The organism is Luteibacter anthropi, from assembly GCF_023699965.1.
GTDB lineage: Bacteria > Pseudomonadota > Gammaproteobacteria > Xanthomonadales > Rhodanobacteraceae > Luteibacter > Luteibacter anthropi.
Window position 1 is genome coordinate 4,606,869 of the sequence record NZ_CP077072.1, and the last position, 225,316, is coordinate 4,832,184.

The window sequence follows — 225,316 nt, forward strand, 5'->3', positions numbered from 1 at the left end:
TATTCCCGGGTAGGTCGGACGGACATCATTTCCGACTATAAAGGCCATCGGTTCCTCTTCAACAAGGGAGATGGCTGGAAGTCTTCGCATGTCACGCTCAAGGGCGCACATACCATTTACCCGGCGCCATGGGGTGGCTACATCACGGCGGATACGGAATCCAACGCGATCCTCTCGCTGGATTCACTGACGGCAGACCGCCCCAAAAGCATCAGCAACATCAACGGAAAGGCCCTCAACCGGCCTCATGACCTCGTGATCGACCCCGTCTCCAAGTATGTATACCTGCTGGACGGCAGTCGTCGGTTGATCCGGTTCAAGAGCCTGTCAGGCCCGTTCGAGGAGATGAGCTTTCCGTTCTCCGACATGAACTACGCGCGCTCGTTGTCCCTGATGGAAGATCATGTCTACGTAGCCAATTCCAGCCGCGGAAGCATGATCCGCATCGATGATTTTGCCCACGCCAAGTACACCATCATCCACTCCCGTCGCAACGAGAACGATTATGCGGCTGGTGCATACGGCCTGAGCGGACTCGTCCTCAATAGTGTTACGAAGGCAAACGGCCGTTACTTCGCCACCAATTACTTCACGACATCGTATGCCCAGGGAAAAGACCCCGACGCCATGCGGCTTATCTCGTGGCGCTCCTGGAAGGATTTTCAGCGAGGCCGCTTCGAGGATCTCAGCCACCTCATTCCCCGGGGCCGGGTGCCGTACACCGTGTCGGTGTCTGGCCGGCGGCTGATGCTTACCTATTTCAACCACGAAAAGCCATGCGATGGCGATGGCGCCATGGTGATCGACATGCGCCTGCCACTGGATAACGCGGTCAATTGATCTTTCACCATCGGACGTCGAAACGAAAAATTTTCACCTATATGAAATTCATTTCACGTTTCGTCCGCATCCTGTGGATACTTGCCTCTCCTATGGTTCGTGCTTATTTTCCAGGCACGACGATGAGGAAGCCGGGCATGGGCGATACCTTGGCGACAATCGATCCGGCAAGGCCTCCCCTCAAGCTGGGGCGGGCCTTTCTCGAAGGGATCAAGACCCTGCGCAACGACCTGGGAAATGTTCGTTGTGCAGCGCCCCCGACCGACGAGAACGACCCGGTTGCAGAGCTGCATGCGCCCGTCCACGACGCACGCTGATCAATTAACGTGGCAGCAGTTGCGAAACCCAGTCGATGAAGACCCGGAGTTTCGCGCTGACATGACGATTGGGGGGAAAGGCGACGTACATGGGCATGGCATCGAGTCGCCAGTCCTCGAACAACGGCATCAGGTCGCCTCGCGTCACGGCTGCTTGCGCCATATACCCGGGTAGCCAGAGCACCCCCATGCCGGCCAGCCCGGCTTCAAGGTAAGCGTTGCCATCGTCCACTGAAAGCACGTACCGGCCATGTACCTTTACGTGCTCCTCCCCGCGATGCATGGCATAGGGAAAGGGTTTGCCGCTGCGAGCCCATCGAAACCCAACGATACGATGATGGGTGTCTTCCAGGTCCGTCGGATGCGCGGGCACGCCAGCGCGCACGAGATACGCTGGCGCTGCGAAGACGCCCAGTTGCAGGTCCCCAAGTCGCCTTGCCATCAGTGACTGATCGACAAGCTCACCACCACGTACCACGCAGTCGACACTCTCATCGATCAGGTCGACCATCCGGTCGCTGACGCCCAGGTCCAGCTGGATGTCTGGATAGCGCGCATGGAAGGCCGGCAGCGAGGGAATCAGGACCATGCGGGCCCATGGGCTTGGCACATCCACCCGAAGCCGGCCGCGTGGCGACGTCGAAGCGCTGGAAAGGCTCGTTTCTGCGTCGTCCAGATCGGCCAGCAGGCGCATGGCGCGCTCGTAGTACAAGGCGCCGTCGGCGGTGACATTCACCTTGCGCGTGGTGCGATTGAGCAGTTTTACGCGCAAACGCGCTTCCAGCTGTTGCACGAGCTGGGTCACCGTGGTCTTGCTCATGTGCAGGCTTTCGGCCGCACGGGTGAAACTGCCGGTGTCCACCACGCGGACGAAGGCCTGCATTGCGTCGAAACGATCCATCGGGCCTCCGGGTGTTTTCGATTGTCCGCATTCTACAAACGGTGATGGACAGAGTTGCCTGTTTATCCCTTCCGGGCTGGCACCTAGATTGCCTTCATCGCCACAACCGGTCCGGATGCGGACCCATGAAGGAATACCCATGCAGCATCGCGACGTCGTCTTTCCCCCCGGCCGCCAGGCCCTCTATGAACGCAATCGTTACTCACCGGCCATCCGCTCCAACGGGTTCCTGTTCGTCTCCGGCCAGGTAGGCAGCCTGGAGGACGGTTCGCCCGAGCCGGAGCTGAAGGCCCAGGTACGGCTCGCCTTCGACAACCTCAATGCCATTCTTGAAGCTGCCGGCGGCTCGTTCGACGACGTGGTGGACGTGACCATCTTCATGGTCGATCCCCAGGACACCTTCCAGGCGATCTGGGACACCCTTCCGGCCTACTGGGGTGAAGCCCCCCACCCCACACTCACGGCGGTGGGCGTGACCTGGCTGTATGGCTTCCGTTTCGAGATCAAGGTGATTGCACGGGTGCCGGGTGGCGACCACTGAGGACATCGTTCGTGCTGTCATCCACGCGTCCACGATGCGCCGTGCGCACGATGGCGGCGACGATGTCATCGTGCAGCGCCACAGGCAGGTCGTGCCCCATGCCGTCGATCAGCATGAACTCCGCGCCGGGGATGGACGCCGCCGTATCGGCGCCGCACGCCGGCGGAATCAGCGGATCGGCGCTGCCGTGGATGACAAGGGTCGGCGCGCGGATAGCGGCATTCCCGGGGCGAAGATCGCCGGTCGCGGCAATCGCCGCGATCTGGCGTGCAAAACCCGCTGGATCATACGCACGACGAAGTTCTTCGCGCACGATGTTTCGATGGGCCTCTTCGTCGAACGGTCGGTTCGTGCTTGCGATGCGCCTGGCGAAGGCGCTGCTGTGCGCGAGATAACTTGCTTCGTCTTCCGATGGATGGGGTGCGGGACGCATCATCAAAGCCATGACATCGGGTGCGGTCTGCGGCAACGAAGGATTGCCCGTGCTCGACATGATCGAGGTGAGCGAGCGGACGCGATCGGGCCGTGTTCCCGCCATGAGCTGGGCAATCATGCCGCCCATGGAACGGCCCACGACATGCGCTTTCCTGATCGACAGGCCATCGAGCAGCCCGATGGCATCGGCTGCCATATCGTGCAGTGTGTATGGCACGTCCGGACGTTTCCCCGCTGCCGCTGCGGCAGCGAGTGCTGCGAAATCGGGAACCGGATGCCGGGACAGATGCGTGGATAAACCTGCATCGCGATTGTCGAAGCGGATCACACGAAAACCCTTCCCGACAAGGCGCGCACAGAACGCATCGCTCCAGCGGATCCTCTGCGCGCCAAGCCCGGAAATCAGCAGGATGGCTTCATTGTCTTCGGAACCGAAGCTGTCGTAGTCCAGGGTCATGCCATTGGTCGTCATGCCAGCCATGCGCCCTCTCCTTCCGTCAGGACGTTGTGTTCCATCGTGGTCATGGGCAGCAGGCGCGAGTCTTCGACGGCGGCCATGCGATGTCCCATGCCGGCGAGATAGGCCGGGTTGCCGGCGAAGGCGAGAAACGATTCCACGCTGCTCTGCTGCACCAGCATCACGAGATCCCAGCGCTCTTCCGAAGGGCCGATAAGGAAGTTGCCTCCCTTGCCGAGGAACAGCAGATCGCCACCACTCTCGTGAAGGAACGGCAAGGTGTGCCGGATGTAGCGATCAAAAGCTTCAGCGCCCGTGATCGCTTCCCGGGGTGCCAGGTGCGGATGCGCCGAATAGTCGGCGACCTGACGGAAACGCAGCAGGTTCAGCATGACGACGCTGCCTTGCAGGCCGCGCATCACGAAGGCACGACCCGCTTCCTGGGTCGGTTCGAGGTAAGGGGAATTCATTCGCGTCTTGCTCCTTGGGACGGCGTGCCGCGTCGTGCGGCGACGGACACAAATAATGCCCGGGTAAAATACTATCGTCAATATCACCCGGGCAAATTTATCCCTAGTGGAAATCCCGCGAACGCACGTCCAGCGACGACAACATCGACGACATGTCGATCAGCCGGTGCGCCACGAGGTGGCACACCCCATCCACCTGCTGCCACTGCCCTTCCACGGCCAGCAGGCGCGCTTCCAGGTAGATCCGTCGCTGGCGTTCGGCCACCTGGCGCCAGACCACCACGTTCACCGGCCCGTACTCGTCTTCGAGGGTGATGAAGGTGACCCCGCTGGCCGTCTGCGGCCGTTGCCGCTGGGTGACCAGGCCGGCCATGCGCGCCCGCGCGCCATGCGGCCGGGCCAGCAAATGGCGGGAATCGGTGCAGCCCGCCGCGCTCAGGCGCGCACGGAGCTGGCGGACGGGATGCGGGCCGAGCGTCAGGCCCACGCGCGCGTAGTCAGCCAGCGTGTCCTCGGCCTGCGACGGTGGAGGCAAGGCGACCGGCGGTTCTTCCGGGCTGGCATGCCCGAACAGCGGCAGCTGCGGCTCGATGCCGGCCATGGCCCAGCGGGCGCGATGCCGATGCCCCGCAAGGCTGCGCAAGGCACCCGCTTCGGCAAGTGCCTCCTGGTGATGCCGGTCGAGTCCCGCACGTCCGCAGAGGTCGGCCATGTCCATGAAGGGATGCTGCGCGCGTGCCGTCGAAAGTCGTCGCGCCGCATCTTCGCGACAACCGCGCACCTGCCGCAGGCCCAGTCGCAGTGCCAGCCCGCCCTTCGATGCCGGGTCGATTTCCAGCGTGTTGTCCCAGTCACTGTGGCGCACGTCCACCGCCCTCACCACGACGCCATGGCGCTGTGCGTCCTGCACGATCTGGCTGGGGGCGTAGAAGCCCATGGGTTGGGCGTTGAGCAAGGCGCAGGCGAAAGCGGACGGTTCATGGCATTTGAGCCATGAACTGGCATAGACGAGGCCGGCGAAGCTGGCGGCGTGGCTTTCGGGAAAGCCGTACGAACCGAAGCCCTTGATCTGTTCGAACAGGCGTGCGGCGAATGCTTCCGTGCAGCCGATTCGCAACAGGCCCTCGGTGATGCGGATGCGATGGGGTTCGAGACCGCCGTGGCGTTTCCATGCAGCCATGCAGCGGCGGAGGTTGTCGGCTTCATCGGGCGAATAACCGGCTGCCTGGATCGCCAGCTTCATGACCTGTTCCTGGAACAGGGGCACGCCAAGGGTTTTTGCGAATACCGACTTCAGTGCTTCGGCGTCCGCCGGGTAATCGATTTCCTCCTCGCCTCGCCGACGACGCAGATACGGATGCACCATGTCGCCCTGGATCGGGCCGGGACGCACAATCGCCACCTGGATCACCAGGTCGTAGAACTCCTTCGGCTTCAGGCGCGGAAGCATCGCCATCTGTGCACGGCTTTCGATCTGGAATACGCCGATGGTGTCGGCTTTCTGGATCATCGCGTAGGTGGCTTTGTCCTCTTGCGGAATGGTGGCCAGCGTCAGATCGTGTTTGCCATGCGCACGAAGCAGATCAAGACACTTGCGAATGCAGGTGAGCATACCCAGCGCAAGACAATCGACCTTGAGCAGTCCCATCTCATCGAGATCGTCCTTGTCCCACTGGATGATCGTGCGATCGGGCATGGCCGCATTTTCCACGGGCACCAGGCGTGACAGCGGCTGGTCGCAGATGACGAAACCGCCCACGTGCTGCGAGAGGTGGCGGGGAAAATCCAGCAGCTCGGCGGTCAGGATGAGTACCGTACGGATCAAGGGGCTTTGCGGATCGAAACCACGCTCGCGCAGTTGCTCGTCGAGCCGGGTTTCGCCATCCCACCAGGTACACACCTTCGCCAGCAGGTCGACCTGATCCGGCGGCAGGCCCATCACGCGAGCCACGTCGCGCACGGCGCTCTTGCTGCGATAGCTGATCACCGTCGCCGCCAGGGCCGCGCGTTCGCGGCCGTATTTTTCGTAGATGTGCTGGATGACTTCCTCACGCCGCTCGTGCTCGAAATCGATGTCGATGTCCGGCGGTTCCTTGCGCTCGCGCGAGATGAATCGCTCGGTCAGCAAGTCGAAGTTGGCCGGATCGACGGCGGTGACGCCCAGGGCATAACAGACGGCCGAGTTGGCTGCCGAACCGCGGCCCTGGCAGAGAATGTCCCTGCCCCTGGCAAAACGAACGATTTCCTCGACGGTAAGGAAGTAAGACTCGTATTTCAGATACTCCACGAGAGCCAGCTCGCTTTCGATCTGCTTCCTGACTTTCGCCTCGATACCGTCGGGCCATCGCCGCTTGATGCCTTCCTCCGTGAGATGGCGAAGCCAGCTGGTAGCGGTATGCCCCTGCGGCACGAGTTCGGCCGGGTAGCTGTATTTCAGCTCGCCCAGATCGAACTGGCAGCGTGCCGCCAGCCGGAGGCTTTCTTCCATGAGGTGTCCGGGATAGATCCCGGCCAGTGCCTCTCGCGTGCGCAGATGCCGCTCGCCATTGCGAAACAGCAGGTTTCCCGCTTCCGCCACCGTCTTGTGGTGACGGATCGCCGTGAGCACATCCTGCAAGGCACGCCGGCCACGCACATGCATATGGACATCGCCTGCCGCGACCGTACGAATACCCATGGATGAAGCCAGCGACTCCAGCTCACTCAGGCGACGTGCATCATCGGGACCGCGATGCAGTTCCACGGCCATCCACAGGCGCTCACCGAACAACGAACGAAGCCAACGGGCCTGTTCGCGATCGGGCACCGTATCGGGGAGCCATAGCGCCAGGGTTCCGGGCATGCCGTCTTGCAGGTCTTTCCGGAACAGCCGGTAATCGCCCTTCTCCGCCGCACGCCGCCCCTGCGTGATCAGCGAACACAGTGCGATATAACCCTCGATGGTTTCGCACAGCAGGACGACGCGCGGCCCGTCCAGAAGGTGGAACTCCGCGCCGACGATGAGTTTTACCCCTGTCTCCCGCGACGCCTTGCGCGCCCGCACGATACCCGCCAGCGAGCATTCGTCGGTGATGGCCAGCGCGGTATAGCCGCATTCTTTCGCACGCTCGAATAGTTCGCTTGCGCTGGACGCCCCTCGCTGGAACGAGAAATTCGACAGGCAATGCAGTTCGGCATAGGCACTCATGCAAACCACCCGTGCAGCATCCAGCGCCCCGGCTCGTCCGGCGCACGGTATACCCATGCACGCTGACCCTGTGCGGTACGCACGACGTAGTAATCGCGACGAATGTCGCCGTCCCACCAGCCGGTTTCCAGCCGTTCGGGGCCGCAGATGACGGCCGAGGGCGCATCGCGCAGCGGTATCGGGTGATCGAGCAGCCAGGTAGGCCGTGGCGATGTCTCGGGCGTTGGCACAGGCGCCGTGGGTTCGCGCGCCTGTGCATATTCCGGGCGCGGATCGACGGTGCGACCCAGCCGGTAGATCGCTTTTTCCCCAAGACGCGCAAGCAATCGTCCGCGTAACTGATCCAGTGGCATGGCGTTTGCCGGGCGCGTGTCGAACAGGTCGCGCCCTCCGGGGACAAAGGGCGGCAGTTCGCTGGCAATCAGTCGCATCGCCACCACGGATGACGGCAGCGCCTGGCGTTCCAGTCGCTCCCGTGCGCAGTCGAACAGCAGGCGTGCATCGCGTTCGGCGGCGAGCAGGCCTACGGGCATGCAGGTCGGTGGGCCGCTGCGATGTTCCAGTTCCACCACGAAACGTTGCACACCGCCATCGCGACCGGCGAGATACGCCGCCAAGTCGCCGGTGAGGCGGCGCAACGGAAATACCAGGGCTCCCGATTGCTCCACCTCGTGGGCCCACTCCATGCGCAGGTCCAGGCTGTCGGGTGGACGGAAGCTTTCCAGCGTCGCGGGCGCGTCGCCGACCAGTGCATCCATGTAGTCGAGCAGCATCGCACCGAAGCGCCGCTGCAATCCCGCTCGCGGCAGGCCCATGAGCTGCCCGAACGTGCGCACGCCCATGGACGCCAGTGCATCGGCCGCGCCCTCGGGCAGGCGCGCACGCTGCAAGGGCATGGGCGCAAGCGTGCGCCGCAGCTCATCGACCGAGGTGACCGCCAGCCCGTCACGCACACCCGCAAGCACGTGCGCCGCATGGGCGTTCGGGGCCAGCGTGATGCGATGACGAAAACCCTGGTCATCGAGACTGCGACGCAAGGCAGGCTCCATGTCCGCCCATTGCCCGAACAGCTTCAGGCTGCTGCCTGCTTCAAACACCACCGCATGAGGCAGCAAGGCGACATCGGAGCTGTAGCCGTAGGCCCAGGCGGCGAGCATGCGATGGGCACGCAGGGTCGCCGCCGGGTCGTATTCCACCATCTCGAATCGGTTGAGCAAGGCCTGCGCCGCGGAGAGACGCTGCCCGCGGTACACGCCTGCCGCACGTGCGGACAGGTTGGCCGCGACTACGATGCGTCCGTTGGCCGGGCCGCCCACCAGCACGAGCGGTTCATCCGATGGCGGCCGACCCCGAAGGACATCGTCCAGCGCCAGCTGCGGCAGCAATACACAGGCCCAGAGCATGGCGATGCCTCACGTCCAGCCGACGGGTACGGGAAATGCGGGTGCGTTGCCGCCACGGCACTTGTGCACGCGCACCTGCGATGCCGCGCCGGGCATCAGTTCGAGGCGAAGCGCGGCGGGAGATGCCTGCACGAGATGACGGCGATCACGAAAGGCAAAGGCCAGCGCCTTGCCGGTATCGGCCGCCACCTGCAAGCGACGCAACGCACGGTCATCGGCCTGGAACGGCCACGCCAGCACCGCGGCGCAGCTGCCCGAGCGCAGGCATTGTTCCGTAGCCCATAGCGCGTCGCGCGCATCGGCCTGCACGATGTCCACCTTCGACATGCGCACCCCGCCGGCTTCCCATCCCGGCACATAGGGCGTGTAAGGCGGCGCGACCACCACCACGGTGCGCCCGGCCTGCGTATGCCTTGCCAGCGTGGGCAGCAGCAATTGCAGCTCGCCCACGCCATCGGCCGGCAGCAGGATTTCCGTCATGGCCGCCGCAGGCCAGCCACCCGCAGGCAGGATCGCGTCGAGCATCGCCCAGCCCGTGGGTTCGTCGCCGGTCGTTACGGGCGTGGCCGTGCCCTGCCAGACCTGCCGGCCTTCGATCAGGGAACGCAGTGCGACGACGCTGCCCATGGCGATTCAGCGCAGGCTGCGCAGGCAACGGGTGACGACACCCCATATTTCCAGGGTTTCATCCTCGCGGAACACGATGGGCTTGAAGTGCGCGTTCTCGGGCAGCAGGGCCACCTTGCCCTCGATGCGGCCCAGACGCTTGATCGACAGTTCGCCATTGACGATGGCCACCACGATGTCCCCCTGCCGCGGCCGGAGTGCGCGATCAACCAGGACCTCGTCGTTATCGAAGATGCCTGCCCCGATCATCGACCAGCCGGACACCCGGATGATGAAGGTACTGGGTTCGTGCCCGGGCAGCACCAGATGGGTGTTGAGGTCCACGGCCTCGTCGGCATGGGCATCCGCCGCGCTGGGAATGCCGGCCGGCACGCGGCTGGTGAAGGCCGTGAGCGCCACCGTGGATGGGTCCAGCGACAACGGGCGCGGCGCGTCCAGCGCCGGCGGCTTCCGATAGGCGTCGAGATAGGCCAGCACGGCCGGCACCTGGCTCTCGGGCACACGAATACGCTGGCTGGGCTCACCGACCGGACGGCCGGCGCCTGGGCGGGATCCACCGTGGTCGGAGGGGGGCATGGGCAGCGATCTTGATTAGCGGGACGGAATTCAAGATACCACCGCTTCATCTCAGCGCGTGAGATATCGCCAGGCGGTGGTCTGTAGGAGCGCGCCTTGCGCGCGACCGGCATCGCGACAATCCGGTCGCGCGCAAGGCGCGCTCCTACATGAGCCTGGCTTCCGTGCTCCGGCATGCAGGTTCATCGGGTGAGACGGCGCGGTGATAAAGTGGCTCGTCACCCAGTCAGCCCTCGTCGCCATGCTCGATGTCCACGCCATCGCCGTCGTTTTCTCCGTCTACGTGGTCGGCGTCGTGATACCTGGCCCGAATTTCGTCGCCGTCGCGCACAAGGCTGCGTCAACGACAGTCCACGAAGCGCTCGGCACGGTGCTTGGTATCGTGCTGGTGAACCTGCTCTGGGCCAGCTGCGCAATCCTCGGTATCGGCATCGTCTTTGCCGCGTTTCCCTGGATCGCGCTCGCCGTGAAACTCGGTGGTGCTGCCTACCTGATCTGGTTCGGCGGGCGACTGATTGTCCGGGCGGGTTCGCAAGCCGTGATGGTAGAAGCCTCACGGACCGGCGGCATGCGCCGCGCGATCCGCGAAGGCATTGCCACGAACCTGGTCAATCCCAAGTCCATGGCGTTTTTTGCGGCGGTATTCGCGGCGGCGGCTCCTCGCCACGTATCGGTGCCTACCTTCCTGGGCATGCTGGCCACCGTGTGCGTGGTGGCAACCACCTGGTACGCCCTCGTGGCGGTACTTTTCGCCACCCCGCGGGTTGCTGCCCGCTATCGCCAGCACAAGGCATGGATGGATCGCGCGTGCGGCTCGATCATTGTCGCGCTGGGCATTCGCCAGCTCGCCCGCTGAACCGGACAGCCAAAGACCTCAGGTCGATGCCGCCCGGGCCGGGAACCCGGTGCTGGTTTCGAACTCGGCGATGGGGCGGGAGGTTTCCGTGAGGGAGGACAACGGCACCCGCTCGGCCACGCCCATGAGGCGCACCCGCAGGGCGCTGATCTCGCGCACGCGCTCGGAGGCCTCGAAGGAATATTCGTCGGTCATCTCGAAAGCGGCGACCACGTCGCCCTCTGCACCCCGCATGATCCATGGGCGCCGGGCCGTGATGAGGCCCGCCTTCTGCAAGGCTTCGTAGATATCCAGCAGGATCGAGACGACCAGATCCGTGCGCCCCGGGAAGGGCCGGTAACCAACGATGATCGACGTGGCCATGCGCCTGCCCCGCATGATTGGATTCACCCGATTGTTCCGCTTACAGCGCCGACGTCAAGCCGAATCCTGGGCGGAATCGGCAAGCTTCGTCATTGCAGCTCGCGAACCACCCGGAAGCCCACGCGCGCGCTGCGCACATCGGCCGCGGCGCCCTGGCGATATGCCGATCGGACCATGTCTGGCGCACTGCCCCAGGAGCCGCCACGGATCACGCGGCGGTTGCAGCCCGGGTTGACCCAGGCCTCGGCGTTGCGGGGAGCGCGGATGTAATTATCGTGCCAGCAGTCGGCCACCCACTCGGACACGTTGCCGCCCATGTCGTAGAGGCCGAACGGATTCACCGCGAAGCTCATGACCGGTGCAGGGCCCCAGTAGCCGTCCTTGTATCCGCTGAAGGCGTTGCTCCAGCGACGTCCCGACGCCGAGCGGTCGTTGCCGCCCGTGAGGTTTTCCACCTTCGACGTGGGCGTGCCGTCGCCCCACCAGTAACGCGTGGTGGTGCCTGCACGCAGTGCGTATTCGAATTCGGATTCGCTGGCCAGGCGGTATTTCTTGCCGGTGCGCTGCGACAGCCACTCGGCGTACGCCTTTGCGTCGTTCCACGACACGTTCACCACCGGCAGGCGCTCCTGACCCGGTTTGCCCGCGTAGTCGTCCTGCCATGTGGCCGCGCTGTCGTCGCGAAGTCCGCCGCTGGCCTCGTCATAGACACTGCCACCCTGAAGCGATTGCGACTGGGGCACATAGCCGCTCGCACGGACGAAGTCGCGGAACTGGCCGATGGTGACGGAGCTGCGCGCCATCGCGAAGCCCTTGTCCACATCCACCTCGTGCAGGGGCGATTCGTTGGCATCGTGGCCGCGCTCGCCATCCGGGGAACCCATGAGGAACTTGCCGGTGGGCACCACCACCATGGGCGGCGCCTGGCCGTTGGTGTCCACGAAGCGGTCGACGAAGACCTGGCCCGGCTTGTAGCTCGCATAGACGCGGGCATTGGTGAGGCGTTCGTTGAAGTCGTCGATGCCGGCGACATCGGGGCTCACCTGCTGAGCCTTGGCGGCCAGCTGCTGGGCCAGCTCAAGGTTGCCGGAATCCAGCGCCGAACGGGCCTGGGCAAGCACGCCGCTGGCGTTCTGCCGACGCATGCCCTCCACACGACCCCGGGTGTCCTGCAAGGCCTGCGACTCGGGCTCGATGGTGGCCGCCTCGGCCAGCGCGGCATCGGCGGCGGCAAAGTCATCCTGCGCCACGGCCGCCAGCGCCTTGTCGAGCACCGAGCGCTGCACCTGGGCCATGCCCTGCGTGGCGACGGCGTTGTCCGGATCCAGCTCCAGTACCTGGCGATAGGTGTCCAGCGCGCTGTCGCCACGCGGCTGGCTGGCCTTGCCGTCCTGCAGCTGCGAGGCGGCCTTGCCCAGCAGTGGCCGCACCTTGTCGAGCACGGCCAGCTTCTGTTGCAGGGGGCCGACGTCGCCGGCGCTGTCCGGCAGTGCCTTCAGCGCAGCCAGCGAGTCTCGCGCCGCATCGCCGTCGCCCAGCACGATGTCCTGCTCGATCTCTGCCGCCAGCCGCCCGCGCACCTCATCCAGACCAGCACGGGCGCGCTGGCTGTCGTCCTTCTCCTTGAGCGCGGCGAGGAAGAGCGCGGAGGCGCTGTCCTTGCCACCGACGAGACGATCGGCCGCCAGCGCCTTGTCGGCGCGATCCAGCAGGGCCGTCAGTTCGGGCGAGTCGGGGGTTTTCTGGGCCGGCAGCGGGGCTTCGTTCGTCTTGCCGCGCTTGCGGGCCGCAATGACCGACGTGGAAGCCAGCATGATCGGCGGACCGGCATCCAGCTCGGACGCCATGGCGGGGGCCGCCGCCTGCGGACGCTGGTCGAAGCCCATGGTCGTGGCCTGTCCACGCAAGGTGGAACGCGGCGTGTTCTGGCTGGGCTGGACGTGCAGCAGCTGCGGAAAAAAGTGGTAGAACAGCGCGAACGCGAGCACGGCCACGCCCAGGGCACCACCAATGGCGCGCTGTCGGCGGACGGTCTCGGTATTGGGCATGGTGGGCTGTTCCGCGTGGGCCTGCTATCGTGCGCCGTCACCATAGGGAATCACGCACGACAGGGCAACCTCGAAGAGCGTACGTCCCTCGTATCATTAAGGACGCATGCATGCTTTCGAGCGACCTCGCTCCCAACGCTCCCTGGATCGACCGCGCCGATGCGCTGGCCGACTGGCTCGCACCTGTCGGCCCTCATGCCATCGTCGGACTCGATACCGAGTTCATGCGGCGCAACACCTTCTATCCGCAGCTCGCCTTGCTCCAGCTGGCACACGAAGGCCGCTACGCGCTGATCGATCCGCTCGCCTTTCCGCTGGACGGCACCCTGCTGGCGACCTTCGCGGCGCAGCCGACGGTCACCGTGATGCACAGCGCAGGCGAAGACCTCGAAGCCCTCTCGCCCTTCCTCCCGGAAGGGCCGCACACGCTGTTCGACACGCAGATCGCCGCGGCCTTTGTCGGCATGGGCCTGGGCATCAGCTATCGCGCACTGGTGAAGGAACTGGTGGGCGACGAACTGGACAAGGGCGAGACGCGCAGCGACTGGCTGCAACGTCCGCTCACCGATTCGCAGAAGTTGTACGCCGCGCTCGATGTGGTGCACCTGCATCCGGTACACGCCATCCTCAGCGAGCGCCTGGCGGCGCGTGACCGCGCGCAATGGCATGCCGAGGACTGCGCCCGCATGAAGCGTCGTGCCAGCCAGCGCGAGGGTGATCCGCAGCCACAGCGCGGCTACAAGCCGGCCGCCGAATGGGCGCCTGAGAAACAGGCCCTGCTCCGCCGCGTGCTGCGCTGGCGCGAACTCACCGCACGTACGATCGACAAGCCCCGCTCCTGGCTGCTCGAAGACACCCACGCCCTCGACCTCGTCGACCGTCCGGCCGCTTCGCTCAGTGTCGTGGAAGAGCGCACGCGCGGTACGCGTGCGCTGCGTTCACAGCAGCGCGAAGAATTGTTCCACCTGCTCCAGCGCCCCGTGGAAGCGGTGGAAATCGAGGAGACCGCGCCAGTCCTGGGGCACCCGGTGGGCGATGCCAAGCGTGCCATCAACGATATGCGTACCGTGGTCGACCACATCGCCACCGAACTCGACCTGCCACCCGGCCTGCTCTGCTCGCGCAAGTCGCTGGAAGAATTCGTGATGGGCGGCGGCCACTGGCCCGACTCCCTCGACGGCTGGCGCCGGGGCGTGCTGTTCGACAAGCTGTCGGCCTTGCTGCCCGGCTGAGCCGGGCAGCCACGGGTATCAACCCTTGGGGCAGGATGTGCGTGCGGTATCGGCCACCGACGAGATACGCCAGTTGCCATCGATGCGCACCAGGGTTACCACGTTGCTGCCGCAGTGGTGCACCTTGTCGTCGATAAAGAAGGTGTAAGGCGCCCAGATCACCGCCACGTTGTCGTCGATGCGGATTTCCGGGTTGTGGATCTGCTCAAGCAGCTTCTCCGTCCCGGTCTTCGGCAGGCGCGCGAGGAAGGCATCCAGATCAAGTTCCAGCGGCTTCCCCTCGCGCATGAGCGTGGCATGGAAACTCGGCAGCGCCTGGTCGCGCATCATCTGCTGGTCGCGCTTGGCCAGGCCGTCGAGAAGGAGCTGCAGCGGGCGGTAAGCCGCCTGTTCCTGCGCGTTCATGGCATGGGCCTGGGATACGGGAAGAAGACACGCCGCGGCGACGGCGACACAACAGGACAGGGTAAGCAGGCGCGGATACCGGAACACGGCAAACCTCCAGGGACGGGCGATGGAAAGGCGGCAGATGATCGGTCGGGACGGCATGCGAGGGCTTTCACATAACCAGCGAAAACCGCCATTTCAACGCGACGCCCGCCCGGGCCAGGGATACCCAGGACAACACCAGCGCCATGGCGCCCGTAAAACCCGATGAGCGCAGGAGCGTCCGGCGCCGCTGATCGACGTGCTCGTTCATGTGCACTACCTCTTGATCGGGAAGCGTGGTGGTCGGAATAGCACATCGCCGGGGCCGTTGCAGCATGGGTGAGCGAAGGCAAGGCCCCGCCGATCAAGGCCCTATTTCACGCACCGGAGGCTGTTGGCAGCTGCCGGGATCGCTGATATGATCCCGGGCTCGTGGGGCGGTAGCTCAGCTGGGAGAGCGTCGCGTTCGCAATGCGAAGGTCGGGAGTTCGATCCTCCTCCGCTCCACCAATCATTCCAGACAAAAAGCCCTGGCATTGCCGGGGCTTTTTGCTGTTGGCGATATCCCTGCCTCAGCTCCCGGCCAGCCTCTTGTCGATGCCCGCATAGAAATCCCGGTATGCCCCCGGATCACTGACAATCGACGTCCGTGCATCACCCTTGCTGTCCCACACCGTCAACCGGAAGCGCGTCCGTAGCTTGACCGTGCGCCCTTCGGATTCGGCGGCGATAAAAGCCTCGGTGCTCTGGTGATCCGCCTTGGCCGGAAGCGGAACGCCCCGGGCCTTGAGCACGCCACGCAAGATCTCCCGGCGAGTGGTGACGAGTGTTTCGTCGTGGCGGGCGTTTATCTGGTGAAACTCGGAATCGACCTCGACCGAGGCATAGCCCTCCTGTGCGAGCACGGCCGCCGCTGCGGCAAGCACCTTGCCTGTATCTTGCGAGACGTAGCTATGGTCGCGTGCCTGCTCGAAGGCCTGGCGCTCCTGCGGGGTCTGCGGCACGACGACCTGGGTAGAGCTGAAACGCAGAAAGTGTCCGCCGGACCCCGTGACTTCCGGAGCGGGCGCGGCATCCTGGGCCAGGGACGCCAGGGGACATAGCGCTGCCGCCAGCATGGCGGCCTTCCATCGCAAGGCATTCCGGAACACGGTGCGCTCCCTTCAGGTGATCGGATTCGGCGCGAGTCTATGCCAGATCAGGTAACCGTATGCTTACCGTAGTGCCGGTCCGCCGGAATGGGCAGCCGCCCTTGTAGGAGCGCGCCTTGCGCGCGACCGGTACAACGCAATGCGTTCGTAAACACCGGCACGCCACGACACATCCGGTCGCGCGCGAGGCGCGCTCCTACACGGGTGGCGGAATCGTCCGGTGCCCCGGCGTCTGGCCGGGGCACCGGTGGCATCAGATTCCGAAGTCCAGGTTCATCTGCACCCACAGCTCACGCCCGAGGGCGTTGTAGTTGGTGACGTCGAAGTACGGCCAGTCGCCGTTCGTTATGTCTTTCGGCGGACGCTTGTTGAAGATGTTGTTTGCCGAAAAGGTGATCGATGCCATCGGATTGAAACGGAACGTCGTCGAGCCGTTCCAGCGAATCCACGGCGGCAGGTTCTTCGCGGTGCCGATGTGGTTCCACATGTGGCCGTCGCGCTGGCCGTAGATCGTGCTGCTCCACGAGCCGATGCTCCAGGTCAGGTTACCGCTGACCCGGCTTTTGAACTCGTTGGAGTTCGCACAGCACAGGTAGTTCTGGGTCGGGTCGCCTTCTTTCTCTTTGTCCGTATGGGTGAGCGCGTCGTAGTAGCTCACGCCAAGCACGAAATCACCGAAGCGCCCTGCCCTCCAACGATAATCCACCTGGGACTGGATACCCGTCTGCCGCTCGCTCGCCACGTTGATGGGATACGTAGACACGCCCAGCACGGCATTGGGCGCGATGGGGTCGGTCGAGGGGCGGCGGCTCACTTCGCCGAGCACTTCCTGGCAAGTCGGCGAATTCATGTCGTAGCCGGTCTGGCCGTTCTCCGACGTGCCCAGCCGGCAGTTCGCTTCCGTGGTCAGAATTTCGTCGGTGCCAAGGGTGCGTACCTCGTTCTTGATGACCACCGCGTTGTAGTCCACCGACCAGCTCAGCGCGTTGTCGGGCGTGGACCAGACGAAGCCATAGGTGAACGATTTCGCGGTGATGTCCTTCAGCTTCGTATTGCCACTGGAGGTGGAAAGCACCGCAAGGCCCGACTGCGGGCAGTCGTTATAACTGCTGGAATTGAAGCCCGCGAGGCGACACTGATAATAGTCGGTGTTGGTGGTATAGCCGCTGGAATGCGCGGAGAACAGGTTGAACATGTTCGGCGCACGGAAGGCCGTGGCATAGCTGCCACGCAGCAGCAGCGTATCGAGCGGGCGGTATTCGAGGCCCAGCTTGTAGGTGAGCTTTCCATTGCCCTGGCCGGCGTAGTTGTACTTGTCCCAGCGACCCGAGACATTGGCCGTCAGCTTGTCCAGCAGGGGTACCTGGAATTCGGTGCCGAAGGCCGTCGAATCGCGGCTGCCCTTGGCAACCGTGGAACCGGTCTGTCCACGGAAGTAGCCCTCATCGGCCAGTTCACTGGCGGAGCGGTTCTGGAAGTGCTCGTGCCCGCGCTGCGCGATCACGGCCATGCCCACGTCACCGGCAGGCAGCTGGAACAGGCTGGGATTGGTCAGCGTGATGGAGAAGCTCTGGTTCCAGGACTGCGACGCTGCACGATTGAGTGCGCTGAAACTATTGTATTGCGCCCGGTCGACAGGCACGTACAAACGGTCGAGGTTCGGCGCAAAAATCGGATATCCGCTCGCATCCGTACCCAGCTGCGGCCCGAGGTAGTAATCGTCTACGCCGTTCTTCGCAAGGAAGTCGGTGGACTTGCGTACCAGGCTCGTCTGCGAACGGTTGAAATAGATGTCGTAGTCGAATCCGGTATCGAACAGCGGTCCCTTGCCACCCAGCGTGAAGTTATAGCTATGCGTGAAGACATGCTGGTCTTTCGCATCGAGCCCGACTTCCTCCGGCCCGAAGATCCTCTGCCAGGTCTCGTAGTGGCCGCTGGTCTGGTTGTAGAACGTCTGGTTCCAGGACGGGCTGCCACCGGAATAGGTCGGGTTGCTGTAGCTGTAGAGAATGTCGGAATACAGCTCGGTTTCCGGCGTGAAGTGATAACGCAGGAACATCGCACCGTTGAGGTCGGTTTCCTTGTTGCTCAGCGTCGTGTAGCTGACGTTGTTCGGCGTACCGCAGTAGTGGCCCAGGCCCGCACCACTGCGATAGCTATACGCCGTGGTGTTGCCGTACAGATAGGAAAGGTTGTTGCAGGTGGCCGCGCCCGGGTCTACGTAATGCTTGTTGTCGCCGAGCTCCTGGCGCAGGAAGGTACGCGACGGCACCGCTCCCTTCCCCGTGGGATCGTCGTAATACGAATCAATGTAATCGCGCTGGTAGGCCCACACGGGAGTCTGCTTTTCCAGCTGTATGCCACCGGAGATATCAAGGTCTCCCCAGCGGGTGCCGCTGTTGATCTGCAAGCGCTGGTTTTCACCGCCGCCATCGGAATAGCCGCCCATGCGGAAATTGACATGGGTGCCTTCGATGTGGTCCTTCAGCACGATATTGACCACGCCCGCGATGGCCGATGATCCGTACACCGACGACTGCCCGCCTGTCAGCACGTCGATATGGTCGATGAGGCCCACCGGGATATTCGCGATATCGGTGATGTTGGTGCCGCCGTTATAGGCCAGCGGGTAGCTCGCCATGGGCCGGCCATTGAGCAGGGTCAGGGTGTATTCGGGCGGCAGGCCCAGCAGGCTCACGGTCTTGGCACCCGGCGTATAGCCTCCGGTGAACTGGCCGTCCTGTACCGAGCCGTTCGCGATGGGCAAGGCGCGCAACGCATCGAACGTGCTGCCGAAACCCTTCTGCTCGATGTCTTTTGCGGTGATCGTGACCGAGGGCGACGGCCCTTCGATCTGCGCGCGGGGAATCAGCGAGCCCGTCACCGTGACCGCCTGCATCTTCGTGGCGTGGGCGGCGTCATCGCCCGCGGCCTTCCCCTTGATCTTCACTGTCTTGTCGCCAGCCTGCTCGTCCTTCGAGGCGCTGCCCGACGCATCGCTGGCGACTGTCTGCAAGGCATGCGCCGACGGAGCCAGCAGCAGCGAGGCCACCACCAGGCTCAAGGTCTTCAGTTTCATATGTGACAACCCCTATCGCTGAATATGTTTTTCAGGACAAGCGCTCCCGTCGCCGCTCTCGCGTCGATGCGGAAAACACCCGTGGAGCCCACGCGCACCTACCCGGCGCGTCGGCGTTGCACCCCAACTACCTGGTCAACAAAATCATTCAGTGCGGCCCTGGCCCCTGCCCGGACCCGGATCATCAAACATGCGGCTTGCATCCCTCAGCACCTGCCAGACGGGAACACCAGTGCATCGCAATAGGCGCGAAGACGGAACCGCTTATCGATTAGCGGACAACCCACTCCCCGCGGGCGGTCACGTATCCCTGAGCGAACGATTTAAATCGTTCCAAATCGAGATTATGAAGGTTTCGTTACCTTGTCAATTGGCGGCGCAGCAAGGCGGCTTATAACCTGGTCGCTCCCCTGAAGACACGCCACATGTCGCCGATCCACGTCGTTTCGCCGCCAGGAGAGCGGAGGCCGGTCAATAGAAAGCATGGCTGCGCCTGACCACGCAAGAACAACGCGTATTCGGCAGAATGCCTGCATCCGGGTTGAAGGACGCCACCCCCACGTTGAATCGTGGCAATATTGAGTGGAAATTTTTCTTACTTCTGGCTGGGGAGGCAGGTGTGAAGGGAAGCACAGCGCAAGGGAATGTGAGCGCGATTCATTGGGCGCACTGGGGGCAACACTTCGCCATCGCCGCTGCGTATGCCGCGTGCTACGAGCTCGCGCGTTACGTCTCGTTCCAGCAATGGTTGCTTACCGCCGGGTTACGGCTCGCCTGCCTGCTTCTGCTACCCATCCGATTCTGGCCGGCATTAGCTCTCGGTGAAGGCCTGCCATTGCTTGAAGATGCCATTCTTTGCGCATCGAAGTTCGGCACGGGTTGGGCACTTGCGCAATCTGTACCCATGGTCGTGCTCTGGATGGCGTTGCTGAAGCCGATGCGTCATCGATGGGAGCTATATGACGCCAGTGGACATGTGCGGATGCCCATGATCCTGGCTGCCACCCTTGGCACATCGATCATCACTGCCATCTCGACCATCATCCGGGTGATGCTCGCGTTGCAGAACACGCCCGAGAAATGGGCTTCTATCGTGCCACGCGACTACTTCTTCGCTTACCTTCTGGGAGCATATCTGGGAGCCTTGACCCTGACGCCTCTCGTACTTGCCCTGCGGGAACGGATGCATGCTCATCGAGGTGAGATCATTTCCCTGGCAATGATCTGGCGCAACTCGCTTTTGCAGGACACGCTTCGCTGGGTAGTGCCGACGCTCGTCGGACTCGTATGGATCGTGCTTTCTACGCAGGACGAGGGCATTCGCCAGATTGCGCGCTTCGGTTTGATATGGCCCGTTATCGGGCTGTTCTGGCGCTATGGCTGGCATGGCGCAGCCGTGGGTGGCATGGCCGCCAGTATTGCCCTCGCCATAACGGCGCAAGGCCCCCTAGATCCCGCTGCGATCAGGATTCAGGTCATACTGGCACTGACGATTTCCAGCTGCCTCTGGCTCGGTGCACTTGCGTCACGCCGCGCCAGAGTTCTCACCGCTTCGGCTTCGCTGAAGCGGTGAGTTGATAATTACTGCAGCTGGATAGAGCACTTGGTCGGATCGTCGCAGGTTGACGCTGCCGTCAAACGAGCGGCGCCATTACCCTGCGGAGCGACCGAAATACTCAGCGCCTCATCCCGATAAACCTGCTCACCTGCGGGCGCGGAGGCAGTGTTGCTGCTGGTCACCCAGCGCCCGGCATCCACGCCAATGGGCAGATCCAGAACGCTGTCGGCAGCGGTATAGGCGATCGCGCCGCGTACCGTGCCACTGGCATCGTTGACCTGGACATAACGCACGCCCTGCTTCTGAAATACGTAGACGTGATAGTGCGGCGTGGTGCTGACATCCGCTGTGCTCGGCCAGGATTGTCCGAGGCCCGTCGTGACCGGACCGGCCGCCATCACGGCGGTGGTAGAGAACAAACCCGCGAATCCTGCTGCCAGCAAACCAGAACGACTGCGCATAAACCTTCCTCCATGCGGTTGGGAATCGGTAGAGTAGTCGTCAATATAGGCCCTGCCCAGTCCCCTGCGCACAGGGATTCGGCGCAAGCCACGCCAGCATGGATGGCAATCTGGGGCCTATTCCATGACACCGCTTCCGATTCGGGATACAACCACCGGAAGTCCGCCTCTGCACAGCACCATCGTTACGTCATGAATGCCACGAAGACACCCCAGGCCTCCGTCCTCTTCATCTGCACCGGCAATATATGCCGCTCACCCACGGCCCATGCGCTGCTCGTCCACAAGGCGGCGGCCGCAGGGTTGACGCTGGAAGTGGATAGCGCGGCGGTCACCGATTCAGAGCTGGGCAATCCACCGGATGCCCGTTCCCTTGCGGAACTGCGTCGGCGAGGGATACCCATGCCGGCGCACCGGGCGCGACGGGTAACCGCGGACGATTTCCGCCGTTTCGATCTCGTGGTGGGCATGACCGCCGCACATGTCGCTACGCTCAACCGGATCGCGCCGGATGCTGCGCACAAGATCGGGCTGATGATGGTCCACTCCGCCGATCACGGCGCCATCGACGTACCCGATCCGTGGTATGGCACGCGAACAGACTTCATCGAAGTATTCGACATGCTCGATGTCGCGGTGGATGGCCTGCTGGATTCGCTCCGCCGGAATCACCCGCAGGTCAGTTGAGGGCGCTGTCGCGCCCCTGGTCATCGGCAGCCGGCAACAAGCCGGCCAGCAGCCAGCGGGCGCTGTCGCCGGGGCGGTCGCCATGGTGCAGCTCCACGCCGTACTGGCGCGAGAACAGCAGCAGGCCGAAATCCACCGTCCGGCCGCAGAGCGCCAGCACAAGGCAAAGCACGGCTTTCATCGCCCCCGCCTTCCGGCATCGATGGCACGAAGCACGCGAACCAGGGCGGCGCCCTGTCCGGTGGCAATGGCGCGCTCCGCGGTCAGGCCGTCCAGCTCGCGGATGGGGTCGTGGAGGAACCACTCGGTGCGCAACGCGACATCGGGCTCGATGCGTGCGGCAATGATCATGGCCCGGGCGGCGGGATTGCGGGGGAGCCGGCGGACGGAGGTGCGGACAAGGGCGGCGTTCGGCATGACGGTCGGACCGGGGGAAGTTGCCGGGAAGTCTGCGCGTCGACTTTATCCTGCGTTTGTCCACATTGCGTCCATGGGGTCACTTTGTGTCTGCCTTGAAATAAATGACTTATGTGTCCCCAGGGGCTATAACGGCGCTGTTTTTTCCTGTGGGTGCAAAGATCGTGCGACGTATCCTGGTGGTGGACGATGACGAGGAAATCGGTGACCTTTTGCGCCGCTTCCTCGAACGCAACGGCTTTGCGGTGGACGTGGCCATGTCGGGCGTGGCCATGGACGAGTATCTGGGTCGCGGCGATTACGACCTGATGACGCTCGACCTCATGCTGCCCGGCGAGGACGGCTTATCGCTCTGCCGTCGCGTTCGCGCGAAGTCGGCCCTGCCGATCATCATGCTCACGGCCACGGGTGCCACATCCGAGCGCATCGTGGGCCTGGAGGTGGGTGCGGACGACTATCTCGCCAAGCCCTTCGACCCCCGCGAGTTGCTGGCGCGTATCCGCGCGATCCTGCGCCGTGCAGAGGCCACCCAGAACGCCGCATCCGGTACGACCCGCGCCTGCATCCGCTTTGCCGGCTGGAGCCTCGACGTGGCGCGCAGGGAGCTGCGCGCCACGGATGACACGCTCGTGCCCTTGTCCGGAGGCGAATTCGACCTGCTGCTGGCCTTCGTGGAGCATCCGCAGCGGGTGCTTACGCGTGAGCAGCTGATCGACCTCGCGCGCGGCAGCCGCCACGAAGCCTTCGACCGCAGCATCGACGTGCAGGTGAGCCGCCTGCGCCGCAAGTTCGGTGCCGATTCGCATGCGCCGGAGCTGATCCGCACCATCCGCAACGTGGGCTACATGTTCGTCGTGCCCGTGGACGCCGCATGAGCCGTCTGCGCTGGCGCCTGAATACCCTTGCCGGCTGGCTCATGGCGAACATCATGGCCGCCATCGGGCTGCTCATGCTGCTCAATGCGCTGGTGATTCTCTTTGTCAGCGTGTGGACACGACCCACGTTCACGCAGAGCGGCATGGCCGAACAGATGGGCCTGGTACAGCGCGCCGTCGATGCCACGCCGGTCGAACACCGCAAGGCGCTGGTAGCCACCCTCGCCTCGCATACGCAGTATGGGATTCACTGGTATCCGGACCGCGCATCGGTGCCGATGCCGCATATCGACCATCCGGACAAGGCGTTTCCCGAACGGATGCAGGAAATCCTCGGCAAGCGCGCCGTCGAAGGCTTCGACCCGAACACCGACGACCCCGGCACCACGGGCCAGACCCATTACATGCTGGCCATCCAGATCAACGACGGCAGCTGGATCACCTTCGACACGGCCACGCGCATCTGGGGCCTCGATCCCTTCACCCAGCTCCTGGTAATCAGCCTGTTCGCGCTGTTTTCCGGCGTGGTCGTGGCCGCGTTTGCGAGCCGCCGCCTGTCCCGACCGATGAACCTGCTCGCGGGAGCAGCGGAACGCTTCGGCTCCGACGTGCAGTCGCCGGCCATCCATCCCGAAGGGCCGCATGAAATCCAGGTGGCGATGCGCGCCTTCAACGAGATGCAGGGGCGCATCCAGCGCTTTGTCCGTGACCGTACCGAAATGCTCGCGGCCATCTCACATGATCTGCGTGCACCACTGACCCGCATGCGCCTGCGCGGGGAATACATCGACGATGCGGACCAGCAGCGCCGGCTGTTCAACGACGTGGACGAGATGCGTGCCATGGTCGATGCCGCGCTGGCGTTCTTTCGCGGCGATGGCGAAGAAGAACCCATGACCCGGTTCGATCTGACCGCCCTGGTCCATACCGTCATCGACGACTGTCGCGACGAAGGCGCCGACGTGAGTTACGAAGGCCCGGAGCGAATGATCTACGAAGGACGACCCAAGGCGCTCAAGCGCGCCATCGTCAACCTCGTGGGCAACGCCGTGCGCTATGGCAGCAAGGTGTGCGTTTCGCTCGACGAATTCGATGGGCAGGTGCGCCTGCGTATCACCGACCGGGGCCCTGGCATCCCGGAAGCGCTGCACGAGACCGTGTTCCGCCCCTTCTTCCGCGCCGAAGGCTCGCGTAATCGCCACACAGGCGGCGTCGGCCTGGGCCTGCCCACGGCACGCAACATCGTCCGCGGCCACGGAGGCGACATCACCCTGCGCAACCTGCCGCAGGGCCTGGAAGCCAGCCTCTGGTTGCCGGGGTCGCCCCGTCCAAACTGAACGAAATCGGCAAGTCCTACACATCTTGTCAACGGAGAATCGCCAGAATTGCCGATAACGCGCAGGCACCAAGGTGCCCAAGCGCGATCCAGGCGGCCTTGGGCCGCCCCTTGGAGGTCGGCAGGCGATGAGCGATACCGGGATGGCGACGCGTGGACGTCGCACAAGCAGGGAGGCGGCATGGATGCATCGCTGATGCACTCGCTCCTCCAGTACGCTTTCTTCTATCCCTGGGTGATGTCGCTGCTGTGGATGAGTGGCGGCCTGATCTACTTCGTGCGTACCGAGCGCCACGCCGGGGATCGCGAGCACCCGCCCCTGCTGGACGACTATCCCTTTGTCACCCTGATCGTGCCCTGCTTCAACGAAGGCGCCCAGGTACGGGAAACCATCGCCCACCTCTCGACCCAGCGCTGGCCTGACTTCGAGATCATCGCGGTGAATGACGGCTCGTCCGACGACACCGGGCCGATCCTGGACAGCCTGCTCCATGAGCATCCGCGCCTTCGCGTGATGCATATGGAATCCAACCACGGCAAGGCCATGGCCTTGCGTGCCGCCGCCCTGGCGGCACGCGGCGAGTTCCTCGTCTGCGTGGATGGCGATGCCCTGCTCGACGACTATGCAACGCACTGGATGGTGTCCCACCTGGTGGGCTCGCCACGCGTGGGCGCCGTCACCGGCAACCCGCGCATCCGGAATCGATCGACTCTGCTGGGCAAGCTCCAGGTCGGCGAGTTTTCGTCGATCATCGGACTGATCAAGCGCGCACAGAGCGTCTATGGGCGCATCTTCACGGTGTCGGGGGTGATCGCCGCGTTCCGCCGCAGCGCCTTGCACGATGTCGGCTACTGGCATACCGACATGGTCACCGAAGATATCGACATCAGCTGGCGCCTGCAGATGCGCCACTGGCAGATCCGCTACGAGCCCAACGCCCTGTGCTGGATCCTCATGCCCGAAACGCTGCGCGGCTTGTGGAAACAGCGCCTGCGCTGGGCCCAGGGCGGCTCCGAGGTGTTGCTGCGCCACGGCCCCGCCTTGTTCCGCTGGCGCCAGCGCCGCATGTGGCCACTGGCCATCGAGTATGTGATGAGCCTGGTCTGGTCGTATGTGATGGGCGCGATCATCGTGCTCTGGGCACTCGGGGAGATCACCGATGTGCCGCCACCTTTTCACGTCGGCACCCTGTTCCCCCAATGGCATGGCGTGGTGCTGGGCGTGACCTGCCTGGTGCAGTTCATGCTGAGCCTGATGGTGGACCGCCGTTACGAAGCCGGCATCGGCAGGCACTATTACTGGATGATCTGGTATCCGCTGGCGTACTGGACCATCAACACCGTCACCTCCATTGCCGCACTGCCCCGTGCCATCACACGGCGCGAAGGCGTGCGCGCGACCTGGGTCAGTCCGGACAGGGGCATCCAGTGAAAGCCGAGCCGATCCTCATCGAGCGTCCCGAACGCCAGTCCTGGCCCCGGCGCATCGTCTATGCGGTGCTGACCGTGATCGCCTGGGTAGCCTGGGGCCTGCTCTGGCTCCCCGCCCTGCATCGCCTCGCCCGGGAATGGGGCCTGCCTTCGCGCTATGCCCGCTGGATTCCCGATGTGGTGTTCAGCGGACTGGGCGACCTGGCGGGCATCGTCTGGCTGGCACCGCTGAGCCTCGTGGTCTTTCTGGCCTGGTCGCTCTACGAAGGCAGGCGCCGGACCGGAGGTGAACGCCGCCGCCGCGCGCAGCCCGTAGCGCTTCCCGCGACAGCGGAGTCCCTGGGCACGAGCGTGGCGGAAGTCGCATGCATCCAAAACAGCCGTCGGGCCGTATTACGTATCGACGACGAAGGCGGTATAGGGGTCGCGACAGCAGAACCAGCCTCTCTACATGATGATTCATCATCACGACAAGAGCGCCAGTTCACATAAATCGAAAGTTGTTGCAGCTTTGTTAGGTTCGTTGCCTATACCATGCGCATGGACCGTCGGCAGACCAGGGGATGGACGGTCCGACTCTCAACGCCGTTTGCCGGGAATGGATATCCGGCTTCGCCGATAGCAGGTCAACTGGCAGGATGGGACTGACTTCGACGATACCTCCGCGCAGCACGCGCGTGCCCCGGGCAAGGCTTTGCCTGGCGCTGATCATCGCTTTGCATGGCCCACTGGCCCTCGCCTCCACGAATACAAGCGAACGCGACGCCCTCATGGCGAAGGTGCGCGCCGAACGTGAACAGGGGCACCGGGTGGATGCGCTTGCGCATTGCCAGGCGATCCTCGACCGCTGGCCCGACGACCGGGAGGCCCGCGCGATGAACGTGACGCTGCTGACCGAGCTTGGCGCCACGACCCGTGCACGTGAGCTGGCCGCAGAGCTCGACCCGCCACTGAGCGAGGCCGCTCACTTCCACCTGGAGACCGATCAGGTCGGTCACGAGATCCGCTGGGCAAACGGCGAGCCCGCCGATCCGCGCCAGCCTTACGCCGAAGCGGATCGCGCGGTGGACGATGCGCGCCGACTCACCGACGACGCCTCCCTGTCCGGCGACCTGCGTCGCCGCGAGCAGCTCGACCTGCTGGTGGCGCTTGACCAGGCCGGCCGCAGTGCCGAGGCCGTGCAGCGCTATGACGCGATGAAGAAGGATGGCGTCACCCTGCCGGCCTACGTCGAGCGCCCGCTTGCCGATGCCTTGCTGGTGCAGCGCCGTCCGGCCGAGTCGGCGACGATGTTTGAAGACTCGATCGCGAAAGATCCCGGCCCTTACGATCCCGCCGAGAGCGAGCCGCGCATCGGCCTGATGTACGCCTACCTGGAATCGAATCAGACCAGGAAGGCATTCACTACCATCGACACGCTGGCAGCGAAGGAACCGGCCTGGATCCGCGTGCCCGGCATCCGCCTGCCCGTGCAGAATCCGCGCAAGGTCGACGCCGAACTCAATGCCGCCGTCGTACGTGAATACGTGAACATGCCGGCCGAGGCGTATGACCGGCTCGTGCCGCTCAGTAATGAAGCGCCCGCCAATGCGCAGATACGCCGCGAACTGGGCATGACCGAGCTGGCCCGTGGCTGGCCACGCCTGGCGGAGCAGGATCTCAACATCGCCGGCACCCTCGACGAACGCGACGTCGGCGCCTACATCGGCCAGGCCGATGCAGCACGTGCGCTCTACGATTACCAGGACGTCGACGAAAACCTGGCCATCGCCCGTTCGCTGGCCGACCGCAACGGCCGCGTCGAACGCGCCGAGCAATCCTGGGAACGCGAAAAGGGCTGGCAGTTCGACATCACCACCGAGCGTGGCAAGGGCTCCAGCCCCGACTACGGCGACCGCGACGGTGCCACGCAGGCCACCATTGCCAGTCCGCTCATCGACAATCACTGGCGTGTACTCGCGCTCGGTCGTTACTCCACGGCCGACCTGCCCGAGGGCGACGTGCGCCGCACCCGCTTCGGTCTGGGCGTGCGCGGTTACTGGCGCGGTATCGAGGCCTATGTACAAGCCCTGCCCTCCAGCGACCGCTACGTAGGCAAGACGGCACTCGAAGCCGGCGTGAACTGGGCCATGACCGACCGCTGGCTGCTCAACGCCGACTTCAGCACGGCCGGCGAAGACACGCCGCTGCGCGCGCAGTACTACGGCATCTCGGCCAAGACACTGAGCACCGCCGTCACGTGGCGAGCGAGCGAGCTGTTCCAGGCGAAGCTGGGCCTGTCACGCGACAACTTCAGCGATGGCAACAAGCGCACCGGCTGGCTGGCCACGATCACGCAGCGGCTGCACACCGCGCCGAACCTCACCATCGATGGTGGCGTGGAGGTCGGCGGCTCGATGAATACGCAGACCGACCGGCCGTACTTCAACCCGCGCCGCGACAACAGCTACGCCATCACCGGCCGCCTCGAAAACGTCATCAGCCAGTTCTACGAGCGCTCGCTTACCCAGCGACTCGACGTGGCCTTCGGCCAGTACGACGAAAAGGGCTATTCCAGCGACTGGATGGCCACTGTCCGCTACGGCCAGTTCTTCCAGCCCCAGCAGGGTTTCCGGCTGGGCTGGGGCGTGTCCTGGCACAACCAACCTTACGACGGCCGTCGCGAGCACCGCGTCGTCCTCGACCTGACCCTGCACTGGGGAGACTGACGAGTCATGCGTTCGCTGTTGTCACTGCTGGCCCTGCTCGGCCTCGCGCTGCCTGCTTTCGCGCAGCCGGCCGCCCCCCTACGGGCGCCGCTGATCGTGCTGGCCTACCACGACGTCCGCGACGATGTCGGCACCCTTGCCGACCGCGACCCGGATGCCACCAGTACCGATCACCTCATCGCCCACTTCGACTGGCTCAAGGGCAACGGCTATCACGTCGTGAGTCTTGAACAGGTGGTACAGGCCGGCCATGGCGGTGCGCCACTGCCGCCCAACGCCGTGCTGCTCACCTTCGACGATGGCCTGGAGAGCTTCTACACCCGCGTCTATCCCCTGCTGCGTGCCTACAACTACCCGGCCGTGCAGGCCATCGTGGGTTCGTGGGTAGACCTGCCCCCCGGCAAGCGCATGCCCTACAACGGCAGCGATTGCGACCGCTCCTGCTTCCTCAGCTGGGACCAGGTGGCCGAGATGCAGAAGTCGGGCCTCGTGGAGTTCGCCTCGCATTCGTGGGCACTGCACCAGGGCATGAATGGCAACCCGCAGGGCAACCTGCTGCCGGCGGCCGCGCATGTCGCCTACGACAACGCGACCAAGCACTACGAAACCGAAGCCGAGTACATCGCGCGCATCCAGGCCGACCTGGCCCACAGCGCCGATGAAATCCAGTCCCATACCGGCGTGCGGCCGCGCGCCGTTGCGTGGCCTTACGGTGCATACACGCAGGTCGGCCAGAACGTGGCCGCCAGCGTCGGCATGAAGGTGTCCTTCAGCCTGGGCGACCGCCTGCCCCGCGTGGGCGCGGGTGGCACCATCCCCCGCCTGCTGGTCAGCGGCAACATCACCGCCAACCGCCTGGGCTGGCTGATGCGCCACCTCTCGCGTACCGATCCGGTGCGCGCGGTGCAGGTGGACCTCGACTACGTGTACGACCCCGACCCGGCGCAGCAGGACCGCAACCTTTCAAAGCTGCTCGACCGCATCAAGCGCATGCATCCCAGCCAGGTCTGGTTGCAGGCCTATGCGGACCCCGACGGCGACGGCGTGGCTGACGCCGTGTACTTCCCCAACCGTCACCTGCCGATGCGCGCAGACCTCTTCTCGCGCGTGTCCTGGCAGCTGCGCACCCGTGCCGGCGTGCGCGTATACGCGTGGCTGCCGGTGCTGGCCTTCCGCTTCCCCGATGGCAAGGACCTGCCGACGCTGGCCGGCGAACCGAAGCCCGGCGGCGATCATTTCCGCCTTGCGCCGTATGACCCGAAGGTGCGCCAGATGATCGGCGACGTCTACGAGGACCTGGCCATGCACGCCGATGCGGCGGGCCTGCTGTTCTCCGATGACGCCTACCTGCGCGACACCGACAACCTGGGTCCGTGGGCCAACCGTACCCCGGCGCAGAGGACGCGCGCGCTGATCGACTTCACCGACGAGATCACCACGCGTGTGCAGCGCTGGCTACCGCAGGTGCGCACGGCACGCAACATGTTCGCCCTGCCCGTGTTCGAACCGAAGGCCGAAGCCTGGACGGCGCAGAACCTCGCCGCGTTCAACGAGGCCTACGATTTCACGGCGATCATGGCGATGCCGCAGCTGGACAAGCAGTCGGACAAGATCGGCTGGTACCGTAACCTTGCACGCAAGGTGGCTGCGACACCGGGGGCCTTCGAGAGCACCGTGTTCGAATTCGCCTCGCACGACTGGCGCACCAACAAGCCGATTCCCGCCGCGGAGATGGGCCAGCGCATGCGCACGGTGCAGTCCGAAGGCGCATGGCATATCGGGTATTACCCGGATGACTTCCTGCACAACCGTCCGGACCTGGAAACCATCCGTCCGTTCATTTCGGCATCCGATTACCCGTGGCCGGAGCCGGCGCGATGAATCAGGGCGGCATCCTCCACATCCTGCTGGAATTCGCGTTCTACTATCCGTTGATCATGTCGTTGATCTGGATGAGTGGCGGCGTGATCTATTTCCTGCGCTGGGAACGCAACGAGCCGTTGCGCGTGAAGCCGCCCGAGCTGGCCGAATACCCGATGGTTTCGCTCATCGTGCCCTGCCATAACGAGGGGGAGCAGGTGCGCGAGACGATCGCACACCTGGCCTCGCAGCAGTATCCGCACTTCGAGATCATCGCCATCAACGATGGCTCCACGGACGACACCGGTGCGCAGCTCGACCAGCTGATGGAGCAGTACCCGCGGCTGCGCGTGATCCATATGTCGAGCAACCAGGGCAAGGCCATGGGCCTGCGCGCCGCGGCGCTGGCATCCAATGCCGATTACCTGGTCTGCGTCGATGGCGATGCCCTGCTCGACGACTACGCCACGCACTGGCTCATCTCGCACATGCTGGAAAGCCCGCGCGTGGCGGCTGTCACCGGCAACCCGCGCATCCGCAACCGCTCCACCCTGCTGGGCAAGCTCCAGGTCGGTGAGTTTTCATCCATCATCGGCCTGATCAAGCGCGCCCAGCGTGTATACGGCCGCATCTTCACGGTGTCGGGCGTGATCGCCTGCTTCCGCAAGAGCGCCCTGCACGATGTCGGTTACTGGAACACCGACATGGTCACCGAAGACATCGACGTCAGCTGGCGCCTGCAGATGCGTCATTGGGAAATCCGCTACGAGCCTAACGCCCTGTGCTGGATCCTGATGCCCGAGACCCTGCGCGGCCTGTGGAAGCAGCGCCTGCGCTGGGCGCAGGGTGGCTCCGAGGTGCTGCTGCGCTATACGGGCAAGCTGTTCAAGTGGCGCCAGCGGCGCATGTGGCCCGTGGCCCTGGAGTATGTGATGAGCCTGCTGTGGTCGTACAGCATGGCCATCATCGTCACGCTGTGGGTGCTTGGGCACTTCGTGCCGCTGCCGGACTCGCTTCGCATCAACACCTTGCTGCCACAATGGCACGGCGTGGTACTGGGTGCGATCTGCCTGCTGCAGTTCCTGATCAGCCTGCTGGTGGACCGCCGCTACGAGACGCGGATCGGCCGCAATTACTACTGGATGATCTGGTATCCGCTGGTGTATTGGATGCTCAACACGGCCACCTCCATCGTGGCGATGCCCAAGGCCTTGATGAAGCGCAAGGGCACGCGCGCGGTGTGGGTCAGCCCGGACCGGGGACTGCGATGAAAGCCGATGCCATCATGATCCAGCGGCCGGAACGCCAGTCGCGCGCGCAGAAGGCCGTCTTCACGATGATCACCGTGGGGGCGTGGCTGTTCTGGGTGTTCCTGTGGCTTCCGCTGATCACCCTGGGCGCCTGGGCCTTCGGCCTGCGCAACGCCTGGCTGCAGCTGTATGTGCTCGACCCCATCGGCGACGGCGGCGACATCAATATCGTGCTGGTGGTGGCCCTTATCTGCGCGCTGGTCTTCAGCAGCTGGTCGGCCTATAACCACGCACGCTTCGCCGGCAAGCAGAAGCGCCGCGGCAATTCACCCGTGAGCGTGGGGGAAACGGCCGCCGCCATCGGTGCCACCACCGACGATGCCGTTCGCATGCAGGGGCATCGTCGTGCGGTGGTGAGCGTGGCCGACAACGGCTTCATGACTGTCGACGAGGTCCGCTGAAGGCCGCTAAACGGCCTTCAGTACGTAAAGCCCGAACGCCGGTCCGGGCGATACCCACTCACGCTCCACGATCCATCCACCGGCCTGCGCAAGCGCCGCGAAGGAGGCCGGCGTGAACTTGTGCGAGTTCTCGGTATGGATCGATTCGCCCGCTGCGAAGTCGAACACCTGCCCCGCCACTGTCACCCGTTGCGCGTGGCGGCTCACCAGGTGCATTTCGATGCGAGCCTTGTACGCGTTCCATATCGCACGATGTTCGAATGCTCCCGTGTCGAAGTCGGCGCCAAGTTCCCGGTTGATGCGTACCAGCACATTGCGATTGAACGCGGCGGTGACACCTTCCGCGTCGTCGTAAGCCGCAATGAGCGTACCGGTATCCTTCACCTGGTCGGCGCCCACGATGAAACGGGTGCCCTTGCCAAGGCTGCATCGCACGGTGCGCAGCAGCTCCACCGCCTCGTCGGGGGTGAAGTTGCCGATGGTGGAGCCGGGGAAAAACGCCACCACGGGTCGCCCTGCCACGTCGTCGGGCAGTTCGATGCCACGGGTGAAGTCCGCCACGCGTGGGTGCACTTCAAGTGACGGATAAGCCGCTCGCAGTCGCTCTGCGGCGCCCTGCAATGCGTCCGGGCTGATGTCCACGGGAACATAGGCGCTCAGCCACGGCGCGGCATCGAGAAGAAGGCGGGTTTTCTCGCTGGCACCGCTGCCCAGTTCGAGCAACGCTGCGCCTTCGGGAAGATACGTGACCAGTTCGCTTGCGATGCTCCCCAGCAACGCGGTTTCCGTGCGCGTCGGGTAATACTCCGGTGTTGCGCAGATCGCCTCGAACAGCGCGGAACCCGCGCCGTCGTAGAAGTACTTCGGCGAGAAGGACTTCGGCGTGGCCGACAAACCGGCCAGCGTATCGCGCAGGAAGGTGTCGCGTTCGTCCTCCGGCTCACCCGGCACGTCACGGGCCAGACGCACGCCGGAGAACATCCAGCGTTGTCCGGGGCGGTAGAAGTTGCGGTACGAAGGACGGCTGTGGCCGGGCGGCGTCACTGTCGCCCCGCCCCGGAGCACCATCTGTCCGCTCATGAACTTGCCGTTGTATTCGCCGACGGCATCGTCCGTCGCGCGAAAGCCGGGATACGGGGTATATGCACTGGCGGTCCATTGCCAGGCCACGTCGTCCACCTGCTCCAGGCCGGGGCGCGACCGCACCGCATGCTCCCACTCCGCTTCCGTCGGCAGTCGCGCACCGGCCCAGCGCGCATAGGCTTCGGCCTCGTAATAGCTGACATGGGTGACCGGTGCATCCGGGTCCACCGGCTGCCAGCCGGCCGGGGTCATATGCGACCAGACCTCGCCTTCGCGCTGCCAGTACAGCGGCGCTTCCCAGCCTTCTTCCCGTGCCAGTGCCCAACCGTCGGAAAGCCAAAGGTCCGCCCGCCGATAGCCACCCATCGTCATGAAGGCCAGCCACTGGCCGTTGGTGACCAGCCTGTCCGCGATATGGAAGGGTTCAAGCCACGCGGTGTGTCGCGGCCCTTCGTTATCGAAGGCAAACGGCTCATCGGCGGCACCTATGCGCACCGGACCGCCGCCTACACGACGAAAACGCGCGATACGGCCCGCTGCTGGAAGTGGCCATGCCGGGTCGAATGCCGGTTTCAATGGCGACTGGGCGAACAGGTGCTGCATGTCCATCACCAGAAGCTCCTGGTGCTGCTCCTCGTGCGCCAGGCCCAGCCGCAGCAGGGATTCGGTCTGCGCATCGAGGGCTTCCGCCAGCAGCACCTGCATATGGGTGTCGACGTGTGCACGATATTCCATCACTCGTGCAACGGACGGCCGTGTCAGCAGCCCGCGCATGGGACGCGGATGGCGCGGACCGATCGCCTCGTAGTACGAATTGAAGAGAAAGCCGAAGATCTCGTCGAACACCGTATAGCCGGGTACGTTCGACCCGAGGATGAAGGTCTCGAAGAACCAGGTGGTGTGCGCAAGATGCCACTTGGCCGGACTCGCATCGGGCATGGACTGCACCACCATGTCCTCAGGACCAAGAGCGGCGACCAGTGCCTGCGTGCGCTGACGCAGCGTGGCATAACGTTCGGCGAGGGAGCGTTCATGGCGGGCGGTCGTGCAGGCGACGGCCGTGGTACACGCAGGATCGGAATCGAGAATGGCTTGCATGGGTGACGTCCCTTGGCTGGTGTCCCGACCGACCACGCTATGCACGCGGCCGAGGCAGGAAGACGGATAACCATCGTGCGTTCGGTACCCGGCCATTCCAAGTCGAGAGGTCCGCACATCAAGGATTCCCGGGCGGCAACAATGGCAGGATCGGACACTTCGTGGCGGAATTTGATGCACTTGCAAATCATCCAGGCGCTCTCATAATGAGTGCTCACTCACTTATTTATCCCCTTTCTGGAGCATACCCATGCGTGTCCTTTTACTTGGTGCCTCGGGCATGGTCGGCCAGGGCGTGCTCCGTGAATGCCTGCTCGCCGAAGACGTATCGGAAGTAGTCGCCGTGGGCCGCAGCCCGCTCGCCGTGTCGCACCCGAAGCTGACCGTGCTTGTCCGTGCGGACCTCGCGGATCCGGCGGCCATCGCCAGCCTGCCCGGCCACTTCGATGCGTGTTTCTTCTGCGTGGGCGTGACTTCGTTCCGCATGGACGAGGCGACGTATACCCGTCTTACCTACGACATGACACTCGCCGTCGCCACGGCGCTTTCGCGACGTGATCCGGACATGACCTTCGTTTACGTATCGGGCGCCGGTGCGGATTCCACCGAGCACGGCAAGACGATGTGGGCACGCGTACGCGGCCGCACCGAGAATGCCCTGGCGCGGCTTCCTTTCCGGCGCGTGCATGCGATCCGGCCCGGCATCATCCGCCCGATGCATGGCGTCACTTCGCGCACGCGGGCCTACCGGATGCTGTACCCGATCTTCGCCCCCCTGCTGCCGCTATTGCGCGCATGGCGCCCCCACCTCGTGGCGACAACCGAGTCGATCGGACAGGCCCTACTCGGACTGGCGCGCAACGGCTACGGCAAGACCATCCTTGAGATGGCAGATATCGAAGAAGTCGCACAGCGAAAGGGCTAAACCTCACCATTGGGCGCTTGTGGGCCGTACCATGTCGGCATGACCACCGTAATGACCGTCTCCCGGGCCGTGATTGCCCTCGTGGCGCTGCCAAGGAACATCGCGACGTGAAGCCCATCGTCATCGCGACGATGCTGGCATTCGCGCACGCCGCCCTGCTCATCGCTTTCCCTGTCCAGGGCATGACGGTGTCCTATGTGGCGTTCTTCTCCGTCGCCGCGATCGCCATGATCTCCACGCTTCGCGCGTGGTATCGCTCCGGTACGCCGCGAGACGATCGCTGGTGGCTGCTGCTGGGCAGCCTGTCGCTCTGGGCCGTGGGCATGGGGCTTGCGGCACGCGAAAGCTATGTCTTCGACAACGACAATCCGGCGCCGGGCTACAGCATGTTCCTTTACGTGCTGTACGTGCTTCCGGTGCTGGTTGCCGTGTCGTCGGCACCCGTGGCGGCACGTAAACAGTGGGCCATCGCCATCGACCTGTGCCTCGCCGCGCTGCTTGGCGTGCTGTTCTATGTGCGCACCTTTTCCATCGTCAGCGTGCAGGGTGCTCCGGGCATGGCGCAGGCGCTGGACGTCGCCTGGATGCTGGACTTCGAGAACTGCTGCCTTGCCATCGCCGCCCTGCTGCGTTTTCTTGCCACCGACCGACCCAACGATCACTACTTCTTCCGCGCGGTGATGGCCTTCTTCGTCACCTATGCCATTTCGGGATTCTTCTACAACCACTACGTCGCGCTCGGTGGTCATCCCGAATTCGGTACGTCGCCATGGGATGCAGTGCTCGACCTGCCGTTCCTGGTGCTCTTCGTGACGACAGCCTGGCGTAACCCCCAGAGGCATTGGCATCCGCCGGTCTATCTGGTGCGCTTCGTGCAGGGTGCCAGTCCTACCTTTCTCGCCATCAGCGTGCTGGGCTTCGGGTTGATGGTGATTCCCGATTACCCCACGCTTGGCATCATCGGCGCCATCGCCGCGGTGCTCGGTATCGGTCTGCGCGGCACGGTGGCCCAGGTCGATCTGGTCGAAGAGGAATACCGTCTTTCGCGCAGCCGCGATGAACTGGAAGGCCTGGTCTTCATCGACAGCCTGACCAGCCTGGCGAATCGTCGGGCGCTGGACGAGCGGCTCTGGCGCGAATGGCACCGCCCCGCGCAGCGCGAACCCATTGCCCTGCTCATGATCGACGTCGACTTCTTCAAGGAATACAACGACCGCTATGGTCACCTTGCCGGCGATGACTGCCTGCGCGCCCTCGCCAGCACCCTGCTCGCGCGCGGACTACGCGCAGGCGATTTCATCGCCCGCTTCGGCGGCGAGGAATTCGCCGTGGTGGCGCCAGCCACGCGCCTGCAGGAAGCCGTGGCGCTCGCCGAAGACCTGCGCTCACACGTCGAAGGACAAGCGCTCGCCCACCCGCTGAGCCCCTTCGGCGTGCTGACCATCACCATCGGCGTGGCGACCCTGCACGCCAGTGCTTCCGGTAGCCCGCTCGACCTGCTGAACGCGGCGGATCGTGCGCTCTACCGCGCCAAGCAGTCGGGCCGCAACCGGGTAGGCACCATGAGCGAAGGCATCCCGGAAGCCCCCCGCCCCGTGTAGGAGCGCGCCTTGCGCGCGACCGGCATGGCGTGCGCCCCCACGATTCCTGTAGCTGGCCGCCATGAACGGTCGCGCGCAAGGCGCGCTCCTACGCGAGCCCGGGTTTTAACCCCGTTTGCCCTGCTGCTTCGTTTCACCTTCATGTCCCCCAAGCGAGGCCATGCAAGATGAATACGCTACGCGTCACCCTGCCCCTGCTTTTCGCCGGCCTCGTCGCCACGGCTGGCGCCGCAGCCGGCCAGCCGCCCGCGACGCCCCGGATCGGCGTGCCCGTTGCCACGGACGACGGATCCGCGGATTGCGGCCAGGCACAGATCACGCCCCCCATCATGCGGCGGACCACCGCCCGTTATGGCGGGGTGCAGGTCACCGCGGCAGCCGCACCCGCGCCACCCTCTCCGGCGGCGCCGCCGGCCTACGCTGTCGAAGAAGCGTCCGCAGGGCAAGCATCCGTAGCCAGGCTGGCCGTGATGCCAACGGGCATGATGGATACCAGCAATTACCGGCACCGCGATACGAATCCAGTGCATCTGGCGGCGAGCGAACCGGTATCCACCTTCAGCATCGACGTGGACACGGGCTCATACACCAATGTCAGGCACATGCTCCAGCAAGGCCAGCTCCCTCCCGCCGATGCCGTGCGCAGCGAGGAATTCATAAATTACTTCGACTACGGCTACGCGCTGCCCGGCGACCGTTCGCAGCCTTTCAGCGTCACTACCGAACTGGCCCATGCGCCGTGGAACGCCGATCGCGAACTGCTGCTGGTGGGCATCCAGGGATACAAGGTCCCTGCAAACCAGATACCTGCGGCGAATCTCGTTTTCCTCGTCGATGTCTCCGGCTCCATGGACGAACCCGACAAGCTGCCACTGCTGAAGGCTTCGCTACGCCAGATCGTGCCGAAGCTTCGCGCCCAGGATCGCGTGTCGCTGGTGACTTATGCCGGTGCCACCTGCGTGGCCCTGCGCTCTACCGCCGGCAATGAACACGCGAAGATCCTCGCTGCCATCGATGCCTTGCATGCCGGTGGTTCCACCAACGGGGCGGCCGGCATCGACCTGGCGTACGCGCAGGCGGCGAAAGGCTTCATCAAGGACGGTGTGAACCGTGTCATCCTTGCCACTGATGGCGATTTCAACGTGGGCACGGTAAGCATCGAAGCCTTGAAGACGCGCATCGAGGACAAGCGCAAAAGTGGTATCGCGCTGACGACGCTTGGCTTCGGCGAAGGCAACTACAACGATGCCATGGCCGTGGAGCTGGCCGATGTCGGCAATGGCAGCCACCATTACATCGACAGCCTGGAAGAAGGTCGCCGGGTGCTGGTGGACGAGATGTCCGCCACGCTGATGACCATCGCGAAGGACGTGAAGATCCAGGTGGAATTCAATCCGGCCGTGGTGACCGAGTACCGCCTCATCGGTTACGAAAAACGCATGCTCGCCCGCGAGGATTTCAACAACGATGCGGTGGATGCGGGTGAAATCGGTGCGGGTGCCCATGTCACGGCCATCTATGAAGTCACCTTGAAGGATTCAAAGGCACGACGCATCGACCCGCTGCGCTATGGCTCGTCGACGCTGGCTACCGGCAAGGGCTCGGAACTGGCTTTCCTGCGCCTGCGCTATAAACCGGCCGATGGCGGTGCCAGCAAGCTGATCGAGCAGCCGCTTTCCGCGCAGGTGGCAACCTCGCCGAGCGAGCGGATGCGCTTCGCCGCAGCGGTGGCCGCCTTCGCCGACAACCTGCGCGGAGGGAAGTACAGCGATGGGTTCGGGTATGGCAAGGTCGCCACCCTGGCTCGCGATGCACTGGGCGCTGACCCGGGTGGGTATCGCGCGCAGCTGGCAAAGCTGGCCGATATGGCCGGCGGCATGCAGACGCCGTAACCCTCGTTGCAGGAGCGCGCCTTGCGCGCGACCGGGTTGTCGCGATGACCGGTCGCGCGCAAGGCGCGCTCCTACAGGGTATCGACATTATCCACGTGCGGATTTCTCTATCTCCCGAAGATGCCGTAACCTCCCCGGCCATGGACGCACCCCTGGCCGACGATGCCGCCTTGATGCAGGCCTGGACAGGCGGGGACACGGCTGCCTTCACCACGCTCTATATGCGCCACAAGGGAGCGCTTTACCGCTTCCTGCTACGCACGCTGAAGGATCGCGCGCTGGCCGACGAGTTGTTCCAGGAGACCTGGAGCCGGGTCATCGCCGCACGCGCGCGTTATCGGCCCGAGGCGCGCTTCAGCACCTGGCTGTTGCAGATCGCCCATAACCTGGCCATCGACAGCTTCCGCAAGCAACGACCGCATGCGGGACAGGAAGAAACCGAAGCGGTATTCGCCAGCCAGGCCGCTCCCGAGCGCGAGCAACCGGAGCATGCGTTATCCGATTTCGAGCTGCGCCGACGCATGCAGCTGGCCATGGAAAGCCTGCCCGACGAACAGCGCACCGCCTTCGTGCTACGTATGGAAAACGAACTGTCCATCGAGGAGATCGCTACCGTCACCGGAGTAGGCCGCGAAACGGCGAAGTCGAGGCTTCGCTACGCCATGGCCCGTATCCGCGAACTCGTTGCCGAATGACATGAACCCGAACACGCCAGCGCCCAGCGACGACGACCTGCCCGACGAGCACGACCTCGCCGGCCTGTACGCGCGCCTGCCCCGGACCGAGCCCGATCCGGCGCTCGATGCCGCCGTGCTGGCTGCTGCAAAGGCCGCCACGCCACGGCGCCAGCCGCGCTGGCCGCTGGCCCTGGGCTCGGCGGCGGTACTGGTGCTGGCCGCCGGTCTTGCATGGCAGCTGCGCGAGACGCAGCCTGTCTATGCACCGCCTCCGGTTGTCATGGAAAAAGCCCCTTCTCGCGAAGAAGCCCCTGCCACGGTCGCGGCCCCGCCACCGGCGGTGGACGAAGTCACCAGCACATCCGCTGCACCTGTGGCCCCCACGCGCCGTGCCGAGCGCACGCCGGCGCCGGTGGCCCGGAAGTCGGTCCATACAACGGCGCCGGCCATGGAATCCATGGCGCCCTATTCGATAGCCCCGGCGCCGCCTGTGCCTCCAGCGCCACCAGCGCCCCCCTCCCCAGCGGAGCCGCCCGCTCCCGGTGAAGTGCGCACGTACGTCGCCGCACCGCGCCTCAAGCTGGACAATGCGCCGGCATTGCAAGCCGCAGACACCGCGCAGGTGGCTTCCCGGCCAGCCACCGTGCCGGACCCCGACACCCAGGTGGCCGACATCCGCCGGATGCTCGACGAAGGCCGTCGCGCCGATGCCCTGCATGCCCTGAAGATCCTGCGTCGTACGTATCCGCATTACGACCTGCCCCAAGACCTGCGCGACCTGGAGCGGTGAGCGCACTGCAAACCCTCACCTCGCCGTGGCTCCACGAGGAAGAGATCAAGAAGAGCCGCTTCATCGCCCGGGCCGCGCCCGTCGCCAGCCCGGACCAGGCGATGGCATGGATGGCCTCCGTCAGCGAAGCCGGTGCTACCCACAACTGCTGGGCCTATCGCATCGGCGATGCCTACCGCTTCCATGATGACGGCGAGCCCGGCGGCACGGCCGGGCGTCCCATCCTGCAGGCCATCGAGGGCCAGGGCTGCGACCGCGTGGCCGTGGTGGTCACGCGCTGGTACGGCGGTATCAAACTGGGCGCAGGCGGTCTGGCACGGGCCTACGGCGGCAGCGCGGCGGAATGCCTGCGCGTGGCCCCGCGCGTGGATATCGTCGAGACCGGCCGCCTGCACATGCATTGCGACTTTCCCGGCCTGGCTCTCGTGTCGGCACGCATCCGCGAGCTGGGTGGCGAGATCGAGCGCGAGGTGTTCGTGGCGGACGGCGCCGAGCTGACCGTGCTGGCACCGAAAGACCGTCTCGACGCCATCGCCGCCCGGGTCACGGACGCCACGCGAGGCCGTGTCGTGCCGCGAGTGGTGGAGTAAACCCGGCAAAACCGATTGAATAGCGAACCGGATGGCCCCATCCGTCCACAAAGCCCACAGGATCGCGCCGCGCATGACTGAAGAACGCAGGGAGAAATCACGCAAGATCGGCGCACTACGCCACCTCTGGCCCTTCCTGCAGCCACACCGGGGCCTCGCGCTGGGCTGGCTGTTCTTCCTGGCGCTGTCTTCCGGTGCCTCGCTGGTGCTGCCGGTGGCGGTGCGCCACATCATCGACCGCGGCTTTCTCGCCTCCAACCTGGCGACGATCAACGGCACATTCCTCGCGCTATTCGGCGTGGCCGTGGTCCTGGCGCTGGCCACCGCTGCCCGTTATTACTGCATTGCCCTGTTGGGCGAGCGTTCGCTGGCATCGATGCGCACGGCGCTTTACCGCCACGTGATGGGCCTGGACGTGGGTTTTTACGAGAGCACGCGCGTGGGTGAGCTGACATCGCGCCTGGGCACCGATACCGAAGTGGTGCAGACCCTGGTCGGCTCGGGCATCTCCGTGGCGCTGCGCAGCGCCGTGATGCTGATCGGTGCGGCTGCCGCCATGGCCTGGACCAGCCCCCGTCTCGCCGGTCTCACCGCCCTGGTGATTCCCGCCGTGATGCTGCCCATCCTGGTCTTCGGCCGGCGGGTGCAGAAGCTCTCTCGGCATAGCCAGGATCGCATTGCCGATGCGGCTGCCGTCGCCAACGAGACCCTCAACGCCGTGCAGGCAGTGAAGGCCTACGGACGCGAGCCAATCGAGAGCCGCCGCTATGGCGATGCGATTGCCCGCGCGCTGGCAACGGCGCGTCGTCGCATTGGCATGCGTTCGGTGCTGACGGCGGCCGTGATCGTACTGATCTTCGGTGCCATCACCCTGGTGCTGTGGGCAGGCGCACGCGATGTGATTTCCGGCGAACTGGCACCGGGCGTGCTCAGTCAGTTCGTGTTGTATGCGATCTTCGCCGCCGGGTCGGTGGCAGGCCTGTCCGAGGTATGGGGCGATGTGCTGCGCGCCGCCGGCGCCATGGAGCGCATCGGCGAGCTGTTCGCCGAGCGGCCGGTCATCAAGACGCCGGAAGCACCGGAGCCACTGCCCCGACCGGTCACCGGATCGCTGCGCTTCGAACATGTGTCGTTCCGCTATCCCACCCGCCCCGATGTGCTGGCACTGGCCGAGTTCGACCTGGACATTGCACCGGGCGAGACGGTGGCCCTTGTCGGCCCATCCGGCGCGGGCAAGAGCACCGTGTTCAGCCTGCTGCTGCGTTTCCACGATCCGGCCACGGGGTCGATCCGTTTCGACGGTGTGGACCTGCGCACGCTCGCGCTACCCGAACTGCGTGGAGCCATTGCGCTGGTGCCGCAGGAAACGATCATCTTCGGCGGCACGGCAGCGGACAACATCCGCTTCGGTCGCGAAGATGCGACGGATGCGGAAGTGCGCGATGCGGCGTTGCTGGCGGAGGCTGACAGCTTCATTTCCGCACTACCCGAAGGATATGAGGCAGCACTGGGCGAACGCGGCGTACGCCTGTCCGGCGGCCAGAAACAGCGTATCGCCATTGCACGCGCGATTCTGCGCGATGCACCGTTGCTGCTGCTCGACGAGGCCACGTCCGCGCTCGACGCGCAGTCGGAAGCCGCCATCCAGCATGCGCTCGAACACCTGGAAAAAGGCCGCACGACGCTGGTCATCGCGCACCGCCTCGCCACGGTACAGCGTGCCGATCGCATCGTGGTCATGGACGGCGGCCGCATCGTGGCGCAAGGCACCCACGTAGAGCTGCTACAACAGGGCGGCCTCTACGCCGAACTGGCCCGCCTCCAGTTCGTAGCATGACCCCATCCCATTGTAGGAGCGCGCCTCGCGCGCGACCGTTTGAAACGTAATGCTCCGTAGCAAAGCAAAGCTACCCCTACCGAAGGTGTGGGAGCCGATCGCATCGGCGATGTTGCGCTCCGTAGGAACGTAGCCCGTGTGGTGTTTCGCTCCGTAGGAAGGGCTCGCCTATCAGCCTCGCATCGGCGCTCATACGTGGCGGAGCAGAGGCGACGGGGGCGGCCCTTGGCGCTCCGGCCTGCGGTGTCCCTCGGGAAAGGAGGAGCCGCTGCGCGGCTCAGTGTCTTATGGCTTCGCCCCTTCGGGCCCGGTGAGCGGGCGGGGTTTCCTGACTCGACATCCTGTCTCGGCAGGAAAGGCCGGCCTTCCTGGCCGGCCCCCTTCGGGCCTTTTCCGCCCGCTCCCCTCACCTCCATCAAGTCGCGCCAAGGACCGCCCCCGCCGCCTCTCCCAGCGTGATCGCAGGCTGTTGTAGGAGCGCGCCTGCGCGCGACCGTTCATGGCGCGGCCCATCACCACCCCCGTTCCACCGGTCGCGCGCAAGGCGCGCTCCTACAGGGATACAGGGTCGTGGTGCGAATACCTTGTAGGAGCGCGCCTGCGCGCGACCGTTCATGGCGCAACCCATCACCACCCCCGTTCCACCGGTCGCGCGCAAGGCGCGCTCCTACAGGGATACGGGGTCGTGGTGCGAATACCTTGTAGGAGCGCGCCTGCGCGCGACCGTTCATGGCGCGACCCATCATCGCTCCCGCTCCACCGGTCGCGCGCGAGGCGCGCTCCTACACGTTCCAGCGCGATAGCACCCAGAAGGCTACGGCGCCTGACGTTGCCAATCCCATTCCGGTCATCGCCAATCGGAACAACACAAACGTCGTTTCGTCTTTCGGGTGTATCCACACCTGGATCATCAGCTGATCCATGGCCAGCAACGCCACGATAGCGCTGCCGAACGCAGCCACCGCGAATCCGCGCGCACCGCGCGTGGCAAGGCTCATTCCCTCGCGCCGATCCATGAACACCAGCACATTGATCACCATCAACCCCAGCGCCATCGTGATCTGCACGATTTCAATGCCCATGGCTCACCTCGCTGGTGTCGTACCTCGACGGCGCCTCGAACAGCACCTGTGTATGCGCCCGCTGCACGCAGTAATGCCCCACCGCCACCAGCGCCGCCACGCCACCGATCGCCAGCGACAGGTCGCGGTGATCGGCGTCGTCAGCCTCTTCATGCGCCACCTCGGCCAGTAAGCGCGCTGTCCCCTGCGCATACGCCAGCCATTCCGTCGCTTCATTGAGCAACCGTTCCGTGGAGGCATCGTCGTCCTCCAGAATCCAGTGTTCGTTGATGTCCTTCATGTACAACTCCATGGGTCAGCGCCGCCCTCCCATCCCAGGTGTGGCACGCCATGGACTCCATGAACGTGCCACGGGGTAACGCAACGTCAGGTTGACGTTTTACTGCGCATCGCTCCGGGACGATGAGGCTCTCCGGCGTGTCCGTGAGCGGACGCCGGGCGGCGTGATTGTCGAAGTGGATGCGGCGTCAGCAGGCCATCACCGGGCAGCCGGCAACGCGCCGGGTGTTTACGGCAAGGCTAAAGCGCTAGAGGCGCGGCGGACGCCGCGGTTCGTCAACCGCGTTCGGGCAGGACCGGAACGGCCCGGGCACCGGAGGGTGGGCCACCGCGGAGAAGCGGCGGGCGGACGAGTGACGTAGAATGGCAGATAGCCATGGACGACTCCTTGCTAGTGGTAGCTAGTTGAGGATGACTCGGTGGTTAGTGGGATCGGGACGGATTGCCGTCCTCCCGATTCCACGCTTTCACCGCCTTGGAGCGAAGGCTGCCTGCGAATACGAGTGAACCGACAGCGCAGGCAGCGGTGACAACGTAGCAAAACAACACAGAATTGTCTGTAGGCGGCGCCCGCATGTGACCGTCGCGCCATCCCATCACGACCACGTTTCTCTGTAGGAGCGCGCCTTGCGCGCGACCGGTTATCGCGAACACCATCAACGCCTCGTATTGACCGGTCGCGCGCGAGGCGCGCTCCTACAGGGGATATGTTGTCGTGAAGTTGGTTGCCCATCCGGTAGCAGTGTTGCGTTGTAGGAGCGTGCTTGCGCGCGACCGGTGGAATGGGGAACGTTGATGTGCATCGCAATGAATGGTCGCGCGCAGGCGCGCTCCTACAATGTGTTCGCACCACTACCTCGTATCCCTGTAGGAGCGTGCCTTGCGCGCGACCGGTGGAACGGGAGCGGTGATGGGTTGCGCTATGAACGGTCGCGCGCAGGCGCGCTCCTACAACACGCTGCGATCACGTGGGGAGAGGCGGCGGGGGCGGCCCTTGGCGCGACTTGATGGAGGTGAGGGGAGTGGGCGGAAAAGGCCCGAAGGGGGCCGGCCAGGAAGGCCGGCCTTTTTCGCCGAGGCAGGAGCCGAGTCGAAAAACCCCGCCCGCTCCCCGTGCCCGAAGGGGCGAAGCCATAAGACACTGAGCCGCGTAGCGGCTCCTCCTTTCCCGAGGGACACCGCAGGCCGGAGCGACAAGGGCCGCACCCGTCGCCTCGTGCGCCGCCACGTCTCATGCGCCGATGCGAGGCTGATAGGCGAGCCCTTCCTACGGAGCGAAACACCACACGGGCTGCGTTCCTACGGAGCGCTACATCGCCGAGGCGATCAGCCCCCACACCTTCGGTAGGGGCGGCTTTGCTTCGCTACAGAGCATTACGTTTCAGATGGTCGCGCGCAGGCGCGCTCCTACATGGATGTGCGGGAGGAGCCGTCTACTAGTTCGATGGTGGTTACGTTGTGGATCCAGCGCGCGGGGCGGACGTCCACCGGCACGATGATGCGGAACGGGCCATCCATGCTGTCGAGGGGGTGACCGTCGCGGCGATTGACCAACAGGACCTTTTCCGCGCCCAGGTCGGCGTCGAGTTCGCCGAGGGTAAAGATCACCTGGTAACCGTCGCTTGCCGTCACTCGTACGAATTTCGCGAGTGCCGCGCCACGCAACGCCTTGTCCACCGGGGCGCCCTGCTCCCGGAGCAGGTCGATAAGGGCAATGCCGTCCCAGGTACTGGGCGTATCGCCATGGGCACCGACATGCGCACTCGCATGAGGCAGTTTTGCCAGAGCGGCCGCATCCAGCGTGACCGGGGGCTTGCCTGGCACGATGTAGCGAATGCTATCGGCGGCGTAGGCGCGTGGTGCCAGCATGATGGCCGCGACGAGCGCGCAGCCCAGTACGATTCGTTGCTTCATTCTTTGATCCTCGTCAGGCCAGCGCTTTGACCAGCGCACGCACCGTTGCCACGTCCGTACGGGTTTCGCCACCGCCCATGCCCAGCGTATCCGCCGGTACGCGACGCATCGCGGAGGGCAGCCGGCGCTTTGCCGATGCGTGGAATTCGCGTGCCCGCGTCGTTTCACGCAACGCCACGATGTTTTCCGGATCGATGCCCGCGCCGGGCATGACCACGATACGGTGCGCCGCCTGCGCAACGAGCCGGGCAAGCGGGCCCGCACCGGCAACCGCACTGGACATGCCGCCGGAGGTCAGCACGCGTTCGAAACCCAGGTGGATCACCGTCTCCAGTGCCTCGCTACGATCCGGCAGCAGATCGAAGGCCCGGTGGAAGGTCACGCCCATCGGGCCCGCGGCTTCGATGAAACGCTCGCAGGTATCGACATCGATTTCGCCTTCGGCGGTCAGCGCGCCCACCACGACGCCGGCACAACCCAGTTTGCGGCAATGCTCGATGTCATCGATCATCGCTTCGACTTCGTCGTTCTCGTAGAGAAAATCGCCCGATCTCGGGCGGATCAACACATAGAGCGGTATGCGCAGGCCTTCGCGCGCAAGGCGAATCGTGCCGTGTGACGGTGTGATCCCGCCTTCGTCCAGGCTGGCACACAGTTCCACGCGATGTGCGCCACCCTCCTGAGCAGCGAACGCGGAGGTCACCGAATTGGCGGCAACTTCAAGCAGACCCATGATCAGTACGTGCTCTTGCCCGGGATGAGTGCGTCCTGCTTTGTTGCATCGCAGACCGCATAGGAGAAGCCCTTCTGGATGGCCCACGCGCCAACGTTGCCCTTCTTGTCCATGGCAAGGAAGCCAACCTGGATATCCCTGGCACCCGGTTTGCGACGCAGGATACGTTCCACGGCTTCGCGGCAGGCATCCTCCGGCGAGCGCCCCTGGCGCATCAGCTCGACGACGAGGAAACTGCCGACGTTGCGGATGACTTCCTCGCCCACGCCCGTGGAGGTAGCGGCACCTACTTCGTTATCGACGTAAAGGCCGGCACCGATGATCGGGCTGTCGCCGACGCGACCGTGGAGTTTCCATGCCATGCCGCTCGTGGTGCACGCACCGGACAGATTGCCGTGCGCGTCGATGGCAAGCATGCCGATGGTGTCGTGGTTGCTGGCATCGCCGGGCGTGCCGCCCGGGCCGGCGTTGTAGGTCTTCACTTCACTGTTGGCCACTGGCTTGTACTTCGCCGTCTTCAGCCATTCGTGCCAGGCCTGCTCGGATTCCGGCGTGAGCAGTTCCTCGCGGGGAAAGCCTTGTTCCACCGCGAACTGCAAGGCGCCATCGCCCACGAGCAGCACGTGGGGCGTGCGCTCCATGACGCGACGAGCGACCGAAATGGGATGGGCAATGTGTTCGATGGCAGCCACGGCACCGCAGTTGCCCTGCTCGTCCATGATGCTGGCGTCGAGCGTGACCTTGCCGTCGCGATCGGGATATCCCGCGCGCCCCACGCTGTGGTTGCGCAGATCTGCCTCGGGTACCCGCACGCCCTGCTCCACCGCATCGAGTGCACGGCCGCCATCGGCCAGCACCTTCCAGGCGGCCTGGTTCGCGGCCACGCCGAAATCCCAGGTGGAGCAGACGCGGGGCTTCATCCCGGCACCTCCGGTGGCCTTCGGTTTCAGGTCCACCCGAGCGAGCGCGTCAGCGCCCAGTGCCACGCCGGACGCGAGGGTCGCGCCCTGGAGGAAACGCCTGCGATCCATGAATCACCCCGTTCGACGACGCGCCTGCCGCGCCGTCGCCGATGGTCGCATGGGTACGTCGTGGCTGACCACCTTCCCTGTCACGCTCCAGGATTTCCCTGCGATAGGCCTGGGCCGTCATGAGGCGTGCCGTGGCGTCGCGGGCCATGAAGGCACCCAGCATGGCCATGAGCGTGAGTATGGCCAGGACATAAAGCAGGATGGCACCTCGGCATCGTTTCATGGGCATGCCAGAGCACGTTCGAAACGGCGGCCGTCATGCATGGTGAGACGTATCGTCACGGTGGATACGTCTTTGCATGCGGCAGCCAGGGGCGCGCGCGTTACACCATCGGGCGTGGTGATGTCGGCGATGAATCCGAGGGAAGCGATGCCTTCTGCAAAAGGTTGCGGATGGCCGTTCGGGGCATATCGCAATGTGTTCCCACGAACGACCTCCCAGCGACCTGCGCATGGCCCCTCGCGACGACAGTCGGCCACGATGGCCCCGAGCACCAGCCATGCGGTGTCTTCGCTGCGCCGCGATGCAAGTACCTGCCTTTGGAAACGCCCTGCCGACACCAACGCAGTCAGCGCAATCGCGGCCACCAGCGACGCCACTACGAGCCCCGCAAGCAGTTCAACGAGGGTCATGCCCCTGGCAAGGTGACGGGCCATGCCAGTTCCTCCCTGCCCTTCCATGTAATCCGGATGATGCAATCCGTTGCCGTGCCGCACTCGACATGTCCTTCGGCTGCACGCCCCATGTGGGCGCCCAGGTCACGTTGAAATGCCGCGAGATCGTCCGCGGCGAGTGAGTGCGGATGGCATGTCGAGAGGCATGCCGGCGAACTTGCCGCTTTTGTATAAATGCCTTGTTCCCACGCCTGCGGATTACGGCGCATGCGTTCGGCGAGTGTCGCGGCCAGCGTGGTTGCGGCCAACGAACGGGAAGCCCGGGCATGCACCGCGAGGGAGTGGCCGACCCAGGTGGCGTGGCATGCCGAGCCGATGGCGAGTACGGCCAGGGCGACGAGGCATTCGACGAGGGAGGAACCGGCGGGCTGGCGCATCGGGTAACGATGCCGCCGTAGCCGCCGCACGGCTATCGGTGCTGCCCGATGCCAGATGTGATCTGTAGGAGCGCGCCTTGCGCGCGGCCGGTTATCGGCAGCACGGCACCTGATATCGACCGGGTTGTCGCGATAACCGGTCGCGCGCAAGGCGCGCTCCTACAAGGGAGCAAAAAAAACCCCGCGCGGTGCGCGGGGTTTTCATGGCATCGATGGAGGCGGGATCAGGCCGCCACTTCGACGCCCGACGCCTGGGCACCCTTCGGGCCCGTCGTCACTTCGAACTTCACGCGCTGGCCTTCCTGAAGGCTACGAAACCCCTTCGAATTGATCGCAGAAAAGTGGACGAACACGTCCTCCCCACCGTCCTCGGGCGCGATGAAACCGAAACCCTTGGCATCGTTGAACCACTTGACCGTACCGAAACGCATTGCGGAAACCTCTGGACATGGACTGGAAGCACCCGGAAAGGCGAGGCTACCCCATGGATTCCCTTGGCCTGCCCCCGCGGCGCAGGCAAGTATCAACATGTTTCAGATAAAAGCGCAACTACGATTCTTTCCCTATCCGGCGTCGGCGAGCATCCGGCCGAGGATCGGGGCGACGTTCGCGGTGGCTGCCTTGAGGTGGGCAAAGATCTCCTCGATGCTGATTTCCGCTTCGTCCCCGGCACCGGCGGCGAAGTTGGCGACCAGTGCGAGGCAGGCGAATTCGATATCCAGCTCGCGGGCGAGGACAGCCTCGGGCATGCCGGTCATGCCGACCAGGTCGCAGCCGTCGCGCTTCATGCGGGCGATCTCGGCACGGGTCTCCAGGCGTGGCCCCTGGGTGACACCATGGACGCCGCCATCGATGATGGCCAGCCCCTCGGCCTTCGCGGCGGCGAGGATCGCCTGGCGCAGGCTTTCGGTGTACGGCTCGCTGAAGTCGATGTGACGCACTTCAGCGCCTTCCACGTCGTTGAAGCTCGTGTAGCGGCCGTGGGTGTAGTCGATGACCTGGTCGGGCACCACGAGCACACGCGGGCCCATGTCGTCGCGGATGCCGCCGACGGCATTCACCGCCACCACCCGGCGCGCGCCCAGCGAGTGAAGTGCCCACAGGTTCGCACGGTAATTGACGCGGTGCGGCGGCACGGTGTGGCTTTCGCCATGACGTGCCAGGAAGGCCAGGCGCCTGCCACGGAAATCGCCCAGGACGATGTCTCCGGATGCCGGACCGAACGGGGTATCCACGCTATGGCGTTCGGTGTTTTCCAGCCCCTCGAAAGCATAGAGGCCGCTGCCACCGATGACGGCGAGATCGATGCTCATCGGGTCAGTCCTTCAGTGCGTGGATGGCAGGCAGGTTGCGGGCCTGCTCGTGATAATCCATGCCGTAGCCGAAAACATAGCGGTCCGGCAGGTCCACGCCGTTGAAGTCGGCTTCGATGCCCTCGGCGCGACGGTCGTGCAGCTTGGTGCAGAGCACGGCGAGCAGCACGCGCTTTGCGCCCATGTCCAGGCAGGCATCACGAACGGACTTCAGCGTGTGGCCTTCGTCGAGGATGTCGTCCACGAGCAGCACGGTGCGATCCTTCAGGGGCACTTCCGGACGACGCAACCAGTGCAGGTCGGCGCCACGCGTGGCACCGCGATAGCGGGTGGCGTGGACGTAATCGAATTCGAGGTCGGTGCGGATCGACAGCGCGAGCTGGCTGGCGAAGATCAGTGCGCCATGCATCACGGTAAGGAACACCGGACGCTCGCCGGCCAGCGCCGTATCGATCTCACCGCCCATGCGGGCGATTTCGGTGTCGAGCTGTTCGCGGGTGAACAGCACATCGGAATGGGCGAGCGCGTGCTCGAGCGAAGCGGATGCGGACATGGTGCTCAGGACTCCAGGACGGTCACGCGGGCAATGAAGCGGTCGCGTTGGGGATTGGCAATGAGACCCGCCCAGGTCGAACCGATCGCGCCACGCAGGGGGGCGATGCGGTCGCTGGGCGACAGGGGGCGATGGGCGACGGCGGCGATGGCTTCGTCGACCACGTCGGGGAAACAGGCGAGCACGAGATCGCAGCCCGCATCGAGGTTGGCGTTCACCCTCGCTGCAACTCCGCCGACGCTGCCGGCGGCGGCCATGCTGATATCGTCGCCGAACACGCAGCCACGGAAACCCAGTTCACCACGCAGGATGTCGTCGATCCAGACGTGGGAATATCCCGCCGGCTGGTCATCAATGGCGGTGTACTTCACATGTGCGGCCATGACGGCCTCGGCACGGGCTTCGATGCCAGCGACGAAGGGCAGCAGGTCGGTGGCGAGGATGTCGTCCTTGCTGCGCGGATCGACGGCCACGGAAAGATGAGTATCCTCTGCCACCGAGCCGTGACCAGGGAAATGCTTCAGCACTGCCGCCATGCCGCCCAGATGCATGCCGCGCACATAGGCCTGCACCAGTTCCGCCGTAATCACCGGATCGGCGTGGAAGGCACGGTCGCCGATGGCCTTGCTGCCGCGATCGATATCGGCGACAGGGGCAAAACTGAAATCCACGCCCACGGCGCGCAATTCGCTGGCCATGATCCAGGCATGCTCTTCCGCGCGATCCACCGCTTCGTGGGCGTCACGATCGTAGAGCTTGCCCAGCGCGCGCAACGGCGGCAGCCGGGTGAATCCCTCGCGGAAACGCTGCACGCGGCCGCCCTCCTGATCCACGCAGATGAGGAAGTCGTCGCCGGCGACTTCCCGGATGGACTCCGTCAGCGCCGCGACCTGTTCGCGCGATTCAAAATTGCGCGAGAAAAGAATGACGCCGGAAACGCCGTGCGCCGTGAGCTGGGCATGCTCATGCGCTTCAAGCCGCGTACCCGACAGACCGATGATCAGCATGCGGTGTCCTCACCCTCGCGCTCGGCAGCCGTCCAGCTCGCATACGGCCGCTCGATGAGATTGACGTTGTAGTAGCGCACCTGGTCGCTGACCTCCCTGCCCAGCCAGCCGGGACGGGGATACGCCGCATCGACCGCGGGCAGTTCGATTTCCGCGACCACGAGGCCTTCGTTGGCACCGTGGAATTCGTCGATCTCGAAGTGTGCGCCATCGACCATGACATGATGACGGTGCTTTTCCAGCACGCCGTCGCACAGCCCCGAAAGAATCTGCAGGGCGTCGTCCAGGGGAATGGGGTATTCGTATTCCTGTCGCTCGATGCCGAGCGTGGCCGACTTGATGTTGAGCCAGGCCTTGTCACCGGAACGTCGTACGCGGACTGAGCTGCGTGCGTGCCCTGCCGCAATCGCCGCGCCGGTCACGAGATAACCCTGCGCAATGGACTCGCTGCGTTCGATATAGGCACGCCAGCCATCGCCGGCCAGCAGGAATTTTCGCTCGATCTCGATACCCATGCCCTAAGCCTTCAGCGCCGTTCGAACAGCGCGATCGATTCGACGTGCGCGGTGTGCGGGAACATGTCCATCACACCGGCACTGACCAGCCGGAAGCCATGCTTCTCGACAAGAATGCCAGCATCCCGGGCCAGCGAGCCCGGATGGCACGATACGTAGACGATACGGTCGGTGCCCTTGCGCGGAAGGTATTCGAACACTTTATCGGCACCGGCACGTGGCGGATCGAGCAGGATGCGGTCCCACTTCTCGCCTGCCCACGGCTCCTTGCGCTGGTCCTCGAAGAGGTTGGCAACCCGGAACGAGGCGTTCGCGATGCCGTTGCGCGCCGCATTGGCGGCCGCGCGTTCGACGAGGCCATGCTCACCTTCCACGCCCACCACTTCCGCCACGTGCCGGGCGATGGGCAACGTAAAGTTGCCCAGGCCGCAGAATAGGTCGAGCACGCGGTGTTCCGGGCGCAGGTCGAGCAGCTCCAGCGTGCGCGCCAGCATCCGCTGGTTCATGCCGGCATTGACCTGCACGAAGTCGAGCGGCAGGAATTCCAGCTCGACGTTGTCGGCGGGAATCGCGAAGGCAAGGCGCGGCGACTCCGGCCACAGCGGATACACGCTGCTGTGATTGCCGGGCTGGAGGTAGATGGCGAAACCATGCTCTTTGGCGAAGACCGTGAGCTTGTCCTTGTCACTGTCGGACATCGGCGAGAGATGGCGGAAGACCAGGGCCACCGTGTCGTCACCCGCCGCGAATTCCACCTGGGGAATGTCGCGGGCCACGTCGAGCGTCTGGATCACCGAGGCAAGCAGGCCCACCTTCGGACCAATGGCCGGGTGGATCACCTCGCACTGCTCGATGTCGGCGACAAAGGCCGGGTTGGACTCCTCGCGGAAGCCCACCAGCACGCGCCCCTTCTTCGTGACGAAGCGCACCGAGAAACGGCCCTTGCGACGGTAGGCCCAGGGTTCGTCGGTGAGCGGCGGCAGCCATGCCTCAGGAGCCACCTTGCCGATGCGCTCGAAGTTTTCGGCCAGCACGTGCTGCTTGGACGCGATCTGCGCGGCCGGTGCCATGTGCTGCAACGAGCAGCCACTGCACTGGCCGAAGTGACGGCATTTCGGCTCGACGCGATCCGGCGAGGGCTCGATGACGGATACGATCTCGGCATCGTCGTACTTGCGGTGGCGCTTGCGGTACTTCAGCAGCACCCGCTCGCCCGGCAGGGCGCCGGAGACGAAGGTGGCCTTGTTGTCGATGCGGGCGACACCCCTGCCGTCGTGGCTGAGGTCGGTGATGGTGGCTTCGAATTCGGTCATGCGCTCAAAAACTGAAAGCCCGGAACGAGTCCGGGCTGGCTGGGAGGACGCGCCACGCGAGCGACGGTGGCGGGCGTTCCTGGCGAATGCCTACTTGCGCTTCCAGGCGCCGGAGGCATCCCGATAATACCAGCCCGAGGGCGCGCGCTGGACCCAGCCGTCGGCGAAGGTCTTGCGGATCTGCCCTTCCCACTCCGGATGGCCGTTGGCCTTTGCGATCGCGGCATACAGGGCGTTGCGATCGGCGTTCTCCTGGTCGACGAGCGAACGCTGGTCGAGCGGGATGGCGCCCGGGTCGCGAGCGGCGACCAGGCCGTCGGCCGTGAAACCGACCGCACCGCTGTCGAACAGGCCCTTCAGCGCGCCGCCGAAGCGGTTCTTCATGCGCTCGCGGATGGCGTCGGTTTCAGGACTGCGCACCTGGATGTCCGGCGATTCAGCGGCATAGGCGGCCGGGATAAGCAGGTCGAGGACGGCCGCCGAGGGCTGCTTGCCGCTGGCCGGCCTGGCCGGGGCCGTGGATGAACCACCGGCCGGACGGGCCACGCCGCTGTCGTCGAGCACGTTGCCGATGAACTGGTCGGCGGCCTTCTGCGCGGCGGCCTCGGGGAAGTAGACGTTGATCGTGACGCAACCGACGAGGGCGATGGCGGCCATGACTATGAGGGAGGTCAGTAGTTTGCGCATGGGTGTTTGGGTCTTTTCGAGGTGGCGTCCGGGCAACCGTTGGGGAGCTTAGCCTGGTCGTGTGTAGGGTTTATTGTGGCTTGCCTCTTATCCCGGTCGCGCGCAGGCGCGCTCCTACAACGGGCGTTAGCGGACGACGGGGGCGCCGCCTTCGGTGGCGGCCTGGAGGCGGCGCACGAGGGTGGGCCAGTCGACGTCGCGCTGGTGGCCGAGCACCGTGAGGCGCGGCAGGCCGCTGCCTTCGACGATAGTGTAGCCATCCTTCGTCGGGCCCAGGCCGCCCATGCTGCACAGGTCGCCCTTCAGGGTGCACGACAGGCCGATACGCCGGTAGCCGAAGGTCTTGAAGATCTTCAGCACCGTGCCCTGGAGTCCGCCGGCGATACCACCGCCGCCGACCGAGGTGAGGTTGTTGACCGCCTTCTGGCTGATCCGGCCGCCTTCGTCGGCGAGCAGGTTCGCCTTGAACGCCACCGGCTTCCAGGCCACCAGGCGCAGGTCGTCGATGGCGCCGCTCATGTGGCCGGTGATGCTGCCGAAGTCGAACACGGACGTAAGCAGGCCGAGGTCGAGCTGGCGCAGGGCGATGTCGCCCGTGAGTACCGGGACGTCGCTGAAGGGTTTGGAGACCGTCATGCCGGTGATGTCCACGAAGCCGCCGAACACGTTGACGGAGAGACCGCCGCCCAGCTCCATGCGATCGTCGACGTAGCGCAGGCTGGGAATGGCGCCGCCCAGCGTGCCCTTGAACTCGGGCCAGCCCAGCGCCCGGCAGAAGGCCGCCATGTCGATCTGGGTAAGCGCCAGGGACGTCTGCAGACGCTCGCCGCTGGCCGCCGCGGGCTTCCAGCCAAGCCCGAGCACCCGCAGCTGACCATCGAGCACGGGAATGGCAAAGGGCTTCTCGAGCGAAAGAACGCCGCCCTTGCTGCGCCAGCCGGCTTCGGCGGCGCCGTTGGGAATTTTCAGCATCTGCAACGAGCGCCAGCCCAGCCGGGTCGCCGGGCGGTCCTCGGTGGCGCTCCAGTCGAGGGCGCCACGCAGGCCGGTGATGCCCAGCCGGCCGTCCGCAAAGGACAGGTCCAGGCCACCTGTCTGCAAGGTAAAGGCCGCAGGTGTTGCGTGCTCCATGTCGAAGCTGCCGGACAGATCACCGGCTGCACGCACGTTGTCGAGTCCGAAATTTCGCAGCAACCCCTTGCCGTAACGATCGTAGGCGGAGGGGAAACGCGCGGCGAAGCGATCGATGGTGAGGCGGTCCATATCGCCCTTCGCATCGAAACTGAGTTCGCCCTCCAGTTGCAGGGCATCGGGATCGGTCACCCGCAGGCGCTGCAAGGCAACCGCGCCCTTCTGCGAACGAGCCGAGAGGGAAAGCTGGACGACATGGGCGGGCAGCGCTGCGTACAGGGGCCCCAGCAACAGTTCGCCCCCCTTCAGGGCGCTGTCCAGATCGATCGTCGTCCCGGCTGGCTGGTTGTCGATGCCGAGCCTTCCGCTACCGGAGAGCTTCGCACCCGCAAGCCGGCCGCCCGGCCCCTCGAACCCCACGCCATCCAGGGCGAACTGCCCGCCGGCCTGGATGCCCTCGCCGAGAAGATCAAGCGCAAGGTCGGCGTCGACCTTGCCCGTGGTGAGCTTGCCGGCCCACACCGTGGAGACCAGCCCCTGCAACCAGCCCACGGGCAGGCCCTTCAGGGTGATCTGGGCGTGCGTCGGCTGGTCCATGGGCAACGCCAGCTGGGCGTTCGCCTTGTCCTGGCGGATGACTACTTCAAGCGTATTGGCCGCCTCATCGGCCACGATGCGTACCGAGGCATCACTGAGGGCACCCCCCTGGGCACCCTTGAGGCGAATCCGCCCATCGAATACCCAGCGCCCCAGTTCATCGCGATCGAGGCTGCCATCGAGGCCCATGCCGAGTTTCTTCCAGCCCATGGCCGGCAGGTCGGTGCGGACGGCGGACAGATTCACCGACACCCCCTTGCCCGCATCACCCGGGGCAAGGTCAGCCTTCAACCCGCTGATGCTCAGCCCGGGCAGATCAAGGCTGTCGGCCCCTACCGAAAGACCCGCACACGCCAGCGCCGGCCAGGCGACGAGGCACCAGGCAAGGGCGAAAATGAACCATGAGCGGGTTGATACCGGAAGCATGCTCGTCCATTCTGCCAAATCCTGATGAACGACATGGAATGTTGAATGCTGAATCCTGCTTCAGAGCGATCCCCACCTCCCGTCATGACAGCTTCGCGCAAGGTCCTGGTAGCCGATGACGACGCGTCCACGCGCGAGTTCCTGACTGCGGCCCTGAAGATGCTCGGCTACACGACGATACCGGCGGTGGATGGCCGGGATGCACTGGAGAGCGCCATCCGGGAGCGTTTCGACATCCTGCTGCTCGACTGCCGGATGCCGGGTGCGGGGGCCATTGAAGTCCTGTCCAGCCTGCGGGCGCACGCCCATGCGGCATCCCGCCAGGCCGTCGCATTCGCCACCAGCGCCGAAATCGCTCCTGCGCAAAGGCAGGCCCTGCTCGCCGCTGGTTTTGCCGGCATCCTTGAGAAGCCTTGCCGGGTCGCCACGTTGGGCCAGGTGCTGGCTTCCGCGATGAACACCGTCGCCGATGCCGATGCAAAAAGACTCGATGACAACGAGGCCATCCAGGCGACGGGCGATGCCCGCACCATGCATGCCCTTCGCGGCCTGTTCCGGCAGGAACTGGCCCAGCTCGATGGCGAGATCGAGGCACTGCCTCCTGACGCCTTGCTCGACCGCCTGCATCGGCTGCGTTCCGGCTGTGGCTTCTGTGGCGCTACGCGCCTGAATCAACAGGTACGCCTGCTGCAGACGCATATCGAGACACATCCCGAGACCCGGGGCGAAGCCATGACCATGTTCCGGACTGAGCTGAAGGCGACCATGACCGCCCTGGAACTGGCTTCTGCCTGATATTCAGCGCAATACGCGCCAGGCTTTCAGCTCACCGCCCCCCAGGTGAAACGAAATGACCTGGCGCATCATGCGACGCAACGATGCCAGGCCGGCCGTATCGGGAGAGGTATCGCTGGCGAGCGCCAGCAGGTCGCCTCCGCGTATCGCATGCGGATCACCGGCACGCCCCGGCGTCGCGCCGGCCTCCGGATCGTAGTAATAGCCACGCGTCGGATCGAGCGGCTCGCCAGTGGCTGCATCGATATCGAGCTGCAACGCATAACCCAGCGAATCGAGCATGTCGCGCTCGAAGCGACGCAGTGTCCAGGCCAGCGGCTCACCCCCGGCCATCCGGGCAAGTGTGCGCTCGTACAGGCCAAACAGCTCCGGATTGGGATCCTGCCGCCCCGTGAGCCTCACGACCAGCTCATTGAGATAGAGGCCCGCCATGCCCGCATCACCGGAGAGCCGCTGGACCGGGCCCACCGGTTCCGCGCCACGCAAGGTGGCCAGCTCTCCCTTGAGCATGAGGTCGAGTTCAAGCCGCTGGAAGGGCTCCAGCTGCGCACGCTGCACTTGCGCGCGCTCCCGGCGGACACCTCGTGCAACCACGCCCAGCCTGCCGTGATAGCAACTCAGGCATTCGACCAGCAGCGAGGTTTCGCGATAGGGCCGCGCATGCAGGACGAAGGCAGGTTCTCGTTCGACGCGCATGCCGGCCGTCCAGGCTCACTCGTAACCGAAACGCTTCAGGAGGTTCTCGTCGTCGGCCCAGCCTTCGCGCACCTTCACCCAGAGCTTGAGGAAGACCTTGCGCTCGAAGAGATGCTCCATCGCTTTACGGGCCGACGTGCCGATGGCCTTGAGCTGGGCACCGCCGTCACCGATCACGATCGCCTTCTGGCCGTCGCGCTCGACCCAGATCACCGCGTGCACCTCGGCGATGCCGTCGGGACGATCCTGGAATTGCTCGATTTCCACCGTGGTGGCGTACGGAAGCTCCTGGTCCAGGCGCACCATCAGCTGCTCGCGCACCAGCTCCGCTGCAAGGAAACGCTCGCTGCGGTCGGTGATTTCATCTTCGCCGTAGACGGCCGGTTGCTGGGGCAGGCGCTTGAGGATGCCCTTTTCCAGGCCGTCCAGACCCTTGGACTTCAGCGCACTGACGTAATAAACCTCGTCGAACGGATGCTTCTGCATCAGGTCGGCGACGAAGGGCAGCATGATCGTCTTGTCTTTCTGCAGGTCGACCTTGTTGATCGCCAGCAGCTTCGGCAGGTCCTTCTGCTCGCTGAGGGCGGCATACATCGCGGCATCTTCGTCCGTCCAGCGACCGGCCTCGATCACCTGCACGGCCAGGTCGACTTCCGTGATGGCCGCCCGCGCCGTGCGGTTGATGCTGCGGTTCATGGCGCGCTTGGCACCACGGTGCATGCCCGGCGTATCGACGTAGAGGATCTGCCCCTCGGGCTTGGTCGAGATGCCCAGGATGCGGTGACGCGTGGTCTGCGGACGGTGGCTGACAATGCTCAGGCGCACGCCGATGAGGGCGTTGAGCAGGGTGGACTTGCCAACGTTGGGCCGCCCCGCGAGGGCGACATAACCACAACGGAAATCGGTGGCGGCTTCGCCTTCGGGGTGTTCGGTTTCGTTCATGACTTCGGTGTTTCCTGTAGACGACGCAACACGGCGTCGGCGGCCTCCTGCTCGGCGGCACGGCGGCTTCCCGCCCTGCCCTCCACGCGGATCGCCGTGGGCTCGTCGATGGAGCAGCTGACGTCGAAGGTCTTGGCGTGATCTTCGCCGTAGCTGTCGATGAGTTCGTAGACGGGCAAGGGCAGGCCCTTGCCCTGCAACCACTCCTGCAGACGCGTCTTGGCGTCCTTGCTGGAGCGCTTGAGTTCGGCGATGCGCGGCGTGAACAACCGGCGCACCACCTGCTGGCAGGCGTCGTAGCCGTCGTCGAGATAGACGGCGGCGATCAGCGCCTCGAACGCGTCGGCGAGAATCGATTCGCGACGAAAGCCGCCGCTTTTCAGTTCGCCCGGGCCCAGCTTCAGCCGGTCGCCCAGCTCAAGCTCGCGGGCGACGACGGCCAGTGCCTGGCCATTGACCAGCTGCGAGCGAAGCCGGGACAGCTCGCCTTCGCTGGCGTTGGGATGCGCGTCGTACAACAGTTCGGCGACCGTCGCGCCTAGCAGCGCGTCGCCAAGGAATTCCAGCCTCTCGTTGTTCGGCCTGCCCGCGCTGCGATGGGTCAGCGCGAGGTCCGCGAGGGAGGGATTACGGAAATGATGCGGAAACTCCACGATGACTCGTTACGCCTGGCTGTTTCTCAACGGCACCGCGTTTTCGAAGTGCAGGAGGAAGTCGATGTTGTAGAGGAAATGCACGCGCTTGTCGTAGGAAATGCGCAGGACGCTGGCATTGTTCTGGCGATCGATGGTGATGTCCTTCGGCTGGATCGTGGCGTCGTCCACGTACTGGAAGTTCATCTTGAAGGCCAGGTTGCGGCGCACTTCGTTGATGTCCGAGGTATTGCCATCGGATGCGAGCTGGGACATGGCCTTCTTCACGCCGAAGAACTCGGTGTAGGCCGGCACCAGCTTCATGCCCATGTAGGCAAAGAAACCAAGGACGACTAGCAGCAGCAGGAAGCCGATGAGGGTGATGCCCGATTGCCTGGTCTTCATGTCTCGTGTTCCCCGCCCGTGGTGGGCCCCTGTGATGCTGATAATGCACGCGGGGCGCCAGGCGCCCCGCTGCGGAGATTACCGCGTCCCGGCGTGCCGCGGGACGCCGGCCGGCGTGACACCGGCCTTGGCGTTCGTCAGTGGATGACCCGGCCCATCTTGCCGAAATCGAGCCAGCCGTTGCCCGGGCCGCGCCACGCCAGCCAGACGAAGAAGGCCTTGCCCACCAGGTTCTGCTCCGGCATGCAGCCCCACCAGCGGCTGTCCGTGCTGTTCATCCGGTTGTCGCCCATCACGATGTAGCAGCCCTTGGGCACTTCCGAGGGCACCACGGCGTTCGGGATGTCCATGGGCGTCGTGTAGGCCGGCGTCAGGGCGATGGTGTGGTTCACGCTGCCCAGGTGCTCGGTGTAGAGCTTGGAGCCGTAGGTCATCAGCAGACGGTCTTCGGGCTCGTTCATGTTGCCCTTGTACGGCCCCAGCTCGTCGGCGCCGATGCGCTCGCCGTTGATGTAAAGATCGCTGCCCCGGGTTTCGATGCGGTCGCCCGGCAGGCCGATGACGCGCTTGATCCAGTTTTCGCTGGGCACGGGGGCATGCGGGTTCTGGCAGGTGACATCACCACCACGGATGGTGTTGCCCTGCTCGTCCTTGCAGAGGTAGCCCGGGAAACGGAACACCACCACATCGCCGCGGCGGGGTTCACCGTTTTCCACCAGCTTGTTGTTGAAGGCCGGCATGCGCAGGCCGTAGGTGAACTTGTTCACCAGGATGAAATCGCCGACATCCAGCGTGGGCATCATGGAGCCGGACGGGATGCGAAAAGGCTCGGCAACGAAGGAGCGCAGCAGCAGCACCACGAAGATCACCGGAAACAGCGAACGCGCCCAGTCGACCGGCCACGGCTCGGGCTGCTCCTCGCCGGAGGCCTCGGCACGGGCGCGGCGGCCCTTCACCAGGAAAAGGCGATCGAACAGCCAGATCAGTCCGAAAAGGACCGTCAGCCCGAGCAGGATCGCCGAAAAATCGAATGCCGCCATGCCATCTCCGTCAGTCGTATCGAGGGGCCTTCAGGCCCATTCCGGCGCATCCGGCACCGGGTTCCAAGGGTAAAACGTCATGCCACGGTGGAGCGGTTTACTTGTCCACCTTCAGCACGGCAAGGAAGGCTTCCTGGGGAATCTCCACACTACCGACCTGCTTCATGCGCTTCTTGCCTTCCTTCTGCTTCTCGAGCAGCTTCTTCTTGCGCGAGACGTCGCCGCCGTAGCACTTGGCGAGCACGTTCTTGCGCAGCGCCTTGACCGTGGAACGTGCAATGACCGCCGCACCGATGGCCGCCTGGATCGCCACGTCGAACTGCTGGCGGGGAATCAGGTCTTTCATGCGTTCGACCAGCTCGCGACCACGGCGATCGGCATGCGAGCGATGCACGATGAGGCTGAGGGCGTCGACGCGGTCGCCGTTGATGAGGATGTCCACGCGCACGAACGGGCCGGCATCAAAACGCTCGAGCTGGTAATCCATGGAGGCATAACCGCGCGAGACGGACTTCAGGCGATCGAAGAAGTCGAGCACGACCTCGGCCAGCGGCAGCTCATAGGTGACCTGCACCTGGGTGGCGAGGTACTGGATGGAGCGCTGCACACCGCGCTTCTCTTCGCAGAGCTTGATCACGTTGCCCACGTATTCCGCCGGCGTCAGCACGTTGGCGACGATGATCGGTTCGCGGATCTCGGCGATCGTCTGCGGCGGCGGCAGCTTGGCCGGGTTGTCGAGCTCCATCACGGTGCCGTCGGTCTTGGCGACTTCGTAGACCACCGTGGGTGCCGTCGTGATCAGGTCGAGGTCGTATTCGCGCTCCAGGCGCTCCTGCACGATCTCCATGTGCAGCATGCCGAGGAAGCCGCAACGGAAGCCAAAGCCCATGGCCTCGGAGCTTTCCGGCTCGAAGAACATCGCCGCGTCGTTCAGGCGCAGCTTGTCGAGCGCCTCGCGCAGGGCCGGGTAATCGTCGGCCGAGACCGGGAACAGGCCTGCGAACACGCGCGGCTGCATGGTCTGGAAACCCGGCAGCGGCTCTTCGGCCGGCTTGCCGGCCAGGGTGAGCGTGTCGCCCACCGGCGCACCGTGGACGTCCTTGATGGAGGCGTTGATCCAGCCCACCTCGCCCGCCGACAGTTTTTCGAGCTTCTTGCGCTTGGGCGTGAACACGCCCACGTCGTCCACCAGGTGGGTACGGCCGGTGGACATGACCAGGATCTTGTCGCCCGGCTTGATCTCGCCCTGCATCACGCGCACCAGCGACACGACGCCCAGGTAGTTGTCGAACCAGGAATCGATGATGAGCGCCTGGAGCTTGTCCGTGTTACCCGGCTTCGGTGCGGGAATGCGATGGATGATCGCCTCCAGCACCTCGATGACGTTCAGGCCCGTCTTGGCGCTGACCGCGATGGCGTCGGAAGCATCCAGGCCGATGACGGCCTCGATCTCGGCCTTGGCCTTATCGATGTCGGCCGTGGGCAGGTCGATCTTGTTCAGGACCGGGATGACCTCCAGGCCCTGCTCGATGGCCGTATAGCAATTGGCCACCGACTGGGCTTCCACACCCTGGGCGGCGTCCACCACCAGCAGCGCACCCTCGCAGGCGGAGAGCGAGCGGCTCACTTCATAGGAGAAGTCGACGTGGCCCGGGGTGTCGATGAAATTGAGCTGGTAGGTCTTGCCGTCGCGCGCCTTGTAAGGCAGCGAGACCGACTGGGCCTTGATGGTGATGCCACGCTCGCGCTCGATCGGGTTGTTGTCGAGCACCTGCGCTTCCATTTCGCGCTCGGAGAGACCCCCGCACAGCTGAATGATGCGGTCGGCCAGGGTCGACTTGCCGTGGTCGATGTGGGCAATGATGGAGAAGTTGCGGATGAGTTCCATGGAGCGCCGTGATCAAGTTCACCATCGCTCGCGGCGCGAACGACGCGCACCATGACCGGTGCGAATCCCACATTATCGCATGGAAGGCCACCCGCCGCCGAACGGCGGGTGGCTACGGTGCTTCAGCGGTCGCTGGGCACGGTGATACCGACGAAACGCGTGGCATCGTCGCGGCGCACAAGGAGCATGGCCGTATCGCCCGGCTTGATGCCCTTGGTGGCATCGCGGAAGGCGGCGGCACTGCCGACCCGCTTCTGGTTCACCATAAGCACGATGTCGCCCGCCTGGAGACCGGCGGCGGCTGCCCCTCGATCGGACACCTTGCTGACGACTACGCCCTCGCCCGCCTTCAGGCCCAGCTCGGAACGGGTGGCGGCGTCGATATCCTGCACCGCCAGGCCCAGCGCGGCGGCGGAACCGCCCGTTGCGCCCTCGTCGCCCGTGCTGGCCGCCGCCAGGGCCGACTTGTCGCGAGGCAGTTCGCCGACCTTCACGTCTACCGTCTGCTTCTTGCCATCACGAAGGATGTCCACCTTCGCCATACTGCCCGGCTTGGTGATGCCCACCAGCGGCGGCAGGTCCACCGACGAGGTGATCGGCGTGCCATTGAAGGCCAGGATCACATCGCCCTGCTTCAGGCCGGCCTTGTCCGCTCCGCTGCCGGGGGTGACCTGGGCCACCAGCGCACCATTGGCATCGGGCAGGTCGAGGTTCTTCACGAACTGGTCGACCGGCTGCACCGTGACGCCCAGCATGCCGCGGGAGACGTAACCCTTGTCCTTGATCTGCTGGACCACGTTCATGGCCACGTCGATCGGGATGGAGAACGACAGGCCCTGGTAGCCACCCGAGGTGGAGTAGATCTGCGAGTTCACGCCGATCACCTGGCCCTGGAGATTGAACAGGGGGCCGCCGGAATTGCCACGGTTGATCGGTACGTCGGTCTGGATGAACGAGGTATACGGCTGGTCGCCGCTGCCCAGGTTGCGACCCACCGCGCTGATGATGCCGTGGGTGACAGTGGCATCCAGGCCGAATGGCGAACCGATGGCCAGCGCCCACTGTCCGCGCTTCACGGAGCGCGAATCGCCGATGGCCACCGTGGGCAGCGCCTTGGCATCGACCTTGAGCAGGGCGATGTCGTACTGCGGATCCTTGCCCACCACCTTGGCGGTGAAGGTGCGGCGATCCTGCAGGCGCACCTTCACCTCGTCCGCGTCGTCCACGACGTGGTCATTGGTGAGGATGTAGCCATCGGCGGAAATGATGAAACCCGATCCCAGCGAGGTCTGTTCGCGCGGCTGCTGGGGCATGCCGGGCATGCCGAAGAAGCGGCGCAGCAGTTCGTCCTGGTCGTCGGGCGAGATATTCGGCGTGCTTCGTCCCTTGCCTTTGGCAAGGGTGCGGGCACCGCCGTTGCTTTTCGCCTCGACGTGAACGACCGCGGGGGCGTACTTGTCGACGATGCCGGTGAAGTCCGGCAGGTTCTGTGCCTGCGCGCCTGACGCTGCGACGACCAGAGCGCCACCCAGGAGCGCGCGTGCATGCCAATGAGCCATCTTTTCCTCCTTTTTACATAGCCACGGCTGACCGTGCGGAGCATGCCGCACGGCTTGTTACGAATGAAGGGAAGACGCGCGCCGGAGGCGACCGGCGCGCGGGCGTCGTGGCGTCAGTGCGCCGTCGACGACGTGACCGGAGCCACGTAGCGGCTGCCGTCCGGACGGACCAGCAGCATGTAGCCGTTCTCCGTGGCCTGGGCGGCACGGGTACGATGAATCTGATACGGCGTGGAGCGCGGCAGGTAGACAGCACCCTCGTCACCCGGGCCTTCGTAGGCCGCCTTCTGGGTGAACTGGGAGGCCATGTTGCCGGTGAGCCACTGCGGGGCCACGGGTGCCGACGCCGGCTCGGAGGCCGCTTCGGCTACCTGCGTGTCGCCGAGCAGGGAGTGCCCCTGCGCTACCTGGGGAACGGCACCGGAACCGCCGTTGCCGGCCGGCTGCGACAGCATGAGCGCGGCCACGGCGACACTGGCAGCGATGGCACCACCGGCCGACCAGTGCAGCCAGCGGCGACGCTGGGGGGCGGCGGGCACGGCGATGGCGGATTCGGCCTCGATGGCAGCCATGACGCGGCTGGCGAAATCGCGGGACACCGGCGGAGCGCTCTCGCGGCGCAAGCCGTCACGCGCCACGTGATAGCGCGACCAGGGCTCGTTCAGGCCCTGATCGGCGTCGAGACGACGCAGCAGGAAGCGGATTTCCTCCCGCGACAGCTCTCCGTCCATGCCGGCAGAGAGGAATTCCCGATTGGCTTCGCTCATGGGTTTTTGTCCTCGCGGTCGGAAAGCAGCGGCCGCAGTTTGTCGTCGATGGCTTCACGAGCCCTGAAAATACGCGAACGGACGGTGCCGATGGGGCAGTCCATGATGGCGGCAATCTCCTCGTAGCTCTTGCCGTCCACCTCGCGCAGGGTAATCGCGACCCGAAGCTCCTCGGGCAGGGCTTGGACAGTGGAAAACACGGTTTGTTCCACCTGCTCGCGCATGAGTTCGCGCTCGGGGGTGGCACTTTCGTGCATCCGGGTTGCCCCGGGCACGTACACCGCGTCCTCGATGTCGATGTCACCCGTGGGAGGGCGCCGCCCCATGGCCACGAGGTGGTTCTTCGCCGTGTTGACGGCGATCTTGTACAACCAGGTATAGAAAGCACTCTCGCCGCGGAACGAGCCCAGCGCGCGCCAGGCGCGCACGAAGGCCTCCTGGGCGATGTCCTCGCACTCGGTCCAGTCGTGCACGTAGCGGGAGATCAGCGCGACCACCTTATGCTGGTACTTGCGGACCAGCAGATCGAATGCGCGCCGGTCACCCTGCTGCACGCGCTCGACAAGTGCTTGATCCAGTTCGTTTTCGCCCATCCGGGCCGTCTCCTTAACTCTTCAGGGGCCAGTCGCGGGCGCAAATGAGACAAATACGACCCGCGCAAGTTCACCTTCGCAGGGCATCACGGAGAAAATATGCGGATGGGCGGGGGCAGCTCAAGCCGGGGCGGCCATCCCCTCCCCCATCAGGCGCAGCCGTTCGGCCAGCAGCTTGTCGAATGTAACCACGGGTAACGGGCGGCAGAACAGGTAACCCTGGAGCTCGTCGCAGCCCTGGGCCCTGAGGAACTGCAGATGTTCCTCTCCCTCGACGCCCTCCGCCACCACCCCGCGCTTGAGACGATGAGCCATCTCGATCGTGGAGCGCACGATGGCCTCGTCATCGGGATCGACTCCGATATTCCTCACAAAGCTCTGGTCGATCTTGATGCGATCCGCCGGCAGGCGGCGCAGATAGTCGAGAGAGGCCGCGCCCGTGCCGAAATCGTCGATGGCGATGCGGCAACCCAGGGCATGCAGCGCCTCCAGCGTGTCCACCAGGTGCGGCACGGTCTTTACGCTGATGCTTTCGGTCACCTCCAGTTCGAGCTGGGCGGCATCGAGACCGGTTTCCTTTAGTACCGACGCCACGGTGACCGCGAGATTCGGCTGCATGAGCTGCACGGCTGAAAGATTCACACCCAGCCGCAGGCCCAGCCGGTAGCGGTCTTCCCATTCACGGGCCTGCGCGCAGGCCGTGCGCAGCACCCATTCGCCGATGGGCACGATCAATCCCGTGGTTTCGGCCAGCGGAATGAAGAAGGCGGGACTGATCATCCCCAGTTCGGGATGCTCCCAGCGCACCAGCGCCTCCATGCCGACGATGTCTTCGGTAACGGCATCGACCTGGGGCTGATAGAAGACACGCAGCTCGTCATTGCGGACCGCATGGCGCAACCGTGCCTTGAGTTCGATCTGCTGCTGTTGCGATGCATCCAGATTGGCGGCGTAGACCTGGTAGTTGTTGCGCCCCAGGCTCTTGGCGCCGTACATGGCCTCGTCGGCGTGGTGCAGCAGCAATTCGCCGTCGACCGCGTCGTCCGGAAAGAATGCGATGCCGACCGATACGGTGGCCTGCAATTCCGAACCGTCGCCGAGATCCAGCGGCACCTCCATCGCCTGCACCACCTTCTCGGCGATGCGCTGCACATCGTCGCGCTTGATGATGTGGCGCAGGATCATCGTGAATTCGTCACCCGCATAACGCGCGACGGTGTCCGATCCACGGACGCTGGCTCGCAGCCTGCGCGCTACCGCCGCCAGCACCTGGTCGCCCACCGCATGACCCAGGGTGTCGTTGATGCCCTTGAAGCGATCCAGGTCGACCATCAGCGCGGCGAAACATTCACCCGTGCGCTGGGCTTCGCGAATCGTCGTATCCAGGCGGTCGTTGAACAGCAGGCGGTTCGGCAGGCCCGTCAGCGGATCGATAAGGCCACGAGCACGCCCCTGCTCGCGGCTACGACGCAGTTCGAGCATGGCGGCGAAGCGCGCGCCTACCGCGCGCATCGCCGTTTCCAGCATGCGTCCCGCACCACGATGCGATCGTGTGCCGGCCAGCAGCGCACCGAGCACGGTGTGGCGCTCGTCGAACAACGGGATGAAGGCGAATGCCTCCAGTCCCAGGGCTTCGACGAGGGGATCGGTCCAGGGCGTTCCCGCCCCCTCGACCAGGCGCGAGATGTTCTCGCCGCCAAGGCACGTTTTCAGCAGGGAAATATCGGCCGCGTCGCCCCATTCGATGTGTCCGGGGCCGCTCCATACACGGGCCACCAACTCGGGGTCGTGATAGCTTTCGGGGAAGGCCGCCCATACGGCAAGCACGTCCAGCCCCAGCGCCTCGGCCACGCGCCCGGCCATCTCGCCCATGCCCTCGTCGTCGGCAGGAAACGAACCCATCGCGGCAAGCAGGTCGAGGGCGCGGTCTGCCGTATGGCGTACACGCAGGTCGCGAAACGCCAGGGCCACGCGATGGCCCTGGCTATCGACCAGATGGCGTACGTCGACTTCGCCCGGAATACCCGCACCATCCGGCCGGCGCAACACGCAGGGCTGGCCGTCGCCATCGGGCAGCGGCCAGCCCACGCCTGGCGGCAGTTCGAAAAGATCGGCAAGCAGACGCCCCTGCAACGGGCCGTCGCCAGTGCATAGCCGCTCCATCATCTGGCCGCTTTCCAGGATGCGGCCCTGCGGGGTATTCGCTACCACCCACGCCGCACCGGCATCAAAAGCAAAGCGATAGTCACTGCCCGCGACAACCGGCGAGGGCGCGGGCGTGGCAAAGCTCATCGCCGCGCGTATACGGTGTCCCAGTTCCGTGGCGATGGCACTTTCGCGCAGCCAGAACGCATGTCCATCGGGCGGCGTAGCCGCCGGATCGTCACCCACGAGATAGACGATAGGCACCTCGGCATAAGCGGGCATCCCACGCAGGATGCGCAGGCCACGGGCAAGGTCGTCGGTGCCGTCAGCGGCGACGATCGCCACGTGCAAGGGCGGCGAATCGACGAGCAAAGCCGTGAGCTGCTCCGCATCGCGCGCACTAAGCAACAGCACATCGCCCTCGGTATCCAGCGCATCGAACACCGCGCGACGAATCTCGCGGCGTGGCGTGAAGATCAGAACCCCCTGGTTATCGGACATACGACCGCTCAGACCACCCATCGACCATCACGCAGGCGCGGTGTCGCCGAACGGGCATGACGCTCGGCGTCCACCATGGCAATCTCGTCGCCGAGGCCGCCGAGCTGGGCGGGCGTGGCGCCCAGCAGCGCTATCCGTCGCACATGGCCGATCCGGGCCTTTGCCAGCTGCCGCAAAAGCGCACTGTCCGTTGCACTCACCGGCCCTGCCGGCACCTCGACCAGATACACGCCGAAATGCAGGCTTTGCAGCACATAGCGCAGGGCATCGCCCAGACGGGTGCAGCCCGGCACGCGCATCTGCGCATCGCGCAGGCTTACCAGCCCCTCGTTCGGCCGCCACAGGTACACCGCCTGGCCCGTGCGACGGGCGATCAGGCGGAACTGATCGACCAGCTCCACCGCGCTGGCGGACTTGAGGGCCACCAGGGGGCCCGGCGCCGACAGGATGCGGTCGAACAGGTCGGTACCTGCTTGGGAATCGGCGGACATGACCACGCGTTCAGGGAAAACAGTTGAGAAGTATCGAACCAAACGGGAGGCCACGCCAGCGCCGCGTCCCCCGGCGGACCGTGACCATACGCGGGGGTATCTCGCATTCGACCGGACGTAAAGGTATGGTGGCACGCTCATTCACCACCGCACGACCGCCATGTTCGAAGGACTCCGATTCAAGCACTGGAAGACCAGCGAAGGCGACGACGGCATCGTCGTCCTCACGCTCGACCGCGAGGGAGCCAGCGCCAACGCGCTGTCCCGCGAGGTGCTCGACGAACTGGGCATCCTCGTCGAACGCCTGGGCATCGAGGGCCCGCGCGGCGTGATCATCCACTCCGCGAAGCCGTCGGGCTTTGCCGTGGGTGCCGATATCAAGGAGTTCGTGGAATACGCCCGCGCCGGCGTCGTCCTCGACAACATCGAAAACGGCCAGCGCGTCTTCGAGGAACTGGCACGCCTGCCCTTCCCCACCGTGGCCGCCATTCATGGCGCCTGTCTGGGTGGCGGTGCCGAACTGGCACTGGCCTGCCGTCAGCGCATCGCCGCCGATGATGAGAAAACAAAGATCGGCCTGCCCGAAGTGATGCTCGGCATTCATCCCGGCTGGGGTGGCACGGCACGCCTGCCGCGCCTTATCGGCGCGCCCGATGCACTGCCGGCCATGCTTACGGGCAAGCCGTTCAACGCGCGCCGCGCGAAGGCCGTGGGCCTCGTCGACCGCCTGGCCCGCCCGGAAGAACTGCTCGCGGAAGCGCGGCACCTGATCAAGCGCCCGCATCAGCGGCCGTTTGCACAGCGCGCCAAGGCCTGGGCCACCAATACGGCCCCCGCCCGCGCCATCCTCGCGCCCATGGTCCGTAAGCAGACGGCCGCGAAGGTCCGCAAGGAGCACTACCCGGCGCCGTTCGCGCTGATCGACGTCTGGGCACGTGGTGGCAGCAGCATCCAGCAGCGCCTGAAGCTGGAAGCCAAATCGGTGTCAAAACTGGCTGGCACGCCGACCGCGCGCAACCTGATCCGCATCTTCTTCCTGCAGGAGCGCCTGAAGGGGCTCGGCGGCGGCGTCGAGCACGGTATCGAACATGTACACGTAGTGGGTGCCGGCACGATGGGCGGCGACATCGCGGCCTGGTCGGCACTGAAAGGCTTCAACGTCACCTTGCAGGACCGCGAACTGCGCTTCATCGAGCCTGCCCTCAAGCGCGCCCGCACGCTGTTCGAGAAGAAACTGAAGGCCAGCGCCAAGGTCGAGGCCGCCGTGGGCCGTCTTCGCGCCGACGTCGACGGCAAGGGCGTGGCGGATGCCGATCTCGCCATCGAGGCAATCTTCGAGAATCCCGAAGCCAAGCACGCGCTCTACGCAGTCATCGAACCGCAGTTCCAGTCCGATGAAATGCTTGCCAGCAATACGTCATCCATTCCGCTGAACGAACTGCGCCAGGGCCTTGCAGCGCCCCAGCGCTTCCTCGGGCTGCACTTCTTCAACCCCGTGGCGCAGATGCCACTGGTGGAAGTGGTGCGCCACGACCAGCTCGACGGTGACATCGAGAAGCGTGCGCTTGCCTTCTGTAAGGCCATCGGCAAGCTGCCCGTTCCCGTGAAGGGCACGCCTGGCTTCCTGGTCAACCGTATCCTCATGCCCTACCTGATGGAGGCCATGCGCCTTTACAACGAAGGTGTCCCCGGGCCGGTGCTCGATCGCGAGGCGAAGAAGTTCGGCATGCCGATGGGGCCCATCGAACTGGCCGACACGGTCGGACTCGATGTCTGCGCATCGGTCGGCAGGGAACTCGCTCCCTTCCTCGGCCTGGAGATCCCGCAAGGCCTGGAAGAAAAGCTGGCCGCCAACAAGCGCGGCAAGAAGGATGGCGAAGGCCTTTACGTCTGGAAGGAGGGCAAGCCGCAGAAGCCGGAGGTCGATCCGGATTACGTGGCCCCGCCCGACCTCCAGGACCGCATGATCCTGCCCATGGTCAACGAGGCCATTGCCTGCCTGGCGGAGGGCGTCGTGGACGATGCCGACCTGCTCGATGCGGGCGTCATCTTCGGTACGGGCTTTGCGCCCTTCCGTGGCGGCCCGATCCAGTACGTGCGCACGGAAGGCGTCGCCACGGTGCGCGAGCGCCTGGCGAAGCTGGAGCAGAAGCACGGCGCGCGCTTTGCCAAGAAGGAAGGCTGGGACAATCCCATCCTGACCACCCCCGCCGCCTGACAAAACCTGTAGGAGCGCGCCTTGCGCGCGACCGGTTTTGGCGATTCGTACATTTCGCTAATACCGGTCGCGCGCAAGGCGCGCTCCTACAGATGTAGCGTCATACCTCGCAGGTGCCCTCAGGGCACGGCTGCATCACCACATCAGGTCGTCCGGTACGCCGTCATCCGACTCGTTTGCAGCATTCGGATCGACCAGCAGTGCGATGAACTCCGGTGCAAGGGCGCGCAGTTCTTCAATGACCGCACTGGCTACCACAAGGTAGCGTCCATTCTGCTGCACGATGCCGAGCTCACCCGCATTGATCGCGGTCAGCTGCGCCGCATCCACATGCACGCGACGGATCTTGTCGCCATAGGGAAAGTGACGCACCTGATCGGCTTCTGCCAGGTTCAGTGCCTTGCCCTTCAGCAATTCTTCGACCTTGCGCTTCTTCTCCTTGCGCAGACGCGCCAGCTCGGCCGCCTCGGCTTCCGCCTTGCGACGATCGGTGGCTTCCGTCTGGGCGCGGATCGCATAGGCCTTGGCGAGATCGATCTCGCCATCTTTTTCCTTGCGCGGCGGACGCTGCGCCTGCTGCCCGTGTGGCTTCGGCTTCTGGCCACCACCCTGTCCCGGCCGGGCACCACCCGGCTTGCCACCGTGCCGGGCGCTTTTCCCCGCATACGGCTGGCCACTCGCACTGCCCTGCTTCGGCGGCGGCGAGGACGTCCTTTTCTCTTCGCGGATCTCCTTGACGAGGCCGCTCTTCAACAACTGGTCGCGCAGGGACTCTGCCATGATCGGTAAGACTCGTTCGATGTTCAGTAGTGCGGCGGCGGCGGTTCGGTAGCGGGGTCGCTACCCAGGCCGGCACGCATATTCACCAGGTCCGAGCGCAGGTCGCGCATGGCCCGTTCCAGCAGATCGAGGCGTCGGGCGATTTCGGCATCCGCCGACGACAGGCCATTGACCGTGTCGTCGATGAAGGCGAGCCTCACCTCCAGCTCCATCATTCGTTCGTCCAGCTCAGTCATGGGCGCGCCCCTTGAGGCTGCGGCCACGGCCGATACCGTAATAAGCGATACCCGCCTCTTCGACCGCCGCGGGATCGTAAAGATTGCGGCCATCGAAGATCACCGGCGTGCGCAGCAGCGATTTCACGCGCGCGAAGTCCGGGCTGCGGAAGGCCTTCCATTCCGTGACGATCACCAGCGCATCGGCCCCTTCAAGGGCCTCATAGGGCCGTTCGGCCAGGTGCAGGTCGTTGCGCTCGCCGTAGATACGCTGCGTTTCGTCCGCTGCCTCCGGATCGAATGCACGTACCTTCGCGCCGGCCTCCCACAGCTGCTCCATCAGGCGACGGCTGGATGCCTCGCGCATGTCGTCGGTATTGGGCTTGAAGGCCAGACCCCAGACCGCCACGGTCAGACCCTGCAGCTGGCCGCCGAAATGCCGGGAAAGCAGATCAAACAAACGGGACTTCTGCGAATCGTTGACGGCCTCCACCGCATCGAGCAGGCGAGCGTCATAACCCACGGTGTGCGCCGTGCGAGCGAGCGCCTGGACATCCTTGGGGAAGCACGAGCCACCGTACCCGGCGCCCGGGTAGATGAAGTGGTAACCGATGCGCGGATCCGCGCCGATGCCCTGGCGGACCAGTTCGACGTCGGCGCCCACGTGCTCGGCGATGTTGGCGATCTCGTTCATGAAGCTGATCTTCGTGGCAAGCATCGCGTTGGCCGCGTACTTCGTGAGCTCCGCCGAGCGTTCGTCCATCACCACCATGCGGTCGTGATTGCGATTGAAGGGAGCGTACAGCTTGCGCAGCACGCCGATGGCCTTCTGACTGGAGGCACCGACGATGATGCGATCGGGGCGCATGCAGTCTTCGACCGCGTCGCCTTCTTTCAGGAATTCGGGGTTCGACACCACGTCGAAAGCCGTATCGGCCCCACGGGTAGCGAGGCGCCCGGCAATGGCTGACTTCACCCGGTCGGCGGTGCCGACGGGAACAGTCGATTTGTTGACCACCACGGTGTAGCGATCGATGTGATCACCGATGGTGTGGGCGACAGCCAGAACATACTGAAGATCGGCGCTGCCATCTTCGTCAGGTGGCGTGCCGACGGCAATGAAGACGACATCGCCATGCGCGATGCCGTGGGCCGCATCCGTGGTGAAATCCAGGCGTCCCTCACCGTGGTTGCGCACCACCATGGGCTCCAGGCCCGGTTCGTAGATGGGGATGTCGCCCTGCTTCAGGCGTTCGACCTTGCCGGCATCCACATCGACGCACACGACATGGTTGCCCATTTCGGCAAGACAGGTACCGGTGACGAGACCGACATAACCGGTGCCGAAGATGGTGACTTTCATGGAACTCCCGGGAGACTTCAGCGTGCGCGCCGTAAGCCGCAAATTGTAAGCCGCACGGGCGGTGGAGCAAAGAAAAAGGCGCGGATTGCTCCGCGCCTTTTCATCTCACGATGGAAACGACGACTTACTTGCCGCCGCCGGCCGCCGGAGCGGCGCCCGGACCCTGACCTGCGGGGGTCGGACCGGTCTTGTTCAGCGTCACGTCGAAGATGATCGTCGCATTCGGCGGGAAGCCGTTTTCCGGCTTGGCGCCGTAAGCGATGTTCGACGGGATGAACAGCTTGTACTTGCCACCGACCTGCATCAGCTGCAGACCTTCGCGGAAGCCCGGGATCACCGCGGCGAGCGGGATCTGGGCGCCACCCGGGGTCGGGTGATCGGCCGAGGAGTCGAACTTCTCGCCGTTCACGAACGTACCGGTGTAGTCGATGGTGACGGTGTCGTTCGGACCCGGACGCTGGCCGGTACCGGCCTGGACGACCTGGTACTGCAGACCCGAGGCCGTGACCTTCACGCCCGGAGCGGACTTGTTCTTGGCCAGGAACTCGTCGCCTTCCTTCTTGTTCTGGGAGGCAACCTTGTTGTACTCGGCTTCGGCCTTGGTCTTCAGGTCGGCAACGAAGGCGTCGCGGACCGTCTTGGCTTCGGCTTCCGACATGGTCGGCTTCTGGCCCGAGAGCGCCGCGGTCACTGCCTTGCCCACGGTCGCCGGGTCGACGCCTTCACGAACGAGGGGCGGCAGCTGGCTGGCGATATCCCAACCCACGACGTAGCTGGCCTTCTGCTTATCGACCGCGCCCGAAGCGGCAGCCGGCTTGGCGGCCTGGGCGGATGCGCCCGCAGCCGTACCCAGCGCAACCGCCAGGGCGACGGCCGTCATCGTGGGACGCAAAAAGTGCTTCATTCGGTACTCCCTCTCTGTGAAATGAATTCGGCGACGCCGCCGGTACACCTCCATGTGGAGGCGGAAACGCCATTGTGCTGTGGTTCGCGTGTCGCTTGCAATGACGGGCCAGAGACAGGCTTTCACAGGAAAAGTTCAGAAACCTTTCCGTGATGTGACCGATACCTCATTCCTCGTGCTCGTGCCCCGGCTTGTCCAGGGTGTCACGCAGCGCCGCCTGGAGGCGGGCGTGCACCTGGACGAGCACCCGCCAGAGCAGCCAGGTGAGCAGAATTCCTATGAGAATCAGTACGAACGCAACTTCTCGCGGCGGCAGGATCGTGGACGCGAGTGCCGCCACCAGCAGGCCGAGGATGAGCATGGCCACCACGGGAATGATCCGCCCCAGCACGGCGCGAATCCGGTAGGTGCGCTCGCCGAAACGGTCGGGGATGCTCAGTTCGGCCAGCAGCATGCCCAGGGCGCCAGCCTTCCGATAGGCCGCAACCACCATCGGCAGCGACAGCAGGGCCGCCACCGACCAGGCCAGGCTGCGCCTCACGGCCGGTTCGTCGCTCAGGATTTCCAGGTGAAGGAAGCCGCGCCGGTAGGCAAAGGCCACGATGATGAAGACGGCAATGACCAGCACCATGTTGATCACCACATGCCAGACCAAGCGCCGGATCATCTTCATGACCATGGCGCCCTGCCCTTGCAGCCCAAGGCTTCCCATCCAGTCGGTATAGGCTCCGAACACGCCCGTGACCCGCGCGGGCAACACCCTGCCCATGACGTTGGCCAGCGGATCGGAAGCCCGGATGAGATAGGGAGTGAGGAAGGTGGTGAGGGCCGATACCGCCACCGCCACCGGATAAAGAAAGTTGCTGGTGACCTTCAGCGTAAGACCCAGCGAGGCGATCACGAACGAGAATTCGCCGATCTGCGCCAGGCCCATGCCTACGCGCAGGGAGGTCCGGCCGTCGTTGCCCGCGACGAAACTGCCGAAACTGCATGTAATGACCTTGCCCACCACCACGGCGATGGTGACGATCGTGATCGGCCACGCGTAGTCGAGCAGCAGCGCCGGGTCGATCAGCATGCCGATGGCCACGAAGAAGATCGCACTGAACATGTCGCGCACCGGCATGATGATGCGCTCGATGCGCGCCACGCTCTCCGACTCGGCCACGATGGCGCCGATCATGAAAGCGCCCAGGGCCACGCTGTAGCCCAGCTCGGTCACCAGCAGGCAGAAGCCGAAGCAGATACCCAGCACGGCCACCAGCAGCACGTCATTGCGGCTCACCCTGGCGATGTAATCGACCACGCGCGGCACCAGCAGCAGGCCGACCACCAGCGACACCGCCATGAACAGCCCCAGCCGCCCGATGGCGGCAAAGGCCTGCCCGGCCTCCACGCCGCCGGTGCTGGCGATACCCGTCAGCAGGGCCATCAGCACGATGGCCAGCAGATCCTCGACGATGAGGATGCCGAACATCAGCTGGGCAAAGCGCTCGCGCTTGAGGCCCAGGTCTTCCAGTGCCTTCATGATGATGGTGGTGGAAGAGATGGACAGCATCGCGCCGAGGAACAGCGAGTCCATGGCCGTCCAGCCAAAGAAACGTCCGATCTCGTAGCCGATCCAGACCATCAGCACGATTTCCGCGAAGGCGGCCACCAGCGCCGCACCACCGACGGCACGTAGCTTCTTCAGGCTGAATTCGAGACCTAGTGCGAACAGCAGGAGGATCATGCCCAGCTCGGAGAGCGTGCGGATCGTCTCCTCGTCGTGGATGAAGATCACCGGAAGCGTATGCGGCCCGATGAGCAGGCCGGCGATGATGTAGCCCAGCACGACCGGCTGGCGAAGGCGCTGGAACAGCACCGTGGTGAGTCCGGCCACGAGCATCACCGTGGCGAGATCCTGGATGAAAACGATGCCGTGCATGCCTGTCCCTGTAGGTATGGACAGACAGGTTAACCCGTGTGGTGTGACGGCAGCACGGAATGCACGAAGAAACGCGCAAAATCATGCGGCGATGCAAGTGCCCGCAGTTGTTAACGTTTCCCCAAAATGGGGAAAAGATTTCAAAATTTCTGTAACGAATGCTTGACGCAGTACTGGCTCGCCCGTATTCTTTGCGGCTTCCAGCAGGGGGCCATAGCTCAGCTGGGAGAGCGCCTGCATGGCATGCAGGAGGTCGCCGGTTCGATCCCGGCTGGCTCCACCAACTTCTAGTACGTCCCCATCGTCTAGAGGCCTAGGACATCACCCTTTCACGGTGGCGACCGGGGTTCGAATCCCCGTGGGGACGCCACTTCTCTGGTTCGCCAGGGAAGAGAAGGTACCGAAGTTGGTTTGTTGTTGGAACGTTTCAAGAAGTAATTCGGAGCGGTAGTTCAGTCGGTTAGAATGCTGGCCTGTCACGCCGGAGGTCGCGGGTTCGAGTCCCGTCCGCTCCGCCATTACTTTGAACGAAAAAGATTCCGCCCGCGGGGCGGATTTTTTTTCAAAGCGGGGCCATAGCTCAGCTGGGAGAGCGCCTGCATGGCATGCAGGAGGTCGGCGGTTCGATCCCGCCTGGCTCCACCAACTTCTAGTACGTCCCCATCGTCTAGAGGCCTAGGACATCACCCTTTCACGGTGGCGACCGGGGTTCGAATCCCCGTGGGGACGCCACTTTCCTGGTTCGCCAGGTAAGGCAGATGTGTAGAAGTTGGCAGGTGCTGAAGGTTTGCAAAGCAGTTCGGAGCGGTAGTTCAGTCGGTTAGAATGCTGGCCTGTCACGCCGGAGGTCGCGGGTTCGAGTCCCGTCCGCTCCGCCATTGCTTTCATGAGAGTCCGCCTTTTTGGGGCGGATTTTTTTTGTCTTGAGTTTGGTGGGGGTATCGCCCTGGACGGTCGCGCGCGAGGCGCGCTCCTACAGGGGGGCGCTGCGCCTTGGACGGTCGCGCGCGGGGCGCGCTCCTACGGGGGGCGCTAGGCCTTGGATGGGTGCGCTCCTGCAGGGGGCGTGATTGCCTTGTAGGAGCGCGCCTTGCGCGCGACCGGATCGAAGCGAAACGCGCGCCCCTCAAACCCCAGGCACATCCCCCACCCGCTCCAGCGTCCCGATCGAGTGCCCCTGCTCTGCCAGGTACTCCAGCCAGCGGCTGAGAAACCCGTTCATCCGCAGGCGATGCTGGAAAACGGTGTGCGCCGGCGGAAACGGCCCCAGCACCTGCCAGAGCTTCCGCCCCGGATGGCAGTGCATCGCCTCGGCCACGTGGGCGTCGGTATACATGCGCAACTGCGCCGACGGCGAGGGCTGCCCCGTGGCCTCGTCGACGAAGTCGTAGGTGAGCTCCAGTTCGAGCGTGTACGGATGCTTCTCCTGGATGTCGAGCCGTACCTTGAGGCCGTCGTCCACGTCGGACACATAACGCCCGGCCGCCAGTCGCTGGGGCGCGAACAGGCGCGCCAGGCGATGGTAGTTTTCCGAGTAGAGCCCCATCAGGAACTCGAAACGCCCCGGAATGAGCGCGGGTGAGCGGGCGATGGCGGCGGTCATGTGCTGCGCGGGTCTCCTAGTACATGTGTCGTTCGATACCGAGGTATTCGAAGATCTTGCTCGAGATTTCCTCGATGGAAGTATGCGTGGTGTTCAATACAGGGATGTTTTCCCGACGCATCAGCCGATCCGCCTGCTCCAGCTCCCAGCGGCATTGCTTCAGCGTGGCATAGCGACTGCCGGGGCGCCGCTGCTCACGGATCTGCGCCAGGCGCTCCGGGTCGATGGTGAGGCCGAACAGGCGGCTCCGGTACGGGCGCAGGCGGGCCGGCAGTTCGAACTTGTCGAGGTCGTCGTCCGTGAGCGGGTAGTTGGCGGCGCACACACCGTAATGCAAGGCCATGTACAGGCAGGTGGGCGTCTTGCCCGAGCGCGACACGCCCACCAGCACCACATCGGACTGGTTGTAATCGACGTCCAGGCCATCGTCGTGGGCCAGCGCGTAGTTGGTGGCCTCGATACGGGCCTCGTAGCGCTCGAAGTCCACCATGCCGTGGGAGCGGTTCACCGCGCCCGACTGCTTGGCGCCCAGCTCGTTCTCCAGCGGCTCGATGAAGGGGGCGAACACATCCAGCATCAGCGCCCCGCTGCCGGCCACGATGTCGCACAGGGCACGCGAGGTCATGGTGTTGACCACGATAGGCCGCTGGCCATCCTGGGCGTACTTGGTCTTGATGCGCAGGGACGCCGCCTCGGCCTTGGCCGGGTTGTCGATGAAGGGCAGTCGATGGGTATCGAACTGCACCCCGTCGAACTGGGCCAGCATGCTGTTGCCAATGGTTTCGGCCGTGATGCCGGTAGAGTCTGAAATGAAGAATACGGTACGCCGCATCTGGGGTTTTCCTCGGGGCAGTTCCATGACTCCCACCTTAAGACCAATACGCCAACATAACCATCCACCCCCCAAAATGCCGGGAAGTTTGTGCATTGCCGCTTGTGCAAAGGGCAATACCACTACGACAATGCGCCGATTTTTCCAGCGCGGCCTGCCGCCCAACCGATGTGAGGATTTTCCTTTGAGCGACCTGGTACTTTGGCTCGACGCGCTACGCATGACCGATCTTGGCAAGGTAGGCGGCAAGAATGCCTCCCTTGGCGAGATGATCGGCAACCTCGCGAAACTGGGCGTCTCCGTTCCGGGTGGCTTCGCCACCACGGCCGATGCCTTCCAGACCTACCTCGAAAAGAGCGGCCTCGCCAAGCGTATCGCCGAGCGACTGGCCACGCTGGACGTGGACAACGTGGACGAACTGACCCGCGGCGGCAAGGAAATCCGCAGCTGGATCGTCGACACCGCCCTGCCCTCCGATCTCGAGCAGGCCATCCGTGACGCCTACATCAAGCTCTGCAAGGATGCCGGCGCCACCGATATCGCCGTTGCCGTGCGCTCCTCCGCCACCGCCGAAGACCTGCCGGACGCCTCGTTCGCCGGTCAGCAGGAAACCTTCCTCAACGTCGTCGGCATCGACGACGTGCTGCACAAGGTGAAGGAAGTCTTCGCCTCGCTCTATAACGACCGTGCTATCGCCTACCGTGTCCATCAGGGCTTCAAGCACGAGGACGTCTTCCTGTCCGCCGGCGTGCAGCTCATGGTGCGCTCCGACGTCGGTGCCTCGGGCGTGCTGTTCACGCTGGACACCGAGTCCGGTTTCCGTGATGTCGTCTTCGTCACCGGCTCCTACGGCCTGGGCGAAATGGTGGTCCAGGGTGCCGTGAACCCCGACGAATTCTACGTGTTCAAGCCCACGCTGAAGCAAGGCAAGCCCGCCGTCCTGCGCCGCAGCCTCGGCGCCAAGCAGCAGCGCATGGTCTATTCCGACCAGCCGGGCGAGCGCGTGCGCATCGAGGAAACGCCGGTCGCCGACCGCCACCGCTTCTGCATCAACGATGCCGACGTCGAGGAGCTGTCCCGCCAGGCGCTCATCATCGAAAAGCACTACGGCCGCCCCATGGACGTGGAGTGGGCGAAGGATGGCAACACCGGCAAGCTCTACATCGTGCAGGCTCGCCCGGAAACGGTGAAGTCGCGCGCCACGGCCACCACGCTCGAACGTTTCCAGCTCAACGAGCGCGGCAAGGTACTTACCGAGGGCCGTGCCATCGGCCAGAAGATCGGTGCCGGCAAGGCACGGGTCATCCGCTCGCTGTCCGACATGAACAAGGTGCAGCCCGGCGACGTCCTCGTGGCCGACATGACCGATCCCGACTGGGAGCCGGTGATGAAACGCGCTGCCGCCATCGTCACCAACCGCGGTGGCCGCACCTGCCACGCGGCGATCATCGCCCGTGAGCTGGGCGTGCCGGCCGTGGTCGGCTGCGGCAACGCACTGGAGAGCATCCCCGACGGTACCGAAGTCACCGTGTCCTGCGCCGAGGGCGACACCGGCACGATCTACGAAGGCACCCTGAAGTTCGACCGCATCACCGCCGACCTCGGTGCGATGCCGGAAGCCCCGCTCAAGATCATGATGAACGTGGCCAACCCCGAGCGCGCCTTCGATTTCGGCATGCTGCCGAACGCAGGCATCGGCCTGGCCCGCCTGGAAATGATCATCGCCAGCCACATCGGCGTGCATCCGAAGGCCCTGCTTGAATACGGCAAGCAGGATGCCGAGACCAAGGCCCGCATCGACGCGCGCATTGCGGGCTATAAAGACCCGGTGTCGTTCTACGTCGATCGCCTGGCCGAAGGCATCTCCACCATCGCCGCCTCGGTGTATCCGAAGCCGGTGATCGTGCGCCTGTCCGACTTCAAGTCCAATGAATACGCCGGCCTGCTTGGCGGTTCGCGCTACGAGCCGCACGAAGAAAACCCGATGATCGGCTACCGCGGTGCCAGCCGTTACGTCTCGGCCGATTTCGCCGAGTCGTTCGCACTGGAGTGCAAGGCGGTGAAGTACGTGCGCGAGACCATGGGTCTGGAAAACGTATGGGTGATGATCCCGTTCGTGCGCACGCTGGACGAAGGTCGCAAGGTGATCGAGGTGCTGCGCAAGAACGGCCTCGTGCAGGGTGAGAACGACCTGAAGGTCATCATGATGTGTGAAGTGCCGTCGAACGCCCTGCTGGCCGACGAGTTCCTCGACATCTTCGATGGCTTCTCGATCGGCTCCAACGACCTCACCCAGCTCACCCTGGGTCTGGACCGCGATTCGAGCATCGTCGCCAACCTGTTCGACGAACGCGACCCGGCCGTGAAGAAGCTGCTCGCCCTTGCGATCAAGACGGCACGCGAGAAGGGCAAGTACGTGGGCATCTGCGGCCAGGGTCCGTCGGATCACCCGGACCTTGCCGAGTGGCTGATGGAACAGGGCATAGAGTCGGTGTCGCTGAACCCGGACACCGTGGTCGATACCTGGCTCAGGCTGGCGAAGAAGAAGGCCGGCTGAGCAAAAGGTGGCTGCGACACACACGCAGCCACCTGCCTTGTAGGAGCGCGCCTTGCGCGCGACAGGTTCTTGCGTAAATGTTGTTTTTCGCGAAAACCGGTCGCGCGCAAGGCGCGCTCCTACAGGTGTACGCAGACGCCTGCGGTGCGGTAGCGTTCTACGATCGATGTATCCGTATCCGCCGCTACCACCAGGTGCGTGATCGCTCCGATGGGCGCCGTGTGATGCGTGGCCGAGGCCACCAGCTTGTCCGGCGTGGCAATCGCCACCGTTTCACCGCTGGCCTCGATGATCGCCTGCTTGAACACGGTTTCCTCTTCGTGGATCGTCCATAGCCCGCTCACGGGATCGACGGCACAAACCCCCGGAAAACACAGGTCCGCGCGGATATCCTGTGCCTGACGCACGGTGCGCGAGCCGATCGCTCCGCCGATGAACGGGTCCAGCTTGCCGCCCAGCAGGATCACCTCAAAACCGGGCCGGCCCAGCACCGCAGACGCTACGTCCGGTGCGTTGGTTACCACCGTCAGCGCGCGATTGTCCGGCAGGGCCTTCGCCAGCGCGGTATTGGTGGAACCCGCGTCAATGAACAGGATCTGCTTCTCACCTACCAGCGATGCCGCCGTGCGGGCGAGAAGCCGCTTCAGTTCGGCGCGCTCGTGATGCCGTTCGCCGATCGGCGGCACGTGGTGGACCAGCAGGGCGCCGCCATAGACACGACGGCACAGGCCACGCGCCGCAAGATCGCGCAGATCACGACGAATGGAGTCTTCCGACACCCGGAACTCCTGGGCCAGATCCGCCGCCACGACTTTGCCGTCGCGATGCAGGCGATCGAGGATCAGGTCCTGCCGCTCCCGCGGCAGGGTGGCTTCGAACAGGCTCATGCCGGCAGGAATCCCAGGGCGATCAGTTCGCTGCGCAGCTGTGCGGGCGAGTGGAAATGGATGCCATGGATGCCCAGCGCTTCGGCCGCTTCTACGTTGTGCTTGTTGTCGTCGATGAAGATCGCCCGTTTCGGATCGATGTCGTAGCGCTCGAGCAAGGTCTCGTAGAGTTTCGGATCGGGCTTGATCATGCCCTCCTCGCCTGACACCACGATGCCGTCGAACCAGTCGAAGAACGCATAGCGTTCACGGGCAAAGGGAAAGGTCTCGTGCGACCAGTTGGTGAGGCCGTAGAGCGGGTGCCCTGCCTTCTTGAGGTCGTGCAGGATGGTGACGCTGTCGTCGATGGGGCCTTTCAGGGTTTCCGGCCAGCGCTCGTGGTAAGCCGCAATCAACCCGGCATGCTGGGGATGCTCCTTCGTCAGCAGCGCGACAGCCTCCGACCACGGCCGGCCCTTGTCCTGCTGGAGGTTCCATTCGTTGGTGGTGACCTCGGTCAGGAAGCGCTCCATGCCCTCCTCGTCGTCACCGAAAAGCTTGCGGTAGAGATGCCGCGGATTCCAGTCGACGAGTACGCCGCCGAAATCGAAGATGACTACATTGCGCTTGGAATGCATGAAAGAAACTCCGGATCAGCGGCGCGCAATCGACGCGCAGAGAGACACAATGATCAACAGGCCGGCCACGCCGCACAAGGCCGCAGGCAGGCTGCTGAGATGGGCGATGAAGCCGATGGCCGCAGGACCGGCGAGCATGCCGGCATAACCCAGTGAGGTAACCGTGGCAATGGCGATGGCCGGGGTCGTTCCCTTCTGGCGACCGGCGGCGCTGAAAAGCACCGGCACGATGTTCGACGCGCCGATACCGACCAGAACGAACCCGACCAGCGCTGCGCCACCCCACGGCACCAGCGTGGCGAGCAGGAAGCCCGCCGCTGCAATGGCACTGCCTGCGCGCACGATGGTGACCGGGCCAAGTGCCGCCGTGATGCGATCCCCCAGCAGGCGACCGAGCGCCATCGCCACCGAGAACGCTGCGTAACCGAGGCCTGCCGTCGAGGCATCGAAGCCGCGCGAGAAACGCAGGAAAACCGCACTCCAGTCGAGCATCGAACCTTCGGCCAGGAAGGTCACCAGGCACAGGAACCCCAGCAGGAATACGGCACCCCCAGGCATGCGGAACCCGGCATGGCGAGCCTGCGCATCGTCTTCGTGGCGCACCAGGAAATGCTTCCACTGGGTCAGCACGATCACCAGCAACAACAGCGATACCGCGATGGCACTGCCCGTCAGCGGAGCACCGGCCTTCAGCAGTGCCGCCATGCCGGCGGCACCGGCCAGACCACCAACGCTGAACAGGCCATGGAAGCCCGACATCATCGGCCGGCCTTCGACTTTTTCCACGTCCACGGCGTGGGCATTCATCGCCACGTCGACCAGGCCCAGCGATGCGCCGAAGAACAGCAGGGCCGCACCCAGCCACCAGACATTCGTCGCCAGCGTGAGCAAGGGCAGCGCGACGCAGAGCAGCAGGCCGGATACGCCGATCACGTCGCGATTGCCGAAGCGATGGGTAAGGAATCCAGCCAGTGGCATGGCAGCGGCAGCGCCGCAGCCCATGCAGAGCAACACCAGGCCGAGGACGCCGTCGTCGAGGCCAAGACGGGCCTTCGCATAGGGAACCATGGGCGCCCAACTGGCCATGCCGATGCCAGAGAGAAGGAAGATAAGTCGGGTAGCGCGTACAGGATTCATGGGGAGAAAGGCGCGGCGCAAGGAGGAATGAGCATCAATGTACGAAAACATGCATAAACGTGCAACCAGTAATGCACGATCACGTGGAACAATGGCCTATTGCATCCGGTCACCGCGATGTGTACAAATGTACGCATGCCGACACCGAACCTCAGCGAGCGCCAGCAACGCACCCTTGCGTTCCTGCGTGAATACACCCAGGCGCATGGCCTGCCGCCTACCCTGCGGGAAATTGCCGATGCCCTGGGCCTGCCCAGTCACAGCTCGGCGCAGGCCTGCGTGGAATCGCTAGTCCGCAAGGGACTGCTCGAACGTTCGCCCCATCATCGTGGACTGCGCCTTGCCGGTCATGTGACCCGGCGCGCACCATCCGGCTACGAGCTGCCCCTGATCGGCCGGGTGGCCGCAGGCTCTCCGATCCTCGCGGAAGAAAACATCGAATCGCAGATGGAGATCGACCCGGCCCTGTTCCGTCCCCGCGCCGATTACCTGCTGCGCGTGGTAGGCCTGAGCATGCGCGACGTAGGCATCCTCGACGGCGATCTCCTTGCTGTCCACCGTACGAATACCGCCAGCAACGGACAGATCGTCGTGGCACGTCTCGATGACGAAGTCACCGTCAAGCGGTTCCGGCAAGAACGCGATCGCGTTCTCCTGCTTCCCGAAAATCCCGACTTCGATCCGATCGAAGTCAACCCTCGCCGCCACGCCTTCGCCATCGAAGGGCGCTACGTCGGCATCCTGCGCAGGACCTGATCCCATGAATGCCTTCGCCTCTTCGTCGTCCGCCCGTTCGTTCAATCCCGCCAACCTGTGGCATCCCCTGCTCGAGCGCCCGGGTCGCGTGCGTACGCTGTCCACGGGTGTGCCGTCGCTGGACGAAAAGCTTCCCGGTCATGGCTGGCCGCTGGGTGCCCTCAGTGAGATTCTTTTCGAGCATTCCGGTTTCGGAGAACTTGATCTGGTGCTTCCGGCCCTCGCGGCACTTACCCAGGAACACCGCCGGGTCATCTTCGTTGCGCCGCCCAACGTGGACTACGGCCGCGCACTGGATGCTGCAGGCGTGGATCGCCGCTTTCTGCACGAGATGCATAGCGGCAGTTCCGAAGCGGCGTGGGCGATGGAGCAATGCCTGCGTTCCGGCTGCTGCGGCGCCGTGGTGGGCTGGTTGCCTGATGCCGACTACCGCAGCCTGCGTCGTATCCAGCAGGCGGCCGAAAGCAGCGATGCCTGCGCCATCGTGTTCCGCCCCGCCATTCACGTGCCCTACAACAGTCCGGCCTCACTCCGGATCAAGGTCAGCAACAGCGACGAAGCCACCTATGTGGACGTACTGAAGTCGCGCAACCTGCTGTCCACCACCGCTCCGCTGCTGGGCATGCGGGCGTGAGGGACGCCCGGCATGACGGTGTCCTTCATCCACCGTCATGTCGGGTACCTCGTTGCTCCATGCCAGCCCTGTTTCAGGCCTGTCTCCGGGAGACCGTCGCGATGTTCTCCGCCATCGCCCGGCCGCCCGCACCCGGAGACAGGCCTGGTTCTACTCCAGGGATAAAGCCCGGCTAAACGTAACTTTCCGCCGATGTTTTCGTGCAAGGACGCGCACTTTCCGCATGCCACGATGCCCGCGTCCCCACCTCACGCGGAGCCATGCGATGACCAAGTATTTCGCTTCCTGCCTGACCGCCTGCCTTGCGGTACTGGCCGCCGGAAGTGCCCAGGCCCGCCCACATGACGATGCGCTGCAAAGTCCATGGGATCACCCTGTGGAAGCTCATGGGGCCGGTCACGACGAAAGCTGTGGGGAAGCTCCCCGCCTCCCCGCCCGCCTCACGCTCAACGACTACTACAGCGACGCGTCGCACTCTGTGATCGATCCGGCTCGCAAACATGCCTACGACGAACAGATGCAGCCACTGATGAAGGCGCTGCACAACGTCGAACGCATGGCCGACGACTATCGCCATACCGGTGATCGGGCCACCGCAGAATGCGTGGCCCGCTGGCTCGAAGGATTCGCGTCGGACAAGGCCTTCAGCCAGGTCAGCAGCAATCAGGACACCTACGTACAAGGCTGGATGCTCGGCGCGTATGCCATCGCATGGCTCAAGGTCCGCCCCGGTCTTGGGTCATCTTCAGGCGCGTCGGAGCATGTACAGAACTGGCTTGGTGCCCTTGCTGACGCCAACATGTCCTATTACGACGGCCGCACACGCGGAAGCGTTACGGACAGTCGTAATAATCATCGCTACTGGGCCGGCCTCGCTGTCATGGCTACCGGCATTGCCACCAACGACCCGCGTCGTTACCGCTGGGGTGTCGACAGTTACCGGATCGGTGTCAGCCAGATCACGGCCGAAGGCACCTTACCCCTGGAGATGAGTCGCAAATCGCTCGCCCTGCACTACCACCTTTTCGCCGCGGAGCCCCTGGTGATCATGGCTGAGCTGGGTGAAGCAAACGGCGGCCATCTCTACGACGAGAAAGGCCATGCACTGGACCGGCTGGTCAAGCGAGCCAGCGACGGCGTGCTGAATCCTGCTTATTTCGCCGAGGCCACCGGGGCCACGCAGAAGGAAGCGGATTACGACCCCAACCTCCTGGCCTGGGTGCTTACCTACGATCAACGCTTCCCGGACGGCACACTCAAGACCATCGTGTCGCGACTTCCTTCGACGTCAGCCATCTACCTGGGAGGCCAGCCTCCCGCCGCCAACGCCCCCTGATCCTGAGGGCGCCGCCGCATGGCGGGGTGCCACGCCTCTCCCGGATGCCCCCCTCTCAGCAGGACTCGAAGACCGAGGAAGGCAGCGCCGGCCTGCCCGCTCTTTCAAGGGCCATGCGCAGGCCCTCTTCCCGCTCATAGCCAGGGCGCACCAGGGTGTCGAGGAAATCGCGCGTCATCCGGAATCGCAAGGCCTCCCGGCGCTCATAGGCCGCACGGTGCGTGGTCCTGACCACCTTCGGCCGAAGCATGAAGTCGGCGGCCCGTGCAACGAAAAGGCCATTGTCGCAACGCTCCGCCCCTGCTTCCGTCCAGATGACGTCGTAGGACACCTTGAGCTTGCCCGTGCCGCGGAACGGGTGCATGGCGTCGCTCGTGCCGAGGATGCTGGCGAGCCCGTATTGCCGGGCCAGGACGCCCGCCATGGACAGCAGGAGATGGCGCGGACGCAGGCCGTGGCAACGCTTCTGTGCCCAGCGCAGGGTATCCAGAGCCTGCGCATCGTCACTACGTGGCCCCTGGACGCATCCAACCCACAGGGCGCCACGCGAAGGCGCGAAGGCCGTGGTCAACGAATAAAGCCTGACGCCATCGATGGACAGCACCATGTCCAGCTCACCTTCGCACGTCCGCCGCACCGGAGGCTGCCAGGCGAGTTCCAGGACGCCGCCATCGTCGAGCGCGACGCTCGCAACGACGACCCGGCCATGTCCGTACATGGTCATCAGCAGGCTGGTCGGCAACCGGGACGCGACAAAACGGAAATGGTCATGGACCCGCTCCAGGCGCTCGCCGCGTGAAAACCGCCGGCTCAGGTAACGGTGCTGCCAACGCTCCAGCAGGCGCCTGTCGTACCGCAGCGCCTCGCGAACCACCGGCTCATCGGCCACCAGCGCCAGCCAGCGCAGGTGCGGCCGCAGATGGGGGAGGCAGGACAGTGCATAGCTGAACGCATACGCCAGCGGATGGCGATGCGTGGATACCGAGGTCCAGTCGTCCCTGTTACGGAAGCTCTGGAGGAACAGCAAGAAAGCACGCATCGGGCCGGATGACTCGCAAGAATTTTCGTAATCTTACGACGTTGCACCAACCGAAAATTGAAATCGCCGCCTCGGAATTTTTCCGGGCGTGGCCCCGGGCCACCCTCAGTGATGGTGGCCGAATGCAGCCACGCCCCACATGAAAGCCAGCCCCAGGCTGATGCCACACGCCGGCACCCAGCGCGACGCCCTCCGGGCACGTTGCCAGACGCCAGGGAGGATATCGGCCAGGGCCACATACAGGACCGTACCGCAGGCGATCGCCATCGCGGCACCCGTCGCGTGGTCGTCCAGCCGCGCCCACTGCATCGTCAGGGCACCGGCCGGAACCGCCGCCGCCATACCGACCGACCACCGGAACGCATCACGAGGGCTATAGCCCCCCGCGACCAGGACACTTGCACTGCCGATCTCGCGGGGAACCTCATGCAGGGCGACGGCGAGCAGCGTGGCAAGGCCTACGGCCTCCCCGGCGATGAAGCCAGCCGCCAGTACGATCCCATCGACGAAATGGTGGAGAAAGTCCCCCACGAGGTTCATGCGGGCGAAGGTGGCCGGAGCGCCTGCCGGCAGGGCATCTTCGACAGCCGGGCGGAGAAACCCCTCGATGGCCACCATGGCGAGCACCCCCAGGCTGGTAAGGCCCATGATGGCCTGCTCGGACAGGCCGGTGCCCAGCGCATGGGGCAACACGTGCAACAGCGCGTCGCCCAGCAGCAATCCCACGGCGAGGGATTGCAGCCAGGGCAACGCCTTCGTCAGCGCACCGCCGGGTAGCCACACGACGAGCCTTGAGGCGAACGACGTGGCTCCGAGCATCAGCGAAGCCATCAGTAGAGCAATCGGGGAGGTCATTATTCGAAAGCCTGGCGCAGGCGCTCTTCGTCGTCGTTGCGATAGGGTCCCAGCGCGGCACCATCCACCGCATAGGCGGATGCCGCCATCGCGTTGGAGGTCTGCTGGGTATGCAGGACGCCCCGGAGCACCAGGGGATCATAGAGACTGGGCGTGTCGATGCCCTTGGACAGGCGGACGTGCACCAGCATGTTGGGCGGTGGCGGCGGCACGTGAATGCAGGCGCCATAGAAAGGAACGAAGAAGAATTCGGTCATCCGCCCTTCGGCGTCCGACTCCAGCGGAACGACATACCCGGTCAGGCGCACCTTCCGGCCATCGAGCGCGGCCACGGTATGCAGGGTGCCTACCTGCTTCATGCGTTGCGTGCCGACATGCACCACCGGAGGCGCATCCTCAAGCAGCTTGATGTCTTCGGGCGGCATCATGTGGGTCCAGTCCAGGTCCGCGTAGCCGTTTTCGTCGGCCAGGCCGAGCAGGTCGGCACCGGCACCGGCGCCCTTCACCACGCCACGCGATACGGCATAGGCATTGGCGGCGGCCATCCCTTCGGCGCCTGCTGCCGCCAGGCGTGCACGGCCGGCATCCGCTTCGGCCTGTGCCTTCGCGAGCGCGGAGGTGCCCGTCGCGGCAGGTCCCTGCCCGTCGGCGCTATCCGGCGATCCGCAAGCGCAGAGCAGCGCCAGCATCGCCAGAAGAACCATAAGGCGCGCACTCACAGGCGCACCTGCAAGCCGTCGACGAGCGACCGGCGATACGCTACCCACCCCGGTATACATCCCGCCAATACGCCCATGAGGAAGATCGCGCCAAGGATCAGTACTTCCTGCGCCGACGGTGCGATGTTGATCGCGAGGCCCGCGCGCAACAGGAGTTCATCGCGGGCCAGCCAGGACACCCCTGACAACAACACGACGCCAATGAGACAACCGGCCAGCGTCAGCAAGGCGCTTTCCATCACCAGCAATCCGAACACCGTTTTCACCGACGCGCCCACGGCGCGCAGCACAGCCATCTCCCGGCGCCGCTCGTCGAGCATGCCCAGCAACGCGGTGAGCATGCCGCACATGCCGACCAGCAACACCATCGCACTCACGATGCGCAGCGCACCTTCGGCCGTGCCAACGATCTGCCAGAGTTCGCCAAGCGCCACGCCAGGCAACACCGCCAGCAAGGGTTCTTCGTCGTATTCGTTGAGCGCCCGCTGCACCGCGAAGACCGACAGGCGCGAACGCAGCCCGACCAGGCAGGCAGTGATCGCATGCGGCGTGAGGTCCATGTGCCGTGCCTGCTCCGCGCTGGTCTGCATGCCCGGCAGGCGCATGCCGGAGCGCCAGTCCACGTGGATGGCCTCGATCGCGGCAAGACTCACGGCAATGGTGGCGTCCACCGGCGTACCGGTGGGCGCGAGGATGCCCTTGATACGGAACGGCTTGTCGGCATGCAGCGACGCGCTGGTCGCAGCGACGCCGTGGGCGAGCACGATGCGATCGCCCACGCGGTAACCCAGGCGTCGTGCCACTTCGGCACCGATCACGGCATCGTAGAGATCGTCGAAACGCGCGCCTTGCACGAATTGGAGTGCATGGCCACCGCCGTAACGATAGCGGTCGAAGAAGTCGGTCGTCGTACCGGTCACGCGGAAGCCCCGGTGCGAATCGCCAAGCGACAGCGGCACCGTCCAAGCCACTTCGGGCATCGCACGAATGTCCTCGTACGTTTTCCAGGTGATGTTATTGGTGGCCTCGCCCACATGAAATACGGCGTACAGCAGCAGGTTCACCGGCCCCGAACGGGCGCCCACCAACAGGTCGGTACCCGAGACCGTGCTGGCGAATCCTTCGCGCGCGTCGGTTCGCACGCGTTCGACGCCAAGCACAAGAAAGACACTGAGCGCGATGGTGAGCACGGTAAGCGCCACGCCAGCCCGTCGCTGACGCAGGCTTTTCAGGGTCAACCGGAAAAGATTCATCAGGCCACCATCCGGTCCGCCGACGATCCCAGCGTCACCGCGCGATCAAAATGCCGCGCCAGCGCCATGTCGTGACTTACGAAAAGCACGCCCGTGCCATGTCGTGCGCATTCTCCGAGCAGGAGATGAAGAAAGGCATCGCGACTGCGCCCATCCAGCGCAGACGTAGGCTCATCCGCCAGAAGAAGGGCCGGACCACCGATCAGCGCCCGCGCCGCCGCCACTCGCTGCTGCTGGCCGACACTGAGTGCGCTGGTGCGGGTCCGCTGGATGGCGTCGCCGTCCAGCTCGAGTGCCTGGAGCAACCGCACGGCCTCCATGCGCAACGAGGAAGGCAGGCCGCCCGCACGCTGCCGGCGTTCCCGCGACCAGGCGCAGCCCATCAGCACGTTCTCGACAGGATCAAGAAACGGCAGCAGGTTGAATTGCTGAAAGACATAGCCGATGTGATCCGCACGAAAGCGATCGCGTTCGGACGCACGAAGCAACGAGAGCTGCTGCCCCAGTACGCTGACCTGCCCCGTCGATGGCTGCAACACGCCGGAAAGCAGGCCGAGCAAGGTGCTTTTGCCACTGCCACTGGGGCCACAGAGGAAAAGGCGCTCTCCTTTCGCGAGGGTGAAATCATCGAGCGTCAATGCAAGGGTGGATCCGGGCCATGCATAGCCCACGCCCTGGCACGCGATCAGGGGTGCAGGCGCATCGTTCATGGGGCGATATCGACCCGTACGACACCGTGCTCCAGTACCTGCTCGGCACTGCCCTGCGCGGATATCACATCGGTAACGATACGCTGCACGGAAGGAAATGCCTCGACCAGACGCAGATCCACGGCCGCGAGCTTCACCGCGTTCGCACAGTCGAAATCGTAAGTCGCCTGCATATCCGCATGGACACCCGTGGCTTCGCCTTCCAGCCCGGGTGCCGAGACATCGGCCTTGCGCAGCCGGCAGCTGGCCTCACGCGAAGGCTCGATCCAGCGCCCCGCCTTCAGTACCGCCATCGCATGATCAAACGCCTTGCGCTCGGCCGCGCTGGCTGGTGGATGCTCGAAACCCACGGCATCGTGGCCCGGCAAATGCAGGCCCACCTGGAGGTGGCTCTGGTCGACGGCAATGTCTACCGTCGCCTGCCCGTGTACATGGGCGCCCAGGTGCCGGACCGCTGCGGTGGATGCGCCGCTGGCCAACACCAGGGCGACAAGGACGAACGAGGGGTTGCGTCGTGACATGGATGACCTCCAGCTATTGTTACAATATAACAATGCTGTCGCAGCAACAACCCGTAAGTTCATGAGCTTTCGCGAGCATGTGTCAGCGATTTCGACCGCTGTCCGCACGCCTGTGGGCGACATATGCGGTGATCGCCATGGCCAGCACCATGACGGCTGGCAGCACTGCCAGCCATTCCATGCAACACCAGAGCAGGGGGCGTGCTTGACCGGGTATCGCCAGCGCCAACGTGGCATGCCCCCATAGGACGCCAACCAAGCCGATACGCCATCCCCTGCATGGGAAAGGCGCCTTCCACGTCAATCGCATGCGCGGCACCTGCAAAAACCGGTCGGATCACTATTGTTATAGTATAACAATAGTGATCCGACCTCAACCGGAAGACGCCTTTACAGCAATCATCCGGACTGTCGGCAATCGTCAGGTAAGGGCTCGATGATCACGCGGACATGCGGCGGAAAGGCCCTCCGCATCACGAACATGACGTCAGGGCGACGCCTCGCTTTCGTCACCGCCCACAGCGGCAACGACGGCCTGATGCATGGCGCGGCTGACATCTTCGATCATGAGCGCAGCAGCAAGCAGCCGGCCTCGCGGAACCTCGGATTCGCGCCAGCCGGAAAGCGCCTCGACAAGACGTGCGGCGATACCCTGCAGATCATCCAGCCCCATGTCGCGGGCATGCAGGCAGACCAGGTGACCGCGAAAGGCGGCCTCCTCGAAATCGGCGTCGCGGAACGCATCGACAAGGCCACGCGTGTCGTCGTGCAGCCGCTCAAGTTGTCGATGCGAAACGTCCACCGGTGTCGTCATGAATACCTGTCCCTTTCCTTGTGTCGGATATCGGTGCAGCTTGCCGGGCTTTGCCTGCCGAATATGCCGACCGGCGCACATTTGGCATATTTGATCGCACGCAGGTGTAGAGGGCATGTGAAACCCCGTGCCCCGTCCAAACGGGCAACACCACCCTGCCCGCCCGGTTCTGTCCTCAGGGACTCTGACGATCGTTTTCCGCGGATATCTGCTGCAGATCGAGATCCCGCTCGATGTAGTGAAGCAATTCGTCGTGGATGCGACCCGAACGATGCAACCGCAGCAATTCCGCGCGCCCCGCCGCGATGGCGGCAAGTACGACGTCGTAATGGGATTCCCGGCCACCGGTGTAGTTCTGTGGTGCTGCTGCATAGCGCTCTGCAATCCCCGCGCGATACGCATACTGCTCCAGCAGGCGCGGATGAATGAGGTTTCCGCCTTCGTCGTAGGCCCGCGCTTTCACTGCCTCCAGCTGCGCCGCATCGATCAGCACGGATGCCTGCGCCTCGTTGAGATGATGAGAATCCTCCTGCACGGAACGGTCCAGGCCCAGCAGGCGGATCAGGGGTGCCATCGTGCCGCCCTGCACCACTACCGTGACAAGGATCACGGCAAAGGCAGCCGCCAGCGTCAGGTCGCGACCAGGCATGGCCTCGGGAAGCGACAGTGCGATAGCCAGCGTGACTACGCCGCGCATGCCCGCCCAGCTGAGCAGGAATGAAGCGCGCGGCGATGGAGGCAATGGCTTGCGGCCCACCAGCCGACCCAGTGGCACGCGCAGGTAATCGGTGGCGTAGACCCAGAGGAACCGGGACAGGATCACCGCCGCCAGCACGGCAAGAATAGGCACGCCCAGTTCATGCAAGGTGGCATCCAGGCCGCCCAGTCGCTCCACGACGCCGCGCAGGGAGAAGCCGATCAGGATGAACACCAGGGCTTCCAGCAGGAAGATCATCACACCCCAGAAGGCGGTGCCGCGGATACGCTCGTTGGCCGAGAACACATCGTGCTGGTACCAGCCGAAGATGATGCCGGTGGTCACCGTCGACATCACCCCCGATACATGGAGGCTTTCTCCGCCGATGTAGGCAGCCCACGGTGACAGGCAGGACGCGGTGATGGCGAGGAACATGTGATCGATGCGACGAAGCACGCGCACCAGCACGAAGCCGACCACGGCACCGACAGCAATACCGCCCAGGGCCAGGCCCGCGAAACTCAGCACCGCCCCCTGGAAACTGAAAGCTCCCGTCAGCGCAGCCACCACCGCAAAGCGGAACAGCACCAGGCCCGTGGCATCGTTGAGCAGGCTCTCGCCTTCCAGTAGCACCATGAGCCGGCGTGGCAGGCGCACCTTGCCCAGCACGGCCTTGGCGGCCACGGCATCCGGTGGCGACACCACGGCGCCCAATGCAAAGCATGCCGCCCATGGCAACGACGGCAGCACCCAGTGCACCACCGCGCCGACGACGAAGGTGGTGAAGATCACCGCGCCCACGGCCAGCCAGAGGATGCCGCCCAGGTAGCGGCGGAAATCCGACCACACGGTATAGAACGCGCCATCCTGGAGCAGCGGTGGCAGGAACACGATAAGCACCAGCTCCGGATCGAAACTCACCGCCGGTACGCCGGGCAGAAACGCAATACCGATTCCGCCGGCCAGCAAAGCGGCCGCCGTGGGCAGGCGCAGGCGCCGGGCAATCAGCTCCAGTGCGAGGATCGCAACGAGCAGGATAAGAATGAACTTGAAGGTTTCGGTCGAAGACATGGCCGCCCAGGGATGCAATCAGCGCAGCCCAAGCATAGGCGAACATCCATGGCGTATGGTCTATCCCCGTGGCATCGGTGCCCGCCGGGGCACCCTGTCGATCGACCGGACCCTAGTAGGCCACCATGCGTTGCGAGCGGGCCAGCCACGCCATGTCCACCGGAATGGCCCCCGTAAGACTCCATCCTTCGGCATCCACCACCCGGCTTTCCGGCAACACCCCTTCCAGAGTGGCGGATACGCCGTAGGCGCCCGGCTTCTGGCGCATCTGCGGGAACCACAATCGATCGCGGTCGACCACGATGAGCAGGCCTTCGTGGTCGCCCATGGGTGCAAAACCATCGGTGATCTCACCGAAGGGCCGCATACCCATGCGCAAGACCAGCGAGCGCACCAGCGACGGCACGTCCGAGGTGGGCAATCCCAGTTCGCTCACGCAGGCAATCTCGTGCCCATGGAAGGCACCTTCCGCAACGCCGTCAAACGCCAGCGGTTGCCGTGCGATCAGTTCCAGCACGGAGCCATGGGGGCCGGCGAAGTACACCGAGTCCGATTGCCAGACACCGTCGAGATGGAACCGCTCCTCGCCCATGGGATCACCCAGCACCATGGCCCGCTCTTGCACCCATGCACATGCGGCCGCGAAACGGTTGCGTGGAATATTGAATGCCAGGTGGACGCTACCGGTATCGCTGTGGGCCGGAACCACATCGATGCGCGTCCAACCTGCCTGGATGGTGTGTCCGAGTGTCCTCAACTGCATCACGTCACGATAGAACGCGAGACAGGCATCGACATCGACGGAGGGGAGCGTGATCCGTGTGATACGCATGGGGGAGGCTCCGTGAATCCTTGGGGGGAGCTTCATTGAACAACCTCAACCAAAGTTGAGGTCAAGCCCCTTGCCCTGCCAGAAGTCACGATTTACCCGCCATGGCGGCTTTGCCAGACTCGATGGTCCGTTCAGCCCAGGGGTTTCTTCCATGCGCGTCCCTTCCCGCAGCCTCCGCACCACCCTGTCGGTGGCGGCAGGCGCCTTCTGCCTTGCCGCCATCTCGGCACCCGTTGCCGCCCAGGCCGTACTCACGCCCGAACAGAAAGCGCTCGTCGCCAAACGCAACGACCTGGAAAAACAACTCGAGGACGTTGCCGTCATCGACCGCAAGGTGATGGTGAAGATGCGCGACGGCAAACGCATGGCCGCCGACGTCTACCGACCCAAGGGAACCAGTGGCAAGGTGCCCACGATCTTCGTGCGCACACCCTACAACTTCAATTTCTGGGATGTGAAGAATGGCGCGCCGAGAGACATGAGCCGCGAGCTGGCTGCCGTCAAACGCGGCTACGCCTACGTCACCATGAACGAGCGCGGTCATTATTTCTCCGAGGGCAATTACGACATCCTTGGCGCCCCGCTATCCGATGGCGTGGATGCCGTGCGCTGGCTCACCTCGCAGCCCTGGTCGAATGGCAAGGTGGGCACCACCGGTTGTTCGTCCACTGCCGAATGGCAGATGGCCGTCGTCGCCGAGGGCGAACCCGGTCTTGCGACGTTCAACGTACAGGGCTTCGGCGCCGGCGTCGGTCGCGTGGGGCCCTATTACGAGCAGGGCAACTGGTATCGCGGCGGCGCGGTGCAGATGCTTTTCATCGACTGGCTCTACGAAGAACAGAACCAGGTGCGCCCGATGTTCCCGGCCAATACGACACAGGCGGATCTCATTCGCACGTCGAAGGCGTTCGATCTCGACCCGCAGATGCCACCCGCCGACTGGGACAAGGCATTCTGGCATCTGCCCGAAAAGGACATCATGAAGTCCATTGACGGGCCGAAGGGCATCTTTGCCGATGCCATGGACAACCCCACCGGCGGCAACATGATTGCGCGCACGCCCAACAGCCCCGCCTGGTACAAGGGAGGCCTGTGGCACGACAACATGAAGATCGACAAGCCGGGCCTGTGGTTCATGAGCTGGTTCGACGTATCCGTCTCACCCAATCTCGCCGCGTATAACCAGGTGCGCGCGACGGCGTCGAAGGCCATTGCCGACCAGCAATACGCCGTGATCGCCCCGGTGCTGCATTGCGCCTATACCCGGGCCACCGAACACACCATGATCGGCGACCTCGATGTCGGCGACGCACGCTTCGATTACGACGGCCTTGTCTACGGTTGGTTCGACAAATACCTGAAGGGCGTCGACAGCCCCGCCGTCGATAAGCAGCCCAAGGTGATGTACTACGTCATGGGCGAAAACAAATGGCACGATTCGCCGACCTGGCCGCCAGCCGGTTCGCAGACGCGCACGCTCTACTTCACCAGTGCCGGCAAGGCCAACACGCTCTATGGCGATGGACACCTGGCAGACAGCCCTCAAGCCACCGACCAGCCGGATCGTTTCATCTACGACCCCATGAACCCCGTCACGACGCTGGGCGGCGGTGGCTGCTGCCAGGGTACGGCCGTGAAGTTCGGTTCCTACGACCAGAACCCCCAGCTCACCCGTAACGACATCCTCGTATACGACTCCGAGCCCTTCAAGGAAGGCACGGAAGTAAGCGGCCCCATCACGGTGACCCTGTATGTCTCGTCGGATGCCAAGGACACCGACTTCACTTTCAAGGTGATGGACGTGTATCCCGACGGCAGGGCCTACAACCTCACCGAGAACATCCAGCGCATGCGTTATCGCGATGGCTATGACAAGCCTCCGGTGTGGATGAAGGACGGGGAGGTCTACAAAGTCACTTTCCAGCCGATCGATACCAGCAACTACTTCTTCCCCGGGCACAAGCTCCGCGTGGCGGTCTCCAGCAGCAACTTCCCCCGCTTCGACCGCAACCTGAATACCGGCGGCAACAACTACGACGAAGACAAGGGCGTGATCGCGCATAATGCACTGCACCATGATGTGGCACATCCTTCCGACATCACCTACACCATCGTGCCCCGCAAGCAACCCTGACAAGGGAAGCGAAAGTCTGTAGGCGCATACCTACGTGCCTCTACGGCATGCGCCTACAGACTTTACGGAACAAGGTACCTACCGTCCTCTTCGCAGGAATCACCTGCGATCCAGTAAGGGGAAGGTTGGATGAAATTGATGCTCAAGGGTTTCATGATCGCTATCGTGGCCTCCGCATGTTTCGCTGGTGCGGCCGAAGCACGTCCACCCAATTCACAGTCGGTGAAGTATTTCGATGAAGGCGGCAACGTTGTCGGCCAGCAGTATCTGCTGTGCGATGGACGCGCAAGGCACGGTGGCAACATCCATACGGCGTACACGATCACCGAAGTGGTGGTGTGCAGCAATCCGAATGAAGACCCGGGCTGGATCGTTCCGGGCAACATCGTTACCGCCTACACGTTGCCGTCCAACGTGACCATCCAGAGTGCCTGCCTCACGGCCAGCTGCGAAGGCCGTGGCGTTCCCGAAGTGCAGAACCTCGGTCGCTGGCCTTACTCGGTCGGCTGGCAGTAAGTGTCACGGGGCTGGAGGCGCGGGGGCGCCTTCAGCCCATCCTGCTCACAGGGGCTTGCACTGCGCATCGACGCGCCCTGCCTCCGTGGCAACGCATTGTCCGAAGTCTGCCGGCAGGCCATCGGCACGGTGGCGACCCGCCACGGCGAGCGTGAAATCGGCGACCATCTCGCCCTTGTCGAATACCACATAGTGGCATTTGCCCGTGCGGCTCGCACGGCACTGGAATTCCGCGCGTCCGCGCTCCACCTGGGTCACGCTATCCAGGGTGACGACGCCGTTCTCCTTCGACGACACCACGATGCTGCGGTTCTGGGCGTCGGTGCAACCGACGAGATTCATGAAACTGTAGATGATGGCGAGCAAGGTGCGCATGGGAATCTCCTTCGTCACATGGCGCGGAAGATGGACATGAAGGGCTGGCTGACACTGAGGGTCTCCGGGCGTCCGCGCAGGCGCAGGCATCCCTTTCCCGTGTCGTCCCGTTCTACCGAAGCGACCTGCCGCAGGTTCACGATCGTGGAGCGATGCACCTGCCTGAAGATGCGCGGGTCCAACTGCCTCAACAGGTCGCGAATCGGCCGGCTCAGCAATGCGTCCCCGTCGGCCGTTGCCACCAGCGTGTACTTGTTGTCGGCCCGGAAATACAGCACGTCTTCCACGAGGATCAGGCGCGTCGCCCGCCCCGTACTGGCGGTAATCCAGGTCAGGGGTTCATCGGGCTGCTCGTCGTAGCGCTCAAGCATGTCCCGCGCGACCCTGGCCCCGCGTTGCGCATGATGCGCCGCGTCCGCCAGGCGGCTGCGCAACCGGGTCACCGTCTGCGCCAGACGATCCGCCGTGACAGGCTTCAGCAGGTAATCGATGGCGCCCCGTTCGAAAGCGTCCACGGCGTACTGGTCGTAAGCGGTGATGAAGACGACCAGCGTGTGCGGACTGACATCGGCGGCGGCAGCGGCGACCTCCATGCCCGTGAGCCCCGGCATGCGGATATCAAGGAAAGCGACGTCAGGCTGGTGCGTGGCGATGGCATCGAGGGCCGAACCGCCATCTTCCGTCACTTCGGCGATGTCCAGGTCGGGCCACGCGAGAGCGAGTTCGCGTTGAAGCGCGGCACTCAGCAGCTTTTCGTCCTCGGCGATGATGCAATTAGCCATGGGGACCTCCGCCATGGATCGGCAGGACAATGGTGGCGGCAACGCCACTGGGGAAGTTGTTGCCGATGGTGAAAGCGGCGGCACTGCCATAGGTCAGGCGCAGCCTTTCCCTCAGGTTCTTCAGGCCGATGCCGGTACCTGCACCGTCGCTGCGAAACCCCACGCCATCGTCGGCGACGGTGAGCGACAACACGGCCATGTCGGCACCCGCACGGATCCAGATACCTCCACCGCCCGGCTTCGGTTCGAGGCCATGTTTAATGGCGTTTTCCACCAGGGTCTGCAACATCATCGACGGCATCGGCATGCCCATGACCTGCTCGGGCACATCGACGTGTACGGCAAGCCGCTCCCCCATGCGAAGGCGCATGATCTCCAGCCAGGAGGTGGAACGTTCAAGCTCCTGCCCCACCGTGGAAAGCGAGCCGTCGGTGCGGGGCAGTGAACGACGCAGGTAATCGATGAGATGCCCGAGCATGCGATCCGCCCTGGCAGGATCGGTCCGCACCAGTTCCTGGGCGCTGGCCAGCGTGTTGTAGAGAAAGTGTGGCTCGACCTGGGCCTGAAGCAAACCCAGCTGGGCTGCCGTCAGTTCCTTCTCCATGGCGGTCTGGCGCGCATCGGAACGCTCGCGGTTGCGACGCTCGCTCATGCGTTGCGTCGTGGCCCTTACCAGGGTTTCCACATATTCCAGCGACGTACCCATGTCGGGATTGAACCAGTCGGTCCATGCGCCGCTGTCGGGCTCGCATACGAACATCACGCTGGAGGACCCGTCCGACGGGGTGATGGTGGCGAACACCTTTGTATTGCGATCAAACGTTGCACGCGGTGCGCGAATGCGCCGTGGCGCAGGTTCGGTCGCCTGGGGCAGCCGGATAATCGCCTGTACCTGAAGACCGCTGCGCGACGCGCGCAGGTCGTGCACATTCGGCAACTCACGCATCACGGCATCGACGATCTCGAACGCCTCGTCGGCGGCGAAAGGCACCTCGACGCGACGACGCTGCCGGTTGGAGACGGTTTCCGCGTCGATACGTCCTGCGATGACACGCACACGGTAGAGATGGGTCACGCCGCGCGCCAGCGCGATCAGCAGTCCGATAAACCAGGCCAGCGTGAAAATCCACGGCAGTTCGCCGCGATTCCAACCCAATGCGCCCCAGGCGACCAGCAGGATGCACCAGGCGGCGAACCACGCCACCACGATACGTCCCAGGAACTTGATACTTGCCATGTCACCCCTCCCTTCAATGCGGGGCGAGCATACGATGCGCCGCCTTCGTTAAGGGGCCGAATCCGACGAAACAGGGCCTGGCCCGACGAAAGATGCCCACGGCAAGCCCGGACAGCCTTGCGCGGCGCAGCATGACCTGACCTGCGTCATAGTCCATGCTCGGTGGAACGACTCTCGCGGTGGGGACCGCACCAGTCACGACAAAGGGGTTATTGCATGGCCTTGCTGCTCGTCGTTTTTGCTGTCGTCGTTCTTGCCATTTATCTCGGCATCCAGCTTCTTCCGAAACATCATCCGGCCAACTGGCTATTGGGCATCGTCGGTGGTGCCTGCCTGGTGCTGGCCTGGTATGCCATCTTCCGACCCATGCTGCTGGCTTCCGGCGGCGGCGATCCGTCCCTTCTGGCCCTGGGCCTGACGTCGGCCGGCATCGTCTCGTGCGTGCTGGGCGTGGTGTGCCTGGGTGTCTGCGTATGGCGCGACCCGGCCCGCTTCTGGATGCTGTCGGTGGTGTTCATCGGCGTGATCGGCGCAACGCAGCTCACCGCCCTGTCCTGACGAAATCATGTAGGAGCCGACCTTGTCGGCGACCCGCGGTAGCGGCCAGACAGCCGCCATGCCGGTCGCCGACAAGGTCGGCTCCTGCATGATCAGGCTACGACGCGTATGACTTCATCGCCGATCGTCACCACCTGGCCCGCTCGCACCTTGCAGGTCTTGCGCAATTCCTGCACGCCATCGACCTCGACGAGGCCTTCGGCGACAAGATGCTTGCCTTCACCGCCGCTGCCGGCAATACCGGTGAGCTTGAGCAGGATATGGAGTTCGACGTAGTCGCCCTCTAACTGGAATTCGTACAACGACGTGGCCTGACGCGTGATGGGGGCGCCATTAGAACCCACATGGGCCCGTTCGTGAACAGGCCCATGTGCCCACCGTTCACTGGCGTGGTACGACCCGATCGAGGAAACGGTGGATTTCACCGCCGATCTCGTTCGCGTGAGTCTCCAGCGCAAAGTGCCCCGTGTCGTAGAAGCGCACCTCGGCCCTGGGCAGGTCACGCTTGAACGCCTCGGCCCCTGGCGGCAGGAAGAACGGATCGTTCTTGCCCCACGCGGCAAGCAGCGGCGGCTGGTATTTGCGGAAATACGCCTGGAATTCCGGATAGCGTTTCACATTGTTCGCGTAATCCAGGAACAGATCCAGCTGGATGTCGGCGTTGCCCGGGCGCGACACCTGCGAGTAATCCAGTGCCCAGGTCTCAGGCGCCACCCGCGACACATCCGGCACGCCATGCGTGTACTGCCAGCGGATGGCGTCTTCGGTGAGGAATTCGCGCAACGCCTGCCGGTTCGCATCGGTCGGCTCCTTCCAGTACTTCTGGATGGGATTCCAACCGTCGCTGAGGCCTTCCACGTAGGCATTGCCGTTCTGCGACACGATGGCCGTGATCCGCTCCGGATGAGCCACCGCCAGTCGCCAGCCCACCGGGGCGCCGTAATCGAACACTTCGATGGCATAGCGCTTCAGGCCCAACTGCTCGGTGAAGGCATCGATCGTGTGTGCCAGCCGGTCGAACGTATAGCTGTAGTGGGCCCGGTCCGGCGCTTCCGTGAGGCCAAAGCCCGGCAGGTCAGGAGCGATCACGTGATAACGGTCGGCCAGGATCGGAATCAGGTTGCGGTACATGAACGACGAGGTGGGAAACCCGTGCAGCAGCAGCACGGTCGGAGCGGTGGGGTCGCCCGCTTCCCGGTAGAACACCTTCACTCCGTCGGCTTCGACGTAGTGATAGCTCACCGGGGGCGGGTTCGCTCCGGCATGGGCGCCAACGGCGGTGGCGGACAGCAGCGTGCCCACGAGCAGATGTTTGAACGACATGAGGATTCCCTCTTGAGGATGGCGGATGGGCGTCGCCGTAACCGATGAAGCGACAAAACAATGGTTACATCTCATCATGTAACTGGTCAACTAAATTTTAATCGGTTACATTTGCACCCATGAACACCGTAGATATCCCTGCCCCGCTTTTCCTGGGAGATGACCTGGCCCTGGATTTCATCAACAGCGCCTACGGAGTCGGCGAGGCCTATCGCGACCATTTCGACAGCAGCCAGGGCGTCATCCGCTGGCTCGAAGCCGCAGGCCTGCCGGTCAGGACACTCGCCCCCGAAGCGGGCGCGGCGCTCCAGCGCACGGCACTCGACCTGCGCACTTGCGCGCTGTCACTGGTGGAAAAACGCAAACGCGATGAACGCGGGAACCCCGAAACGCTCAATCGCGTGTTGTCCCTCGGGCAGGCCTGGCATGAGCTGGTCTGGGAGCGCGATGAAGCGCCCTCGCTGGTATTACGCCAGGGGGCGCACTCGCCCGAAGCCTTGTTGCTGCCGGTGGCCGAAGCGCTGGGCGCCCTGCTCGCCAACGCGGATTTTCATCTGGTGCGCCAGTGCGAGGGCGATGCCTGCACCCTCTGGTTCCACGATCGCACCAAGGCCCATCACCGACGCTGGTGCAGCCAGGCCACCTGCGGCAATCGCATGAAGGTGGCTGCCTACAGGGCGCGGAAGCGCGGCTGAATCACACCGCGATACGGCCGCCGATCTTCAGCAGCAGGAAATCGTCCGCCGTCATGCCCGCATCCGCGAGTGCATCGCCCAGCAGACGCGGTGGCTCGTCGAGCTGATCGTCGGCCAGTTCGAACACGCCCCAGTGGATGGCGATGGATCGCCTGCACCCCACCTCGCGATGCAACTGCACGGCCTGCGCCGGATCGACATGCTGGCCCTGCATGAACCAGCGTGGCGCATACGCGCCGATGGGGATCGCCGCAAGATCGATGGCGCCCAGGCGCCGCCCGATCTCGGCCAGCTTGTCGGAGTAACCGGTATCGCCGGCGAACCAGAAACGGAAATCACCCTGGGTCATCACCCAGCCACCCCAGAGGGAACGGTTGCGATCCCAAAGAGTGCGTGCGCTCCAGTGACGGGCTGGCACGAAGGTGAACGTGCTGCCACGAACCTCGGTGGACGCCCACCAGTCAAGCTCGCGCACGTTACCGATGCGCTCCTTGTCGAACCAGCGCTTCAGGCCCAGAGGCACCAGGAACACGGCCTCGGGGAAGCGCCGCGCCAGCGCATGCACGCTGGCCCGGTCCAGATGGTCGTAATGGTTGTGGGAAATGACCACGACATCGATCCGCGGCAACCCGGCGATGCCCACCGGAGTCGGGGTGCGCCGGGCGGGGCCCGCAAACGAGAGGGGGGCCGCACGCTGCCCGAGCACGGGATCGGTCAGCACGTTGAGGCCGCCGCGCCTGACCAGGACCGTCGCATGCCCCAGCCACCATGCGGCATCGTCCACACCGCTGAATTCGGCCGGCTGGAACCAGCGCCGCGTGAATGCGTCGTAGCCCTCGGCGGGCGGCTTCGGCACCCCCTGTTCCTTCCGTTCCCGGCGCCAGCGCTTCAGGCCACCGGGCTCACGGGTCTCCGGTTCGAGGTTGCGGAAACCTTCCGGTGTGTGGTGCGCCAGGGCGGCGTCGTAAAACGGGTTGATCCAGGGCATGCGATACCTGACGCGGGGCAAGGGGTCGCTTGATGACGTGCGGCCCGTTGCCCGCGCTTCAAGTCGTCAGTCGACCTCGACCCGACGCACCTGGGCCTGCCAGTCTTCCAGGTTGTAGTAGTTGCTGACGCGGGTGATGCGGCCGTTCGTCACGTCGAAGAACGCCCCTCCCGGAAGCACGTAGGCCTGTCCCTGCGCCAGCGGCAGGCCCTCGTCGGTGGCCTTGTAGACCCCGTGCACCACGTACTCGGCCGCCGCGCGATCACCGGCTTCATTGACCATGACCACGATGTTCTTCAGCTTTTCGCTGTAGCTCACGCTCATGCGGTCGAGAAAGGCGGCGAACCGGGCGCGCCCGGTTTCCCGGCCACCCTGGTTGACGTCGTGATGGACGTTCTCGTCGAGCAGGTCGAGCATGCCGGCCCAGTCGGCACGATTGAAGGCATCGTAGTAACGGCGGATCAGGTCGATCGTTTCGTTCATCGAGGGCACTCAGTAGAGGATGACGGAGCGGATGGCCTTGCCTTCGTGCATGAGGTCGAAGGCGCGGTTGATCTCATCCAGCCCCATCGTATACGTGATCATCGGGTCGATCTTGATCTCACCACCCATGTAGCGGTCCACGTAACCCGGCAGCTCGCTGCGCCCCTTCACCCCGCCAAAGGCCGAACCGCGCCAGATCCGGCCAGTAACCAGCTGGAACGGGCGCGCGCGGATCTCCTGCCCGGCACCCGCTACGCCGATGATGATCGACTCGCCCCAGCCCTTGTGGCAGCACTCCAGCGCCGCACGCATCACGTCCACGTTGCCGATGCACTCGAACGAATAGTCCACCCCGCCGTCGGTGAGGTCGACGATGACCTGCTGGACCGGGGTATCCGGGAAGTCACGGGGATTCACGCAATCGGTGGCGCCGAGCATCTTGGCCATCTCGAATTTCGACGGATTGGTGTCCACCACGACGATGCGGCTGGCCTTGGCCATGACCGCGCCCTGCACCACCGACAGGCCGATGCCGCCCAGGCCGAACACCGCCACGGTGGCGCCGGGCTCCACCTTGGCCGTGTTGAGCACCGCACCGATGCCCGTGGTGATGCCGCAGCCCAGCAGGCATACCTTCTCCAGCGGCGCCGCCTTGTTGATCTTCGCCAGCGAGATTTCAGGCAGCACGGTGTACTCGCTGAAGGTGCTGGTACCCATGTAATGCAGCAGCTGACGACCGCCCAGCGAGAAACGCGAGGTGCCGTCGGGCATCAGGCCCTGGCCTTGGGTGACGCGAATCTTCTGGCAGAGATTGGTCTTGCCCGAGCGGCAGAACTTGCACTCGCCGCATTCGGGCGTGTAAAGCGGAATGACGTGATCGCCCGGCTTGAGCGACGTGACGCCCTCGCCCACCTCTTCGACGATGCCGCCACCCTCGTGCCCCAGGATCACCGGGAAGGCCCCTTCCGGGTCCGTGCCGGACAGGGTGTACGCGTCGGTGTGGCACACGCCGGTGGCCACGATGCGAACCAGCACCTCGCCCGCGCGAGGCCCCTGGACGTCGATTTCCTCGATGGAGAGCGGCTTTCCTGCTTCCCAGGCAACGGCGGCGCGTGACTTCATGGTCGGGCATTCCTCATACAATGGCGATGAAAACCGGCCGCAGGCCGGTGGATCATGGATTCTAGCCAGCTCCCGCCCCGTCGATTAACGGGCCCACGGGTGAAGCATCTTTACCTGGGAGCAAAGATCGATGCGTGCATGGGACGGGATGGACGCCTTCGTGGAGGTCGTGCGCCTGGGCAGTTTCTCGGCCGCGGCCCGCAGCCTCGATCTTTCCACGGCCTATGTCAGCCGCGCCGTCAGCGCCCTGGAACAGCGGCTGGGCACCCAGCTTCTGCATCGCACGACCCGCAAGCTGCGCCTGACGGACGCCGGGCGTCTTTACTACGAGCATGCCCGGCACCTGCTTGAAGGCTTCGACGCCGCCGAGCAGGCTATCGTCGATTTCCAGGACGGCCTGCGCGGCAACCTGCGGATCAGCCTGGCCACCACCTATGGCGAACGGTACGTGGCGCCCCTGGTCAACGAGTTTCTGGTGCAGCACCCCCAGCTGGGCGTGGACATGGATTTCTCCAATCGCAACGTCGACCTCATCGAGGAAGGCTACGATCTCACGGTCCGCACCGGCCTGCTGGCCGATTCCAACCTGATTGCCCGCCGGCTGGGCGAGCGGCGCCTGTTCGTCGTGGCCTCGCCCGACTACCTGGCCGAACATCCGGCTCCGGCGACGCCCGACGAACTGGATGGGCACACCCTTCTGCTGGGCACGGCTCCCCACTGGATCTTCGCCGAGCACGGGCAGCCCCGGCAGCGGACCGTTCGCGGGCGATACCGGGCCAGTTCCGGCCAGGCCCTGCTCGATGCCGTCCAGCGGGGGCTGGGCGTCGCCCAGCTGCCCGACTTCTACGTGGAGCAGGCGCTTGCGGAGGGTGAACTGGTCTCCCTGCTTGATCCATGGCGCTACGAGCACGGCGCGGTCTGGCTGGTTTATCCGCAAAGCAGGCACTTGTCCCCCAAGGTCCGGCAGCTTGCCGACTTCCTGGTTGAACGGTTGCAAACCCCTCCGTGGCGACAAACGACCGTTTGAGTTAAACTAGGGTTAACGGATCACCCCCGTCCTGTGAACGAAAGCTCCAGGGAAGGGAGGTTCCAGATGCCAGAAACGGCATCAGATGCAAATTTCCTTGAACCTTTTGCTTACACCCGCTGTCCAACGTTTTAATACTTGGAGCCCTTGTAAACGCATAGGGTGCCCCTACTAAGGGGTCGTAGGAAAACTCGTTGGTTCAGAAATTCGGCCTATCCGCCGCATGACGAAAGCCTAACGATTCGATTGTTCACCAGATAGAACGGACCACGCCCAAAGCGACTTCCAAGAAGGAAGCCAGGGCGACAAGGGTCCTCCGCCACGCCAGAGACCGGCGACGTGGCGATCGATTCGCAACATCCGGTCCTTTATGACTGGGAGACACCAACATGAACGAACTGCGCAACGACTACGGCATCGCCACTTTCGAATACTCGGCCGGCTACCGCGCCGCCGAAGCCAGCAATGGCCTCGATCTGTTCGGCGGCGAGATGGACGGCTACGACTGGCTGAGCGAAGTCGCCAGCCGCCTGAACGGCGAAGTGCTCTAAGCCACTCGTCCGTTTCATACCGAAGAAGGCCCGCCAAAGCGGGCCTTCTTCGTCAGGACATCAGGACGCCTTGCGTGCCCTGGTCCTCGCCGCCTTTTTAGCGGCGGTTTTTCGTCCCGCCGCTCCCTTGGTTTGAGCGGCCTTTTTTGCAGCCGCCGAACGGGTGGCTGCCGTACGCTTAGACGCACTCTTTCGAGCCTGCGCCGACAGCGCCTTTTTCGATGCCGCCGATTGGCCTTCGCGCTTTAGCGCCGCCGTCGTGGCGGCCGAGCGCGTTGCAGACGTGCGCGCCGTCTTCGTGGCCGCGCGCTTTCGAGACGCGGTCTTCTTGGTGGCGGTACCCGGCGAACGCCGTTTTGACGCAGCCATATCCTCGGCTGCCTTTTTCTTCGTGGCCTTGCTGGCCGTTTTCGATGCCTTCACGTCCACCCCGGCTCGCCGCGCCTTGGACAGGCCGATGGTGATGGCCTGCTTCGCGGAACGTGCGCCATGCTTGCCCTCGCGCACATGTTCGATTTCCTCGCGTACGAATTCACCGGCCTGTGTCGAAGCGGCCTTTCCTTCGTGACGATCCTTGCGCACCCTGGCAGTGGTTTTCTTCTCGGGCATGTCATGCCTCCATCGAAAGTCATCATGGAATGCGGATGGCGAGCGCCTCGGGCGTGGCTGGGGGCGGCAGATGGCCGTCTTCCGGGTCGTCGGGATGTCGCGGGGGAGCCTGCGGTGTCGGGCCGGCCGGGTCGTCGCCGGGCGTTTCCGGAGTAACGGGAACCGGTTTCTCGTCGGGTTCCGGGGACGGCGTGCCCGGTATTTCAGGCGCAGGCGGAACGTGCATCGCGATATTGCCCTCGGTGTCGTCGACGACCGACACTGCGCGGCCACGCGTGATGCACGCGTGGGCAACGCGTCACGCCAGACCGAACACCTGGGCCACCAGCCAAAGGTTGGCCGCGGAAATCACCACGAACAGGAACCAGGCAAACCACGACACGAGCCGGGTATTGGCGAACCCCTTCATGAGGCTTCGGTCATCCGTAAAGCGGATCAGCGGATACATCGCGAAAGGCAGCTGGAGGCTCAGCACGACCTGGCTGGCCACCAGCAGCTGGCCGATGGCCTTGTCACCCAGCATCACCACGCCGATGAAGGCCGGCACGATGGCCAGCCCACGGGTGATCAGCCGGCGCTGCCAGCAAGGGATTTTCATCTGCAGGAAGCCATCCATGATGACCTGCCCTGCGATGGTTCCGGTGAAGGTCGAACTTTGTCCCGAGGCGAACAGGCCGATCGCGAATGCCGCCGCCGCGATCGTGGTACCGGCGATAGGCGTCAGTAATTCATAGGCATCGCCGATATCGGCGACGTCAGTACGCCCCGTGCTATGGAAGGCTCCGGCGGCCACGATAAGGATCGCGGCATTGATGAGGAGTGCCAGGCTGAGGGAGACGATGGTATCCAGCCGGGTCAGGCGGATCGCCGCCAGCTTGCCACCTTCGCCGGACACCGCACGGGTCTGCACCACGGAGGAATGCAGGTAGAGGTTGTGCGGCATGATCGTGGCACCGAGGATGCCGATGGCAAGGTAGAGCGGCTCCTTCGACGACAACGCGTGCAGCGAAGGCACAAAGCCCGCGGCTACCGCTGACCAGTCCGGCCCGATCAGGAACAGCTGCACCACGAAACAGATGCCGATGGTGCCCACCAGCCCGAGGATGATCGCTTCCACGCGACGGAAGCCCCTGCCCTGCAGGCCCAGCACCAGGAACGTATCCAGCGCGGTCAACGCGACACCGACCGGTAGCGACACCCCGAACAGCAGCTTGAACGCCAGGGCACTGCCCAGCACCTCCGCCAGGTCGCAGGAAATGATCGATATCTCGGCCAGCACCCACTGGACGCGCCCCAGCGCCTTCGGATAGCGCTCTGCCGACAGCTTCGCAAGATCCTTGCCGGTGGCGATGCCAAGTCGGGCGGCCAGGCATTGCAGGACGATCGCGGCCAGGCTGGAAAGCAGCACGACGAAGAGCAGGCGGTAGCCGAAACGCGAGCCGGCCTCGATGTCGGTGGCCCAGTTGCCCGGGTCCATGTAGCCGACGGATACGAGCAGGCCCGGGCCGGCGAAGCGCAGGGCTTTCTTCCACCAGGGAAGATCCGCCGGGATCACGATCGAGCCAGCCACTTCGGAGGGGCAGAACGGCGCGGTGGCCGTCTTGGGCAAGGGAAACATGACGCCATCCTAACCAAGAATCCGTGTCGCGTATGCATGCACGGGCACTTCACGGTCTGCTTATGCCCCCGCGGGTTACACCGTTCGTGCTGCGAACGACGCAGTGCCATCGAGGACACCATCGTGGACAAGAATCGCACTGAAGGCATGAAGCACGAGATCAAGGGCGCCGTGAAGGAAGCGACCGGCAAGATGACCGGCAACCACGCCAAGCAGGCGGCCGGCAACATCGAGAAAAATGCCGGCAAGGTCCAGAAGGAAGTCGGCAAGGCGGCCGACGAGGCACGCAAACACGACCGCCATCACTGACCTTTCGCGCGGGCGCCTTCGGGCGCCCGCGCCCGTTATCGCATGCACTTTCGCCACTGGTTCGACCTCACCCGCAAATCCATCCGCACGGCCACCGATGGCTTCAGCGACGATGAGCTGATGACCCGCGCGGCGGCACTCGCGTTCTATTCCGCGCTTTCTTTCGCTCCCCTGCTGGTACTGCTGCTCTGGGTGCTCGCTGCCTTGCGACCGTCCTGGCAGGGTCAGCTCGTGGAGAGCCTGACCACGGTCATCGGCGACCAGGGCGCGGGTGCCGTGCGCCTGGTCATCGACAACGCACAAAAGCGCCCGCGCCTGGGTAACGTCGTCGGCATCATCGGCGTGTGCGTCACCCTGTTCAGTGCATCGGCGGTATTCGCCCAGCTGCAGTCCACTTTGAACCGGGTGTGGAAGCTTCGCGCCAAGCCTGGCGAGGCAGTGGTGGGCTGGTTGAAGACAAGGGCCCGGGCGTTCGGACTGCTGGTAGGCGTCGCGTTCCTGCTGATCGTCTCCTTCGTCGTCAGCGGCCTGATCCAGGCCATGATCCCCAACGACACCCAGGCATGGCAGATCGCCGAGGCCGCGGTGTCATTCGCCGTTTTCGTGGTGGCATTCGGCGCGATGTACCGCATTCTTCCTGACGCGGAAATCGCATGGAAAGATGCGACAAGAGGGGGAATCCTGACGGCTGCGTTATTTACAGCGGGCAAGTACGTGATCGGCCTGTACATCGACCACGCGAGCATCGGCGGAGCCTATGGGCCGGCGGGTGCGATCGTGGTGCTGCTGACCTGGGTGTACTACGCCTCGATCATCGTCCTGCTCGGTGCCGAACTGACTCGCGGGCTGGCCGTGGCCCGCGGGGCGACCATCCGCCCCGCAGACCATGCCGAAAGCTTCGCCGATGAAACCACGACGAAGTAGTGCGGCCTCAGGAGCAACCGCGTACCAGCGCAATCAGGATGAGCACGGGAATCGGCACACCGAGAATCCACAACAGTACATAGCCGATGCCACCCTTTTGTTTCGTCGGCACCGGGGCCTGTTCGTCGTTCATCGCCTTCCCTCCTCTGGTGAATGCGACACCAAGCTCCCAAGCCGGACGTGCACCGTATGTGACAGTGGCGCCATGAGAATTTCGCAACGACATCGCCTTCGCGCCTCGTGCATTATCCGGAGCGGGGAAACCGCAGATAAGGACCACCGATGAACCGACTCCGCGCCCGCCTGCCAGCTACCAGTACGGGAAAGGCCCCGGACTGAGCCCATCATGCCTCCCCGTACCGATCCCTTTGCCTTCCTCCCCGACGATTCCGTAGCGGCGGATGAAGTACGCGCCTTTGACTGGAACAGCGTCCCGCTGGGACCGCCCGACGGCTGGCCGCCTGCGCTACGGGCCATGCTTTCCACGGTGTTTCATACTCCCCGGCCGATGTTCGTGGCCGCCGGAACCGGCCGCACGCTGTTGTTCAACGACAGCTTCCGGCCGATGCTCGGCCCCCGCCTGGGCAATGCGTCGGGCAAGACCATCACCGACCTCTGGGTAGACAGCCATCCCGATACCGCCGTGCACGTGGAGCGCGCGTTCGCCGGGCAGAGTTCCGTGCATCGCGACATGCCGCTGCGCCTCAGCCGGCACGGTTTCGCCGAGGAAACCTGGTGGACCATCTCGTACATGCCGCTGCGCGACGAGCACGGCACCATCATCGGTATCAATGGATTTGCGCACGAAACCACCCGCGCCGTACGCTCGTCGCTGGCTCTGCGCGAACTGAACACCTCGCTCGAACGCGAGGTGGACCTGCGCACCCGCGAGCGCGACCAGATCTGGGGCATCTCGCGCGACCTGTATGTCATCACCACGCGCGACGGGCACTATCGCAACGCGAATCCCGCATGGCGCGAACTGGGTTACGACACCAGCGAACTGGTCGGGCTGGCCTTCGACGAACTGGTCCATCCCGACGATGTGGATCGCGCACGCGATGCGATCACCCAGTTGTTCGAAGGCGACATCGTGGTGGACCTGGAATTGCGCGTCAGGACGAAAGACGACGAATACCGCTGGTTCGCCTGGACCTGCGTACCGGATGGCGACGTGGTCTATTGCATGGGCCGCGACACCCAGCGCCGCCGCGACATGGAAGACCAACTGCGCCATGCGCAGAAACTGGAAGCCCTGGGGCGCCTCACGGGAGGCATCGCCCACGATTTCAATAATATCCTCGGCGGCATCGGTGGTGCGATCGAAGTCGTCGGCGATCGCCTGGAAGCCGGTCGCGTGGACGGCACGCGTCGCCTGCTGGACGCCGCGGGTGGCGCGGTCAAGCGTGCAGCCGGACTCACCCATCGCCTGCTGGCGTACTCGCGTCAACAGGCCCTGTCGTTGTCCGACGTGGATACGAACGCCCTCGTCCGGGGACTCGACCTGCTGCTTCGCCCCCTGCTCGGCGAACGGCTGTCGCTCAATCTGCGCATGCAACCCGACCTGTGGCGCACCCTTTCCGACGCGAGCCAGCTGGAAAGCGCCATCCTCAACCTTGCGATCAACGCGCGCGATGCGATGCCCGGTGGCGGGACACTGACCATCCAGACCCGTAACGCACCGGCCAGCGACATCGGCAGTGGCCCCACCGACCACGTCGTCATTGCCGTGACCGACACGGGAACGGGCATGTCGCGATCGGTCATCGAGAAAGCGTTCGATCCCTTCTTCACGACCAAGGCCATCGGCCAGGGCACCGGCCTTGGCCTGTCGATGGTAGACGGTTTCGCCCGGCAGACCGGCGGCCGCGCCATCATCGACTCCACGCCCGGCGAAGGCACGACCGTCAGCCTGTGGCTGCCCCGCCATCGGGGTGCGGATGACGCCGTGCATGCGCATGTCGTGCAGACGACCCGGCGTGGCCGGGGGCAGCATGTCCTGCTGGTCGAAGACGAGCACATGCTGCGCTCGCTCTCCCGCGAAGTGCTCGAAGACGCCGGTTACAGGGTCACCGACTGTGGCAGCGGCGACGATGCGCTGGCCCTGGTGAAGACATCGGCAGCCCCTGACATTCTCGTGACCGATATCGGCCTGCCCGGCCTGGACGGCCGCCAGCTCGCGCTGGCCTCACGGCAGACGTTTCCAGAGCTGCCCGTCCTTTTCATCACCGGCTACGCCTGGGAGGCTTTCGCGGACTCCCCGCAGCTGCCCGCCAGGGCCGCCCTGCTGGGCAAGCCCTTTTCCGTGCACGCCCTGGTGGAGGCCGTCGCCGAACTGCTCGATGCCAAGACACGCTGACGCCGCGCATCCATTGCGTTGACGGACATCGCGGAGACTCATCCCATGACCACGGAGCCTGCGATGAACCGGACGCGATATTACGCACTGATCGCACTGATCGCCGCGCTGCTGGTGATCTTCATCGTCGGCGCGATCCACAAGGGCGGCCCGGCGGGTGACGTGCCCGACGAGGGCGGGCGTGCGCCATCAGGCCATTCGGCGGAGGGCGGCAACGGCTAGGCGGGCTCGGTTTCCTCGTGTCGCCCGGCTTCCACAAGACCTGCGCGGCGCATCGCCACGAGGAAGTCGGTGCCATAGCGCATCACGAAAGGTGCCACGTTACCTGGCATGAAGCCTTCGGGCAGGGCCGACGGCGTGGTGTCATGTCGCGGCTCGGTCGTCATCGGACGGACTCCCCGGGCAGCGAGATGGAAATGCGGACTTCGATCGAACGAAAAATCATGAATCGACGAACCATGGCCTTGAAGGCCCCCTTTCGGTATTCCCCCAGCCCTCCTTACTAAGCGAAAAATTCGCCTGCGTCAATCCGCCCGGGCCACCCGGGCGCTGACCAAATGCTTCGCGGCATGCGGCATTTGCGCGCAGAAGGCTGATTTTGCCGAATCGCAAAAAAACGCGGCATTAAAATGGCACCAGCGCGCTACTCCGCGCGGGAGGTTCCATCGTGCCCTACGCCCAAGTCGCCTGCGTTTCTCCTGCCGCCCCGCGGCGGCCCAACGTGTGCTGCAACGCTTCCTGCCGACATGCCTCCGCCTGCGAGGCCACCCGCGGTGGCGATACGCGCCTGCTCGACATGCGCAGTGTCGTCGAACGCGTGGGGCCGTTCTCCGAAGGCGACCGCCTGGTACAGCCGGGCGCACCGCACCGTGCGGCGTTCACCGTGCTGACCGGCTTCGCCAAGACGGTCGGCGACGGCCGCGTGCTGGCGTTCCACCTTCCCGGTGAATTGTTCGCACTGGATATCGCCCGTTCGCACACGCACGACGTCTCGGTCGTGGCGGTCGGCAAGACCTGGTTCTGCCGTTTTCCGAAAGACGCCACCGACCAGCTGAGCGACGACAACGCGGACATCGCCCAGCACCTGCGCCACCTGCGTCGCCGCGAACGCCGCTCGGCACCGCATGCGGTCGATGGCAGCGCCCTGCAGCGCGTCGGTGGTTTTCTGCTCGACCTGCTCCGCCGCCGTCGCACCATCGAAGGGCCCGGACAGTTCGTGCCCCTGCCGATGTCGCGGGAAGACATCGGCTCGTACCTGGGCATGAGTTCGGCCACCGTCACCCGCATGCTCGCAAAACTCCGCGCAGGCGGGTCTATCGCCATCCGGTCCGATGGCGTCGAGGTCATCGACGAAATAGCCCTGCTGGCCTGATTCCTTTCAGCGCGGCTTGCGCAGAGGGTCCAGCAGCCGGCGCAGGCCGTTGTGATCGAGTTCAAGCATCAACGCCAGCAACCGGCCCAGCTCGCCCGGGGGAAACCCTTCGCGGGCGAACCATGCCAGGTAATTGCCTGGCAGATCGGCGATAGCGCGTCCCTTGAACTTGCCGAACGGCATGGTCGCCGTGGCAAGCCGGGACAGATCCTGGCGGAAACGTTCTTCGTCGTCGGTCATCCGGGAGATCTTAACCGCACCACCTATTCATCGCCCGGGTCGAATCCCTCGCGCTGGATCATCATGCGCCGCGCCTCCTCGATGCCTGAGCTCAGGCCTTCCGCACAGGCGTCTTCCTCGTTCTCGTGCAACGTGGTGCAGAGCTTTTCCTTCAGCTCGTCGCCGTCCTCGCTGATCACATACTTACCGCGCCAGCGTCCGGGCCTGGCGACGTAACAACTTCCTTCGACATCGAAGTAACCAATCTTTCGGTGGGTCATGAGCGGGGCGTGCCTCCTGTGGCGATCATCGTCGGCGATCGCGGATCAAGGAGATGTGCAGCCTCAGGACAGACCCGACACCGGGCGCTTCGCGTTGGATTCGAACTCGCGCCAGATACCGTCGGCGCCTTCCACCGACACCAGTACCTGAACGTTGTTCTGCGCGCCGATCAGCTTGGATTGCTGCACGGCATACGCCAGCGCGGCCACACGGGATTCGAAGTTTTCCGTGGGCACGCCATTGACCTGCACGTGCCAGAGGCCCGCGAGATCGGGGTGAAACGCAATGTCGTAGATGACCAGGGCCATGAAACGATGGATAACCTCTGGCGGGCTTGCCGACAGCCCCAGGAGATGGGTGTCACGGCCGCAACGTCGAAGGGCCAAGGTTAGCCCTTCCTCTACGTCGCCACAATGAAAGAAGCATGCCACCCGTGTTCACGTCGGCATCACGAATATCCTAAAGCGGCGCGTCGAATGTGCCAGGGCTGTTCGCCGTAGCCGTCCATTCGGCCGTGCGTTCACGTTGTGCATCGAGCAAGCCCTGGCGCACGCCTTCGAGATCGCGATCAGTGGTGTACACCGGCGAGCCGGGCTGCTGACGCCACGATTCCGCGAGCGTTCCCGCATCCACGCCATCGAAGCCCAGTTCGTTGACCAGCTTCAGCACCTTGGCCTTCGCGTTAGGATCGTCGCCGGCCACGGGTAGCGCGATACGATCGTCTGCCGTGGACGGACGTCCATGCTTGCCAAGATGTTCGGCGTAAATGTTGTTGAACGCCTTGATCACGGGCCGCCCCAGCCGGTTGGCTACCCACTGGCTTTCCGGGGTACCGTCCTCGATGGCGTCGATGCGTCCGTCACGCTGACGCGGGTAGTAATTGCCTGTGTCCACGACAACCGTGTCCGCCGGCACACCATCGAACAGGTCGTCAGGCAGCTCCGGAACACGCGCCTGCGGAATCGTCACGATCACCACCTCGCCGCCCTGCGCGGCCTCTCTGGGGGTCACCGCCACGGCGCCGGTCTCGTTCGCGATGGCGGAAAGAGTCTGCGGACCGCGGGAATTCGCGATGAGAACGTCATGGCCCAGCTCACGAAAGCGCCGGGCAAGGGTATGGCCGATATTGCCGGCGCCGATGATGCCGATCTTCATGGGGGGAACTCCGCTTGCGGGTAAGCGTCCATCATCACCGAGGGATGTGAATGCAGGGCGAGCGACCAGTGATCGCCACCCCACTTCCTGCGGTCCACTTCGATAGACTTTGCCAATGAATCTGCCCCGCCCCGCCCTTGTCGCTTCCCTTCTCCTGTGCCTGGTCGCAGCGACGCCTGCGCTGGCCCAGACCACGCCGCCCACGGCTCCGTTGCCTGCCTCGGCAGCGAGCGCGCCCACCCTGGAGGCCGTGACGGTCAGCGGCGTACAGCCAGGCCCGGGCCTGTGGAAGGCCACCCGGGGCGACCATACCCTGCTCATCCTGGGCACCTTGTCGCCGATCCCCGGTAACGTCACCTGGAAGAGCACGCAGATCGACGATGCGCTGGCCCATTCAGGTGCGCTGATCCTGCCACCGAAAGTCGAGATCAAACCCAACGTGGGCTTCTTTGGCCGGCTCGCCCTGCTGCCTTCCCTGATTGGTGTGCGTAACGCACCCGATGGCGCCACGCTCAAGGACACCGTACCTGCCGAGGTCTACCAGAAATGGCTGACGGTGAAGGCGCGCTATATCGGCGACGACCGCAAGGTGGAACGCTACCGCCCGATCTTTGCGGTGATCGAACTCTACAAGCAGGCGATAAAGAAAACCGGCCTGCGCAAGTCCGGGGACATCACCCGTACCGTCACCGACCTGGCCACCTCGCACAACGTGAAGCAGGTGCCGGTGCAATACACCCTGCTTGTCGACGATCCACGTGCGGTGGTGAAGGAATTCAAGCGCTCGACGCTCGACGATGTGTCCTGCTTTACGCAGAGCGTCGAGAACATCGATGCCCAGCTGGCCGACATGGCCAATCGCGCCAATGCATGGTCCACGGGTGACATCGGCGGCCTGCGCGACGACCGGCGGGCAAAGCAGCTTCAGGCCTGCCTCGATGCCGTCACCGAAGGCGGCGTCGCGCAACGCGCCGGCATCGCCGACGTGCCGCGCGAAGTGCGCACGCGCTGGCTGGCCACCGTGGACGAGACCCTGGGCACCACGCCCCAGGCCGTTGCCATCGTGCCCATCGACGACCTGCTCGGCGACGACAGCTACCTCAGCGCCCTGAAGGCCAGGGGCTACACCATCGAATCCCCCGACGACGAATAACCCCGTTTTTTTGTAGGAGCGCGCCTTGCGCGCGACCGGTATGGCGAATATATCCATGATTTCGCGACAACCGGTCGCGCGCAAGGCGCGCTCCTACAGGGTTTGGTCGGGTCTGGGCATGCCTTCGCGGATCACCCGCGAAAAGTCCGCGCCATCGCCATAGGCCCTTGCCCGTTCGGTGATCCGTCCGCGCTCGCGCCACTGATCCAGCGTGAGCTTCTTGTCGAGCGCGCCGTTCTCCATGAGGTAACCCGGCAGGTAGCCAGTGAGCAGCAAACGGATATCCAGCGGCAATGCCCCGTCGATACGCTTTGCCATGCGATAGACGATGGTCGTGCAGTTCGACGTGATCGTGTTGTAGAACTTAGGCTCATCCACGAGCCCGTTCGCTGCATTCACGTACGACAGGAACAACGAACGCATCGCCTCACGTGGCATGCGCAGCGGATACAGGTAATCGTCTTCGCCCCGCACATTGGTGCGCACGGCGATGATGTCGCGTTCGTCCGCCGCGATAAGCACCAGCTCGAACTGCTTGAAGAAGCCACCGATTTCCGAGAACGCCTCGCCACGCTCCTTGCGGATCTCCATGGAGAACACGACATGCGTGCCGTCCTCGAAGCCGAAGGAAATCATGGCGTGGGCAATCGCCTTGCTCGACCAGTAAGACAGCACGGCATCGGCGGATACCAGCTTGTCGAGATCGTAGCGGCGCGTTTCCCAGCGCACGTCACGATCGTCCTCGCTGCGCCAGCGGAAATCACGCACGTTATGCAGTGTCACCTCGGAGCCACTGACTTCACCTGACAGCAGGCGGGCGACGTCGTCGGACCAGATGCGGTCGTTGGAGGGGCGGATACTGATCCACCAGACCATCAGCAGCCCCAGCGCCACGATCAGGCCCACCGCAGCCCACCACTGGCGCCAGCCGAAAGCCAGTACCAGCAGGGCCAGATATGCGAGGCTCCACAGGGCAGCGCCTCCCCAGCGGGCCACAGGTGGCCCGGGCAGCTGGTAGAACAGGGCAATGGCGCCCCAGGCGCCCGAGCAGAACAGCAGCAGCCCCGCCAGGACACCGGCGATCGTGCGCGCAATCATGTGGCGTTTCTTCATGCGGGCATGGTGAAGAAAACCCGCGGCGCGGACAAGCTGGTCAGGAGAGGCGCCTGGCCTCGCTGGCCTCGCGGATGGCTTTTTCGAGTTGGTTCGCGCTGTAGGGCTTGTGGACCAGCGGCGCGTGGTAACGCGTGGGAATATCCAGTGGCATGGCGCCCGTGGCCAGCACATAGGGAATGCCGCGCCGCTTGAGTTCGTCCAGCGCCGGATAGGCCATCACGCCCTGCAGGTCGAGATCCACCACCGCGACGTCGCAACGCTCCACGTGGGCGACGCGCAAGGCATCCTCGATGCAGGCCGCGCTCGCAGCCACGTCATAGCCAAGCCGCTCCTTGAGCAGGTCGGCCAGGGCGGAAGACAGCCCCGGATGGTCCTCGAATACGATCGCGCGCGGTACCACGGAGGTGGTGCTCATACGTTCCTCGGCCATCGGCTATACGAAAAAGGAATCCTGGCGCCAAGCTACTACCGAATTTGCATGCCGGATATATACCAACAGGCCGAGTCGGCGGGATGACACCCAGCGTACCTTCACGTATGCGAAGACGACCCTGCGCTCCGTCACGGTTCCACGATGGACGCGGGCCTTCAGACCGGCGGCGGTTCGGGGTCGACAGGAAATGCAGCGGCCACCCTGCCGCACCATGCCGCATAGGCCGGATCCTGCATGGCAGGTGCCACTGCCAGCATGTCCAGGATGGCGTCGTTGGCCGGGAAAACCGCCGCGAGCAACGGCAGAAGGCAGGTTGAATACAGGCCGGCCTGCTGCATCTCGCGCATGCGTTGCACGGCAGGCTCCTCGAATTCGTCGACGATGGGAGAACCGGCGCGACGGCCCTTGGCCAGTGCCGTGACATACATGAACTGCGCCGCCTCGTTGCCCGGCAACGCCAGTGCCAGCGCCTGCATCCACCCGTAGATGTTCCTCTCGCCATGCAGCTCTCGCCGCGCCTCGGGCGTTCGGGCCAGGGTGAGCGCCAGGGTCTGGCCCAGGGCGCTCACGTAAGGCGTCGCATGCGCCTCAGGCAGTGCGTAATGCGTAGTGCGTGGCTCGATGAGCCTCCCTGTCTGCATGGCCAGCGACGCAAGCAGCTCACCGGTGAGCGCCACCAGGGCGTCACCCGCGTCATCCGAGGCAAACCGGCGGGACGCCGTACTGAGCACGGAGTGATCGGAGAGATGTCGCAAGCGACAGATGATCTCGAAGCCATCATTCGTTTCGCCGATGTCTCCTTCCACGATGTAATCGTGGTCTTCGGCAAGTTGGGCCATTTCGTCGTCGCTCAACGACGAGCCAAACAGGACCAGGTGATGCCCCTCCGCCACCGGCAGGTTCATCGATGCCCGCAGGTCGCTGCAGAAAATCAGCTGCTCCAGCAGAAGTAACGGTAACGCACGTGACAGGCGGCCACGCTCGTCTTCCCTGCCGCTGCGCGCCTCGGCGTTCTTCTCGCCGAGCATGGCTGCCAGCGGCAGGAGCACCACACGGGGAGCACGCATGTCGCGGGCCGGCGCCGCCCAGGCCATGTCCTGCATGGCAAGCAGCCAGGGCGGCAGGTCGAGGCGCAGCAGTTCGATCCGTGGTTCGGACGTCAGTGGCTGGGGACCGGTGCGCACCAGTTCGTCAAAGGCACTGGCATACCATTGCAGACGCTCGGCATACACAGGGTGGCGCAAGGCGAACATCCGCTCCAGCAGCGCACTGCCCGCCTCCGCGTCGCCGAGTTCCAGGTAGGCCTGCAAGAGATTGAAGCCCGCGCGCGGGTCATCGCGCTTCTCGTCATACAAGGGCGCGACGAGCCCTACCGCATCGGCGATGAAACCATGCTTGCCAAGCTCGCCGCTGATGCCAAGCATGACATCGCTTTCATGTGCTGCACGATCGAGCACCTCGCGAAAGAACGACAGTGCCTCATCGTGCTTGCCGGCATCCAGGGCCCGGCGACCCAGCAGCAGCTGCGGGCGCCATGCATGCGCCATCGAGGCCAGCGTGGCGAGATAGGGCGTGACAGCCTGCTCACCCTCTTTTTCCGTCAGCTCGGCGACACGCCAGCCCAGTCCGTTGTCCTGGTTGGGGTCCAGCGCCAGCGCGCGGTCAAGCGTGGTCATGGCCGCACGATGATCGCCAAGCTCCGAGATCACCTTGGCCTGGTTGGTCAGCAGGATGCCGGTTTCGCCACAGCGGGCTATGGCCGCCTGCAACGTGGACTGCGCCTCCTCGAAACGACCGCGCTTCATCTGCACGATGGAACGCAACACATGGCCGCGTTCCACCATGGGATCGATATCAGCCAGACGGACGCTGGCGTCATCGATGGCATCGTAGAGTTGCTCGCGAACACCATCCATGACGAGCTCATAAAGCCGACCTGCATCGCTCCATGCACTCTTCACGTTGGGCAACAGGACATCGTCACGCCATTTCGCCAGCGGGATTTCAAGCGAGCGCCCGTAGACATCGACGAAATGCACCGAACGCGACTCGTCCAGCACGGGCACGGCATGTTTTTTCCTGCGCTTCCTCAACCATCCGAACATGCAACGCTCCTCCAGCGGATCGGGGACTCTAACCCGTTCCCGATCCGCCGTCGAAGGCCGGCGTCACGAATTGTCAGCGTCCCTGCCGTTTACGCTTGGATTCCATGGCCTGCTTGCCCATGCTGCCGAACTGCCGGCTGCGTTCGCGCTTTTCCCGCACACTGCGGCCGGCTTCCGCGATCTCCCGCTGCAACTTGCGATAGCTGGCGAAACGACGTTCATCGAGCACGCCGTCGTGCAAGGCCCTGGTGACGGCGCAACCCGCGTCAGCTTCGTGCTGGCAATCGCGGAACCGGCAGTCCATGGCCAGTGCCTCGATATCCGCGAAGACCGCCTCCAGCGCCTGTGCATCGCTCGTGAGTTTCAGTTCGCGCATGCCGGGCGTATCGATGACCCACGCACCGCCGCTGGCTGCGAACATTTCACGGGCCGTCGTCGTGTGCCGCCCACGGGCATCGTCCTCGCGGATACCTCCCGTGAGCTGCACGTCGCCGACCAGGGCATTGGTGAGGGTCGACTTGCCAACACCCGACGAACCCACGAAAGCCACCGTGCAACCGGGCACGAGCCAGGGGGAGAGGCTCTGCGTCACGTCAGTACCTGTTGCATCGAGCGGGACCACGCCGGCAGCAGGCGCCAGGGCTCTCACCTGCCCCACATATGATCCGACGTCGGGGCAAAGGTCCGCCTTGGTCAGCACCACCACCGGCTGGGCACCGGCATCGAAAGCCAGGGCCAGATAACGCTCAAGGCGTGATGCATTGAAATCCGCATTGCACGAAGTCACCACGAACAAGGTATCCACGTTGGCGGCAATCGCCTGGCGACGGTGGTCATCACCTGCGGCGCCGCGCTCGATGAGACTGTGTCTAGGCAACAGGCGCAACACACGATCGGCATCATTCTCCAGAAACACCCAGTCGCCGACGGCCAGCGAGGCCTCCGCGTGGATGGACGGTGGTACCACGGCGGGAATCGCCCCCCGAGAAGACAACGTAACGACACCGCTGCGATGCACGGCAACGATACGGGCGGGAAATCCGCTTTCGAAATCCTCGACGGTCAGCGTACGGGCGAAGTCGGACCGCCAGCCGAGCTGGTCGAGGGAATATCCATGGAATGGCATGCGTGTAACCCTGGGCAGGAAGATACGACGGATTCCGGAAGGAAACCGCGGCATGAGGCCTGGGTGCGACGCGAAACTGCGGGAGAGCCGGTCAATGGACCGGCGGAAAAATCAGGAACGCGTCGACCCGGCGTAGGCAGGGATGTGAACAATCATCGTTCGATACCTCGCAACAGGGTGGACGGGAAGCAAAGGTTAGCCGCGCCCTACGGCCCTTGCAAGCACTGCATCACCACAGGTCGGCATCGCGCAGGGCACGCTCCACGCGGCGACGGGCGATATCCATCAGCTTGCCGCGGGCGTAGAAGCGCCATGCCAGCCAGGTGAGCAGCTTGTCTTTCCACTTGTTGGTACCCGCGCGATACAGGGCCTGGAGACGATTCCGCAGGGGCTTTTGCAGGCTCGCCGGATCGAAGGCTCCCTTGGGCCACGTCGGCAGCGGGTCCTGGCGCGCAGCGGGATCGCAGGCTTCGATCAACGGAATGACGGGAGCATAAAGCGCTCCGTCGCGCTCCCGGAGAAAACAATGCATGTCCGGATCGGTCGCCCACGCCGCAACAATCGGATTGGTGACAGGCACCAGGAAATGCTCGGACAAGAAACGTTGCGCATTGCGCCGGCCGAGCAGGAAGTCGTGCTTCCGGTACGCTTCGCTGAAAAAGCCGGAGAATCCGCCCAGGGCACCGGCGGCGATGGCACGGCTGCCCACGCGCGGCGATCCATCGCGTGGCGAGGGCCGGGTGGGCGCGATGAGGAAGCGGCTGTAAACCGTGTCATCCATCGCCAGTGCCACTTCTTCCGGCTTGAAGCGTGCCTGCTGCTTCCACGAGGTAAACAGCGCGGCCATCGACTCCACCACGTTGATCTCGTCGGCGTGCTCGGGGCCCAGGTCGTCCGGCTCGGGAAACGGATCGATCATCACCACGATGCGATTGACTTCATCGCCCCGTCGCGGGTTCCGGCCCAGCGCCCCGGCGAGCTCCACGCGCGCCAGCTCGAAAGGCTCGTTGTCCATCGCGCCACCATCCACGGCGACAAAACGATAGGTCGCGCCCTGCCCCGGCAAACGCGTGGCATCGGGAAGGATGGGCACCATCGACACACGCCCGTTCACATCCGGCACCATCACGGCGCGCTGCATGTAGTCGCTCCAGCGACGCTCGATGCCCCGGTAACGCAACCCGGCGGGAAAGGCCGACGAGGCCAGCGATGCGCGCAGGATGGCCTTCCACGAGCGATCCGGGAGCTGCTTGGGATGCGCCACGTAGAGATCGTCCGGATACTCCCAGGTCCGTTCGTAGATGCCCTGCCCCGTATTCACCGCGAAGCGCAGGTAGTCCGAGTGCGCCACCATGCTGTGCGCCTGCTGCGACTTGCTCCCCGCGAACGGTACGCGGTAGGGCATGCCACGCAGGTTGGTGACGGTAAAAATGCATTTGAGCGGACTGGCAATGTAGGGGCGCGCCATGGCTGGCCCCTCGAAGGCAAGTACATGCTCCGCGATGCGGTCGATACAACGTGAATCCAGCAACGACACGATGGGCTGCGTCGGGTCGTCGAGATCCCCCGTTCCCAGCAGCCAGCTGATGTCGATACGTCGTACCCAGGTATCGTAGAAAGGGTTGGCTCCACCACCTTGCGTATCCGATGCATGGACATGCGCAAACGCATAAGGCAGCGCCACGGCTGAAATGAGCCCGTTGACGCTGCCGGCCGAGGCACCCGAGATGACACGAAGCAGCACGTCGTGCGCGGGTACCTTTTCCCCGCGTTCACGGGCCGCGTACCAGCGCTCAAGCGCCTCGTAGAGGAAGTCGAGCACGCCGGCGGCATAGGCGCCTCCGGATACGGCGCCTGCAAGGGCAAGCCCCAGTTCGAACGTTGCCGGGCGGCAAGGCGGCGACCGGTCGGGTCGGGCAAGGGGTAATTCGGTCTCGGCCATGCCGTATTCCGCCACGAAGAGGCGGAGGGACATACCATGCGAGAACGTGACTGCCATGAAGCCCGGCGGCGTTCAGATGGTGCATCCCTCCGGCAATCCCTCGTTATTACGGGCTTTTACCCGCCTGTTCGACAGAAAGACCAGCCGCATGCCTCGGTTGCCGGTTTTAGGAAAAAACCGGGTTGCATCACGCATTTATGCCGATTACGCGCATACGTGATACGAGATGCCGCTCAGTGAGTCATCCACTGCGCCACGAACGCAAGGGCGGCCGGCAACGCCTGCACATAAAGAATGCGGCGATTCGCCGTCAGAGCTCCCCACAAGCCGGCCACGATGACGCAGCCCAGCCCATAAAAAACAAAGGCCGTGGCAAACGGTTCGCGAAGGACCAGACCCAGCACCAGTGCTACGACGAGAAAGCCGTTGTACAAGCCCTGGTTCGAAGCCAGCGCCTTGGTGTCGCGCGCGAAATCCGCGCTGATGCCGAAGACCCTGGGACCCCGTGAACGCCACAGCACCATTTCGAGCAACACGATGTAGAGGTGGATCAGGATCACCAGCACGGTGAGTACGGTGGCGGCCAGGGCCATGGAGCTTCCTTGTAGGACGGGGTCGGTGGCAAAGCATAACGGCAATGGCTATCGACGGGAGGGCGCGGAAAACACCCTCGGCATGATGGATCACCGAGCAGGTCCCCCTCATCAACGGTGGCTATACCACCAGGCAGGCGGCATCATCGCGGCGTTGCCATCACATGGAATACCGCATGGAACACGCCCTGCCTCCCCTGGCCGTACCGGAAACGCCGGACCGCATCCTGCGGTTCTGGCGTGCGGCCGGCTACGAATACTGGTTTGCGAAAGACGACAATTTCGATCGCGTCTTCCGGGGTCATTTCCTGGGCGCACACCTCGCCGCGGCACGCCGCGAACTGGATCACTGGATGGATACGGCGGACGGCTGCCTCGCCCTGCTGATCCTGCTCGATCAGTTCCCGCGCAATGCCCTGCGCGGCTGCGGCCACATGTACGCCACCGATCCGCTCGCGCGCTTCGTCGCACGGCACACACTGGAACATGGCTTCGACAAGGCACACGATCACGACATGCGATCGTTCTGCTACCTGCCTTTCGAACACTCCGAAAACATGGCCGACCAGGACCTGTCGGTCGCACTGTTCACGGCGCTCGGCGAACCGTTCCTTCCCTATGCCATCGAGCATCGGAAAATCATCGAGGCATTCGGCCGCTTCCCGCACCGTAACGAGCAGCTGGGCCGCATCACCACGCCGGAAGAGCAGGCCTTCCTCGACAACGGCGGATTCTCCGGCTGACGCCCAAGGGTGCTCAGTACCTGGAACCGTAAGACGCGAGTCCGGGCCAAGAGCGCCCAAGACGGCGCCAAGCGTTTCCGATGGTTTCGCGGCATGCTGAAAGCCTTCCAACGAAGGATTCTCCCGACATGAGCGAAACCATCAGCTGGGCCGATTTCGAGAAAGTGCAGCTCGTCGCCGGCACCGTCGTGCGCGCGGAAGCCTTTCCCGAGGCCCGCCGCCCCGCCTACCGGATATGGGTGGACTTCGGCCCCCACGGCGAACGCAAGACCAGCGCCCAGGTCACCGGCGTGTACGCCCCGGAAGACCTCGTCGGCAGGCAGATCATCGGGGTGATCAATTTCCCCGAGAAACAGATCGGTCCCCTGCTGTCGCAGTTCCTGCTCACCGGCTTCCATACCGACGAGGGCGTGGTGATCGCCACGGTGGAGCGCCCCGTGCCGAACGGCTCGCGCCTGGCTTGATCCCGTCCGGCGAGGTCACCTTCACGAACGGCGGCTAAACCGCAACCTCCCGATGGTCAACGCATCGCCCGGGGGCCGCGTTCGCCGCCTCGTGACCCTCCATGAACGCCATGGCGGGTCCGTCGGACCATCTCCCGGCCCGGCGCCCACCACCTATCAGAGGGAACCACCATGAACCTGACGTCCCGCTTCGCCCCCCTGGGCCTCGCCCTGGCTTTTGCGCTCTCCGCGGGCGCCAGCGCCGCCCAGGACGCCACCCCCGTTCCGGGCCATCCGCGCGTCAACGAAGTGAACCAGCGCCTGGACAACCAGCAGCAGCGCATCGCCAACGGCGAGGCGAACGGCACGATGAACGGCGCCCAGGCGGCGCGCGACGAGAAGCAGGACGCCAACATCGCCCAGCGCGAAAGCCGCGATGAAGCGAAGAACGGTGGACACCTGACGAAGAAGGAACAGGGCAACCTCAACAAGTCGCTCAACCACGACAGCCGCCGTATCCATCGGCAGAAGACGAAGTGAGGTACCGATGCTGCCGTCGTTACGACGACGGCAGCATCGCCGTGACGCTGCGCGACAACTGATCGGCTGGAACGGGACTGCCCAGCAGATACCCTTGCAGGGCATTGCAACCCAGGCGGGTCAGCAGTTCCTGCTGCTCGGCGGTTTCGACGCCTTCGGCCACGATGTTCAGGCCAAGCGTCTTGCCCAGGGCGACGATGGCGGAAACGATGGCTTCGTCGTCATTGCCCTGGGCCAGCTCGGTCACGAAACCCCGGTCGATCTTCAGCTCGTCGGCCGGTAGCTGCTTGAGGTAAAGCAGGCTCGAATAGCCCGTGCCGAAATCGTCGATGGATATCCCTACGCCCAGTTCGGCAACCTCGTTGAGAATCGCGAGGCTGGTTTCCGCATCGCGCATGGCCGTGGATTCGGTCACTTCCAGCACCAGGTGGCGGCCTTCCAGGCCGTGACGTGCCAGCGCACTGCGCAGCACGTCCACCAGACCGCTATGGGTAAGCTGCATGGCAGAAAGATTCACTGCCACCGTCCAGCCCTCGTGGCCTTCGTCTAGCCACGTACGCATCTGGCGGCACGCTTCGTCGATCACCCAGTTGCCAATGGGCACGATCAGGCCCGTGCGCTCGGCCACCGGAAGGAAGGTGTCCGGCGGCACCAGTCCTTCTTCGGGTTTTTTCCAGCGCAGCAAGGCTTCCACGCCGATCATCGGTCCGTTCGGCGACACCATCTTCGGCTGGTAATGCAGCACGAACTCCTTGCGATCCAGCGCACGGCGCAGGTCCTGTTGCAACTTGAGCTGCTGATGGACGTTGGCATTCATGGCGCTTTCGAAGAAGCAGTAGCCGTTACGACCCTGTTCCTTCGCGTGGTACATCGCCGCGTCGGCGTTGACCATGAGGTCATGGATGCCCAGGCCGTTCTCGGGGAATATCGCAATACCCACGCTGGCCGATACATGCATGCTGGTGCCGTGGATGACATACGCGGCATTCAGCACATCCACCACCTGCTGCGCCCGCTCGGCGGCGTCTTCCGGCCGGTCGACATCCATCACCATCACGAACTCATCGCCGCCCAGGCGGGCCACGGTATCTTCGTCGCGCTTGGTGCCCAGCACGCGGCGCGCGACTTCCTTCAGCAACAGGTCGCCAGCATGGTGGCCATAGACATCGTTCACCGCCTTGAAACCATCGAGATCCATGAACAGCACGGCGAACTGGCGTTTTTCCCGCGTCGCCTTGTGGATCGCCTGCTCGATGCGATCGCCCAGCAGCACGCGATTGGGCAGCCGGGTGAGGTTGTCGTGCAGGGCCAGTTGCATCAGTTCGCTCTGCGCGCGATCCAGCGAACTGGCGAGCAGTCCGGCGCGAACATCCAGCATCGATACGACCAGCGCGATGGCGAACACGGCAAGGCTGATGACGATCACCACGAGTGCCAGCCACTTCGTGTCGATGCCGTTGAATGCGGCACCACAGTAGCTGCCCACGGGAAAGCGCGCGGCAGCCATGCCCGTGTAGTGCATGCCGACAATGGCGCAGCCCATCACCAGCGAGGCCCCCACGCGGGCGTAGAGCACGCGCTCACCGTCACCGCGCAGGCGAAAAGCGATCCAGAGCGCTGCGCCTGAAGCCAGCACCGCAATCACGACCGACACCGTAAACAGCGTGGCGTCGTAGGTCACGCCGGGCATCATGCGCATCGCGGCCATGCCTGTGTAGTGCATGGCCGCGATGCCGGCACCCATCAGCAGCGCGCCAAGGCACAGCCGCGCCCAGGGCAGTGTCTTCTGGCAGACCAGCCACAGGGCGAAGGCCGACGACACGATAGCGATCACCAGCGACCACAGGGTGAGGTCGACGTCGTATCCCAGTGCGATGGGCAGGCTGAAAGCCAGCATGCCGATGAAGTGCATCGACCAGATGCCGAAGCCCATGGCAAACGAGCCGCCCACCAGCCATAGCAACGACGTCCGCCCTGTCGTCCCCGCCACGCGCCCGGCCATGTTGAGGGCCGTATAGGAGGCCAGGATGGCCACGATCAGCGAAAACGCCACCAGCACGAGGCTGTAGCTCGCAGGAAGCGTCGAAAAAACCGGGTCGAGGGACACGTAGGGCATGAGAAGGGGCCGGTAGGGCCTTTCTCAGGCCAGGGGTGGGAATGCGGGTGACATGCGCATTATCGGCAAATCTGACAACGACTTGAACGCAAGGTACGCCGGTCAGGCCAATCCGTCGATGGATGGGACCATGGCGTCGTGGCTCGCATGACATTGCGATCTTCAGAGCGATCAGGCGACTATCGATGAATTGGCGCACCAGCCCATCCGACCTTGCCCATCCCCGATCAGGAGACCTCCCATGCCACCCAGGATCCTCGCCTTCGCCGGCAGCTCGCGCCGTGAGTCGCTCAATCGCAAACTGCTGACCGAGGCCGTGGACGGCGCCCGCGCCGCGGGTGCGGAAGTCACCGTCCTGCGCCTCGCCGACCTGGCCCTGCCCGTCTACGACGGCGACCATGAGGACGAGCATGGCTTTCCTGCCGGTGCGCTGGAGTTCAAGCGTCAGATCACCGAGCACGACGCCCTGTTGATCGCCTCCCCCGAACACAACGGCGGCTACACCGCCCAGCTGAAGAATGCCCTCGACTGGGCCAGCCGCCCCACCGAAACCGACCGCACCGGACTGGGCGCCTTCAAAGGCAAGTTCGCCGCCGTGATTTCCGCCTCGCCCGGCCTGCTCGGCGGCCTCCGCTCCCAGACGGCCCTGCAGATATCCCTGCACAAGATCGGCCTGACGGTGATCCCGGAAAACATCGCGCTGGGCTCGGCACACCAGGCCTTCGACGACGAGGGGCGCATCAAAGACGAGCGCAGCCGGCGCTCCACGCACGGCGTAGGCGAGGCCCTGGCCCGAGCAGCGCACACATCACAAAGCAAGGCCTAAACCCCTGTAGGAGCGCGCCTTGCGCGCGACCGGTGGAACGAGAATGGTGATGGGTTTCGCCATGAACGGTCGCGCGCAGGCGCGCTCCTACAAATTATTCGCACCACGCCCCCCGTATCCCTGTAGGAGCGCGCCTCGCGCGCGACCGGTGGAACGAGAATGGTGATGGGTTGCGCCATGAACGGTCGCGCGCAGGCGCGCTCCTACAACACGCCGCGATCACGTGGGGAGAGGCGGCGCAGCAGGCACCGAGCGCGAGGCCGCAAGGCGAGCCCTGCCTACGAAGCAAGGCAATAAAAAAACCCTCTCCGCATACGGAGAGGGTTTTCAATAATGGTGCCCAAGGGGGGACTCGAACCCCCACGACCGAAGCCGCTACCACCTCAAGGTAGTGCGTCTACCAATTCCGCCACCTGGGCATGTTGCTTAGATTGTCACTTCAAACCTCTCGAACACACTTCACCGAAGAGGTCCGAAACAAAACGACCCGCCTTCGCGGGTCGTCCTGCGATCCGATGGAGGTCATCGGATCTTTGTTGGTGCCCAAGGGGGGACTCGAACCCCCACGACCGAAGCCGCTACCACCTCAAGGTAGTGCGTCTACCAATTCCGCCACCTGGGCATAACTCTGAAACTTTGGTGTACCGCTATTACTTCTTGGCAGGCTCAGCGGGAGCCTTGGCGGCTTCCTGCTTTGCAGCCGGAACATCGTTGGCCGCTGCTGCCGGTGCCGTGGCAGCCGGGGTATCACCGTTGGCTGCCGGTGCCTTGGGCACGTCGGACGCCGGGGTGACCGGAGCGGTGTTGGCGGGAGCTGCCGGAGTGGTGGCTCCGGACATCACGCCAAGATCTGCAGCCGGCTGGGCAGCGTTGCCCGAGTGGCTGAGATAAATGCCCATGCCGAGGCTGAGCAGGAAAAACAGACCAGCGAGGATGGCCGTCGCGCGAGTCATGAAGCTCGACGAGCCACGCGCACCGAACACCGTGGCGGATGCACCGCCACCAAAACCAGAACCTGCGTCCGCACCGGCGCCGCGCTGCATGAGAATCAGCACGATCATCGCCGCGGCGATCAGGATATAAAAAACGCTGAAGAGAATGAACATGTCTTCTCGGTCTACCGTGTCGCGCTATCGACGCGCCGCGGCGCATATATCCAGGAAATCGGAAGCCACCAAGGCAGCACCGCCGATCAGCCCACCGTCCACGTCGGGCTGGGCGAAAAGTTCAGCCGCGTTGGCCGGCTTGACGCTTCCACCGTAGAGGACCCGGGTGAGGAGCGAGATATTAGCATCCTTCTTTGCCAATTGGCTACGGATGAATGAATGAATTTTTTGCACCTTGTCCGGGGTGGCGCTGAGGCCCGTACCGATGGCCCAGACGGGTTCATAGGCCACCAGCGCCCGGCGGAAAGCCTCGATGCCGTTGTGGTCGAGCACGGCGGCGAGCTGGCGCCCGATCACCTCTTCGGCACGGCCTGATTCGTGTTCTTCCTGGGTCTCGCCCACGCAGAGGATCGGCGTGAGGCCAGCCTGGAGGGCGGCTTCGAATTTCTTCGCGAGGAGCGCGTCGGATTCATGCTGGTACTGGCGGCGCTCCGAATGGCCCACGAGCACCCAGCGCGCGCCGACGTCATGCAGCATGCCTCCCGAGATCTCGCCCGTATAGGCACCCTGCACATGATGTTCGGAGAGATTCTGCGCGCCGAATCCCAGGCCACGGTCGCCGTATTTGCCGGCCAGCTCGGCCAGGTAGACATCCGGCGGGAAGACCAGCACGTCGGTGCCATCGGGAAGATTCTCGACGATCTCGCGCACGAGGGCGTCCGCCATGGCACGCGAGCCATGCATCTTCCAGTTTCCGGCGACCAGCTTCTTGCGCATGGTGAGCATCCAGGCGGTGACAAAGGGGCGGCAGGATAGCGGCCGTCTTGCGGACGGCAAAGCTGCATTGCCGCATCGGGCACGGCGCACATGGCGTTCACCGAGGGTAACGCACTATCCGGTATTTGACCTGCCCCGCCCCGGCTTCGATCATCCCGCCATGCGCACCCTCAGAATTTTCCTCATCCTGCTCATCCTGGCCTTCGCGGGGGCCCTCCACGCCCAGAGCGCGGACGACACCACCACCACCGCCACCCCGGCGCAGCAGATCGACGACCTCCGCGGCCAGCTCGACCAGGTCGAGAAGTCGATGAAGGACGAGAAGATCACCGATTCGGCGATCGACGACCTGCGCAGCAACACCTCGGACATCGGCAGCAAGGCACAGAAGGTAGCCAGCTCGCTCCAGCAGGGGCGCGAGTCGGCCAAGGCCCGCCTCGACCAGCTCGGCCCCGCGCCTGCCGCCGGTACCCGCGAAGCCCCGGAACTGGCTGCCTCGCGCAAGGACGCCCAGAAAGCCTTCGATGCCGTGGATGCGCAGATCAAGCAGGCCAACGGCATCGCGCTGGAAGCCCAGCAGACCAGTAACCAGCTTTCCGACCTGCGCCGCATCCGTTTCCAGGAAATGATCTCCCGGCGGACGAACTCCCTGTTGTCCCGGGCCTTCTGGGCCGAACCCGCCGCCGCCTTCCCGCGCGACATGGCCAATGTCCGCGATTTCGTGGGCACGGTGCGCGACGATGTCTCCAACAGCTGGACCCAGGGCAACCGCACGGCGCTGATCAGCTGCGTGCTGGCGGGGCTGCTGCTCATGAGCGTGGTGCGCCTGTACCTGGAGCACCGCGCCCGCGAACTCACCGCGAACCGCATGCCGCCGGGTCGCCTGCGCCGCTCGGCGCTGATCCTGGGCGTGGCACTGACCTCCACGCTCACGACGGGCCTGGGCACGCAACTGTTCTACCTGGGCCTCAACTGGAGCGACACTTTCAGCCCGGAAACGGACGAGATCGCACATACCCTGGTCGCGCTGGTCTTCCTGGGCGCCTTCATCGCCGGCCTGGGTCGTGCCCTTCTTTCCGCCAAGCGTCCCTCCTGGCGCCTGCCCGCCATCCCGGATGAAACGGCGATGCAGCTGCGTCGCTTTCCGATGCTGTTTTCGCTGGCGACGGTGCTGTTCCAGTTCCTGCACAAGCTCAACCACACCGTCGGCAACAGCCTGTCCGCCACGGTGGCCACCAGCAGCCTCGAAGCGGTGGTGCTCACCGTGCTCACTGCCGTGGCGCTCAGTCGCCTCAGCCGCTCGCATCATCACTCGGTAGATGGCACGCCTCCCGCGCCGCGGCCGGTCTGGGCCAGCGTTTTCATTGCCGCGGCATGGGTATCCATCGTCGCGACGTGGCTGGGCCTGCTGACCGGTTTCATCGCCTTCGCTGCCTTCATGGCCGGGCAGATGGTCTGGACGATCATCGTGGTGGCCGCCACGTATCTCGCCATGCGCCTGGTGGACGATCTCTTCGAAACCCTGCTGTCCGAGAAGGGCCCGATGAGCGCACGCGCGCAGGCCGTGTTCGGCATGGACCCGAAGCTGCTCGACCAGGCCGGCGTCGTGCTGTCGGGCGTGTCGCGCCTGGTCCTGTTCCTGTTCGCCCTGACCGTGGTGGCCACGGGCTTCGGGGCCGGCGCCTCCGACATCGTCGCCTTCAGCGGCAAGCTGCAGTCGATCGAAATCTACGGCATGAAGATGCAGCCCGATCGCATCCTCACCGCCATCGCCATCTTCTTCGTCGGCCTGCTCGCCGTACGGGTGGTGAAGAACTGGCTGTCCAACCAGTACCTGCCGCGCACCGCCATCGATCCGGGCATGCGCAGCTCGCTCACCACCCTGCTGGGCTATGTGGGCATGGTCCTGGTCGCATCGGTCGCCCTGGTCACGATGGGCCTGTCGTTGCAGAACATCGCCTGGGTGGCCTCGGCGCTTTCGGTGGGCATCGGTTTCGGCCTGCAGGCGATCGTGCAGAACTTCATTTCCGGCCTGATCCTGCTTGCCGAGCGACCGGTAAAGGTCGGCGACTGGGTGGTGCTGGACGATGCCGAGGGCGACATCCGTCGCATTAACGTGCGCGCCACGGAAATCCAGGTGGCGGACCGTTCGACGATCATCGTGCCCAATTCGTCGTTCATCACCAAGCCCGTGCGCAACATGACCATGGCCAATCCGCAAGGGCGGGTGCTGATCAAGCTGCCGATGCCGCTGGACAGCGATCCGGTCGACGTGCGGCAGCACCTGCTCGACGCCATGCATGCGCACAAGTCCGTCACGGAAGCGCCCGCACCGTCGGTCACCCTCGACAGCATCGACCGTACGGCCATGACCTTCGCCACCACCTGCTACGTGGGCGGCCCGCGCGACGTGGGCGGCGTAAAGAGCGACCTGCTGTTCGACTTCATCGCGCGACTGCGCGGTGCCGGCATCCCGCTGCTGCGTCCGCAGGATCTCGTGCTGCGCACCGGCAGTCAGACACCCGACATCGCAGGTCCGACCGGTGCAGGCGCACCGAAGGCCTCGACCGATCCCGACAGCAACGCCTGAGAACGAACCGGAGTACCCGATGCATCCCCTGATCGCCCTCGTCCTGATGTCCTCCGCACAGCCGGCACCGGCCTGGCTGGCCGGCGACTGGGAGCCTTACAGCAATGCGTTCCAGGGCCTGCGCATGCTCAGCATCGACAAGGACACCCTGAGCTGGAAGGGCTGCCAGAACGCCCACTACGACGTGCTCGCGGTGGAAGGCGACAGTGTCACCCTGCGCCTGGCGCAGGACAGCAAGTGCACGCTGGACGACACGCCGCCCACGCGCATGGACACCGTGCGCCTCACCCTTCGCGAAAACCGCTGCGACCTGGGCGTGACCATCTACGCCTCACCCGAGGCCGCGAAAAAGAACGAGCCAGCGGCGGAAGGCCTCTACGGCAAGTCGAAGTGTTCGTCGGGCCCGGTATCTCAGGCCGCGGCCAACCTCTCCACCACCACGCGGTAGGCCTTCGCGGCCGCCTCTTCGGCGGCGTGTGCGTAATCGCGCACGCGCCAGCGGCCACCCACCATCACGTCGCGCACCAGCGGCGTATTGCCAGCAAACAGGAACGTGTCGAGTACGTCGGCCTCGCCTCGCGCGGCCAGCAGGGGCGAGCGCTCGTCGAGTACGAGCAGGTCGGCGCGCGCACCAGGAACCAGGCGCGCGATGTCGGCTGCGGAAGCACGTGCGCCGCCATCGAGCGCCCTCTGCCACAGCGTGTTGCCGACACTCTCTTCCGGATGGCGCGCCGCCACGTTGCGATGCCGCGTCACCAGGCGCTGCCCGTATTCCAGCCAGCGCAGCTCTTCCACCGGCGACACGGAGATATGCGAGTCGGAACCGATGCCCAGTGTGCCTCCGGCATCGATGAAATCGGCCAGCGGGAACAGGCCGTCGCCAAGGTTGGCCTCGGTGGTAGGACACAGGCCCGCCACGGCACCGCTCTTTGCAATGCGATCGGTTTCCTGGCCGGTCAGATGGGTGGCATGGATCAGGGTCCAGCGTGGGTCGATGTCGGCGTGATCGAGCAACCACTCCACGGGTCGCGCGCCACGCACCGCGAGGCAGTCCTGCACCTCGCCGATCTGCTCGGCGATATGGATATGGATCGGCAGGTCGCGCGAAACACTCGTGGCAAGCAAGGCGCGCATGGCGTCTTCCGGCACCGCGCGCAATGAATGCAGCGCGATACCGATGCGCAGCATGTCGTGCTGCATCGGCACCAGCCGCTCCAGCAGGCTTACGTACTGCCCCACGTCATGGCGAAAGCGCTGCTGCCGCTCGGAAAGCGCGCGACCGTCGAAGCCTCCGGTCATGTAGAGCACCGGCAGCAGGGTCAGGCCAATGCCGGCGTCCTTCGCCGCCTCGATCAATGCCAGCGACATCGTCGCCGGGTCGGCATACGGCACGCCGCGAGGGCCGTGATGCAGGTAGTGGAATTCGCAGACCTGGGTATAGCCGGCCTTCACCATCTCGATATAAAGCTGGGTGGCAATAGCCTTCAGGTCATCCGGATCGATAGCCTCCGCGAAGGCATACATCGTCTCGCGCCAGGTCCAGAAGCTGTCCTCGCCCGGACCACGGCGCTCTGCCAGGCCGGCCATGGCACGCTGGAACGCATGCGAATGCAGGTTCGGCATGCCGGGCAGCACGAAGCGCCCCACCCGCTCGCCACCGTCACCCGCCCGGACAAAGCGCCCCCCTTCCACCACAAGGCCGGCCTGTCCTGCCTGCCAGGCGGCGTCTTGCCAGGCGGTGTCCTGCCAGAGGAAATCTGCGGAATAGGTGGCGTGTGGCATGGGAGATATCCATCATGGGGATGCGGTGAATGCTAACGCATTGTAGGAGCGCGCCTTGCGCGCGACCGGTATCGGCAAAACGATGAACTGTGGAGTACCCCGGTCGCGCGCAAGGCGCGCTCCTACAAGGGAAAGGGGAGCATAATTGGCCGCATGACCGAGAAAACCGCCGCCCAGACCCCGAAGCTCACGCTTCGACTGGCGCGTCCTTCGGACGTGCCGGCCCTCGTCGCCCTCACCGCCCGTGTCTATACGGCCGAGTGGGGTCATTCCGCCGAGATGCTGCACAGCCAGCAGACCCATTTCCCCGAAGGCCAGTTCGTCGTCGAGTACGAAGGCACCATCGTGGGATTCTGCGCCACCTTCCGCATCAACGAATCCGTGGCGCTCGCTCCGCACACGTGGATGCAGATCACCGGCGGCGGCTTCGCCTCGCGTCACGACCCCAAGGGCGACTGGCTGTACGGCATGGAGGTCGTGGTCCACCCGGAATACCGGGGCATGCGCATCGGCCAGCGTCTTTATCACGCGCGCAAACGGTTGTGCACCGATCTGAAGCTGCGCGGCATCGTCTTCGGCGGCCGCATGCCGGGACTTGCCCGTGCCGTAGCCCGTTATGGCAGCGCCGAAGCCTATGTGCAGGCCGTGGTCGATGGCACCCGTCGCGATCCCACGCTGAGTTTCCAGCTGCGCAACGGCTTCGAGGTGATCGGCCTGCTGCGCGAGTACGTGCCGTCCGACCATGAGTCGCTGGGCTATGCGGCCCACCTGATCTGGCGCAATCCGCAACTGCTCAACCACCCCGACACACCCAAGGTCTCGCAGAGCCATCGCCTGCCCGATTCGGTGCGCGTGGCCTCGGTGCAGTACCAGCAGCGGCGCATTTCCTCGTTCGAGGAATTCGCCTCACACGTGGAATACTTCGTCGATATCGCCGCCGACTACGACGCCGACTTCGTCGCCTTCCCCGAGCTGATCACCCTGCAGCTGCTTTCCATCGAAAATGCAGAGCTGTCGCCGGTGGAATCGATCCGTCGCCTCTCCGAATACACCGACGAGGTCAAGGCGCTGTTCCACCGCCTCGCCGTGCACTACAACATCAACATCATCGGCGGCTCGCACCCCACCCGGCAGCCCAACGGCGACATCCACAACGTCTGCTACGTGTGCCTGCGCGACGGCTCCATCCATGAGCGCGAGAAGCTTCACCCCACGCCCAGCGAACGCAACGTGTGGAACATCACCGGCGGCGATGCAGCGGCCACCATCCAGACCGATTGCGGCCCCATCGGCGTGATGATCTGCTACGACTCGGAGTTTCCCGAAGTGGCCCGCCATCTCACCGACCAGGGGGCGCTGATCCTGTTCGTGCCCTTCTGCACCGACGTGCGCGAGGGCTACCTGCGCGTGCGCTATTGCTCGCAGGCCCGTGCCATCGAAAACCAGTGCTACGTCGTGCTCTCGGGCAACGTCGGCAACCTGCCCGGCGTGAACAACTTCGACATCCAGTACGGCCAGAGCTGCATCCTCACGCCCAGCGATTTCCCGTTCGCGCGTGACGGCATCGCCGCCGACTCCACCCCGAACATCGAAACCGTGCTGTTTGCCGACCTGCGCCTGGAAAACCTCGCCCGCGCCCGCAATTCCGGCGCCGTGCAAAACCTGAAAGACCGTCGCTACGACCTCTACGAGGTGCGCTGGGCCCGGGCACCGGAGGGCAAATGAGCGAACAACCCATCGAAGGCACGCGTGCCTCGCGCCTTCAGCGCCTGAAAGACCTCGGCCAGCATGAATGGCTGTCACCCACCCAGTGGCGGCGACGCATCCTGTTCTGGACAGGCGCAGTGGTCGTCGGTCTCGCTGCCGTGTTCTTCGCCAAGGCCGCCGACTACGCTTTTGAACTGTTCCATCGCGTGGCCTCGCACGGCTGGTGGGTGCCGCTGCTCATCACACCGGCAATGTTTGCCCTGCTCTCCTGGCTGACCCAGGGCGCACTCAAGGCCACGCGTGGCTCGGGCATTCCGCAGGCCATCGCCGCACTGAAGATCGAAGACGAAGGCTTCCGCTCGCGCCTGCTTTCGCTGAAGGTGGCGCTAGGCAAGATGGCGCTCACCCTTGCCGCCCTGCTCGGCGGCGCATCGGTCGGCCGCGAGGGCCCCACCGTGCATGTCGGCGCCGGCCTGCTCTATACGATGGGACGACGCTTCGGCTTCGCCGATCCCACCGCGGCCGGACGCTTCATCCTCGCCGGTTCCGCCGCAGGCCTGGCCGCAGCATTCAACACGCCACTGGCCGGCGTGGTGTTCGCCATCGAGGAGATGTCCGGCGCCTTCGAGCATCGCATGAGCGGCACACTGCTTACGGCCGTGATCGTGGCCGGCGTCGTCTCGCTCGGCATCGTCGGCAACTACGCCTACTTCGGCGACATTACCGCCAGCCTGCCCTTCGGCAAGGCCTGGATCGCCGTACTGCTTACCGGCATCGTCGGCGGTCTGGCCGGCGGCTTGTTCGCCCGGCTCATCGTGCCATCCGCCAACGGCCTGCGCGGCATCGTCGGTCGCCTGCGCGCACGCCAGCCCGTCGTGTTCGCCGCCGCCTGCGGCCTCGCTCTGGTACTGCTCAGCCTGCTGAGCGCAAACGGCCTGTATGGCACGGGCTATGCGCAGGCACGCGACATCCTGCAAGGCCACGGCGATACCGGCCCCATCTTCGGCGTGCTCAAGTTCCTCGGCAACATCGCCTCGTCGTGGGCGGGTATTCCGGGCGGCATCTTCTCTCCCGCACTCGCCGTGGGTGCGGGCCTGGGAGACAACATCGCCAACCTACTTCCCGGCGCCGACACGTCCGCCGTCGTGCTGCTCGGCATGGCGGCGTATCTTTCCGGCGTGACGCAGGCACCGCTGACCGCCGCCGTCATCTCGCTCGAACTCACCGCCAACCGGCAGATGGCGCTGCCGATCATGGCAGCCTGCCTGCTGGCGCGCGCCGTATCCGCGCTCGTCTGCCGCGTACCGGTGTACAAGGCGCTGGCCGAGAACCTGATCGCGCAGTATGAAGAAGAACGCCGGCGTCGCGAAACCCCGGCAAACGAAGGAGAGAACGCATGACCGACACCCGCTGGGACCACCTCCTGCTCGATGTCGGCCTCGCCACGCTCACCGACAACGGCCAGCCCTACGGTGCCATCGAACAGGGTGCCATCGGCTGGAAGGACGGACGCATCGTCTTCGCCGGCCCTCGTGAGGAATTACCGGGCGAACCTGGAACACTGTCGCATCGCGTCGAATCCCTCCCCGGTCACTGGGTCACGCCAGGACTCGTCGATTGCCACACCCATCTCGTCTTCGGCGGCGATCGCGCACAGGAATTCGAACTGCGCCTGGAAGGCGCCAGCTACGAAGAAATCGCCCGCAAAGGCGGCGGCATCGTCTCCAGCGTGCGCGCTACCCGCGCCGCCGACGAGGATGAACTGCTCGCGCAATCGCTGCCGCGCGCCCGCGCCCTGCTCGCCGATGGCGTGACGACGCTGGAAATCAAATCCGGCTACGGCCTGGAGCCCGACGCAGAGCGGCGCATGCTGCGCGTCGCGCGTCGTATCGGCCAGGAACTGGGCATCGACGTACGCACCACCTTCCTCGGCATGCACGCCCTGCCGCCGGAATACGCCGACCGCCGCGACGACTACGTCGCGCTAGTCTGCGACACCATGCTGCCCGCCCTCGCGGACGAAGGCCTCGTGGACGCGGTCGACGCCTTCTGCGAAGGCATCGGCTTCACCCCTTCGGAGACCGAACGACTCTTCGCCAAGGCGACCGCCTTGGGCCTTCCAGTGAAGCTACACGCGGAACAGCTCTCCGACCTCGGTGGCAGCGGACTCGTGGCCCGCTACAAGGGTCTTTCCGCCGACCATCTGGAATGGACCAACGAAGACGACGTGCGCGCCATGGCCGACGCCGGCACCGTCGCCGTGCTGCTGCCCGGCGCGTACTACGCGCTGCGCGACACGCGTCCACCACCCATCGATGCCTTCCGTCGCCATGGTGTCGCGATGGCGGTCGCCACCGACCTCAATCCCGGCACATCGCCGCTGCTCTCGCTGCGCCTGGCGATGAGCATGGCCTGCACGCTGTTCCGTCTTACGCCCGAAGAAGCCCTGCGCGGCGCCACGCAACACGCGGCCCGCGCCCTCGGCCTCGACGACCGCGGCACGCTCGCCGTCGGACAGCGTGCGGACGTTGCCGTTTGGGGCGTTCGTCACTTGCCGGAACTTTGCTATTGGATCGGTGGCGGACTGCTACGGCAGAGCTGGGTGCATGGGGAGCGCTTGCCTTAACGATAGATGGCAGGTAGGCAATGCCACCCACCGTCGTTCCTGCGAACGTGGATAGACCGGAGACATGGCTGACAGGTGTGCCAGGACATGGTTTACACCTCGAACGACCTGCGGCCTCTTCCTTGCCGCCATATTCGCCCTGCTCGACCTGACGACGCGGGCCTGGATCGATCCTCGGGAGAACCTTGCCTTGGCGATCCTTAAAATCACTCATGCGATGCGCCGTCCAGAAACACTTCGCGCACGCGACTCTCGATCTTCTTCCAGTCCAGAAGATATGCCCTCATATACGTGATGTCGACCGCCAGGCTCAGCGAGGGAATGGCTATCTGATGGTGACAGATGCCACGTGATTCCCCCGGCGGAAGATCTTCCAGGCGGCCGTCTTTGAGCGAGGCGCCCTTGATTTCCCGGCTATCGCATCGAATGAGAGTCGTGATGCGTCCCTCACCGTCGCGCGCCAGGAACCAATCGTCTCCGGCGGCGATCGCGTGTTCCCGATCGACGGGTCTCCCCTCCTCGCCGAGGTAACGGGCAATCGCCGGTATATCGGCGTAATAGGGAGTCAAACCGTACGTGTCCTCACCTTGCAAGCGCAGTGCGATATGCGTGATCGGACTGTCGTGATCGTTCGGAGAAGGCTGGATGTACCGGCCCGGTATCGACTCGATGGAAACCTTGTCGACGAAGGTAGGCTGAAAACGAACGCTTTCGTCCATATAGGCCGTGCTGTACGCGGCATCGTACTTCGCCCCGGGCGCGAAAGGCTGCAAGGTCGGCCATCGAAGCGTGAGGCTGACGCTTCCCTGGAAATCGGGCCCCGTCTGATGGGTGTACAGGTTCATCGGAAAGCCGAACACATGCGGCCCCAGCGTGGCCTCGACCCGTTTATCGCTGTATCCCTCGAAGTGATAGCCCGGGTCCGGTCGCCCCGTTATGCGACGTAGCTCCCGCTCCTGCTCGATCGTCAAGCCGTCTTTCTTCGCCTGCTCGGCGAGTTGAGCTTCGCTCATCTGCCACGATGGCGCCGGTGGTGAACAGGCGATCGTGGCACTGGCGACGAGCGCCAGCACCACGACCCTCAGGATTTGACTTGGCATGGCATGGTCTCCAGGTGGCCGACGCTTGCGCCGGGTGCTCAACCCAAGCGAGGACCACCCATGGACGCCCCTTGTTGGGCCTGGGCTTGCTGCTGTGCCTGCGCCTCGACCTGTGCCTGCTGCGCCTGGAACTGCCCCATAGAGCCGGCCTGCTGCTGCGCGTGAGCCTCCGCCATCTGAACGGTCTGACCGACGGTCGGTGGAGGCGTCGACAGATCGACCTGGGCGCGATCCCCGGGACGGGTGCCGTGGATCTGCAATGTCTTGTCGTCCTGGATCGACAGGCCGGCCACCTCGCCTGCACGGATGTCCGCCTGTTTCGCGGCGAGTGTAACCTGCGCCACTCGATCCTCCGACGTCCCTTCAGGCAATCGTTTCTTGAGGTCGTCATAAAGCCCCGGGTCGATGGAGCGACCGCTCGCGAGCTGCGTCTCGGCCGATGCGGGCTTGCCTGCGTCGGAGATCGTGAACGGACTCGGGGCGATCGAGCGATGAGGATCCTCGGGATGGATTTTTTCCGACGCCGCCTGCCGTTCGAGGCGAACGGCGCGCGCGTCGTTCAATTCGTCGATTTTCTTAGGGTCGTCGACGCGGAACGATGGGCTCCTGAAGCCGAACTCCGCGACGTCCGAATCGGCGGAAACACTCCAGCTCTTGTCTCGCCGATTGAACTCGTAATGCATGATGCCTTGATCGATGTGATCGACATCCGTATAGCGCCCGCTCTTCGTGGCCGTGACGGCGGCCGCCGTCAGGGACGCGTAGTAGACACCTGGATTAGGAATCTGCTCCCGATAGTCATGCGCGATATTTCGCGTCGTGCTCGCCATCCGGTCGGCGCCATAGTGGCTGTTGTCGAGCATCGAATGCCAGACTTTCTCCATCTCGCCATCGCCACCCTTCTTTCGTGCCGCGTCGAGCAGGATGTTCGGCGTCCAGGCATCGGCACCGATATGCCGGCTCTGGAACGTCGCACGGTGGCACTCCTGGATGTCGCTGGCGGGAAGATTGAGCGCCTTGTCCGGATGCCCGGCGTTGAACTGCGCGACCCTTCGACTGAAATCGTCACGGACCAGGTCTCGTCCAAACCCTTCCCATGCACGTTCGTCGAGTTTCACACCGTTGTGCGATTGCGCATATGACTGGGCATAGGCGTTGGCGACCGCACCCGGCATGTTGTCGTTACGGACGACACCCAGGGCAAGAAGACCGTATCCATCGTTGCCAGGATGCTGGGCGAGGTAATTCCAATAACGCTCACGGTTACCGTCCTTGGCGTAGGACCCGAGTATCGTCATGTCCTTTTCGTTCAAGCCGCTCATCCCTTGCCTCCTTCGTGACGGAGTCCGTCATGGAATATCCGGGTTACCCGATCCTGGATTTTCTTCCAGTCTTGCAGGTAGGCCCGCAGGTAGGTCGTGGTGATCCAGAGTCCGTATTCAGGCATCACGAATACGTGCTTGCACATGCCTCTATCGACGCCTACGGGCAGCGACTCCATGTGATGCCCCACCAGGGCAGCGCCCTTCAGCTCCCGCGGACTGCATTGGATGAAGGTCGTCACGTGCCCGTCAGCGTCCTTGGCTACGTACCAATCCTTGCCAAGGCTGTTCAGGTCGCTTTCCTCGACCGGCGCGCCCCTATGTTCGAGATAGGCGCGGAGCGCAGCACGATCGATGTAATACGGCGTGAGACCGAAGCGAGGCTCTCCTTCCTTTCGGGTGCGCAAGTGAAGCGAAGGATCCGCGGCGTCGTCCCAGGCATTGGGCTGGATCGACTTGTCGAGCATGTCTTGCGGCGTACGCCCCTCGACAACCAGCGGCTGAATCGCGACGGCATCGTCGAGATAGGCCTCGTTCCATGCCGGATCGGCAATCGCCCCTGGCGGATAGGCCTTCAGGTCGGGCCACCTCAACATGAGTGACACCGAGCCCTGGAAGTCAGGGCCCTGCTGTCGCGCATACATATTTCTGGGAAAGGCGAACACCCTGGATCCCAACGTCGCCTCGACAGGCTTGTCGTCGTATGCATCGGATGCATGACTGCCCGAATGCGCGGGCGCATCGTCATGCATGGCGACGCTCGGCCCGCTGTTCGCCACAGGCTGGCCGGCATACGTCGTGGCGCTGGCGGCAAGCGCCAGCGCGGCAGTCGCGCCCACGGTCTTCAGGGTCTTGCTTGGCATGGCATGGTCTCCAGGCGACGGCATCGTCGGGACGGGCGGCAATCGGCGCGCGGCGAGAAGCGGGTCCTTGTCGTAGCGTAGCGTGTCGCAACGCAGCGCGAACTCGATACCGCGCTGGAGTGCGACCAGGGTCTCGCTTCCCTGGGTGGCGATGTGACCCGCCAGGGCGGGCCAGCGGCGATGATCGAAGCGGGTGCCTTCGCCGGCAGGGAACACGAACAGGTCGTCGGGGTCCGAGGCGCCACCGGACGCGACACCGCCGGCGAACACGCGAAGATCAAAGGCACCGAGCGCGCGCTGGCCTCCCGCCTCACCGTAATGGCGAACCCACTCCCTGCCGCCGCTCGTACGTTGCAGCACGCGGACGCCCCGCATCTTCGCCTCGTACAGCGAGCGCTCGTAGGACGGCAGCGAACCGATCGTGTCGGGTCCGTCGAGTACGCACAGCGCCGTGGCTGGCGCCTGACGTGCCGCCAAGGCGACAAGGGCGCGTTCGAGGATGTAAGACACCAGCCACGTACCGCCATGATCGCGGTCGTCCGGCCAGCCCACGTAAAGGCTTCCTGCCCCCGACGCCCAGGCGGTGAGGTCGATGTCGCTGGCGGAGATCGCTTCCCGTGCCCGCAGGTCGGCGAGGAACCGCAGCGGCTCGGCCGTTCGCGACATCAGGACATCGAGATCGCGACTTGGCATCGCCAGCAGTCGCTCGATGCGATCCCTTGTGACGACGCCGATAAAGGGCTTGTCGGCCAGACGTTTCATCTGTGCCTTGCGCAGGCCGCCGGCCTGGGCGCATAAAGTCCAGATGTCGCCCAGCGTGGCCGCCGACGGTATCAGGCCCTTCTCCAACGCATCCTCGCGATCGTCCAGCACGAAAAGCGCGAGGGCGAGGAACGCCTCCACGACATCGTGCGGAATTGAACACCCCCGCCAGCCACCAGCCCAGGAACAAGGCGAGCAAACTCGCCAGCCACACCACCCAATGATTCAGTCCTTTCATCGTTCCACGCTGTGTCCTTGAGCCATGCATGAGCCGGTACGAGCCGACAGCCAAACATTGCCAATAACCTCGTGAGCGTCAAGCCGCGACGCCGAACGATACCTGGAGGCACCCACCTACCAGATACGCACTCGTGCCGAGGGTTCCAGGTACAACGCCTGTCCAGGGGTCACGCCATAGGCGCCATACCAGGGATCGAGATTCCGCACCGTCCACACGCGCTGTATCGCCGGGGCATGCCCATTGGTCAACAAGCGACGCCGGAGGTCCGCGTCGCGATAACTCAGGCGCCATAGTTGTGCCCAACCGAGGAAGAAGCGCTGGTCCGGCGTGAAGCCGTCGATCATCTTCGCCGTCTTGCTTTCGGGCGATGCCTTGTAGGCATCATAGGCGACGGTCAAGCCGGCGAGATCGGCGATGTTCTCGCCGAGCGTGAGCTTGCCGTCGATATGCATGCCGGGCAGTGGCTCGTATGCCGAGAATTGCTTCGCGAGCGCATCGGTACTGGCATGAAAGGCATCAAGGTCGGCTTGCGTCCACCACGTGGCCAGCCGCCCCTTCTCGTCATACTTCGCACCCTGGTCGTCGAACTGATGGCTCATCTCATGGCCGATCACGGCACCGATGCCGCCGTAGTTGATCGCCGCATCGGCATGGGGATCAAAGAACGGCGGTTGCAGGATCGCCGCCGGAAACGTGATGCCGATCGTCGGATAGTTGGCGAACGCATCCACCGTCATGGGCGTGGCCGACCATTCCCAGCGGTAGAGCGACTTGCCGATGCGATCCATGTCCCAGTCGTGCCGCCAGCGACGCGCACGTATCGCATTGCCCAGCAGGTCGTCGGCACGCATGGTCAGCCCCGTGTAGTCGTGCCAGCGATCGGGATAGCCGATGCGTGGCGTGAACGCGGCCAGCTTGGCATGGGCCCGGGCCTTCGTGGCGGCCGACATCCAGCTCACCGCATCAAGACGCCTGTTCATCGCAGCGATGATGTTTTTCACCATCGCCAGGGCCGCTGCCTTCGTCTCCGGCGTGAACCATCGGGCGACATAGATACGGCTTACATCGTCAGGCACGGCGTCCACGACGAAATCCGCAGCGCGCGCCTTGCGCGGCTCGCGGGCTTCGCTGCCATCGAGCACCCTGCCGTAGAACGCAAAATCCGCATCGCCCACGCTATCGGGAAGAAAGGGCGCGAAGGCATGCAGGCTCTGCGCACGCAGGGCATCCTTCAACACATCCATGGGTGTCTTCGCGATGATGACGGCAATCGCCGCAATGGCGTCGGGCTGCATCGCCACCACGGCATCCCCGGCGGGTTCGTGTCCGACGAACCATGCCTTGATGCCAAGACCGGAGGTCTGTCTTGCCAGCGCATCAAGCGTGGTCCGGTTGTAGGTCTTCGTGGCATCGCGATTCTGCAAGGGTGTCCAGCTGACCTTGGCGATCTCCGTCTCGAACGCCAGCACGGCACGGGCGCGTCGGGCGGCATCGTGCTGCCCCGTCGCTTGCAATGCATGGGTCAGCCACACCACATATGCGTTGCGCACCTCAGGCATGGGCGCATCGGCGGACAGGTAATAGCTGCGATCGGGCATGCCCAGACCGGACTGCGACACGATCGGAATATAGGTGTCCGGATGCGCATCGTCAGGCCCCACCTCGATCCGGATGGGCACGATGATACCCAGTGCCGCCGCATCCGGCAAAAGCGCACGATAAGCTGCCCTGTCACCCATCGTGTCGATGCGATCCAGCCAGGGCCGCAAAGGCGAAAGCCCGAGCGCCTCCACACGCTTTTCATCGAGATAGCTGGTGTAAGCAGCTCCGATGCGGCTGGAAGGGTCTTTCGCCGCTTCGGTCAAGATGTCGCCGACGCGCTCGGTGTTGATGTCGGCCAGTCGGGCGAACTGGCCATAGTTGGCCTTGGATGCCGGTATCGATGTGCTTCGGGTCCAGCCGCCGCTGGCGTAGACATAAAAATCGTTGCCCGGCCGCACAGACCGATCCATGCCGGTCGTATCGAATCCAAAGTCGCCGATCACTGGCCGCATTGCGACGGACTGCGCCTGAACGCCGTACGCCATCCCCGACATCAACACACCTAACCATAGGCATCCAGAACGGATCATTCTGCATCTCCCCAATGCATGAATGGCCGATTCTGCTCGCCTGCAGGACCCGACGCCACCTCACCCCGCTTTCTGTAGGAGCGCGCCTGCGCGCGACCATTTGAAACGGTGCGCTCCGTAGCAAAACCAAGCTGCCTACCGCAGGGGTGGGAGCCGCTCGCATCGGCGATGCGTGTGCTCCGTAGAAACGTCGGCCTTTGTGGGTTTCCGCTCCGTAGCAAGGGCTCGCCTATCGGCCTCGCGCTCGGCGCCTGTGGCGTGGTCGCCTGGAGGCAGCGGGGGCGGCCCTTGTCGCTCCGGCCTGCGGTGTCCCTCGGGAAAGGAGGAGCCGCTGCGCGGCTCAGTGTCTTATGGCTTACGCCCCTTCGGGCCCGGGGAGCGGGCGGGGTTTCCTGACTCGACATCCTGTCTCGGCAGGAAAGGCCGGCCTTCCTGGCCGGCCCCCTTCGGGCCTTTTCCGCCCACTCCCCTCACCTCCATCAAGTCGCGCCAAGGGCCGCCCCCGCCGCCTCTCCACACGTCGCGGCAGCTTGTTGTAGGAGCGCGCCTGCGCGCGACCGATTGTCGCGAACACCATCATCGTTTCGATTCCACCGGTCGCGCGCAAGCACGCTCCTACAGAGATGCGGTGTCGCAAGACGGATCGCCGATGCGACCAGCGCCACCTCACGACTAACCTGGCGTAACTACTGTCGTGTAGGAGCGCGCCTGCGCGCGACCGGTTGTCGCGAACACCATCATCGTTTCGATTCCACCGGTCGCGCGCAAGCACGCTCCTACAGAGATGCGGTGTCGCACGATGGATCGCCGATGTGACCGGCGCCACCTCACGACTAACCTGGCGTAACTACTGTCGTGTAGGAGCGCGCCTGCGCGCGACCGGTTATCGCGAATATCTTCATCGTTTCGATGCATCCGGTCGCGCGCAAGCACGCTCCTACAGAGATGCGGTGTCGCAAGATGGATCGCCGATGCGACCGGTGCCACCTCACGACTAACCTGGCGTAACTACTGTCGTGTAGGAGCGCGCCTGCGCGCGACCGGTTATCGCGAACATCTTCATCGTTTCGATGCATCCGGTTGCGCGCAAGGCGCGCTCCTACAGGGATTGTGTGTCGCTGGATGGATATCGAAACGATTGGCGCCAAAGCCGATGCAACGCCATCGTGTTTGCTGGCAAACCGAGGCGCTGGGTTCCTGCGTGCGCAGGAACGACGGGGGCGATTTTTGAGAATATTTCCATACCCAAACGCGTGCGCAATTTGGTACGGTGTGTGCGTTGTCTGCTCGTTCGTTGATGGCTCGGCAGACAACCATCGCTCGACGTATCGAGAAAGACGCGACCCAAGGGCGCTTGCAACACCCTTGAGCCGCTGACCAAACCAACTGAGTTAGGAGTTGATATGGCTGTGCCAAATCTTAAGGCATTCTCACACCCACCGTCTGTCCCGGACGGTCCAGGGACGTCCTAAAGGCTCGTCAGGACGCGGCTAACGCCCGCCTTCGTCCTGATTTCTCACCGTTTCTGGCTCTGCCGTCCTACCCGGCGCGTAGCGTCCTGCCTGTGAGAAAACCGGACAAAACGCGGGACTCGTGAGATCTCGTCGCCCGAGTCGATGAGGGGCACGGCCCTTGGCGTGCCCCGCTCGGAAGGCGGCGCTTTAGGGAAAACCAACGAGATGAGTGATCCGAAAGACGATGGCGTCCTCGGCGAGGGGAGCTTTGGCCTGAATACTGAGGCCAGCATGGATACGTTGATGAATGACGCGACCGCGTGGCAGGCGTATGCCGAGGCGATGCAGTCGGTGCTGACCGAATACATGGCGGAAACCGAGTTGCCGAATCAACGCTGTGTGGCGCGGGCGATGTCCGGCGTCAACGTGCTGTATCGCATGGGCCTGCAATGCACTAAGCAGGCGAACGTGCGGCGTATGTGGGATGAGGTGCGCGCGCTGGGAGGGGCGAAATGATCGTGGGGCTGTGGGAAGTGGGTGTCGCGCTGGTGTTGCTGGTGGTGAACCTGCTTGTCTACCTGAGCAGTTATGGCCGGCCGTGTTCGCTGGCGACGGGGGCGCGGATGTTTTCGGTGTTGTCGTTTGTGGCGTTTATTGCCGGGGCGTTCGCCGTGGGGGATATGGCGGCGCACGGGTGTTTGCTGCCGCGGGAGGTATGGCCGGGGATGGTGTTTGAAGCGGCGAGTGCGGGGTTAGTGGGCGCGTCGTTGGGGGCGGTCTGGCTTTGGGGGATGTCGCGGTAGGAAGCGATGCACCCGACGACACCGTATCCCTGTAGGAGCGCGCCTTGCGCGCGACCGGATGCATCGAAACGATGATGGTTTTCGCGACAATCGGTCGCGCGCAGGCGCGCTCCTACAAGATCACCGTGAGATCGGTAGAGGCGGCGGGGGCGGCCCTTGGCGCGACTTGATGGAGGTGAGGGGAGCGGGCGGATAAGGCCCGAAGGGGACGGGTCAGGATGACCCGTCTTTCTCGCCGAGGCACGGAGGCCGAGTCGAGAAACCCCGCGCGCTCACCGTGCCCGAAGGGGCGCAAGCCATCAAAACACTGAGCCGCGCAGCGGCTCCTCCTTTCCCGAGGGACACCGCAGGCCGGAGCGCCAAGGGCCGCACCCGTCGCCTCGTGCGCCGCCACGCTCACGCGCCGAGCGCGAGGCCGATAGGCGAGCCCTTGCTACGGAGCGGAAACCCACAAAGGCCGACGTTTCTACGGAGCACACGCATCGTCGATGCGAGCGACTCCCACCCCTGCGGTAGGCCGCTTGGTTTTGCTACGGAGCGCACCGTTTCAAATGGTCGCGCGCAGGCGCGCTCCTACAGGAGTTGCGCAAACAAAAAGCCCCGCTTGCGCGGGGCTTTTCGTCTCACGCGAAGGAGGCCTCAGGCCTTCTTGCGCGGGGCAGCCTTCTTGGTGGCAGCCTTGGCCGAAGCCGGCTTGGCCACAGCGGCGCCGGTCACGACGTCGACGTGCGGACGGGCGTTGCCATAGCTGGAACGGTAGATCTTGCCGCGACGGGTGCGACGATCGCCCTTGCCCATGGGGAAACTCCTTGATGCGTAATGATGGAGGAAACGGCCGGTCATCGTATCAGCGGCCACGTAAAGCGCAAGACCCGTTCAATGAACGTGGGAACCGCCCTTGCCGCAGCCCTCCAGCTCGTCAGGGCAATGACCCGGGTCGAACTGGATGGTGGCGTGGCCCACGCGCCAGCGTTCGCTGAGCATGGTCTTCAGGGCCCTCAGCACGCGGGCCGGATCAGCGTCGGGGCGCAGTTCGGCGTGCAAAGTCGCCATGCGCGAGCCCGCCGTGACCTGCCAGACATGCACATGGTGGATGCTGGTGATGCCCGGATCGGCCTGGGCCAGTTCGCGCTCGATCTCCGCGAGATTGAGACCCTCGGGCGTGCCTTCGAGCAGGATATGGCCTGAACGCCGCACCAGCGACCATGCGCTGCGCAGGATCAGCAGCGATACCAGGATCGACAGCACCGGGTCGGCCCAGAGCCAGCCCATCCAGCGCACCGCCAGGGCGGCCAGCACGGCGGCAACCGAACCCAGCAGGTCGCCCAGCACATGCAGGCTGGCACCGGCCACGTTCACGTCTTCCGGGTCGTGCCCGTGCAGCAGGCGAAGCACAAAGACATTGGCCAGCAGGCCGATCAGGGCGACGATGAACATCACTCCCGACAGGATCGGCTGCGGTGCAAACAGGCGCTGCACGGCCTCGAAAACGATGAAGGCCACCAGGCCGAACTGCGTGAGTGAATTGACGAAGCCCGCCAGCACCTCGATGCGGCCGTAGCCATAGGTACGCCGCGAATCCGCCGGTCGCGCGGCAAAACGCGCGCCGAGAAATGCCAGCAGCAGGGCCAGGGCATCGACCAGCATATGGCCTGCGTCGGCAAGCAACGCCAGCGAACCGGAAACGAAGCCGCCGGCCGCCTCCACCACCAGCATCAGCGTGGTGAGGACGAAGGCGATGAGCAGCTTGCGTTCGCTGGTGCCGGCGAGGTGGTCATGATCGTGGTCATGACCCTGCCCGTGATCGTGCGCGCCGTGCGAGTGGCCGGCGTGCGAGTGGTCGTGGTGGTGTGCCATGGGTGGAAGGCTAGGCAATCAGCCGCCGGTTACACAATCACGGGTGGACGCAGGACGGCCCGTGGATGTGTCCGGCGTGACCGCTGCGGTCGACGCGCAGGTTCACGAAATGCGCCGAAGCGACAAGCAGGCCGCCGCAGGTGACCAGCACGCTGTGCAGCAGCGGCGTGTTGCCATGCAGGAAGGTGACGCCCAGCAGAAGCAGCACCAGGCCCGGCGTAGCCAGCAACAACGGCAGGCGGCGACGGTGGCGGCGATACCCGGAAATGAGCGCCATGGAGGCCAGCACGCTGGCAAAGGCGACGAAACCCGCCTCGAAGCGGTGGTCTGCCAGGAACGACAGCCCCAGCACCGGCAGCAGCGCGATCACGAACGGCAGCACGGCACAGTGGATGGCGCAGAGAAAGGACGCCGTGGCGCCCAGCCTGTCGGCGGCGTGCCACCAGCGGCGAGGGACTTCGGGATCGACAGGGGACTGGCTCATGACATGCATAGCGTGACTAGTTGCACAGGTATAGGCAAGTGATGCTACTTTATAACATTGCAAACCTGAATGTGGAGCGACACCCCCGATGCGCAGAACCTTCTTCGCCCTGACCCTCGCCGCGACGTTCGGACCGGCCCTGCCGGCCATGGCCGACGACGCGCTCCAGGACGCCACGGCGCCGACCGGCACTGCGAAGGAAAGCCAGGGCAAGTCACGCAAGCACGCCGACAAGCTCGACGGCATCGTCGTCAACGCCGTGCCCCTGGGCCAGAGCGCCGACCAGATCGTGGCCCCCGTGGCCGTCCTCGCCGGCTCGGCCCTGGACGATGCCAAGGGCGTCTCCCTGGGCGAAACCGTATCCTCGATTCCCGGCGTGCAGACCTCAGCGCTGGGCACGGCGGTGGGGCGACCCATCATCCGTGGCCTCGATGGCCCGCGCGTGGCCGTGCTGGAAAACGGCCTGTCCTCGCAGGATGTCTCCAACGTAAGCCAGGACCACGCCGTCACCCTTGAGCCATTTCTCGCCGACCAGATCGAAGTGCTGAAGGGCCCGGCCACCCTGCTCTACGGTTCGGGCGCCATTGGCGGCGTGGTGAACGTCGTGGATGGTCGCGTGCCGGAAAAGGCCCCGGAAAACGGCTTCACCGGCCGTGCCGAAGTGCGCCATGACTCCGTGTCAGACGGCAAGACCGGCCTGTTCCGCATGGACGCCGGCAACGACCAGTTCGCCCTGCACGTCGATGGCATGCATCGCGACAACGGTGATTACGACATTCCCGGCGGCACGTTGCAGAACAGCGCCGTGAAGACCACCTCCGGATCGGTCGGCGCATCGGTGCTGGGCTCGTGGGGCTACCTGGGCCTGTCGATCTCGCGCTTCATGGATCTCTACGGCGGCCCCGCCGAACCGGGCAACCCGGAAGAAGGCGAAGACCCGGTCCACATCAAGATGGCGCAGACCAATTACAACCTGAAGGGCGGCCTCGTTAAGCCCTTCGAAGGCATCAGCAAGATCGAGTTCAACCTCGGCCACGGCGCCTACCAGCACGTGGAGTACGAAGGCAGCACCCCGGGCACCACGTTCTCCACGGACAGCAACCAGGGTCGCCTGGTCGTCACCCACGAACCCATCGCCGGCTGGGAAGGCGCCTTCGGCGTGCAGACCCAGCACCGCAAGTTCTCCGCCGTGGGCGAGGAAACCTTCGTGCCCGCCACCACCACCAAGGGCGTGGGTGTGTTCCTCACCGAGCAGCGCGAGTTCGGCCCGGTGAAGGTGGACCTGGGCCTGCGTCGCGACAAGCAGAGTGTGGACCCGGACAACGGACCGAAGCGCAACTACAACCCCAACAGCCTCTCTGCCGGCGTGGCCTGGCGCTTTGCCGAGCAGTGGCATGTGTCGCTGAACCTCGATCACGCCGAGCGCGCGCCGTCGGAAGAAGAGCTGTTCGCCAACGGCCCGCACGAGGCATCGAACACGTTCGAGATCGGCAGCGACCTGCAGAAGGAAAAGTCGAACCAGGCGGAGCTGGGCCTGCACTTCCACGGCGACGTGGTCGAGGGCAAGGTGGCCGTGTACTACAACAAGTACAAGAACTTCATCTATCTGGCCGACACCGGCGAAGTGGAAGACAACCTGCCCGTGCGCGTGTGGTCGCAGAACGATGCGACCTTCCGTGGCGCCGAGGCGGAAGCTACGTTCCACCTCGCCAAGGGCCCCTCGGGCCACTGGGACCTGCGCGTGTTCGGCGACACCGTGCGCGCCACGCTGTCGGACGGCGCGGGCAACGTGCCGCGCATTCCGGCCGGTCGTGTGGGCTCGACGCTGAGCTGGAGTGCCGACAGCCTGCGCGCCAGCCTGGGTGCCGTGCGCTACATGAAGCAGGACAAGATCGCCGCCTTCGAAACCGACACCGCCGGCTACACGCTGGTGAATGCCCACTTTGCCTGGACCTTCGTCAACGAAGAACGCAGCCAGTGGGAGGCCTTCGTCAACGGCAACAACCTCACCAACAAGACGGCCCGTCCCGCCACGTCGCTGTTCAAGGATGTGGCGCCGCTACCGGGCCGCAATGTGTCCGTAGGCGTACGCGCCTACTTCTGAGTTTCCGGTCGGCCTACCCTCCTCCCTCCCTGGGCCGGCCGGAACACCAAGCGGGGCGTCGCGCAATGCGACGCCCCGCGCCTTTTTCGTGTATGGCGAAACTACCTGCAGTTCTTGCAGATCCCGTGCACTTCCAGCGTCTGCGCCAGGGGACGGAAACCGAACGCCTTCGCCTGCGCCTCGATCAGATCGGCCACGCGCTCATCGCACACTTCCTGCGCGCACTGACATTTGTCGCAGATGAGGAACGGCACCTGGTGCTGCTCGGCCGGGTGATGGCACGAGACAAAGGAGTTGATCGACTCCAGCTTGTGGATGAAGCCGTGCTCCAGCAGGAAATCGAGCGCGCGATACACCGTGGGTGGCGCCGCATTGCCGTGCTTCTCGCGCAGCTTGTCGAGCAGGTCGTAAGCCTTTACCGGCTTGCCGGCACTGGCCACCAGCTCGAGCACCTCGCGGCGGAGCGGCGTGAGCCGAAGGCCCCGCTCTTCGGAGGCCTTTTCGACGGCGGCGATGAAATCACGCGGGTCGTCGTGATGGTGCGTATGGCGGCGGGCTGCGGAAGTAGTCACATCGATATCCTCGTGTGCGCCATCCTAACATGAGGGCACATCAGCGTTTTTTCGAGCCAGGCAAGGGCGGCGGCGACACGGGGCGGCGCGGCAGGAAAGGCACGGCCCAGCCGAAAGGCCCCAGCACCAGCGAGGCGAGCACCGTAGCCGCGAAGCGACCTTTCCACCAGCCCAGCAAGGCGCCCACCACGATGAACACCACCTGCCAGAGGATCAGCTGCCCCCATGGCACCAGGGCCATGAGGTTCAGGAATATCTTCACGGAGGCGCCGGGGTCGTCGGGGTCGACGCCCTGGAGGGCTCTGGCGAGAAGATCGTCCATAGACGTGCCCCTGTAGGAGCGCGCCTTGCGCGCGACCGGTCCGAAGCCATGAACTACCCGCTACGAACCGGTCGCGCGCAAGGCGCGCTCCTACAAATCAGGATTTGGCCCTGGACAGGGCGTCGTCGATGCGGCCCAGCGCGCCTTCGCGGCCGGCCAGGTAGATCGTGTGCTCGATGGACGGAGACACCTGGGTACCGGTCATCGCCACGCGCAGCGGCGCGGCAACCTTGCCCATGCCCAGTTCCAGCGCAGCGGCCACCCGTTCGACAGCGCCATGCACGGCCTCCGGCGTCCACTCCGGCAGCGCGGCAAGTTCGGCCTTCGCCTTCTCCAGCGCGGCTGGCGCGGATTCGGTGCGCAGGTGCTTCTCGATAGCCTTGTCGTCCCACTCGACGATCGGGCCATACCAGATCTTCGCGCGCTCGGCCATGTCCACGAAGGTCTGCACGCGGTCGCGCAACGCCACCACGACATCGGCAGGGTTCGGGCCGGATGCCGGGTCGATGCCGATCTTCTGCAGGTGCCAGGCCAGCTCGGTACCGAGCGTCGCCGGGTCGTCGGTCTTGAGGTAGTGCTGATTGAGCCAGGACAGCTTGGTCACGTCGAAGCGCGAGGCAGCCTTGTTCACGTCGGACACGTCGAAAAGCGTCTTCATGTCGTCGACCGAGAAGATTTCCTGGTCGCCATGCGACCAGCCCAGGCGCACCAGGTAGTTCAGCAGCGCATGCGGCAGGAAGCCGTCGTCGCGGTACTGCATCACGCTGACCGCGCCATGGCGCTTGGACAGCTTCTGCCCGTCCGGGCCCAGGATCATCGGCAGGTGCGCGAACTCCGGCACCGCGGCGCCCAGCGCCTTGTAGATGTTGATCTGGCGCGGGGTGTTGTTCACGTGGTCATCGCCACGGATCACCTCGGTGATGCCCATGTCGATGTCGTCGACCACCACCGCGAAGTTGTAGGTGGGAAAGCCATCCGAACGGAAGATCACGAGGTCGTCGAGCTCTTCGTTCGACCACTCGATACGCCCCTTCACCTTGTCGTCGAACACGACGCTGCCCGAGGTGGGGTTCTTGAAGCGGATGACCCGGTTCGGATCGTCGCGGTACGGCTCGTTGCGATCACGGTAATAGCCGTTGTAGCGCGGCTTCACGCCGTCGGCCATCGCCTTGTTGCGCATGGCCTCGATCTCGTCCTTGGTCTCGTAGGCGTAGTAGGCCTTGCCCTCGCGCAGCAGCTGGTCGGCCACTTCGCGGTAACGGTCCATGCGCAGGGTCTGGTAGTACGGGCCCTCGTCATGGGCCAGGCCCAGCCAGCTCATGCCGTCGAGAATCGCCTGCACGGCCTCGTCGGTGGAGCGCTCGCGATCGGTGTCCTCGATGCGCAGGATGAATTCGCCACCGCGGCGGCGGGCCTCCAGCCAGCAATACAGCGCCGTGCGGGCACCGCCGATGTGGAGGTAGCCGGTGGGACTGGGGGCAAAACGGGTGCGGACGGTCATCGTGGGTCATCGATCTCGGACAAGAGAACGATTTTACCGTGTAGGAGCGCGCCTTGCGCGCGACCGATCCGGAACAGGGAAGTCAGGCCCTCACCAGTCGCGCGCAAGGCGCGCTCCTACACGGCTTGCCTGGCCGTTTTCGGGGATGCCTGTCATATGGCGGTCATGCCCCGATAACGGCGCGGACACGCCCCGGCGCGACCATGGCTCAAGCCAGGGCCAGAAGGGTCACCGCCATGCGAGTCGGCATCGTCACCGAGACCTATGCACCGGACGTCAACGGGGTCTCCCTCACCGTCCAGTCGCTGGCCCGCGGACTCGTCCGCAAGGGTCACGACGTCGACCTCATCCGCCCCGTCCACCCGAACACGCCGCCCCTCTCCGAGGCAGGCATGGACGTTCTTGCCGTCGAGGGTGCCGCCGTCCCCCGCTATGCGGGACTGCGCTTCGGCTTCCCTTCCCGGTTCCGCATCGAGCGCCGCTGGCGCGCCGAACGCCCGGATGCGATCTATGTGGCCACGGAAGGCCCCCTGGGCTGGAGTGCCGTCAGTGCGGCGCGCCGCCTCGGCATCCCGGTCGCCACCGGTTTTCATACGCGCTTCGACTTCTACGTGGGTCATTACGGCTTCGGGGCGCTCACGCCGCTGGTTCGCCGCTATCTAGCCCGCTTCCATCGCCGCGCCCAGGTCACCCTGGTGCCCACGGGGCAACTCGCCGGCGAGCTCAACGACCTCGGCGTGCATAACGTGCGCGTGCTGCGTCGCGCGGTGGACACGCTGCGCTTCCAGCCCGGTCGTCGCGATGACGACCTGCGCCTCTCATGGGGCGCTGACGCCGCCACGCCGGTTGTGCTGAGCGTGGGCCGCGTGGCGCCCGAGAAGAACCTGCACGTCGTGATCGAGGCCTATCGCGCCCTCGCCCGCCGCGTACCAAACGCACGCTGCGTGATCGTGGGCGATGGCCCCGAGCGTGCGGCACTGGAAGCCGCGAACCCGGACATCCTCTTCGCCGGCACTCGTCGCGGCGACGAACTGGCCGCCTGGTACGCCAGCGCCGATCTCTTCGTCTTCCCCAGCCTCACCGAGACCTTCGGCAACGTGGTGCTGGAAGCCATGGCCTCCGGTGTGCCCGTGGTGGCTTACGCCGAAGCGGCTGCGAAGGAATTCATCCGTAACGGCCAGAACGGCATCCGCGTGGCACCGGGCAACGAAGCCGGCCTGATCGAACGCGCCGCCGCCCTGGGCGCCGACATCACCGCCCGCCAGACCATGGGCCATGCCGCACGTGCATCGGTGGCAGGCCTCTCGCCTGACTCCGTCATCACCGAATTCGAATCCATCATGCAGTCACTGGCCGGGGAGAACGTCCATGAACGTACCGCCGTCGCGGCGTAACCTCGATTCGCGCATGTGCGTGGCTGCCAACCGCTGGGGCGCGCGCCGCGCCATCGGCGTGTTCTTCGGCATCGTCAGCCGGCTCGGCGACGGTGTGTTCTGGTATGCGCTGATGACCGTCATCGCGCTGGTCGGCGGCTGGCACGGCGTGGCCGTGGCCGCGCAGATGGCTGTCACCGGCCTGACCGCGCTCATGCTCTACCGCGTGCTCAAGCGCTGGACCAAGCGCCCACGACCGTTCCGCGCCTGCCCGGGCGTGATCGCCCATGTGCCGCCGCTGGACGAATTCAGTTTTCCGTCCGGCCACACACTCCAGGCCGTGTCCTTCACCGTGGTCGCCGTGGCGCACTACCCGGTGCTGGCTCCATTCCTGATCGGCTTCGCCGCCCTGATCGGCGCCTCACGCGTGGTGCTCGGCCTGCACTACCCCAGCGATGTCGCTGCGGCGACCGTCATCGGCGGGACGCTGGGCACGCTGTCGCTGTGGGTAGAGCGCATCCTGCTCTGAGCCTGCCAGTGATCCGTGGGCAACAACACCGACGGCAAGGTGCAGCGGGGGTCCATGCGCAGCAACTGGTAGGCGATGCCGCCGACACCGGCCATCAGCCCGGGTGACAATGCCTCGCCCAGCATGCCGCAATAGGGACCATGCGTTTCCAGGCTCCCCATGATCGCGGCCTCCAGCGACTCGCGCGTCATGTCCTGCGGCGCCCAGCCCTGCTTCAACGCGTGATCGAGCAACTCCCACGTACCCAGGTCACCGTGGCAAAGACCGTGATGATTGGCACCCATGCCCTTGTGCCATAGCGTGTGCGCTGCGCGCTGCAAGGTCTTTCGTTGCTGATGGTTGCCGGAGAAGCCCAGGTCCACCCGGGCCAGCGCGATGCCTGCCGCCCCGTGACACCAGGCCACCGAGAACTTGTCCACGCCGACGCCACGCATGTCGCGCCAGTTGCCTTCGGCTTCATCGAACAAGGCATCCTCGAAGGCAAAGGCCGCCTGCGCCATCGCCAGATGCCGAGGGTTACCGTTGGCCACCGCCAGCTTGTGCAACGCCCAGCCGATGCCGGTCACGCCGTGACCAAATCCGCCAAGGCCGTCGACCCAGCGCTCGTGTGGCCAGCACGCCTTGCCATCGAGCACCCTTGCGCGATCACAGAGGCGATTGCCGATGGTTCCCGCCATATCGAGATAGGTAACCTCGCCACTGGAGCGGTAAAGCCTCAACAAAGGCACGATCCCGCCCGCTGAACCGGTAAGCAGATCATCGATGTCATCCGCTTCGGCCGCTTCCGGCATCAGCGCGGCCAGCTCGCGCGCACGCTCGACGCCCTCGCCCTTCGTGACACCCAGCTCATCGAGCGAAAGCCATGTCCACATCTGCGAGCCGAGCCCGATATAGCCACCCGGTGGCGTTGGTCGCGGACGCGCAACACGCGCCCGGCGCACGAACAGCTCTGCCTGCGTCATGCGCATCGCATGCACCACGGCATCGCGCAACGCCGCCACACCCTCGACGGCATCCGCCCGCCCGGCTTCCATCTCGACGGTATAACCCGCTGTCAGCAAGGCAAGCCCCGAAAGGCCGCCGTATAGATCCTGTGCCAACGGCTGCACGCTGCGCCCGTTAGGCCCCAGCACCGACGCAATCCATGCGGCACTGCCGTCATTTGCTCGTATCGCGCGCGTCGCCAGCGATCGCATCACGGAAGCGGCGAGCGAGCGACGACGGACATCCAGGTCGTCCCGCCACGGCTCGACCACACGCAGCGACCGCTCCGTCGCCGTCCAGCCATCGCCTGCATAGGCGCTCGCAAGCGCACCGTGAATCACCCGGCGCTCCAGTTCCAGATCCGCTGCACGCCAGTGCGCAAGCGCCTCGTCGGCAAGCTGCCGCGGTGCAAGCCAGTGCGTACCACGGGGGCCATCCAGGCGCCCGTGCGAAACCAACGTGGAAAAATAGGGGATGTCGCCATCGAGCAGATCGGCGATCTCGGCGGCGATGACGACATCGTCATCCGGAGACAGCGCACGGATCTCCCCCGACTTGCGCAACAGGGATGCCGCATGCGCGCTGGCCGTATCGGCATCGTGCAACGAGACCGGATGCCAGAGCATGCGGGCCAGCTCGGCATACGTTTCCGTGGCACGCAGCACCACTCGCACCAGGCAACGATCAAACGCGCGCAAACGGGACGCCAGTTCGTTACGGGCATCCATCTCGCGCAGCGTTGCCGTCAGAGCATCGAAACCGGCAAGCACATCGGGCCAGTAGCGCGAAAGCTCCGGCTGCTCGCCAGGATGATTGCGCGCACCCTCCACCTCGACCGACACCGTACCCAGACGGGCACGATCCGTACCGCCATCCACCATCGCCGACACGAGAAGTTTCGGCTGCTCGCCGGGCAACGCACCGATACCCGAGGTATCCACGCCACGCCAGCCAAGGCCGCCCCCGCGACCGGGCAACATGCCCATCGCCAGCACGGTGCCGTCGATCATCGCCACCGCGCGGTCATGGGCCGCGCCCATGCCCGAAGGCTTCGCCTCGACACGGGGCGTAAACAGGGTTTCGCAATCGATGACGAACGGACAGGCTCCGTGCGCAATGAGATTCTCGGCGTGCAGGTCGGTGCCGCCCAGCAGGCGCATCAAGGCCAGCCATTCGCCGGTACCGCGATAGAACGAACGCAGTTCGCCCGTGCCTGCGGCATACACGTGCTCTACAAATGCCGTCCAGCCGTAACCGTCGCGCTCAAGTGCATCCGGCACGCGCATCGACGTCGGCACGCCGAGCTGGTCGATAAAGAGCTGCAACTCGACATCGATAGCCACCGAGCGCGGCTTGTACACCACGCGCCCCTGCTCGCAACGAAGCAAGGCCACCGTCTGGCCGCCTGCGTGGCTGTCGCCTGCGCCAAGCTCCAGTCCGGTGAGTTCGCCAAGCGGATTACCCGCCAGCTCCCACAAGGCCATCCGATCGGCCGCAAAGCGTTCGGCCAGCTCCAGCCCACGTGCAAAGCGTGCGTCCACCACCGTGCGTATGCGACCGGCCATGGTGGGGTAATGCTCGTCCAGACCACGCCAGTAGGCCGGCGTCGAGGACAACGCAATGAATTCATGCCAGCGCGCCACGCTGTCCGAGGCCAGAAGCATGCCGTCTTCGGCTGCGGCATGCAGCTCCAGCAGGAGCACACGGCAGAGTTTTCCATGCAGGCTGGCCACCGCGGTGTCGTGCACGCTGCGATGGATAACCCCTCGCTCGCTGGCCGACAGCCCCTGCACCGCTTCGAGCCGGGCTGCCAGGTGAGCCGACGCATCGGCCACCAGGCAGCCCAGCGATTCACTGAAATCAGCATCCATGCCGGATGTCATACCGTGCCGATCAGGCGCACTGCGTGATCTTGGTGGTCTTGATCGAGCCCGTACACATCGCGCAATCGGTCACCGCGATCTCGGTACCACCGACGATATCCGCCTCGGCAAACGCGTTGGCGAACAGATCGCCTGCCGGGTTGCCGTTACCGGCCTGCTTGCGCCACTCGGCGGCGCGGCTGACCGACTTCGACGAAAAGCCCATTTCATTGCTCATCCGGACACTCCCTTATGCACAGTTTCGTTAATGGAAAAACTGAACTTCCGTGGTGGTGCTGACAGAACGGCATGGCGACGGGTCACTTGCGATGTATCGACCATCGTCCCGACAACCCTCCCGATTCATTTCACGTCTGCGGAAGGTTCACAAGAGGACGCGGCATGTCCTCAACGGAAGCATGTCGTTTCGAAGGAAACTTTTTGCAGGCACCAGCGATGGTTACGTGGTTACGCACATATAGCGAAAAGTTATATGCGTAATCGGCAAGTGCCGCCTCACGCCATTAGATGACGATCATGCACCGCACTGGATGTGACGCGTGCGCGCGTCGATGGACCCGGTACACATCACACAATCGGTCACGACGATATCGGTACCGCCGACGATATCCGCCTCGGCAAACTCGTTCGCGAACAAAGCACCTGCCGGGCTGTCGGCACAGGCATTCGAACGCCAGAACGCGGCACGACCGGCCGGCTGCGAGGCACGCATGGATTCAACGATCATCTGGACACTCCCCTTGCACAGTTTCATGGATGAAAGGACTGCGCCGGCAGAGCGGACGTCGCATACGTTGAAAGGGCCACCCCTACCCGGCCGGCGGATTGTCGGGAAGAAGCACACACGGATGTGCCCCGATTCGGCACCCCCGCCACCCTGTAGGAGCGCGCCTAGCGCGCGACCGGTGGGGCGGGAGTCGTGATGGTTGCGCCATGAACGGTCGCGCGCAGGCGCGCTCCTACAACGTATTCGCACCACGACCCCGTATCCCTGTAGGAGCGCGCCTCGCGCGCGACCGGTGGAGCGGGAACGGTGAGGGTCGCGTCACGAATGGTCGCGCGCAGGCGCGCTCCTACAACGCGCCGCGATCACGTTTCCCGAGGGACACCGCAGGCCGGAGCGACAAGGGGCGCCCCCGTCGCCTCTAAGCGAGCACGCAGCAGGCGCCGAGCGCGAGGCCGGAAGGCGAGCCCACCCTTACAGAGCGAACCCTCAAGCCGCGACGCGCGGCGCCTTCTGCATGATGCCGAGCATGTCGCCCAGCTTCTCGCGCATCTCACGACGATCCACGATGACGTCGACCGCACCGTGATCCACCAGGAATTCCGAACGCTGGAAACCTTCCGGGAGCGTCTCGCGCACCGTCTGCTCGATCACGCGCGGGCCGGCGAAACCGATCAGCGCCTTCGGCTCGGCCACGTTGATATCGCCCAGCATGCCCAGGCTGGCAGACACGCCACCCGTGGTCGGATGCGTAAGCACCGAGATATACGGAATACCCGCGTCGCGCATGCGAGCCAGGGCGGCCGAGGTCTTCGCCATCTGCATCAGCGAGAACAGGCCTTCCTGCATGCGCGCGCCGCCCGTGGCGGCAAAACACACCAGCGCCGACTTCTCGGCCAGCGCCTTCTCGGCCGCACGGGCGAACTTCTCGCCCACCACCGAACCCATCGAACCGCCGATGAAGGAATACTCGAACGCGACCGCCACCAGCGGGCGCTCCAGCAGCGTGCCGGACATCGCGACCAGCGCGTCCTTCTCGCCCGTGGACTTCTGCGCCGCGGCGAGGCGGTCCTTGTACTTCTTCTGGTCGCGGAACTTCAGCGCATCCACGGCTTCCAGCTTCGGCCACAGCTCGGTGGTGCTGCCCGTGTCGAAGAACGCGCCCAGGCGCGCACGCGCCGAGATCGCATGATGATGGCCGCACTTGGGGCAGACCATGAGCGACTTTTCCAGCTCCGGCTTGTACAGCACGGTGCCGCAGCCGCCGCACTTCTCCCAGACGCCTTCGGGCACCTTGCCCTTGCCGCCCGCCGCGCCCGGAGCGCGGGACTTGGGCGTCATGATCTTTTGCAGCCAGTTCATCGTGTCTCTCCGAATATCTGTACCAACCCGCCCACCGCTCAGCGCGCGTCGAGCGCAGCGCGGATGGGGGCGAGAAATTCCCGAGCCCTGCCGACGGCGTCTTCCGCCGAGGTCGCGCCATCGAGACGCTGGACCAGGGCACTGCCGATCACCACGGCATCGGCGAATTCGCCAATGGCTTTCGCCGACGCGGCATCACGAACGCCGAAGCCGACCGCCACCGGTGCTTTCGACCGGGCGCGAATACCCGCCACCCGCTCGGCGATATCCCCGGTGCTGAGCTGGGCGGCACCGGTGATGCCGTTGAACGACACATAGTACAGGAAGCCGGCAGCCGCCTCGCACAGGCTGCCCAGGCGACGCTCCGCCGTGGTGGGCGAGGCCAGCAGGATCTGGTCGAGACCGGCATCCTTGAGCGGCTGGAGCACGTGCGACTCCTCCAGCGGGCAATCCACCATCAGGACGCCATCCACACCAGCTTCGACCGCATCTTCGGCGAACGTCGCGTAACCGTACATCTCGACCGGATTGAGGTAACCCATCAGCACGATGGGTGTCTCGTTGTCCGTCTCACGAAATGCCGCGATCCAGGCCAGGACATTGGCCAGGCCCACGCCCCTGGCGATGGCCCGCTCGGACGCATGCTGGATCACCGGGCCATCGGCCATCGGGTCCGAGAACGGCACGCCCAGTTCGATCAGGTCCACGCCACTGGCCACCAGGCCGTGCAGCAGGGACACCACGTGCTCCGGCGACGGGTCGCCGGCGGTGACGAAGGTGACCAGGCCGGTGCGACCGGCCGACTTCAGTGCCGCGAAACGGCGTTCGATGCGGCTCATCAGAGTTCGATTCCTTCGCGGGCGGCAATGGTGTGAACGTCCTTGTCGCCACGACCGGACAGGTTCGCGAGGACGATGCCGTCCTTCGGCAGCTCGCGGGCCAGCTTGATCGCCTGCGCGATGGCATGGCTGGATTCCAGCGCCGGAAGAATGCCTTCGGTGCGCGCCAGCAGATGGAACGCTTCAAGCGCCTCGTCGTCGGTGATGCCGACGTACTCGGCACGGCCGGCGTCCTTCAGGAAGGCATGCTCCGGGCCCACGCCCGGGTAATCCAGGCCGGCCGACACCGAGTGCGTCTCGATGATCTGGCCGTTGGCGTCCGAGAGCACATAGGTGCGATTGCCGTGCAGTACGCCCGGACGGCCGGCTGCGAGCGAGGCCGCATGACGACCGGTCTCGATGCCGTCACCCGCCGCCTCGGCCCCGACGATGCGCACGTCGCGATCGTTGAGGAAGGCGTGGAACAGGCCGATGGCGTTGGAACCACCGCCGACGCAGGCCGTGATGACATCCGGCAGGCGACCGAACTGCTCCAGCACCTGGCCGCGGGCCTCGCGACCCACGATGGCGTTGAAGTCGCGCACCATCTGCGGATACGGATGCGGACCGGCAACGGTGCCGATGATGTAGAAGGTGTCCGCGACATTCGTGACCCAGTCGCGCATCGCCTCGTTCAGGGCGTCCTTCAGCGTCTTCGAGCCCGAGGTCACCGGCACCACCTCGGCGCCGAGCAGGCGCATGCGGTAGACGTTGATCTTCTGTCGCTCGATATCGGTGGCGCCCATGTAGACGACGCACTTCAGGCCCAGGCGCGCGGCCACGGTGGCACTGGCGACGCCATGCTGGCCGGCGCCGGTCTCGGCGATGATGCGGGGCTTGCCCATGTACCGGGCCACGAGTGCCTGGCCCACGGTGTTGTTGATCTTGTGCGCACCCGTGTGGTTCAAGTCTTCGCGCTTGAGCACGATGCGCGCGCCGCCGACGTGCTGCGACAGTCGCTCGGCGTGATACACCGGGCTGGGACGACCCACGTAGTGCTTGAGGTCACGATCCAGCTCGGCGATGAAGGCCGGATCGTTACGCAGCTTTTCGTACGCGGCGGTGAGTTCGGCGAGCGGCTCCATGAGCGTCTCGGCCACATAGATGCCGCCGAAGTCGCCGAAGCGCCCGTGGGCGTCGGGATAGGCGTGGAAATCCGCGATCTCGGTCATTGCCTTTGGTCTACCTTCTGGGTGCCGCGTCAGGCGCTGGGGAGGGCGCGTACGGCGGTGATGAACCGCTCCATCTTAGCCCCATCCTTGATCCCCGGCGATGTCTCGATGCCACTGGAAACGTCCACGCCCCAAGGGCGGGCCGTGCGGATGGCCTCGCCCACGTTGTCCGGGGTGAGGCCTCCGGCGAGGATCAGCGGCTGGGTCAGGTCCGTGGGCATCAGCGACCAGTCGAAGCGCTGGCCGCTGCCACCCAGCTCGCCCAGGCCGTGGCCATCGAGCAGGAGTCCGGCGGCACGCGGATACGCGCGCAACCGCGGCAGGGCGGAAGCCCCCTCCCCCATGGCCACCGCCTTCAGGTAGCGCACCCCGAACGAGGCGCAGAAGTCGTCCGCTTCGTCGCCGTGGAACTGGAGCATGTCCGGGCGCAATACACGAATCACCTCGTCGATGTAGCCGCGCTCGTCGTCCATCACCAGTGCCACCGTCGTGACGAATGGCGGCACGGCATCGCGCAAGGCAGCGGCCGACACGGGATCGACGAAACGCCGGCTGCGCCGGGTCATGACGAATCCGACGGCATCGATGCCCAACCGGGCGGCGAACTGAACATCGTCGATTCGGGTGAATCCGCAATACTTGAGCCGCGTCACAGCGTCACCTCGGGCGGCAGGCCCCAGTGGGCTTCGTACCTGGGGCCAAGGAAGGTCAGGCCTTCCGCCGGAGCCGTGGCCCCGGCCACCTCGCGATCCTGGCCTGCCAGCAGTTCAGCCATCCAGCCGGTTTCCTGCTCGCCACGTCCGATCGGAATCAGCGAGCCGACGATATTGCGCACCATGTGATGCAGGAAGGCATTGGCCTCGATCTCCACCACGACATGGATATCGTCGCGGAAGACGCGAATGGAACGCACGTTACGGCGCGCATGCGCCGCCTGGCAGGAGACGGCACGAAAAGCCGAGAAATCATGTTCGCCGATGAGCGCCTGCGCTGCCTCGTGCATGCGGCTTGCATCCAGTGGCTTGCGCTCCCAGGCGACGAAGCGGGCATCGAGCGCGGGACGCACGTAACGGGGAAGCAGGCGATAACGGTACTGCCGGGCACGCGCAGAGAAGCGCGCATGGAAGTCATCGGCCACCGGTTGCGCCCAGGTCACCGCCACGCTGCGCGGAAGGTTCGAACAGGCACCCAGCACCCAGCCACGCATGTCGCGGGCGACATCGGTATCGAAGTGCACCACCTGGCAGCGACCATGCACCCCGGCATCGGTACGGCCGGCGGCCGTCACCTCGACAGGCATGTCCGCCACTCGGGCCAAGGCATCTTCGAGGGCGCCCTGCACGGTCTTGCCATGGCTGAGGCGCTGCCAGCCGAGGAAGTCGGTGCCGTCATATTCGACGCCAAGTGCGATGCGCATAAGGCTATTCAGTGAATCGGGAAACGGCCAAGGTTACCACTCCCCCACCCAGGCCGCTGCAGGAGGCAACACAGGCTGATCGCCGCCGACACCGCCCAATGCAGGAGCGCGCCTTGCGCTCGACCGTGACCCGACGCTCCGCTACCGGAGAGGCAACGTCGATAACACTCCCACCTGTAGGAGCGCGCCTGCGCGCGACCGGTTGTCGCGAATGAATCCATCGTTCCGCAACTACCGGTCGCGCGCAGGCGCGCTCCTACAGAAGGGGTTTAGCTGCCGCCGTGGATGCCGCCCTTGGTGAGGGTGGAGGGGTCGAGCAGCTTTGCCAGCTCGGCCTTCGAAAGGCCCGTGGTTTCGAGGGCCACGTCGAGGATGGGGCGCTTCTCCTTGTAGGCCTGCTTGGCCGTGGCCGCACCCTTTTCGTAGCCGATGACGGGATTCAGGGCCGTGACCAGGATCGGATTCTTGTCCAGCGCCTCGCGCACGCGATCCTCGTTCACCTTGAAACCGGCGATGGCCTTGTCGGCGAGCAGCACACACACGTTCGCCAGGATCTCGATCGACTGCAACAGGTTGTAGGCAATCACCGGCAGCATGACATTGAGCTGGAAATTGCCTGACTGCCCACCGATGGCGATGGTCGCGTCGTTGCCGATGACCTGCGCCGCGACCATCGTGGCCGCCTCGGGAACCACCGGATTCACCTTGCCCGGCATGATCGACGAGCCCGGCTGCAAGGCCGGCAGCTCGATCTCGCCCAGGCCCGCCAGCGGGCCGGAATTCATCCAGCGCAGGTCGTTGGAAATCTTCATCACGGCCACCGCCAGCGCGCGCAACTGACCGGACAACTCCACGGGAGCGTCCTGTGCCGCCATGCCGGCAAAATAATTGTCGGACGACTCGAACTTCACGCCCGTGAGCTTCGTCAGCTCCACCGCCACGGCGGGACCGAACTTCGGATCGGCATTGATGCCGGTACCCACGGCGCTGCCACCCTGCGGCAGGCGACGCGTGCGCTTCAGCGTGTCGCCGATGCGCTCTTCCGCAGCTTCGATCTGTGCCGACCAGCCGGACAATTCCTGGCCAAAGGTGATCGGCATGGCGTCCATGAGATGGGTGCGGCCAGTCTTGACGACCTTCTTCAGCTCCTTGGCCCGCGTGTCGATCGTCTTGCGCAGATGCTTCAGCGCCGGCAGCAGCTTCTCGCTGGTGGCCAGCGTTGCGCTCACCAGGATGGCCGTGGGAATGACGTCGTTGGAGCTCTGCCCGGCGTTGACGTGATCGTTCGGATGCACCTTGCTGCCGGCCGCCTCGGCGAGGTGGGCAATCACCTCGTTGGCATTCATGTTCGAGCTGGTGCCCGAACCGGTCTGGAAGACATCGATAGGGAAATGCTCATCGACCTCCCCGGTTGCCACCTTCGCCGCCGCCTCGCGAATCGCCTTGGCGGCTGCCTTGTCGAGATGCCCCAGCTTGACGTTCGCCTCTGCCGCCGCCGACTTGATGAGGCCCAGTGCACGGATGAACTCGCGCGGCATGGCCAGGCCGGAAATGGGGAAGTTGTCCACCGCCCGCTGGGTCTGGGCGCCATAAAGTGCCTTGGCGGGTACCTTCAACTCGCCCATGCTGTCGCGTTCGGTGCGGAACTTGCTCATGCGGGGAACTCCGGTGGGGGGATTTCCCTAAGGTAAGGCCTGTCGGAGCGCTTTGACAGGCGGGGCCGGGAAAAACGAAAAGCCCGCGATCGCTCGCGGGCTTTCGTTTGAAGCGATGCTTCCGGCCGGATTATTCGGCGGCGGCAGTCGCGGCAGCAGCCTTCTTCGCGGCCTTGGCGGCAGCGGCGGCGGCCACGTCTTCCTTGATGCGGGCAGCCTTGCCTTCCAGACCACGCAGGTAGTACAGCTTCGCGCCGCGGACCTTGCCCTTGCGCTTGACTTCGACCGAGTCGATGGCACGGCTGTGGGACTGGAACACGCGCTCGACGCCGGTGCCGTGCGAGATCTTGCGCACGGTGAAGGCGGAGTGCAGACCGCGGCTGCGCTTGGCGATGACGATGCCCTCGAACGCCTGGACGCGCTCGCGGTTACCTTCCTTCACCTTCACATTCACGACCACGGTGTCGCCAGGGCCGAAATCCGGCAGCTGGCGGATGATCTGCTCGGCTTCGAACTGTTGGAGGAGTTTGTTCATGACGCACCTGTCAATTTGTGTTGCAGCGGTCGTTACCGGCCGCTCCGTTTGGCCGTGCATACTCACGGCGGAATTCATCCAGCAATGCCCGCGATTCATCATCGAGTGCACGCTGCGTTAGTAGGTCCGGCCGGCGTAGCCAGGTACGACCCAGCGACTGCTTGCGACGCCAGCGGCGAATAGCCGCGTGATCGCCGGAAAGCAGCACCTCCGGCACGCCGCCCCACGCATCGTGATGCACGGGACGGGTGTAATGCGGGCAATCCAGAAGACCGTCCGAGAACGAATCCTGCTGGGCGGACTGCACGTCGTTCAACGCGCCTTCCTGCAGACGACCCACCGCATCGATAACCACCGCTGCGCCGAGCTCTCCGCCAGACAGCACATAATCGCCGATTGAAAGCTCTTCGTCGACCTCGTGCTCGATCAGGCGTTCATCCACACCCTCGTAACGTCCGCAGACCAGGGCAATTCGCGGCATTTTCGCCAGCGCTTCCGCCTTTTTCTGCGTCAACCTTTCGCCCTGGGGGCTGAGGTAAATAACATGCACCGGTTCCGGTGCCGCTTCTCGAATCGCCGCGAGCGTGGCTCGCAAGGGCTCGATCAGCATCACCATGCCTGGTCCGCCACCAAACGGGCGGCCATCCACGGTGCGGTAATTATCAGTGGCGAAATCGCGCGGGTTCCAGGCTTCCACCTGGAGCAGCTCACGCTGCTGCGCCCTTCCTACCACTCCGATCGCGGCCGACTGGCGGACGAAATCGGGAAACAGCGACACCACATCGATACGCATGATCTTCAGCAGCCGCCGTTCAGAACTCGGGATCCCAGTCCACCACGATGCGCCCAGCGTCGAAATCGACCGAATGCACGTAAGGGCCCTGGACGAACGGAACCAGTCGCTCCCTGTCGCCATCCTTTACCACCATGACGTCGTTGGCGCCGGTGGAAAACAGATGGCTCACCCGACCAAGATGGACGCTTTCCGTGGTCACCACCTCGAGGCTTTCGAGGTCTGTCCAGTAGAACTCGCCGGGTGCGGGCGGCGGCAGTGCATCGCGCGAGACCGTGATCTCGCAGCCGACCAAGGTTGCCGCCTGGTCGCGATCCTCGACACCCGGCAGGGAGGCAACGATGCCCTTGCCCTGCGCGTGCCCGCGGATTCCGCTCATCTCCCGTTCCATACCCGGCGCGGTGAGCAGCCAGGGCTGGTAACGGAAGATCTGGATGCGGGGCTCGGTCCAGCTTTCTAGCTTGACCTGCCCCTGCACGCCATGGAGCCCGACAATGCGTCCTACGCGGACGCGCTTGACGGACCCTGTCGACATCAAGCTGCCAGCTTGCCGGCTTCCTTCACGAGAGCGCGGACCTTGTCGGTCAGCTGCGCACCCTTGGCGACCCAGGCCTGGACCTTGGCGACGTCGAGCTCGAGACGCTTGTCGGCGCCCGAAGCGACCGGGTTGTAGTAGCCCACGCGCTCGATGTTGCGACCGTCGCGCGGAGCGCGCTGGTCGGTCACGACGACGTGATAAAACGGACGGCCCTTGGCGCCACCGCGCGAAAGACGAATCTTAACCATAAGTTACGAGCTCCAGAATGCCGGATATCGGCAAGGCGCGCGCGAGAAGCGGGCGCGGTAAAGCGGTGAATTTTAGGGGTCGGTGTGTGGTGCGTCAAGGGGTTGGGCGGACGCCCCGAAGGGCGCGATCAGCGCGGCGGCATCATCCCACCCATGCCGCCCATGCCCTTCATGGCGCCACGCATCTGGCGCAGAAGGCCCTTGCTGCCGCCCTTGGACAGCTTGGACATCATCTTTTCCATCTGCATGTACTGCTTCAGCAGACGATTCACATCGGCCGGCTGGGTGCCCGAACCGCGGGCCACACGAGCCTTGCGCGAGCCGTTCAGGAGATCCGGGTGACGGCGCTCCTTCTTGGTCATCGAGCCGATGATGGCGACCATCTTCTTCAGTTCGCCGTCGTTGACCTTGGATTTCACGCTGTCAGGGATGCTCGACATGCCAGGCAGCTTGTCCATGAGACCGGCAAGGCCGCCCATGTTGTTCATCTGCTCGAGCTGATCCCGCATATCGTTGAGATCAAAGCGCTTGCCCTTGATGACCTTCTCGGCCAGCTTCTGGGCTTTTTCCTGGTCGACCTTGCGCTCCACTTCCTCGACCAGCGACAGGACGTCGCCCATGCCGAGGATGCGCTGCGCCACGCGATCCGGATGGAACGGCTCCAGCGCGTCGGACTTCTCGCCCGCGCCCAGGAACTTGATGGGGCGACCGGTGATATAGCGCACCGACAAGGCGGCACCGCCACGGGCGTCACCGTCGGTCTTGGTGAGCACCACGCCGGTGAGCGGCAATTCGTCGGAGAAGGCCTTGGCGACGTTCGCGGCATCCTGGCCGGTCATCGAGTCGACGACGAACAGGGTTTCGATCGGGTCGATGGCGGCATGCAGGGACTTGATCTCCTGCATCATCGCTTCGTCGATATGCAGGCGGCCGGCGGTATCCACCAGCAGCACGTCGATCACTTCGCGACGGGCGGCCGCCACGGCGGCCCTGGCGATTTCCACGGGGTCCTGGCCGGCTTCCGAGGGGAAGAACGACACCTCGACCTGCGAGGCCAGCGTGCGCAGCTGCTCGATGGCGGCCGGACGGTAGACGTCGCAGCTGACCACCATCACGCGCTTCTTCTTGCGCTCCTTGAGGAAGCGGGCGAGCTTGCCGACCGTGGTGGTCTTGCCCGCACCCTGCAGGCCGGCCATGAGGACCACGGCAGGCGGCTGGGCAGCGAGGTTCAGTTCGCTGTTGGCGGCACCCATGACGGCGGTGAGTTCGTCACTGACGACCTTCACCAGCGCCTGGCCCGGCGACAGGCTCTTCAGCACCTCCTGGCCGACGGCACGCACCTTCACGCGCTCGACCAGCGCCTTCACCACCGGCAGGGCCACGTCGGCCTCGAGCAGGGCGATGCGGACCTCGCGGAGGGTTTCGCGGATGTTTTCCTCGGTCAGCCGGCCACGACCACGCAGGCGGTTGACGGTGTCGGAGAGGCGTTGGCTGAGCGATTCAAACATGGCGACCAGGCAATAAGCTGCGAAAACGCCAGATTATAGCTGTAGGAGCGCGCCCTGCGCGCGACCGGCCGGAGCGAGAGGTTCCCGCCCCCGGCGGTGCGCATGGGCCAATGGCGTCTGTCGTCAGCTACAGAACAGGCTCTTTGCCCTGCCTGGTCGCGCGCGAGGCGCGCTCCTACAAGGCAAGGCGATGCATTGTGGTCGGCGATCAGGTGCAGGGGGGACGGAGGAAATGCCACTGTGTCGCATTCACGATACCTGGCCGCTATGCCACACTGCGCGTCCATGACCGTCACCGCCCTCTCGCTGGCCGCTATCGTCCTCTACCTGTGTTCCGCGGGCGTGCTCGCGCGGCCGCTGGTCACGGGGGCGCAACCGCTTGCCCGTATCGGCATGACCCTGGCCGGCCTGGCGGCGCTCGCGCATGCTGCAGTGTTGCTGAGCGCCCATCGCGGCACGCTCGACCTGCACTTCTTCGCAGCCCTGTCGCTGGTGGCCTGGATCGCCTCGGCGCTAACCCTGGTGGTGAACCTTTCGCGCCCCGTGGCGGGCCTGGGCATCCTGATTTTCCCGCTGTCGGCCGCCTTCCTGGCCATCGATGCCTTCCTGGCACCGCGCACCGCGCCGGAGGCCATGAGCTGGCAGATCGAGCTGCACGTCACCATCGCCGTGTTCGCCTTCGGCATCCTCTCCATCGCTGCCGCACTGGCGATCCTGCTGGCGATCCAGGAGCGCGCCCTGCGCCGCAGCCGCTTCGGCCACTGGCTGCGCGCCCTGCCCCCGCTCACCCTCACCGAAGTACTACTGTTCCGGCTGATCGGTGCGGGCTTCGTGCTGCTCACGCTTACCCTGATTACCGGCGCCCTGTTCGTGGGCAACCTGTTCAGCCAGCACCTCGTGCACAAGACGGTGCTTTCCATCCTGGCCTGGGTGGTGTTCGGGGTGCTGCTGTGGGGCCGCTGGCGTCATGGCTGGCGCGGCATTCGCGCGGTGAACCTCACCCTGATCGGCATGGGCATCCTGCTGCTGGCGTTCTTCGGCACGAAGATGGTGCTGGAGCTGATTCTGCATCGGACACCTTAGGCTGTTGTGATGGCGGTTTCGCTTTCACTCCGCTGATTCGTCTGCAACGCGTGATCCGGGGGCAATCGCTTCGACCGGTCGCGCGCGAGGCGCGCTCCTACAAAAGCCGCCGCGCGCGCCCTACAAAAGCCCCTCCCCTGTAGGAGCGCGCCTTGCGCGCGACCGCTCCAGGCAGGTGAACAGCCGCAGGCACAACGAATAGCCCCATCCCAAAACCACCCTACCTACTCCCGGCTCGCATCAATCGCCTGCGACAGCCGCTCCACGCCAATCACCTCCATATCGCCCACCTTGCCCCTCTTCGGCGCGTTGGCGGCCGGAACCACTGCACGGCGAAAACCATGCGTCGCCGCTTCTTTCAGGCGCTCTTCGCCATTGGGCACGGGACGGATCTCGCCTGACAGGCCCACCTCACCAAAGGCAATCGTCTTCTCCGGCAACGGACGATCACGCAGGCTCGACAGCACCGCCATCAGCACCGGCACATCCGACGCCGTCTCCTGCACCCGGATGCCCCCCACCACGTTGACGAAAACGTCCTGGTCATAGGCCGCCACACCGCCATGCCGATGCAGCACGGCCAGAAGCATCGCAAGGCGATTCTGCTCAAGGCCCAGCACCACGCGACGCGGATTGCCCAGCGACGACTGGTCCACCAGGGCCTGCACTTCCACCAGCAGCGGACGCGTACCCTCGCGCGTCACCATCACCGCACTGCCCGGCGTAGGCCCGGAATGCGCGGAAAGGAAGATCGCGGACGGATTGGGGACTTCCCGCAGGCCCTTTTCCGACATGGCGAACACACCCAGCTCGTTCACTGCGCCGAAACGGTTCTTGAAGGCACGCAGCACACGGAAACGACTACCGGATTCGCCCTCGAAGTACAGCACCGCATCGACCATATGCTCGAGCACGCGCGGGCCGGCGATACCGCCCTCCTTCGTCACATGTCCCACGAGGAAGACCGACGTACCCGTTTCCTTGGCAAAACGGGTGAGCTTGGCCGCCGACTCGCGCACCTGGCTGACGGAACCCGGCGCCGCCGTGAGCAGCTCGGTCCAGATCGTCTGGATCGAATCAATGACCAGCACCCGCGGGCGCGCGGAAGCTGCCTGTTCCAGGATGCGCTCGATGCAGGTCTCCGCCAGGGCGTGCAGGGGGCCGAGCGGCAGGTCGAGGCGCTGAGCACGGCCGGCCACCTGGGCCAGGGATTCCTCGCCCGTCACATAGAGACTGGGCAGCGCCACGCCCAGCGTGCCGAGCATTTGCAGCAGCAGGGTGGATTTGCCGATACCCGGATCGCCACCGATAAGCACCACCGAACCATCGACTAGGCCGCCACCCAGCACGCGATCGAGCTCGCCGATACCCGTATGCGTGCGCGCCTCGGCCGTGAGCAGCACTTCCGTGAGCGGCGTGATCCTTGGCGCGCCGGCAGCCGCGCCCGCGTAGCCGCCACGCTTCGCCCCCGCGGAGGCCGCGGCCGGGCGTGCAGGCTGCACCACGAATTCGGAAAGGACATTCCACTCGCCACATTCGGCGCACTGGCCCTGCCATTTGCTGTGTTCCGCACCGCATTGGGTGCAGACATAGGCGGTTTTCGCCTTGGCCATCGGATATTCCGTCGATCGATCGAAAGGAAGCTATATACCCTGTCGCCGTCGCAGGAAGCGATACGCAGCCTAGCTTTCGTCTTCGACGAAGAGTACGCGCCGCGTCATGCCACAGGTGAGGTCATAGGAGATGGTACCCGCCGCCGCTGCCACGGTCTCGACCGGCAGGCCTTCGCCCCATAGCGTCACGCGGTCGCCCACCCGTGCCGCGGGCACGTTGCGCAGGTCGATCGTGATGAGATCCATTGAAACGCGACCCACGATGGATGCCCGCAGCCCGTTGACCAGCACCGGCGTGCCGATGGCGGCGCTGCGCGGATAACCGTCGCCATAGCCGATGGCGGCCACGCCAACGGCCATGTCCTCAGGGCACTCGTAGGTGCCGTTGTAGCCGACACGCTCGCCTCTGGCGAGACGATTGATCGCCACCAGGCGGGTGGTAAGCGTCATCGCCGGACGAAAGCCGAAATCCGCACCTGATTTCCCATCGACCACGGAAAGACCGTAGAGAATGCCGCCCGTCCGCACCCAGTCGGCCCGCGCATCCGGCCAGCCGAGCACGGCCGCGGAGTTGGAAAGCGCGCGCGGGCCGGACAAGCCTTCGGTAACTTCACGAAAGCGTGCGATCTGCAAGGCGGTGTCTTCGCCCTGAAAGTCCTCGGACGACGCGAAATGCGTCATCAGGCCGACCTCGTCATCCACGGCCGGCATCGCGCGCAGCGCAGCATGCACCTCGCGGGCCCGGTCCGGTGCAAAACCCAGCCTGTGCATGCCCGTATCGATCTTGACCCAGACGCGCAAGCGCCCCCGCACGGGATCGGCCTTCGCCAGCCAGGGCAACTGCTCGTCGTGATGGATCAATGCGTCCAGTTGCAGGCGCTGCATTTCAGCGATGTCGGAGGGCGTGTCCGGCCCCGACAGCACCACGATGCGCTGTTTGTGCCCTGCCGCACGAAGGCGCAGGCCATCGGCGATGGCGGCCACGGCGAAGGCTTCTGCATCGGCATCCAGCGCACGTGCCACGCGTTCGAGGCCGTGACCGTATGCATCGGCCTTCACGACCGCCATGACTTTCGCGTCGCCTGCGAGCTTGCGCACCCTGGCAAGGTTATGGCGCAAGGCGCCCATATGAATGGTGGCGACAGTGGTACGACTCATGGACAACCGGGTTCTTGCGAATGACGGCCCAGTCTAGCCGCAACCAGCGGGCCATCGCATGGCGCGAATATGGCGGACGGCGGCCCGTCCGCCATAACGGCATCAGCGTGCGAGGTCGAAGTTCTCCGACGAGACCCAGCCACGATTGCCATGCTCGTCGTCCACTTCCCACATCAGGCCCGAGCGATTGCCCGTGGGATAGACCATCATCCCCGGCTCCAGCGAACGCACCACCGCACCCCCCGTGGGCGCTGCCGTCATGCGCGAGGCCACCCGCATCGCCCCCGTCTGTCGACTGTTGGCCGCGGAGGCATTCGTCGGCAGACCGCCGAGCTCGGTGACCAGCTTCGTGTAGGCATCGAGATAGGCCAGCGTGATGACCTGGCCTTGCGTGGTGTTGGCGTATGCGCCCACGCCCGCAGCACCGAGACCCGAGGTGCCCCAGAAGGATCCCTGGGCGCCAAAGCCGATGTCGTGCTTTTCGCCATGCCCTTCCGTCATCGCTACCTGCTCCGACGAGCGCACGTCCGTAACGGTAAGAACGACATCGGCCGTCTTGGAATTGATATTGATCGAACCTAGCAGCTTACCTGTCGTCCCACCGACGAGCCCCTGGGCGAGTGCACCGATGCCACCACCGCCTGCATCACGGTTGCTGGCAACCAGATCGGGAACCATCACATAGTCGGCCGCCTTGATCTGGCCTTTGCCGAGGTTCGAACCGCCGCGCAGTTCACCGCCCGCGGCCAGGTCACGCTCGCGCATCGCGGCATTCATGCCCATGCCGCGATCCACCAGCGTGAAACACCCGGATTTGGAGACGAACACCTTGATGAGCTTCGTGGGCGAAGGCAGCTGCTGCTGCGTCCACCAGTGAACGCTGCCTTCGGGCTCCACGACCGAAAGGCTGCCGAGCTTCTTCGAGCAGTGTGGAATCTGTGCTTCTTTTGCTTCCCGGTCGCGCTGCCCCTGCTTGACCAAGGGGTTCGAAGCGTCGCATGCGGCCAGCATGAAGGTGCAACCGACCGCCACGGCCGTGATAGCCGCGGTCCTGATGGAAAAATCCATGATGAGTCCCTGTCCTGTCCGCCCGCTGAGTCATGCCTGTCCCCGTACGGGCGCTCCGGAGAGAGGCGACGCAAGAGGCAGGCATGCTAGCGACTGGGGTGCTACGAACTACATAGGACTAGTCTGAAAATGCTGCAGGATTTCGCGGATTATCTCAGTCAGCCATAGACGGGATGTATGACTGCAAGGCGTTACTCGAAGCTGCCGACGTACGAATCGGGCGCCCAGTTCTCGAACTTCGTGTAGTGACCAAGGAAGGCCAGCTTCACGGTATCCGTCGGGCCGTTACGCTGCTTGCCGATGATGATTTCGGCGAGGCCCTTGTCCGGCGATTCCTTGTTGTAGTACTCGTCGCGGTAGATGAACATGATCACGTCCGCATCCTGCTCGATAGCGCCGGATTCACGAAGATCGGACATCATCGGGCGCTTGTCCGCGCGCTGCTCCAGCGAGCGGTTGAGCTGCGACAGCGCGATCACCGGCACGTTCAGCTCTTTCGCCAGCGCCTTGAGGCCACGGGAAATCTCCGAGATTTCCGTCGCGCGGTTTTCGCTGTGACCCGGCACCTGCATGAGCTGGAGGTAGTCGATCACGATGAGGCCCAGGCCATGCTCACGCTGGAGACGGCGCGAGCGCGAGCGCATTTCCACGGGCGACATCGCGGGCGTGTCATCGATGAAGATCTTTGCATCGGACAGCATGGTGATCGCCGAGGTGACGCGCGGCCAGTCTTCTTCCGCAAGGTCGCCGTTACGCAGATGCTGCGCATGAATGCGGCCCAGCGATGAAATCAATCGGAAGGCCAGCTGCGACGCCGACATTTCCATGGAGAACACGGCTACCGCCTTCTTCCCGCGCATGGCGGCAGCTTCGGCGAGATTCAGCGCGAAGGCTGTCTTACCCATCGACGGACGCGCTGCCACGATGATGAGATCGGATGGCTGCAGGCCCGAGGTCAGTTCGTCGAGATCGGTAAAGCCCGTCGACAAACCGGTGAGCTGACCACGCTTTTCGTAGCGCTCGGAGAGCTGGCGGAAAGCCTCGCCCACGGCCTCGCGCATGGACACGATATCTTTCTTGCCGCGCGCACCGGATTCCGCGATGCGGAACACGCGCTGCTCGGCGAGCTCCATCACCTCCTGCACACTCTTGCCTTCCGGGCGGAAGCCATCTTCCGTGATGGAGGTGCCTGCGTCGATCAGCTGCCGCAGCACGGACTTCTCACGAACGATGTCGCCATAGGCCGCAATATTCGCGGCACTGGGCGTCGAGTTCGCCAGCTCGATCAGGTAGGCGGCACCGCCCACCATTTCGTCCATGTCGTTGGAGAGGAACCACTCGCCCAGCGTGATGGCGTCGCAGGGCATGCCCTTGCTGGCCAGCTCGTTGATCGCGCGCCAGATCAGGCGATGATCGCGACGGTAGAAATCCTCGTCCGTAAGTTTGTCGGCCACCTTGTCCAGCGAATCCGGCGACAACATGAGACCGCCGAGCACCGCCTGCTCAGCCTCGATGGAATGAGGCGGCACGCGCAACGCGTCGATGGCCGAAGGTTCGCGACGACGGCGGCGCTCACCGCGCTCGCCCCGCTCACCACGCTCGGGATTGAAGGACATGGATTACCTCGTTTGCAGCAGGCGCCGGCCCGGGACGGGGTGGCGTGAGGACGATGATACGCGGGCTGGGCGTGAAACGAAGGGCCGATGTGACGTGTTCACAAAAACCGGGAACTTGGGCGCTGGGTTCCAGCTTTCGCTGGAACGACGGTTTCCCTCACCCATCAAAGAAAACGGGCGCCACCAGGGCGCCCGTCTCAGGATCAGCGGTGGTGCGGTGCTTACGCGCCGACGACCTTGACCTTGACCGTCTGCTGCACGTCGGCGTGCAGGCTGACGACGACTTCGAACTCGCCGACATTGCGGAACGGGCCTTCGCTCTGGATGACTTCGCTCTTGTCGACTTCCTGACCCTGCGCGGTGAGGGCTTCGGCGATATCACGCGGGGTGACCGAGCCGAACAGCTTGCCTTCCGGCGAAGCGTTCACGGCGATCGTCACTTCCACGCCTTCGAGCTTGGCCGCACGACCCTCGGCACCGGAGAGCTGCTCCTTGGCCTTGGCTTCGTATTCGGCGCGACGGGCTTCGAACGCAGCGATGTTCTCGGCGTTGGCGCGAGCGGCCTTGCCGGTCGGGAGGAGGAAGTTACGACCGTAACCCGGCTTGACAGTGACCTTGTCGCCGAGGTTGCCGAGGTTCTTCACCTTCTCGAGGAGAATGAGTTCCATGGGATATTCCTATTCTTTCGTTAGCACGGGAGTGGCCCCGCGCAGCCAGGACGGTTGTCCGAAAATGCCTGAGATGAAGCCCCTGCCCTTGCAGCAGGGGCTTCACGGGATCAGACGTCGTGGTTGTCGGTGTACGGCAGCAGCGACAGGTAACGGGCGCGCTTGATAGCGGTCGCCAGCTGACGCTGGTAACGGGCCTTGGTACCGGTGATGCGGCTCGGGACGATCTTGCCGTTTTCAGTGATGTACTGACGCAGGGTGTTGAGATCCTTGTAATCGATCTCTTTCACGCCTTCAGCGGTGAAACGGCAGAACTTGCGGCGACGGAAAAACTTGGACATGGCTTCAGATCCCCGGATTAGTCGTCGCTGTCGCGATCGTTGTCGTTGTCAGCGCTGTCGCGGCTATCGTCGTCACGGCGACGCGAACCCTTCTGCTCGTCCTTTTCCTTGCTCTTGAGGATGAAGGACTGCTCGGTGTCGGCTTCGTCGCGACGGATGACCAGGTGACGCAGAACGGCGTCGTTGAAACGGAAACCCGTCTCGAGCTCGTTCAGGACATTCTGGGAAACCTCGATGTTCAGCATCACGTAGTGAGCCTTGGCGAGGTTCTCGATCGGGTAGGCCAGCTGGCGGCGGCCCCAGTCTTCGAGACGGTGGATCTTGCCGCTGTCGCCTTCGATGAGCGTCTTGTAACGCTCGATCATGGCGGGCACCTGTTCGCTCTGGTCCGGGTGGACCAGGAACACGACTTCATAATGACGCATGGTGGCTCCTTGTGGATGCACCCCTCTCGGGGATGGCAGCCTCCCGGGTGTGACCGGTGAGGCAAGAAACCCCTCCGGATGGAGAGGTAGCCGCGCATTGTAAGGAGAAACGGGGGCTTACGGCAAGCCTTGCCTCAACGCCTGTCTACTTCTGTAGGAGCGCGCCTGCGCGCGACCGGGGCTGCGGTGGATTCCGGGTATCTGCCACGCCGGTCGCGCGCAAGGCGCGCTCCTACAGGGGCCGGCGACCGGGGGAATCAGGCGACCGTGAAGGACTCGCCGCAGCCGCATTCGCCCGTGGCGTTGGGATTGTGGAAGACGAACGAGGCGTTGAGGCCCTGGCGCTCGAAATCGATGACCGTGCCGTCAACCAGGGGCAGGCTCTTGGGGTCGACCACGACACGCACGCCGTCGAGATCCAGCACCGCGTCGTCATCAGCGATGGCGCCGGCCAGGTCCACCACGTACCCGAAACCCGAGCAGCCCATCCGCTTCACCGAAAAACGCACGCCCACGGCCTCAGGGGCCTTCGCGAGGAAGGAGCGCATGCGGTCGGAGGCGGCGGGGGTGATCTGGATGGTCATGAAAGCATATTCCGGGCGTGGTACAGACGGCGGACGGTGCCGTTCAACCGACCATTACACTATCATGCCGGGTCGGCTCATATGCGCCTATGTAGGGCGCCCCTTCTGGAGTTTCAATCGATGACGGTGGTAAGCGTCAAGCAGGCCCTCGCCGGCGGCACGGCCGCGGCGGATCAGGAAGTCACGGTGCGCGGCTGGGTCCGCACCCTGCGCGAGTCCAAGGGTGGCCTGTCCTTCGTTAATGTGAGCGACGGCTCGTGCTTCGCCCCCATCCAGGTGGTTGCCACCGCCGATCTCTCCAACTATGAGACCGAGGTGAAGCACCTCTCGGCCGGCGCAGGCGTCATCGCCACCGGCAAGCTGGTGCCCTCGCAGGGCAAGGGCCAGGCCTTCGAGATCCAGGCCACGAAGCTCGAGGTCACCGGTTTCGTCGAGAACCCGCTCACCTACCCCATTCAGCCCAAGCAGCACTCCATGGAATTCCTGCGCGAGGTCGCCCACCTGCGCCCGCGCACCAACCTGTTCGGCGCCGTGACCCGCGTGCGCCACACGATGATGACGGCTATCCACCGCATCCTCACCGAGCAGGGCTTCTTCTGGATCAACACCCCGATCATCACCACCTCCGATGCCGAAGGCGCGGGCGACATGTTCCGCCTGTCCACCCTCGACCTCGCCAACCTGCCGCGTGACGACAAGGGCGGCATCGACTGGAAGAAAGACTTCTTCGGTCGCGAGGCATTCCTCACCGTGTCGGGCCAGCTCAACGTCGAAGGCTATGCCATGGCGATGAGCAAGGTGTACACCTTCGGCCCCACGTTCCGCGCCGAAAACTCCAACACCACCCGCCACCTGGCCGAGTTCTGGATGGTGGAGCCCGAGGTGGCCTTCGCCGACCTCAACGACATCGCCGACCTGGCCGAGCTGTTCCTGAAGGGCATCTTCAAGGCCGTGCTCGATGAGCGCGCGGACGACATGGCGTTCTTCGACGAGCGCGTGATGCCGGGCGCCATCGCCCGCCTGGAAAACTTCATCGCCCAGCCGTTCGAGCGCATCGACTACACCGATGCCATCACGATCCTGCAGAAGTCGGGCAAGAAGTTCGAGCACGCCGTCGCCTGGGGTGTCGACCTCCAGACCGAGCACGAACGTTACCTCGCCGAGGAACATGTGGGCCGTCCCGTGGTCGTGATGAACTACCCCGAGGAGATCAAGGCGTTCTACATGAGGCTCAACGACGACGGCAAGACCGTGGCCGCCATGGACGTGCTGGCCCCGGGCATCGGCGAGATCATCGGCGGTGCCCAGCGCGAGGAGCGCCTGGACTACCTCGACCGCCGCATGGACCAGTTCCACCTCGACAAGCAGACCTACGACTGGTACCGCGACCTGCGCCGTTATGGCACCGTGCCCCATGCTGGCTTCGGCCTGGGCTTCGAGCGCCTGCTGGTATACGTCTGCGGCCTGGCCAACATCCGCGACGCCATCCCGTATCCCCGTGCGGCAGGGAGTGCCGAATTCTGAGTTCGCAAGACGAGACCATGCTCCCTTCCGCCCCCCGTATTGTCCTGCTCACCGCCGCCCTGGTCACCCTGGGCGCCTGCCGTACCATCGTGCCGCCGAACTTCCGGCCGCCCGAGAATCCCAGCAGCAGCATCAACGAGGCGCGCAAGACGCTGGACGACGCCTCGCCCTGCTGCGGCAGCTTCGCCGACCTGTCCTACCAGGACATGCTGCCGTGGCAGCCGCAGCGCTTCGAACTCAGCAAGGACAGCCCGGTCGCCAATCTCAACGGCGACCGCAGCTACTTCCTGGCCTTTCGCCTCCCGCAGGGTGCGCAGCTGCCGTACACCATTGCGATGAAGTCCGAGCTCAATGGCCGCTGGCTCAGCTCCAGCTACCTGTTCGCGCCCACCCTGGTACTTCTGGACGACGCTTTCCAGCCGCTGCATTCCGAAGACATCCAGCTGTGCGAATACATCGGCTGGACCAGCGAAACAACCGGCGCGTTCGGCAAGTTCAAGGTGGACGACGAGAAGGCGCGTTACCTGGTGGTGTATTCCTCCACCAAGCAGCAGAAAAGCCAGACCTACTGGGAGCAGTCGCCCACCACCTTCTCGGCCGAGGCGCCGGTGAAGATGAACTCGGCCGGCAGCTTCAAGATCCAGCATGGTCCCGACGGCGTGCTGTTCCTGGGCATGCAGAACGACACCTACAAGAAAGCCATCGGCAACGCGGTGTGCTCCAAGGCACCGCAGGGCAATGGCGTGATCTCCACGCTTCGCGACGTCGTCAGCACCGACCTGCTCGGCGACGACAAGCAAAAGAAAGAGAAGGGCGGCTGATCCAGCCATGCAGACCACGGTCATCCTGTACCTCCTGCTCCTGCTGGGAGCCATCGCCTTCTTCGTGCTGCACCTGATCGCGCAGTGGCGTTTCGCCGCCCGCCTGCGCAAGCACTATCCCGATCAGTGGAAAACCATCATCGAGGCCGACACCGGTCGTCCGAACGGGCTGGCCAACTGGCTGCGCATCCGTCGCGTGCTACGCTCGGACGCCCCGGCCCTGTTCAACGACACGGCGCTCACGCGCTGGCAGGGTTGGTGGCGGCGCACCCCGTGGCTTGCATGGCCGTGCTGGCTCGCCGCCATGGCACTACAGTGGTGGGCCATAAAACAGGGCTGAAGACGCCCTTCTACCGAGGGAGTTCGCATGGATCTTCGCCTCATCGGTCGTCACGCGCTCGTTTGCGGCGCATCGCAGGGCATCGGTCGCGCCACCGCCTTCGAGCTTGCGCAACTCGGTGCCAGCGTCACCCTGCTCTCCCGCTCGGCCGATGCGCTCAAGGCACTGGCAGCGGAGCTGCCTGCCACGCACGCTGGCCAGCAGCATGACCACGTCACCGCCGACATGCTCGACACCGACGCACTCGCTGCCGTCGTGGCCGGCGTAGTGAAGGATCACGCCGTGCACATCGTGGTGAACAACAGCGGCGGCCCTCCGGGTGGTCCGCTGTGGAACGCCGAGCCGGATGCCTTCCTCAACGTGTTCCGCCAGCATCTGGTCGCCGCACAGGTCGTCACGAGCGCCTGCCTGCCGGGCATGCGCCATGCGCATTACGGTCGCGTGCTCAACGTGATTTCCACCTCGGTGAAAGAGCCGATTCCCAATCTCGGTGTCTCCAACACGATCCGCGCAGCCGTCGCCGGCTGGGCGAAATCACTGTCGGGTGAGGTCGCGGCAGACGGCATCACCGTCAACAACGTGCTGCCCGGCTACACCCGCACCGACCGCCTGGAGTCCCTGGTGGAAGCCAGCGTGAAGTCGGGACGCACGCGTGACGAAGTGGAGCGCGGCCTGCTGGCAAGCGTGCCGGCAGCGCGATTCGGCGATCCGGCCGAAGTCGCCGCCCTGCTCGCCTTCCTCGCCAGCCCCGCGGCCGGCTACATCAACGGCACCAGCATCGCGGTGGATGGTGGCCGAACCCGCAGCCTGAACTGAAGGACGCCTCGCATGCTCGTGCTCGCCAACCTCATCGACGGCCAGGCACGCACACCGCGCGGCGGCCGTTACCTCGACATCGTCGATCCGGCCATCGGGAGAGCCTACGCCCGGTGCCCGGACTCGGATGCCGACGACGTCGCCGACGCCGTGGCCGCCGCGACGCAAGCTGCTCCAGGCTGGGCAGGTATGCCCGCCGATGATCGCGCGCGCTGCCTTTATCGGCTGGCCGATCTTGTTGAAAGCCGCCTCGATACGTTCGCTGCCGCCGAATCGCAGGACAGCGGCAAGCCGCTCGCCCTCGCCCGCTCGCTCGACATTCCCCGTGCCATTGCCAATCTGCGCTTCTTCGCGGCAGCCATCGGCCAGTGGCATGGCGAGTCGCATGCCATGGAACAAGGCGCGATCAATTACACGCTGCGCCTGCCTCTTGGCGTGGTGGGCTGCATCAGCCCGTGGAACCTGCCGTTGTACCTTTTCACGTGGAAGGTCGCCCCCGCGCTCGCTGCGGGCAACACGGTGGTGTCCAAACCCTCGGAAATCACGCCGTACACGGCGTGGCTGCTCGGCACCCTGGCGGCTGAGGCAGGCTTTCCTCCGGGGGTGTTCAACATCGTGCATGGCACGGGGCCTGCCGTGGGCGAGGCCATCGTCACGCATGACAGCGTCAAGGCCATCTCCTTTACGGGCAGCACGCGCACTGGCGTGGCGATCGCCAACGCCGCGGCGCCACGACTGAAAAAGGTGTCGCTGGAACTGGGTGGCAAGAACCCGGCCATCGTCTTCGACGATTTCGACTTCACCGACACGTCGATGGCCACCATCGTCCGCTCGGGCTTCGCCAACCAGGGCGAAATCTGCCTGTGTGGATCGCGGCTGCTCGTCCAGCGGGGCATCTACGAACGCTTCCGCGAAGCTTACCTGGAGCGTGTCCGCGCACTGCGTGTCGGCGATCCGTCCGTGCCGGGAAGCGATCTGGGTGCCCTGGTGTCCCGTGCGCATTTCGAGAAGGTCACCGGCTGCATCGAACGCGCGCGTGCCGAAGGCGGCACGATCCTCACCGGCGGCGGCCGGGTCCTCGTCGATGGCCGTTGCGCCGATGGCTGGTTCGTCGAGCCCACCGTGATCGAAGGCCTTCCCTCGGGAGCGGCCACGAACCAGGAAGAGATCTTCGGCCCGGTTGTCACCCTGATTCCGTTCGATGACGAGGCCGAGGCGCTGGCCATCGCCAATGGCACTCCTTACGGACTGACCGCCTCGGTGTGGACGAGCAACCTGTCACGCGCTCATCGCCTCGCGGCAACACTTGAATTCGGCATCATATGGGTCAACTGCTGGATGCTTCGCGACCTGCGTACGCCGTTCGGGGGCGTCAAGCAGTCGGGCGTCGGCCGCGAAGGCGGCTTCGAGGCCCTTCGTTTCTTCACCGAAGCCAGGAATGTCTGCATCAGCCATGGCCAATGACATCATCCATGCCGACCGTGCGCCGCCTCCCGTCGGCGCGTACCCGCACGCCCGTCGCGTCGGCAACCTGCTGTTCCTGTCCGGCGTCGGCCCGCGCATGCCGGGAAGCAATGGCATTCCCGGCAACGTCACCGATATCCACGGCCATCTCATCGCCTACGACATCGAAGCGCAGTGCCACCAGGTGTTCGCCAACGTGCGCGCAGTGCTTGAGGCAAGCGGTGCGCGCTGGGAGAATCTCGTGGACATCACGGTGTTCCTCACCGACATGCAGCGCGATTTCGCCACCTACAACCGGCTCTATGCCGAAGCGTTCAAGGGCGTGGACGCCTGCCGGACAACGGTGGAAGTCAACGCCCTGCCAACCCCCATCGCCATCGAACTGAAGTGCATCGCCGCCCTCCCCCTGTAGGAGCGCGCCTGCGCGCGACCGCTACGAAGCCGTTGCTCACCCCTCTGCCCCGGTCGCGCGCAAGGCGCGCTCCTACAGGAGGCAGGTTTTCAGGAGGGCTTCGATCAGCACCTGTACGCGTGCCGCTTTTTTCGGCAGGTAGTCGAAGCTGTCTTCGTCCATGTAGTTGATCTGGGACAGCTCCAGCTGCACGGCATCGATGCCATCTTCGGGCTTGCCATAGTGTCGCGTGATGTAGCCGCCCTTGAAGCGACCGTTGGCCACCCACGAGTAGTCGTTCTGCTCGCCCAGCAAGGTCGTCAGGCGCTCCTGCAGGGCCGACGAGCAGCTGGCTCCATCGGCCGTGCCGAGGTTGAAATCAGGCAGCCGGCCATCGAACAGCATCGGTACATGACTGCGGATGGAGTGGCCTTCCCACAGCACCGCCCGGCCGTGCTTCTTGCGCAGGCGCCGCAGCTCGTCGAACAGCGCCGAGTGGTAAGGCTTCCACCACTGCTTCACGCGCTCGGCAATTTCTTCCGCATCCGGCTCTGCACCCGGGCGGTAGATATCGCTGCCGTCGAACTGGATCGTCGGCACCAGCCCGGTCTCCTTGCGGCCCGGATACAGCGCGTGCCCGTCCGAAGGCCGATTGAGATCGATCACATAGCGCGACGCCACCGGCACGAGGATGCTGGCACCCAGCCCCTTCGCGACGGCATAGAGTTCCTTGACGTGCCAGTCGGTGTCCGCCGACCGGCGTGCCGGGCGCTTCATCCGCGCCTCGATATCCTTGGGAATGAAGCTGCCGTTGTGCGGCAGGCTGACCAGGAGCGGCGCGGTGCCGCGATGAAGGGTATAGGAGTCCATGGCGGCCATTTTACTCCTCAACCGGGGACACGATCGCCCAGCAGCACCATTTCCTCTGCCGACGTCGGATGAATGGCGATGGTGGCGTCCAGGTCGGATTTTCGTGCGCCCATCTTGATCGCCACGGCGAAGCCCTGGAGCATCTCGTCCACCCCCGGCCCCAGCATCTGCATGCCGACGATGCGCGAGTCCTCGCCCACGCAGATGAGCTTGAAGCGGGTGGTGATGGGCCGCTGCGCCAGCGCAAGCTGCATGGGCACGAATGATTGTTTATACAGGTGCACGTCGGCGCCGTAGCGCTCCCGTGCCTGCTCTTCCGACATGCCACAGGTGCCCAGCGGCGGATGTGAATAGACCACGCTGGGGATGTTGTCGTAGTCGAGCTTCGCGTCGTTCTTGCCGCCGAAAAGCCGGTCCGCCAGCTTGCGCCCCGCCGAGACGGCCACCGGCGTGAGCGCCAGGCGCTGGGTCACGTCGCCTACCGCGTAGACACCCGGAACATTGGTGTTCTGCCAGTCGTCGATGAGGACATGACCGTTCTCGTCGGTGACCAGGCCGATGCGCCCGATATCCAGCGACGCCGTATTGGCGTGGCGCCCGACGGCCCAGATCAATGCGTCGTACGGGCCGGGATGATCGCCACGATTGCAGTCGAGCAGCAACACGCCGTCCTTCTCGTGCACGGCGTCGATCTCGCAGGTGTAGTGGATGCGGATGCCGTGCTGGCGCATCTCGTCGCCGAGGCCGTAGGCCATCTCTTCGTCGAAGCCACCCATGAGGCGGCCACGCACGTACATGTCCACGTCGCTGCCGAGCGCGCGCAGCACGCCCGCCAGCTCCACGGCGATGTAGCCGCCGCCGACGATGGCGGTGCGGCGCGGACAGTCCCTGAGATCGAAGAAACCATCCGATGTCATGCCCAGGTCGAAACCGGGCTTGTCGAGGCGATTGGCCGACGAACCGGTGGCGATGACGACATGCGATGCCTTCAGTTCGCGATCACCGGCCTGGATGTGTCCCGGGGCAAGGAAACGGCCGGTTTCGAGAATGAGCGTGATGTGGCCGTTGTCGAGGGCGCGCTGGTAGCTCACGTGGATGCGCTCGATGTATGCCTGCCGACGCTCGATGAAACGCGGCCAGTCGAGCTTGCCTGGCTGATCGGTGAAACCGTAGTCCGCCGCGATGTACTGCGCCTCGGCCATCTGCGCGGCGTACCACATCGCCTTTTTCGGCACGCAGCCGACATTGACGCAGGTGCCTCCCAGATCCTTCGGTTCGAGCAGCGCGACTTTTGCGCCGTGCTTCGAAGCCCGGATGGCGGTGGCGAGGCCTCCTGAGCCGCCGCCGATCACGATGAGGTCGAAGGCTTCCACGGTCATGCATCGCTCCTGGGGAATGGGGATGCTTGTCACCCTAGCAAATACGATGTGTGTTTCGTAAATGCGGGGCCGTGGGTGTCGCTTTCGACCGGTCGCGCGCAAGGCGCGCTCCTGCAATGTGTTGCGCGTTTCGTAAATGCGGGCTGTGGGTTACGCCCTGGACCGGTCGCGCGCAAGGCGCGCTCCTACAATGTGTTGCGCGTTTCGTAAATGCGGGCTGTGGGTTACGCCCTGGACCGGTCGCGCGCAAGGCGCGCGACCGGTCCGGAGCGATGCCCACAAACCACCTACTATCAAAGCCCGAAACGCCCCGGCGAATACGGCGTCGGGTCCAGCGCAGGCGCAGGGCCGGCCAACAGGCTCGCCACCAGCTCTCCCGTGGCCGCCGACATGCTGATGCCCAGCATGCCGTGCGCCGTGGCATAGGTGAGATTGGACCAGCGCGTACTCGGCCCGATGATCGGCACCTCGTCCACGCTCATCGGACGCCAGCCCCACCACGGCGTGACCTCGCCCCGGCCTTCGGGCTCATGCAGGTACGTGGCCGCCGCACGACGAAGCGCGCCGAGACGGATCTCGTTCAAGCCTTCGGCAAAACCGGAAAACTCCATCGTGCTGCCCAGGCGATAACCCGACGCCCACGGGGTGACGCACACGGCCGCATCGCGCAGCACAAGCGAGTGATGCGGTGGCCGCTCGGGCGGCTGCTCCCACGTGAGCGAATAGCCCTTGCCCGGCTGCATCGGCAGGCGGATGTCGAGCAGGCGACCGATCAGCGGCGACCATGCACCCAGCGCCATCACCACGCGCTCGCCGCTGAACACGCCACCCGTGGTGCGCACATGCGATACACGTGGGCCATCGAAGACAAACTCGTCCACGCGGGCACCCGTCTCGATCGCACCGCCCAGCTCCCTCACCCGGCGTGCCAGCTCGGCCACGTAACGATCCGGTCGCAGGCGCGCGTCGCCCGGATGCAGGAGGCCACCGACCACGCCTTCGCGCAGTGCGGGCTCCTGGGCCAGCACGTCATCAGCCCCCAGCACGCGGACATCCATGCCAAGGCGACGCAGCAGATCCACGTGGGCCCGATCCTCGTCCATCGTGCGCCGGCTGCGATAGGCGTAAAGCTCGCCCACCTCCTCGAACTCGCAGGACAGGCCATCGTTGGCAATCAGGTCGCCCAGCAATGCCCGGGAGCGCGCCAGGATGGCGCCACGCGCCTCGCCGGCCTGCTGGTAATCCCGCCAGGTACAACGCCGGGCAAAGCCCATCAGCCACGCCGCGCGAGCCGGGTCCGGCCGCGGATTCACATAGAGCGGCGCATCTCGCCGGAACAGCGAACGCAAGGCGGTGCCCACCATGCCCGGCATGGTCAGGGGCCCCGCATGGCTGGGGGTGATCGTGCCGCAGTTGCCATGGGAGCTGCCGTTGCCGGGCAGCCCCTGTTCGAGCACGCGGACGGAGGCACCGGCCTTGAGCAGGTAGAGCGCACAGGCCAGGCCGATCACGCCGCCGCCCATGACCAGTACGTCGCTTCGGGATCTATCCATCCGCCCAGTTTAACGGGCCGGACCCCGGCTGGCGGCCTGTCCGGAGGCTGAATTCGCGCGCTTTGCGAGGTGTTCCATGCAACTCATTGATTTGATAACCTCCCAGTGCCGATCCTGACAGGGGAAACGCCGATGCGCGCCTCAACGATGCCTCACCACACGCTACGCCACCTCCGCACCCTGACCCTGGCCACCGGCGTGGTGCTGCTGGCCGCGTGTGGCAGCAGTCCGCATCGCCCCTCGTCCTCCCAGCGCAACAACCCCGCTTCGGCCGTGCCCCTGGCCAAGAACCTGAACTGGTCGACCAAGCCCGCCCTCGCCCCGCCGGCCGATGCGGCCAACGATGTGCTGTTCCGCGCCATCGGCCTGGTCGGCACGCCTTATCGCTGGGGCGGCAACACCCCTGCGGGCGGTTTCGATTGCAGCGGCCTCATCAATTACATCTACCTCACGTCCACCGGCGTGCGTCTGCCGCGCACCTCGGCGGAAATGGCCGCGCTCGACAAGCCCAAGATCCGCGAAACGGATCTCGCCAGCGGCGATCTCGTTTTCTTCGGACGCAGCCACGTCACCCATGTCGGCGTCTACGTCGGCAAGGGCCGCTTCGTTCACGCGCCCAACTCGGGCGGTACGGTACGACTCGACACCCTCGACGGCGCCTACTGGAAGGACAACTTCGTCTACGGACGTCGCGTCCTTAACTGAATGGTTGGCAACGACGAGTGTTTTGTGCGCCAATTAGATTGCACGCGATTTAATTGCGTGCTTATATATCCCCATGGCCCGGCAGCCGCCGATGCCTTCTTCCCCTGACGACAAAGGATCACGACATGAGCAACCTCTCGAAAGTGCAGAAGATCGTCTACACCGCCCACGCCAAGGTCGCCGGTGGTCGCGAAGGTCACGTCAAGAGCGACGACGGCCTGATCGACCTGCAGCTGCGCCTGCCGAAGGAAATGGGCGGCGCCGGTGGCGGCAGCAACCCGGAGCAGCTCTTCGCCGCCGGCTACGCCGCCTGCTTCGAAGGCGCCGTGCGCTTCGTCGCAAGCCAGAAGAAGGTGAACGTCGACGGCGCCTCGGTCGCCAGCAGCGTGGGTATCGGTCCGCGCGAGGGCTCGGGCTTCGCAATCCAGGTCAAGCTCGAAGTGAGCCTGCCGGGTGTGGACGACGCCGTGGCCCAGGACATCGTGAAGACCGCCCACCACGACGTCTGCCCGTACTCGCACGCCACGCGCGGCAATGTGGACGTGGACGTGTCGGTGAACGGCAAGGCCGTGGCGTAAGCCCCTTCGCCGCTTCGCTAGGTCAGGACGGCGCCCACTGGGCGCCGTTCGTTTATGAATCGCAGCCGCGATGCCGGAAATGCCCCCTACTTCCGGCACACAACAGCGTCATGGGTTGAGCGCAAATTCCCGCGCACTGCCATGTGAAGGGATACGACATGCCGCCCTCTTCGAAACAGGCCAGGATTGCCGGCCTGTTGTTCCTGCTGCTCGTGCTCGTCGCCCCGGTAAGGCTGCTCTATATCCCCGACACCCTCATCGTCGGCAGTGATCCTGCCGCCACCGCCCGCAACATCCTCGCCAGCGAAACCCTGTTCCGCATGGGCATCCTGGCCGACATGGCCTGCGGCATGCTGATGATCTTCATCACGCTGGCCCTGCGCCGGTTGCTGCGGGGCGTAAACGAGGAACTGGCGGGCATGCTCGTCGTCCTGGGTGGCGTGCTTCCCGCTGCGCTCTATTTCTTCAATATCGCCAATGACGCAGCGGCGCTCATGCTCGTTCACGCCCCGCCCTATCTGGATGCGTTTACCCAGGCCCAGCGCGAAGGGCTGGCCCTTTTCTTCCTGCGCCTGCATACGCAGGTGATGTTCGCCTCGGAAGCCTTCTGGGGTGTCTGGCTGCTGCCGCTGGCGATCCTCGTCTATCGCTCGGGTTTCCTGCCGCGCCTGCTGGGCGCCTGGCTGTTCGTCAACGGGCTGGCCTACCTCGTGCAAAGCGTGGTGGCCTTTCTGGTGCCGGCATGGATAGCGCCACTGTCGGATATCTGCTCACCGATCCAGTTCGGGGAAATCGCCTTTACGCTGTGGCTGCTCGTCATGGGCGTAAAGCCAAGGCATGCCAGAGAACCCATGTAGGAGCGCGCCTTGCGCGCGACCGATCATCACGACAACCCGGTCGCGCGCAAAGCGCGCTCCTACAAGTGGGGGTATCGCGACAACCCGGTCGCGCGCGAGGCGCGCTCCTACAAAAAAACGGCCGGGTTTCCCCGGCCGTTTTTTATAACCCTGGAGACTGACAGCTCAGTGCTCGCCGTCGCCCTTCGGGTGGGCATGGCCGTGGGCGATTTCCTCTTCCGAGGCGTCGCGCACGGTCTGCACGTCGATGTTGAAGTTGAGGGTCTTGCCGGCCATCGGGTGGTTGAGGTCGATATCGACCACGCTGGAACCCACCTTCTGCACCACCACCACGCGCTGGCCGCCTTCCTTCAGGGAGAGGATGGTGGTGTCGCCGGCCTTGAGGCCCTTGCCCTGCTGCGGGAAGTACTTCTTCGGCACGCGCTGGGTCTGGCCTTCCTGGCGCGGACCGTAGCCCTGCTCCGGGGAGATTTCGAGGTCGAACTTGTCGCCGACCGACTTGCCTTCCAGGCCGGCTTCCATACCCGGGATCAGCTGGCCATGGCCCAGCAGGATCCACAGCGGTTCGCCGCCCTCGACCGAGCTTTCGACCTGCTGGCCGTCCACGGTGAGGGTGTAGTGGAACGAGATGACCTTGTCCTTGCCAGCCTGCATGTTGGTTTCTACCGAAGGAAAACCGGGCATTTTAGCGGCCGCCCGGGTCGCCGTCACGTCGCCTCAGCGATTCTTCCCGAAACCCACGCCCCGGGCCTCGGGCCCCAGCCAGGTCAGCAGGGCCAGCAGGATCGCCACGGCGGCAATCCACACCGACATGGCGAAGGCGAAATCGCCGCCGCGCAGGTCCGCCAGCCAGGTCTGCGCCGTGGCCGTGATGGCCGCCAGCAGGTTGCCCATCTGGTAGGCAAAGCCCGGCAGGGTGCCGCGCACGGCATCGGGGGACAGTTCGTTCAGGTGGGTAGGCACCACGCCCCAGGCCCCCTGCACCATCACCTGGATCAGGAACGCGCCCAGGCCCAGCAGGAGCAGCGAGCCGCCGTAGGTCCACAGGGGAATCACCGGGATCGCCAGCAGGGCCGCGATGATGATGGTGCGCCGGCGACCGATGCGCTCGGACAGCGAGCCGAAGCTCAGGCCACCGACTAGCGCACCCAGGTTGAGCAGTGCCGTGAGCAGGAAGGCCTGCGAAGAACCCGCAGGGATATGCAGGCTTTCCTGCACGAAGGTGGGATACATGTCCTGCGAGCCGTGGCTGAACATGTTGAACGCCGCCATCAGTAGCATCAGGTAGATGAAAAGCTTCCAGTGCCCGCGCATGGAGACGAACACGCTCTCGCGTACCTGCGAGCGGCGATCTTCCCACACCGGCGATTCCGGCACCTTGCGGCGGATATAGAGCACCAGCAGCGCCGGCACCGCGCCTACGATGAACAGGCCACGCCAGCCGATGTGATCCACCAGCAGCCAGTTCACCAGGGCCGCGAGAAAGAAACCGCAGGGGTAGCCGCTCTGGAGCAGTCCGGAAACGAAGCCACGCGAACGCGCGGGAATGGACTCCATCGCCAGCGAGGCACCGATGCCCCACTCGCCGCCCATCGCGATGCCGAACACGAAACGCAGGCCCAGCAGCACGGCCAGCGAGGGCGCGAAGGCACAGGCCACTTCCAGTATCGAGAAGAGCACGATGTCGAACATCAGCACCGGGCGGCGACCGTAGCGATCGGCCAGCCGGCCGAAGATCAGGGCGCCGATGGGGCGCGCGGCCAGGGTGAGAAACAGCCCGTAGGTCACCTCCTCGCGAGGTACCTGGAATTCGTGCGCCACCGCCAGGATGACGAAGGTCAGCAGGAAGTAGTCGAAGGCATCGAGCGTCCAGCCGAGGAAGGCGGCGATCACGGTGTGCCGCTGCGTGGAATCGAGTTCTCGCAGCGCGGCGGGCAAAGGCATCAGATTTTCCTCAAACTGGCGGCGGCGCCGAGGCTAGCACAGCACCGCCGCCGCCCACGCTTCATCCACGAAGCGACGACACGCTCCCGCTACACTCGGGGAGCTTCCAAGACCAAGGGAGAACTTACATGCAGCCTGTCCGCTCCATCGGTTCCATCGCCCTGATCGCTGTCTTCTTCGCCGGTACCGCCAGCGCGCAACAGATAGGCGCCAGCGGTGCCCCCGTCCCTCGCGCTTCGCCCAGTGCCAGCCAGGCCGTTCCGGGATCTGGCTCAGATAATGGTGCGCCGCCTTTCTCCGATCTCGACAAGAGCGGCAAGGGCTTCATCACGCGCGGCGACGTGCCCAAGGATATCGACGCACTGAAGCCGCTGCGCGCACACTTCAACGAAGCCGACCAGAACCACGACGGTCGCGTCGACAAGGCGGAATACGACGCCTACGTCCACAAGAGCAATTCGCCACAACGCTGATGTCGTTCCGGTCGGGCGCCAATCGCGCCCGGCCCTCCATCAAGGACGAGCCATGCTCCCAGACAGCCGGACGCGACGACTGATCGCGTCACGTTTCGCCCGACCTGCCGACCGCTATTACATCCGCGGCAAGCTCGCCAGCGACCCGGTTTATGCCGCCACCGCGCGCGCCATTGCCGGGCGCCGCATGCCGCTGCTCGACATCGGCTGCGGCCTGGGCATCCTGGGCCACTACCTGCATGCCTGCGATGTGCTGGACGGCTATCTGGGGCTGGATCACGACGGCACGAAGATCGCCCGTGGCCAGGCCGCTGCCGAGGAAGCCGAACTGGGCGACAGCCTGACCTTGCGCGAAAGCGATGCCACGTCGCCGCAGCCCGTAAGAGGACATGTTGCCCTGCTCGACGTGCTCCACTACCTGCCCCGCGAACGCCAGCCGGACCTGCTCCGCTATGCCGTGGATCACCTTGCCGGCGACGGGGTGCTGATCCTGCGCACGGTGCTCGCCGACGATTCCTGGCGTTTTCGCGCCACCGTGTGGGAAGAGCGCTTCATCAAGGCCGTTGGCTGGATTCCCGGCGGTGCGCAGCATTTTCCCCAGGAAGACGAAATCCGCGAGGCGCTGGAGCCTGAAGGCATTACGGTCTCGTTCCAGCCGCTCTACGGCCGCACTCCCTACAACAGCTGGCTGCTCACCGCCTCCCGCCAACCCGTGTAGGAGCGCGCCTTGCGCGCGACCGGCATAGCGAAAGCCATGGTGATTTTCGCGATGACCGGTCGCGCGCAAGGCGCGCTCCTACAGGGGTTTTGGGGCATCTGTGGGGGCGCCCCCTTTGTGCGACGCAATATGTTAAGATCCGTCTGTCGTGCCGCCGCTATCGACTCCCTTGCGGAGCTTGAGGCCGGGCTTATAGCCCGCCCCGTTCCCCCACCCCCGACCAGCGCACGCGACACCGGCCAGCCCAGCGATTCCGCTGCGCGGCCGCCGAATTCATAACTCGCAGCGCGGTTCCAGGGAACGCTCGGGTCACTCAGGAGTCATCCATGTCCTTCGAGTCGCTGGGCCTTGCGCCCGCGTTGCTGCGCGCCCTTTCCGAAGCCGGTTACGCAAAGCCCACCCCCATCCAGGCCGCCGCGATCCCCGAGGTGCTGGCCGGCCGCGATCTCATGGCCGCCGCCCAGACCGGCACCGGCAAGACCGCCGCGTTCTCCCTGCCCCTGCTGCACAAGCTGGCAGGCCAGCCGCTGCGTGAAGGCCGTCGCCCCATCACGGCGCTGATCCTCACCCCCACCCGCGAACTCGCCGCCCAGGTGCAGGACAACCTGCGCGATTACGGCAAGCACCTGCGCATCTCCAGCACCGTCATCTTCGGTGGCGTGGGCATGGGCAACCAGCTGCACGCCCTGCGTCGCGGTGTCGACATCGTCGTCGCCACACCGGGCCGCCTCATCGACCACATGCAGCAGCGCTCGGTCGACCTGTCGAAGGTCGAGGTGCTGATTCTCGACGAAGCCGACCGCATGCTCGACATGGGCTTCCTGCCCGCACTGAAGCGCATCCTCGCGGCCGTGCCTCCGAAGCGTCAGACCCTGCTGTTCTCGGCCACCTTCGCGCCGGAGATCAAGGCGCTGGCGCAGCAGTTCATGCGCGATCCGCGTGAAGTGTCCACTACGCCGGCCAACACCGTGGCCACCACGATCACGCATCGCGTGCATCCGGTGGATGCCGCCAACAAGCGCGACCTGCTGCTGCACCTGCTCGCCCAGGACAGCCGCCGGCAGACCCTCGTGTTCAGCCGCACCAAGCACGGCGCCGACAAGCTCGTGCGCTTCCTGGAAGTGTCCGGCGTGCGCGCCGCGGCCATCCACGGCAACAAGAGCCAGAACGCCCGCACCCGCGCGCTGTCCGACTTCAAGACCGGCCGCATCACGGTGTTGGTGGCCACCGATATCGCCGCGCGCGGTATCGACATCGACCAGCTCCCGGTCGTGATCAACTTCGACCTGCCCATGGTGGCCGAAGACTACGTGCACCGCATCGGCCGCACCGGTCGCGCCGGTTCGCAGGGCGAGGCGATCTCGCTGGTCAGCCACGAGGAATCCGGCCTGCTGCGCGACATCCGTCGCCTGCTGAAGACCGATCTCGAAATGGTCAACATCGCCGGTTACGAGCCCAGCTCGCCGCTGCGTCTCGACGCAGGTGCCCCGCGTCCGAAGCAGCAGCAGCGCCAGCCGCAGCAGCGCGCACCGCGCGAAGGCGGCGGTGGCAATCGCCAGGGCAGCGGCGGCGGCAGCCGTCAGGGTGGCGGTGGCGGCAACGCGCAGGGCGGTCGTCCCGCGCATCGTCCGCACGGCCATGGCGCCCCGGCCGCCGCCGGTGACGGCACGGCCAACCGCAACCATCGCCGCAAGCGTCGTGGCGGTCCTGCCGCCACGCCGAACAAGGCCTAACCCTCGGAACGGATCTTCGCGGTGAGGACGTGGTCCTCCCACAAGCCGTCGATCTTGAGGTAACGCCTGGCGTAGCCCTCCTTCTCGAAGCCCAGGCGTTCGAGAAGGCGGGCGCTGCGATCGTTGCGCGGGATGTAGTTGGCCATCACCCGATGGAAATCGAGTGGCCCGAACGCATAGCGGATCGCAGCATCAAGGGCCTCGTACATCAGGCCCTGGCCTTCGTGCCGGTGCGCGATGCCATAGCCGAGATGACAGGCCTGGAACACCCCGCGCACGACGTTGCCGAAGGTGAGGCTGGCGATCATCTCGCTGCTGTCGGGCGAGAGCACGACGAAGGGATAACCGCGATCGCCACGTGCGGCTTCCAGTCCGGCCTCGATGGCCAGGCGTGCGCCGTCCAGCGTGTAATGCGATTCGGTGCGCCACGGTTCCCATGGCGCCAGGTGCTCGCGATTTTCCACGCGATACCGTTGCAGCAGCTCCGCCTCATCGATATCGAGCAATCGCACGATCGTACGCTGGGTGCGTATCCGTACCGGTTCGCTCATCGCGCCAGCGCTGCCGCATGGTGACGCAGATGATCTTCGACAAAACTCTGGATGAAGTAATAACTGTGGTCGTAACCCGCATGCATGCGCAGCTCAAGCTTCTGGTCCGCGTCTTCGCACGCGGCCTCGAAGCGCTGCGGCTGCAGCTGGTTCAGCAGGAAGCTGTCCGCCTCGCCCTGGTCGATGAGGATCTTGCCGTCGAAACGGGCGCCCTCCTTGACCAGCGCCGTGGCGTCGTAGCGCTTCCAGGCCTTGCGATCCTCACCGAGATAGCGCGCAAAGGCTTTCTCGCCCCAGGGCACCTTCGCCGGTGCCACGATGGGCGCGAAGGCGGACACCGAGCGGAAGCGGCCGGGGTTGCGCAGGGCGATGGTCAGCGCGCCATGGCCTCCCATGGAATGGCCGAAGATGCCCTGCCGACCCATGTCCAGCGGGAAGTGGTCGGCCACCACGCGGGGCAGCTCGTCCACCACGTAGCTGTACATGCGAAAACGGTCGGCCCACGGGGCTTCGGTGGCGTCGAGGTAGAAACCCGCGCCCTCGCCGAACTCCCAGTCGCCGGTGGCGCCGGCGATGCCGGTCTCGCGGGGGCTCGTATCCGGCATCACCAGGGCGATACCCAGCTCCGACGCCAGGCGCTGGGCGCCCGCCTTGATGGTGAAGGTCTCTGCCGTACAGGTCAGGCCTGCGAGGTACCACAGCACCGGTACCGGCCCTTTCCCGGCCGCTGGCGGCAGGTACGCCGCAAAGCGCATGGGGCCGCCACAGGCCTCCGATGCATGGGTATAAAAGCCCTGCGTGCCGCCGAAGCAGCGCTGCGTGGAGACCGTCTCGATCTTGGTCATGCCTGCCATCCCTTCCGAAGCTGACCGGGAAGTCTAACCGTGTTCATGAAAACGTTCGAAAACCAAGGCGTAACATCCGCTTCACTGCTACAATGCCATTACTGCCCGGCGCCGAAGGTCGCCGCCGCGCCCCCCCTGAGGTCGCCATGACATCCCCCGATACAGACAACGCTCCGGCCCTGCCCGGTTTCAGCGCGCTTGCGCTCGACGAGAAAGTCGTCCGCGCCCTGACCGAAGTCGGCTACGAGACACCCTCCCCCATCCAGGCCGCCACCATTCCGCCGCTGCTCGACGGCCGCGACGTGATCGGACAGGCCCAGACCGGCACCGGCAAGACCGCCGCGTTCGCCCTCCCGGTGCTGTCGCGCATCGACCTCAAGCCGGGCAAGCCCCAGGCCCTGGTCCTCGCGCCCACCCGTGAGCTGGCCATCCAGGTCGCCGAGGCGTTCCAGAAGTACGCCACCTACATGCCGGGCTTCCAGGTGCTGCCGATCTACGGCGGCCAGAGCTACGGTCCGCAGCTGCAGGGCCTCAAGCGCGGTGCCCAGATCATCGTCGGCACGCCGGGCCGTGTGATCGACCACCTCGACAAGGGCACGCTCGATCTCTCGGCGCTACGCTTCATCGTGCTCGACGAAGCCGACGAAATGCTGCGCATGGGCTTCATCGACGACGTCGAGAAGCTGCTCCAGGCCACGCCGGAAGGCCGTCAGGTGGCCCTGTTCTCCGCGACCATGCCGGCGCCCATCCGCCGCATCGCGCAGACCTACCTGAACAACCCGGTCGAAGTCACGATCAAGAACAAGACCACCACCGCGGCGAACATCCGCCAGCGTTACTGGTGGGTCAGCGGCGTGCACAAGCTCGACGCCCTCACCCGCATCCTCGAAGCCGAAAGCTTCGACGCGATGATCGTGTTCGCACGCACCAAGCAGGCCACCGAAGAACTCGCCAGCAAGCTGCAGGCGCGTGGCTTCGCCGCCGCCGCCATCAATGGCGACATGGCCCAGGCCCAGCGTGAACGCGTGATCGAGCAGCTGAAGAACGGCAAGCTCGACATCCTGATCGCCACCGACGTCGCCGCACGCGGCCTCGACGTGGACCGCATCAGCCACGTGCTCAACTACGACATCCCGCACGACACCGAGTCGTATGTGCACCGCATCGGCCGCACCGGTCGCGCGGGCCGCAACGGCGAGGCGATCCTGTTCGTCACCCCGCGCGAGCGCAACCTGCTGCGCCAGATCGAGCGCGCCACGCGCCAGCCGATCGAGCAGATGCAGCTGCCCACCATCGAGGCGGTGAACGACACGCGCGTCAACAAGTTCAACCAGAAGATCACCGACACGCTGGCCACCGGCGACCTCGGCCTCTTCCAGCAGCTGGTCGAGAAGTACGAGCAGGAGCACAACGTGCCGGCGATCGAGATCGCCGCCGCGCTGGCAAAGATCGCCCAGGGCGACCAGCCCCTGCTGCTCGAACCGCCGGCCAAGCGCGAGTACACCGAGCGTCCGCCGCGTGAATACGATCGCGAGCGCGAGCACCGTGGCCCGCGCGACAACGGCGATTTCGCCGACCGTCGCCCGGTGCGCGAGGGCATGCGCCAGCCGCGCCCCCACGTCACGGAAACCGGCAAGAAGACCTACCGCATCGAAGTGGGCCACGAGCACGGCGTGAAGCCAGGCAACATCGTGGGCGCCATCGCCAACGAAGGCGGCGTCGATGCCAAGTTCATCGGCCGCGTCAGCATCCGCGACGATTACAGCCTGATCGACCTGCCCGATGGCATGCCGGTGGAGACCTTCACCCACCTGAAGAAGGTATGGGTCGCCCAGCAGCAGCTGCACATCAAGGAATGGGACGGCACCGAACAGCCGCAGAGCGGCAACAGCGGCGGCGGTGCCCCGCGCCCGCGTGGCAACTTCCGCCCCCAGGGCGGTCGCCCAGGCGGCAGCGGTGGCGGCAAGCCCCCGCGTCGCAAGCGCGATTACTGAGTCATGAAAAAGCCCGGCCGCTGTGCCGGGCTTTTTCTTTAGGGGTTCGCTTCGTAGGCAGGGCTTGCCTATCGCCCTCGCGCTCGGCGAATGGGCGGACGAGGCGACGGGGGCGGCCCATCCCACGGTCGTCGTGGGAGAGCCCTGTAGGAGCGCGCCTGCGCGCGACCGTTCATGGCGCGATCCATCATCGTTCCCGTTCAGCCGGTCGCGCGCAAGGCGCGCTCCTACAACACGCTGCGTACGGGACGAACCTCTTCACACCAGCGGAAGAAAATCCGCCGACGTCAACGGCTCCATCCCATGCCGAAGCCGCGCCTTGTCGCACTGAGGACTCGGCGTCCCATCCTCCCAGGCGGGCTTCAGGTCGTGGCACGGCGACGGCCTCACCTCGTAGATGCCGCAATGCGCGGCCACGCCGACCTCGCCGACGAGCGAGCGGCAGCGCGGTTCCTTCTGGTTGGTGCCGTGCATATTGACCCTGTGCGGGTCGAGGTGCTCGGTGAGCGAGGCCGGGGTGATGCCGCCGGCCTCGTCGGTTTCCATCCAATGGAAGGCGACGCGGAAGGTCGCGCAGCAAGCGCCGCAGCGCAAGCAGGGGTGGGTCATACGATCAGATCGAACCTGAGAAGGTGTTGCACTTGCCGATGTCGCCGGTATCGAAGCCGGTCCTGAACCAGCGCACGCGCTGTGCGGAGGTGCCGTGGGTGAATGAATCCGGCACCACGCGGCCCTGCGCCTGCTCTTGCAGCGCATCGTCGCCGATCGCCGTGGCCGCATGCAATGCCGATTCGATGTCGCCGGACTGAAGCCAGTGCTGGCGTTGCTGGGAATGATTGGCCCAGACACCTGCGAAGCAATCGGCCTGCAGTTCCTGGCGAACGGACAGGCCGTTGGCGCCTTCCATCCGGGCTCCACGGCGGCGGGCGTCGTTGACCTTGTCGAAGACGCCGACGAGATTCTGTACGTGGTGGCCCACTTCGTGGGCGATCACGTAGGCGCGGGCGAAATCGCCCGATTCGTTGAATCGGCGCTGCATTTCCTGGAAGAAGCCCAGGTCGAGGTAGACCTTGCGGTCGCCGGGGCAATAGAAGGGGCCGACGGCCGACGACGCCGACCCGCAGGCGGTGCGGACGGCGCCACGGAACAGCACCAGCTTAGGTTGCTCGTAGCGCTGGCCGTTGGCGGAGAAGATCTCGCCCCAGGTGTCTTCGGTTTCGCCGAGGATGGCGCGGACGAAGTCTACCTGCGGGTCGTTGGCGGCAGCCGGCTGGCTGGCGTGTGCCTGGGGTGGCGCGGCGGCGCCCGGGCCGGCGTCGCCCAGCAGGGTGGTGGGGTCTTTGAAGAAGACCGCACCAAGAATGGCCAGGATGATGATGCCCCCGATACCGAGCCCGCGGCCGCCGAACGAGGGCCCTCCGCCCCCGCCCTGGCCCGCGTCTTCCACATTGTCGCTTCTACGGCCTTTCTGCCAGAGCATGGTGTTTTCCTCCCTTCGGCGCGTCGCGAGACGCTGTCGGCATGATCGCACGACCGGTTGCCGCTAAACTTCGCGGTTGTTGTCGTACCCCGGATCGTTTCATGACCAGCCAGCTCCCCGCCGTCGTCACCCTTCTGACCCTGCTGTTGATGTTCTACACGGTGTTTATCGTAGGCCGGGCGCGTGAACGCTATGGCATCAAGGCGCCGTCCATCTCGGGCGACCCGCAGTTCGAGCGGGCCTGGCGCGTGCAGATGAATACGCTGGAGAACGCCGTGATGTTCATCCCGGCGCTGTGGCTGGCCGCGCAGTATGTGGATCCGCTGTGGGCGGGTATCGCGGGCATGATCTGGCTGGCCGGGCGCCTGTGGTATGCCCTGGCCTATCTGCGCGATGCGACCCGCCGCGGGCCGGGGTATCTCGTATCCATGGTGGCCTGGGGCGCACTGATGCTGATGGCGGCCGGCGGGATCGGCATGGCGATCATGGAAAACAATTCGGCCAATGCGGCGCAGGCCGATGATGGGGCGCAGGGCGAGTAGGCGTATTCCGTTGGGGTGTTGCGTAGCAGGCAACGCATCGCCCTGATCGGTCGCGCGCAAGGCGCGCTCCTACATGCAGCTGCCCTGTAGGAGCGCGCCTGCGCGCGACCGGTTATCGCGAGGAAGGGGGCAAATGGAAGCCGATGCCCGACGTCAATCTTCGTCCGAAGGCAGCGCCAGCACGCGTACGCGCTGGATGCGTGCCCCGTCCATCGCCGTGACCTCGAACGAGAGGTTGTCGGTCTCGAAACGATCGCCCACGCCCGGCAGGCGGCCGAGGCGCTGAAGGACGAAGCCGGCCAGCGTGGAGAAGTTGCCTTCGGCCGCGCCCGGCAGGCGGCGGCCCAGCAGGTGTTCCGCACGGCGGGCGTCGAGGCTCGCATCCAGTAGCCAGGCGCCGTCCGCTTCGCTCACCGCTGACGGGTCGCCATCGTGATTCTCGTCGGGAAATTCGCCTGCGATGGTTTCCAGCACGTCGGCCGGGGTGACCAGGCCGAGGATGCTGCCGTATTCATCCACCACCAGCGCCACCTGCAACGGTGCCCGGCGGAACTCGTCGATGAGGCGCAGCACGCTCAGGGACTCCAGCACCGTGATGGGCTTGCGCACCACCGTCTTGTGCAGGCGGCCGTGGTCGCTGAGGCTGGCCAGCAGGTCGCGGGAGGACACCAGGCCCACCAGGTCGTCGAGGTCGCCGTCGGCCACCAGCATCCAGTGATGGGGCGATTCGCGGGCTTCTTCGAGCAGGTTGCCGATATCGTCGGACGGATCGATCCAGACGATTTCGGTACGAGGGGTCATGATGGAGCGCACATGGCGCTGTGACAGGTCGAGTACGCCCTGCACCATTTCCAGTTCGTCCTTGCCGAACACGGCCATCTCGGTGGACTCGGCCGGCGTGCTGGCCTTGCCGTTGCTCTCGCCTTCGTCATCCGGCGTGCCACCCAGGAGGCGCAGCACGGCCTTGGCCGTGCGGTCGCGCATGAGGCGGCCACCCACCAGCAGCGAGCGGCGGCGATTGCGGCGCATGGTCTGGTTGAAGGCCTCGATCATGATCGAGAAGCCAATCGCGGCGTAGAGATAGCCCTTGGGAATATGGAACCCGAAGCCTTCGGCAATGAGGCTGAAGCCGATCATCAGCAGGAACGACAGGCACAGGATGACCACGGTGGGCCGCGCGTTGACGAAGCTGGTGAGCGGCTTGCTGGCCGTGATCATGAGGCCCATGGCGATCACGACGCCGATCATCATGATCGACAGGTGATCGACCATGCCCACGGCGGTGATCACGGAGTCGAGCGAGAACACCGCATCGAGGATCACGATCTGCATCACCGTGAGCCAGAAGCTGCCCTTGCGGGCGCCCTTGCCCTCGTGATCGTCACTGGCCTCAAGCCGCTCGTGCAGTTCCAGCGTGGCCTTGAACAACAGGAAGGCGCCGCCGATCACGAGGATCACGTCGCGCCAGGACATGTCGAAGCCGTTCCAGTCGAACAGCGGCTTGGTGAGGGTGACCAGCCAGGACATGGCCGCCAGCAGGCCCAGGCGCATGAGCAGCGCGAGGCCGAGACCCACGAGGCGCGCGTGGTCGCGCTGGCGGGCGGGGAGCTTGTCGGCGAGGATCGCGACGAAGACGAGGTTGTCGATACCGAGGACGATCTCCAGCACGATCAGCGTGAGGAGTCCCGCCCAGGCGGATGGGTCGGCTAGCCAGTCGAATGCGAACATGGGTCGGCGCGTCGGCGCCCGTTTTCCTCCAGAAGGGACGAAACACTATACAGGGCCTGCGTGACGGTCTGTGCCACAAGCGCCATTGCAAGCCCGATGCGCGGTCGGCTACGGTGCCGCATGCCTCACGATACCGTGCCCCTCGACGCCCCCACCAGCGACCTCTCCCGCCCGATGCCTGCGCGCACACCAGGCCTGCCGGAAACCCTGGCCTGCATCCTCGCCTACTTCGTGCTGCAGTTCGGCTTCGGCGGCATCTTCGGCATGATTTCCCAGCTGCTTACCAAGGCCTTCCCCGACGGCGTGCCGGCCTATCCGGACCGGATCATCGTGGTGGTGATGCTCACCCTGTGCTGTGCGGCCACCATCACGGTGGCCTTCATCATGCGACGGTGGGGCGCGGCGCGCGCCGAGGGAGGTGCCGGCGGCCTGGGCTTCACCCACCCCCAGGGCAGGCACATCGCCACGGCCACCATCCTGGGGCTGGCCGCGCCTCTGCTCGGGGGCCTGCTCACCCAGTTTCTCGCCGGCAACCACGAGGTCACCCAGTCGGTGGCCGATATCGCCGGGAAGGCACACCTGGGCATGCGTATCGCGCTACTGCCCGTCGTGGTGCTCGTGGGGCCCCTGGTGGAGGAGGTGCTGTTCCGGGGTGCCCTGCTCTCTGCGTTGAGAACACGGCTGGGCGATGGCTGGGCCATCGCGCTTTCATCACTCATATTCGGCCTTGTACACCTGCCCGACCTCGCCTGGCTCTGGTACGCCGTGCCCAATCTGGTCCTGGTGGGTGTCTTCTGCGCCTGGCTGCGAGTGCGCAGCCGTTCGATCTGGCCGGCTTTCGTGGTGCATGCGGTGAACAACTCGCTGGCCACGGTCGGCTGGTTCATCCGCTAGAAGGTTTCCAGTGCGGCCACCTGTCGGGCCAGCCGCGGACCGGCGTAGCACTGCGAGCCCACCGGCAGCAGGCCCACCTCGGAGAACGCGGCGCGATAGAACTTCGCCGGACGCGCATGGAAGCCCTCCCGATCGCCGCCGGGGTCGTCTTCGCGGGCATACACCTCAAGAAAGGCCAGGCCTTCCAGCATCTCGCCGATGCCGGTGAGCCCGGCGCGGATCTCGGCCGGCTTCAGGTAATGCAGCACGTCGGTGCACACGATCAGGTCGAACCGGGTATCGAAACGCAGTTCGGCGAGCTGGCCGAAACGGGCGTAACCGATGTTGCGGCTGCGCCCGTAGCGGGCCACGGCGTATTCGCTGGCTTCCAGGCCCCGGTAGGCGATGCCGGGGCGCAGGCGGCGCAGCTCGGCACGCCAGGGTGCCTCGCCGCAGCCGATATCGAGCACGTTGCGCACCGGATGGCCCAGGTAGAACTCGGCCTGCCCCACCACCATCGCCACCTTGCGGCGCAATTCGGCCGGTGAGCGCACGGCATGCTCCGTGCTGCGGTACCACTTGTCGAAATAGGCCTGGTCGTAGGTCTTGGACATGTCGTGCCGCCCTTGGAAAACGCCCATGTTAGCGGGGCCTACACCTCGGGCATACATGTCCGGTCGCAGCATCGTGCGGTATCGATGCAAGGAGACCCCCATGCCCCTCATCCGCCTGCGCATTACCGGTGACCGTGACATCTTCGACGACGTGGTCAACGCCATCCACGGTATCGACAACGTGGAACGTGTCGAGGAGATCGACGATTTCATGAGCGATTTCCGCGACGACTCCAGCTCGCAGAACCTGTCGGACGACATGAGTTCGCGCGCCTATACGGTGGAAGTGGAGGCGCCGAAGAATCGCCTGGAGCGCGTGCGTGAAATCGCCGAGGAAGCCGCCGGCTCGCGCGAGGCAACGATCGAATTCGTCGACGAAGACGAATTCCAGAACTAGCCCTCTCCCCCTGTAGGAGCGCGCCTCGCGCGCGACCGGATATGCCATGCCGCCTCCCGGTCGCGCGCGAGGCGCGCTCCTACAGGTGTTTGCATTCGCAAGTTCCGGCGGTCAGCCGGAAGTAAAACAGCGGCCCCCGACTCCGTTTAAGGTAGTGACGCGCCTTCAACGGAGGTCCCATGCGCCCGCTCGCCGCCGCCTTACTGATCGCCCTGCTTCCCCTGCCCGCGATCGCTGCGGACGAACCCCTGTCGAAGGAGGACGCCGCCTGGCTCGACCGGGTGACCTTTGGTATCGATACGGCCACCGTCGCCAGTTTCCGCGACCTGGGCAGGCGCCGCTTCCTGGATCACCAGCTGCATCCGCGTGACGACGCCCTGCCCGCCGAGGTCGCCCAGCAGATCGCCGGCTTCGACGTGATGAAGACGCCGCCCGCCACGATGATGGCGCAGATGCGCGACCAGTATCGCGACATCAACCAGATGCCCGACGGCGATGCCAAGCAGGAGGCACGCAAGGCCTTGCAGAAACAAGGCAACGATTACGCACAGGAAGCCCAGTCCGCCGAACTGCTGCATGCCATCTACAATGAAAACCAGCTGCGCGAGCAGCTTGTCTGGTTCTGGCTGAATCACTTCAGCGTGTTCAAGGACAAGGGCCGCGTGCGCTGGCTCGTTGCCGACTACGCGCAGAACACCGTCCGTCCGCATGCACTGGGCAAATTCCGCGACCTGGTGATGGCCACGCTGAAAAGCCCGGCGATGCTGGAATACCTCGACAATGCACAGAACGCCCGCGACAAGATCAACGAGAACTACGCCCGCGAGCTGATGGAGCTGCACACGCTGGGCGTCAACAGTGGTTACACGCAGGCCGACGTGCAAAGCCTCGCGCATATCCTCACCGGCGTGGGCGTGAATTTCGACGGGCAGCCACGCAAGTTCCGTCCTGACATGCAGCGCTACTACGTGCAGGAAGGCGTGTTCGAATTCAACCCGAACCGGCACGATTTTGGCGACCAGGTGTTGCTGGGCAAGAACATCTCCGGTGGCGGCTTCGACGAGGTGGAGAAGGCCGTCGATCTCATCGTCAGCCAGCCGGCCTGCGCGAACTTCATCTCGACCAAGCTGGCAAAGTATTTCGTTTCCGATAATCCGCCGCCCTCGCTCATCAAGGCCATGGCGAAGACCTTCCGGCGCAGCGACGGCGATATCGCCGAGGTGATGAAAACCATGCTCACCTCGAAGGAATTCACCGCCTCGCTGGGCCAGCGCTACAAGGACCCGACGCAGTTCCTCGTGTCCACGATGCGCCTGGCCTACGACGGCAACCCCGTGCCGAATCCCCGCCCGCTGGTGAACTGGATCAACCAGCTCGGCCAGGCACCCTTCGGACGCATCACGCCCGATGGCTGGCCCGTTGCCGATGCGGAATGGTCCAGTTCGGGGCAGCTGGCGAAGCGCTTCGAGATCGCGCGCGCCATCGGCAGCGGTGCGAACCATCTGTTCGACCTGGACGAAGAAGGCAAGCGCCAGCGCGGCGGTTTCCCGCAGCTCACCACGCCCACATATTACGCCGTCATCGATCCCTATCTCGGCCCAAAGACGCGTGATGCGCTTTCGCAGGCCACCTCGCAGCAGGAATGGAACACCTTCCTGCTCTCCTCCCCCGAATTCAACAACCGCTGAGGTTCGCCATGGACCGCCGCCAGTTCCTCCTGACGCTCGCCGCCACCGTCCCTGCCCTCACCCTTGGCGGCAAGGTGTTCGCCGCGCCGGCGAACACGCCACGCTTCCTGCTTGTGTTCCTGCGCGGTGGCTACGATTCGAACAACCTGCTGGTGCCGTATTCGAGCGATTTCTACTACGAATCGCGGCCCAGCATCGCGCTGGCCAGGCCAGACCCCGCCAATCCGAAGTCCGTACGCGCCCTGGATGCCAACTGGGGCATGGCGCCCGTGCTGACCGGATCGATGGGGCCGCTATGGGACAAGCGCCAACTCGCCTTCGTACCCTTCGCCGGCACCGACGATCTGTCACGCAGCCACTTCGAAACCCAGGACAACATCGAATCCGGCGAAACGGGCGATGCACGCAGTTATGCATCGGGATTCATGGGACGGCTTGCCGATGTCCTTCGCGGCTCCACGCCCATCGCTTTCACCGATGCGCTCCCGCTGTCGTTCCGTGGGGCCAGCGATGTGCCCAATGTCTCGCTGAAAAACGGCGGCAAGGCGGTGTTCGACGACCGCCAGTCGAAGATTCTCGCCGACATGTATGCGGGCACGCCGTTGCATGCGGCCGCCACGGAAGGCCTGCAACTGCGCCAGCAGGTGGCCATGGATCTCCAGAACGAAATGGTCGCCGCCAGCCGCGGCGCGGTGAACGCGCGCGGTTTTGCGCAGCAGGGCCAGCGCATGGCAACCCTGATGCGCGACCGTTTCCGCCTGGGTTTCGTCGACGTGGGTGGCTGGGATACCCACGTGAACCAGGGCGGTGCCGAAGGCCAGCTCGCCAGCAACCTCGACAACCTGGGCCAGGGCCTGGCCGCATTCGCCGACGGACTGGGTGATACCGAATGGAACAACACCGTGGTCGTGGTGGTGTCCGAGTTCGGCCGCACCTTCCGCGAAAACGGCAACAAGGGCACTGACCACGGTCATGGCACCACCTACTGGGTGCTGGGCGGAAAGGTCCACGGCGGCCGCATCGCCGGCCAGCAGGTAGCGGTGAACGCCGCCAACCTGCTGCAGAACCGCGACTACCCCGCGCTCAACAACTACCGCGATGTTCTGGGTGGCCTCATGCAACGCATGTACGGCCTCTCGCAAGCCGACCTCGCCAAGGTCTTCCCCGGCGCCCGCCCCCGCGACCTCTCGCTGGTATAGCCAAGCCCCCTGTAGGAGCGCGCCTTGCGCGCGACAGCTTTTCGAAAAGCGTTCAATAAAGCTGTCGCGCGCAAGGCGCGCTCCTACAGGGTGGTCTGTCAGGGTTGCCAGATCTGGCCTTCCGGATGGGAGAGCTGGCGGTCGAGGTAGTACGCGGCGCTGATGAAGGCCAGGTGGGTCAGCGCTTGTGGGAAGTTGCCCAGCGGCTCGCCGCGATGGCTCAGTTCCTCGGAAAACAGGCCAAGATGATTCGAGTACAGCACCCCGCGCGCCATGATCTCGCGCGCTTCGTGAAGGCGCCCCGCCCGCGCCAGGCATTCCACGTACCAGAAGGTGCAGGTGGTGAACGCACCCTCCCCGCCTTCCAGGCCATCCGCATTGCGGTAACGGAATACCAGGCCATCGTCGGTGAGCTGGTCACGGATGGCGTCCAGTGTGGCAAGCCACACCGGATCGGTGGCCGAAACGAACCGCACCAGCGGCATCATCAGCAAGGCCGCATCCAGGTCGGTACCACCTCGGGTCTGCACGAAGTAACCGTGCTCCGGATGACGGAAGTTCGCCCAGATATCCTCGGCGATACGATCGCGCTCGGCCGCCCATTCCACCACCGGCCCCGGTAACGAGCGCTTGCCGGCGAGCCGTACCGTGCGATCCAGCGCCACCCAGCACATGAGCCTTGAGTGCAGGAAATGTCGTGGCTTGTCGCGGATTTCCCAGATACCTTCGTCAGCGTCGCCCCAGTGCCGTGACACGTGATCTACCATGCGCCGCACATGTCGCCAGCTTTCGTGACTGATCGCCGTGCCGTACTTATTGGAAAGGTAGATGCTGTCTATCAGCTCGCCGAAGATATCGAGCTGGGTCTGGGTGCGTGCGGCATTGCCCACGCGTACGGGCTTCGAATGCGCGTAGCCCGCGAGATGATCCAGTGTGGATTCCTGCTTCGCTTCCCTGCCATCGAGCGCATACATGATGTGCAGCGCCGAGTGCTTGCCCAGCGCCATCACGCGGTCTTCGGCCCAGCGGCGGAAATGCTCGGCTTCCTCCACGTATCCCAGACGCATGAAGGCATAGACGGTGAACGACGCGTCGCGAATCCAGGTGGCACGATAGTCCCAGTTGCGCTCCGCGCCCGTCGCCTCGGGAAGCCCGAATGTAGCCGCCGCCGCGATGGAACCATGGCGATGGGAGGTGAGCAGCTTCAGCACGAGGGCCGAACGATCCACCCGCTCGCGCCAGCGTCCCTTGTACGACGAACGACGCATCCAGCGCCGCCACGCATCCGCCGTGGCTTCCTGTAACGCCAGGCATTCCCCGCTATCTAGTGGATCGAATGCCTCGTCGCAAAGCACAAACCAGGCGTCGTGTCCGGCTTCCAGCGAGAACCGCGCCTCGGCGTCGCCCTGCCCCATCCGCAGTGGCACGCTGGCCCCCAGGCGAACCGATTGCTTGCCCGCATGGAAGACCACCGTCTCGCCATATGCTTCGACCTCGGGCACGAGGCGCGCATAGTCCAGCCGTGGACGGCAACACACATGCAGGTCCACCTTGCCGCGAAGCACGCGGATGCGGCGCACGAGACTTCTCGGTACGCGTGCGGCCGCGTCGGGATGTGGCATGAAATCCGTCAGCTCGACGCTGCCCTCTTCCGCCATCCAGCGGGTGATCAGGATATTGGTCTCCGGCACATACAACTGCATGCGACGTGGGTTATCGAGCGAGGGTTCTACCGAGAATTCGCCACCGGTGTCCGGATCGAGCAATGCCGCGAAGATCGTCGGACTATCCAGGTGGGGCCAGCACAGGTAATCGATGCAGCCATCGCTTGCGACCAGGGCCGCGGTATCGAGGTTACCGACAATGCCGTGTTCGCCGATCTGCCGGCCGGGCATGGGATTTTCGCGTTTCGACACGCGGCTCTCCGCCGTGGGGACGATGAGCCTACGAATGCCATGCGTCATGTGAAGGGGGTGCCGAGGGCGCTTCAGAACTCCATGCGGTAGGCGATCTTCACCAGGCCTTCGTTCACGTCCTTCAGGCCGAAACCCTGACGAAACTGGCCGTCGAGATCGTCCTTGGTGTCTTCACGATATCCACCCCGGTTGTACACGATGTAGAGGTTGGACAAGGGTGCGATTTCGTAGCGGTAGCGGATCTGGAAGCCCAGGTTGGCGACGCCAAGGTTATCCACCACTTCGTTGCTGGGCACCGCACGGCCGGAGGGCGACAGCTCGTAGGCCTGGCGAAGGCGGGCCGCCACGGCGAGAGTCTGCAGCTTCACCCGCAGCTCGTGGCGATTGCCGAAGTTCCAGTTCAGGCCGCTGTCGATGCCGATGGTGCGCCCGTCGAAACTGCCCACCAGGTTATCGTGCTGCCAGATGAGCCAGTTCGGGTCCCATTCGTAGCTGGCTCCGGCGAAGACGCTGAAACCGTCGGTGATGAAGTACGTCGGGGTGAACTTGAGGTAGTAGCCCAGGCGGTGATAACCCGTGAGCTGGTTGCCCGAGAGGGTGCCCTCCGTGGTCCAGCTCCAGCGACCCACGCGGGGCTGCTCGCGCTGCCAGCGAAGACGCATCGTGGGTGGTGTGCGCAGCGGGTTGCCTCCACGGGTCAGCAGGTCGTCATACGCAGCGGTGAACATGTCCAGGCGCCACCATTCCGCGCCACCGTCGCGACGCTGGCTGTCGCGCATGATGCGAAAGCGGCGGCGGATGAGACGTCCCTCGGTGTTGTCCTGCTGGGAGACGCGGAACCGCCACAGATGGGACGCATAGGCCGAATCCGCTGCGGTGGCCGTATCGCGATACCGCACCTCCCAGTGCAGGTATTCCATGTCGTTTCGCGGCAGGTAGCCGAAATCGTTGATATCCAGGCGCTTGCCGAAGTACATGCCCAGCCACTGCTGGCTCCAGCGATCGTTCATTTCCCAGTAGGCGATGCTGGTGGCGCCGAGGCCCGAGCTCTTCGCCTGTGGCTGGTCGATCTTGCTGCCGACCACGTTGCTCGTGATGGTGAACGAGGCATTCGGCTGCCAGCGATGGTCGATGCCGAGCACGTTGGCGTCGCGATCCAGGTAGGGGTGGTCAACATGCGTGGCCAGCAGGCCCAGCGTCTGTGTGCCCAGGTTCTGCACCAGCCGAAGCGCGCCGAACGAACGACCCGCGTCCCCTTTTTCCTGTGCCGTGAGGATGCCGTAGCTGGTCGAACCCACGCTGCCGTTCACTTTCACCGCCGCTGCGATATCCGCCGGGCCGCTGCCGTCATCCGATGCACCGCCCACGCGCCGGGTGTAGACCAGCTGTGAGTCGTCATCGAGCAGGCTGAAATCGAAGATGCCCTGGTTTTCGGTAAAGAACGGGCGCTTGTCGGTGAAGAAGGTTTCCTGCGGCGAGAAGTTCACCACCAGGTCATCGCTTTCCACCTGGCCGAAGTCCGGGTTGATCGTGGCGGTGAGCTGGGTCTGGCCGTTAGGCTTCCACAGGATGTCGGCACCTTCCTGGAACGAGGTGCCGCCGTGGGCGCGGTCCGTACGCGCCACCAGGTACGGCGTCACGGCGAACAGCGACTGGGAATACGCTGGCACGTCGATTTTCTGGAAACTGGAGAGAAACCGGCCGCGGTCGAAGGCGATGGTGGGCCATGCAGCGCGTTCGCCGGTAGCGGCGATGATGCGGTCGATGTACAGGCCGATGGTGCGTGTATCACCCGAAGCCTTGCGCATCGGCGCGATATACCAGGGGATGAGGATTTCCACGGAATAGCCTTCCGCATCCTCGCTCGTGGCGTGCTCCCAGATACCGTCCCAGTCGTAGCTGAAATCGTTCTCGTTGGTGATCACTTCGTCGGCGATGCCGCCCTGTGACTTCACCTCGAAGTCGTAACCCACGCGGCCGTCCGCGTCGAAATCCACCATGACATTGATGCGATCGACGCGAGCGTCCTCGTCACGACGGGCCTGCTGCTTCGAACGGGGAATACCCGCGGGCTGGGTCACCCTCACCGCCACCGCGAGCCCTTTGGGCGTGGAGAGGACCCAGGCCTCCACCGGCTGGCTGGCGGCCGTACCCGTCCACGGCTGGGTCACATGGAAATCCGTGATGTGCTGGGCCCCGGCCCATTCGGTGGAATCGATATGACCATCGATCTTCACCTCCGCCGCGGCAGACGCCGACGCCAGGCACAGCAAGACGAACAAGGTGAAGCGATGACGCATGAAGTTCCCCAGACCCGACAGCTCGGGGGAATAGATGCGCCATCACTCAAAAGGGTTACCCATGACTATCGACCTATGAACCTCGAAACTGTCGTTCCTGTGAAAACAGGAACCCAGCGCCCCGGTTCACCAGCACAGCGAGGGCGCTGCATCGGCTCTGGCGTAGGGGGTGTTATCGCGACAACCGACTGCACCGCGCTGGGTTCCAGCTTTCGCTGGAACGACGGCTTCGGGTGGGGTTGTCGCCACCTCCCCTACCCGTCGTTCCTGGGAAAACAGGAACCCAGCGCCCCGGTTCACCAGCACGGCGAGGGCGTTGCATCGGCTCTGGCGTAGGGAGCTTTATCGCGACAACCGATTGCATCGCGCCAGGTTCCAGCTTTCTCTGGAACGACGGCTTCGGGCGGGGTTGTCGTCACCTCCCCTACCCGTCGTTCCTGTGAAAACAGGAACCCAGCGCCCGGTTCACCAGCACAGCGAGGGCGCTGCATCGGCTCTGGCGTAGGGGGTGTTATCGCGACAACCGGCTGCACCGCGCCAGGTTCCAGCTTTCGCTGGAACGACGGCTTCGGGTGGGGTTGCCGTTACCTCCCTACCCGTCGTTCCTGTGAAAACAGGAACCCAGCGCCCCGATTCACCAGCACAGGGTGGGCGCTACATCGGCTCTGGCGTAGGGAGCTTTATCGCGACAACCGACTGCACCGCGCTAGGTTCCAGCTTTCGCTGGAACGACGGCTTCGGGTGGGGCTGTCGCCACCTCCCCTACCCGTCGTTCCTGTGAAAACAGGAACCCAGCGCCCCGATTCACCAGCACGGCGAAGGCGCTACATCGGCTCTAGCGTAGGGAGCTTTATCGCGACAACCGACTGCCTCGCGCTAGGTTCCAGCTTTCGCTGGAACGACGGCTTCGGGTGGGGTGTCGTCACCTTCCCTACCCGTCGTTCCTGTGAAAACAGGAACCCAGTGCCCCGGTTCACCAGCACGGCGTGGGCGCTACATCGGCCCTGGCGTAGGGAGCTTTATCGCGACAACCGACTGCACCGCGCTGGGTTCCAGCTTTCGCTGGAACGACGGCTTCGGGTGGGGTGTCGTCACCTCCCCTACCCGTCGTTCCTGTGAAAACAGGAACCCAGCGCCCCGGTTCACCAGCACGGCGAGGGCGCTACATCGGCCCTGGCGTAGGGAGCTTTATCGCGACAACCGACTGCACCGCGCTGGGTTCCAGCTTTCGCTGGAACGACGGCTTCGGGTGGGGTGTCGTCACCTCCCCTACCCGTCGTTCCTGTGAAAACAGGAACCCAGCGCCACGGTTCACCAGCACGGCGAAGGCGCTACATCGGCTCTGGCGTAGGGAGCTTTATCGCGACAACCGACTGCACCGCGCTAGGTTCCAGCTTTCGCTGGAACGACGGCTTCGGGGGAGGACTACCGCTACATCCTTACTCGACGGCTTCGGGGGGGAACTACCGCTACATCCTACTCGACGACTTCGGGGGGACTGAGTACAGTCTTGGCTTCCAGGTAAGCTTCCAGGCCCATCACGCCGTACTCGCGACCCAGACCCGACTGCTTGAATCCACCAAACGGTGCCTTTGGCTCGTGCGACATTCCATTGATAGCGACACGCCCTGCATCGATCCTCGATGCCACCCGAAGTGCGCGCTGCGTATCGGCGGATATGACATACGCCTGCAAGCCATACGGCGTGTCGTTGGCAATGGCAATGGCCTGCTCTTCATCTTCGTACGCAATGATCGACAGCACGGGCCCGAAGATTTCCTCCCGGGCGATGGACATGTCATTGCGCACATCGGTAAACAGCGTGGGCTTCACCAGCCAGCCACGCTCATAGCCATCGGGCCGGCCTTCGCCACCGGCAAGCAACCGCGCTCCCTCGGCAATACCCTTGCCGATATAACCCTGCACGCGCTCCCACTGACGCCGGCTCACCATCGGACCAATGGTGGTATCCGCCCGCAACGGATCACCCGAAACAGCCGCTTCAACCAGCGCAGCCGCCTTCGTTTCGAACTCCGCCAGGCGGGCACGCGGCACAAGGATGCGCGTGCCCGCGATACAGGCCTGCCCGCTATTCATGAAGCCCGCCGCAAGAGCCATCGGCACCGCGCTGTCGAAATCGGCGTCATCGAGAACCACGGTAGGCGACTTACCGCCCAGCTCCAGCGTCACGCGCTTGAGCGTGTCCGCCGCGGCACGCACGATGCCCTTGCCGACGATGGTGGACCCGGTGAAGGAAATCTTCGCCACGTCAGGACTACCGACGATCCCGGCTCCCACGACATCGCCGCGTCCGGTCACGATATTGAACACGCCAGCCGGCGCACCTGCTTCATGCAGTGCTTCGGTCACGATCCGGGTCTGCCACGCGCTCATCTCGCTGGGTTTGATCACCGCGGTGCAACCAGCGGCAATGGCCATCGCCAGCTTGCCGCAGATAAACCCCGCGTTGCTGTTCCATGGCGTGATAAGACCCGTGACACCCACTGGCTGCATCGTTACGGTCGCCGTGCCCATACGCCGGGTGAATTCGTAGCGTTCCAGCGCATCGATCGCACCTGTGAATACGTCGGCTGCGTGGGCGGTCATCCAGTGTGCCCGGGCGAACGGAGCGCCATATTCCGTCACCACCGCTTCCAGCAGATCGTCCGCACGTGCCATCACGGCATCGTGCATGCGCCGAAGCAACGCGATGCGCTCGGCCACCGTCGTGCGGGAGAACGCGGGAAACGCGCGCTTGGCAGCGGCAATGGCAAGACGCACATCGTCCGCGTCCGCCAGCCGCACGCTCCCGATCACTTCCTCCGTTGCCGGGTTGAACAGATCGAAGCGCTCGGTACCGTGCGGGGTGACGAAGGCACCGTCGATGTAAACAGTGTCGATGGAGATCATGGGAGGCTCCTGTGGGATTGACGCCTCCAAGGATGTAGCCTCCCCATTAGCCTGATAAGCTGCACAAAGGCAAACAACCCATTAAGCCAGAACGGACAATGCGCAGCGGACTCACCGAACTGGAAGCCGTTCTCGCCGTGGCCCGCCTGGGCAGCTTCCGGGCCGCGGCAGGCGAGCTCGACCTGTCCACCTCGGCGGTCAGCCAGGCTGTCGCCACTCTGGAGGCCCGGCTGGGCGGCCGCCTGTTCCACCGCACCACCCGAAGCGTTCGCCTCACCGAAGCCGGCGAACGCTTCGTGACCGAGCTTGCCCCGGCCATGCAGGGCATCCGCGTCGCCATGGACCGGGCCCGGGACGGCGACGAAGCCCCGGTAGGGTCACTCCGGCTCAATATGGCCGCCGGCGCGGCACACCGGCTCATGCAGCCGCTACTCATCCCGTACATGCAGCGCTATCCCGCCGTGCATGTCGAGGTGGTCACCGACGGAAGACTGATCGACATCGTCCGCGAAGGATTCGATGCCGGTTTCCGCACGCAGGACGTCGTACCGGGCGACATGATCGCCGTGCCCTTCGGCTCCCCCATTCGCTTCGCCGTTGTCGGATCGCCGGCGTATTTCGCACGCCATGGTCGCCCGCACACGCCGGACGAACTCGCACGCCACCGCTGCATCCGCGCGCGCATGAGCAGTGGCCATATCTACCAGTGGGAGTTCGAGCGGCACGGCGAAACGGTGACCGTACCGGTCGATGGCAGTGTCACCCTGAACGAGCCGAAGTTGATGGTGAGCGCGGCGAAAGCCGGGCTCGGGCTGGTCTATCTCAGCGAGTACGACGTGGAGGAAGGCCTCGGCGATGGTTCTCTGGAGCGCGTCCTCGACGACTGGACACCCCCCTTCGATCGCCTGTGCCTTTACTATCCCGGTCGCCGCCATGTGCCTTCACCCCTTCGCGCCCTGATCGACTTCATCCGCGAACACCCCCTGTAGGAGCGCGCCTTGCGCGCGACCGGTGTAGCGTATGTGTTTCAAGGTTTCGCGATGACCGGTCGCGCGCAAGGCGCGCTCCTACAGGGGTTCGTTGATGTCGATCGCCGTCAGCGTCAGCTTCGCGCGACGCCGGAATCCCAGGTTTTCATAGAGCCGCGTCGCCCCATCGTTACCCGCCGACACGTGCAGGAACGACGCCAGCCCCTGTTCCCGATGGTTGTTTACCAGCGAGACGAGCAGTGCCCGCGCCAGCCCACGACCCGTGAAATCCGGATGCGTGCATACCGCGCTGATTTCGCGTGCACCGGGAACGATCATCCGCTCACCTGCCATCGCAACGAGGCGATTTTCCTGAAGAATGCCGACATAGGATCCCAGCTCCGCCGTGTGCTCACGAAAGAACTCTGGATACACCAGCTGCGTGAGCGCCCGCATGCGTTCGCGATGCTCGGGCCCCAACACCACCACCTTCTCGCGCGTGGTCAGCTCGCCGGCATCCGCAGGGCGCAACAATTGCAGCGTTTCCGGAACCGCGTGATACGCAGTCACCGGCACGCGCTGCCAGCGTCCGGGCATATGCTCCGGCGCCGTACCAAGGAAATACCAACGTCCCTTGAGGCGTGCGTCATCAAGGACCTTTGCATCCGGCCGCGCCACGGCCATGAAAGGCGCGTAAGACGCGCCGTACCACAATGCCTCGCCCGCATGACGCGCAAGGTCTGCGTGGCCTCCGCGCAGGGAATGCCATAACGGGTTATCGAGTAAGGAGGTGTCCATGCCGTTTCCTTTGCCTGCCCACCTATGATCTGAGGGATACCCGCGCACATCTCAACCGGCTCTGCTAACGTCGCCCGACATAGCCACCCAGGGGAAACCATGCTCGCCCGTACCTGCCTTGCGCTCGCCCTCGTCCTTGCCCTGCCCGTCCATGCCGCCGACGATGCGAAGAAAACACCCTCGGCCAAGGATCTCCTGGCAAAGTCCACGCCAGACGAATGGCGCACGCCCGATCCGGCCAACCTGGTGTACATGGACCTGCCGCAAGGCCGGGTGATCATCGAGCTGGCCCAGGACTGGACACCGGCGCACGCCGCCAACATCCGCACGCTGATCCGCGAGCACTACTTCGACGGTACCCAGGTCATCCGCGTACAGGACAACTTCGTCACCCAGTGGGGCGACGCCGATGGCGACGACAAGGCCAAGGCAAAGTCCCTCGGCACGGCTAAGGAAAGCCTGCCGGCGGAATTCACCCGCAAGGGTGGCAAGTATCCTTTCACCCGGTTGCCGGATGGTGACGTCTATGCACCCGAAGTCGGTTTCTCCGACGCTTTTCCAGTGGCGCGCGACGCGAAAGCCGGCGAAGCATGGATCACCCACTGCTACGGCACGGTAGGCGTGGCGCGCGATGTCGGCGCCGAAACGGGCAACGGCAGCTCGCTGTACGCGATCATCGGCCAGGCCCCGCGCAACCTCGACCGCAATCTGGCCGTGGCCGGCAAGGTACTCAAGGGCATGGAGATTCTCTCCGCCTACCCGCGTGGCGGCGAGCCGATGGGGTTCTATGAAAAACCTGATCAGCGCGTGACCATCAAGAGCGTACGCCTCGCGGCCGACGTACCCGAAGCGGAACGCACGCCCATCCAGGTGCTGCGCACGGAGAGCAAGACCTTTGCCGCGGTGATCGAGGCCAAGCGCAATCGCAAGGACGACTTCTACACCCGCCCGGCGGGCAAGATCGACCTGTGCAACATCAACGTGCCCGTGCGCGATCCGTCGAAAAAGCCCTGAACCACGACACCCTCCCCCTGTAGGAGCGCGCCTTGCGCGCGACCGGTTTTCGCGAACATACCCATGGTTATCGCGACAATTCGGTCGCGCGCAAGGCGCACTCCTACAAGGGATCGGCACATTCCTGCCAGCAGACCAGTCCGCGCATCCCACTCGGCGGGATGAGGGCCGATCTCTCCCGACGACTCTGATCGTCATCTGGGGCGATGGCGTCCCGGGACATGAACCTGCGAGAAGGCGCCAGCAGGTTGCCCCATGACCCGGCTATCGTCCCAGGTGTCGATCATGACGCCAGTCGCGCGCCGGCCGAGTTGCACCTTGCCGATGGGCACCCTCTCACGTTGTCGTTCCGACCAGAGGACCGGTGGCGGGCCCTGGTGGTCGTGGCCGTACTGGATGACGTGCCGCGCTGGAAGATCGATATACAAAGAAGGGACGATCATATGCAGCTATTGCGTTTTGTCATGGATTCGAACGACGACGCGTTACGTGCATTGTTCGATAACGCAGGCATTCACCTGTAGGAGCGCGCCTTGCGCGCGACCGGTTTTTGCGAACATACCCATGGTTATCGCAACAACCCGGTCGCGCGCAAGGCGCGCTCCTACAGGGGCATGGGGGGCGCCAGCCGTTGGCGCAGCAGATTTAAGTCGTGGATGCCGTGACTATCAAGTACCGGGCGTCGCCACGATGGCATCACGCAGTGCACGCAGCTTGTTCTTCAGCTTCGCCTCGTTCTCCGCACCGACGCGAACCATGAACTTCTGCCCGGCGGAAAGCTGCTCATAGGTGGGGTTGGAATACACATACCCCTGCTTCTCAGGGAGCAACTGCAGGCTGCCTTTCGGCTCCGGTGCATCCAGCAGGTGGTCGATCACTTCCACGAGGCGATCATTGAAATACCCATTGGTGCCCAGATCTCGATAAGCCTGCTGGAACAACGGATAATTGCGCTTGTACCAGGCAGCGGCCGCCTGCGGCTGGATACGATCTGCCACGTACATATACGTGGCATAGCGATCCGCATTTTTCTTCGCCGCGACGAACATGCCGTCGGCCGACTGCACCTGGAAGGTGCCCGTGGGCGTGCGCAGCGGTAGCACGTTCATGCCGATGGATTGCTTCGGCAACGCGTCGATGGTGGAGACCATGCGCGAAATGATCGCTTCCGGTCGCAGCAGCGACTTGAGCGCACCGTCACCCGAAAGCGCCAGCAGCCCCGCGAGCACCGCATCGTCGCTCTGGTCCAGCGAAGGCAGCGCTGCCGTGGAAGCCCCGGCCGGTCCGTCGATGGGATGTTGCGGCAATGGCTGGTCATGGACCTGGGTCGGCGGTGAGGCCGATGAGGACGCAGAGGCAAATGGCGGCGCGCCTGCTGCTTCGCGAGCCTGCTTCTCTCGATACACGAATACCGCGATCACGGCGGCGATCGCCACGACCAGTACACCCGCTATCCACTTCGAACCCGACGACTGATTGCTCAACGCTGCTACTCCGGTGAAACCAACCCCCATGGGACTACGAACGCCCCGGTTGGTTCAAGGCTGGGGCATGCATGTGGCAAAACACGGCGCAAAAGATTGCGCCACGAAGCGGCTTTTTTGTAAGAGCGCGCCTTGCGCGCGACCGGGCGAAGCGAAAATCATGAACATCTTCGTGACAACCGGTCGCGCGCAAGGCGCGCTCCTACATAAAGCTGGGCACGCTCTTACAGGTCCGTGCCGGAGAGGAAGGCCAGGGCTGCGGTACGCACGCATTCGTCGTCCACCACCTTGCGATGGCCCAGGCGGCGTGTCTTCAGCAACGTGGCGCCGGGCCAGAGCTTCGCATACAACTCGCCATGCTCCAGCGGCACCTGCTTGTCGAAACAATCATGCACCACGAGCAGCGGCTGGGTGCGCAGTGGCGCGTGATGCCGGATATGCAGGTCATCGATGGCGTAGCCGGTGCGTGCTGCCAGCGCATCGTGCATCGAGGGTCGAAGGTGCTCGGCCAGGCGCATGAACCGGGCGAACTGCCGCGTCACCGCCTGCGGATCGGCGGGCGGGGCGATGAGTACGACGCGCTTCGCCGTCCAGCCATCGTCGAGTGCGATCGTGGTGGCGGCGCAACCCAGTGAATGCGCCACTACGCCCAGCGGATCGCCGTAATGCCGGGCCACACCCGACAACGCACGCATGAAGTCGGGCAGCGTGCACAGGTCGCCATCACTGTGGCCATGCGCCGGCTGGTCGAACGCCACGGCGGCCCAGCCCTTTTCCAGCAGGAACGGCGCCCAGCTTTCCCAGCGCAGCCCCATGCTCGACCATCCGTGCACCAGCAGCACGTAAGGTTGCGTCGACGGATCGCCCCATACATAGGTTGCGATGTCCTGATCGCCCACGCGCACGGTTTCGCGACGGGCCGTCATTTTCGTCTGCGCATACGCCGCACGCGTGCGGGTACTGGGCAGCGGTGTCTGGAAGATGCGCGCCGCATGCGCGGCCGTGCGCTGCGGCGCCAGGTAACTGCCCACGCGCCAGGCGCAACGGAGGCCGAGGATGGTCGCGACGGTGCGGACGCCGATGCGGCGGGGTGCTTTCATGGAGGTCGCGTGATCGAAAGTCGGCATGCCAGGGATTGGAGCGCGACACCCGGCCTGAGGTTCCCGGCGGTCCCGCTTTCGGCTAGCTGAACACTGTCATCCCTGTCGGGTCAACCCGGCCCACACGAGCTCCGTTCTAGCGCCCGGGTCCGCCAATGCGGACATCTTGAGGAGACCGCACGATGAAACGCCTCACCCGCTCCCTGGCCGTCGCCGCCGCCCTGGGCCTGGCCGTCGGCGCCGCGAGCTTCGCCCCGCCCGCCGCCGCGCGGGAAGTCATCGTCACCACCGTGCGCGTCGCCCCGCCACCGCCGCGCTATGAAGTGGTACCCGGCCCACGCGTGGGCTATGTCTGGGCGCCGGGTTACTGGAACTGGTACGGCGGTCGCTATGTATGGGTGGGCGGCCACTGGTACGGCGGTCGTCCGGGCTATGTGTACCGCCCGCCGGTATGGCGCCCCTACGGCGGCGGCTGGCGCATCCAGCGCGAGACCTGGGTACGCGATCCGCGCTGGCATCGTTAAAAAAATGTAGCTTGCTGCGCCGCACCTACACAGCTCCCCCATAGGGGTTAAACTAGCCGGCAGACAGGACATCATCGCCCCCGCCCACAGGCCGGGGCGATTTTTTTGGACGGTTACCATCCCCGACGACCGAGGTCGCCGGAATCCACCTCTAAAGCGGTGCTGCTGCCGCTGGAAACTGGAGTTTGCGTTCGATGATTTTCGAAACCATCGCCAACACGGGCCACGAAGAAGTCGTCTTCTGCCATAACAAAGACGCCGGCCTGAAGGCCATCATCGCGATCCACAACACCGTGCTCGGCCCCTCCCTCGGCGGCCTGCGCATGTGGCCCTACAAGACCGAGCAGGACGCCATCAACGACGTGCTGCGCCTGTCGCGCGGCATGACGTACAAGAACGCGGTGGCCGGCCTGAACCTGGGCGGCGGCAAGGCCGTGATCATCGGCGATCCCTCCAAGGACAAGTCCGAAGCGCTGTTCCGCGCCTTCGGCCGCTTCGTCAACTCGCTCAACGGCCGCTACATCACGGCCGAAGACGTCGGCATCGACGTCAACGACATGGAATACGTGTTCCGTGAAACCGAATACGTCACCGGCGTGCACCAGGTGCACGGCGGTTCGGGCGACCCGTCGCCGTTCACCGCGTTCGGTACGTTGCAGGGCCTGATGGCCGCACTGCAGACCAAGCACGGCAACGAAGACGTGGGCAAGTACAGCTACGCCGTGCAGGGCTGCGGCCACGTGGGCAGCGAGTTCATCAAGCTGCTGCGCGAGCAGGGCGCCAAGGTGTTCGTCACCGACATCAACAAGGATGCCGTGCAGCGCTGCGTCGACGAACTTGGCTGCGAAGCCGTGGGCCTGGACGAAATCTACGACGTCGACGCCGATGTCTACAGCCCGTGCGCCCTGGGCGGCACGGTCAACGAGCAGACCATCGACCGCATCAAGGCGAAGATCATCTGCGGCGCGGCCAACAACCAGCTGGCCACCGACGCCATCGGCGACGAGCTGTCGCGTCGTGGCGTGCTCTACGCCCCGGACTACGCCGTGAATGCCGGCGGCGTGATGAACGTCTCGCTGGAAATCGACGGCTACAACCGCGAGCGCGCCATGCGCATGATGCGCACGATCTACTACAACGTCGGTCGCATCTTCGAGATCTCCGCCCGCGACAACATCGCGACCTACAAGGCCGCCGATCGCATGGCCGAAGAGCGCATCTCCGCCATCGGCAAGATCCGCCTGCCCCACATGGGCAACGGCGCTCCGCGCTTCCAGGGTCGCATGCGCGGTCAGTAAGCGTTTAGGACAGGGTTACAAAGGAGCCACCGCAGCAATGCGGTGGTTTTCTTTTGTCGCCGGTCAGATGGCGCCTTTTGAACGGTGGCCCGCGAACTGCCATCATGGGCGCTCTTTCCGCCATCGCCGCCATCCATGCGCAAGCTCGCCACCTTCGTTTTCGTGCTGGTCGGCGTGGCCTACCCCTTTATCGTGTATTTCGGGGGCGAACGTGCCTCGCCATTGGTCCTCGGCCTCGTCCTTGGTGCTCTATGGCTACTGCGTGCGCCGGCCCTGCTGCGCCAGCCGGGTGGCCGCTGGATGCTGGTGCTGGCCCTTGGTTATTGCGCCGTCCTGGGCCTGGGTAACAACGATGCCCTGCTGCGCTGGTACCCCAGCCTGATCTGCCTGCTGCTGCTTGCCATCTTCGCGCTGAGCCTGCGCTACGGCCCGCCCATCGTCGAGCGGATCGCCCGCGTGAGCGATCCCGACCTGCCGCCTGCCGCCATCGTCTACACACGCAAGGTTACCTGGGTGTGGATTGCTTTCTTTGCCCTCAATGGCAGCTGCTCCGCCCTGCTGGCCGCATGGGGGCCGCTGTCGTGGTGGACGCTCTATAACGGCGTTATCGCCTACGTCGCCATGGGTGCACTGATCGCCGTGGAATGGCTCTGCCGACGCCGCCTGCGCCGTCGCATCGACAATACCCTCATCGGAACGCATCCATGACCGACACCATCCTCGTCACCGGCTCCAGCCGTGGCATCGGCCGCGCCATCGCGCTGAACCTCGCCGACGCCGGCTACGACATCGTGGTGCACTGCCGTTCGCGTCGCGACGAAGCCGAAGCGGTGACGAACGAGATCCTTGGCAAGGGTCGTCGTGCACGCCTGCTGTCGTTCGACATCGCCGATCGTGCGGCCACGGCCGCGGCACTGGAAGCCGACGTCACGGAACATGGCGCTTATTACGGCGTGGTGTGCAATGCGGGCCTCACTCGCGATGGTGCCTTTCCCGCACTCAGCGAGGATGACTGGGATACCGTGCTGCGCACCAATCTCGACGGTTTCTACAACGTGCTCCATCCACTGGTGATGCCGATGATCCGTCGTCGTGCCGCAGGTCGCATTGTCTGCATCACGTCCGTTTCCGGCCTCATCGGCAATCGTGGGCAGGTCAATTACAGCGCGTCGAAAGCCGGTGTGATCGGTGCTGCGAAGGCGCTGGCCCTGGAACTCGCCAAGCGGAAGATCACCGTCAACTGCGTCGCGCCCGGCTTGATCGATACCGACATGCTGGATCCGGGGGTGCCCGTGGAACATATCCTCAAGGCCATTCCGATGGAGCGCAGTGGCACCGCTGACGAAGTGGCCGCTGCCGTGCGCTTTCTGGTGAGCCCGGAAGCCGGCTACATCACCCGCCAGGTGCTTTCGGTCAATGGCGGCCTTTGCTGAGCGCCTCCTGTAGGAGCGTGCCTCGCGCGCGACCTGCTTCGTGGCAAGGTTCAGTCGCGCGCGAGGCGCGCTCCTACAGGAGCCTGATGGGGTGAGGCAGCAAGAATGTGCTGGAGCGACGCGCTAAGCTAAACCCATGCGTGCCCTCCGATATCTCGTCGAATCCGATCGTTTTGCGGACGTTGTCCGCGTCTTCGTGGCACTGGCCGGCATCACGGCGTGGTGCACCCTGAAGGGACCGGCCGACGCCATCGTGCCTGCCCTGCTCGGCGCCATTGCCTGTGCGCTTTCGGAGACCGACGATGCCTGGCGCGGACGGCTGCGCGGATTACTGGTGACGCTCGTGTGCTTTGCGCTGGCCGCCTCCGCCGTGAAGGCCAGCATCGGCACCCCGCTGCTGTTTGGCCCGTTGCTTGCCGTGGGCACCTTCCTGCTCGTGATGCTCGGCGCCGCCAGCGGCCGCTACGCCACCATCGCGACTGGCACGTTGATCCTTTCCGTCTACACGATGATCGCCTCCGACGCCCCGGGTGGCAGCGGCGCGCAAGGAACGCTGGCCATCCTCGCGGGTGCCGCGTGGTACGGCGTACTGTCGCTGGCGTGGAGTGCCTTCGCTCCGCAACGTGCCGTTCGCCACGCACTGGCCCGCCTGTTCGAAGCCCTGGCAGGTCAGATGGAGGCCAAGGCAGCCCTGTTCGAACCCGTTCGCGACCTCGATCACCACGCATTGGAGGTGGCGTTCTCGCGAAGCAACCTGCGCACGGTAGATGCCCTTGCCGCCGCACGCGCTGCCTTGCTGGACCGCATTGGCCGGCGCCAGCCGCGCGGACGTATCGCCTCGCGGCTGGGCCTGTTCTTCGTTGCGCAGGATATCCACGAACGCATCAGCTCGTCGCACTACCCTTACGACGAGCTTGCCGCCGAGCTGTACCACAGCGACCTCATGTTTCGTTTTGGTCGCCTGATCCGCTTGCAGGCCCAGGGGTGTCGCGAACGGGCCGACGCCATCCGCCGCATCGCACCCATGCAGCCTCTCACCATGCCTGCCCATGCGCTCGATGACGTACGCGAAGCCCTGGCCTACCGGCAGCAGCACCTGCCTGCAAACCTGGCAGTAGATGATGCACTGGCCGCCCTGCTGCGCAACGTCGAGCAATTGCAGGTTGTCATCGCGGGGGACGGTGCTCCGCGCGATGACGATGACATGGCCCTGCAAGGCGATGATCCCCCGAGCCTGCGTGAGGCGCTCGTCCGTATCCGCCTGCGACTCAACCGGCGCTCGGTGCATTTTCGCCATGCCGTCCGGTTGTCCGCCGGCATGCTGGCCGGCTATCTGGTGATGCTCGCGCTGCACCCCAGCCATGGGTACTGGATCCTCCTCACCACCTTGTTCGTCTGCCAGCCGAGCTATGGCGGCACACGCCGACGGCTCACGCAGCGCGTGACCGGCACCCTGGCGGGCCTGGTCACGGGCTGGGCCATGCTTCAGCTGCTGCCGGGCGGCGACTGGCGCCTGCCCGTGCTGGTCGCCAGCGGCGCGGCGTTCTTCGCTTTCCGGCTTCGCCGTTACGCCCTCGCCACGGGCGTCATCACGCTTTTCGTGCTGCTGTGCTTCGACCGCGTTGGTGCCGGTTACGACGCCATCGGCCCGCGCCTGCTCGATACGCTGCTGGGCGTCTGCGTCGCCGCCACGGCCATCCGCTTCGTGCTGCCCGACTGGCGCGTGCGCCGGCTGGATGACGTCGTGGCCGATGCCCTGCTGGCTTATGGGCGCTACCTGGAGCGCATTGCCACGCAGTACGCCACGGGCAAGCACGACGACCTGCCTTATCGCATCGCCCGTCGTGACGCCCATGCGGCGCAGGCCGCGGTGGCCGGCAACGTCGTGGAATTGCTCGCCGAGCCCGGACATCCCCGCGAACGAGGCGAACGCGCCCTGCGTCTGCTCACCGACCTTCAGGCTGCCTTGTCCCACCTTTCAACGCTGGGGGCGCATCGGCAGTTACTGCCCCCGGGAGAGGCCCGGGCGCTGGTCGAGCTGGCCACCCACCTGGCCCATGGTTTCGACACTCTTGCTGAGCATGTGCGCATGGGTACGCCGACGTCTCCGCTGGCCATGCCCCCCGTGCCCATCGATACCACGGCGGACGAGACGCTGCGCATGCTCGACCGTCAATGCCTGCTGCTGGCGCGTGTCCACGACCACATCGGCGCCCTTCCACCCGCCTGATTGTTGCGACGCGCCGTGGCTTGACGGTGCCGCCACGCTACGATGGGTAGCTTTTCCCCCGCCCCCATCGGAGTTGCACCATGCGCCCGTTTTCCCTCGGTGACGATATCGACCTCCTGCGCGACAGCGTCCGCGCCTTCGCCGAAAAGGAAATCGCCCCGCGCGCCGACCGTATCGACCGCGAAAACCAGTTTCCCGACGATATCTGGGCCAAGTTGGGCGACATGGGCCTGCTGGGTATCACCCTGCCCGGCGATCTCGGTGGCTCCGAAATGGGCTTTCTCGCCCATATGGTCGCCATGGAAGAAATCTCCCGCGCGTCGGCCTCAGTAGGCCTGTCGTACGGCGCGCACTCCAATCTGTGCGTACAGAACATCTACCACAACGGCAACGATGCCCAGCGCCGCAAGTACCTGC

General features: G+C 64.8%; 222 protein-coding genes and 9 tRNA genes (2 of these 231 only partly in view). 90 read left to right on the forward strand and 141 right to left on the reverse strand.

Going from position 1 to position 225,316, the window contains the following annotated elements; translation table 11 throughout:
* On the forward strand, positions 1-840 hold the 3' portion of the coding sequence (locus KR767_RS19550; RefSeq protein ID WP_250877502.1) for a hypothetical protein. Its footprint begins 111 nt before the window's first position; the window shows 840 of its 951 coding nt (coding positions 112-951); its start codon lies off the left edge, out of view; its stop codon occupies positions 838-840.
* Between the two features lie 41 nt (positions 841-881).
* Complete coding sequence (locus tag KR767_RS19555; protein ID WP_250877503.1) at positions 882-1,157, forward strand: hypothetical protein; 276 nt, start codon at positions 882-884, stop codon at positions 1,155-1,157.
* 4 nt (positions 1,158-1,161) lie between these two features.
* Here KR767_RS19555 and KR767_RS19560 read toward each other — a convergent pair whose 3' ends face one another.
* On the reverse strand, positions 1,162-2,058 hold the full coding sequence (locus KR767_RS19560) for a LysR family transcriptional regulator (RefSeq protein ID WP_250877504.1): 897 nt from the start codon (positions 2,056-2,058) through the stop codon (positions 1,162-1,164).
* A gap of 139 nt (positions 2,059-2,197) precedes the next feature.
* Between KR767_RS19560 and KR767_RS19565 the strand changes: the two genes are divergently transcribed.
* Entirely contained in the window at positions 2,198-2,599 is a 402-nt protein-coding gene (locus KR767_RS19565; protein ID WP_250877505.1) for a RidA family protein, read from the forward strand.
* Here KR767_RS19565 and KR767_RS19570 read toward each other — a convergent pair.
* The 6 genes from KR767_RS19570 to KR767_RS19595 form a co-directional block, all read right to left on the reverse strand.
* Positions 2,562-3,515 carry an alpha/beta fold hydrolase gene (locus KR767_RS19570; protein ID WP_250877506.1) on the reverse strand — a complete coding sequence of 318 codons (954 nt, stop codon included), beginning with the start codon at positions 3,513-3,515 and terminating at the stop codon, positions 2,562-2,564. The two genes, KR767_RS19565 and KR767_RS19570, sit on opposite strands and share 38 nt — an antisense overlap.
* A complete protein-coding gene (locus KR767_RS19575; RefSeq protein WP_166948868.1) occupies positions 3,503-3,961 on the reverse strand; it encodes a DUF1330 domain-containing protein in 459 nt (152 codons plus the stop codon). The genes KR767_RS19570 and KR767_RS19575 overlap by 13 nt, the downstream gene beginning before the upstream one ends.
* Positions 3,962-4,064: 103 nt before the next feature.
* Positions 4,065-7,148, reverse strand: a complete 3,084-nt coding sequence (locus tag KR767_RS19580) for an error-prone DNA polymerase (RefSeq protein ID WP_250877507.1) — start codon at positions 7,146-7,148, stop codon at positions 4,065-4,067.
* A complete protein-coding gene (locus tag KR767_RS19585; RefSeq protein ID WP_250877508.1) occupies positions 7,145-8,551 on the reverse strand; it encodes a Y-family DNA polymerase in 1,407 nt (468 codons plus the stop codon). Before KR767_RS19585 ends, KR767_RS19580 begins: the two co-directional genes overlap by 4 nt.
* A 9-nt stretch (positions 8,552-8,560) precedes the next feature.
* Positions 8,561-9,178, reverse strand: a complete 618-nt coding sequence (imuA, locus tag KR767_RS19590; protein ID WP_166948862.1) for a translesion DNA synthesis-associated protein ImuA — start codon at positions 9,176-9,178, stop codon at positions 8,561-8,563.
* A gap of 6 nt (positions 9,179-9,184) precedes the next feature.
* Positions 9,185-9,754: a LexA family protein gene (locus KR767_RS19595; protein WP_250877509.1), complete on the reverse strand. Its 570-nt coding sequence runs from the start codon at positions 9,752-9,754 to the stop codon at positions 9,185-9,187.
* 202 nt (positions 9,755-9,956) lie between these two features.
* Here KR767_RS19595 and KR767_RS19600 point away from each other — a divergent pair, with 202 nt between their 5' ends.
* Positions 9,957-10,610 (forward strand): LysE family translocator, encoded by a 654-nt coding sequence (locus tag KR767_RS19600; protein WP_250877510.1) that lies wholly within the window; start codon positions 9,957-9,959, stop codon positions 10,608-10,610.
* A gap of 18 nt (positions 10,611-10,628) precedes the next feature.
* On the opposite strand, the gene KR767_RS19605 is transcribed toward KR767_RS19600, so the two are convergent.
* Positions 10,629-10,973, reverse strand: a complete 345-nt coding sequence (locus KR767_RS19605) for a hypothetical protein (protein WP_166948858.1) — start codon at positions 10,971-10,973, stop codon at positions 10,629-10,631.
* An 89-nt stretch (positions 10,974-11,062) separates the two neighbouring features.
* Positions 11,063-13,021 (reverse strand): formylglycine-generating enzyme family protein, encoded by a 1,959-nt coding sequence (locus tag KR767_RS19610; protein WP_250877511.1) that lies wholly within the window; start codon positions 13,019-13,021, stop codon positions 11,063-11,065.
* Between the two features lie 110 nt (positions 13,022-13,131).
* Between KR767_RS19610 and KR767_RS19615 the strand changes: the two genes are divergently transcribed.
* Positions 13,132-14,253, forward strand: coding sequence for a ribonuclease D (locus KR767_RS19615; RefSeq protein WP_250877512.1), 1,122 nt, complete (start codon positions 13,132-13,134; stop codon positions 14,251-14,253).
* An 18-nt stretch (positions 14,254-14,271) separates the two neighbouring features.
* Here KR767_RS19615 and KR767_RS19620 read toward each other — a convergent pair whose 3' ends face one another.
* Both KR767_RS19620 and KR767_RS19625 read right to left on the reverse strand, forming a co-directional pair.
* On the reverse strand, positions 14,272-14,802 hold the full coding sequence (locus KR767_RS19620) for a nuclear transport factor 2 family protein (RefSeq protein WP_166948852.1): 531 nt from the start codon (positions 14,800-14,802) through the stop codon (positions 14,272-14,274).
* A 10-nt stretch (positions 14,803-14,812) separates the two neighbouring features.
* Positions 14,813-14,953: a hypothetical protein gene (locus tag KR767_RS19625; protein WP_250877513.1), complete on the reverse strand. Its 141-nt coding sequence runs from the start codon at positions 14,951-14,953 to the stop codon at positions 14,813-14,815.
* A 163-nt stretch (positions 14,954-15,116) separates the two neighbouring features.
* Between KR767_RS19625 and KR767_RS19630 the strand changes: the two genes are divergently transcribed.
* Positions 15,117-15,192, forward strand: a tRNA-Ala gene (locus KR767_RS19630).
* Between the two features lie 62 nt (positions 15,193-15,254).
* Here KR767_RS19630 and KR767_RS19635 read toward each other — a convergent pair.
* Entirely contained in the window at positions 15,255-15,833 is a 579-nt protein-coding gene (locus KR767_RS19635) for a hypothetical protein (RefSeq protein ID WP_166948848.1), read from the reverse strand.
* A gap of 253 nt (positions 15,834-16,086) precedes the next feature.
* A complete protein-coding gene (locus tag KR767_RS19640; RefSeq protein ID WP_250877514.1) occupies positions 16,087-18,912 on the reverse strand; it encodes a TonB-dependent receptor plug domain-containing protein in 2,826 nt (941 codons plus the stop codon).
* A gap of 541 nt (positions 18,913-19,453) precedes the next feature.
* On the opposite strand from KR767_RS19640, the gene KR767_RS19645 reads away from it, so the two are divergent.
* Positions 19,454-20,485 (forward strand): MASE1 domain-containing protein, encoded by a 1,032-nt coding sequence (locus KR767_RS19645; RefSeq protein ID WP_250877515.1) that lies wholly within the window; start codon positions 19,454-19,456, stop codon positions 20,483-20,485.
* Between the two features lie 8 nt (positions 20,486-20,493).
* Here KR767_RS19645 and KR767_RS19650 read toward each other — a convergent pair whose 3' ends face one another.
* Entirely contained in the window at positions 20,494-20,931 is a 438-nt protein-coding gene (locus KR767_RS19650; protein WP_250877516.1) for a hypothetical protein, read from the reverse strand.
* Positions 20,932-21,123: 192 nt separating this feature from the next.
* Here KR767_RS19650 and KR767_RS19655 point away from each other — a divergent pair, with 192 nt between their 5' ends.
* Complete coding sequence (locus KR767_RS19655; RefSeq protein WP_250877517.1) at positions 21,124-21,618, forward strand: low molecular weight protein-tyrosine-phosphatase; 495 nt, start codon at positions 21,124-21,126, stop codon at positions 21,616-21,618.
* Here the strand turns inward: KR767_RS19655 and KR767_RS19660 are convergent.
* Together KR767_RS19660 and KR767_RS19665 are read right to left on the reverse strand one after the other, a co-directional pair.
* The gene (locus tag KR767_RS19660) at positions 21,611-21,799 is read right to left on the reverse strand and encodes a hypothetical protein (RefSeq protein ID WP_250877518.1); all 189 of its coding nucleotides are present in this window, start codon (positions 21,797-21,799) and stop codon (positions 21,611-21,613) included. The two genes, KR767_RS19655 and KR767_RS19660, sit on opposite strands and share 8 nt — an antisense overlap.
* Positions 21,796-22,035 (reverse strand): hypothetical protein, encoded by a 240-nt coding sequence (locus KR767_RS19665; RefSeq protein ID WP_250877519.1) that lies wholly within the window; start codon positions 22,033-22,035, stop codon positions 21,796-21,798. The genes KR767_RS19660 and KR767_RS19665 overlap by 4 nt, the downstream gene beginning before the upstream one ends.
* A 164-nt stretch (positions 22,036-22,199) precedes the next feature.
* Here KR767_RS19665 and KR767_RS19670 point away from each other — a divergent pair, with 164 nt between their 5' ends.
* The 8 genes from KR767_RS19670 to pgaD (KR767_RS19705) all read left to right on the forward strand — a co-directional run bounded on the left by KR767_RS19670 (position 22,200) and on the right by pgaD (KR767_RS19705) (position 31,956).
* Positions 22,200-22,910 carry a response regulator gene (locus KR767_RS19670; protein WP_166948834.1) on the forward strand — a complete coding sequence of 237 codons (711 nt, stop codon included), beginning with the start codon at positions 22,200-22,202 and terminating at the stop codon, positions 22,908-22,910.
* Complete coding sequence (locus KR767_RS19675) at positions 22,907-24,247, forward strand: ATP-binding protein (protein WP_166948832.1); 1,341 nt, start codon at positions 22,907-22,909, stop codon at positions 24,245-24,247. Before KR767_RS19670 ends, KR767_RS19675 begins: the two co-directional genes overlap by 4 nt.
* Before the next feature lie 180 nt (positions 24,248-24,427).
* Positions 24,428-25,678 (forward strand): poly-beta-1,6-N-acetyl-D-glucosamine synthase, encoded by a 1,251-nt coding sequence (gene pgaC, locus KR767_RS19680; protein WP_250877520.1) that lies wholly within the window; start codon positions 24,428-24,430, stop codon positions 25,676-25,678.
* Positions 25,675-26,169 (forward strand): poly-beta-1,6-N-acetyl-D-glucosamine biosynthesis protein PgaD, encoded by a 495-nt coding sequence (pgaD, locus tag KR767_RS19685; protein ID WP_250877521.1) that lies wholly within the window; start codon positions 25,675-25,677, stop codon positions 26,167-26,169. The genes pgaC (KR767_RS19680) and pgaD (KR767_RS19685) overlap by 4 nt, the downstream gene beginning before the upstream one ends.
* 146 nt (positions 26,170-26,315) lie before the next feature.
* A complete protein-coding gene (gene pgaA / locus KR767_RS19690; protein WP_250877522.1) occupies positions 26,316-28,385 on the forward strand; it encodes a poly-beta-1,6 N-acetyl-D-glucosamine export porin PgaA in 2,070 nt (689 codons plus the stop codon).
* Between the two features lie 6 nt (positions 28,386-28,391).
* Positions 28,392-30,266, forward strand: a complete 1,875-nt coding sequence (gene pgaB / locus KR767_RS19695) for a poly-beta-1,6-N-acetyl-D-glucosamine N-deacetylase PgaB (protein WP_250877523.1) — start codon at positions 28,392-28,394, stop codon at positions 30,264-30,266.
* Positions 30,263-31,516, forward strand: a complete 1,254-nt coding sequence (gene pgaC, locus KR767_RS19700; protein ID WP_166948821.1) for a poly-beta-1,6-N-acetyl-D-glucosamine synthase — start codon at positions 30,263-30,265, stop codon at positions 31,514-31,516. The genes pgaB and pgaC (KR767_RS19700) overlap by 4 nt, the downstream gene beginning before the upstream one ends.
* Positions 31,513-31,956 (forward strand): poly-beta-1,6-N-acetyl-D-glucosamine biosynthesis protein PgaD, encoded by a 444-nt coding sequence (gene pgaD, locus KR767_RS19705; protein ID WP_166948820.1) that lies wholly within the window; start codon positions 31,513-31,515, stop codon positions 31,954-31,956. Before pgaC (KR767_RS19700) ends, pgaD (KR767_RS19705) begins: the two co-directional genes overlap by 4 nt.
* 6 nt (positions 31,957-31,962) lie before the next feature.
* Here pgaD (KR767_RS19705) and egtB read toward each other — a convergent pair whose 3' ends face one another.
* Positions 31,963-34,137, reverse strand: coding sequence for an ergothioneine biosynthesis protein EgtB (egtB, locus tag KR767_RS21395; RefSeq protein WP_345779887.1), 2,175 nt, complete (start codon positions 34,135-34,137; stop codon positions 31,963-31,965).
* A gap of 250 nt (positions 34,138-34,387) precedes the next feature.
* Between egtB and KR767_RS19720 the strand changes: the two genes are divergently transcribed.
* The 7 genes from KR767_RS19720 to KR767_RS19750 all read left to right on the forward strand — a co-directional run bounded on the left by KR767_RS19720 (position 34,388) and on the right by KR767_RS19750 (position 42,449).
* Positions 34,388-35,062 carry an NAD-dependent epimerase/dehydratase family protein gene (locus KR767_RS19720; RefSeq protein WP_250877524.1) on the forward strand — a complete coding sequence of 225 codons (675 nt, stop codon included), beginning with the start codon at positions 34,388-34,390 and terminating at the stop codon, positions 35,060-35,062.
* Between the two features lie 107 nt (positions 35,063-35,169).
* Positions 35,170-36,663: a GGDEF domain-containing protein gene (locus tag KR767_RS19725; protein WP_250877525.1), complete on the forward strand. Its 1,494-nt coding sequence runs from the start codon at positions 35,170-35,172 to the stop codon at positions 36,661-36,663.
* 167 nt (positions 36,664-36,830) lie between these two features.
* A complete protein-coding gene (locus KR767_RS19730; protein WP_250877526.1) occupies positions 36,831-38,555 on the forward strand; it encodes a vWA domain-containing protein in 1,725 nt (574 codons plus the stop codon).
* Positions 38,556-38,695: 140 nt separating this feature from the next.
* A complete protein-coding gene (locus KR767_RS19735) occupies positions 38,696-39,250 on the forward strand; it encodes an RNA polymerase sigma factor (RefSeq protein WP_250877527.1) in 555 nt (184 codons plus the stop codon).
* A gap of 1 nt (position 39,251) precedes the next feature.
* Positions 39,252-40,022, forward strand: a complete 771-nt coding sequence (locus KR767_RS19740; protein WP_250877528.1) for a hypothetical protein — start codon at positions 39,252-39,254, stop codon at positions 40,020-40,022.
* Positions 40,019-40,612, forward strand: coding sequence for an IMPACT family protein (locus KR767_RS19745; protein WP_250877529.1), 594 nt, complete (start codon positions 40,019-40,021; stop codon positions 40,610-40,612). The genes KR767_RS19740 and KR767_RS19745 overlap by 4 nt, the downstream gene beginning before the upstream one ends.
* Before the next feature lie 73 nt (positions 40,613-40,685).
* Positions 40,686-42,449, forward strand: coding sequence for an ABC transporter transmembrane domain-containing protein (locus KR767_RS19750; protein WP_166948804.1), 1,764 nt, complete (start codon positions 40,686-40,688; stop codon positions 42,447-42,449).
* A 782-nt stretch (positions 42,450-43,231) separates the two neighbouring features.
* Here the strand turns inward: KR767_RS19750 and KR767_RS19755 are convergent.
* The 16 genes from KR767_RS19755 to KR767_RS19830 form a co-directional block, all read right to left on the reverse strand.
* Complete coding sequence (locus KR767_RS19755; protein WP_166948802.1) at positions 43,232-43,531, reverse strand: hypothetical protein; 300 nt, start codon at positions 43,529-43,531, stop codon at positions 43,232-43,234.
* Positions 43,521-43,811 carry a hypothetical protein gene (locus tag KR767_RS19760; RefSeq protein WP_166948800.1) on the reverse strand — a complete coding sequence of 97 codons (291 nt, stop codon included), beginning with the start codon at positions 43,809-43,811 and terminating at the stop codon, positions 43,521-43,523. The genes KR767_RS19755 and KR767_RS19760 overlap by 11 nt, the downstream gene beginning before the upstream one ends.
* 1,406 nt (positions 43,812-45,217) lie before the next feature.
* Positions 45,218-45,724, reverse strand: a complete 507-nt coding sequence (locus KR767_RS19765) for a molybdopterin-dependent oxidoreductase (RefSeq protein WP_166948798.1) — start codon at positions 45,722-45,724, stop codon at positions 45,218-45,220.
* A gap of 13 nt (positions 45,725-45,737) precedes the next feature.
* Complete coding sequence (locus tag KR767_RS19770) at positions 45,738-46,457, reverse strand: copper homeostasis protein CutC (protein ID WP_250877530.1); 720 nt, start codon at positions 46,455-46,457, stop codon at positions 45,738-45,740.
* A gap of 2 nt (positions 46,458-46,459) precedes the next feature.
* A complete protein-coding gene (locus KR767_RS19775; RefSeq protein WP_250877531.1) occupies positions 46,460-47,488 on the reverse strand; it encodes a glycosylasparaginase in 1,029 nt (342 codons plus the stop codon).
* Positions 47,427-47,711 carry a hypothetical protein gene (locus KR767_RS19780; RefSeq protein ID WP_250877532.1) on the reverse strand — a complete coding sequence of 95 codons (285 nt, stop codon included), beginning with the start codon at positions 47,709-47,711 and terminating at the stop codon, positions 47,427-47,429. Before KR767_RS19780 ends, KR767_RS19775 begins: the two co-directional genes overlap by 62 nt.
* Positions 47,708-48,145 carry a PulJ/GspJ family protein gene (locus KR767_RS19785; RefSeq protein ID WP_250877533.1) on the reverse strand — a complete coding sequence of 146 codons (438 nt, stop codon included), beginning with the start codon at positions 48,143-48,145 and terminating at the stop codon, positions 47,708-47,710. The genes KR767_RS19780 and KR767_RS19785 overlap by 4 nt, the downstream gene beginning before the upstream one ends.
* The gene (locus tag KR767_RS19790; protein ID WP_166948788.1) at positions 48,118-48,540 is read right to left on the reverse strand and encodes a PilV family protein; all 423 of its coding nucleotides are present in this window, start codon (positions 48,538-48,540) and stop codon (positions 48,118-48,120) included. The genes KR767_RS19785 and KR767_RS19790 overlap by 28 nt, the downstream gene beginning before the upstream one ends.
* A 224-nt stretch (positions 48,541-48,764) precedes the next feature.
* Complete coding sequence (locus KR767_RS19795) at positions 48,765-48,971, reverse strand: cold-shock protein (RefSeq protein WP_045829421.1); 207 nt, start codon at positions 48,969-48,971, stop codon at positions 48,765-48,767.
* Positions 48,972-49,103: 132 nt separating this feature from the next.
* Positions 49,104-49,853, reverse strand: a complete 750-nt coding sequence (locus KR767_RS19800) for an S-methyl-5'-thioinosine phosphorylase (RefSeq protein ID WP_166948786.1) — start codon at positions 49,851-49,853, stop codon at positions 49,104-49,106.
* 4 nt (positions 49,854-49,857) lie between these two features.
* Positions 49,858-50,406: a hypoxanthine-guanine phosphoribosyltransferase gene (locus KR767_RS19805; RefSeq protein WP_250877534.1), complete on the reverse strand. Its 549-nt coding sequence runs from the start codon at positions 50,404-50,406 to the stop codon at positions 49,858-49,860.
* A 5-nt stretch (positions 50,407-50,411) separates the two neighbouring features.
* Entirely contained in the window at positions 50,412-51,413 is a 1,002-nt protein-coding gene (nagZ, locus tag KR767_RS19810) for a beta-N-acetylhexosaminidase (protein ID WP_250877535.1), read from the reverse strand.
* Positions 51,407-51,928 (reverse strand): CYTH domain-containing protein, encoded by a 522-nt coding sequence (locus KR767_RS19815; RefSeq protein WP_166948781.1) that lies wholly within the window; start codon positions 51,926-51,928, stop codon positions 51,407-51,409. Before KR767_RS19815 ends, nagZ begins: the two co-directional genes overlap by 7 nt.
* Positions 51,929-51,939: 11 nt before the next feature.
* Complete coding sequence (rlmD, locus tag KR767_RS19820) at positions 51,940-53,241, reverse strand: 23S rRNA (uracil(1939)-C(5))-methyltransferase RlmD (protein ID WP_250877536.1); 1,302 nt, start codon at positions 53,239-53,241, stop codon at positions 51,940-51,942.
* Between the two features lie 90 nt (positions 53,242-53,331).
* Entirely contained in the window at positions 53,332-53,928 is a 597-nt protein-coding gene (locus KR767_RS19825) for a YdbL family probable chaperone protein (protein ID WP_166948778.1), read from the reverse strand.
* 126 nt (positions 53,929-54,054) lie between these two features.
* The gene (locus tag KR767_RS19830; protein WP_250877537.1) at positions 54,055-56,082 is read right to left on the reverse strand and encodes a hypothetical protein; all 2,028 of its coding nucleotides are present in this window, start codon (positions 56,080-56,082) and stop codon (positions 54,055-54,057) included.
* An 84-nt stretch (positions 56,083-56,166) separates the two neighbouring features.
* Here KR767_RS19830 and KR767_RS19835 point away from each other — a divergent pair, with 84 nt between their 5' ends.
* Entirely contained in the window at positions 56,167-56,877 is a 711-nt protein-coding gene (locus KR767_RS19835) for a response regulator (protein ID WP_250877538.1), read from the forward strand.
* Between the two features lie 3 nt (positions 56,878-56,880).
* On the opposite strand, the gene recO is transcribed toward KR767_RS19835, so the two are convergent.
* The 11 genes from recO to KR767_RS19890 all read right to left on the reverse strand — a co-directional run bounded on the left by recO (position 56,881) and on the right by KR767_RS19890 (position 68,536).
* Positions 56,881-57,573, reverse strand: a complete 693-nt coding sequence (gene recO / locus KR767_RS19840; RefSeq protein ID WP_166948772.1) for a DNA repair protein RecO — start codon at positions 57,571-57,573, stop codon at positions 56,881-56,883.
* A gap of 15 nt (positions 57,574-57,588) precedes the next feature.
* A complete protein-coding gene (era, locus tag KR767_RS19845) occupies positions 57,589-58,515 on the reverse strand; it encodes a GTPase Era (protein WP_166948771.1) in 927 nt (308 codons plus the stop codon).
* Positions 58,512-59,168, reverse strand: a complete 657-nt coding sequence (gene rnc, locus KR767_RS19850; protein WP_166948769.1) for a ribonuclease III — start codon at positions 59,166-59,168, stop codon at positions 58,512-58,514. Before rnc ends, era begins: the two co-directional genes overlap by 4 nt.
* 9 nt (positions 59,169-59,177) lie before the next feature.
* Positions 59,178-59,552 (reverse strand): DUF4845 domain-containing protein, encoded by a 375-nt coding sequence (locus tag KR767_RS19855; RefSeq protein ID WP_166948768.1) that lies wholly within the window; start codon positions 59,550-59,552, stop codon positions 59,178-59,180.
* A gap of 137 nt (positions 59,553-59,689) precedes the next feature.
* Positions 59,690-60,592 carry a signal peptidase I gene (gene lepB, locus KR767_RS19860; RefSeq protein ID WP_166948767.1) on the reverse strand — a complete coding sequence of 301 codons (903 nt, stop codon included), beginning with the start codon at positions 60,590-60,592 and terminating at the stop codon, positions 59,690-59,692.
* A gap of 97 nt (positions 60,593-60,689) precedes the next feature.
* On the reverse strand, positions 60,690-62,480 hold the full coding sequence (gene lepA, locus KR767_RS19865) for a translation elongation factor 4 (RefSeq protein WP_166948765.1): 1,791 nt from the start codon (positions 62,478-62,480) through the stop codon (positions 60,690-60,692).
* A gap of 122 nt (positions 62,481-62,602) precedes the next feature.
* The gene (locus KR767_RS19870; protein ID WP_166948764.1) at positions 62,603-64,039 is read right to left on the reverse strand and encodes a Do family serine endopeptidase; all 1,437 of its coding nucleotides are present in this window, start codon (positions 64,037-64,039) and stop codon (positions 62,603-62,605) included.
* 113 nt (positions 64,040-64,152) lie between these two features.
* On the reverse strand, positions 64,153-64,806 hold the full coding sequence (locus KR767_RS19875; protein WP_250877539.1) for a sigma-E factor negative regulatory protein: 654 nt from the start codon (positions 64,804-64,806) through the stop codon (positions 64,153-64,155).
* Positions 64,803-65,399, reverse strand: coding sequence for an RNA polymerase sigma factor RpoE (gene rpoE, locus KR767_RS19880; RefSeq protein ID WP_166948760.1), 597 nt, complete (start codon positions 65,397-65,399; stop codon positions 64,803-64,805). Before rpoE ends, KR767_RS19875 begins: the two co-directional genes overlap by 4 nt.
* A gap of 120 nt (positions 65,400-65,519) precedes the next feature.
* Positions 65,520-68,045 carry a putative bifunctional diguanylate cyclase/phosphodiesterase gene (locus KR767_RS19885; RefSeq protein WP_250877540.1) on the reverse strand — a complete coding sequence of 842 codons (2,526 nt, stop codon included), beginning with the start codon at positions 68,043-68,045 and terminating at the stop codon, positions 65,520-65,522.
* 8 nt (positions 68,046-68,053) lie between these two features.
* The gene (locus tag KR767_RS19890; RefSeq protein WP_250877541.1) at positions 68,054-68,536 is read right to left on the reverse strand and encodes a hypothetical protein; all 483 of its coding nucleotides are present in this window, start codon (positions 68,534-68,536) and stop codon (positions 68,054-68,056) included.
* A gap of 160 nt (positions 68,537-68,696) precedes the next feature.
* Here KR767_RS19890 and KR767_RS19895 point away from each other — a divergent pair, with 160 nt between their 5' ends.
* The gene (locus tag KR767_RS19895; protein ID WP_250877542.1) at positions 68,697-70,754 is read left to right on the forward strand and encodes a 3-hydroxyacyl-CoA dehydrogenase NAD-binding domain-containing protein; all 2,058 of its coding nucleotides are present in this window, start codon (positions 68,697-68,699) and stop codon (positions 70,752-70,754) included.
* 135 nt (positions 70,755-70,889) lie between these two features.
* Here KR767_RS19895 and KR767_RS19900 read toward each other — a convergent pair whose 3' ends face one another.
* The 5 genes from KR767_RS19900 to KR767_RS19920 all read right to left on the reverse strand — a co-directional run bounded on the left by KR767_RS19900 (position 70,890) and on the right by KR767_RS19920 (position 75,943).
* On the reverse strand, positions 70,890-71,534 hold the full coding sequence (locus KR767_RS19900; protein WP_166948755.1) for a DUF2058 family protein: 645 nt from the start codon (positions 71,532-71,534) through the stop codon (positions 70,890-70,892).
* Between the two features lie 23 nt (positions 71,535-71,557).
* Entirely contained in the window at positions 71,558-71,770 is a 213-nt protein-coding gene (locus KR767_RS19905; RefSeq protein WP_166948753.1) for a SlyX family protein, read from the reverse strand.
* On the reverse strand, positions 71,763-73,112 hold the full coding sequence (locus tag KR767_RS19910; RefSeq protein WP_250877543.1) for a UDP-glucose dehydrogenase family protein: 1,350 nt from the start codon (positions 73,110-73,112) through the stop codon (positions 71,763-71,765). Before KR767_RS19910 ends, KR767_RS19905 begins: the two co-directional genes overlap by 8 nt.
* 124 nt (positions 73,113-73,236) lie before the next feature.
* Positions 73,237-74,016 (reverse strand): FKBP-type peptidyl-prolyl cis-trans isomerase, encoded by a 780-nt coding sequence (locus KR767_RS19915; RefSeq protein WP_166948749.1) that lies wholly within the window; start codon positions 74,014-74,016, stop codon positions 73,237-73,239.
* 166 nt (positions 74,017-74,182) lie between these two features.
* Positions 74,183-75,943, reverse strand: coding sequence for a cation:proton antiporter (locus tag KR767_RS19920; RefSeq protein WP_166948748.1), 1,761 nt, complete (start codon positions 75,941-75,943; stop codon positions 74,183-74,185).
* 207 nt (positions 75,944-76,150) lie between these two features.
* Here KR767_RS19920 and KR767_RS19925 point away from each other — a divergent pair.
* The 6 genes from KR767_RS19925 to KR767_RS19950 all read left to right on the forward strand — a co-directional run bounded on the left by KR767_RS19925 (position 76,151) and on the right by KR767_RS19950 (position 76,821).
* Positions 76,151-76,226, forward strand: a tRNA-Ala gene (locus KR767_RS19925).
* Between the two features lie 11 nt (positions 76,227-76,237).
* Positions 76,238-76,313: transfer RNA gene (locus KR767_RS19930), tRNA-Glu, on the forward strand.
* A 71-nt stretch (positions 76,314-76,384) separates the two neighbouring features.
* Positions 76,385-76,461 (forward strand) — tRNA-Asp (locus KR767_RS19935).
* A 51-nt stretch (positions 76,462-76,512) separates the two neighbouring features.
* Positions 76,513-76,588: transfer RNA gene (locus KR767_RS19940), tRNA-Ala, on the forward strand.
* Positions 76,589-76,599: 11 nt separating this feature from the next.
* Positions 76,600-76,675 (forward strand) — tRNA-Glu (locus KR767_RS19945).
* A gap of 69 nt (positions 76,676-76,744) precedes the next feature.
* Positions 76,745-76,821, forward strand: a tRNA-Asp gene (locus KR767_RS19950).
* Positions 76,822-77,069: 248 nt separating this feature from the next.
* On the opposite strand, the gene KR767_RS19955 is transcribed toward KR767_RS19950, so the two are convergent.
* Together KR767_RS19955 and ppsR are read right to left on the reverse strand one after the other, a co-directional pair.
* Positions 77,070-77,546, reverse strand: a complete 477-nt coding sequence (locus KR767_RS19955; RefSeq protein WP_166948746.1) for a DUF1249 domain-containing protein — start codon at positions 77,544-77,546, stop codon at positions 77,070-77,072.
* 16 nt (positions 77,547-77,562) lie between these two features.
* The gene (gene ppsR, locus KR767_RS19960; RefSeq protein ID WP_166948744.1) at positions 77,563-78,378 is read right to left on the reverse strand and encodes a posphoenolpyruvate synthetase regulatory kinase/phosphorylase PpsR; all 816 of its coding nucleotides are present in this window, start codon (positions 78,376-78,378) and stop codon (positions 77,563-77,565) included.
* A gap of 184 nt (positions 78,379-78,562) precedes the next feature.
* Between ppsR and ppsA the strand changes: the two genes are divergently transcribed.
* Positions 78,563-80,935, forward strand: a complete 2,373-nt coding sequence (ppsA, locus tag KR767_RS19965) for a phosphoenolpyruvate synthase (RefSeq protein WP_166948742.1) — start codon at positions 78,563-78,565, stop codon at positions 80,933-80,935.
* Positions 80,936-81,054: 119 nt separating this feature from the next.
* On the opposite strand, the gene KR767_RS19970 is transcribed toward ppsA, so the two are convergent.
* The 3 genes from KR767_RS19970 to KR767_RS19980 are packed head-to-tail and all read right to left on the reverse strand — an operon-like array spanning position 81,055 to position 83,576.
* Positions 81,055-81,822: a DeoR/GlpR family DNA-binding transcription regulator gene (locus KR767_RS19970; RefSeq protein ID WP_250877544.1), complete on the reverse strand. Its 768-nt coding sequence runs from the start codon at positions 81,820-81,822 to the stop codon at positions 81,055-81,057.
* Entirely contained in the window at positions 81,819-82,439 is a 621-nt protein-coding gene (locus KR767_RS19975; RefSeq protein ID WP_250877545.1) for an HAD family hydrolase, read from the reverse strand. Before KR767_RS19975 ends, KR767_RS19970 begins: the two co-directional genes overlap by 4 nt.
* A gap of 15 nt (positions 82,440-82,454) precedes the next feature.
* Positions 82,455-83,576 carry an MFS transporter gene (locus KR767_RS19980; protein ID WP_250877546.1) on the reverse strand — a complete coding sequence of 374 codons (1,122 nt, stop codon included), beginning with the start codon at positions 83,574-83,576 and terminating at the stop codon, positions 82,455-82,457.
* A 135-nt stretch (positions 83,577-83,711) separates the two neighbouring features.
* Between KR767_RS19980 and lexA the strand changes: the two genes are divergently transcribed.
* The 3 genes from lexA (at position 83,712) to KR767_RS19995 (ending at position 86,302) form a co-directional block, all read left to right on the forward strand.
* Entirely contained in the window at positions 83,712-84,332 is a 621-nt protein-coding gene (gene lexA, locus KR767_RS19985; RefSeq protein ID WP_166948734.1) for a transcriptional repressor LexA, read from the forward strand.
* A gap of 4 nt (positions 84,333-84,336) precedes the next feature.
* Complete coding sequence (imuA, locus tag KR767_RS19990; RefSeq protein WP_250877547.1) at positions 84,337-84,966, forward strand: translesion DNA synthesis-associated protein ImuA; 630 nt, start codon at positions 84,337-84,339, stop codon at positions 84,964-84,966.
* Between the two features lie 265 nt (positions 84,967-85,231).
* On the forward strand, positions 85,232-86,302 hold the full coding sequence (locus KR767_RS19995) for an alginate lyase family protein (protein ID WP_250877548.1): 1,071 nt from the start codon (positions 85,232-85,234) through the stop codon (positions 86,300-86,302).
* 55 nt (positions 86,303-86,357) lie between these two features.
* Here KR767_RS19995 and KR767_RS20000 read toward each other — a convergent pair whose 3' ends face one another.
* The 9 genes from KR767_RS20000 to KR767_RS20040 all read right to left on the reverse strand — a co-directional run bounded on the left by KR767_RS20000 (position 86,358) and on the right by KR767_RS20040 (position 94,813).
* Positions 86,358-87,341, reverse strand: coding sequence for a DUF535 family protein (locus KR767_RS20000; protein WP_250877549.1), 984 nt, complete (start codon positions 87,339-87,341; stop codon positions 86,358-86,360).
* A 105-nt stretch (positions 87,342-87,446) separates the two neighbouring features.
* On the reverse strand, positions 87,447-88,196 hold the full coding sequence (locus tag KR767_RS20005; protein ID WP_166948726.1) for a ZIP family metal transporter: 750 nt from the start codon (positions 88,194-88,196) through the stop codon (positions 87,447-87,449).
* Entirely contained in the window at positions 88,196-88,915 is a 720-nt protein-coding gene (locus tag KR767_RS20010; RefSeq protein WP_250877550.1) for a DUF3299 domain-containing protein, read from the reverse strand. The genes KR767_RS20005 and KR767_RS20010 overlap by 1 nt, the downstream gene beginning before the upstream one ends.
* Positions 88,912-90,168: an ABC transporter permease gene (locus KR767_RS20015; protein WP_250877551.1), complete on the reverse strand. Its 1,257-nt coding sequence runs from the start codon at positions 90,166-90,168 to the stop codon at positions 88,912-88,914. Before KR767_RS20015 ends, KR767_RS20010 begins: the two co-directional genes overlap by 4 nt.
* On the reverse strand, positions 90,168-90,878 hold the full coding sequence (locus tag KR767_RS20020; RefSeq protein WP_250877552.1) for an ABC transporter ATP-binding protein: 711 nt from the start codon (positions 90,876-90,878) through the stop codon (positions 90,168-90,170). The genes KR767_RS20015 and KR767_RS20020 overlap by 1 nt, the downstream gene beginning before the upstream one ends.
* Positions 90,875-91,399, reverse strand: a complete 525-nt coding sequence (locus tag KR767_RS20025) for a ZrgA family zinc uptake protein (RefSeq protein WP_250877553.1) — start codon at positions 91,397-91,399, stop codon at positions 90,875-90,877. The genes KR767_RS20020 and KR767_RS20025 overlap by 4 nt, the downstream gene beginning before the upstream one ends.
* A 487-nt stretch (positions 91,400-91,886) precedes the next feature.
* Positions 91,887-92,213 (reverse strand): hypothetical protein, encoded by a 327-nt coding sequence (locus tag KR767_RS20030; RefSeq protein ID WP_166948717.1) that lies wholly within the window; start codon positions 92,211-92,213, stop codon positions 91,887-91,889.
* 175 nt (positions 92,214-92,388) lie between these two features.
* Entirely contained in the window at positions 92,389-93,981 is a 1,593-nt protein-coding gene (locus tag KR767_RS20035) for a Na+/H+ antiporter (RefSeq protein WP_166948715.1), read from the reverse strand.
* A 112-nt stretch (positions 93,982-94,093) separates the two neighbouring features.
* On the reverse strand, positions 94,094-94,813 hold the full coding sequence (locus KR767_RS20040) for a VOC family protein (RefSeq protein ID WP_250877554.1): 720 nt from the start codon (positions 94,811-94,813) through the stop codon (positions 94,094-94,096).
* Between the two features lie 151 nt (positions 94,814-94,964).
* Here KR767_RS20040 and KR767_RS20045 point away from each other — a divergent pair, with 151 nt between their 5' ends.
* Together KR767_RS20045 and KR767_RS20050 are read left to right on the forward strand one after the other, a co-directional pair.
* Positions 94,965-96,947: a CocE/NonD family hydrolase gene (locus tag KR767_RS20045; protein ID WP_250877555.1), complete on the forward strand. Its 1,983-nt coding sequence runs from the start codon at positions 94,965-94,967 to the stop codon at positions 96,945-96,947.
* 129 nt (positions 96,948-97,076) lie between these two features.
* Positions 97,077-97,463, forward strand: coding sequence for a hypothetical protein (locus KR767_RS20050; protein ID WP_166948703.1), 387 nt, complete (start codon positions 97,077-97,079; stop codon positions 97,461-97,463).
* Positions 97,464-97,508: 45 nt separating this feature from the next.
* Here the strand turns inward: KR767_RS20050 and KR767_RS20055 are convergent, their stop codons facing one another.
* From KR767_RS20055 to KR767_RS20065, 3 genes are read right to left on the reverse strand one after another with little or no spacing between them, the layout of a single operon-like run.
* Positions 97,509-97,838, reverse strand: a complete 330-nt coding sequence (locus KR767_RS20055) for a hypothetical protein (RefSeq protein WP_250877556.1) — start codon at positions 97,836-97,838, stop codon at positions 97,509-97,511.
* Between the two features lie 14 nt (positions 97,839-97,852).
* Positions 97,853-98,620 carry a LytR/AlgR family response regulator transcription factor gene (locus tag KR767_RS20060; protein WP_166948699.1) on the reverse strand — a complete coding sequence of 256 codons (768 nt, stop codon included), beginning with the start codon at positions 98,618-98,620 and terminating at the stop codon, positions 97,853-97,855.
* The gene (locus tag KR767_RS20065) at positions 98,613-99,857 is read right to left on the reverse strand and encodes a sensor histidine kinase (protein ID WP_166948697.1); all 1,245 of its coding nucleotides are present in this window, start codon (positions 99,855-99,857) and stop codon (positions 98,613-98,615) included. The genes KR767_RS20060 and KR767_RS20065 overlap by 8 nt, the downstream gene beginning before the upstream one ends.
* A 216-nt stretch (positions 99,858-100,073) precedes the next feature.
* Between KR767_RS20065 and KR767_RS20070 the strand changes: the two genes are divergently transcribed.
* The gene (locus KR767_RS20070) at positions 100,074-100,415 is read left to right on the forward strand and encodes a hypothetical protein (protein WP_166948695.1); all 342 of its coding nucleotides are present in this window, start codon (positions 100,074-100,076) and stop codon (positions 100,413-100,415) included.
* A 92-nt stretch (positions 100,416-100,507) separates the two neighbouring features.
* Here KR767_RS20070 and KR767_RS20075 read toward each other — a convergent pair whose 3' ends face one another.
* Complete coding sequence (locus tag KR767_RS20075; protein WP_250877557.1) at positions 100,508-100,759, reverse strand: RNA-binding S4 domain-containing protein; 252 nt, start codon at positions 100,757-100,759, stop codon at positions 100,508-100,510.
* 37 nt (positions 100,760-100,796) lie between these two features.
* Positions 100,797-101,738 carry an alpha/beta fold hydrolase gene (locus KR767_RS20080; protein WP_166948693.1) on the reverse strand — a complete coding sequence of 314 codons (942 nt, stop codon included), beginning with the start codon at positions 101,736-101,738 and terminating at the stop codon, positions 100,797-100,799.
* Positions 101,739-101,857: 119 nt separating this feature from the next.
* Between KR767_RS20080 and KR767_RS20085 the strand changes: the two genes are divergently transcribed.
* The gene (locus KR767_RS20085) at positions 101,858-102,433 is read left to right on the forward strand and encodes a CGNR zinc finger domain-containing protein (RefSeq protein WP_250877558.1); all 576 of its coding nucleotides are present in this window, start codon (positions 101,858-101,860) and stop codon (positions 102,431-102,433) included.
* A 1-nt stretch (position 102,434) separates the two neighbouring features.
* On the opposite strand, the gene KR767_RS20090 is transcribed toward KR767_RS20085, so the two are convergent.
* The 3 genes from KR767_RS20090 to KR767_RS20100 all read right to left on the reverse strand — a co-directional run bounded on the left by KR767_RS20090 (position 102,435) and on the right by KR767_RS20100 (position 105,026).
* Positions 102,435-103,421: an MBL fold metallo-hydrolase gene (locus KR767_RS20090; RefSeq protein ID WP_250877559.1), complete on the reverse strand. Its 987-nt coding sequence runs from the start codon at positions 103,419-103,421 to the stop codon at positions 102,435-102,437.
* A 66-nt stretch (positions 103,422-103,487) separates the two neighbouring features.
* Positions 103,488-103,904, reverse strand: a complete 417-nt coding sequence (locus KR767_RS20095; RefSeq protein WP_166948687.1) for a ketosteroid isomerase-related protein — start codon at positions 103,902-103,904, stop codon at positions 103,488-103,490.
* A 9-nt stretch (positions 103,905-103,913) separates the two neighbouring features.
* Complete coding sequence (locus tag KR767_RS20100; RefSeq protein ID WP_250877560.1) at positions 103,914-105,026, reverse strand: S-(hydroxymethyl)glutathione dehydrogenase/class III alcohol dehydrogenase; 1,113 nt, start codon at positions 105,024-105,026, stop codon at positions 103,914-103,916.
* A gap of 130 nt (positions 105,027-105,156) precedes the next feature.
* On the opposite strand from KR767_RS20100, the gene KR767_RS20105 reads away from it, so the two are divergent.
* Both KR767_RS20105 and KR767_RS20110 read left to right on the forward strand, forming a co-directional pair.
* A complete protein-coding gene (locus KR767_RS20105) occupies positions 105,157-106,053 on the forward strand; it encodes a LysR family transcriptional regulator (RefSeq protein ID WP_250877561.1) in 897 nt (298 codons plus the stop codon).
* A 389-nt stretch (positions 106,054-106,442) separates the two neighbouring features.
* On the forward strand, positions 106,443-106,604 hold the full coding sequence (locus tag KR767_RS20110) for a hypothetical protein (RefSeq protein ID WP_166948682.1): 162 nt from the start codon (positions 106,443-106,445) through the stop codon (positions 106,602-106,604).
* A 60-nt stretch (positions 106,605-106,664) separates the two neighbouring features.
* Here the strand turns inward: KR767_RS20110 and KR767_RS20115 are convergent, their stop codons facing one another.
* The 3 genes from KR767_RS20115 to KR767_RS20125 are packed head-to-tail and all read right to left on the reverse strand — an operon-like array spanning position 106,665 to position 108,831.
* Positions 106,665-107,213, reverse strand: coding sequence for a DNA-binding protein (locus tag KR767_RS20115; RefSeq protein WP_250877562.1), 549 nt, complete (start codon positions 107,211-107,213; stop codon positions 106,665-106,667).
* A 22-nt stretch (positions 107,214-107,235) separates the two neighbouring features.
* Complete coding sequence (locus KR767_RS20120) at positions 107,236-107,475, reverse strand: hypothetical protein (protein ID WP_250877563.1); 240 nt, start codon at positions 107,473-107,475, stop codon at positions 107,236-107,238.
* 36 nt (positions 107,476-107,511) lie between these two features.
* A complete protein-coding gene (locus tag KR767_RS20125) occupies positions 107,512-108,831 on the reverse strand; it encodes an Nramp family divalent metal transporter (RefSeq protein WP_250877564.1) in 1,320 nt (439 codons plus the stop codon).
* A gap of 123 nt (positions 108,832-108,954) precedes the next feature.
* Between KR767_RS20125 and KR767_RS20130 the strand changes: the two genes are divergently transcribed.
* Positions 108,955-109,140: a CsbD family protein gene (locus KR767_RS20130; RefSeq protein WP_166948674.1), complete on the forward strand. Its 186-nt coding sequence runs from the start codon at positions 108,955-108,957 to the stop codon at positions 109,138-109,140.
* A gap of 42 nt (positions 109,141-109,182) precedes the next feature.
* Entirely contained in the window at positions 109,183-110,064 is an 882-nt protein-coding gene (locus tag KR767_RS20135) for a YihY/virulence factor BrkB family protein (RefSeq protein WP_250877565.1), read from the forward strand.
* Between the two features lie 7 nt (positions 110,065-110,071).
* On the opposite strand, the gene KR767_RS21375 is transcribed toward KR767_RS20135, so the two are convergent.
* Positions 110,072-110,197 carry a hypothetical protein gene (locus KR767_RS21375; protein ID WP_279588204.1) on the reverse strand — a complete coding sequence of 42 codons (126 nt, stop codon included), beginning with the start codon at positions 110,195-110,197 and terminating at the stop codon, positions 110,072-110,074.
* Positions 110,198-110,410: 213 nt separating this feature from the next.
* Between KR767_RS21375 and KR767_RS20140 the strand changes: the two genes are divergently transcribed.
* Complete coding sequence (locus KR767_RS20140; protein ID WP_250877566.1) at positions 110,411-112,423, forward strand: hybrid sensor histidine kinase/response regulator; 2,013 nt, start codon at positions 110,411-110,413, stop codon at positions 112,421-112,423.
* Positions 112,424-112,486: 63 nt separating this feature from the next.
* Positions 112,487-112,645, forward strand: a complete 159-nt coding sequence (locus KR767_RS20145) for a hypothetical protein (protein ID WP_166948662.1) — start codon at positions 112,487-112,489, stop codon at positions 112,643-112,645.
* Here the strand turns inward: KR767_RS20145 and KR767_RS20150 are convergent.
* Positions 112,642-112,809 carry a hypothetical protein gene (locus tag KR767_RS20150; protein ID WP_166948660.1) on the reverse strand — a complete coding sequence of 56 codons (168 nt, stop codon included), beginning with the start codon at positions 112,807-112,809 and terminating at the stop codon, positions 112,642-112,644. The genes KR767_RS20145 and KR767_RS20150 overlap by 4 nt on opposite strands.
* Before the next feature lie 281 nt (positions 112,810-113,090).
* On the opposite strand from KR767_RS20150, the gene KR767_RS20155 reads away from it, so the two are divergent.
* Entirely contained in the window at positions 113,091-113,795 is a 705-nt protein-coding gene (locus KR767_RS20155; RefSeq protein WP_250877567.1) for a Crp/Fnr family transcriptional regulator, read from the forward strand.
* A gap of 6 nt (positions 113,796-113,801) precedes the next feature.
* Here KR767_RS20155 and KR767_RS20160 read toward each other — a convergent pair whose 3' ends face one another.
* The 4 genes from KR767_RS20160 to KR767_RS20175 form a co-directional block, all read right to left on the reverse strand.
* Positions 113,802-114,035 carry a DUF3820 family protein gene (locus KR767_RS20160; RefSeq protein WP_166948656.1) on the reverse strand — a complete coding sequence of 78 codons (234 nt, stop codon included), beginning with the start codon at positions 114,033-114,035 and terminating at the stop codon, positions 113,802-113,804.
* Between the two features lie 23 nt (positions 114,036-114,058).
* Positions 114,059-114,295: a hypothetical protein gene (locus KR767_RS20165; protein WP_166948655.1), complete on the reverse strand. Its 237-nt coding sequence runs from the start codon at positions 114,293-114,295 to the stop codon at positions 114,059-114,061.
* A gap of 63 nt (positions 114,296-114,358) precedes the next feature.
* Complete coding sequence (locus KR767_RS20170) at positions 114,359-114,682, reverse strand: DUF2188 domain-containing protein (protein ID WP_166948654.1); 324 nt, start codon at positions 114,680-114,682, stop codon at positions 114,359-114,361.
* Positions 114,683-114,755: 73 nt separating this feature from the next.
* The gene (locus KR767_RS20175) at positions 114,756-115,451 is read right to left on the reverse strand and encodes an NADPH-dependent F420 reductase (protein ID WP_250877568.1); all 696 of its coding nucleotides are present in this window, start codon (positions 115,449-115,451) and stop codon (positions 114,756-114,758) included.
* A gap of 115 nt (positions 115,452-115,566) precedes the next feature.
* Between KR767_RS20175 and KR767_RS20180 the strand changes: the two genes are divergently transcribed.
* Positions 115,567-116,604, forward strand: coding sequence for a TraB/GumN family protein (locus KR767_RS20180; protein WP_166948652.1), 1,038 nt, complete (start codon positions 115,567-115,569; stop codon positions 116,602-116,604).
* Between the two features lie 93 nt (positions 116,605-116,697).
* On the opposite strand, the gene KR767_RS20185 is transcribed toward KR767_RS20180, so the two are convergent.
* From KR767_RS20185 to KR767_RS20205, 5 genes are all read right to left on the reverse strand, one after another.
* Entirely contained in the window at positions 116,698-117,702 is a 1,005-nt protein-coding gene (locus KR767_RS20185) for an Lnb N-terminal periplasmic domain-containing protein (RefSeq protein WP_166948651.1), read from the reverse strand.
* 55 nt (positions 117,703-117,757) lie between these two features.
* On the reverse strand, positions 117,758-118,135 hold the full coding sequence (locus tag KR767_RS20190) for a response regulator (protein WP_166948650.1): 378 nt from the start codon (positions 118,133-118,135) through the stop codon (positions 117,758-117,760).
* A gap of 173 nt (positions 118,136-118,308) precedes the next feature.
* Positions 118,309-120,258: a tetratricopeptide repeat protein gene (locus tag KR767_RS20195; RefSeq protein WP_250877569.1), complete on the reverse strand. Its 1,950-nt coding sequence runs from the start codon at positions 120,256-120,258 to the stop codon at positions 118,309-118,311.
* Positions 120,259-120,331: 73 nt separating this feature from the next.
* Positions 120,332-121,384: a ribosome small subunit-dependent GTPase A gene (gene rsgA, locus KR767_RS20200; protein ID WP_250877570.1), complete on the reverse strand. Its 1,053-nt coding sequence runs from the start codon at positions 121,382-121,384 to the stop codon at positions 120,332-120,334.
* A 229-nt stretch (positions 121,385-121,613) separates the two neighbouring features.
* Positions 121,614-123,359 carry a patatin-like phospholipase family protein gene (locus KR767_RS20205; RefSeq protein WP_250877571.1) on the reverse strand — a complete coding sequence of 582 codons (1,746 nt, stop codon included), beginning with the start codon at positions 123,357-123,359 and terminating at the stop codon, positions 121,614-121,616.
* A 22-nt stretch (positions 123,360-123,381) separates the two neighbouring features.
* On the opposite strand from KR767_RS20205, the gene KR767_RS20210 reads away from it, so the two are divergent.
* Positions 123,382-123,546: a hypothetical protein gene (locus tag KR767_RS20210; RefSeq protein WP_250877572.1), complete on the forward strand. Its 165-nt coding sequence runs from the start codon at positions 123,382-123,384 to the stop codon at positions 123,544-123,546.
* A 13-nt stretch (positions 123,547-123,559) separates the two neighbouring features.
* On the opposite strand, the gene KR767_RS20215 is transcribed toward KR767_RS20210, so the two are convergent.
* Positions 123,560-123,919 (reverse strand): DUF1304 domain-containing protein, encoded by a 360-nt coding sequence (locus tag KR767_RS20215; protein WP_166948643.1) that lies wholly within the window; start codon positions 123,917-123,919, stop codon positions 123,560-123,562.
* Positions 123,920-124,095: 176 nt separating this feature from the next.
* On the opposite strand from KR767_RS20215, the gene KR767_RS20220 reads away from it, so the two are divergent.
* The 3 genes from KR767_RS20220 (at position 124,096) to KR767_RS20230 (ending at position 125,645) form a co-directional block, all read left to right on the forward strand.
* Positions 124,096-124,662: a DUF924 family protein gene (locus KR767_RS20220; RefSeq protein ID WP_250877573.1), complete on the forward strand. Its 567-nt coding sequence runs from the start codon at positions 124,096-124,098 to the stop codon at positions 124,660-124,662.
* Positions 124,663-124,790: 128 nt separating this feature from the next.
* Complete coding sequence (locus tag KR767_RS20225; RefSeq protein ID WP_166948641.1) at positions 124,791-125,126, forward strand: tRNA-binding protein; 336 nt, start codon at positions 124,791-124,793, stop codon at positions 125,124-125,126.
* Between the two features lie 171 nt (positions 125,127-125,297).
* Positions 125,298-125,645 (forward strand): hypothetical protein, encoded by a 348-nt coding sequence (locus KR767_RS20230; RefSeq protein WP_250877574.1) that lies wholly within the window; start codon positions 125,298-125,300, stop codon positions 125,643-125,645.
* A gap of 19 nt (positions 125,646-125,664) precedes the next feature.
* Here KR767_RS20230 and KR767_RS20235 read toward each other — a convergent pair whose 3' ends face one another.
* Positions 125,665-127,761 carry a putative bifunctional diguanylate cyclase/phosphodiesterase gene (locus KR767_RS20235; RefSeq protein ID WP_250877575.1) on the reverse strand — a complete coding sequence of 699 codons (2,097 nt, stop codon included), beginning with the start codon at positions 127,759-127,761 and terminating at the stop codon, positions 125,665-125,667.
* A 241-nt stretch (positions 127,762-128,002) separates the two neighbouring features.
* On the opposite strand from KR767_RS20235, the gene KR767_RS20240 reads away from it, so the two are divergent.
* Positions 128,003-128,587, forward strand: coding sequence for an NADPH-dependent FMN reductase (locus KR767_RS20240; protein ID WP_166948636.1), 585 nt, complete (start codon positions 128,003-128,005; stop codon positions 128,585-128,587).
* Positions 128,588-128,921: 334 nt separating this feature from the next.
* Here KR767_RS20240 and KR767_RS20245 read toward each other — a convergent pair.
* The 4 genes from KR767_RS20245 to tpiA form a co-directional block, all read right to left on the reverse strand.
* A tRNA-Leu gene (locus tag KR767_RS20245) sits at positions 128,922-129,006 on the reverse strand.
* A gap of 118 nt (positions 129,007-129,124) precedes the next feature.
* Positions 129,125-129,209: transfer RNA gene (locus KR767_RS20250), tRNA-Leu, on the reverse strand.
* A gap of 28 nt (positions 129,210-129,237) precedes the next feature.
* Positions 129,238-129,693: a preprotein translocase subunit SecG gene (gene secG, locus KR767_RS20255; RefSeq protein ID WP_166948635.1), complete on the reverse strand. Its 456-nt coding sequence runs from the start codon at positions 129,691-129,693 to the stop codon at positions 129,238-129,240.
* Between the two features lie 24 nt (positions 129,694-129,717).
* Complete coding sequence (gene tpiA, locus KR767_RS20260; RefSeq protein WP_166948633.1) at positions 129,718-130,470, reverse strand: triose-phosphate isomerase; 753 nt, start codon at positions 130,468-130,470, stop codon at positions 129,718-129,720.
* 160 nt (positions 130,471-130,630) lie between these two features.
* Here tpiA and KR767_RS20265 point away from each other — a divergent pair, with 160 nt between their 5' ends.
* Together KR767_RS20265 and KR767_RS20270 are read left to right on the forward strand one after the other, a co-directional pair.
* Entirely contained in the window at positions 130,631-133,060 is a 2,430-nt protein-coding gene (locus tag KR767_RS20265; protein ID WP_250877576.1) for a DUF3772 domain-containing protein, read from the forward strand.
* A gap of 19 nt (positions 133,061-133,079) precedes the next feature.
* Positions 133,080-133,508 (forward strand): hypothetical protein, encoded by a 429-nt coding sequence (locus KR767_RS20270; RefSeq protein WP_166948630.1) that lies wholly within the window; start codon positions 133,080-133,082, stop codon positions 133,506-133,508.
* Here KR767_RS20270 and KR767_RS20275 read toward each other — a convergent pair.
* Entirely contained in the window at positions 133,472-134,842 is a 1,371-nt protein-coding gene (locus KR767_RS20275; protein WP_250877577.1) for a formimidoylglutamate deiminase, read from the reverse strand. The two genes, KR767_RS20270 and KR767_RS20275, sit on opposite strands and share 37 nt — an antisense overlap.
* 153 nt (positions 134,843-134,995) lie before the next feature.
* Here KR767_RS20275 and KR767_RS20280 point away from each other — a divergent pair, with 153 nt between their 5' ends.
* The 3 genes from KR767_RS20280 to hutI are packed head-to-tail and all read left to right on the forward strand — an operon-like array spanning position 134,996 to position 139,175.
* A complete protein-coding gene (locus tag KR767_RS20280; protein ID WP_166948627.1) occupies positions 134,996-136,567 on the forward strand; it encodes a bifunctional GNAT family N-acetyltransferase/carbon-nitrogen hydrolase family protein in 1,572 nt (523 codons plus the stop codon).
* Positions 136,564-137,949 carry a chloride channel protein gene (locus tag KR767_RS20285; RefSeq protein WP_250877578.1) on the forward strand — a complete coding sequence of 462 codons (1,386 nt, stop codon included), beginning with the start codon at positions 136,564-136,566 and terminating at the stop codon, positions 137,947-137,949. Before KR767_RS20280 ends, KR767_RS20285 begins: the two co-directional genes overlap by 4 nt.
* Positions 137,946-139,175, forward strand: a complete 1,230-nt coding sequence (hutI, locus tag KR767_RS20290; RefSeq protein WP_250877579.1) for an imidazolonepropionase — start codon at positions 137,946-137,948, stop codon at positions 139,173-139,175. The genes KR767_RS20285 and hutI overlap by 4 nt, the downstream gene beginning before the upstream one ends.
* Before the next feature lie 206 nt (positions 139,176-139,381).
* On the opposite strand, the gene KR767_RS20295 is transcribed toward hutI, so the two are convergent.
* The 4 genes from KR767_RS20295 to KR767_RS20310 form a co-directional block, all read right to left on the reverse strand.
* The gene (locus KR767_RS20295; RefSeq protein ID WP_250877580.1) at positions 139,382-140,275 is read right to left on the reverse strand and encodes a hypothetical protein; all 894 of its coding nucleotides are present in this window, start codon (positions 140,273-140,275) and stop codon (positions 139,382-139,384) included.
* 38 nt (positions 140,276-140,313) lie between these two features.
* Complete coding sequence (locus KR767_RS20300) at positions 140,314-141,597, reverse strand: hypothetical protein (RefSeq protein WP_250877581.1); 1,284 nt, start codon at positions 141,595-141,597, stop codon at positions 140,314-140,316.
* Positions 141,594-143,363, reverse strand: a complete 1,770-nt coding sequence (locus tag KR767_RS20305; RefSeq protein WP_250877582.1) for a hypothetical protein — start codon at positions 143,361-143,363, stop codon at positions 141,594-141,596. Before KR767_RS20305 ends, KR767_RS20300 begins: the two co-directional genes overlap by 4 nt.
* Positions 143,364-143,576: 213 nt before the next feature.
* Complete coding sequence (locus tag KR767_RS20310; RefSeq protein WP_250877583.1) at positions 143,577-145,475, reverse strand: M13 family metallopeptidase; 1,899 nt, start codon at positions 145,473-145,475, stop codon at positions 143,577-143,579.
* A 1,799-nt stretch (positions 145,476-147,274) separates the two neighbouring features.
* Here KR767_RS20310 and KR767_RS20315 point away from each other — a divergent pair.
* Both KR767_RS20315 and KR767_RS20320 read left to right on the forward strand, forming a co-directional pair.
* Positions 147,275-147,565 (forward strand): hypothetical protein, encoded by a 291-nt coding sequence (locus KR767_RS20315; RefSeq protein WP_250877584.1) that lies wholly within the window; start codon positions 147,275-147,277, stop codon positions 147,563-147,565.
* Positions 147,562-147,852 (forward strand): hypothetical protein, encoded by a 291-nt coding sequence (locus KR767_RS20320; protein WP_250877585.1) that lies wholly within the window; start codon positions 147,562-147,564, stop codon positions 147,850-147,852. The genes KR767_RS20315 and KR767_RS20320 overlap by 4 nt, the downstream gene beginning before the upstream one ends.
* 639 nt (positions 147,853-148,491) lie before the next feature.
* Here KR767_RS20320 and KR767_RS20325 read toward each other — a convergent pair.
* From KR767_RS20325 to KR767_RS20335, 3 genes are all read right to left on the reverse strand, one after another.
* Entirely contained in the window at positions 148,492-148,650 is a 159-nt protein-coding gene (locus tag KR767_RS20325; RefSeq protein ID WP_166946946.1) for a 30S ribosomal protein THX, read from the reverse strand.
* Positions 148,651-148,728: 78 nt separating this feature from the next.
* On the reverse strand, positions 148,729-149,709 hold the full coding sequence (locus tag KR767_RS20330; RefSeq protein WP_250877586.1) for a cation diffusion facilitator family transporter: 981 nt from the start codon (positions 149,707-149,709) through the stop codon (positions 148,729-148,731).
* Between the two features lie 37 nt (positions 149,710-149,746).
* The gene (locus KR767_RS20335) at positions 149,747-150,193 is read right to left on the reverse strand and encodes a MerC domain-containing protein (RefSeq protein ID WP_166946948.1); all 447 of its coding nucleotides are present in this window, start codon (positions 150,191-150,193) and stop codon (positions 149,747-149,749) included.
* A gap of 88 nt (positions 150,194-150,281) precedes the next feature.
* Between KR767_RS20335 and KR767_RS20340 the strand changes: the two genes are divergently transcribed.
* Positions 150,282-152,297 (forward strand): TonB-dependent receptor domain-containing protein, encoded by a 2,016-nt coding sequence (locus tag KR767_RS20340; RefSeq protein ID WP_250877587.1) that lies wholly within the window; start codon positions 150,282-150,284, stop codon positions 152,295-152,297.
* Positions 152,298-152,398: 101 nt separating this feature from the next.
* Here the strand turns inward: KR767_RS20340 and KR767_RS20345 are convergent, their stop codons facing one another.
* From KR767_RS20345 to gltX, 3 genes are all read right to left on the reverse strand, one after another.
* Positions 152,399-152,869, reverse strand: coding sequence for a transcriptional repressor (locus tag KR767_RS20345; RefSeq protein WP_250877588.1), 471 nt, complete (start codon positions 152,867-152,869; stop codon positions 152,399-152,401).
* A 40-nt stretch (positions 152,870-152,909) separates the two neighbouring features.
* Entirely contained in the window at positions 152,910-153,191 is a 282-nt protein-coding gene (locus KR767_RS20350; protein ID WP_250877589.1) for a hypothetical protein, read from the reverse strand.
* A gap of 97 nt (positions 153,192-153,288) precedes the next feature.
* Entirely contained in the window at positions 153,289-154,692 is a 1,404-nt protein-coding gene (gene gltX, locus KR767_RS20355) for a glutamate--tRNA ligase (RefSeq protein WP_166946951.1), read from the reverse strand.
* 236 nt (positions 154,693-154,928) lie between these two features.
* Here gltX and KR767_RS20360 point away from each other — a divergent pair, with 236 nt between their 5' ends.
* Both KR767_RS20360 and KR767_RS20365 read left to right on the forward strand, forming a co-directional pair.
* Complete coding sequence (locus KR767_RS20360; protein ID WP_250877590.1) at positions 154,929-156,086, forward strand: glycosyltransferase family 4 protein; 1,158 nt, start codon at positions 154,929-154,931, stop codon at positions 156,084-156,086.
* Positions 156,061-156,594 (forward strand): phosphatase PAP2 family protein, encoded by a 534-nt coding sequence (locus KR767_RS20365; protein WP_166946953.1) that lies wholly within the window; start codon positions 156,061-156,063, stop codon positions 156,592-156,594. Before KR767_RS20360 ends, KR767_RS20365 begins: the two co-directional genes overlap by 26 nt.
* On the opposite strand, the gene KR767_RS20370 is transcribed toward KR767_RS20365, so the two are convergent.
* From KR767_RS20370 to ffh, 14 genes are all read right to left on the reverse strand, one after another.
* Complete coding sequence (locus tag KR767_RS20370; protein ID WP_250877591.1) at positions 156,510-159,449, reverse strand: type 2 lanthipeptide synthetase LanM family protein; 2,940 nt, start codon at positions 159,447-159,449, stop codon at positions 156,510-156,512. The two genes, KR767_RS20365 and KR767_RS20370, sit on opposite strands and share 85 nt — an antisense overlap.
* Positions 159,450-159,471: 22 nt before the next feature.
* Positions 159,472-159,678: a DUF6229 family protein gene (locus tag KR767_RS20375; RefSeq protein ID WP_166946955.1), complete on the reverse strand. Its 207-nt coding sequence runs from the start codon at positions 159,676-159,678 to the stop codon at positions 159,472-159,474.
* Positions 159,679-159,975: 297 nt separating this feature from the next.
* On the reverse strand, positions 159,976-160,188 hold the full coding sequence (locus KR767_RS20380; protein WP_250877592.1) for a DUF6229 family protein: 213 nt from the start codon (positions 160,186-160,188) through the stop codon (positions 159,976-159,978).
* 486 nt (positions 160,189-160,674) lie between these two features.
* Entirely contained in the window at positions 160,675-161,547 is an 873-nt protein-coding gene (gene accD / locus KR767_RS20385) for an acetyl-CoA carboxylase, carboxyltransferase subunit beta (protein WP_166946957.1), read from the reverse strand.
* Positions 161,548-161,585: 38 nt separating this feature from the next.
* Positions 161,586-162,386 (reverse strand): tryptophan synthase subunit alpha, encoded by an 801-nt coding sequence (gene trpA, locus KR767_RS20390; protein WP_250877593.1) that lies wholly within the window; start codon positions 162,384-162,386, stop codon positions 161,586-161,588.
* Positions 162,386-163,597 carry a tryptophan synthase subunit beta gene (gene trpB / locus KR767_RS20395; RefSeq protein ID WP_250877594.1) on the reverse strand — a complete coding sequence of 404 codons (1,212 nt, stop codon included), beginning with the start codon at positions 163,595-163,597 and terminating at the stop codon, positions 162,386-162,388. Before trpB ends, trpA begins: the two co-directional genes overlap by 1 nt.
* A gap of 29 nt (positions 163,598-163,626) precedes the next feature.
* Positions 163,627-164,250, reverse strand: a complete 624-nt coding sequence (locus KR767_RS20400; protein ID WP_250877595.1) for a phosphoribosylanthranilate isomerase — start codon at positions 164,248-164,250, stop codon at positions 163,627-163,629.
* Positions 164,247-165,014: a tRNA pseudouridine(38-40) synthase TruA gene (gene truA, locus KR767_RS20405; protein ID WP_250877596.1), complete on the reverse strand. Its 768-nt coding sequence runs from the start codon at positions 165,012-165,014 to the stop codon at positions 164,247-164,249. The genes KR767_RS20400 and truA overlap by 4 nt, the downstream gene beginning before the upstream one ends.
* A gap of 269 nt (positions 165,015-165,283) precedes the next feature.
* Positions 165,284-166,669, reverse strand: coding sequence for a class II fumarate hydratase (locus tag KR767_RS20410; RefSeq protein WP_250877597.1), 1,386 nt, complete (start codon positions 166,667-166,669; stop codon positions 165,284-165,286).
* 130 nt (positions 166,670-166,799) lie between these two features.
* Entirely contained in the window at positions 166,800-167,204 is a 405-nt protein-coding gene (gene rplS / locus KR767_RS20415; RefSeq protein WP_166946963.1) for a 50S ribosomal protein L19, read from the reverse strand.
* 10 nt (positions 167,205-167,214) lie between these two features.
* On the reverse strand, positions 167,215-167,997 hold the full coding sequence (trmD, locus tag KR767_RS20420) for a tRNA (guanosine(37)-N1)-methyltransferase TrmD (RefSeq protein ID WP_250877598.1): 783 nt from the start codon (positions 167,995-167,997) through the stop codon (positions 167,215-167,217).
* A gap of 19 nt (positions 167,998-168,016) precedes the next feature.
* On the reverse strand, positions 168,017-168,532 hold the full coding sequence (gene rimM, locus KR767_RS20425; RefSeq protein WP_250877599.1) for a ribosome maturation factor RimM: 516 nt from the start codon (positions 168,530-168,532) through the stop codon (positions 168,017-168,019).
* Positions 168,532-168,783: a 30S ribosomal protein S16 gene (gene rpsP / locus KR767_RS20430; RefSeq protein WP_166699047.1), complete on the reverse strand. Its 252-nt coding sequence runs from the start codon at positions 168,781-168,783 to the stop codon at positions 168,532-168,534. The genes rimM and rpsP overlap by 1 nt, the downstream gene beginning before the upstream one ends.
* A gap of 128 nt (positions 168,784-168,911) precedes the next feature.
* Positions 168,912-170,291: a signal recognition particle protein gene (gene ffh, locus KR767_RS20435; RefSeq protein WP_250877600.1), complete on the reverse strand. Its 1,380-nt coding sequence runs from the start codon at positions 170,289-170,291 to the stop codon at positions 168,912-168,914.
* A gap of 285 nt (positions 170,292-170,576) precedes the next feature.
* Between ffh and KR767_RS20440 the strand changes: the two genes are divergently transcribed.
* Positions 170,577-171,374: a cytochrome C assembly family protein gene (locus KR767_RS20440; protein ID WP_166946967.1), complete on the forward strand. Its 798-nt coding sequence runs from the start codon at positions 170,577-170,579 to the stop codon at positions 171,372-171,374.
* A gap of 224 nt (positions 171,375-171,598) precedes the next feature.
* On the opposite strand, the gene radA is transcribed toward KR767_RS20440, so the two are convergent.
* The 8 genes from radA to KR767_RS20480 form a co-directional block, all read right to left on the reverse strand.
* Entirely contained in the window at positions 171,599-172,987 is a 1,389-nt protein-coding gene (gene radA, locus KR767_RS20445) for a DNA repair protein RadA (RefSeq protein WP_250877601.1), read from the reverse strand.
* A 69-nt stretch (positions 172,988-173,056) separates the two neighbouring features.
* Positions 173,057-174,145 carry an alanine racemase gene (gene alr / locus KR767_RS20450; RefSeq protein ID WP_250877602.1) on the reverse strand — a complete coding sequence of 363 codons (1,089 nt, stop codon included), beginning with the start codon at positions 174,143-174,145 and terminating at the stop codon, positions 173,057-173,059.
* A 102-nt stretch (positions 174,146-174,247) separates the two neighbouring features.
* Positions 174,248-175,213, reverse strand: coding sequence for a CsgG/HfaB family protein (locus KR767_RS20455; protein WP_425602710.1), 966 nt, complete (start codon positions 175,211-175,213; stop codon positions 174,248-174,250).
* A 191-nt stretch (positions 175,214-175,404) separates the two neighbouring features.
* Positions 175,405-176,829, reverse strand: coding sequence for a replicative DNA helicase (locus KR767_RS20460; RefSeq protein WP_166946971.1), 1,425 nt, complete (start codon positions 176,827-176,829; stop codon positions 175,405-175,407).
* Positions 176,830-177,050: 221 nt separating this feature from the next.
* Positions 177,051-177,497, reverse strand: a complete 447-nt coding sequence (rplI, locus tag KR767_RS20465) for a 50S ribosomal protein L9 (RefSeq protein ID WP_166946972.1) — start codon at positions 177,495-177,497, stop codon at positions 177,051-177,053.
* Between the two features lie 110 nt (positions 177,498-177,607).
* Positions 177,608-177,838, reverse strand: a complete 231-nt coding sequence (gene rpsR, locus KR767_RS20470; RefSeq protein ID WP_166946973.1) for a 30S ribosomal protein S18 — start codon at positions 177,836-177,838, stop codon at positions 177,608-177,610.
* Between the two features lie 17 nt (positions 177,839-177,855).
* The gene (rpsF, locus tag KR767_RS20475) at positions 177,856-178,263 is read right to left on the reverse strand and encodes a 30S ribosomal protein S6 (protein WP_166946974.1); all 408 of its coding nucleotides are present in this window, start codon (positions 178,261-178,263) and stop codon (positions 177,856-177,858) included.
* A 257-nt stretch (positions 178,264-178,520) separates the two neighbouring features.
* Positions 178,521-178,847: a HesB/IscA family protein gene (locus KR767_RS20480; protein ID WP_166946975.1), complete on the reverse strand. Its 327-nt coding sequence runs from the start codon at positions 178,845-178,847 to the stop codon at positions 178,521-178,523.
* 120 nt (positions 178,848-178,967) lie between these two features.
* Between KR767_RS20480 and asnS the strand changes: the two genes are divergently transcribed.
* Genes asnS through KR767_RS20510 form a run of 6 tightly spaced genes read left to right on the forward strand, consistent with a single transcriptional unit; the run spans position 178,968 to position 184,224 of the window.
* Positions 178,968-180,371: an asparagine--tRNA ligase gene (gene asnS, locus KR767_RS20485; RefSeq protein ID WP_166946976.1), complete on the forward strand. Its 1,404-nt coding sequence runs from the start codon at positions 178,968-178,970 to the stop codon at positions 180,369-180,371.
* A 17-nt stretch (positions 180,372-180,388) separates the two neighbouring features.
* Positions 180,389-181,192, forward strand: a complete 804-nt coding sequence (locus KR767_RS20490) for a MalM family protein (RefSeq protein ID WP_166946977.1) — start codon at positions 180,389-180,391, stop codon at positions 181,190-181,192.
* A 7-nt stretch (positions 181,193-181,199) separates the two neighbouring features.
* Positions 181,200-181,532: a hypothetical protein gene (locus KR767_RS20495; RefSeq protein ID WP_166946978.1), complete on the forward strand. Its 333-nt coding sequence runs from the start codon at positions 181,200-181,202 to the stop codon at positions 181,530-181,532.
* A 27-nt stretch (positions 181,533-181,559) separates the two neighbouring features.
* Positions 181,560-182,348, forward strand: a complete 789-nt coding sequence (locus KR767_RS20500; protein ID WP_250877603.1) for an SDR family oxidoreductase — start codon at positions 181,560-181,562, stop codon at positions 182,346-182,348.
* A gap of 12 nt (positions 182,349-182,360) precedes the next feature.
* Positions 182,361-183,812: an aldehyde dehydrogenase gene (locus KR767_RS20505; protein ID WP_250877604.1), complete on the forward strand. Its 1,452-nt coding sequence runs from the start codon at positions 182,361-182,363 to the stop codon at positions 183,810-183,812.
* Positions 183,802-184,224 (forward strand): RidA family protein, encoded by a 423-nt coding sequence (locus KR767_RS20510; RefSeq protein WP_250877605.1) that lies wholly within the window; start codon positions 183,802-183,804, stop codon positions 184,222-184,224. The genes KR767_RS20505 and KR767_RS20510 overlap by 11 nt, the downstream gene beginning before the upstream one ends.
* A gap of 72 nt (positions 184,225-184,296) precedes the next feature.
* Here KR767_RS20510 and hutG read toward each other — a convergent pair whose 3' ends face one another.
* The 3 genes from hutG to KR767_RS20525 all read right to left on the reverse strand — a co-directional run bounded on the left by hutG (position 184,297) and on the right by KR767_RS20525 (position 188,005).
* Entirely contained in the window at positions 184,297-185,073 is a 777-nt protein-coding gene (gene hutG, locus KR767_RS20515; protein WP_166946982.1) for an N-formylglutamate deformylase, read from the reverse strand.
* 17 nt (positions 185,074-185,090) lie between these two features.
* A complete protein-coding gene (gorA, locus tag KR767_RS20520; RefSeq protein ID WP_250877606.1) occupies positions 185,091-186,452 on the reverse strand; it encodes a glutathione-disulfide reductase in 1,362 nt (453 codons plus the stop codon).
* 293 nt (positions 186,453-186,745) lie between these two features.
* Positions 186,746-188,005 carry an NAD(P)/FAD-dependent oxidoreductase gene (locus KR767_RS20525; protein WP_166946984.1) on the reverse strand — a complete coding sequence of 420 codons (1,260 nt, stop codon included), beginning with the start codon at positions 188,003-188,005 and terminating at the stop codon, positions 186,746-186,748.
* A gap of 132 nt (positions 188,006-188,137) precedes the next feature.
* Here KR767_RS20525 and KR767_RS20530 point away from each other — a divergent pair, with 132 nt between their 5' ends.
* The 3 genes from KR767_RS20530 to KR767_RS20540 all read left to right on the forward strand — a co-directional run bounded on the left by KR767_RS20530 (position 188,138) and on the right by KR767_RS20540 (position 190,145).
* On the forward strand, positions 188,138-188,710 hold the full coding sequence (locus KR767_RS20530; RefSeq protein WP_250877607.1) for a C40 family peptidase: 573 nt from the start codon (positions 188,138-188,140) through the stop codon (positions 188,708-188,710).
* A gap of 125 nt (positions 188,711-188,835) precedes the next feature.
* A complete protein-coding gene (locus KR767_RS20535; RefSeq protein ID WP_166946985.1) occupies positions 188,836-189,288 on the forward strand; it encodes an organic hydroperoxide resistance protein in 453 nt (150 codons plus the stop codon).
* Positions 189,289-189,446: 158 nt separating this feature from the next.
* The gene (locus tag KR767_RS20540; RefSeq protein WP_166946986.1) at positions 189,447-190,145 is read left to right on the forward strand and encodes a DUF4386 domain-containing protein; all 699 of its coding nucleotides are present in this window, start codon (positions 189,447-189,449) and stop codon (positions 190,143-190,145) included.
* Positions 190,146-190,310: 165 nt separating this feature from the next.
* Here the strand turns inward: KR767_RS20540 and KR767_RS20545 are convergent, their stop codons facing one another.
* A complete protein-coding gene (locus KR767_RS20545; RefSeq protein ID WP_166947322.1) occupies positions 190,311-190,799 on the reverse strand; it encodes an FKBP-type peptidyl-prolyl cis-trans isomerase in 489 nt (162 codons plus the stop codon).
* A gap of 63 nt (positions 190,800-190,862) precedes the next feature.
* A complete protein-coding gene (locus KR767_RS20550) occupies positions 190,863-192,089 on the reverse strand; it encodes an MFS transporter (protein WP_250877608.1) in 1,227 nt (408 codons plus the stop codon).
* Between the two features lie 128 nt (positions 192,090-192,217).
* On the opposite strand from KR767_RS20550, the gene KR767_RS20555 reads away from it, so the two are divergent.
* The 3 genes from KR767_RS20555 (at position 192,218) to KR767_RS20565 (ending at position 195,013) form a co-directional block, all read left to right on the forward strand.
* Positions 192,218-192,562 carry an EF-hand domain-containing protein gene (locus tag KR767_RS20555; protein ID WP_250877609.1) on the forward strand — a complete coding sequence of 115 codons (345 nt, stop codon included), beginning with the start codon at positions 192,218-192,220 and terminating at the stop codon, positions 192,560-192,562.
* Positions 192,563-192,614: 52 nt separating this feature from the next.
* The gene (locus tag KR767_RS20560; protein ID WP_166946989.1) at positions 192,615-193,280 is read left to right on the forward strand and encodes an SAM-dependent methyltransferase; all 666 of its coding nucleotides are present in this window, start codon (positions 192,615-192,617) and stop codon (positions 193,278-193,280) included.
* Between the two features lie 326 nt (positions 193,281-193,606).
* Entirely contained in the window at positions 193,607-195,013 is a 1,407-nt protein-coding gene (locus tag KR767_RS20565; RefSeq protein WP_250877610.1) for a DEAD/DEAH box helicase, read from the forward strand.
* Here the strand turns inward: KR767_RS20565 and rimJ are convergent.
* Together rimJ and fghA are read right to left on the reverse strand one after the other, a co-directional pair.
* Positions 195,010-195,564 (reverse strand): ribosomal protein S5-alanine N-acetyltransferase, encoded by a 555-nt coding sequence (gene rimJ / locus KR767_RS20570; RefSeq protein ID WP_166946991.1) that lies wholly within the window; start codon positions 195,562-195,564, stop codon positions 195,010-195,012. The genes KR767_RS20565 and rimJ overlap by 4 nt on opposite strands.
* Entirely contained in the window at positions 195,561-196,400 is an 840-nt protein-coding gene (gene fghA / locus KR767_RS20575) for an S-formylglutathione hydrolase (protein WP_425602755.1), read from the reverse strand. The genes rimJ and fghA overlap by 4 nt, the downstream gene beginning before the upstream one ends.
* A 155-nt stretch (positions 196,401-196,555) precedes the next feature.
* Here fghA and KR767_RS20580 point away from each other — a divergent pair, with 155 nt between their 5' ends.
* Entirely contained in the window at positions 196,556-198,403 is a 1,848-nt protein-coding gene (locus tag KR767_RS20580; protein WP_250877612.1) for a DEAD/DEAH box helicase, read from the forward strand.
* 258 nt (positions 198,404-198,661) lie between these two features.
* On the opposite strand, the gene KR767_RS20585 is transcribed toward KR767_RS20580, so the two are convergent.
* A complete protein-coding gene (locus KR767_RS20585) occupies positions 198,662-199,012 on the reverse strand; it encodes a YkgJ family cysteine cluster protein (protein ID WP_250877613.1) in 351 nt (116 codons plus the stop codon).
* 4 nt (positions 199,013-199,016) lie between these two features.
* Positions 199,017-199,883, reverse strand: coding sequence for a KPN_02809 family neutral zinc metallopeptidase (ypfJ, locus tag KR767_RS20590; RefSeq protein WP_250877614.1), 867 nt, complete (start codon positions 199,881-199,883; stop codon positions 199,017-199,019).
* Between the two features lie 101 nt (positions 199,884-199,984).
* On the opposite strand from ypfJ, the gene KR767_RS20595 reads away from it, so the two are divergent.
* Positions 199,985-200,425, forward strand: a complete 441-nt coding sequence (locus KR767_RS20595; RefSeq protein WP_166946996.1) for an MAPEG family protein — start codon at positions 199,985-199,987, stop codon at positions 200,423-200,425.
* A 153-nt stretch (positions 200,426-200,578) separates the two neighbouring features.
* On the opposite strand, the gene KR767_RS20600 is transcribed toward KR767_RS20595, so the two are convergent.
* Complete coding sequence (locus tag KR767_RS20600; protein ID WP_250877615.1) at positions 200,579-202,153, reverse strand: TerC family protein; 1,575 nt, start codon at positions 202,151-202,153, stop codon at positions 200,579-200,581.
* 120 nt (positions 202,154-202,273) lie between these two features.
* Here KR767_RS20600 and KR767_RS20605 point away from each other — a divergent pair, with 120 nt between their 5' ends.
* A complete protein-coding gene (locus KR767_RS20605) occupies positions 202,274-203,047 on the forward strand; it encodes a CPBP family intramembrane glutamic endopeptidase (RefSeq protein WP_250877616.1) in 774 nt (257 codons plus the stop codon).
* Here KR767_RS20605 and KR767_RS20610 read toward each other — a convergent pair.
* The gene (locus KR767_RS20610; RefSeq protein ID WP_250877617.1) at positions 203,044-203,640 is read right to left on the reverse strand and encodes a class I SAM-dependent DNA methyltransferase; all 597 of its coding nucleotides are present in this window, start codon (positions 203,638-203,640) and stop codon (positions 203,044-203,046) included. The genes KR767_RS20605 and KR767_RS20610 overlap by 4 nt on opposite strands.
* 100 nt (positions 203,641-203,740) lie before the next feature.
* Here KR767_RS20610 and KR767_RS20615 point away from each other — a divergent pair, with 100 nt between their 5' ends.
* The 3 genes from KR767_RS20615 (at position 203,741) to KR767_RS20625 (ending at position 206,924) form a co-directional block, all read left to right on the forward strand.
* Positions 203,741-204,037 (forward strand): hypothetical protein, encoded by a 297-nt coding sequence (locus KR767_RS20615; protein ID WP_208392443.1) that lies wholly within the window; start codon positions 203,741-203,743, stop codon positions 204,035-204,037.
* Between the two features lie 179 nt (positions 204,038-204,216).
* Entirely contained in the window at positions 204,217-205,725 is a 1,509-nt protein-coding gene (locus KR767_RS20620) for a DUF1800 domain-containing protein (RefSeq protein ID WP_250877618.1), read from the forward strand.
* Between the two features lie 8 nt (positions 205,726-205,733).
* Positions 205,734-206,924 (forward strand): DUF1501 domain-containing protein, encoded by a 1,191-nt coding sequence (locus tag KR767_RS20625; protein WP_250877619.1) that lies wholly within the window; start codon positions 205,734-205,736, stop codon positions 206,922-206,924.
* Between the two features lie 98 nt (positions 206,925-207,022).
* Here the strand turns inward: KR767_RS20625 and KR767_RS20630 are convergent, their stop codons facing one another.
* From KR767_RS20630 to KR767_RS20640, 3 genes are all read right to left on the reverse strand, one after another.
* Positions 207,023-208,840 (reverse strand): glycoside hydrolase family 15 protein, encoded by a 1,818-nt coding sequence (locus KR767_RS20630; protein WP_250877620.1) that lies wholly within the window; start codon positions 208,838-208,840, stop codon positions 207,023-207,025.
* A 71-nt stretch (positions 208,841-208,911) separates the two neighbouring features.
* The gene (locus KR767_RS20635) at positions 208,912-211,140 is read right to left on the reverse strand and encodes a DUF5916 domain-containing protein (RefSeq protein ID WP_250877621.1); all 2,229 of its coding nucleotides are present in this window, start codon (positions 211,138-211,140) and stop codon (positions 208,912-208,914) included.
* Between the two features lie 1,476 nt (positions 211,141-212,616).
* Positions 212,617-214,050: an aldehyde dehydrogenase family protein gene (locus KR767_RS20640; protein ID WP_250877622.1), complete on the reverse strand. Its 1,434-nt coding sequence runs from the start codon at positions 214,048-214,050 to the stop codon at positions 212,617-212,619.
* A 98-nt stretch (positions 214,051-214,148) separates the two neighbouring features.
* On the opposite strand from KR767_RS20640, the gene KR767_RS20645 reads away from it, so the two are divergent.
* Complete coding sequence (locus KR767_RS20645) at positions 214,149-215,039, forward strand: LysR family transcriptional regulator (RefSeq protein WP_250877623.1); 891 nt, start codon at positions 214,149-214,151, stop codon at positions 215,037-215,039.
* A gap of 78 nt (positions 215,040-215,117) precedes the next feature.
* On the opposite strand, the gene KR767_RS20650 is transcribed toward KR767_RS20645, so the two are convergent.
* Positions 215,118-215,816, reverse strand: a complete 699-nt coding sequence (locus KR767_RS20650) for a GNAT family N-acetyltransferase (protein ID WP_250877624.1) — start codon at positions 215,814-215,816, stop codon at positions 215,118-215,120.
* A 99-nt stretch (positions 215,817-215,915) separates the two neighbouring features.
* Between KR767_RS20650 and KR767_RS20655 the strand changes: the two genes are divergently transcribed.
* Positions 215,916-216,830 carry a peptidylprolyl isomerase gene (locus tag KR767_RS20655; protein WP_250877625.1) on the forward strand — a complete coding sequence of 305 codons (915 nt, stop codon included), beginning with the start codon at positions 215,916-215,918 and terminating at the stop codon, positions 216,828-216,830.
* A 221-nt stretch (positions 216,831-217,051) separates the two neighbouring features.
* Positions 217,052-217,354: a hypothetical protein gene (locus KR767_RS20660; protein ID WP_250877626.1), complete on the forward strand. Its 303-nt coding sequence runs from the start codon at positions 217,052-217,054 to the stop codon at positions 217,352-217,354.
* A 144-nt stretch (positions 217,355-217,498) separates the two neighbouring features.
* On the opposite strand, the gene KR767_RS20665 is transcribed toward KR767_RS20660, so the two are convergent.
* Positions 217,499-218,314, reverse strand: coding sequence for a DUF3014 domain-containing protein (locus KR767_RS20665; RefSeq protein ID WP_166947009.1), 816 nt, complete (start codon positions 218,312-218,314; stop codon positions 217,499-217,501).
* Between the two features lie 224 nt (positions 218,315-218,538).
* A complete protein-coding gene (locus KR767_RS20670) occupies positions 218,539-219,414 on the reverse strand; it encodes an alpha/beta hydrolase (protein WP_250877627.1) in 876 nt (291 codons plus the stop codon).
* Positions 219,415-219,596: 182 nt separating this feature from the next.
* Here KR767_RS20670 and KR767_RS20675 point away from each other — a divergent pair, with 182 nt between their 5' ends.
* The 6 genes from KR767_RS20675 to KR767_RS20700 all read left to right on the forward strand — a co-directional run.
* A complete protein-coding gene (locus KR767_RS20675; RefSeq protein ID WP_166947011.1) occupies positions 219,597-219,938 on the forward strand; it encodes a YXWGXW repeat-containing protein in 342 nt (113 codons plus the stop codon).
* Positions 219,939-220,132: 194 nt separating this feature from the next.
* Positions 220,133-221,236, forward strand: a complete 1,104-nt coding sequence (locus tag KR767_RS20680) for a Glu/Leu/Phe/Val dehydrogenase (protein WP_166947012.1) — start codon at positions 220,133-220,135, stop codon at positions 221,234-221,236.
* Between the two features lie 135 nt (positions 221,237-221,371).
* On the forward strand, positions 221,372-221,944 hold the full coding sequence (locus tag KR767_RS20685; protein ID WP_250877628.1) for a COG4648 family protein: 573 nt from the start codon (positions 221,372-221,374) through the stop codon (positions 221,942-221,944).
* Positions 221,941-222,669 carry a 3-oxoacyl-ACP reductase FabG gene (gene fabG / locus KR767_RS20690; RefSeq protein WP_250877629.1) on the forward strand — a complete coding sequence of 243 codons (729 nt, stop codon included), beginning with the start codon at positions 221,941-221,943 and terminating at the stop codon, positions 222,667-222,669. The genes KR767_RS20685 and fabG overlap by 4 nt, the downstream gene beginning before the upstream one ends.
* Before the next feature lie 136 nt (positions 222,670-222,805).
* The gene (yccS, locus tag KR767_RS20695; RefSeq protein WP_250877630.1) at positions 222,806-224,899 is read left to right on the forward strand and encodes a YccS family putative transporter; all 2,094 of its coding nucleotides are present in this window, start codon (positions 222,806-222,808) and stop codon (positions 224,897-224,899) included.
* 80 nt (positions 224,900-224,979) lie between these two features.
* Positions 224,980-225,316: the start of an isovaleryl-CoA dehydrogenase gene (locus KR767_RS20700; RefSeq protein ID WP_250877631.1), read on the forward strand. 821 nt of this gene lie beyond the right edge of the window; 337 of the gene's 1,158 nt are visible here — the first part of the coding sequence; it begins with the start codon at positions 224,980-224,982; the stop codon falls past the right edge of the window.

Coding starts and splice junctions, on each gene's coding strand:
- rplS (WP_166946963.1), bottom strand. CDS start 167,204: ATGAACAAACTCCTCCAACAGTTCGAAGCCGAGCAGATCATCCGCCAG.
- KR767_RS20150 (WP_166948660.1), bottom strand. CDS start 112,809: ATGACGACCGAGCCGCGACATGACACCACGCCGTCGGCCCTGCCCGAA.
- KR767_RS19675 (WP_166948832.1), top strand. CDS start 22,907: ATGAGCCGTCTGCGCTGGCGCCTGAATACCCTTGCCGGCTGGCTCATG.
- KR767_RS19915 (WP_166948749.1), bottom strand. CDS start 74,016: ATGAAGCACTTTTTGCGTCCCACGATGACGGCCGTCGCCCTGGCGGTT.
- KR767_RS19980 (WP_250877546.1), bottom strand. CDS start 83,576: ATGAATCCTGTACGCGCTACCCGACTTATCTTCCTTCTCTCTGGCATC.
- KR767_RS20070 (WP_166948695.1), top strand. CDS start 100,074: ATGGCCTTGCTGCTCGTCGTTTTTGCTGTCGTCGTTCTTGCCATTTAT.
- KR767_RS20135 (WP_250877565.1), top strand. CDS start 109,183: ATGCACTTTCGCCACTGGTTCGACCTCACCCGCAAATCCATCCGCACG.
- KR767_RS20000 (WP_250877549.1), bottom strand. CDS start 87,341: ATGCGTGCTTTCTTGCTGTTCCTCCAGAGCTTCCGTAACAGGGACGAC.
- KR767_RS20025 (WP_250877553.1), bottom strand. CDS start 91,399: ATGTCACGACGCAACCCCTCGTTCGTCCTTGTCGCCCTGGTGTTGGCC.
- rimJ (WP_166946991.1), bottom strand. CDS start 195,564: ATGAGCGAACCGGTACGGATACGCACCCAGCGTACGATCGTGCGATTG.
- KR767_RS20455 (WP_425602710.1), bottom strand. CDS start 175,213: ATGGATTTTTCCATCAGGACCGCGGCTATCACGGCCGTGGCGGTCGGT.
- KR767_RS20325 (WP_166946946.1), bottom strand. CDS start 148,650: ATGGGCAAGGGCGATCGTCGCACCCGTCGCGGCAAGATCTACCGTTCC.
- KR767_RS20525 (WP_166946984.1), bottom strand. CDS start 188,005: ATGGATAGATCCCGAAGCGACGTACTGGTCATGGGCGGCGGCGTGATC.
- KR767_RS19790 (WP_166948788.1), bottom strand. CDS start 48,540: ATGCGCCAGCCCGCCGGTTCCTCCCTCGTCGAATGCCTCGTCGCCCTG.
- ypfJ (WP_250877614.1), bottom strand. CDS start 199,883: ATGCTCTGGCAGAAAGGCCGTAGAAGCGACAATGTGGAAGACGCGGGC.
- KR767_RS19575 (WP_166948868.1), bottom strand. CDS start 3,961: ATGAATTCCCCTTACCTCGAACCGACCCAGGAAGCGGGTCGTGCCTTC.
- KR767_RS20565 (WP_250877610.1), top strand. CDS start 193,607: ATGTCCTTCGAGTCGCTGGGCCTTGCGCCCGCGTTGCTGCGCGCCCTT.
- KR767_RS19625 (WP_250877513.1), bottom strand. CDS start 14,953: ATGAACGAGCACGTCGATCAGCGGCGCCGGACGCTCCTGCGCTCATCG.
- KR767_RS20015 (WP_250877551.1), bottom strand. CDS start 90,168: ATGAATCTTTTCCGGTTGACCCTGAAAAGCCTGCGTCAGCGACGGGCT.
- KR767_RS20370 (WP_250877591.1), bottom strand. CDS start 159,449: ATGGATGCTGATTTCAGTGAATCGCTGGGCTGCCTGGTGGCCGATGCG.
- KR767_RS19910 (WP_250877543.1), bottom strand. CDS start 73,112: ATGAAAGTCACCATCTTCGGCACCGGTTATGTCGGTCTCGTCACCGGT.
- KR767_RS20335 (WP_166946948.1), bottom strand. CDS start 150,193: ATGAGCCAGTCCCCTGTCGATCCCGAAGTCCCTCGCCGCTGGTGGCAC.
- KR767_RS20095 (WP_166948687.1), bottom strand. CDS start 103,904: ATGAACGAAACGATCGACCTGATCCGCCGTTACTACGATGCCTTCAAT.
- KR767_RS20680 (WP_166947012.1), top strand. CDS start 220,133: ATGATTTTCGAAACCATCGCCAACACGGGCCACGAAGAAGTCGTCTTC.
- KR767_RS19570 (WP_250877506.1), bottom strand. CDS start 3,515: ATGGCTGGCATGACGACCAATGGCATGACCCTGGACTACGACAGCTTC.
- rpsP (WP_166699047.1), bottom strand. CDS start 168,783: ATGGTTAAGATTCGTCTTTCGCGCGGTGGCGCCAAGGGCCGTCCGTTT.
- KR767_RS20650 (WP_250877624.1), bottom strand. CDS start 215,816: ATGGACACCTCCTTACTCGATAACCCGTTATGGCATTCCCTGCGCGGA.
- KR767_RS20195 (WP_250877569.1), bottom strand. CDS start 120,258: ATGTTCGGATGGTTGAGGAAGCGCAGGAAAAAACATGCCGTGCCCGTG.
- KR767_RS20045 (WP_250877555.1), top strand. CDS start 94,965: ATGCGCGTCCCTTCCCGCAGCCTCCGCACCACCCTGTCGGTGGCGGCA.
- tpiA (WP_166948633.1), bottom strand. CDS start 130,470: ATGCGCAAGAAGCTGGTCGCCGGAAACTGGAAGATGCATGGCTCGCGT.
- KR767_RS20635 (WP_250877621.1), bottom strand. CDS start 211,140: ATGCGTCATCGCTTCACCTTGTTCGTCTTGCTGTGCCTGGCGTCGGCG.
- KR767_RS20460 (WP_166946971.1), bottom strand. CDS start 176,829: ATGTCCTTCAATCCCGAGCGTGGTGAGCGGGGCGAGCGCGGTGAGCGC.
- KR767_RS19585 (WP_250877508.1), bottom strand. CDS start 8,551: ATGCTCTGGGCCTGTGTATTGCTGCCGCAGCTGGCGCTGGACGATGTC.
- KR767_RS20220 (WP_250877573.1), top strand. CDS start 124,096: ATGGAACACGCCCTGCCTCCCCTGGCCGTACCGGAAACGCCGGACCGC.
- KR767_RS20165 (WP_166948655.1), bottom strand. CDS start 114,295: ATGACCCACCGAAAGATTGGTTACTTCGATGTCGAAGGAAGTTGTTAC.
- KR767_RS20625 (WP_250877619.1), top strand. CDS start 205,734: ATGGACCGCCGCCAGTTCCTCCTGACGCTCGCCGCCACCGTCCCTGCC.
- KR767_RS20360 (WP_250877590.1), top strand. CDS start 154,929: ATGCGAGTCGGCATCGTCACCGAGACCTATGCACCGGACGTCAACGGG.
- KR767_RS20340 (WP_250877587.1), top strand. CDS start 150,282: ATGCGCAGAACCTTCTTCGCCCTGACCCTCGCCGCGACGTTCGGACCG.
- KR767_RS20160 (WP_166948656.1), bottom strand. CDS start 114,035: ATGACCGACGACGAAGAACGTTTCCGCCAGGATCTGTCCCGGCTTGCC.
- KR767_RS19615 (WP_250877512.1), top strand. CDS start 13,132: ATGCTTTCGAGCGACCTCGCTCCCAACGCTCCCTGGATCGACCGCGCC.
- KR767_RS21375 (WP_279588204.1), bottom strand. CDS start 110,197: ATGAACGACGAACAGGCCCCGGTGCCGACGAAACAAAAGGGTGGCATC.
- trpB (WP_250877594.1), bottom strand. CDS start 163,597: ATGACCGAGATCGCGGATTTCCACGCCTATCCCGACGCCCACGGGCGC.
- KR767_RS20540 (WP_166946986.1), top strand. CDS start 189,447: ATGCCGCCCTCTTCGAAACAGGCCAGGATTGCCGGCCTGTTGTTCCTG.
- nagZ (WP_250877535.1), bottom strand. CDS start 51,413: ATGCTGATCATCGGTCTGTCGGGTACGCGGCTTGAAGCGCATGAGCAT.
- KR767_RS20655 (WP_250877625.1), top strand. CDS start 215,916: ATGCTCGCCCGTACCTGCCTTGCGCTCGCCCTCGTCCTTGCCCTGCCC.
- KR767_RS20510 (WP_250877605.1), top strand. CDS start 183,802: ATGGCCAATGACATCATCCATGCCGACCGTGCGCCGCCTCCCGTCGGC.
- KR767_RS20175 (WP_250877568.1), bottom strand. CDS start 115,451: ATGAAGATCGGCATCATCGGCGCCGGCAATATCGGCCATACCCTTGCC.
- KR767_RS20315 (WP_250877584.1), top strand. CDS start 147,275: ATGAGTGATCCGAAAGACGATGGCGTCCTCGGCGAGGGGAGCTTTGGC.
- KR767_RS20140 (WP_250877566.1), top strand. CDS start 110,411: ATGCCTCCCCGTACCGATCCCTTTGCCTTCCTCCCCGACGATTCCGTA.
- KR767_RS19610 (WP_250877511.1), bottom strand. CDS start 13,021: ATGCCCAATACCGAGACCGTCCGCCGACAGCGCGCCATTGGTGGTGCC.
- KR767_RS20490 (WP_166946977.1), top strand. CDS start 180,389: ATGCTCCCTTCCGCCCCCCGTATTGTCCTGCTCACCGCCGCCCTGGTC.
- KR767_RS20040 (WP_250877554.1), bottom strand. CDS start 94,813: ATGCGTATCACACGGATCACGCTCCCCTCCGTCGATGTCGATGCCTGT.
- KR767_RS19955 (WP_166948746.1), bottom strand. CDS start 77,546: ATGACCGCCGCCATCGCCCGCTCACCCGCGCTCATTCCGGGGCGTTTC.
- lepB (WP_166948767.1), bottom strand. CDS start 60,592: ATGGCGGCATTCGATTTTTCGGCGATCCTGCTCGGGCTGACGGTCCTT.
- KR767_RS20210 (WP_250877572.1), top strand. CDS start 123,382: ATGAAGCCCGGCGGCGTTCAGATGGTGCATCCCTCCGGCAATCCCTCG.
- KR767_RS20005 (WP_166948726.1), bottom strand. CDS start 88,196: ATGACCTCCCCGATTGCTCTACTGATGGCTTCGCTGATGCTCGGAGCC.
- radA (WP_250877601.1), bottom strand. CDS start 172,987: ATGGCCAAGGCGAAAACCGCCTATGTCTGCACCCAATGCGGTGCGGAA.
- KR767_RS20480 (WP_166946975.1), bottom strand. CDS start 178,847: ATGACCATCCAGATCACCCCCGCCGCCTCCGACCGCATGCGCTCCTTC.
- KR767_RS19580 (WP_250877507.1), bottom strand. CDS start 7,148: ATGAGTGCCTATGCCGAACTGCATTGCCTGTCGAATTTCTCGTTCCAG.
- KR767_RS19605 (WP_166948858.1), bottom strand. CDS start 10,973: ATGGCCACGTCGATCATCGTTGGTTACCGGCCCTTCCCGGGGCGCACG.
- KR767_RS20090 (WP_250877559.1), bottom strand. CDS start 103,421: ATGCCCTGGATCAACCCGTTTTACGACGCCGCCCTGGCGCACCACACA.
- KR767_RS19730 (WP_250877526.1), top strand. CDS start 36,831: ATGAATACGCTACGCGTCACCCTGCCCCTGCTTTTCGCCGGCCTCGTC.
- KR767_RS20350 (WP_250877589.1), bottom strand. CDS start 153,191: ATGGACGATCTTCTCGCCAGAGCCCTCCAGGGCGTCGACCCCGACGAC.
- pgaC (WP_250877520.1), top strand. CDS start 24,428: ATGGATGCATCGCTGATGCACTCGCTCCTCCAGTACGCTTTCTTCTAT.
- egtB (WP_345779887.1), bottom strand. CDS start 34,137: ATGCAAGCCATTCTCGATTCCGATCCTGCGTGTACCACGGCCGTCGCC.
- KR767_RS20555 (WP_250877609.1), top strand. CDS start 192,218: ATGCAGCCTGTCCGCTCCATCGGTTCCATCGCCCTGATCGCTGTCTTC.
- KR767_RS20500 (WP_250877603.1), top strand. CDS start 181,560: ATGGATCTTCGCCTCATCGGTCGTCACGCGCTCGTTTGCGGCGCATCG.
- rpsF (WP_166946974.1), bottom strand. CDS start 178,263: ATGCGTCATTATGAAGTCGTGTTCCTGGTCCACCCGGACCAGAGCGAA.
- KR767_RS20055 (WP_250877556.1), bottom strand. CDS start 97,838: ATGCGCACCTTGCTCGCCATCATCTACAGTTTCATGAATCTCGTCGGT.
- accD (WP_166946957.1), bottom strand. CDS start 161,547: ATGAACTGGCTGCAAAAGATCATGACGCCCAAGTCCCGCGCTCCGGGC.
- rlmD (WP_250877536.1), bottom strand. CDS start 53,241: ATGACCGAATTCGAAGCCACCATCACCGACCTCAGCCACGACGGCAGG.
- KR767_RS19735 (WP_250877527.1), top strand. CDS start 38,696: ATGGACGCACCCCTGGCCGACGATGCCGCCTTGATGCAGGCCTGGACA.
- KR767_RS20105 (WP_250877561.1), top strand. CDS start 105,157: ATGCGTGCATGGGACGGGATGGACGCCTTCGTGGAGGTCGTGCGCCTG.
- KR767_RS20145 (WP_166948662.1), top strand. CDS start 112,487: ATGAACCGGACGCGATATTACGCACTGATCGCACTGATCGCCGCGCTG.
- KR767_RS19920 (WP_166948748.1), bottom strand. CDS start 75,943: ATGCACGGCATCGTTTTCATCCAGGATCTCGCCACGGTGATGCTCGTG.
- KR767_RS19975 (WP_250877545.1), bottom strand. CDS start 82,439: ATGCATTCCAAGCGCAATGTAGTCATCTTCGATTTCGGCGGCGTACTC.
- KR767_RS20085 (WP_250877558.1), top strand. CDS start 101,858: ATGAACACCGTAGATATCCCTGCCCCGCTTTTCCTGGGAGATGACCTG.
- KR767_RS19595 (WP_250877509.1), bottom strand. CDS start 9,754: ATGCCCCCCTCCGACCACGGTGGATCCCGCCCAGGCGCCGGCCGTCCG.
- KR767_RS20285 (WP_250877578.1), top strand. CDS start 136,564: ATGAGCGAACAACCCATCGAAGGCACGCGTGCCTCGCGCCTTCAGCGC.
- KR767_RS19805 (WP_250877534.1), bottom strand. CDS start 50,406: ATGTCCGCATCCGCTTCGCTCGAGCACGCGCTCGCCCATTCCGATGTG.
- rplI (WP_166946972.1), bottom strand. CDS start 177,497: ATGGAACTCATTCTCCTCGAGAAGGTGAAGAACCTCGGCAACCTCGGC.
- trpA (WP_250877593.1), bottom strand. CDS start 162,386: ATGAGCCGCATCGAACGCCGTTTCGCGGCACTGAAGTCGGCCGGTCGC.
- pgaB (WP_250877523.1), top strand. CDS start 28,392: ATGCGTTCGCTGTTGTCACTGCTGGCCCTGCTCGGCCTCGCGCTGCCT.
- KR767_RS20215 (WP_166948643.1), bottom strand. CDS start 123,919: ATGGCCCTGGCCGCCACCGTACTCACCGTGCTGGTGATCCTGATCCAC.
- KR767_RS20595 (WP_166946996.1), top strand. CDS start 199,985: ATGACCAGCCAGCTCCCCGCCGTCGTCACCCTTCTGACCCTGCTGTTG.
- secG (WP_166948635.1), bottom strand. CDS start 129,693: ATGTTCATTCTCTTCAGCGTTTTTTATATCCTGATCGCCGCGGCGATG.
- hutI (WP_250877579.1), top strand. CDS start 137,946: ATGACCGACACCCGCTGGGACCACCTCCTGCTCGATGTCGGCCTCGCC.
- KR767_RS20320 (WP_250877585.1), top strand. CDS start 147,562: ATGATCGTGGGGCTGTGGGAAGTGGGTGTCGCGCTGGTGTTGCTGGTG.
- KR767_RS20660 (WP_250877626.1), top strand. CDS start 217,052: ATGAACCTGCGAGAAGGCGCCAGCAGGTTGCCCCATGACCCGGCTATC.
- KR767_RS20035 (WP_166948715.1), bottom strand. CDS start 93,981: ATGTCTTCGACCGAAACCTTCAAGTTCATTCTTATCCTGCTCGTTGCG.
- KR767_RS19885 (WP_250877540.1), bottom strand. CDS start 68,045: ATGTCCGATAACCAGGGGGTTCTGATCTTCACGCCACGCCGCGAGATT.
- rpsR (WP_166946973.1), bottom strand. CDS start 177,838: ATGTCCAAGTTTTTCCGTCGCCGCAAGTTCTGCCGTTTCACCGCTGAA.
- KR767_RS20530 (WP_250877607.1), top strand. CDS start 188,138: ATGCGCGCCTCAACGATGCCTCACCACACGCTACGCCACCTCCGCACC.
- KR767_RS19765 (WP_166948798.1), bottom strand. CDS start 45,724: ATGAAGCAACGAATCGTACTGGGCTGCGCGCTCGTCGCGGCCATCATG.
- KR767_RS19665 (WP_250877519.1), bottom strand. CDS start 22,035: ATGCCGAACGCCGCCCTTGTCCGCACCTCCGTCCGCCGGCTCCCCCGC.
- KR767_RS20080 (WP_166948693.1), bottom strand. CDS start 101,738: ATGTCGTTCAAACATCTGCTCGTGGGCACGCTGCTGTCCGCCACCGCC.
- KR767_RS20205 (WP_250877571.1), bottom strand. CDS start 123,359: ATGTCCCTCCGCCTCTTCGTGGCGGAATACGGCATGGCCGAGACCGAA.
- KR767_RS19770 (WP_250877530.1), bottom strand. CDS start 46,457: ATGGGTCTGCTTGAAGTTGCCGCCAATTCGGTGACCTCCGCGTTCGCT.
- KR767_RS19755 (WP_166948802.1), bottom strand. CDS start 43,531: ATGGGCATTGAAATCGTGCAGATCACGATGGCGCTGGGGTTGATGGTG.
- KR767_RS20380 (WP_250877592.1), bottom strand. CDS start 160,188: ATGATCGTTGAATCCATGCGTGCCTCGCAGCCGGCCGGTCGTGCCGCG.
- KR767_RS20600 (WP_250877615.1), bottom strand. CDS start 202,153: ATGTTCGCATTCGACTGGCTAGCCGACCCATCCGCCTGGGCGGGACTC.
- KR767_RS20620 (WP_250877618.1), top strand. CDS start 204,217: ATGCGCCCGCTCGCCGCCGCCTTACTGATCGCCCTGCTTCCCCTGCCC.
- KR767_RS20550 (WP_250877608.1), bottom strand. CDS start 192,089: ATGCCTTTGCCCGCCGCGCTGCGAGAACTCGATTCCACGCAGCGGCAC.
- KR767_RS20225 (WP_166948641.1), top strand. CDS start 124,791: ATGAGCGAAACCATCAGCTGGGCCGATTTCGAGAAAGTGCAGCTCGTC.
- KR767_RS20110 (WP_166948682.1), top strand. CDS start 106,443: ATGAACGAACTGCGCAACGACTACGGCATCGCCACTTTCGAATACTCG.
- alr (WP_250877602.1), bottom strand. CDS start 174,145: ATGAGTCGTACCACTGTCGCCACCATTCATATGGGCGCCTTGCGCCAT.
- rsgA (WP_250877570.1), bottom strand. CDS start 121,384: ATGCCATTCCATGGATATTCCCTCGACCAGCTCGGCTGGCGGTCCGAC.
- KR767_RS20265 (WP_250877576.1), top strand. CDS start 130,631: ATGCGCACCCTCAGAATTTTCCTCATCCTGCTCATCCTGGCCTTCGCG.
- KR767_RS20275 (WP_250877577.1), bottom strand. CDS start 134,842: ATGCCACACGCCACCTATTCCGCAGATTTCCTCTGGCAGGACACCGCC.
- KR767_RS20100 (WP_250877560.1), bottom strand. CDS start 105,026: ATGAAGTCACGCGCCGCCGTTGCCTGGGAAGCAGGAAAGCCGCTCTCC.
- asnS (WP_166946976.1), top strand. CDS start 178,968: ATGACGGTGGTAAGCGTCAAGCAGGCCCTCGCCGGCGGCACGGCCGCG.
- recO (WP_166948772.1), bottom strand. CDS start 57,573: ATGCGCGTCGAACGAGAACCTGCCTTCGTCCTGCATGCGCGGCCCTAT.
- truA (WP_250877596.1), bottom strand. CDS start 165,014: ATGCGCATCGCACTTGGCGTCGAATATGACGGCACCGACTTCCTCGGC.
- KR767_RS19900 (WP_166948755.1), bottom strand. CDS start 71,534: ATGGCAGAGTCCCTGCGCGACCAGTTGTTGAAGAGCGGCCTCGTCAAG.
- KR767_RS20685 (WP_250877628.1), top strand. CDS start 221,372: ATGCGCAAGCTCGCCACCTTCGTTTTCGTGCTGGTCGGCGTGGCCTAC.
- KR767_RS20365 (WP_166946953.1), top strand. CDS start 156,061: ATGAACGTACCGCCGTCGCGGCGTAACCTCGATTCGCGCATGTGCGTG.
- hutG (WP_166946982.1), bottom strand. CDS start 185,073: ATGGACTCCTATACCCTTCATCGCGGCACCGCGCCGCTCCTGGTCAGC.
- KR767_RS19855 (WP_166948768.1), bottom strand. CDS start 59,552: ATGAAGACCAGGCAATCGGGCATCACCCTCATCGGCTTCCTGCTGCTG.
- KR767_RS19655 (WP_250877517.1), top strand. CDS start 21,124: ATGAATGCCACGAAGACACCCCAGGCCTCCGTCCTCTTCATCTGCACC.
- KR767_RS19760 (WP_166948800.1), bottom strand. CDS start 43,811: ATGAAGGACATCAACGAACACTGGATTCTGGAGGACGACGATGCCTCC.
- KR767_RS20180 (WP_166948652.1), top strand. CDS start 115,567: ATGAATCTGCCCCGCCCCGCCCTTGTCGCTTCCCTTCTCCTGTGCCTG.
- KR767_RS20230 (WP_250877574.1), top strand. CDS start 125,298: ATGAACCTGACGTCCCGCTTCGCCCCCCTGGGCCTCGCCCTGGCTTTT.
- KR767_RS20190 (WP_166948650.1), bottom strand. CDS start 118,135: ATGAGCACCACCTCCGTGGTACCGCGCGCGATCGTATTCGAGGACCAT.
- KR767_RS19775 (WP_250877531.1), bottom strand. CDS start 47,488: ATGGATCGCAGGCGTTTCCTCCAGGGCGCGACCCTCGCGTCCGGCGTG.
- KR767_RS19870 (WP_166948764.1), bottom strand. CDS start 64,039: ATGGCTCATTGGCATGCACGCGCGCTCCTGGGTGGCGCTCTGGTCGTC.
- KR767_RS19830 (WP_250877537.1), bottom strand. CDS start 56,082: ATGCTTCCGGTATCAACCCGCTCATGGTTCATTTTCGCCCTTGCCTGG.
- KR767_RS19780 (WP_250877532.1), bottom strand. CDS start 47,711: ATGAAACGATGCCGAGGTGCCATCCTGCTTTATGTCCTGGCCATACTC.
- fabG (WP_250877629.1), top strand. CDS start 221,941: ATGACCGACACCATCCTCGTCACCGGCTCCAGCCGTGGCATCGGCCGC.
- KR767_RS19895 (WP_250877542.1), top strand. CDS start 68,697: ATGTTCGAAGGACTCCGATTCAAGCACTGGAAGACCAGCGAAGGCGAC.
- KR767_RS20185 (WP_166948651.1), bottom strand. CDS start 117,702: ATGATTGCGCGCACGATCGCCGGTGTCCTGGCGGGGCTGCTGCTGTTC.
- KR767_RS20605 (WP_250877616.1), top strand. CDS start 202,274: ATGCCTCACGATACCGTGCCCCTCGACGCCCCCACCAGCGACCTCTCC.
- KR767_RS19835 (WP_250877538.1), top strand. CDS start 56,167: ATGACAGCTTCGCGCAAGGTCCTGGTAGCCGATGACGACGCGTCCACG.
- lexA (WP_166948734.1), top strand. CDS start 83,712: ATGCCGACACCGAACCTCAGCGAGCGCCAGCAACGCACCCTTGCGTTC.
- gorA (WP_250877606.1), bottom strand. CDS start 186,452: ATGACCGTGGAAGCCTTCGACCTCATCGTGATCGGCGGCGGCTCAGGA.
- KR767_RS20585 (WP_250877613.1), bottom strand. CDS start 199,012: ATGACCCACCCCTGCTTGCGCTGCGGCGCTTGCTGCGCGACCTTCCGC.
- KR767_RS19970 (WP_250877544.1), bottom strand. CDS start 81,822: ATGAGCCTGTTCGAAGCCACCCTGCCGCGGGAGCGGCAGGACCTGATC.
- KR767_RS20020 (WP_250877552.1), bottom strand. CDS start 90,878: ATGAACGATGCGCCTGCACCCCTGATCGCGTGCCAGGGCGTGGGCTAT.
- KR767_RS19815 (WP_166948781.1), bottom strand. CDS start 51,928: ATGGGTATCGAGATCGAGCGAAAATTCCTGCTGGCCGGCGATGGCTGG.
- KR767_RS20115 (WP_250877562.1), bottom strand. CDS start 107,213: ATGCCCGAGAAGAAAACCACTGCCAGGGTGCGCAAGGATCGTCACGAA.
- lepA (WP_166948765.1), bottom strand. CDS start 62,480: ATGGAACTCATCCGCAACTTCTCCATCATTGCCCACATCGACCACGGC.
- KR767_RS19795 (WP_045829421.1), bottom strand. CDS start 48,971: ATGCGTTTCGGTACGGTCAAGTGGTTCAACGATGCCAAGGGTTTCGGT.
- KR767_RS20495 (WP_166946978.1), top strand. CDS start 181,200: ATGCAGACCACGGTCATCCTGTACCTCCTGCTCCTGCTGGGAGCCATC.
- KR767_RS20640 (WP_250877622.1), bottom strand. CDS start 214,050: ATGATCTCCATCGACACTGTTTACATCGACGGTGCCTTCGTCACCCCG.
- gltX (WP_166946951.1), bottom strand. CDS start 154,692: ATGACCGTCCGCACCCGTTTTGCCCCCAGTCCCACCGGCTACCTCCAC.
- KR767_RS20670 (WP_250877627.1), bottom strand. CDS start 219,414: ATGAAAGCACCCCGCCGCATCGGCGTCCGCACCGTCGCGACCATCCTC.
- KR767_RS20545 (WP_166947322.1), bottom strand. CDS start 190,799: ATGCAGGCTGGCAAGGACAAGGTCATCTCGTTCCACTACACCCTCACC.
- KR767_RS20645 (WP_250877623.1), top strand. CDS start 214,149: ATGCGCAGCGGACTCACCGAACTGGAAGCCGTTCTCGCCGTGGCCCGC.
- KR767_RS20060 (WP_166948699.1), bottom strand. CDS start 98,620: ATGGCTAATTGCATCATCGCCGAGGACGAAAAGCTGCTGAGTGCCGCG.
- rimM (WP_250877599.1), bottom strand. CDS start 168,532: ATGTCGACAGGGTCCGTCAAGCGCGTCCGCGTAGGACGCATTGTCGGG.
- KR767_RS20615 (WP_208392443.1), top strand. CDS start 203,741: ATGCCCCTCATCCGCCTGCGCATTACCGGTGACCGTGACATCTTCGAC.
- pgaA (WP_250877522.1), top strand. CDS start 26,316: ATGGGACTGACTTCGACGATACCTCCGCGCAGCACGCGCGTGCCCCGG.
- KR767_RS19995 (WP_250877548.1), top strand. CDS start 85,232: ATGACCAAGTATTTCGCTTCCTGCCTGACCGCCTGCCTTGCGGTACTG.
- pgaC (WP_166948821.1), top strand. CDS start 30,263: ATGAATCAGGGCGGCATCCTCCACATCCTGCTGGAATTCGCGTTCTAC.
- KR767_RS19825 (WP_166948778.1), bottom strand. CDS start 53,928: ATGCGCAAACTACTGACCTCCCTCATAGTCATGGCCGCCATCGCCCTC.
- imuA (WP_250877547.1), top strand. CDS start 84,337: ATGAATGCCTTCGCCTCTTCGTCGTCCGCCCGTTCGTTCAATCCCGCC.
- KR767_RS20240 (WP_166948636.1), top strand. CDS start 128,003: ATGCCACCCAGGATCCTCGCCTTCGCCGGCAGCTCGCGCCGTGAGTCG.
- KR767_RS20675 (WP_166947011.1), top strand. CDS start 219,597: ATGAAACGCCTCACCCGCTCCCTGGCCGTCGCCGCCGCCCTGGGCCTG.
- KR767_RS20030 (WP_166948717.1), bottom strand. CDS start 92,213: ATGACGACACCGGTGGACGTTTCGCATCGACAACTTGAGCGGCTGCAC.
- KR767_RS19905 (WP_166948753.1), bottom strand. CDS start 71,770: ATGACTGAGCTGGACGAACGAATGATGGAGCTGGAGGTGAGGCTCGCC.
- KR767_RS19800 (WP_166948786.1), bottom strand. CDS start 49,853: ATGAGCATCGATCTCGCCGTCATCGGTGGCAGCGGCCTCTATGCTTTC.
- KR767_RS19875 (WP_250877539.1), bottom strand. CDS start 64,806: ATGAGCGAAGCCAATCGGGAATTCCTCTCTGCCGGCATGGACGGAGAG.
- KR767_RS19890 (WP_250877541.1), bottom strand. CDS start 68,536: ATGTCCGCCGATTCCCAAGCAGGTACCGACCTGTTCGACCGCATCCTG.
- KR767_RS19720 (WP_250877524.1), top strand. CDS start 34,388: ATGCGTGTCCTTTTACTTGGTGCCTCGGGCATGGTCGGCCAGGGCGTG.
- KR767_RS19565 (WP_250877505.1), top strand. CDS start 2,198: ATGCAGCATCGCGACGTCGTCTTTCCCCCCGGCCGCCAGGCCCTCTAT.
- trmD (WP_250877598.1), bottom strand. CDS start 167,997: ATGCGTATCGATGTGGTGTCGCTGTTTCCCGATTTCGTCCGCCAGTCG.
- KR767_RS20410 (WP_250877597.1), bottom strand. CDS start 166,669: ATGAGCAAGTTCCGCACCGAACGCGACAGCATGGGCGAGTTGAAGGTA.
- KR767_RS19785 (WP_250877533.1), bottom strand. CDS start 48,145: ATGGCCCGTCACCTTGCCAGGGGCATGACCCTCGTTGAACTGCTTGCG.
- ffh (WP_250877600.1), bottom strand. CDS start 170,291: ATGTTTGAATCGCTCAGCCAACGCCTCTCCGACACCGTCAACCGCCTG.
- KR767_RS20295 (WP_250877580.1), bottom strand. CDS start 140,275: ATGCCAAGTCAAATCCTGAGGGTCGTGGTGCTGGCGCTCGTCGCCAGT.
- pgaD (WP_166948820.1), top strand. CDS start 31,513: ATGAAAGCCGATGCCATCATGATCCAGCGGCCGGAACGCCAGTCGCGC.
- KR767_RS20310 (WP_250877583.1), bottom strand. CDS start 145,475: ATGGATCGGTCTGTGCGGCCGGGCAACGATTTTTATGTCTACGCCAGC.
- KR767_RS19650 (WP_250877516.1), bottom strand. CDS start 20,931: ATGCGCAGTCGTTCTGGTTTGCTGGCAGCAGGATTCGCGGGTTTGTTC.
- rpoE (WP_166948760.1), bottom strand. CDS start 65,399: ATGGGCGAAAACGAACTGGATCAAGCACTTGTCGAGCGCGTGCAGCAG.
- KR767_RS20300 (WP_250877581.1), bottom strand. CDS start 141,597: ATGAGCGGCTTGAACGAAAAGGACATGACGATACTCGGGTCCTACGCC.
- KR767_RS20440 (WP_166946967.1), top strand. CDS start 170,577: ATGACCGTCACCGCCCTCTCGCTGGCCGCTATCGTCCTCTACCTGTGT.
- KR767_RS19740 (WP_250877528.1), top strand. CDS start 39,252: ATGAACCCGAACACGCCAGCGCCCAGCGACGACGACCTGCCCGACGAG.
- KR767_RS19620 (WP_166948852.1), bottom strand. CDS start 14,802: ATGCCGTCCCGACCGATCATCTGCCGCCTTTCCATCGCCCGTCCCTGG.
- KR767_RS20125 (WP_250877564.1), bottom strand. CDS start 108,831: ATGTTTCCCTTGCCCAAGACGGCCACCGCGCCGTTCTGCCCCTCCGAA.
- KR767_RS20535 (WP_166946985.1), top strand. CDS start 188,836: ATGAGCAACCTCTCGAAAGTGCAGAAGATCGTCTACACCGCCCACGCC.
- KR767_RS19660 (WP_250877518.1), bottom strand. CDS start 21,799: ATGAAAGCCGTGCTTTGCCTTGTGCTGGCGCTCTGCGGCCGGACGGTG.
- KR767_RS20330 (WP_250877586.1), bottom strand. CDS start 149,709: ATGGCACACCACCACGACCACTCGCACGCCGGCCACTCGCACGGCGCG.
- KR767_RS20235 (WP_250877575.1), bottom strand. CDS start 127,761: ATGCCCTACGTGTCCCTCGACCCGGTTTTTTCGACGCTTCCTGCGAGC.
- KR767_RS20065 (WP_166948697.1), bottom strand. CDS start 99,857: ATGGCAAGTATCAAGTTCCTGGGACGTATCGTGGTGGCGTGGTTCGCC.
- KR767_RS20560 (WP_166946989.1), top strand. CDS start 192,615: ATGCTCCCAGACAGCCGGACGCGACGACTGATCGCGTCACGTTTCGCC.
- KR767_RS19555 (WP_250877503.1), top strand. CDS start 882: ATGAAATTCATTTCACGTTTCGTCCGCATCCTGTGGATACTTGCCTCT.
- KR767_RS20505 (WP_250877604.1), top strand. CDS start 182,361: ATGCTCGTGCTCGCCAACCTCATCGACGGCCAGGCACGCACACCGCGC.
- era (WP_166948771.1), bottom strand. CDS start 58,515: ATGAACGAAACCGAACACCCCGAAGGCGAAGCCGCCACCGATTTCCGT.
- KR767_RS20270 (WP_166948630.1), top strand. CDS start 133,080: ATGCATCCCCTGATCGCCCTCGTCCTGATGTCCTCCGCACAGCCGGCA.
- yccS (WP_250877630.1), top strand. CDS start 222,806: ATGCGTGCCCTCCGATATCTCGTCGAATCCGATCGTTTTGCGGACGTT.
- KR767_RS19560 (WP_250877504.1), bottom strand. CDS start 2,058: ATGGATCGTTTCGACGCAATGCAGGCCTTCGTCCGCGTGGTGGACACC.
- ppsR (WP_166948744.1), bottom strand. CDS start 78,378: ATGCGGCGTACCGTATTCTTCATTTCAGACTCTACCGGCATCACGGCC.
- KR767_RS20280 (WP_166948627.1), top strand. CDS start 134,996: ATGACCGAGAAAACCGCCGCCCAGACCCCGAAGCTCACGCTTCGACTG.
- KR767_RS20610 (WP_250877617.1), bottom strand. CDS start 203,640: ATGTCCAAGACCTACGACCAGGCCTATTTCGACAAGTGGTACCGCAGC.
- KR767_RS20375 (WP_166946955.1), bottom strand. CDS start 159,678: ATGAGCAATGAAATGGGCTTTTCGTCGAAGTCGGTCAGCCGCGCCGCC.
- KR767_RS19640 (WP_250877514.1), bottom strand. CDS start 18,912: ATGAAACTGAAGACCTTGAGCCTGGTGGTGGCCTCGCTGCTGCTGGCT.
- KR767_RS20050 (WP_166948703.1), top strand. CDS start 97,077: ATGAAATTGATGCTCAAGGGTTTCATGATCGCTATCGTGGCCTCCGCA.
- imuA (WP_166948862.1), bottom strand. CDS start 9,178: ATGGGCAGCGTCGTCGCACTGCGTTCCCTGATCGAAGGCCGGCAGGTC.
- KR767_RS19750 (WP_166948804.1), top strand. CDS start 40,686: ATGACTGAAGAACGCAGGGAGAAATCACGCAAGATCGGCGCACTACGC.
- KR767_RS20580 (WP_250877612.1), top strand. CDS start 196,556: ATGACATCCCCCGATACAGACAACGCTCCGGCCCTGCCCGGTTTCAGC.